At 54.1% G+C, this 228,823-nt stretch carries 208 protein-coding genes, 2 tRNA genes, 1 pseudogene and 1 riboswitch (2 of these 212 running past the window's edge); of the genes and pseudogenes, 118 read left to right on the top strand and 93 right to left on the bottom strand.

Annotated elements, in window-relative coordinates:
• From AYK82_RS09945 to AYK82_RS09905, 9 genes are all read left to right on the top strand, one after another.
• Window positions 1–140, top strand: the 3' end of a protein-coding gene (locus AYK82_RS09945; RefSeq protein WP_068314809.1) for a thymidylate synthase. Its footprint begins 655 nt before the window's first position; 140 of the gene's 795 nt are visible here — the last part of the coding sequence; the start codon falls outside the window, past its left edge; the stop codon is at window positions 138–140.
• 15 nt (window positions 141–155) lie between these two features.
• Window positions 156–995, top strand: a complete 840-nt coding sequence (locus AYK82_RS09940; protein WP_172795223.1) for a 3-deoxy-manno-octulosonate cytidylyltransferase — start codon at window positions 156–158, stop codon at window positions 993–995.
• Complete coding sequence (locus tag AYK82_RS09935) at window positions 992–1,600, top strand: histidine phosphatase family protein (protein WP_068314802.1); 609 nt, start codon at window positions 992–994, stop codon at window positions 1,598–1,600. Before AYK82_RS09940 ends, AYK82_RS09935 begins: the two co-directional genes overlap by 4 nt.
• Entirely contained in the window at window positions 1,597–2,112 is a 516-nt protein-coding gene (locus AYK82_RS09930) for a dihydrofolate reductase (RefSeq protein ID WP_068314800.1), read from the top strand. Before AYK82_RS09935 ends, AYK82_RS09930 begins: the two co-directional genes overlap by 4 nt.
• Window positions 2,112–2,588, top strand: a complete 477-nt coding sequence (locus tag AYK82_RS09925; protein ID WP_068314798.1) for a GNAT family N-acetyltransferase — start codon at window positions 2,112–2,114, stop codon at window positions 2,586–2,588. Before AYK82_RS09930 ends, AYK82_RS09925 begins: the two co-directional genes overlap by 1 nt.
• A 245-nt stretch (window positions 2,589–2,833) precedes the next feature.
• Window positions 2,834–3,997, top strand: coding sequence for an FtsH protease activity modulator HflK (hflK, locus tag AYK82_RS09920; protein ID WP_068314795.1), 1,164 nt, complete (start codon window positions 2,834–2,836; stop codon window positions 3,995–3,997).
• Window positions 3,997–4,896: a protease modulator HflC gene (hflC, locus tag AYK82_RS09915; protein ID WP_068314792.1), complete on the top strand. Its 900-nt coding sequence runs from the start codon at window positions 3,997–3,999 to the stop codon at window positions 4,894–4,896. The genes hflK and hflC overlap by 1 nt, the downstream gene beginning before the upstream one ends.
• A complete protein-coding gene (locus AYK82_RS09910) occupies window positions 4,893–5,078 on the top strand; it encodes a DUF2065 domain-containing protein (protein ID WP_068314789.1) in 186 nt (61 codons plus the stop codon). The genes hflC and AYK82_RS09910 overlap by 4 nt, the downstream gene beginning before the upstream one ends.
• Window positions 5,079–5,306: 228 nt before the next feature.
• Window positions 5,307–6,794 carry a Do family serine endopeptidase gene (locus AYK82_RS09905; RefSeq protein WP_068314788.1) on the top strand — a complete coding sequence of 496 codons (1,488 nt, stop codon included), beginning with the start codon at window positions 5,307–5,309 and terminating at the stop codon, window positions 6,792–6,794.
• 64 nt (window positions 6,795–6,858) lie between these two features.
• On the opposite strand, the gene serB is transcribed toward AYK82_RS09905, so the two are convergent.
• Window positions 6,859–7,752 carry a phosphoserine phosphatase SerB gene (gene serB, locus AYK82_RS09900; protein ID WP_068314787.1) on the bottom strand — a complete coding sequence of 298 codons (894 nt, stop codon included), beginning with the start codon at window positions 7,750–7,752 and terminating at the stop codon, window positions 6,859–6,861.
• Between serB and miaA the strand changes: the two genes are divergently transcribed.
• Window positions 7,736–8,722 carry a tRNA (adenosine(37)-N6)-dimethylallyltransferase MiaA gene (gene miaA, locus AYK82_RS09895; protein ID WP_244265747.1) on the top strand — a complete coding sequence of 329 codons (987 nt, stop codon included), beginning with the start codon at window positions 7,736–7,738 and terminating at the stop codon, window positions 8,720–8,722. The two genes, serB and miaA, sit on opposite strands and share 17 nt — an antisense overlap.
• Before the next feature lie 325 nt (window positions 8,723–9,047).
• On the opposite strand, the gene AYK82_RS09890 is transcribed toward miaA, so the two are convergent.
• The 3 genes from AYK82_RS09890 to AYK82_RS09880 form a co-directional block, all read right to left on the bottom strand.
• A complete protein-coding gene (locus AYK82_RS09890) occupies window positions 9,048–10,604 on the bottom strand; it encodes a 2-isopropylmalate synthase (protein ID WP_068314783.1) in 1,557 nt (518 codons plus the stop codon).
• A gap of 468 nt (window positions 10,605–11,072) precedes the next feature.
• Window positions 11,073–11,984 (bottom strand): PhzF family phenazine biosynthesis protein, encoded by a 912-nt coding sequence (locus tag AYK82_RS09885; protein WP_068314780.1) that lies wholly within the window; start codon window positions 11,982–11,984, stop codon window positions 11,073–11,075.
• Window positions 11,985–12,041: 57 nt separating this feature from the next.
• On the bottom strand, window positions 12,042–13,220 hold the full coding sequence (locus AYK82_RS09880; protein WP_082733848.1) for a GNAT family N-acetyltransferase: 1,179 nt from the start codon (window positions 13,218–13,220) through the stop codon (window positions 12,042–12,044).
• Window positions 13,221–13,326: 106 nt separating this feature from the next.
• On the opposite strand from AYK82_RS09880, the gene AYK82_RS09875 reads away from it, so the two are divergent.
• Entirely contained in the window at window positions 13,327–13,941 is a 615-nt protein-coding gene (locus AYK82_RS09875) for a DUF2975 domain-containing protein (RefSeq protein WP_068314775.1), read from the top strand.
• A 10-nt stretch (window positions 13,942–13,951) separates the two neighbouring features.
• Entirely contained in the window at window positions 13,952–14,176 is a 225-nt protein-coding gene (locus AYK82_RS09870) for a helix-turn-helix domain-containing protein (protein ID WP_068314772.1), read from the top strand.
• Between the two features lie 288 nt (window positions 14,177–14,464).
• Here AYK82_RS09870 and ilvC read toward each other — a convergent pair whose 3' ends face one another.
• From ilvC to AYK82_RS09835, 7 genes are all read right to left on the bottom strand, one after another.
• Window positions 14,465–15,484 (bottom strand): ketol-acid reductoisomerase, encoded by a 1,020-nt coding sequence (ilvC, locus tag AYK82_RS09865; protein ID WP_068314770.1) that lies wholly within the window; start codon window positions 15,482–15,484, stop codon window positions 14,465–14,467.
• A 51-nt stretch (window positions 15,485–15,535) separates the two neighbouring features.
• Entirely contained in the window at window positions 15,536–16,156 is a 621-nt protein-coding gene (locus AYK82_RS09860; RefSeq protein ID WP_068314767.1) for a TetR/AcrR family transcriptional regulator C-terminal domain-containing protein, read from the bottom strand.
• A 156-nt stretch (window positions 16,157–16,312) separates the two neighbouring features.
• The gene (locus tag AYK82_RS09855) at window positions 16,313–16,678 is read right to left on the bottom strand and encodes a ribbon-helix-helix domain-containing protein (protein ID WP_068314763.1); all 366 of its coding nucleotides are present in this window, start codon (window positions 16,676–16,678) and stop codon (window positions 16,313–16,315) included.
• Between the two features lie 86 nt (window positions 16,679–16,764).
• Window positions 16,765–17,325: a DJ-1/PfpI family protein gene (locus AYK82_RS09850; protein ID WP_068314756.1), complete on the bottom strand. Its 561-nt coding sequence runs from the start codon at window positions 17,323–17,325 to the stop codon at window positions 16,765–16,767.
• Window positions 17,326–17,482: 157 nt separating this feature from the next.
• Window positions 17,483–18,235: a pyridoxine 5'-phosphate synthase gene (locus AYK82_RS09845; RefSeq protein ID WP_068315667.1), complete on the bottom strand. Its 753-nt coding sequence runs from the start codon at window positions 18,233–18,235 to the stop codon at window positions 17,483–17,485.
• 179 nt (window positions 18,236–18,414) lie between these two features.
• Entirely contained in the window at window positions 18,415–19,011 is a 597-nt protein-coding gene (ilvN, locus tag AYK82_RS09840) for an acetolactate synthase small subunit (RefSeq protein ID WP_068314755.1), read from the bottom strand.
• Window positions 19,012–19,031: 20 nt separating this feature from the next.
• Window positions 19,032–20,801 carry an acetolactate synthase 3 large subunit gene (locus tag AYK82_RS09835; protein ID WP_068314753.1) on the bottom strand — a complete coding sequence of 590 codons (1,770 nt, stop codon included), beginning with the start codon at window positions 20,799–20,801 and terminating at the stop codon, window positions 19,032–19,034.
• 563 nt (window positions 20,802–21,364) lie between these two features.
• Between AYK82_RS09835 and AYK82_RS09830 the strand changes: the two genes are divergently transcribed.
• Window positions 21,365–21,440, top strand: a tRNA-Lys gene (locus tag AYK82_RS09830).
• Between the two features lie 127 nt (window positions 21,441–21,567).
• Here the strand turns inward: AYK82_RS09830 and AYK82_RS09825 are convergent.
• Window positions 21,568–21,951, bottom strand: coding sequence for a hypothetical protein (locus AYK82_RS09825; RefSeq protein ID WP_068314752.1), 384 nt, complete (start codon window positions 21,949–21,951; stop codon window positions 21,568–21,570).
• 406 nt (window positions 21,952–22,357) lie between these two features.
• On the opposite strand from AYK82_RS09825, the gene AYK82_RS09820 reads away from it, so the two are divergent.
• The 8 genes from AYK82_RS09820 (at window position 22,358) to AYK82_RS09785 (ending at window position 26,455) form a co-directional block, all read left to right on the top strand.
• The gene (locus tag AYK82_RS09820; protein ID WP_068314748.1) at window positions 22,358–22,945 is read left to right on the top strand and encodes an RNA polymerase sigma factor; all 588 of its coding nucleotides are present in this window, start codon (window positions 22,358–22,360) and stop codon (window positions 22,943–22,945) included.
• Window positions 22,946–23,014: 69 nt separating this feature from the next.
• The gene (locus tag AYK82_RS09815) at window positions 23,015–23,242 is read left to right on the top strand and encodes a RebB family R body protein (RefSeq protein WP_068314744.1); all 228 of its coding nucleotides are present in this window, start codon (window positions 23,015–23,017) and stop codon (window positions 23,240–23,242) included.
• Between the two features lie 19 nt (window positions 23,243–23,261).
• Window positions 23,262–24,125 carry a hypothetical protein gene (locus tag AYK82_RS09810; RefSeq protein WP_068314731.1) on the top strand — a complete coding sequence of 288 codons (864 nt, stop codon included), beginning with the start codon at window positions 23,262–23,264 and terminating at the stop codon, window positions 24,123–24,125.
• Window positions 24,126–24,153: 28 nt separating this feature from the next.
• Complete coding sequence (locus AYK82_RS09805; protein ID WP_068314720.1) at window positions 24,154–24,333, top strand: hypothetical protein; 180 nt, start codon at window positions 24,154–24,156, stop codon at window positions 24,331–24,333.
• A 48-nt stretch (window positions 24,334–24,381) separates the two neighbouring features.
• The gene (locus AYK82_RS09800) at window positions 24,382–24,891 is read left to right on the top strand and encodes a hypothetical protein (RefSeq protein WP_068314717.1); all 510 of its coding nucleotides are present in this window, start codon (window positions 24,382–24,384) and stop codon (window positions 24,889–24,891) included.
• Window positions 24,892–24,896: 5 nt separating this feature from the next.
• On the top strand, window positions 24,897–25,559 hold the full coding sequence (locus tag AYK82_RS09795; RefSeq protein ID WP_068314713.1) for a hypothetical protein: 663 nt from the start codon (window positions 24,897–24,899) through the stop codon (window positions 25,557–25,559).
• A 97-nt stretch (window positions 25,560–25,656) separates the two neighbouring features.
• Window positions 25,657–25,983, top strand: coding sequence for a RebB family R body protein (locus AYK82_RS09790; protein ID WP_068314706.1), 327 nt, complete (start codon window positions 25,657–25,659; stop codon window positions 25,981–25,983).
• A gap of 139 nt (window positions 25,984–26,122) precedes the next feature.
• Complete coding sequence (locus AYK82_RS09785; protein ID WP_068314697.1) at window positions 26,123–26,455, top strand: RebB family R body protein; 333 nt, start codon at window positions 26,123–26,125, stop codon at window positions 26,453–26,455.
• Window positions 26,456–26,528: 73 nt separating this feature from the next.
• Here the strand turns inward: AYK82_RS09785 and AYK82_RS09780 are convergent, their stop codons facing one another.
• Entirely contained in the window at window positions 26,529–27,407 is an 879-nt protein-coding gene (locus AYK82_RS09780) for an SMP-30/gluconolactonase/LRE family protein (protein ID WP_244265746.1), read from the bottom strand.
• 129 nt (window positions 27,408–27,536) lie between these two features.
• Window positions 27,537–28,004, bottom strand: coding sequence for an Lrp/AsnC family transcriptional regulator (locus AYK82_RS09775; protein ID WP_068314693.1), 468 nt, complete (start codon window positions 28,002–28,004; stop codon window positions 27,537–27,539).
• Between the two features lie 158 nt (window positions 28,005–28,162).
• Here AYK82_RS09775 and ald point away from each other — a divergent pair, with 158 nt between their 5' ends.
• A complete protein-coding gene (gene ald / locus AYK82_RS09770; protein ID WP_068314689.1) occupies window positions 28,163–29,278 on the top strand; it encodes an alanine dehydrogenase in 1,116 nt (371 codons plus the stop codon).
• Window positions 29,279–29,357: 79 nt separating this feature from the next.
• Here the strand turns inward: ald and AYK82_RS09765 are convergent, their stop codons facing one another.
• The 5 genes from AYK82_RS09765 to zwf all read right to left on the bottom strand — a co-directional run bounded on the left by AYK82_RS09765 (window position 29,358) and on the right by zwf (window position 34,356).
• The gene (locus tag AYK82_RS09765) at window positions 29,358–29,627 is read right to left on the bottom strand and encodes a glycine zipper domain-containing protein (protein WP_068314687.1); all 270 of its coding nucleotides are present in this window, start codon (window positions 29,625–29,627) and stop codon (window positions 29,358–29,360) included.
• Window positions 29,628–29,751: 124 nt separating this feature from the next.
• Window positions 29,752–30,021 (bottom strand): bacteriocin, encoded by a 270-nt coding sequence (locus tag AYK82_RS09760; RefSeq protein WP_068314685.1) that lies wholly within the window; start codon window positions 30,019–30,021, stop codon window positions 29,752–29,754.
• A gap of 206 nt (window positions 30,022–30,227) precedes the next feature.
• Window positions 30,228–31,862 carry a glucose-6-phosphate isomerase gene (gene pgi / locus AYK82_RS09755; protein ID WP_068314682.1) on the bottom strand — a complete coding sequence of 545 codons (1,635 nt, stop codon included), beginning with the start codon at window positions 31,860–31,862 and terminating at the stop codon, window positions 30,228–30,230.
• Between the two features lie 226 nt (window positions 31,863–32,088).
• Window positions 32,089–32,727 carry a bifunctional 4-hydroxy-2-oxoglutarate aldolase/2-dehydro-3-deoxy-phosphogluconate aldolase gene (eda, locus tag AYK82_RS09750; RefSeq protein WP_068314677.1) on the bottom strand — a complete coding sequence of 213 codons (639 nt, stop codon included), beginning with the start codon at window positions 32,725–32,727 and terminating at the stop codon, window positions 32,089–32,091.
• A 153-nt stretch (window positions 32,728–32,880) separates the two neighbouring features.
• On the bottom strand, window positions 32,881–34,356 hold the full coding sequence (zwf, locus tag AYK82_RS09745; RefSeq protein ID WP_068314674.1) for a glucose-6-phosphate dehydrogenase: 1,476 nt from the start codon (window positions 34,354–34,356) through the stop codon (window positions 32,881–32,883).
• 415 nt (window positions 34,357–34,771) lie between these two features.
• Here zwf and ade point away from each other — a divergent pair, with 415 nt between their 5' ends.
• The 3 genes from ade to AYK82_RS09730 all read left to right on the top strand — a co-directional run bounded on the left by ade (window position 34,772) and on the right by AYK82_RS09730 (window position 39,116).
• The gene (ade, locus tag AYK82_RS09740; protein ID WP_082733882.1) at window positions 34,772–36,472 is read left to right on the top strand and encodes an adenine deaminase; all 1,701 of its coding nucleotides are present in this window, start codon (window positions 34,772–34,774) and stop codon (window positions 36,470–36,472) included.
• A gap of 246 nt (window positions 36,473–36,718) precedes the next feature.
• Window positions 36,719–38,401: a long-chain-fatty-acid--CoA ligase gene (locus AYK82_RS09735; protein WP_068314670.1), complete on the top strand. Its 1,683-nt coding sequence runs from the start codon at window positions 36,719–36,721 to the stop codon at window positions 38,399–38,401.
• Window positions 38,402–38,444: 43 nt separating this feature from the next.
• Entirely contained in the window at window positions 38,445–39,116 is a 672-nt protein-coding gene (locus tag AYK82_RS09730; protein ID WP_068314668.1) for a nucleotidyltransferase family protein, read from the top strand.
• Here AYK82_RS09730 and AYK82_RS09725 read toward each other — a convergent pair.
• Window positions 39,113–40,096, bottom strand: a complete 984-nt coding sequence (locus tag AYK82_RS09725; RefSeq protein ID WP_068314666.1) for a DMT family transporter — start codon at window positions 40,094–40,096, stop codon at window positions 39,113–39,115. The genes AYK82_RS09730 and AYK82_RS09725 overlap by 4 nt on opposite strands.
• A gap of 395 nt (window positions 40,097–40,491) precedes the next feature.
• Here AYK82_RS09725 and AYK82_RS09720 point away from each other — a divergent pair, with 395 nt between their 5' ends.
• Entirely contained in the window at window positions 40,492–42,801 is a 2,310-nt protein-coding gene (locus tag AYK82_RS09720) for a xanthine dehydrogenase family protein molybdopterin-binding subunit (protein ID WP_068314664.1), read from the top strand.
• A 180-nt stretch (window positions 42,802–42,981) separates the two neighbouring features.
• Window positions 42,982–44,013 (top strand): DMT family transporter, encoded by a 1,032-nt coding sequence (locus tag AYK82_RS09715; protein WP_082733847.1) that lies wholly within the window; start codon window positions 42,982–42,984, stop codon window positions 44,011–44,013.
• A 75-nt stretch (window positions 44,014–44,088) separates the two neighbouring features.
• Here the strand turns inward: AYK82_RS09715 and AYK82_RS09710 are convergent, their stop codons facing one another.
• Window positions 44,089–44,325: an Lrp/AsnC ligand binding domain-containing protein gene (locus tag AYK82_RS09710; RefSeq protein ID WP_068314662.1), complete on the bottom strand. Its 237-nt coding sequence runs from the start codon at window positions 44,323–44,325 to the stop codon at window positions 44,089–44,091.
• Window positions 44,326–44,470: 145 nt separating this feature from the next.
• Window positions 44,471–44,577, top strand: a riboswitch (TPP riboswitch).
• 37 nt (window positions 44,578–44,614) lie between these two features.
• On the opposite strand from AYK82_RS09710, the gene AYK82_RS09705 reads away from it, so the two are divergent.
• The 7 genes from AYK82_RS09705 to AYK82_RS09675 all read left to right on the top strand — a co-directional run bounded on the left by AYK82_RS09705 (window position 44,615) and on the right by AYK82_RS09675 (window position 52,031).
• The gene (locus AYK82_RS09705) at window positions 44,615–45,361 is read left to right on the top strand and encodes a hydroxyethylthiazole kinase (protein WP_068314660.1); all 747 of its coding nucleotides are present in this window, start codon (window positions 44,615–44,617) and stop codon (window positions 45,359–45,361) included.
• Between the two features lie 82 nt (window positions 45,362–45,443).
• Window positions 45,444–46,256, top strand: a complete 813-nt coding sequence (thiD, locus tag AYK82_RS09700; RefSeq protein ID WP_068314657.1) for a bifunctional hydroxymethylpyrimidine kinase/phosphomethylpyrimidine kinase — start codon at window positions 45,444–45,446, stop codon at window positions 46,254–46,256.
• 34 nt (window positions 46,257–46,290) lie between these two features.
• Window positions 46,291–47,424, top strand: coding sequence for a TRAP transporter substrate-binding protein (locus AYK82_RS09695; RefSeq protein WP_068314654.1), 1,134 nt, complete (start codon window positions 46,291–46,293; stop codon window positions 47,422–47,424).
• Window positions 47,425–47,591: 167 nt separating this feature from the next.
• Window positions 47,592–48,878, top strand: a complete 1,287-nt coding sequence (locus tag AYK82_RS09690; protein WP_208976452.1) for an OmpP1/FadL family transporter — start codon at window positions 47,592–47,594, stop codon at window positions 48,876–48,878.
• Window positions 48,879–49,053: 175 nt separating this feature from the next.
• Window positions 49,054–49,866 (top strand): UDP-2,3-diacylglucosamine diphosphatase, encoded by an 813-nt coding sequence (locus tag AYK82_RS09685; RefSeq protein WP_068315659.1) that lies wholly within the window; start codon window positions 49,054–49,056, stop codon window positions 49,864–49,866.
• Window positions 49,863–50,966, top strand: coding sequence for a glycosyltransferase family 4 protein (locus AYK82_RS09680; RefSeq protein ID WP_082733845.1), 1,104 nt, complete (start codon window positions 49,863–49,865; stop codon window positions 50,964–50,966). Before AYK82_RS09685 ends, AYK82_RS09680 begins: the two co-directional genes overlap by 4 nt.
• Window positions 50,967–51,026: 60 nt before the next feature.
• The gene (locus AYK82_RS09675; protein WP_068314651.1) at window positions 51,027–52,031 is read left to right on the top strand and encodes a threonine ammonia-lyase; all 1,005 of its coding nucleotides are present in this window, start codon (window positions 51,027–51,029) and stop codon (window positions 52,029–52,031) included.
• On the opposite strand, the gene AYK82_RS09670 is transcribed toward AYK82_RS09675, so the two are convergent.
• Window positions 52,028–53,206, bottom strand: coding sequence for a protein phosphatase CheZ (locus AYK82_RS09670; protein ID WP_068314649.1), 1,179 nt, complete (start codon window positions 53,204–53,206; stop codon window positions 52,028–52,030). The genes AYK82_RS09675 and AYK82_RS09670 overlap by 4 nt on opposite strands.
• Before the next feature lie 252 nt (window positions 53,207–53,458).
• On the opposite strand from AYK82_RS09670, the gene AYK82_RS09665 reads away from it, so the two are divergent.
• From AYK82_RS09665 to AYK82_RS09645, 5 genes are all read left to right on the top strand, one after another.
• The gene (locus AYK82_RS09665; RefSeq protein ID WP_068314644.1) at window positions 53,459–54,643 is read left to right on the top strand and encodes an MFS transporter; all 1,185 of its coding nucleotides are present in this window, start codon (window positions 53,459–53,461) and stop codon (window positions 54,641–54,643) included.
• Between the two features lie 148 nt (window positions 54,644–54,791).
• On the top strand, window positions 54,792–55,931 hold the full coding sequence (locus AYK82_RS09660) for an ABC transporter permease (protein WP_068314640.1): 1,140 nt from the start codon (window positions 54,792–54,794) through the stop codon (window positions 55,929–55,931).
• A 47-nt stretch (window positions 55,932–55,978) separates the two neighbouring features.
• Window positions 55,979–56,749 (top strand): ABC transporter ATP-binding protein, encoded by a 771-nt coding sequence (locus AYK82_RS09655; RefSeq protein ID WP_068315656.1) that lies wholly within the window; start codon window positions 55,979–55,981, stop codon window positions 56,747–56,749.
• 15 nt (window positions 56,750–56,764) lie between these two features.
• On the top strand, window positions 56,765–58,414 hold the full coding sequence (locus AYK82_RS09650) for an MlaD family protein (protein WP_068314637.1): 1,650 nt from the start codon (window positions 56,765–56,767) through the stop codon (window positions 58,412–58,414).
• A gap of 71 nt (window positions 58,415–58,485) precedes the next feature.
• On the top strand, window positions 58,486–59,073 hold the full coding sequence (locus AYK82_RS09645; RefSeq protein WP_068315653.1) for an ABC-type transport auxiliary lipoprotein family protein: 588 nt from the start codon (window positions 58,486–58,488) through the stop codon (window positions 59,071–59,073).
• A gap of 145 nt (window positions 59,074–59,218) precedes the next feature.
• Here the strand turns inward: AYK82_RS09645 and AYK82_RS09640 are convergent, their stop codons facing one another.
• On the bottom strand, window positions 59,219–67,321 hold the full coding sequence (locus AYK82_RS09640) for an apolipoprotein A-IV repeat region-like domain-containing protein (RefSeq protein WP_068314632.1): 8,103 nt from the start codon (window positions 67,319–67,321) through the stop codon (window positions 59,219–59,221).
• An 886-nt stretch (window positions 67,322–68,207) separates the two neighbouring features.
• Here AYK82_RS09640 and AYK82_RS09635 point away from each other — a divergent pair.
• Both AYK82_RS09635 and AYK82_RS09630 read left to right on the top strand, forming a co-directional pair.
• A complete protein-coding gene (locus AYK82_RS09635) occupies window positions 68,208–68,543 on the top strand; it encodes a hypothetical protein (RefSeq protein WP_068314629.1) in 336 nt (111 codons plus the stop codon).
• Window positions 68,544–68,623: 80 nt separating this feature from the next.
• Window positions 68,624–68,941 carry a 2Fe-2S iron-sulfur cluster-binding protein gene (locus AYK82_RS09630; protein ID WP_068314626.1) on the top strand — a complete coding sequence of 106 codons (318 nt, stop codon included), beginning with the start codon at window positions 68,624–68,626 and terminating at the stop codon, window positions 68,939–68,941.
• Window positions 68,942–69,005: 64 nt separating this feature from the next.
• Here AYK82_RS09630 and AYK82_RS09625 read toward each other — a convergent pair whose 3' ends face one another.
• From AYK82_RS09625 to AYK82_RS09600, 6 genes are all read right to left on the bottom strand, one after another.
• A complete protein-coding gene (locus tag AYK82_RS09625; protein WP_208976450.1) occupies window positions 69,006–70,394 on the bottom strand; it encodes an MFS transporter in 1,389 nt (462 codons plus the stop codon).
• A gap of 94 nt (window positions 70,395–70,488) precedes the next feature.
• Window positions 70,489–71,817 carry a DUF3011 domain-containing protein gene (locus tag AYK82_RS09620; protein ID WP_068314623.1) on the bottom strand — a complete coding sequence of 443 codons (1,329 nt, stop codon included), beginning with the start codon at window positions 71,815–71,817 and terminating at the stop codon, window positions 70,489–70,491.
• Between the two features lie 218 nt (window positions 71,818–72,035).
• Window positions 72,036–73,211 (bottom strand): vWA domain-containing protein, encoded by a 1,176-nt coding sequence (locus AYK82_RS09615; protein ID WP_068314622.1) that lies wholly within the window; start codon window positions 73,209–73,211, stop codon window positions 72,036–72,038.
• Window positions 73,212–73,232: 21 nt separating this feature from the next.
• On the bottom strand, window positions 73,233–74,291 hold the full coding sequence (locus AYK82_RS09610) for a YcjF family protein (protein WP_068314621.1): 1,059 nt from the start codon (window positions 74,289–74,291) through the stop codon (window positions 73,233–73,235).
• Entirely contained in the window at window positions 74,288–75,745 is a 1,458-nt protein-coding gene (locus tag AYK82_RS09605; RefSeq protein WP_068315648.1) for a YcjX family GTP-binding protein, read from the bottom strand. The genes AYK82_RS09610 and AYK82_RS09605 overlap by 4 nt, the downstream gene beginning before the upstream one ends.
• A 111-nt stretch (window positions 75,746–75,856) precedes the next feature.
• Complete coding sequence (locus AYK82_RS09600; protein WP_068314620.1) at window positions 75,857–76,417, bottom strand: SixA phosphatase family protein; 561 nt, start codon at window positions 76,415–76,417, stop codon at window positions 75,857–75,859.
• A 282-nt stretch (window positions 76,418–76,699) separates the two neighbouring features.
• Here AYK82_RS09600 and AYK82_RS09595 point away from each other — a divergent pair, with 282 nt between their 5' ends.
• Window positions 76,700–78,004, top strand: coding sequence for an NAD(P)/FAD-dependent oxidoreductase (locus AYK82_RS09595; protein WP_068314616.1), 1,305 nt, complete (start codon window positions 76,700–76,702; stop codon window positions 78,002–78,004).
• Between the two features lie 2 nt (window positions 78,005–78,006).
• Here the strand turns inward: AYK82_RS09595 and AYK82_RS09590 are convergent, their stop codons facing one another.
• Both AYK82_RS09590 and AYK82_RS09585 read right to left on the bottom strand, forming a co-directional pair.
• Window positions 78,007–78,609, bottom strand: coding sequence for a hypothetical protein (locus AYK82_RS09590; RefSeq protein ID WP_068314613.1), 603 nt, complete (start codon window positions 78,607–78,609; stop codon window positions 78,007–78,009).
• A gap of 3 nt (window positions 78,610–78,612) precedes the next feature.
• Window positions 78,613–79,455 (bottom strand): AAA family ATPase, encoded by an 843-nt coding sequence (locus tag AYK82_RS09585; protein ID WP_068314610.1) that lies wholly within the window; start codon window positions 79,453–79,455, stop codon window positions 78,613–78,615.
• 273 nt (window positions 79,456–79,728) lie between these two features.
• On the opposite strand from AYK82_RS09585, the gene AYK82_RS09580 reads away from it, so the two are divergent.
• Genes AYK82_RS09580 through AYK82_RS09570 form a run of 3 tightly spaced genes read left to right on the top strand, consistent with a single transcriptional unit; the run spans window position 79,729 to window position 84,904 of the window.
• Complete coding sequence (locus AYK82_RS09580) at window positions 79,729–81,390, top strand: flagellar hook protein FlgE (RefSeq protein WP_068314608.1); 1,662 nt, start codon at window positions 79,729–79,731, stop codon at window positions 81,388–81,390.
• Between the two features lie 55 nt (window positions 81,391–81,445).
• Window positions 81,446–83,305, top strand: coding sequence for a flagellar hook-associated protein FlgK (gene flgK / locus AYK82_RS09575; protein ID WP_068314606.1), 1,860 nt, complete (start codon window positions 81,446–81,448; stop codon window positions 83,303–83,305).
• 21 nt (window positions 83,306–83,326) lie between these two features.
• On the top strand, window positions 83,327–84,904 hold the full coding sequence (locus AYK82_RS09570; RefSeq protein WP_068314603.1) for a hypothetical protein: 1,578 nt from the start codon (window positions 83,327–83,329) through the stop codon (window positions 84,902–84,904).
• A 64-nt stretch (window positions 84,905–84,968) separates the two neighbouring features.
• Here AYK82_RS09570 and flaF read toward each other — a convergent pair whose 3' ends face one another.
• Together flaF and AYK82_RS09560 are read right to left on the bottom strand one after the other, a co-directional pair.
• Window positions 84,969–85,358, bottom strand: a complete 390-nt coding sequence (gene flaF / locus AYK82_RS09565) for a flagellar biosynthesis regulator FlaF (RefSeq protein WP_082733843.1) — start codon at window positions 85,356–85,358, stop codon at window positions 84,969–84,971.
• Window positions 85,306–85,737: a flagellar biosynthesis repressor FlbT gene (locus tag AYK82_RS09560; protein ID WP_068314597.1), complete on the bottom strand. Its 432-nt coding sequence runs from the start codon at window positions 85,735–85,737 to the stop codon at window positions 85,306–85,308. Before AYK82_RS09560 ends, flaF begins: the two co-directional genes overlap by 53 nt.
• Before the next feature lie 294 nt (window positions 85,738–86,031).
• Between AYK82_RS09560 and AYK82_RS09555 the strand changes: the two genes are divergently transcribed.
• Complete coding sequence (locus tag AYK82_RS09555) at window positions 86,032–87,222, top strand: flagellin N-terminal helical domain-containing protein (RefSeq protein ID WP_068314595.1); 1,191 nt, start codon at window positions 86,032–86,034, stop codon at window positions 87,220–87,222.
• Window positions 87,223–87,473: 251 nt separating this feature from the next.
• The gene (locus AYK82_RS09550) at window positions 87,474–88,658 is read left to right on the top strand and encodes a flagellin N-terminal helical domain-containing protein (RefSeq protein ID WP_068314593.1); all 1,185 of its coding nucleotides are present in this window, start codon (window positions 87,474–87,476) and stop codon (window positions 88,656–88,658) included.
• Between the two features lie 156 nt (window positions 88,659–88,814).
• Here the strand turns inward: AYK82_RS09550 and AYK82_RS09545 are convergent, their stop codons facing one another.
• From AYK82_RS09545 to AYK82_RS09530, 4 genes are all read right to left on the bottom strand, one after another.
• Window positions 88,815–89,261 (bottom strand): hypothetical protein, encoded by a 447-nt coding sequence (locus AYK82_RS09545; protein WP_068314590.1) that lies wholly within the window; start codon window positions 89,259–89,261, stop codon window positions 88,815–88,817.
• A gap of 153 nt (window positions 89,262–89,414) precedes the next feature.
• Entirely contained in the window at window positions 89,415–89,897 is a 483-nt protein-coding gene (locus AYK82_RS09540; RefSeq protein ID WP_068314587.1) for a hypothetical protein, read from the bottom strand.
• Window positions 89,894–90,199, bottom strand: a complete 306-nt coding sequence (locus AYK82_RS09535) for a rod-binding protein (RefSeq protein ID WP_082733842.1) — start codon at window positions 90,197–90,199, stop codon at window positions 89,894–89,896. Before AYK82_RS09535 ends, AYK82_RS09540 begins: the two co-directional genes overlap by 4 nt.
• Entirely contained in the window at window positions 90,200–91,327 is a 1,128-nt protein-coding gene (locus AYK82_RS09530; protein WP_068314586.1) for a flagellar basal body P-ring protein FlgI, read from the bottom strand.
• A 354-nt stretch (window positions 91,328–91,681) separates the two neighbouring features.
• Between AYK82_RS09530 and AYK82_RS09525 the strand changes: the two genes are divergently transcribed.
• The gene (locus AYK82_RS09525; RefSeq protein WP_208976449.1) at window positions 91,682–92,107 is read left to right on the top strand and encodes a flagellar assembly protein FliX; all 426 of its coding nucleotides are present in this window, start codon (window positions 91,682–91,684) and stop codon (window positions 92,105–92,107) included.
• A 159-nt stretch (window positions 92,108–92,266) separates the two neighbouring features.
• On the top strand, window positions 92,267–92,683 hold the full coding sequence (gene dksA / locus AYK82_RS09520) for an RNA polymerase-binding protein DksA (RefSeq protein WP_068314585.1): 417 nt from the start codon (window positions 92,267–92,269) through the stop codon (window positions 92,681–92,683).
• A gap of 191 nt (window positions 92,684–92,874) precedes the next feature.
• Here the strand turns inward: dksA and flgH are convergent, their stop codons facing one another.
• The 4 genes from flgH to flgF are packed head-to-tail and all read right to left on the bottom strand — an operon-like array spanning window position 92,875 to window position 96,130.
• On the bottom strand, window positions 92,875–93,615 hold the full coding sequence (flgH, locus tag AYK82_RS09515) for a flagellar basal body L-ring protein FlgH (RefSeq protein ID WP_068314583.1): 741 nt from the start codon (window positions 93,613–93,615) through the stop codon (window positions 92,875–92,877).
• Window positions 93,612–94,577 (bottom strand): flagellar basal body P-ring formation chaperone FlgA, encoded by a 966-nt coding sequence (gene flgA / locus AYK82_RS09510; protein WP_068314582.1) that lies wholly within the window; start codon window positions 94,575–94,577, stop codon window positions 93,612–93,614. The genes flgH and flgA overlap by 4 nt, the downstream gene beginning before the upstream one ends.
• Before the next feature lie 14 nt (window positions 94,578–94,591).
• On the bottom strand, window positions 94,592–95,374 hold the full coding sequence (gene flgG / locus AYK82_RS09505; protein WP_068314577.1) for a flagellar basal-body rod protein FlgG: 783 nt from the start codon (window positions 95,372–95,374) through the stop codon (window positions 94,592–94,594).
• 18 nt (window positions 95,375–95,392) lie between these two features.
• Window positions 95,393–96,130 (bottom strand): flagellar basal-body rod protein FlgF, encoded by a 738-nt coding sequence (flgF, locus tag AYK82_RS09500; RefSeq protein WP_068314574.1) that lies wholly within the window; start codon window positions 96,128–96,130, stop codon window positions 95,393–95,395.
• A 316-nt stretch (window positions 96,131–96,446) separates the two neighbouring features.
• Here flgF and AYK82_RS09495 point away from each other — a divergent pair, with 316 nt between their 5' ends.
• Genes AYK82_RS09495 through AYK82_RS09475 form a run of 5 tightly spaced genes read left to right on the top strand, consistent with a single transcriptional unit; the run spans window position 96,447 to window position 103,826 of the window.
• Window positions 96,447–96,932 (top strand): flagellar basal body-associated FliL family protein, encoded by a 486-nt coding sequence (locus tag AYK82_RS09495; RefSeq protein ID WP_068314571.1) that lies wholly within the window; start codon window positions 96,447–96,449, stop codon window positions 96,930–96,932.
• A gap of 47 nt (window positions 96,933–96,979) precedes the next feature.
• The gene (fliM, locus tag AYK82_RS09490) at window positions 96,980–98,182 is read left to right on the top strand and encodes a flagellar motor switch protein FliM (protein WP_068315642.1); all 1,203 of its coding nucleotides are present in this window, start codon (window positions 96,980–96,982) and stop codon (window positions 98,180–98,182) included.
• The gene (locus AYK82_RS09485; RefSeq protein ID WP_068314569.1) at window positions 98,182–98,688 is read left to right on the top strand and encodes a DUF6468 domain-containing protein; all 507 of its coding nucleotides are present in this window, start codon (window positions 98,182–98,184) and stop codon (window positions 98,686–98,688) included. Before fliM ends, AYK82_RS09485 begins: the two co-directional genes overlap by 1 nt.
• The gene (locus AYK82_RS09480; RefSeq protein ID WP_068314566.1) at window positions 98,685–99,356 is read left to right on the top strand and encodes a MotE family protein; all 672 of its coding nucleotides are present in this window, start codon (window positions 98,685–98,687) and stop codon (window positions 99,354–99,356) included. The genes AYK82_RS09485 and AYK82_RS09480 overlap by 4 nt, the downstream gene beginning before the upstream one ends.
• 48 nt (window positions 99,357–99,404) lie before the next feature.
• On the top strand, window positions 99,405–103,826 hold the full coding sequence (locus AYK82_RS09475) for a hypothetical protein (RefSeq protein ID WP_156453315.1): 4,422 nt from the start codon (window positions 99,405–99,407) through the stop codon (window positions 103,824–103,826).
• An 80-nt stretch (window positions 103,827–103,906) separates the two neighbouring features.
• Here AYK82_RS09475 and fliP read toward each other — a convergent pair whose 3' ends face one another.
• On the bottom strand, window positions 103,907–104,734 hold the full coding sequence (gene fliP / locus AYK82_RS09470; RefSeq protein WP_082733841.1) for a flagellar type III secretion system pore protein FliP: 828 nt from the start codon (window positions 104,732–104,734) through the stop codon (window positions 103,907–103,909).
• A 1-nt stretch (window position 104,735) separates the two neighbouring features.
• Window positions 104,736–105,986, bottom strand: coding sequence for a flagellar biosynthetic protein FliO (locus AYK82_RS09465; RefSeq protein ID WP_068314563.1), 1,251 nt, complete (start codon window positions 105,984–105,986; stop codon window positions 104,736–104,738).
• Window positions 105,987–106,458: 472 nt separating this feature from the next.
• Here AYK82_RS09465 and flgB point away from each other — a divergent pair, with 472 nt between their 5' ends.
• The 7 genes from flgB (at window position 106,459) to cckA (ending at window position 112,585) form a co-directional block, all read left to right on the top strand.
• Entirely contained in the window at window positions 106,459–106,911 is a 453-nt protein-coding gene (gene flgB, locus AYK82_RS09460) for a flagellar basal body rod protein FlgB (protein WP_082733840.1), read from the top strand.
• A 26-nt stretch (window positions 106,912–106,937) separates the two neighbouring features.
• Entirely contained in the window at window positions 106,938–107,348 is a 411-nt protein-coding gene (flgC, locus tag AYK82_RS09455; protein ID WP_068314561.1) for a flagellar basal body rod protein FlgC, read from the top strand.
• A 66-nt stretch (window positions 107,349–107,414) separates the two neighbouring features.
• The gene (gene fliE / locus AYK82_RS09450) at window positions 107,415–107,735 is read left to right on the top strand and encodes a flagellar hook-basal body complex protein FliE (RefSeq protein ID WP_068314559.1); all 321 of its coding nucleotides are present in this window, start codon (window positions 107,415–107,417) and stop codon (window positions 107,733–107,735) included.
• Between the two features lie 62 nt (window positions 107,736–107,797).
• Window positions 107,798–108,064, top strand: coding sequence for a flagellar biosynthesis protein FliQ (gene fliQ / locus AYK82_RS09445; protein ID WP_068314558.1), 267 nt, complete (start codon window positions 107,798–107,800; stop codon window positions 108,062–108,064).
• 59 nt (window positions 108,065–108,123) lie between these two features.
• Entirely contained in the window at window positions 108,124–108,897 is a 774-nt protein-coding gene (gene fliR, locus AYK82_RS09440; RefSeq protein ID WP_068314556.1) for a flagellar biosynthetic protein FliR, read from the top strand.
• A gap of 8 nt (window positions 108,898–108,905) precedes the next feature.
• Window positions 108,906–109,982, top strand: a complete 1,077-nt coding sequence (gene flhB / locus AYK82_RS09435) for a flagellar biosynthesis protein FlhB (RefSeq protein ID WP_068314554.1) — start codon at window positions 108,906–108,908, stop codon at window positions 109,980–109,982.
• Window positions 109,983–110,047: 65 nt separating this feature from the next.
• The gene (gene cckA / locus AYK82_RS09430; RefSeq protein ID WP_068314552.1) at window positions 110,048–112,585 is read left to right on the top strand and encodes a cell cycle histidine kinase CckA; all 2,538 of its coding nucleotides are present in this window, start codon (window positions 110,048–110,050) and stop codon (window positions 112,583–112,585) included.
• Window positions 112,586–113,113: 528 nt separating this feature from the next.
• On the opposite strand, the gene AYK82_RS09425 is transcribed toward cckA, so the two are convergent.
• From AYK82_RS09425 to AYK82_RS09390, 8 genes are all read right to left on the bottom strand, one after another.
• Complete coding sequence (locus tag AYK82_RS09425) at window positions 113,114–113,599, bottom strand: hypothetical protein (protein WP_068314550.1); 486 nt, start codon at window positions 113,597–113,599, stop codon at window positions 113,114–113,116.
• A gap of 272 nt (window positions 113,600–113,871) precedes the next feature.
• Entirely contained in the window at window positions 113,872–114,774 is a 903-nt protein-coding gene (locus AYK82_RS09420) for a pseudouridine-5'-phosphate glycosidase (protein WP_068314545.1), read from the bottom strand.
• Window positions 114,775–114,793: 19 nt separating this feature from the next.
• Window positions 114,794–115,759 carry a carbohydrate kinase family protein gene (locus AYK82_RS09415; protein WP_068314543.1) on the bottom strand — a complete coding sequence of 322 codons (966 nt, stop codon included), beginning with the start codon at window positions 115,757–115,759 and terminating at the stop codon, window positions 114,794–114,796.
• Window positions 115,760–115,982: 223 nt separating this feature from the next.
• On the bottom strand, window positions 115,983–117,470 hold the full coding sequence (locus AYK82_RS09410) for a M81 family metallopeptidase (protein ID WP_068314542.1): 1,488 nt from the start codon (window positions 117,468–117,470) through the stop codon (window positions 115,983–115,985).
• A 35-nt stretch (window positions 117,471–117,505) separates the two neighbouring features.
• Entirely contained in the window at window positions 117,506–119,434 is a 1,929-nt protein-coding gene (locus AYK82_RS09405; RefSeq protein ID WP_068314541.1) for a beta-N-acetylhexosaminidase, read from the bottom strand.
• A gap of 180 nt (window positions 119,435–119,614) precedes the next feature.
• A complete protein-coding gene (locus AYK82_RS09400; RefSeq protein ID WP_244265745.1) occupies window positions 119,615–120,409 on the bottom strand; it encodes an SDR family oxidoreductase in 795 nt (264 codons plus the stop codon).
• Window positions 120,402–121,268 (bottom strand): MurR/RpiR family transcriptional regulator, encoded by an 867-nt coding sequence (locus AYK82_RS09395; RefSeq protein ID WP_068314538.1) that lies wholly within the window; start codon window positions 121,266–121,268, stop codon window positions 120,402–120,404. The genes AYK82_RS09400 and AYK82_RS09395 overlap by 8 nt, the downstream gene beginning before the upstream one ends.
• 7 nt (window positions 121,269–121,275) lie before the next feature.
• Window positions 121,276–121,659 carry a RidA family protein gene (locus tag AYK82_RS09390; protein ID WP_068314536.1) on the bottom strand — a complete coding sequence of 128 codons (384 nt, stop codon included), beginning with the start codon at window positions 121,657–121,659 and terminating at the stop codon, window positions 121,276–121,278.
• Between the two features lie 109 nt (window positions 121,660–121,768).
• Between AYK82_RS09390 and AYK82_RS09385 the strand changes: the two genes are divergently transcribed.
• The 3 genes from AYK82_RS09385 to AYK82_RS09375 are packed head-to-tail and all read left to right on the top strand — an operon-like array spanning window position 121,769 to window position 124,837.
• The gene (locus AYK82_RS09385) at window positions 121,769–122,266 is read left to right on the top strand and encodes a hypothetical protein (RefSeq protein WP_068314534.1); all 498 of its coding nucleotides are present in this window, start codon (window positions 121,769–121,771) and stop codon (window positions 122,264–122,266) included.
• A gap of 25 nt (window positions 122,267–122,291) precedes the next feature.
• Window positions 122,292–123,770 (top strand): M81 family metallopeptidase, encoded by a 1,479-nt coding sequence (locus tag AYK82_RS09380; RefSeq protein ID WP_068314532.1) that lies wholly within the window; start codon window positions 122,292–122,294, stop codon window positions 123,768–123,770.
• Window positions 123,770–124,837 (top strand): alanine racemase, encoded by a 1,068-nt coding sequence (locus AYK82_RS09375; protein ID WP_244265744.1) that lies wholly within the window; start codon window positions 123,770–123,772, stop codon window positions 124,835–124,837. The genes AYK82_RS09380 and AYK82_RS09375 overlap by 1 nt, the downstream gene beginning before the upstream one ends.
• Window positions 124,838–124,929: 92 nt before the next feature.
• Here AYK82_RS09375 and AYK82_RS09370 read toward each other — a convergent pair whose 3' ends face one another.
• The 6 genes from AYK82_RS09370 to AYK82_RS09345 all read right to left on the bottom strand — a co-directional run bounded on the left by AYK82_RS09370 (window position 124,930) and on the right by AYK82_RS09345 (window position 131,739).
• The gene (locus AYK82_RS09370; protein WP_068314530.1) at window positions 124,930–126,069 is read right to left on the bottom strand and encodes an ABC transporter ATP-binding protein; all 1,140 of its coding nucleotides are present in this window, start codon (window positions 126,067–126,069) and stop codon (window positions 124,930–124,932) included.
• A gap of 126 nt (window positions 126,070–126,195) precedes the next feature.
• Window positions 126,196–127,401 carry an ABC transporter substrate-binding protein gene (locus AYK82_RS09365; RefSeq protein WP_082733838.1) on the bottom strand — a complete coding sequence of 402 codons (1,206 nt, stop codon included), beginning with the start codon at window positions 127,399–127,401 and terminating at the stop codon, window positions 126,196–126,198.
• A 48-nt stretch (window positions 127,402–127,449) separates the two neighbouring features.
• Window positions 127,450–128,292 carry a carbohydrate ABC transporter permease gene (locus AYK82_RS09360; RefSeq protein WP_068314529.1) on the bottom strand — a complete coding sequence of 281 codons (843 nt, stop codon included), beginning with the start codon at window positions 128,290–128,292 and terminating at the stop codon, window positions 127,450–127,452.
• Between the two features lie 5 nt (window positions 128,293–128,297).
• The gene (locus AYK82_RS09355; protein WP_068314526.1) at window positions 128,298–129,179 is read right to left on the bottom strand and encodes a carbohydrate ABC transporter permease; all 882 of its coding nucleotides are present in this window, start codon (window positions 129,177–129,179) and stop codon (window positions 128,298–128,300) included.
• Between the two features lie 14 nt (window positions 129,180–129,193).
• Window positions 129,194–130,360 (bottom strand): Gfo/Idh/MocA family protein, encoded by a 1,167-nt coding sequence (locus tag AYK82_RS09350; protein WP_068314523.1) that lies wholly within the window; start codon window positions 130,358–130,360, stop codon window positions 129,194–129,196.
• A 506-nt stretch (window positions 130,361–130,866) separates the two neighbouring features.
• Window positions 130,867–131,739: a LysR substrate-binding domain-containing protein gene (locus tag AYK82_RS09345; RefSeq protein ID WP_068314520.1), complete on the bottom strand. Its 873-nt coding sequence runs from the start codon at window positions 131,737–131,739 to the stop codon at window positions 130,867–130,869.
• Window positions 131,740–131,859: 120 nt separating this feature from the next.
• Between AYK82_RS09345 and AYK82_RS09340 the strand changes: the two genes are divergently transcribed.
• The 4 genes from AYK82_RS09340 to AYK82_RS09325 all read left to right on the top strand — a co-directional run bounded on the left by AYK82_RS09340 (window position 131,860) and on the right by AYK82_RS09325 (window position 136,834).
• A complete protein-coding gene (locus tag AYK82_RS09340) occupies window positions 131,860–133,449 on the top strand; it encodes an aldehyde dehydrogenase (NADP(+)) (protein WP_068314517.1) in 1,590 nt (529 codons plus the stop codon).
• Between the two features lie 417 nt (window positions 133,450–133,866).
• Window positions 133,867–134,877, top strand: a complete 1,011-nt coding sequence (gene dctP, locus AYK82_RS09335) for a TRAP transporter substrate-binding protein DctP (RefSeq protein ID WP_068314514.1) — start codon at window positions 133,867–133,869, stop codon at window positions 134,875–134,877.
• 74 nt (window positions 134,878–134,951) lie between these two features.
• On the top strand, window positions 134,952–135,548 hold the full coding sequence (locus AYK82_RS09330) for a TRAP transporter small permease (RefSeq protein ID WP_082733836.1): 597 nt from the start codon (window positions 134,952–134,954) through the stop codon (window positions 135,546–135,548).
• Entirely contained in the window at window positions 135,545–136,834 is a 1,290-nt protein-coding gene (locus AYK82_RS09325; RefSeq protein WP_068314511.1) for a TRAP transporter large permease, read from the top strand. Before AYK82_RS09330 ends, AYK82_RS09325 begins: the two co-directional genes overlap by 4 nt.
• Window positions 136,835–136,921: 87 nt before the next feature.
• On the opposite strand, the gene AYK82_RS09320 is transcribed toward AYK82_RS09325, so the two are convergent.
• Window positions 136,922–137,581: a GntR family transcriptional regulator gene (locus AYK82_RS09320; protein ID WP_068314508.1), complete on the bottom strand. Its 660-nt coding sequence runs from the start codon at window positions 137,579–137,581 to the stop codon at window positions 136,922–136,924.
• Window positions 137,582–137,782: 201 nt separating this feature from the next.
• Between AYK82_RS09320 and AYK82_RS09315 the strand changes: the two genes are divergently transcribed.
• The 9 genes from AYK82_RS09315 to AYK82_RS09275 all read left to right on the top strand — a co-directional run bounded on the left by AYK82_RS09315 (window position 137,783) and on the right by AYK82_RS09275 (window position 149,454).
• Window positions 137,783–138,742, top strand: coding sequence for a dihydrodipicolinate synthase family protein (locus AYK82_RS09315; protein ID WP_068314504.1), 960 nt, complete (start codon window positions 137,783–137,785; stop codon window positions 138,740–138,742).
• Entirely contained in the window at window positions 138,733–139,683 is a 951-nt protein-coding gene (locus AYK82_RS09310) for a 4-hydroxyproline epimerase (protein WP_068314501.1), read from the top strand. The genes AYK82_RS09315 and AYK82_RS09310 overlap by 10 nt, the downstream gene beginning before the upstream one ends.
• Window positions 139,684–139,755: 72 nt before the next feature.
• Window positions 139,756–141,000: an NAD(P)/FAD-dependent oxidoreductase gene (locus AYK82_RS09305; protein ID WP_068314499.1), complete on the top strand. Its 1,245-nt coding sequence runs from the start codon at window positions 139,756–139,758 to the stop codon at window positions 140,998–141,000.
• Between the two features lie 18 nt (window positions 141,001–141,018).
• Entirely contained in the window at window positions 141,019–142,044 is a 1,026-nt protein-coding gene (locus AYK82_RS09300) for a trans-3-hydroxy-L-proline dehydratase (protein ID WP_068314497.1), read from the top strand.
• 28 nt (window positions 142,045–142,072) lie between these two features.
• Window positions 142,073–142,990 (top strand): ornithine cyclodeaminase family protein, encoded by a 918-nt coding sequence (locus tag AYK82_RS09295; protein WP_068314489.1) that lies wholly within the window; start codon window positions 142,073–142,075, stop codon window positions 142,988–142,990.
• 416 nt (window positions 142,991–143,406) lie between these two features.
• On the top strand, window positions 143,407–144,531 hold the full coding sequence (recA, locus tag AYK82_RS09290) for a recombinase RecA (protein ID WP_208976447.1): 1,125 nt from the start codon (window positions 143,407–143,409) through the stop codon (window positions 144,529–144,531).
• A 280-nt stretch (window positions 144,532–144,811) separates the two neighbouring features.
• Window positions 144,812–147,463 carry an alanine--tRNA ligase gene (alaS, locus tag AYK82_RS09285; RefSeq protein WP_068314487.1) on the top strand — a complete coding sequence of 884 codons (2,652 nt, stop codon included), beginning with the start codon at window positions 144,812–144,814 and terminating at the stop codon, window positions 147,461–147,463.
• 85 nt (window positions 147,464–147,548) lie between these two features.
• Complete coding sequence (locus AYK82_RS09280; RefSeq protein WP_172795222.1) at window positions 147,549–148,742, top strand: cyclic nucleotide-gated ion channel; 1,194 nt, start codon at window positions 147,549–147,551, stop codon at window positions 148,740–148,742.
• A gap of 145 nt (window positions 148,743–148,887) precedes the next feature.
• Window positions 148,888–149,454: an HdeD family acid-resistance protein gene (locus tag AYK82_RS09275; protein ID WP_068314482.1), complete on the top strand. Its 567-nt coding sequence runs from the start codon at window positions 148,888–148,890 to the stop codon at window positions 149,452–149,454.
• A 58-nt stretch (window positions 149,455–149,512) separates the two neighbouring features.
• Here AYK82_RS09275 and fabF read toward each other — a convergent pair whose 3' ends face one another.
• Window positions 149,513–150,796, bottom strand: a complete 1,284-nt coding sequence (fabF, locus tag AYK82_RS09270; protein ID WP_068314478.1) for a beta-ketoacyl-ACP synthase II — start codon at window positions 150,794–150,796, stop codon at window positions 149,513–149,515.
• A gap of 266 nt (window positions 150,797–151,062) precedes the next feature.
• Here fabF and AYK82_RS09265 point away from each other — a divergent pair, with 266 nt between their 5' ends.
• The 6 genes from AYK82_RS09265 (at window position 151,063) to ttcA (ending at window position 157,636) form a co-directional block, all read left to right on the top strand.
• Window positions 151,063–152,280 carry an NADP-dependent isocitrate dehydrogenase gene (locus tag AYK82_RS09265; protein ID WP_068314475.1) on the top strand — a complete coding sequence of 406 codons (1,218 nt, stop codon included), beginning with the start codon at window positions 151,063–151,065 and terminating at the stop codon, window positions 152,278–152,280.
• A gap of 153 nt (window positions 152,281–152,433) precedes the next feature.
• A complete protein-coding gene (locus tag AYK82_RS09260; protein ID WP_068315630.1) occupies window positions 152,434–153,222 on the top strand; it encodes an RNA methyltransferase in 789 nt (262 codons plus the stop codon).
• A 27-nt stretch (window positions 153,223–153,249) separates the two neighbouring features.
• A complete protein-coding gene (gene murI, locus AYK82_RS09255) occupies window positions 153,250–154,047 on the top strand; it encodes a glutamate racemase (RefSeq protein ID WP_082733835.1) in 798 nt (265 codons plus the stop codon).
• A gap of 132 nt (window positions 154,048–154,179) precedes the next feature.
• Window positions 154,180–155,607, top strand: a complete 1,428-nt coding sequence (locus AYK82_RS09250; protein ID WP_425272574.1) for an alanine/glycine:cation symporter family protein — start codon at window positions 154,180–154,182, stop codon at window positions 155,605–155,607.
• 224 nt (window positions 155,608–155,831) lie between these two features.
• Window positions 155,832–156,449 (top strand): 30S ribosomal protein S4, encoded by a 618-nt coding sequence (rpsD, locus tag AYK82_RS09245; protein ID WP_068314470.1) that lies wholly within the window; start codon window positions 155,832–155,834, stop codon window positions 156,447–156,449.
• A 215-nt stretch (window positions 156,450–156,664) separates the two neighbouring features.
• Window positions 156,665–157,636 carry a tRNA 2-thiocytidine(32) synthetase TtcA gene (gene ttcA / locus AYK82_RS09240; RefSeq protein WP_068314469.1) on the top strand — a complete coding sequence of 324 codons (972 nt, stop codon included), beginning with the start codon at window positions 156,665–156,667 and terminating at the stop codon, window positions 157,634–157,636.
• A gap of 72 nt (window positions 157,637–157,708) precedes the next feature.
• Here the strand turns inward: ttcA and AYK82_RS09235 are convergent, their stop codons facing one another.
• From AYK82_RS09235 to AYK82_RS09215, 5 genes are all read right to left on the bottom strand, one after another.
• Complete coding sequence (locus tag AYK82_RS09235) at window positions 157,709–158,125, bottom strand: hypothetical protein (protein ID WP_068314465.1); 417 nt, start codon at window positions 158,123–158,125, stop codon at window positions 157,709–157,711.
• A gap of 163 nt (window positions 158,126–158,288) precedes the next feature.
• A complete protein-coding gene (gene grxD, locus AYK82_RS09230; RefSeq protein WP_068314462.1) occupies window positions 158,289–158,624 on the bottom strand; it encodes a Grx4 family monothiol glutaredoxin in 336 nt (111 codons plus the stop codon).
• 120 nt (window positions 158,625–158,744) lie between these two features.
• Window positions 158,745–158,978: a BolA family protein gene (locus tag AYK82_RS09225; protein WP_068314459.1), complete on the bottom strand. Its 234-nt coding sequence runs from the start codon at window positions 158,976–158,978 to the stop codon at window positions 158,745–158,747.
• Between the two features lie 79 nt (window positions 158,979–159,057).
• Window positions 159,058–161,265, bottom strand: coding sequence for a phosphoribosylformylglycinamidine synthase subunit PurL (gene purL / locus AYK82_RS09220; RefSeq protein ID WP_068314458.1), 2,208 nt, complete (start codon window positions 161,263–161,265; stop codon window positions 159,058–159,060).
• 180 nt (window positions 161,266–161,445) lie between these two features.
• Window positions 161,446–161,958, bottom strand: coding sequence for a hypothetical protein (locus AYK82_RS09215; RefSeq protein WP_068314457.1), 513 nt, complete (start codon window positions 161,956–161,958; stop codon window positions 161,446–161,448).
• Between the two features lie 278 nt (window positions 161,959–162,236).
• Between AYK82_RS09215 and chrA the strand changes: the two genes are divergently transcribed.
• On the top strand, window positions 162,237–163,448 hold the full coding sequence (chrA, locus tag AYK82_RS09210) for a chromate efflux transporter (RefSeq protein WP_068314456.1): 1,212 nt from the start codon (window positions 162,237–162,239) through the stop codon (window positions 163,446–163,448).
• A gap of 95 nt (window positions 163,449–163,543) precedes the next feature.
• Here chrA and purQ read toward each other — a convergent pair whose 3' ends face one another.
• From purQ to purC, 4 genes are all read right to left on the bottom strand, one after another.
• Window positions 163,544–164,218: a phosphoribosylformylglycinamidine synthase subunit PurQ gene (gene purQ / locus AYK82_RS09205; protein ID WP_068314454.1), complete on the bottom strand. Its 675-nt coding sequence runs from the start codon at window positions 164,216–164,218 to the stop codon at window positions 163,544–163,546.
• A gap of 37 nt (window positions 164,219–164,255) precedes the next feature.
• Window positions 164,256–164,378: a phosphoribosylformylglycinamidine synthase-associated small membrane protein gene (locus AYK82_RS18615; RefSeq protein ID WP_425272573.1), complete on the bottom strand. Its 123-nt coding sequence runs from the start codon at window positions 164,376–164,378 to the stop codon at window positions 164,256–164,258.
• A 32-nt stretch (window positions 164,379–164,410) separates the two neighbouring features.
• The gene (purS, locus tag AYK82_RS09200) at window positions 164,411–164,653 is read right to left on the bottom strand and encodes a phosphoribosylformylglycinamidine synthase subunit PurS (RefSeq protein ID WP_068314451.1); all 243 of its coding nucleotides are present in this window, start codon (window positions 164,651–164,653) and stop codon (window positions 164,411–164,413) included.
• A 118-nt stretch (window positions 164,654–164,771) separates the two neighbouring features.
• Entirely contained in the window at window positions 164,772–165,536 is a 765-nt protein-coding gene (gene purC, locus AYK82_RS09195) for a phosphoribosylaminoimidazolesuccinocarboxamide synthase (RefSeq protein WP_068314448.1), read from the bottom strand.
• 333 nt (window positions 165,537–165,869) lie between these two features.
• On the opposite strand from purC, the gene AYK82_RS09190 reads away from it, so the two are divergent.
• On the top strand, window positions 165,870–166,193 hold the full coding sequence (locus AYK82_RS09190) for a DUF1476 domain-containing protein (RefSeq protein WP_068314445.1): 324 nt from the start codon (window positions 165,870–165,872) through the stop codon (window positions 166,191–166,193).
• Window positions 166,194–166,300: 107 nt separating this feature from the next.
• On the opposite strand, the gene rpe is transcribed toward AYK82_RS09190, so the two are convergent.
• Together rpe and AYK82_RS09180 are read right to left on the bottom strand one after the other, a co-directional pair.
• Window positions 166,301–166,972, bottom strand: a complete 672-nt coding sequence (gene rpe, locus AYK82_RS09185) for a ribulose-phosphate 3-epimerase (RefSeq protein WP_068314442.1) — start codon at window positions 166,970–166,972, stop codon at window positions 166,301–166,303.
• Between the two features lie 44 nt (window positions 166,973–167,016).
• Window positions 167,017–167,493 carry an Lrp/AsnC family transcriptional regulator gene (locus AYK82_RS09180; RefSeq protein WP_068314439.1) on the bottom strand — a complete coding sequence of 159 codons (477 nt, stop codon included), beginning with the start codon at window positions 167,491–167,493 and terminating at the stop codon, window positions 167,017–167,019.
• Between the two features lie 166 nt (window positions 167,494–167,659).
• On the opposite strand from AYK82_RS09180, the gene AYK82_RS09175 reads away from it, so the two are divergent.
• The 4 genes from AYK82_RS09175 to AYK82_RS09160 all read left to right on the top strand — a co-directional run bounded on the left by AYK82_RS09175 (window position 167,660) and on the right by AYK82_RS09160 (window position 176,173).
• A complete protein-coding gene (locus tag AYK82_RS09175) occupies window positions 167,660–171,145 on the top strand; it encodes an indolepyruvate ferredoxin oxidoreductase family protein (RefSeq protein ID WP_068314437.1) in 3,486 nt (1,161 codons plus the stop codon).
• Window positions 171,146–171,355: 210 nt separating this feature from the next.
• A complete protein-coding gene (locus AYK82_RS09170) occupies window positions 171,356–171,946 on the top strand; it encodes a TetR/AcrR family transcriptional regulator (RefSeq protein WP_082733834.1) in 591 nt (196 codons plus the stop codon).
• On the top strand, window positions 171,930–173,024 hold the full coding sequence (locus AYK82_RS09165) for an efflux RND transporter periplasmic adaptor subunit (protein ID WP_068314432.1): 1,095 nt from the start codon (window positions 171,930–171,932) through the stop codon (window positions 173,022–173,024). Before AYK82_RS09170 ends, AYK82_RS09165 begins: the two co-directional genes overlap by 17 nt.
• 14 nt (window positions 173,025–173,038) lie before the next feature.
• Window positions 173,039–176,173 carry an efflux RND transporter permease subunit gene (locus tag AYK82_RS09160; RefSeq protein WP_068314428.1) on the top strand — a complete coding sequence of 1,045 codons (3,135 nt, stop codon included), beginning with the start codon at window positions 173,039–173,041 and terminating at the stop codon, window positions 176,171–176,173.
• Between the two features lie 143 nt (window positions 176,174–176,316).
• Here the strand turns inward: AYK82_RS09160 and AYK82_RS09155 are convergent, their stop codons facing one another.
• Window positions 176,317–177,360, bottom strand: coding sequence for a P1 family peptidase (locus AYK82_RS09155; protein WP_068314425.1), 1,044 nt, complete (start codon window positions 177,358–177,360; stop codon window positions 176,317–176,319).
• 74 nt (window positions 177,361–177,434) lie between these two features.
• Window positions 177,435–177,935 (bottom strand): flavin reductase, encoded by a 501-nt coding sequence (locus tag AYK82_RS09150; RefSeq protein ID WP_244265743.1) that lies wholly within the window; start codon window positions 177,933–177,935, stop codon window positions 177,435–177,437.
• A gap of 501 nt (window positions 177,936–178,436) precedes the next feature.
• On the opposite strand from AYK82_RS09150, the gene AYK82_RS09145 reads away from it, so the two are divergent.
• The 6 genes from AYK82_RS09145 (at window position 178,437) to AYK82_RS09120 (ending at window position 183,959) form a co-directional block, all read left to right on the top strand.
• Window positions 178,437–179,372 carry an ABC transporter permease subunit gene (locus tag AYK82_RS09145; protein WP_068314422.1) on the top strand — a complete coding sequence of 312 codons (936 nt, stop codon included), beginning with the start codon at window positions 178,437–178,439 and terminating at the stop codon, window positions 179,370–179,372.
• Entirely contained in the window at window positions 179,369–180,694 is a 1,326-nt protein-coding gene (gene livM, locus AYK82_RS09140) for a high-affinity branched-chain amino acid ABC transporter permease LivM (RefSeq protein WP_068314419.1), read from the top strand. Before AYK82_RS09145 ends, livM begins: the two co-directional genes overlap by 4 nt.
• Window positions 180,691–181,536, top strand: a complete 846-nt coding sequence (locus AYK82_RS09135) for an ABC transporter ATP-binding protein (protein ID WP_068314417.1) — start codon at window positions 180,691–180,693, stop codon at window positions 181,534–181,536. Before livM ends, AYK82_RS09135 begins: the two co-directional genes overlap by 4 nt.
• Window positions 181,533–182,264 carry an ABC transporter ATP-binding protein gene (locus tag AYK82_RS09130; protein WP_068314411.1) on the top strand — a complete coding sequence of 244 codons (732 nt, stop codon included), beginning with the start codon at window positions 181,533–181,535 and terminating at the stop codon, window positions 182,262–182,264. Before AYK82_RS09135 ends, AYK82_RS09130 begins: the two co-directional genes overlap by 4 nt.
• A gap of 10 nt (window positions 182,265–182,274) precedes the next feature.
• Window positions 182,275–182,634: a DUF6867 family protein gene (locus AYK82_RS09125; protein WP_068314409.1), complete on the top strand. Its 360-nt coding sequence runs from the start codon at window positions 182,275–182,277 to the stop codon at window positions 182,632–182,634.
• A gap of 224 nt (window positions 182,635–182,858) precedes the next feature.
• A complete protein-coding gene (locus tag AYK82_RS09120; protein WP_068314408.1) occupies window positions 182,859–183,959 on the top strand; it encodes a branched-chain amino acid ABC transporter substrate-binding protein in 1,101 nt (366 codons plus the stop codon).
• Window positions 183,960–184,106: 147 nt separating this feature from the next.
• Here the strand turns inward: AYK82_RS09120 and AYK82_RS09115 are convergent, their stop codons facing one another.
• Window positions 184,107–184,901, bottom strand: coding sequence for a tRNA1(Val) (adenine(37)-N6)-methyltransferase (locus AYK82_RS09115; protein ID WP_068314406.1), 795 nt, complete (start codon window positions 184,899–184,901; stop codon window positions 184,107–184,109).
• 32 nt (window positions 184,902–184,933) lie between these two features.
• A complete protein-coding gene (locus AYK82_RS09110; RefSeq protein WP_068314404.1) occupies window positions 184,934–185,167 on the bottom strand; it encodes a putative signal transducing protein in 234 nt (77 codons plus the stop codon).
• 174 nt (window positions 185,168–185,341) lie between these two features.
• Between AYK82_RS09110 and AYK82_RS09105 the strand changes: the two genes are divergently transcribed.
• Window positions 185,342–186,340, top strand: coding sequence for a polyprenyl synthetase family protein (locus AYK82_RS09105; RefSeq protein ID WP_156453330.1), 999 nt, complete (start codon window positions 185,342–185,344; stop codon window positions 186,338–186,340).
• Window positions 186,341–186,409: 69 nt separating this feature from the next.
• Here AYK82_RS09105 and AYK82_RS09100 read toward each other — a convergent pair whose 3' ends face one another.
• On the bottom strand, window positions 186,410–187,300 hold the full coding sequence (locus AYK82_RS09100; RefSeq protein ID WP_068314400.1) for a 4-(cytidine 5'-diphospho)-2-C-methyl-D-erythritol kinase: 891 nt from the start codon (window positions 187,298–187,300) through the stop codon (window positions 186,410–186,412).
• A 95-nt stretch (window positions 187,301–187,395) separates the two neighbouring features.
• Window positions 187,396–189,153 (bottom strand): tetratricopeptide repeat protein, encoded by a 1,758-nt coding sequence (locus tag AYK82_RS09095; protein ID WP_068314394.1) that lies wholly within the window; start codon window positions 189,151–189,153, stop codon window positions 187,396–187,398.
• 613 nt (window positions 189,154–189,766) lie between these two features.
• Here AYK82_RS09095 and ppdK point away from each other — a divergent pair.
• Window positions 189,767–192,445 (top strand): pyruvate, phosphate dikinase, encoded by a 2,679-nt coding sequence (ppdK, locus tag AYK82_RS09085; protein WP_068314388.1) that lies wholly within the window; start codon window positions 189,767–189,769, stop codon window positions 192,443–192,445.
• Window positions 192,446–192,539: 94 nt separating this feature from the next.
• The gene (locus tag AYK82_RS09080; protein ID WP_279626426.1) at window positions 192,540–193,472 is read left to right on the top strand and encodes an NAD(P)-dependent oxidoreductase; all 933 of its coding nucleotides are present in this window, start codon (window positions 192,540–192,542) and stop codon (window positions 193,470–193,472) included.
• A 12-nt stretch (window positions 193,473–193,484) separates the two neighbouring features.
• Here the strand turns inward: AYK82_RS09080 and AYK82_RS09075 are convergent, their stop codons facing one another.
• From AYK82_RS09075 to map, 3 genes are all read right to left on the bottom strand, one after another.
• A complete protein-coding gene (locus tag AYK82_RS09075) occupies window positions 193,485–195,812 on the bottom strand; it encodes a putative bifunctional diguanylate cyclase/phosphodiesterase (RefSeq protein WP_068314386.1) in 2,328 nt (775 codons plus the stop codon).
• Between the two features lie 135 nt (window positions 195,813–195,947).
• The gene (radC, locus tag AYK82_RS09070) at window positions 195,948–196,841 is read right to left on the bottom strand and encodes a RadC family protein (protein WP_082733833.1); all 894 of its coding nucleotides are present in this window, start codon (window positions 196,839–196,841) and stop codon (window positions 195,948–195,950) included.
• 35 nt (window positions 196,842–196,876) lie between these two features.
• Complete coding sequence (gene map, locus AYK82_RS09065) at window positions 196,877–197,716, bottom strand: type I methionyl aminopeptidase (RefSeq protein ID WP_068314343.1); 840 nt, start codon at window positions 197,714–197,716, stop codon at window positions 196,877–196,879.
• Between the two features lie 376 nt (window positions 197,717–198,092).
• Here map and AYK82_RS09060 point away from each other — a divergent pair.
• A tRNA-Leu gene (locus AYK82_RS09060) sits at window positions 198,093–198,177 on the top strand.
• 16 nt (window positions 198,178–198,193) lie between these two features.
• Here the strand turns inward: AYK82_RS09060 and AYK82_RS17975 are convergent.
• Entirely contained in the window at window positions 198,194–198,361 is a 168-nt protein-coding gene (locus tag AYK82_RS17975) for a hypothetical protein (RefSeq protein WP_156453314.1), read from the bottom strand.
• Window positions 198,362–198,411: 50 nt separating this feature from the next.
• Here AYK82_RS17975 and galE point away from each other — a divergent pair.
• Window positions 198,412–199,092: pseudogene (gene galE, locus AYK82_RS09055) on the top strand (UDP-glucose 4-epimerase GalE); the annotation flags it as partial.
• Between the two features lie 15 nt (window positions 199,093–199,107).
• Here galE and AYK82_RS09050 read toward each other — a convergent pair.
• From AYK82_RS09050 to AYK82_RS09040, 3 genes are all read right to left on the bottom strand, one after another.
• Window positions 199,108–200,376 carry an anaerobic sulfatase maturase gene (locus tag AYK82_RS09050; protein WP_082733832.1) on the bottom strand — a complete coding sequence of 423 codons (1,269 nt, stop codon included), beginning with the start codon at window positions 200,374–200,376 and terminating at the stop codon, window positions 199,108–199,110.
• Window positions 200,377–200,385: 9 nt separating this feature from the next.
• The gene (locus AYK82_RS09045; RefSeq protein WP_068314338.1) at window positions 200,386–201,147 is read right to left on the bottom strand and encodes a helix-turn-helix domain-containing protein; all 762 of its coding nucleotides are present in this window, start codon (window positions 201,145–201,147) and stop codon (window positions 200,386–200,388) included.
• 69 nt (window positions 201,148–201,216) lie between these two features.
• On the bottom strand, window positions 201,217–202,779 hold the full coding sequence (locus AYK82_RS09040) for a sulfatase family protein (protein ID WP_068314335.1): 1,563 nt from the start codon (window positions 202,777–202,779) through the stop codon (window positions 201,217–201,219).
• Between the two features lie 536 nt (window positions 202,780–203,315).
• On the opposite strand from AYK82_RS09040, the gene AYK82_RS09035 reads away from it, so the two are divergent.
• The 5 genes from AYK82_RS09035 to AYK82_RS09015 all read left to right on the top strand — a co-directional run bounded on the left by AYK82_RS09035 (window position 203,316) and on the right by AYK82_RS09015 (window position 208,464).
• On the top strand, window positions 203,316–204,443 hold the full coding sequence (locus tag AYK82_RS09035) for an ROK family transcriptional regulator (protein ID WP_156453312.1): 1,128 nt from the start codon (window positions 203,316–203,318) through the stop codon (window positions 204,441–204,443).
• Window positions 204,440–205,258: an ABC transporter permease gene (locus AYK82_RS09030; RefSeq protein ID WP_082733831.1), complete on the top strand. Its 819-nt coding sequence runs from the start codon at window positions 204,440–204,442 to the stop codon at window positions 205,256–205,258. The genes AYK82_RS09035 and AYK82_RS09030 overlap by 4 nt, the downstream gene beginning before the upstream one ends.
• The gene (locus tag AYK82_RS09025) at window positions 205,255–206,013 is read left to right on the top strand and encodes an ABC transporter ATP-binding protein (protein ID WP_068314329.1); all 759 of its coding nucleotides are present in this window, start codon (window positions 205,255–205,257) and stop codon (window positions 206,011–206,013) included. The genes AYK82_RS09030 and AYK82_RS09025 overlap by 4 nt, the downstream gene beginning before the upstream one ends.
• A 43-nt stretch (window positions 206,014–206,056) precedes the next feature.
• A complete protein-coding gene (locus tag AYK82_RS09020; protein ID WP_082733830.1) occupies window positions 206,057–207,028 on the top strand; it encodes an aliphatic sulfonate ABC transporter substrate-binding protein in 972 nt (323 codons plus the stop codon).
• 455 nt (window positions 207,029–207,483) lie between these two features.
• On the top strand, window positions 207,484–208,464 hold the full coding sequence (locus AYK82_RS09015; protein WP_068314326.1) for a LysR family transcriptional regulator: 981 nt from the start codon (window positions 207,484–207,486) through the stop codon (window positions 208,462–208,464).
• 79 nt (window positions 208,465–208,543) lie between these two features.
• Here the strand turns inward: AYK82_RS09015 and AYK82_RS09010 are convergent, their stop codons facing one another.
• On the bottom strand, window positions 208,544–210,292 hold the full coding sequence (locus tag AYK82_RS09010; RefSeq protein WP_068314323.1) for an OFA family MFS transporter: 1,749 nt from the start codon (window positions 210,290–210,292) through the stop codon (window positions 208,544–208,546).
• Between the two features lie 643 nt (window positions 210,293–210,935).
• Window positions 210,936–211,814: a formate transporter FocA gene (focA, locus tag AYK82_RS09005; protein ID WP_068314320.1), complete on the bottom strand. Its 879-nt coding sequence runs from the start codon at window positions 211,812–211,814 to the stop codon at window positions 210,936–210,938.
• Window positions 211,815–212,198: 384 nt separating this feature from the next.
• On the opposite strand from focA, the gene AYK82_RS09000 reads away from it, so the two are divergent.
• The 4 genes from AYK82_RS09000 (at window position 212,199) to AYK82_RS08980 (ending at window position 217,009) form a co-directional block, all read left to right on the top strand.
• Window positions 212,199–213,641 (top strand): TrkH family potassium uptake protein, encoded by a 1,443-nt coding sequence (locus AYK82_RS09000; protein WP_208976446.1) that lies wholly within the window; start codon window positions 212,199–212,201, stop codon window positions 213,639–213,641.
• Window positions 213,642–213,943: 302 nt separating this feature from the next.
• The gene (locus tag AYK82_RS08995; RefSeq protein ID WP_244265742.1) at window positions 213,944–215,389 is read left to right on the top strand and encodes a TrkH family potassium uptake protein; all 1,446 of its coding nucleotides are present in this window, start codon (window positions 213,944–213,946) and stop codon (window positions 215,387–215,389) included.
• A gap of 19 nt (window positions 215,390–215,408) precedes the next feature.
• On the top strand, window positions 215,409–216,125 hold the full coding sequence (gene sfsA / locus AYK82_RS08990) for a DNA/RNA nuclease SfsA (protein WP_068314310.1): 717 nt from the start codon (window positions 215,409–215,411) through the stop codon (window positions 216,123–216,125).
• A gap of 476 nt (window positions 216,126–216,601) precedes the next feature.
• Entirely contained in the window at window positions 216,602–217,009 is a 408-nt protein-coding gene (locus tag AYK82_RS08980; protein ID WP_068314300.1) for a hypothetical protein, read from the top strand.
• A 31-nt stretch (window positions 217,010–217,040) separates the two neighbouring features.
• On the opposite strand, the gene AYK82_RS08975 is transcribed toward AYK82_RS08980, so the two are convergent.
• Complete coding sequence (locus AYK82_RS08975; protein WP_068314297.1) at window positions 217,041–217,418, bottom strand: DUF3224 domain-containing protein; 378 nt, start codon at window positions 217,416–217,418, stop codon at window positions 217,041–217,043.
• A gap of 87 nt (window positions 217,419–217,505) precedes the next feature.
• On the opposite strand from AYK82_RS08975, the gene AYK82_RS18115 reads away from it, so the two are divergent.
• Both AYK82_RS18115 and AYK82_RS18110 read left to right on the top strand, forming a co-directional pair.
• Window positions 217,506–218,009 (top strand): DUF6597 domain-containing transcriptional factor, encoded by a 504-nt coding sequence (locus AYK82_RS18115; RefSeq protein ID WP_068314294.1) that lies wholly within the window; start codon window positions 217,506–217,508, stop codon window positions 218,007–218,009.
• Window positions 217,993–218,337, top strand: a complete 345-nt coding sequence (locus AYK82_RS18110; protein ID WP_068314291.1) for a helix-turn-helix transcriptional regulator — start codon at window positions 217,993–217,995, stop codon at window positions 218,335–218,337. Before AYK82_RS18115 ends, AYK82_RS18110 begins: the two co-directional genes overlap by 17 nt.
• Before the next feature lie 45 nt (window positions 218,338–218,382).
• Here AYK82_RS18110 and gpt read toward each other — a convergent pair whose 3' ends face one another.
• The 4 genes from gpt to AYK82_RS08945 all read right to left on the bottom strand — a co-directional run bounded on the left by gpt (window position 218,383) and on the right by AYK82_RS08945 (window position 221,227).
• Window positions 218,383–218,883 carry a xanthine phosphoribosyltransferase gene (gene gpt / locus AYK82_RS08960; protein WP_068314288.1) on the bottom strand — a complete coding sequence of 167 codons (501 nt, stop codon included), beginning with the start codon at window positions 218,881–218,883 and terminating at the stop codon, window positions 218,383–218,385.
• On the bottom strand, window positions 218,861–219,643 hold the full coding sequence (locus AYK82_RS08955) for a competence/damage-inducible protein A (RefSeq protein ID WP_068314285.1): 783 nt from the start codon (window positions 219,641–219,643) through the stop codon (window positions 218,861–218,863). The genes gpt and AYK82_RS08955 overlap by 23 nt, the downstream gene beginning before the upstream one ends.
• Complete coding sequence (locus AYK82_RS08950; RefSeq protein ID WP_068314283.1) at window positions 219,640–220,887, bottom strand: FAD-dependent monooxygenase; 1,248 nt, start codon at window positions 220,885–220,887, stop codon at window positions 219,640–219,642. The genes AYK82_RS08955 and AYK82_RS08950 overlap by 4 nt, the downstream gene beginning before the upstream one ends.
• Window positions 220,888–220,966: 79 nt before the next feature.
• The gene (locus tag AYK82_RS08945) at window positions 220,967–221,227 is read right to left on the bottom strand and encodes a zinc-finger domain-containing protein (protein WP_068314280.1); all 261 of its coding nucleotides are present in this window, start codon (window positions 221,225–221,227) and stop codon (window positions 220,967–220,969) included.
• Between the two features lie 310 nt (window positions 221,228–221,537).
• Between AYK82_RS08945 and AYK82_RS08935 the strand changes: the two genes are divergently transcribed.
• From AYK82_RS08935 to AYK82_RS08915, 5 genes are all read left to right on the top strand, one after another.
• The gene (locus tag AYK82_RS08935) at window positions 221,538–222,290 is read left to right on the top strand and encodes an alpha/beta fold hydrolase (protein ID WP_068314275.1); all 753 of its coding nucleotides are present in this window, start codon (window positions 221,538–221,540) and stop codon (window positions 222,288–222,290) included.
• 206 nt (window positions 222,291–222,496) lie between these two features.
• Entirely contained in the window at window positions 222,497–223,342 is an 846-nt protein-coding gene (gene cysE / locus AYK82_RS08930) for a serine O-acetyltransferase (protein WP_156453310.1), read from the top strand.
• Between the two features lie 86 nt (window positions 223,343–223,428).
• Entirely contained in the window at window positions 223,429–223,644 is a 216-nt protein-coding gene (locus AYK82_RS08925; RefSeq protein WP_068314272.1) for a DUF3126 family protein, read from the top strand.
• Window positions 223,645–223,836: 192 nt separating this feature from the next.
• On the top strand, window positions 223,837–224,148 hold the full coding sequence (locus AYK82_RS08920) for a hypothetical protein (RefSeq protein WP_068314269.1): 312 nt from the start codon (window positions 223,837–223,839) through the stop codon (window positions 224,146–224,148).
• 52 nt (window positions 224,149–224,200) lie between these two features.
• Window positions 224,201–224,755, top strand: coding sequence for a gamma carbonic anhydrase family protein (locus tag AYK82_RS08915; RefSeq protein WP_068314266.1), 555 nt, complete (start codon window positions 224,201–224,203; stop codon window positions 224,753–224,755).
• Between the two features lie 41 nt (window positions 224,756–224,796).
• On the opposite strand, the gene AYK82_RS08910 is transcribed toward AYK82_RS08915, so the two are convergent.
• The 3 genes from AYK82_RS08910 to AYK82_RS08900 all read right to left on the bottom strand — a co-directional run bounded on the left by AYK82_RS08910 (window position 224,797) and on the right by AYK82_RS08900 (window position 227,224).
• Complete coding sequence (locus tag AYK82_RS08910; RefSeq protein WP_208976445.1) at window positions 224,797–225,420, bottom strand: transglutaminase-like cysteine peptidase; 624 nt, start codon at window positions 225,418–225,420, stop codon at window positions 224,797–224,799.
• A gap of 415 nt (window positions 225,421–225,835) precedes the next feature.
• On the bottom strand, window positions 225,836–226,459 hold the full coding sequence (locus tag AYK82_RS08905) for a PilZ domain-containing protein (protein ID WP_068314263.1): 624 nt from the start codon (window positions 226,457–226,459) through the stop codon (window positions 225,836–225,838).
• 99 nt (window positions 226,460–226,558) lie between these two features.
• Window positions 226,559–227,224: a PAS domain-containing protein gene (locus tag AYK82_RS08900; protein ID WP_068314259.1), complete on the bottom strand. Its 666-nt coding sequence runs from the start codon at window positions 227,222–227,224 to the stop codon at window positions 226,559–226,561.
• Window positions 227,225–227,735: 511 nt separating this feature from the next.
• On the opposite strand from AYK82_RS08900, the gene AYK82_RS08895 reads away from it, so the two are divergent.
• Window positions 227,736–228,494 carry a rhomboid family intramembrane serine protease gene (locus tag AYK82_RS08895; protein ID WP_068314256.1) on the top strand — a complete coding sequence of 253 codons (759 nt, stop codon included), beginning with the start codon at window positions 227,736–227,738 and terminating at the stop codon, window positions 228,492–228,494.
• 113 nt (window positions 228,495–228,607) lie between these two features.
• Window positions 228,608–228,823, top strand: the 5' portion of a protein-coding gene (locus AYK82_RS08890; protein WP_068314253.1) for a CBS domain-containing protein. Its footprint extends 216 nt past the window's final position; the window shows 216 of its 432 coding nt (coding positions 1–216); it begins with the start codon at window positions 228,608–228,610; the stop codon falls past the right edge of the window.

The following is a 228,823-nucleotide window of genomic DNA, read 5'->3' as shown; positions in this document are numbered from 1 at the left end:
AGCTATCCAGAGCGCCCAAAGCTTTGCCACAGATGTTGATCAATCCGCAGGTTAAAGACTTGTTTTCATTCACCTATGATGACTTCACGCTGGAAGGCTATGAGGCGCATCCACATATTAAAGCGCCTGTTGCTGTCTAGGAGACATTAGAATTCATGAGAGCACTGATAACAATCCCCGCGCGGATCGGCTCGACACGATTTCCGCAAAAGCCCCTGCATTTGATCGCGGGGCGCAGCCTGTTACAACGAGTGGTGCAGATTGCCAAGACTGCCGCCCGTGCGGACGATGTGGCCTTTGTCGTCGCCGTTGATGACGACAAGGTTGCCGCGCATTGCAAAGAGATTGGCGCGCCGTGGGTGATGACAGATCCTGACTTGCCGTCGGGCAGTGACCGCGCATTGGCGGCGGCGCATGTTTACTGCGAGAAAACAGGGACAGCATTGCCTGATTTTGTTTTGAATTTGCAGGGGGATGCCCCGTTTACACCGCCAGAGCATGTTGAAGTCTTGATAGAGGCGGCGCGCAACACGGCGGGTGCGGATGTGTTTACTCCCGTGATCCAGCTGGACTGGGCGGCGCTGGATGCACTGCGGGACCACAAGCAGGCGCACCCTTACTCGGGGACCACTTGCGTGCGCAATGGAGCAGGAGAAGCGCTGTGGTTTTCCAAACAAATTTTGCCAGCAATTCGCGGGGAAAATGACCTCCGTGCGGGCTCTGATTTGTCGCCGGTGTTGCGCCATATCGGCCTTTACGGCTATCGGTTTGCGGCATTGCAGCGTTTTACCGAGCTTGGCAAAGGGCACTACGAGAGCCTTGAGGGCTTGGAGCAATTGCGCTTTTTGGAAAACGGTATGCGCATTCATGCAGCGTTGGTGGCATCGCCGCAGCTTTCAATGTCCGGTGTTGATACGCCCGCTGATGCGCAGCTTGCCGAGGAATTGATCGCTCGCCATGGGGATCCCTATGATGTATTGGAGGCACGGCTATGACGCGCATTGTTGTGGCGCGGCACGGCAATACCTTTGACAAAGGGGATGTGGTGACACGTGTGGGCGGGCGCACGGATCTGCCGCTTTCGGTTTCGGGCAAGGCGCAGGCTGCGGCACTGGCAGAGCATTGCCAGAGGCAAGGGCTGCGGTTTAACCGGGCATTTTGTTCTCCTTTACAGCGTACCAAGCAGACAGCGCGGGCGGTGCTGGAGCTGCAAGGAGATGATGTTGAACTGAAGGTGCTGCCGTTTCTGGTGGAAGTGGATTACGGCCCAGACGAGAACAAACCCGAGGCTGAGGTTGTTGCGCGCATTGGCGAGGCAGCGCTCAAGGCTTGGGAAGAGCAGGCGGTGCCGCCGCCGGGCTGGCATATTGATCCACCTGCTGTTATCGGGCGTTGGCAAGAGTTTTTTGCCAAGGCTGTTAAGTCTTACGCCGGGGAGGACGTACTCCTTGTTACCAGTAATGGTATTGCCCGCTTTGCGCTTCAGGCAGCCGGGTTGGCTGAAGGGGTTGATCTTAAGCTGAAAACGGGTGCCTATGGCGTGTTTGAGCTACAAAGTGGGGGGGAGATCTCGTTGACCAGCTGGAATTTGCGCCCATGAGGCCTGTGATTTCTTTGATTGCGGCCGTTGCGGAGAATGGGGTGATCGGCTTTCAAAATGATATGCCGTGGTCGATCTCGACGGATCTTAAGTTTTTTCGCAAAACCACCATGGGCAAGCCGATTATTATGGGGCGCAGAACCTTTGCCTCGATCGGACGGGCCTTGCCGGGGCGGCGAAATATTGTTGTAAGTAGAGGGCTTAGCGAAGCCCCGGAGGGGGCCGAGCTCGCGGGTTCATTGGCGCAGGCGTTGGAGATGGCTTCCAAGGGCGGGCAGGAAGCACCGCATGAGATCATGGTGATTGGCGGCGGCCAGCTATATGCGGAGGCGATTGCGCAAGCGCAGCGGCTTTACATTACGCGCGTGAAGGCCACGCCGGAAGGCGACACTTTTTTTCCTCAAATCGATACAAAGCTATGGCAGCTCGTAAAGCGTGAGGCGTTCGAGCGTGGGGCGAAGGACAGCGCCTCGACCGAGCTGGAACTCTACGAGCGTTGCGGGGGCGATTAATGAATAACTGTTCGGAATTTGCAGATGGGCTGTTAGCGGAATGGCGTAGCTTTGATGAACTTGACAAAAAACAGCTCTATCAGTTGCTTAAGCTGCGCAGTGATGTGTTTATTGTTGAGCAGCAATGCCCCTTTGGTGATGCGGACGGGCTGGATGATCAAGCATTGCATTTGCTGCTTCAAGACGGCGGCGAGTTTGTCGGGACATTGCGATTGATGGGGCCGGTTGCCGGGGCTGAAGGCGGGGTGAATAAGGTGCAGCGGGTGGTTGTGTCGAAAAGCCATCGTCGCCGAGGGCTGGCACAAAAAATGCTCCGCGCTGCCATTGACCAGTGCGCTCGGCGATCTGAGGGCATTCCGCTCGAGCTGGAAGCACAGGTTTATGCGCAAGCGCTGTACGCTAGCTTTGGCTTTGTTCCAATCGGCGACGTGTTCTTGGATGATGGCATTGAACATATTCTAATGCGCCGCGTGTAGGCAGGCCAGCGCCTTTCACTTAAGATTTGCGTGGGCGACGTTGGAAAATAGATAGGAAATGCTTGTTTATTGGCATCAGCCTTCCTACCTAACACGCAAGATCTTTTGCCAGAGCGTGCCCTTGGTGCCTCTGGAATGGAGGAATTGCTTTCAAATGGCTCTCAAGGCTAGTCTGTTGCCAATAGGTTAACGGGAATCGGTTTAGACTGACGTTTGAATGCGAAAAACTTAAAGAGGAAATTTATATGCCTTGGAGCAATCAGAGTGGCGGGGGCGGCAATAACGGTCCTTGGGGCTCACCCGGCGGCGGCAATGGCGGCGGAAACGGTGGCGGCGGCGGCCCATGGGGCGGTGGCCCACAGCGCGGGGGTGGAAATACACCACCTGACTTTGATGAGCTTTTAAAGCGCGGACAGGACCAGCTAAAGGGTTTGGTGCCTGGCGGCGGTGGCCGCGGGCTCGGGGCGCTTGGGCTGGTGCTGGTTGTTGGCGCGGCCGCTGCCTTGTGGCTTGCAACCGGGATCTACCGGGTTGAAGAGGGTCAACGTGGTGTCGAGCTGGTTTTTGGCGAAGTGGCAAGTCAGGTTGGTCCGGGTCTGAACTACAACTGGCCATATCCGATTGGCTCTACTTATACTCCAAATGTAGACGGTATTCGTGAGGTTACGGTTGGTATGAAGGAGCTGGTGCGCGGCAGCCGCGTGAGCCAGAGCAATGTGCCGCAAGAAAGCTTGATGCTTACTGGTGATGAAAACATCGTCGATGTAAATTTCAAGGTTCAGTGGCGCGTAGATCCTAGCCTTCAAGGCATAGAAAATTTCTTGTTTCATGTAGAGAATCCGGAGGCAACCGTAAAGGCTGTGTCTGAGAGTACGATGCGTGAAGTTGTCGGAACCTCTCGTATCGATGATGTTATGACTTCCAGTCGTAATGAGATCCAGAACTCTGTTGCTGAGCTTATGCAAAAGGCGTTGGATGAATACACTGCGGGAGTTGTTGTTACCGATGTTAAACTCCTTAGAGTGGACCCGCCTTCGCAGGTGATTGAAGCCTTCCGTGATGTGCAAGCTGCGCGCGCGGACCAAGAGCGGATCCAGAACGAAGCGCAAGCCTATGCGAACCGGGTAGTTCCGGAAGCACGCGGTAACGCTGCGCGCGTCTTGGAAGCGGCAAGCGCGTATAAGGAAAAGGTTGTTGCAGATGCAACCGGTGAAGCGGCACGCTTTGAAAAGATCCTAGAGCAGTACAAGCGGGCGCCGGATGTGACGCGCCAGCGTATGTATCTGGAGACCATGGAAAACGTGCTGTCACGCAACAAGAAAATTATCATCGACAGCGACAATGGCGGGGTGGTGCCGTATCTGCCTCTTGACCAGCTGAACAAATCCACAAAGGGAGGAGCCAACTAATGCGTAGTGCAATTCTTGGCATCTTGGTCGCTGTTGCTGCTCTTGTAGCCTATTGGTGTGTGTTTACGCTTAATCCAGCGCAACAGGCTTTGGTTTTGCAATTTGGTGAAGTCAGAAAGACTGAAACCCAAGCAGGTTTGAAATTTAAATTTCCTTGGCAATCTGTAGTCTACATTGATAAGAGAGTGTTGAATCTCAATCTATCGCCGAAGGAAATTATTATTTCGGATAAGAAACGTCTTGTAGTAGATGCGTTCGCTCGTTTTAAAATCGAGGATCCTATCCTCTACTATCAAAAAGTAGTTTCCTCCCCAAATCGCAAAAACCCACTGGCCACGTTCCTAGACTCTTCTTTGAGGACAGTTCTAAGTAAGTCTACATTTATTCAAGTCGTGCGCGATGAACGGTCAAACTTAATGGAGGAAATAACATCGCGCATGGACAAAAGTGCATCTACAGTTGGCGTTGATGTGATTGATGTGAAGATCCGCCGCGCAGATTTGCCTGAGGCTAACTCGCAGGCTGTGTTCCGCCGTATGCAGACGGAGCGCGAGCGTGAAGCAACTGAAATTCGCGCACAAGGTGAAGAGCAGGGACGGCGTATTCGTTCCCGTGCTGATCGCGATTCCACCGTTATTCTGGCGGAAGCACAGCGTGATGCTAACATTCAACGCGGTGATGGCGATGCACTTGCCAACGAAATCTACGCAAAGGCTTATTCAGCTGATGCAGATTTCTTTGAGTTCTACCGTTCTATGCAAGCCTATGACAAGGCGCTGAATGCGGGCGACAGTTCGCTGGTGCTATCGCCGGATTCGGAATTCTTCCGCTTCTTCGGTTCGCAGCAGGGCGTTGTTAAGGGCTCTGGCCGTGGTGCACAGGTGCCGGCGGCGCAATGAATGAGCTGATTGTAGCTGTTGGACTTGTCTTTGTGCTGGAAGGATTGCTCTATGCACTCTTTCCTGCGCAGCTTAAGGGAATGCTCTTGAGAATGCAGGAGATGCCCGAGGGCTCTCTCAGGGTAGGCGGAGCGGTTTTTGTCGCCTTTGGAGTGTTGATCGTCTGGCTCATTCGAGGCTGAAAAAAGGGAGGCATTGCCTCCCTTTTTTATTGGCGTGGGATAAGGCCTTCGGATTTTGATGGGCTATCGTTTTAAGGGCCATAGTTTAGGGATTGAGTGGATATTCTGCATTGTGTTTTGCTGATGCGGGTTTGTTAACCGGCGCTCTGGCACAATGTGGCTTCAACATCGAAACGTGTTGCGGCGTTTTTTTGCCGTAGCGGGAACAGCTTTATAAGGAGTTGGCCGATGGCCGAAGCATTGCTTTATAAGTTGCGCGAATTTTTTTTGATTGTGTGTTTTGTGGTTGTTGGACATGCTACTGCGCTTGCGCATGGTGGACCTCACGGTGTGGGGCCAGGGTCCCTAGCCGATTTGGCTGAGGAACTTAGCGATGTGGTCGTCAATATTTCAACCTCGCAAAAGGTGGAGGCGCGCCGGCCTGTGCCGACGCCAAAGGTTCCGGATGGCTCACCCTTTCAGGACTTCTTTGAAGAGTTTTTTCAAGGAGATGAAGAAGACAAGGGGCCACGCAAAGTCCAGTCGCTGGGCTCTGGTTTTGTTGTAGACGCGCAAAACGGCATTATCGTAACTAATAATCATGTGATTGATGGTGCTGATGTTATCAGCGTGAATTTCTCTGATGGTCGCAAGCTTGATGCCAAATTGCTTGGCAGGGATGACAAGACAGATATTGCTGTTTTGCAAGTCAAGAGTTCAGCGCCGCTAAAGGCCGCAAGCTTCGGGAACTCGGATGTGCTTCGTGTCGGGGACTGGGTGATGGCCATTGGCAACCCGTTTGGCCTTGGTGGCACAGTAACAGTTGGCATTGTTTCTGCTCGCAATCGCGATATCAATGCAGGCCCCTATGATAACTTTATTCAAACCGATGCTTCGATTAACCGTGGCAATTCCGGCGGTCCATTGTTCAATATGAAGGGAGAGGTGGTTGGCATCAATACCGCGATTTTCTCCCCCTCTGGTGGCTCAATAGGTATTGGCTTTGCAATACCCTCACAGACGGCGAAAGCGGTGATTGCGCAGCTGAGTGAATTTGGGGAGACCCGCCGCGGTTGGCTCGGAGTGCGTATTCAACAGGTAAACGACGAGATCGCCGAGAGCCTTGGCATGAGCGAGGCTTATGGGGCGTTGGTCGCCGCAGTAAATGAAGAGGGTCCGGCAAAGCCAGCTGGCATTCTGCCTGGTGATGTTATCTTGCGTTTTGACGGTCAACGGGTTGATGCAATGCGAGAACTGCCGCGCATGGTTGCCAGCACTGATATTGGCAAGGAAGTCGAGCTGGAAGTGTTTCGCAAGGGGGAAGTGCTGCGCAAACAGGTCGTTCTGGGCAAGTTGCAGGAGGCAAATCAGATTGCAATGGTTGAAAGGGCTGAAGAGCCGGTATCGGCTAATGAAGGCGCTACAAGCATTAGCGAGCTAGGGCTCATGGTTGCAAAACTTGACAGCAATTGGCGTGAGCGGTTTGGCCTTTCCTCGGAGATCGAGGGAGTGGTCGTTACAGAAGTGGCAAGTGGATCAAATGCGGAAGATAAACGTGTCCATCAAGGGGATGTAATTGTCGAGGTTGCACAAGAGCCTGTCACCTCAGCGCAAGACATCCGCACAGTCATCGCCGACATGGAAAAAGAGGGGCGCAAAACTGTGTTGCTGCTCCTTTCAAATTCATCTGGAGAGCTGCGGTTCGTGGCCGTGCGGCTCAGTGACACGCGAGAATAATGGGAGAGGCCGTAAGGCCTCTCGCCGTTTACTTGGTCACCGTTTGGTTTACTGATGGGCTTGGCTAGTTGTCGATGAATTCGGCGCGACTGTAGCCTTGCAGATAGAGGAGGGCGGTTAAGTCTCCATGATTAATCGCGGTGTCGGCCTCGGCTGCAACCATTGGTTTTGCGTGGTAGGCCACCCCCAGTCCTGCAGCCTTGATCATGGAAAGATCGTTTGCCCCATCGCCAACGGCTAGTGCGGCCTCGAGCGCGATATCCTTTTGGGACACCAGTTCCTCCAAGCGCTGTTGCTTTGCCGCTTGTCCAAGGATCGGCATTTGTACTTTGCCCGTCAATTCTCCGTCCGCTTCAAGGAGGATGTTGGCTTTGTTCTCGTGAAAACCGATATGCTCGGCAATTTCATTGGTAAATACGGTAAAGCCGCCAGAGACCAGCGCTGTATATGCCCCATTTGCGCGCATGGTTTGCACCAAAGTTCGGCCGCCGGGCGTAAGCGTTATACGCTCTTTGATAGTCTTGGCGATAATGCTGGTTGGAAGCCCAGATAACAGCGCGACGCGTTGTTCCAAAGCGGGTTCGAAGGCAATTTCGCCGCGCATGGCGCTTTCGGTGATCGCAGCGATTTTGGCCTTCAAGCCCAGTTCGGCAGCGAGCTCGTCGATACATTCCTGCTGGATCATGGTAGAATCCATGTCGGCGATCAGCAATGATTTGCGGCGGCCAGCAACAGGCTGTATGTGAAAGTCGATAGGCGCGATGCCAAGAACCTGCAGGATTTTTGCGCGCAGCTCTTGCGTCGGCGCTTGATCACCTAAAAAAATGTCTGCAGCGATACCAGCATCTAGTATCTTTGTGGTGCTGGTGGCTGGTAGAGCCGCGGCGACAGCCTGCAAGAGCTCATCGGTGAGCGCCGGATTGGCCGGGTTGGAAAGCAGTGTGACAACAAAAGACATAAGCGACTCGCAGATGGTAGAGAAAGCTCAGGGGGCCAGGCGGCCTTTCGCAGTGTTGATAGCGGGGCCTACGGCCAGCGGCAAGACGGCACTGGCAATAAACTTGGCGCAAAAGCTAGGTGCGGTGATCTTAAATGGGGATTCCATGCAGATCTATCGCGAGCTGAATGTGCTGACAGCACGGCCATCACCCGCGGAATTGGCGCAAGCTGACCACCGCTTGTTTGGGCACATATCCGGAAATGAGCCTTACAATGTGATGCGGTGGCTTGAGGAAATATCAGGGGAATTACGCGAGGCCGTGGCGGCGCAGCGGCCCGTTGTCATCGTCGGGGGCACTGGGCTTTACTTTAAAGCAGCGCTGGAAGGCATATCCTTGATGCCGGATATTGATGCTGAAGTGCGCGCTTATTGGCGCAGATTTGCCCAGCAGGCCGAAGAAGGGGCCTTGCATGCTGCTTTGGCCTCTCGCGATGCACAAATGGCGACGCGGCTGCATGCGGAAGACACACAAAGATTGGTGCGGGCGTTGGAAGTGTATGACAGTACGGGCAAATCTTTAAGCTATTGGCAGCAGGAGCGCTCGACGCCGATATTGCGACCGGGGGATGTTTGCAAGTTGGTGTTGATGCCAGAGCGGCGTATTTTGCATGATCGTATTCATCAACGCTTTGACATGATGATGCAGAACGGCGCTTTGGAAGAGGCTGTTGCGTTGGCTGGCAGAGATTATGGTGCGGACATGCCAGTGATGAAAGCGATTGGTGTACCGCAGCTGGTGGCAGCCTCAAACGGGGAAATCTCCTTGGAGGCTGCGATTGAGAAGTGTAAAACCGAGACGCGGCGTTATGCCAAGCGGCAGTCCACATTCTTCAGAGGACAGCTTTCAGATTGGCCACTGGTTGATCCGCTTCAAGCGGATGCCCTTCGCGAAACGAGTGAGCGAATTTGCCAAGGATTTATGCAATGAGGGGAAGATGTAGAGCATGGCTGCCTGTCAAGAATAATCGTTGGACTGCGCGTGGCAGGCATGCAAAAAAACTGGGTGACAGTGCCAAGAAAACCGGCTAAAACACCGCAATCAAGTTTAGTGTTGTATTGTTTATCCTATTGATATTTATGAATTATATGCGGCGGAGCCGAATGCTCCACTCTTGATAAAAGCCAGCGGAGAGAGGCCTCTCCGCTGGCTTTTTGTTTGGCCTAAGTGTGGCGGTTTGCGCTACGATTGTTGGCACAAAAAAGCGCACCTTACGGCGCGCTTTTAAAATTATCAGCACTTGAAGTAATTAGAGTTAGCTGGCGATTGCGTCTTCCACGTTCACCTTGCGCTGGCTGCGGATCTGCAACTTGTTAAGTGCGGAAACATACGCTCTTGCCGAGGCGACGAGGGTATCAGTATCAGCGCCTTTACCAGTGGCCATTTTGCCGCCGTCTTCCAAACGCACCGAAACTTCTGCCTGTGCATCAGTGCCTTCGGTAACTGCGTGCACTTGGTAGAGTTGCAGGGTTGCCTCATGTGGCCAGATTGCTTTGATGGCGTTGAAGGTGGCGTCAACCGGGCCGTCGCCGTTGGCTTCGCGGGTTTCGTGCTTGCCATCCACGTCCATGGTGAGGATCGCTTTTTGTGGGCCGCCGGTGCCGGCGATCACTGTCAATGCGATGACCTTGACGTTTTCACCCTGAATAGCGATTTCGTCTTCGACCAAGGCTTCGATGTCTTCGTCGTAAACGTTTTTCTTGCGGTCTGCCAATTCTTTAAAGCGGCGGAAAGCTTCTTGCAGCGCGTTATCGCCCAAGTCGTAGCCCAGCTCGGTCAGCTTGTCCTTGAAGGCATGGCGGCCAGAGTGCTTGCCCATGACAAGCGATGTGGCTTTCACGCCAACATCAGCAGGGCGCATAATCTCGTAGGTTTCAGCATGTTTCAGCATGCCATCTTGGTGGATGCCGCTTTCGTGCGCGAAGGCATTCTTACCCACGATCGCCTTGTTGTACTGAACAGGGAAAGAGGAAACAGCAGAGACCAGTTTTGATGCGCGAGTCATATAGATTGGATCTACATTACAATCATAGGGCAGGACGTCGGAGCGCGTGCGAATTGCCATCACTATCTCTTCCAAAGCTGCGTTACCAGCGCGCTCGCCCAAGCCGTTGATTGTACATTCGATCTGGCGGGCACCGCCAGCAACAGCTGCCAAGGAGTTGGCAACGGCGAGGCCCAAATCATCGTGACAGTGCGAGGAGAAAATCGCCTTGTCGGAATTTGGTACGCGCGCAATAACCTGCTCAAACATGTGCTGGTATTCTTGCGGGGTGGCGTAGCCGACGGTGTCTGGCAGGTTGATGGTGGTGGCGCCATTGTTAATCGCCGCTTCCACGCATTGGCACAGGTAATCAATCGGGGTGCGGGTGGCATCCATGGCCGACCATTCGATATCATCAATCAGATTGCGTGCCTGCGCCACGGTTTTGTTGATGATCTCCAGCACTTCCTCTTCATTTTTCTTCATCTGGTATTGCAGATGGATGGGAGAGGTGGAGACGAAGGTATGAATGCGGCCTTTTTCGGCAAAGCGAATGGCTTCTCCGGCGCGGTCGATATCCGCTGGAATGGCGCGGGCCAAACCGGCGATCACCGCGTTCTTGCTGCGTTTGGCGATTTCGGAAACGGCCTCGAAATCCCCATTGGAGGCAATTGGAAAACCGGCTTCAATGATATCAACACCCATGGTGTCGAGCAGCTCGGCCACCTGCAACTTTTCTTCCAAAGTCATGGAGGCGCCGGGAGATTGTTCGCCGTCGCGCAAGGTGGTGTCGAAAATAACCACTTGGTCTTTCGCTGCTGAAGTCATTGGGAAGTCCTTTTATACTCTTGTCCCGCAGCCGATCTTGTCTGTTTGGGCGTACGGGGAAAATCTGCCTGTTGCTGCTTTAGTCTCCCCCAGAGGTCCGCCCAGATACGGGGCCGCCGACGCCTAGGGGCATCTAAGTAGGAGAAGAGTGTTCAATAGGAGCTGGCCAGCACACTCAGATGCGCTGTTAAGAAGGAGCAGATTTTCGCGAGCGGCGATCATTCTGGTGTGGTCTCTTCTATGGCCAAGGCCCGGCTGTGCCGAGCAAACAAAGGGGCAGCAGAGCTGCGTCCGTATTGAACTTGCAGTCGGTGATAGCTCAGATACTAGGAAAAGGCAAGATGGTCGCAGGCTTGTTCTTTAGGCGAAGCGCGCAGTGTCATTTCCCTTTTGTTGCAATAGCGCAGGCCAGCTTGGCTTTGTTTAACTTTGCTCTAGTTTTCTAGACAGAATCTCTGGTTATACCTGCTAGATATATAGTTCGCCGCTGGCAATTATTGCCGCGCATCCACCGATTCTGGCATTTTCTATCTTGCCGTCTTGCATTTGCATTTCCAGATCAATGCGTGAGGGGCGGCCCATTTGCAGACCTTGTTCTATGGAAAAACTATGGGTTCCGTTGAGCGGGCGATCGAACCGAGCGATCACACCGGCAAAGGCAGCGACAGCGGATCCGGTGGCGGCGTCTTCGCGAATCTGGTCGCCCTTGTAAAGCATACGCGCCTGAAATGCGGCGTCGGCGTGCAAGGTTTCGCGCGTGTAGATGAAGGCGTTGTTGTGACTCACGTGGCCGAAGGCGCGGTCCCACAAGGCCATGTGCGGCGCTAGGCTTTGCAGCGCCTGCGCATTGCGCAGCGGCACGTAGACAAAGTTTAACCCGGCATTGAATGATGTCGGGACATGGTTCTCAAAGGTGATGAGCAGTGGATCGATGCCCAGTGCGGCGGCGATGTCTTGCTTGCTGCCAATCTGGTGTGCCGGTTTGGGAAGCTTGGGCAGATCAAATTCGGCATGGAGGCTGCCGTTTTCCAGGCGACGCACACCGCAGCGGATAATCCCGATCTTTTCCTCCAAGGTTATCATCGAGGCGAGTGCTGTATCTTGGCCCTGCAGTTGCCTGCTGGCGAGAATTGCAGCTGTGCCAACTGTGGGGTGGCCTGCGAACTCCAACTCTTCGTAGGGTGTGAAAATGCGAAGGGCGGCGGTGTGGTGCAGGTCTTCAGGCGGCAACACGAAAACGGTTTCTGAAAGATTGAACTCCGCGGCAATGGCCTGCATTTGCTTGTCTGACAGGCCCTGTGCGTCATGCACGACAGCCAGAGGGTTGCCGCTCAGAGGCTTGTCGGAGAACACATCAAGTAGAGAATAGGTGCGGGCCATGGCAGGGTTATCCTTAGAACGATACTGTCGGCAGCTTAGTGGAGGTGGCAGCTGGGCTCAAGATGAGCTTGAGAGTAGAAAGCGAGCAAGGTTGCGGGCAAAGGGGGGCATCTGTTTTTCTGGCAACGGGGCGTTCTTCTGGAAAATGTGCGGACGGGCAATCTCGGGAAACTCCAGAAGATCGTTGTGCTGCTGAATGGCGGCGGCCAGCTGCTGTGCAGGGGTGGAAAAGGGGAGCAGGGCAGCAACGCAGAGGCGCGGGCCATCCTCGAGCAAATAAAGGGTCGAGGGGTTGGGGGCAATCAGTCCCGTTTCTTCTTCTAGTTCTCTTGCGATTGAGCCGAGTACATCGACATTGTTTTGAGCCGTGATGTCGTTAAGATCCAGATTACCACCAAAGGGATAGATGCTGCCTGCAGTTGCCGTGTGATTTGCCATTTCGCCAAAGACGAGATGGCCTTCGCTGCTTCGGATTACGGCGCTACCGAAAAGATTATAGCCTTGGGATTGCCCCAATCCCCATGTCCGCCACGCCATAAAGGCCGCGAAGCTGGTTTCCACCAAGTTGCCGCGCAGTGTTCCGGCGTCCAGCTCGTAATGCGTGAGGTGGAGAAGGCGGCCATTCCAGAGATGAGGGTTTTGTTGCTGCCGCTTTGCGAAGTCTGCGGCGATCGCAGCTCGGTTTTGTTCTTCAAACTCCCAGAGCTGTCCGCGGTCGATTGTCAGTTCGATGTCTTGTAGACGAGAAATGTGTGGGGAAAGGGTTCGCTGCATGCGTTTGATCGGGGGGCAATTTTGAAAGCTGGAGGGCCGTTCGCCGGTGATCTGATAGCCGTGACGCTGATAGAACGGGGCTGCGTGCGGATCAGATTCCAGCGTTAGCGTAGAGTAGCCCTTTTGCTTGCAATGCTCCTCTGCTGAGTGCAAAAGCGCGCGGCCTATTGCTTTGCCGTGGTATACGGGATCGACAAACAGATGCGCCATGATTGCGCAGTTTTCTTCCGTAGAAGGCGTGATTGATACGAAACCGGCGATTTGTTTTGCGGAAATTACCACAAATACGGAATTATCTTCTATGAATTGTTTGGATATGTGCCAATGGGCACGAAAAACCAGCATGTCCTCCTCTAAATAACCCCAATGGGCTTTGGCGCGATGCATGAGCTGTGTAAGCGCTTTTACTTGGCTGGCTTTGGCCGGCTGTATTGACATTATGGGAGTTGGTGGAGCTTGCATGAAATATCTCGTTATGGGTGACTAATTTATCGAAAAACGATAATTTTTTACTTTACAATGGTTATTTGTGTGCTACATCAGAATTTAAGTGCATTGGGGATGCGTGATGGAAAAACTAAAACAACAGTTGGTCAGATATGCGGTGATTGCAAGGGTGTTCCTGCTGCTCACTGTGGTTTTTGTGCCAGCCTTCGTAATTGCCCAAGAAGTGTACTTAAACGTGCAGGACGCAAACACGATTGATCCGCTGCTATTGCGGGAGTTGCAGCAAATCGCCAATGAAGGTGTGCTTGCAAGTGAAGACGGGTCGGCGCCTGCTTTCTATGAAATCTTCGAGATCCTTACCATTCTTGTGTATTTGGTGGTTTGGCTCAGCATCGTGTATCAGGCTGACCGGTTGTTTGCGCGGTTCCAACGAGGAGAGGTGTTTGTCAGCACAAATTGTCGTCGCCTCTTGAAAATTGGTTATTGCATGCTGTTCTCGGTTGCTTTGCAAGTGGCAAACGCTCTGTTCACCGCAATGGCCGCCCGCGAGATGCTGCTCGAGAAAACCGGGGCAGAGGTGCTGCCCTCGCTTTGGACGATTGTCGAGCTCGATATCAATTTAACGGTTATCATCGGCGCATTGGCGGTGGTGGCGATTGGCAAGATGAGTGCTTTGGCAGCAGCAACGCAGGAAGAGGCTGCTCGCTTGCAAGATGAAATCGAGCACGTGATTTAAGGAAACGTGGATGATCGTTGTCAATCTTGATGTGATGATGGCCCGGCGCAAAATCTCGCTCAACGAGTTAGCTGGCAAGGTTGGCATAACGCCGCAGAACCTGTCAGTGCTCAAGAGCGGGCGTGCGAAGGCTGTAAGATTGGCAACGATGGATGCGCTGTGTGCTGCGCTTGATTGTCAGCCCGGTGATTTGCTTGAGTTTATTCCAGATGCGCCTGAGGATGGCGGATCCTAAGAAATTCAGGGAACACGATTGCGATATGGCTACACCCCTGCCTAACGCTTTTTTTGCCCACTTGTTCCCTGTGTGTGGCGGCCTTGTTGTTTCAGCTTCGTCCCCAACCCTGCTGAGCCAGCTGGGCCGCCTCCCCTAAACTTCCAAAGTTCAAAGCTTGACATAAAAAAACCGGCCCTATTAGGAGCCGGTTTTTCTGGAAGGTGGCACCGCTCGTTTATCGGCAGCGCTTTGCACCAAATGCTGCCTTGGCGCTGGCTTGATCCGCGCCAAGGCAATTTTGCTTGATTAGTTCTTGGTTTTGTCAACCAGTTTGCCAGCGGAAATCCATGGCATCATTTCGCGCAGTTTCGCACCAACTTCTTCAATTGGGTGCTCGTCGTTCAGACGACGGGTTGCTTTGAACTTCGCGCCACCGGCTTTGTATTCCTGGATCCACTCGGAGGTGAAGGTGCCGTTCTGGATTTCTTCCAGTACGCGCTTCATTTCCGCTTTGGTTTCGGAAGTTACGATGCGTGGGCCTGTCTGGTACTCACCCCACTCCGCAGTGTTGGAGATGGAGTAGTTCATGTTGGCGATGCCGCCTTCGTAGATCAGGTCAACGATGAGTTTTACTTCATGCAGACACTCGAAGTAAGCCATTTCCGGAGCGTAACCAGCTTCGGTGAGGGTTTCGAAGCCAGCGCGGATCAGCTCTACCAGACCACCGCAGAGCACAGCCTGCTCGCCGAATAGATCGGTCTCACATTCTTCGCGGAATGAGGTTTCGATGATGCCGGAGCGGCCGCCACCAACGCCGGATGCGTATGCAAGGCCGAGATCTTTTGCATTGCCGGTTGCGTCTTGGTGAACTGCGATCAGGCAAGGCACACCGCCGCCTTTCTGGTATTCGCCGCGCACGGTGTGGCCCGGGCCTTTTGGTGCAACCATCAGAACGTCGATGGAAGCTTTTGGCTCGATCAGACCAAAGTGAACGTTCAGGCCGTGTGCAAAGGCAACAGCGGCGCCGTCACGGATGTTGCCAGCAATTTCGTCTTTCCAGATGTCAGCTTGCAGCTCATCAGGAGTGGCCATCATCATCAGATCTGCTTCTTTAGCAGCTTCTGCAACGGTTTTGCAGGTGAAGCCATCAGCCTCTGCCTTCAGGCGAGTAGTGGAGCTTTCACGCAGGGCGATAACAATACCTTCAACGCCGCTGTCTTTCAGGTTCATAGCATGGGCGCGGCCCTGGGAGCCGTAACCGATGATGGCAACTTTTTTGCCTTTGAGCAGGTTCAGATCGCAGTCGCGGTCATAGTAAACGCGCATTTTTTTTTCGTCCCTTAATGGCGTGGCCTGCTGATTTGCAGGCCGTTCAAGTCAGTTTGGTTGATAGAGCTTTTGGAAGTGGCGGACTGCCGCTTCTGCCAGCTGTTTCAGGTTTTGCTCTTCAGGGCGCAGACTGTCTCCAAGCAGTACACGCAACTGAATGTCTTGCAGGACAAGGCCGTAGAGAACCTGATAGGCCGCTTCGGCGCTGTCAAACTTTAAAAAACCCGCGGCCTCTGCCTGTCGCAGCAAGATGGTGGTCTGCGCGCCAATGTGGCCGCGGCCGCGTCTTAGCAATTGCTTGCCAAGGGAGGGATCGCCCTTGCTGGCTTGCGAAATAGCGAGCCGATTAAGGGCTATGGAAACATCACCACAAATAACCTGCAGTAGGTTATGGGCAAAAGCAACCAGTGCGTTGTGCAGGTCTTCCTCAGTAAAGCCCCTTGCCGGAGCTGTGGGCGTGCGCACTTTGGAGGCCTGACGGGTAACAATGGCAGCCAGCAGGCCATCACGGTCACCAAACCATTTGTAGAGGCTTTCCTTAGAGCAACCGGCAGCCTTAGCGATTGCCGCAGTCGTTAGGGCTTTCTCACCGCCATCGACAAGCAGGGCGAGGGCTGCGTCCAAAACGGCGGTTTGCCGCTCTGTGTATTGTGTCGCTGTCTCGCTCACGCCTTAGTGCTTTCGCTGTAGGTTGCTGTAAAGTACGCCTCTATCTAGTACCGTACGGTACGGTTCTGTTATCTAGGAGAATCGAGATACGGTCAACCAAAAATTACGGGTGAGGCTAAATTTATTTCACAAAATTGCGTCAATGTGAGTGTGTGGCTAACAAACAGCTTTTGTTGCGCGTCGTTCCTGTTCATTTTGCAGGATCTGGCGTGCATCAAGTGAGCCGATTGGCTGGTTTTCGTCCTGAGGGATGTCTTGGCTGAGTTGCAACGCTTGGTAACGGGTGCAGCAAACCCGTAGGAAAGAGGCGAAATTGACCATATCATGTCCTTCTTCGACACTCTCGTCATATAGTCGCAGGAGCAGCTGCGGGAGAGAGAGGCTGTCGCGGGCGGCGATTTCAACCAGAATCATCCAGAAGTGGTTTTCAAGGCGAATGGATGTGACTTGGCCCTGCATGCGAATTGATTTTGTGGTGTTTTGCCAGAGATTTGGTTCGGCTTTGATGAATAGTTCGCACATGCAGATTTCCTCTGAAAAGCACTAGGACCAGAGTGTGGCTGGCACACTCCAGTCTAGCCCAGAAGGCAAGGTGACGGCAAACCAGATTAAAGTAGAGCGTTAAACTGCTTCAGCCAATCGGGGTGCGCTGGCCATGCCGGCGCAGTGACCAGATTTCCGTCAGTTACAGCTTGGTCTACTTCAATTGGTGCAAATTGTGCGCCCGCTAACTTTACCTCCGGGCTACATGCGGGGTAGGCCGAACAGGTGCGGCCCTGCAGGACATCAGCTGCGGCGAGCAGTTGGGGGCCATGACAGATTGCAGCGACCGGCTTGTCTGCCTTAAAGAAGTGACGCACCGCCTTGAGCACGTCTTCGTTTAGACGCAAATATTCAGGTGCACGCCCACCGGGAATGACGAGTGCGTCGTAGTCGGCTACATTTATCTCAGAGAACGTGGCGTTGAGTGCGAAGTTGTGGCCACGTTTTTCCGTATAGGTTTGGTCGCCTTCAAAGTCATGAATTGAGGTGGCGACAGTCTCTCCCGCGGTCTTTTCTGGGCAAACGGCATCTACTCTGTGGCCCATTGCCTGCAGCGCCTGAAACGGCACCATGGTTTCATAGTCCTCGGTGAAATCTCCGGTGATCATCAAGATTTTCTTGGACATGTGCTCCTCCCAAAGCATTAGGTGTGTGAAATATCAATGAGAAGAAGCTAGCAGCTTAGAGCTTGTAAAAGGTAATAGCGTAGTACTACGTAGTTTGTGGTGGGCGCAGTAAAAAAGCCCCGAAGTGCGGGGCTTTAGTTGTGGTGCGGTGTTTCGGCTAGCCGATTTCGCGCAGTGCGCGCCGGAAGCGCCTGACGCTTTCGGCGAAGCCATGGATCAGCGCATCGGCGACAAAACCGTGGCCGATGGAGACTTCACCGATGAAGGGGGCCTGTGTAATCAGGGGTGGTAGATTATCTACGGTGAGGTCGTGTCCGGCATTTACGCCAAGGCCTGCTGCTTGGGCGGCGTTTGCGGTGGCGAGGAGGCGCTCCAGCTCTTTCAACGAGGCGGGGGAGCCAGCGGGGCATGCTCCGTAAGGGCCGGTGTATATTTCAATCCGGTCAGCGCCGCAGGTGGCTGCTTTTTCCGGTTCGCTGGCATCAGGATCGACAAACAGTGATGTGCGAACCCCCCAGCTCTTGGCGGCGGCAATAACGTCTTTCAACAGTTCGCTGTCTTTGCCAAAGTCCCAGCCGTGATCGGAAGTGGTTTGCGCCGGATCATCTGGCACGAAGAGGACCTGTGTCGGCTTGGTGGTTTCGACCAGCTCCAGAAAAGAGGCGTCCGGGTAGCCCTCAAGGCAGAGCTCTTTGGCGGGAAAGCGGGTGCTGATCATCTCGGCGAGCTCGGCCACATCAGAACGGCGGATGTGACGTTCGTCCGGGCGCGGGTGCACGGTGATGCCTTTGGCGCCTGCTTGCAGTGCGATGGCAGCCATGTTGGTTACATTTGGCCAAGGCAAACTGCGCCGGTTGCGCAGCATGGCAACGGCGTTCACATTTACAGATAAACGGCTGTGTGTGCTCATGAAACATCCCAAATCAATGCGGTAGGTCACCATAGAGCATATTGCCAAGGCGTGCATGCCTGCAATTGCTCCTGTTGCTTGTTTCAAGCTTTTTTGAGGGCTTAATATGGGCGAAAAGGATTAGGAGGAGATGCAGCCCCCACACATTGTGCGAGGGCTGGAAGCTTGCGAGAGGCTGGCTAGATATCTGCTGCCATCTCATCGCGCATGGAAGCGGAGCCGCGGCACAGGGCGACCACGCCGGTTCGTGCCACTTCAATCAGACCGAGCGGGCGCATGATTTCGATGAACTGGGTGACCTTATTGGTGCGCCCGGTGAGTTCAAAGACAAAATGCTCGGTTGTGGCGTCAATTACCGTTGCCTTGAAAGCTTCGGCGAGGCGGAGTGCTTCCAGACGGTTTTCCCCCTGCCCACGGACTTTGACGAGCGCAAGCTCGCGCTCCAGAGGTTTTTCGTGGCCTTTGCGACGTGCTTCAACAGTGAGGTCTGTCACCTTGTGAACCGGAACCAAGCGATCGAGCTGATGGCGGATCTGCTCGATAATCTGCGGGGTGCCGGTGGTGATGATGGTGATGCGCGACAGGTGGTGGCGTTGTTCGGTTTCCGACACGCTGAGTGCATCAATATTGTAGCCACGTCCGGAAAACAGGCCGATGACGCGTGCCAGTACACCCGGCTCGTTATCTACCACGATGGATAGGGTGTGAGTTTCCTGATTGTTTTCAAGATCCTCTAGGAAATAAGCCGATAGGGCGTCTACATTCTTCGCATTCATAATACTATCCTCCCCATCCCTTAGACTAGGAACTTGCCTTTTTCATCGATTGCGTTGGCAACAGCCTCGTCTGTGGCTTCGTCTGGCAGTAGCATATCGTTGTGTGCCTTGCCCGATGGAATCATCGGGAAGCAGTTTGCCAGCTGGGCAACGCAGCAGTCAAACAACACAGGTCCGGGGGTTTCAATCATCTCGGCGATGGCGTCGTCCAGCTGATCCGGCTTGGTAACGCGTATGCCTTTGGCTCCGTAGGCCTCGGCCAACTTCACAAAATCAGGCAGGCTATCTGTGTAGGAGTGAGACAGGCGGTTGCCATGCAGCAGCTGCTGCCATTGGCGCACCATGCCCATGTAGCTGTTGTTGAGGATGAAATTCTTAGGCGACAGACCGTGCTGAACAGCGGTCGACATTTCCTGAATGTTCATCAGGATCGAGGCGTCGCCAGCTACGTTAATGCAAAGGGCATCGGGATTGGCAACTTGCGCGCCATTACAGGCTGGCAGGCCGTAGCCCATGGTACCAAAGCCGCCGGAGGTGAGCCAGCGGTTTGGCTCTTCAAATGGCAGGAACTGTGCCGCCCACATCTGGTGTTGGCCAACTTCGGTGGAGATGTAGTAGTCCTTTCCCTTTACCGCAGCTGCCAATCGTTGCAGCGCGTATTGGGGCATGATGACTTCATCGGAATTGCGATAGGCCAGACAATCGCGGGCGCGCCACTTGTCGATTTGTCTGTGCCATTCCTTGGTTTTTGGGTTTGGCTGCATATTCTCGCAGCGCCACAGGCGAAGCATGTCTTCCAGTACGTGGGCCACATCGCCAACGATAGGAATATCAACCTGAACAATCTTGTTGATTGAAGACGGGTCAATGTCGATATGTACTTTTTTGGAGTTTGGCGAGAACGCATCAAGGCGGCCGGTGATGCGGTCATCAAAGCGGGCGCCGATGTTGATCATGACATCACAGTCATGCATCACCATGTTGGCTTCGTATGTTCCGTGCATCCCCAGCATGCCCAACCAGTTTTTGCCAGATGCAGGGTAGGCCCCAAGGCCCATCAAGGTTGATGTAACGGGAGCGCCAGTCAGTTCCGCAAGCTCGCGCAGCAATTGCGAGGCTTCGCGGCCGGAGTTTACAACACCACCACCGGTATAGAGAACGGGGCGTTCGGCACGGGCGAGCAGCTCAACCGCCGCGCGGATGGCGGTGATATCGCCTTTTTGCGCTGGCCGATAGCTCTGGTGCTGGGTTTTTTGCGGAGATGGCGGGGTGTAGGTGCCTGTGGCGAACTGGACATCCTTCGGGATGTCGACCACAACAGGGCCGGGGCGGCCGGAAGTGGCCACATAGAACGCTTCGTGTAACACCGCTGCCAGATCATCAACGTCTTTGACCAGCCAATTGTGTTTCGTGCAAGGGCGGGTGATGCCTACGGTATCACACTCCTGAAATGCATCGGTGCCGATGAGGTTTGAAGGGACCTGACCGGTGATGCAGACAAGGGGAATGGAATCCAACAATGCGTCGGTCAGTGCGGTGACCATGTTGGTTGCGCCCGGGCCGGAGGTGGCCAGCGCAACGCCGGGTTTGCCAGTGGAGCGTGCATAGCCTTCTGCAGCATGGCCAGCGCCTTGCTCGTGACGGACTAGAATGTGCTCGATTTCTTCCTGCTGGCAAATTGCGTCATAGATAGGAAGGACGGCGCCACCGGGATACCCGAATACGTGTTTGGCTCCGTTGTCTTTCAGCGCTTCGAGAACCATCTCTGCGCCTGTCATCTCCCGTTTCATTTTCCAGTCCTTGTCGCCAGTTGCTCGTCAAATGAGAAATATATTTGTCCGCATTGGACCAATAAAAAAGGAGCCCTCTAGGCTCCTTGTGCGCGTCTACCCGTTCCTGGTGGCCTAACCCACCCCGGCGACGCGCATTCCCACCACGATTAGAAGTACAGAGTTGGTCATGTTTATAATTGGGCGCGAGGCCCTCTCCAATTGAGTTTCTAACCGTGGGCACCTGATGTTATCTCAGGTGACTCGTTCGCGTACCGAACAGATGGCCTAAGTATGTTTTTCTCGAGGCTTACGTCAAGGGGTATTTTGATAATTGCGTCAATGCCGCGCAGTTATTTGCATGAATTGCTGCGACGTGTTCTGTTGTTGGCAAATGTTTCGTTATTGCGCGCGTTTGCTAACGTTAGGTGAGAGGGGTTGCGTGTGTACCGCACGTTAACCCTGTGATGTATTTAGCTTTTCCAGATTGGTTTTCCCCAATGAGCGCAAAAAAATGGATGCAGAAGGGTTGCGTCCTTAGCGCAAAGGGATTAGACAGCCTCCACCGCAACGAAACGCGGCGTGGGTGTATAGCTCAGTTGGTAGAGCAACTGACTTTTAATCAGTAGGTCCCGGGTTCGAATCCCTGTGCACCCACCATTTTACTAGTTCTTGCTGATGATTGTTAGGTCCCAATTAGGGGCCTTTTTTGTTGCCTAGATGCTAAACAAAGAAAACCGCCTCGCGGATGCAAGGCGGTTCATCTGAGTTTTCAACGCAGATGCGGCTAGCTTTTGCTTGGTTTTGTCATGATCGGCGGGCAGCCTTTTTGCGCGGCGGCGAGACGCAACGCATCATGCTGGCCTTTCAGGTTTGCCAGTTGTTCTTTTTCATCTTCTGTGGCTGCCAGAAGCAGAAGTGCTGGCCAGAAGATGACGGCGCCAACGGTGACAGCTACGGCATCGGTGGTTGCGGCGCGCTTTTGTTTGCCGGTTAGTTCAGCAACTTTCTGCGCTACGACCCGCTGTTCCTGAGCGAGTTGCTTACAAGAGAAATTCTGATAGGTGGCAGCTGGAATATAAGTAGCAGTGATGTTGCCCGGGCTGGTGGCGCAAGCCGACACGGAGAGGGCGAGGGCAGCGGCAGCGGCTGCGTTTACGATACGGCGCATAGAGAATCCCCTTACAAGTATACGCATGATAATTCGCCAATATACAAAATAAAGTTGTAGTGAAGCTTGCGCGTTGCTGGCCATGGCGGGTGTGTAGCGAGGTTTTCAACACCTTAAAGTAGATTAAAGTAAATGGACATACTTTAAGTTGTCCTGTTAACCGTTTGAACTTGTCTACTTTTTTCCTCCCCGCATCTTTTCCTAATGGTGAAACTGAGGTTGACAGATGTATCAGGCTACGAAAATGGGGAGGTGACGCGCATAGGTTGCACTGACTAACTCTATCTCAGGTTGATGTCAGCTTATGGATTTGAGTTGAAATCAATAAGTATTCGATAGGGTTACTTGTGCCAATCAAGTTTGTACTGCGTTTGGTTGTCGCTGGGCTTCAATTAGAGGTTTAGTCATGTATGCAGCCATACAGCGCCAAGCGGCGCCCGCGCCCTCTTATAGCCTAGAGCAGTTGTGGAGGCATTGGTCGGAGTGCCGTCCGTTGCTGATGGGGGCGGCTTTGCGATTGTGCAACGGGGATCGTGACGCAGCTGAGGATTTGCTTTCGGCCAGTATTGTCAAAATCGCAAATCATTTTGTGAGGGGCGGGATCGAATTGCGGGAACCGCGCGCCTTTTTCCTTTCAGCGGTGCGTAACGAGTTCATTAGCCAATATCGTAAGCGCCGGGTCGAGTTGCAGGTCTATGATCCAGATTGTGATGTTTATGCTGACAGGGTCGCTCCTGCCAATGCAGATGATGCGCCACAGGAAAGGCTTTCTGGAGACAGGCAGGTGCTTGCAATGGTGTGCGAGAGCTTGAAGTCTCTGCCGACAATCTACCGGGAAATCTTTGTGCTGAAATTTATCGAGGACAAAGGATACCCTGAAATATCCAAGGATCTGGACATCTCGCAGGCGTTGGCACGCAAGCGTGTGCAATTTTTGCGTCAACGCCTGCGTGCGCAGGTGGATGGGCCGTTGCGGACGCTTTTTGCGCTTTAGTGCTTTCACATAGAGGCGCATAGCGCGTCCTTTCTTAATAGTTAACAAATTCTATCAAGAGGCGGAACAATGGCCGAAGATACCGTTAATGCGCAAATTACTGATGCTGTGACGCAGACCAACGTCAAGGTGGTGGCCGAATCGCCCTCGCAAGCGATTGCCAGCTTGTATCAGGTGGTGAGCCATGCGACTGGCCTCTCGGTGCAGAATGCAACGCAAGCCCAACAGGGCATGAACCAGATCTCGACTGCGGTTGTTTCGAAAGGTGTCCAGCAAATCATGGACATCAAGGGCTAAGTTTCTGGAGGCGGCGTAGATGGCGACGACTGGGGATCAGAGTGGGGCAGCATTTGGCGAGCGGCCATCAAGCTATGCAAAGGATGCGTTGGCGCGGCGGCGGGCATTTCTCAATGGCGCGAAGCGATCAGATGACGCACCGCTGAATTTGGAGAATGGCAGGGTCGAGGCAGATCTGTTCAAACGCGGCGCGCAGGCGACCGCTGATGGGCTTTATGAGGCGGTTTCCCGGTTTGAAAACCGCCGTTCGCAGCAAAGCCAAGCGGGCCAAAGCTCTGGACTTAATGCGACACAGCCAGATGCAAGTGATCCCGAAAAACGGCGGGTCGAGTATTTGCCGCCCTTGCCAAAGGAGAGGGTATCAGCTGCCGGTGAAGCCGCCAGCTCCCGCTATGGCACAGGCTCTGCGCGGGCGTATTCTCCAGAGGGGGGAGGAGGCGCCGGTGGGGGCAGCGGCGGCGGGAATGGTGATGGTGGAAACACTGGTGGTAACGGAGGGTCTGGTGCAATGGCCGATGACAATTTGCCGGATACATCGGCTTTGAATAGCCAAATCGTACAAGCGGTGCAATTCACCAATGCGGAGGTTGATGCGCATCTGGCCGACATGGTTTCAGTGCCAGCTGAAGTGATGGCGACGCAAACCGCCGGACATGCCAACCAAAATGCTGAGAGCTATATGAACGGCGTTATGCAAATTTCCATGGCCGCTCAGGCTGTAGTGGCACGAAAAATCGCCGAAAATCCGGCGACTGCGGCGGTGGATGCGCCTGCTTTGGTCACCTTGCAGGAAATGGTAACGGCGGCGATATCGGCCTTTGGAACCGCGAGCACGACAGCAGGGACCGCGGCAAAAACGATCATTGGTGATGTGAAGATCTAGCGCGAGCCGAGGCTCAAGGAGAATGGTGATGAGCGGTGAAAGTGGAAGCGGTGCCAACCCCACCGCGCAGAATCATAAAACTAATGGGCAGGCCTCTGAAAAGTCACACCCTGAAAACTTGCAGGATGCGTTGCAGCTCCTGTCTTCGCTAAGCTGGCATGACCTGTTGGTTCTCGTAGTTCTCAAAAAATTGCTTGAGAAGAGCTGACGGGGTTTCGTGCCGTGGTCAGAGTTTCAACTGATGAAAGGAAAGCCCATGGAACGGGATGCAACCTATATCCGCGAGGAACTTGAGGCTGTGATTGTTGCCGTTGAAGGTGGCGAGGCAGGCCGTGGTGACGAGGGGACACAGCAACAGGAGGCATCGCGTTTGCGGCTGACCTATCTAAAGGAGTTGCAAAGAGCTCGCGAGGCTTTGCTACGGGCTGAAATGGTTTTTTGCCTTGAGGGGGAGCGGGGTGGAGACGCGCCGACTTCGCAAGGGGCTGAACTAGTCATTGAAGAGGAGCAGTTTGATATGGTTGAGATTTCTCAAGATTCCCAGCGTGGAACACGCGGCGATGGTGGGCGTGACGAAAGCGCACGCATGGAAGCCATTGCGATGATGATGGAGACTAAAGAGTTTCTGGAAATGGAAGAGGAAGATCCATGCGCCTGTGGTGAGGTTTGCCATTGTCGCCGTGAAGCGGCAACCGAGCGTGTTGGCCGCATGAGTGATGACGAAGTGCGGAGCTATGTTGCCAATCTGCGCGGTGGGAACGCCTAAGGCTCATGGCTGACGACAAGCAAAGTGAAGAGGGTGGGGCTGTATCGCCAAGCGGTGCAGCTGCAAAATCTTCGTCTCTGCCAGAGCAGCGCCCGGCGGGCGCTGCTGCTGAGCGAGCCCAGGGGGAACCGGTTCCCTCTGTTAGTCAGGAAGTGCGTAGCCTGATGGCCGAGATAGAGCGGCAGAAACAGGAAATCGCACAAACAACACAGAGTTTTGCCCAGTCTGCGCAAGGGGTGCTAGCTGGTGTTGACGCGGCAGCGCAGCAGGTTATGCAGTCAATGTCGCAGGATGTTGCGCGTTACCAGAAAAACGAGAGTGAAGCTGTGGCGGAGATGAACGCCGGCATGAATCCTGAGAGTACTAACACAGCTGCATCAGATACCACGCCCAACGTGGCAAGTGCCTCTACTGCTACGGAAACTGGGGTGGCGCAGGGGGGGCAGTCTACCTCCGCTGGGAACCAAAACGCCGCGCAAGCGCAACTGGCTGCATTGCCGCTTGGTCAAAAAGAAATGGTTGAGCAACTTGTTGCTGCGGTTAAGAAATTTGTTGATCAACGGATTAACGAAATTGTAGAGGAAAAGCTGGATGAGCGTATTTCTCCAGTTATCAAGAGCCTGCAGACCATGATTAATGAAAAGTTAGCAAATAAAAATAAAGTCTAGCAGAAAATAGTCTGTTTTGTTGGTTCACGGTATTTGTTTTGTAGCGTCTTTATCTTTGTAGCTCGCAATAAGCGAGATTATCTCAGGAGACATTACTATGGCAAATCCCACTATTGTTAGCCCAATGATTACCGATGCAGTGACTCAGGCAAACGTTAAGGTTGTCGCTGAAGCACCGGCAATGGCGATGGGCTCGTTGTTTCAGTCTGCTGCGCACTCCACTGGCATTTTGTTTGAAAACTATGTTTCAGCGTCTCAGCAGCAGAATACCCTGTCGCAAGCTGCGACAAACCAAGGTGTGATGCAGATTTACTCCATGGACACCATGGCTGGCGCTGGTGCCACAGAAAAAGTGGGCCAGACTGGTACTCCTGACCAAATGAGCACCCTGCTCACTCTCATCCAGGCGTTTAACAACGTATAGCCGCCCACCAACTCAACTTGAATGAAAGCAAGTCGCCGGGTGTTAAGCTGAGCTACAAGTGAAGATGGTCTCGCGTACTTGGCCCGGTAGGTTTGTTTGATCTATCGCAGCGCGCGCTGCAAACTTTGGAGAAAACTCAATGGCTGATCCAACCACTGTAAGCCCAATGATCACAGATGCGGTGACCCAAGCAAACGTAAAAGTCGTTGCTGAGGCACCCGCAATGGCAATGGGGTCTTTGTTCCAGTCTATGGCGCATTCGACCGGCATTTTGTTTGAGAACTCTGTTGCGGCAGCACAGCAACAGAACACATTGGCGCAGGCTGCTGCGAACCAAGGTGTTATTCAGATTTACTCTATGGACACTATGGCCGGTGCAGCTGCGACCGAAAAGGTCGGGCAAACTGGGACACCAGACCAAATGGCGACCTTGCTTACGCTTATTCAAGCATTTGGCAACACTGGTCGCTAGATTTTCGGCTGCATGGCAGTCGGAGTGCCCAAGCGAGTGCCCCTCCTCTGTGCAGCGCCCAGAGGAGGGATTTTTACGACCCAAAGCGGTAGGGTGGGAGGCCTTTGGCCTGAGCTTTGAAGGCAAACAGACCGCCGGATTTCGGGAACTGCTCAAGCAACGGATCACCTTCAGGCGGGCGTAGGCTTGCGGTGACCAGCGTGCTCAAGTCATGTCCTGCAAAGCACGGGATGGTCGGGCGCGGCACGGGCATCGGGATGGAATGCAGCATCTCGCCGTCCTTTGAGAAGCAATTCAGATTGCCAGCGGAAACACCTGCGGACCAATAGTTGCCATCTACATCGACAGCGGCGCCGTCCGGGCGGCCAACGGTATTGTCGAGCTGCAAGAAGCGGTGTTGGTTGGACAACTCGCCTGTTTTAGGTTCAAAATCATAGGCATCGACCCAGCCAGGGCCGGTATCTGAATGATACATGGTCTTGCCATCAGGGGACCATGACAGGCCGTTGGAGGTTTTGAGGTCGGTTGCGTGCCGGGTGACTTGGCCATCTGGCGCAATCCGGTAGAGTGATGCAATCGGCTCTCGCGGAGTTTGATCGTCCATGGTCCCCACCCAGAAAGCGCCATCGGGGCCGACCTTGCCATCGTTCAGGCGTGTGCGCGGGTTGTCTTGCTCGATGGGGGCCAGTTGATCATAGAACTTGGTGGTGCGATCAAACAGGATAATTTCGTCGAGCATGGCAACGATCAAGCGCCCATCCTTGCACAGGCCGAAAGAGCCGACTTTCTTGGGAAAGCTCCACGTTTGTAGTGATTCTGTATCCCAATCATAGGCGTGGATGTTTTTGCCAAGGATATCACAGAAAAGCAGAGTGCCGGTGACATCATCCCATGTGAGGCCCTCTGCCAAAGGGTAGCGGCCATCAAGAAGGCAGGTAATAATAGGCTGCACAATCATCTCCAAGTATTACAGCGGCGGGCCCAGAGCACGAAGTATGCGGGTAGGCTAGCGTTGTTATGTGAAAGTTATAGAACGGCAATGCACAGGGGTCGATAGCAAATCACTCTACTGCGACGTTGCTTAGCTTGCAGAAATAGGCAAGGCGTTGTCTTGTTTGACATTACGAATGGAGAACGACGACCGCATGCGCGAGACGCCGGGTAGGCGGGTGAGATGATCGCGGTGGATCCGCTCAAAATCTTCCGGGTCGCGGGCCGCGATGCGTAGCAGATAATCGGAGTTACCCCCCATGAGGTGGCATTCGATGATTTCGGAGGAGCGCGCAACGGCGCGCTCAAAGGCGGCGAGCGTTTCTTCTGATTGAGACGTAAGCGAGATTTCAACAAAAACGCTCATACTTCGTCCCAGCTTTTTGGGGTTCAGAATGGCGGCATAGCGCTCGATGTAACCATGCTCTTCCAAAAGGCGAATGCGGCGCAGGCAGGCGGAGGGTGACAGGCCGACCGTATCTGCCAGATCTGCATTTGAAATTCGTCCCTGCTTTTGCAGATGCGCAAGGATTCGTTTGTCTAATCGATCCAACGACATATCGGAGTACCTTTGATATTATCTGCAAAGATATTTAGACAAATTCGCAGATAATTGCAAAACCCAAGCAAACAAATTGCAAATCGCAATCATCTTTTTGTGTGTCGAGGTTAGAGTATTTCAAATATTTCACCGTTGAGCCGCAGGAGGGATTGATAATGCGCGTGGGTGTTCCAAAAGAGATAAAAGATCACGAGTACCGGGTTGGTTTGACACCGGAAAGTGTGCACGAGCTGACAGCGCATGGGCACGAGGTGTTTGTGCAGAGCGGTGCCGGGCTTGGTATTGGCGCAAGTGATGCAGCTTATGAAGCGGAAGGTGCGCAGGTGCTGGCAAGCGCTGAAGAGGTGTTTGAGCGGGCGGAGATGATCGTCAAAGTGAAGGAGCCGCAAGCAAGTGAGCGCAAGATGCTGCGGCCTGATCACCTGCTGTTCACCTACTTGCATCTGGCACCAGACCCAGAGCAAACAAAAGATCTGGTTGAGAGCGGTGCTGTTTGTATCGCCTATGAGACTGTGCGTGATGGGCAAGGACGCTTGCCGCTGTTAGCGCCGATGTCGCAGGTCGCTGGTCGGCTTTCTATTCAGGCGGGTGCGACTGCCTTGCAAAAAGCAAATGGCGGCAAGGGTGTTCTGCTTGGCGGGGTGCCCGGCGTTGCGCCTGCCAATGTTGTTGTGATTGGTGGTGGCGTTGTTGGTTCGCACGCAATCGAGATGGCGCTAGGCCTTGGTGCGGATGTGCAAGTTTTGGATCGTAACCTCAGTGTGCTTGATCAGCTCTCCGCGCGTTTTGGAGCAAGTTTGAAGACCGTTTACGCTTCGCGTGCGGCTTTGGAGCAGGCCGTGCGTAAGGCTGATCTGGTGGTTGGCGCGGTGCTGGTGGCTGGCGCGGCTGCGCCAAAGCTGGTGAGTGCGGAGTTGGTCAAAGAAATGACCGCAGGCTCTGTGCTGGTCGACGTTGCTATCGATCAAGGCGGCTGTTTTGAAACCTCGCATGCGACGACGCATACGGATCCAACCTATCTGGTGGATGATGTGGTGCACTACTGCGTGGCAAATATGCCGGGTGCTGTGCCGCGCACCTCGACCTACGCACTGAACAATGCAACCCTGCCATACGTGCTGGCACTGGCGGATAAAGGCTACAAGGCGGCTTTGCTGGAAACTCCGGGCTTCTTGCCGGGCCTTAATGTATTCAAGGGGAAGGTATGTGAGAGAGAAGTTGCGGAAAACCTTGGATATGACTATGTGTCGCCGGAAGACGCGCTACAATAAGCATAGCTAAACATGCTTGAAAAGTAGGCCGAGGCTGGACTGCCTCGGCCTTCTTTACATGCCTGGGCTGCTCTAGTGTTTAAGGGCAAGTCACTGCGTAAGGCCGACCATTTTTGTCGTAGGCCGTGCAGTTTTTTGGGGCGGTGGCATTGCCGATGATGCCGCCGGTGACACCGCCGATTGCAGCGCCAGCAAGCGCGCTTCCAGCATCACCGCCAGCGGCAGCGCCGATGGCTGCACCGGTTGCGGCGCCAAGGCCAGCGCCGACCAAGGTTCTATCCTGTTTGGATGTGGTGTTGCACGCGGCTAGGGTCAGCATTGCGGCGGCGGCAATCGCGAGGGCTTTCATCAATCAAACTCCTTAGCACCGGACAGTGTCTATAGTCATCGATATTGACGAAGCGTAAGGAGAAGATCTTAGGGAAAGATGAATGCCGCATTGTGCCGCGGCATTGCAAGAGGATGTTTAAAGCTTAAGGGCATTTAACCGCGAATGGACGGCCATTCTTGTCATAGGCGGTGCAGTTTTTAGGGGCAGTTTGATCAGCCAACACGCCGCCTGCGACGCCGCCAATGGCAGCTCCTGCCAGTACGCCACCCGCCTCTGCGCCGGTGGCTGCGGCGACGGCGGCGCCAGTTGCAGCGCCAACGCCAGCGCCGAGGAGGTTGCGGTTAGACGTGCGGGCGGTGTCACATGCCGCTAGGGCGAAAAGGGCGAGGCAGAGCAAAGCTGTCTTTTTCATTGTTAATATCCTTTTGGTATACGTGCTGGCCGGGGCTGTCTGATGCAAAGCGGCGCAACAGCAGCGCGGAGCCTTGGTAAATCCTACCCATTAATTGCAACGGTATGGTTAACTGCAGCTTAACGCAAGGTCTGTGAGGGCATGCGGACATAAAAAAGGCGCAGCAGGGTGCCGCGCCTTTTAAGCAAAACTCAGGAAAAGTCGGCCTAGCGGCGCTGGTTGTGCAGGTATGCCAAGAGGCCGGTGGTGGAGCTGTCTTTATCCGCAACCGGTTGCTTGCCTTCGACCATTGGCAGGAGTTTGGTTGCCAGCTCTTTACCCAGTTCCACGCCCCATTGATCGTAGGAGTTGATGCCCCAAATGGCACCTTCCACAAACACGCGGTGTTCGTAAAGTGCGATCAAACGCCCAAGGGTGCGTGGGTCCAGCGTCTTATACATCAAGGTTAGGGACGGGCGGTTGCCGGGGAAGACCTTCTGCGGGGCCAGTTTGGCGATGTCTGCCTCTGATTTGCCTTGCTCGCGCAGGATAGCTTCACAGGTGGCTTGATCACGGCCGGTTAGCAATGCCTCACTTTGCGCCAGACAGTTGGCAACGAGGAGATCGTGGTGGTGCTGGAGATCCGGCTCGTGGCTGGTGGTGGCGATCAGGAACTCGCAGGGGATGATGCTGGTGCCCTGATGGATCAGCTGGTAGAAGGCGTGCTGGCCATTTGTGCCGGGCTCGCCCCAGACAATCGGGCCGGTGTCACGCTCAACAGTGCTACCAGCTTTTGTAACCCGTTTGCCGTTTGATTCCATATCCAGCTGTTGCAGGTAGGCGGCGAAGCGAGAGAGGCGCTGATCATAGGGCAGCACGGCGCGGGTGTCATAGCCCAGCACGTTGCGATGCCAAACGCCGATCAAGCCCATGAGTACGGGCAGGTTGTCTTGCAGTTCAGCGTCTTTAAAGTGGTTGTCCATTTCATATGCGCCGCCGAGGAAATCACCATAGGCATCGGGCCCGATGGCGATCATCAGTGGCAGGCCAATTGCAGACCAAATGGAGTAACGGCCCCCCACCCAATCCCAAAAACCGAAGACACGTTCGGCCTCGATGCCGAAGGCAGCAACTTTGTCCAGCGCAGTGGAAACAGCAGCAAAGTGTGCGCCAACGGCTGCTTCGCCGCAGTGCTTGGCGATCCATTGGCGCGCTGTGGCGGCATTGGTCATGGTCTCGATGGTGGTGAATGTCTTGGAGGCAACGATGACAAGCGTGGTTTTCGGGTCCAGTTCCTGCAAGGTATCGTGGATGTGGGCACCGTCGACATTTGAGACAAAGTGCAGGCGCGGGCCATTGTGATAGGGGGCGAGTGCAAGGGTTGCCATTGCCGGGCCAAGATCCGAGCCACCAATGCCGATATTGACCACGTCGGTAAAGGCCTCTCCGGTGGAGCCGGTTAGTTCACCAGCACGGATGGCTTCTGCGAAATCGCCCATGCGGGCCAGTACATCGCGGACTTCCGGCATCACGTCTGTGCCATCCACGATTACCGGTTCGTCAGACTGGTTGCGAAGGGCAGTGTGCAAGACAGCACGGTCTTCTGTGGTGTTGATCTTCTCGCCAGCAAACATGGCGTCGCGCTTGGCGGCGACCTGACTGGCAGAGGCGAGCTCAAGCAGGAGGGAGAGGGTTTCTTCATCCACCAGGTTCTTTGAGAAATCTAGGAGCAGATCGTCCTGCTGGCGTGAGAAGCTGGCAAAACGGCTAGAATCTTGCGCAAATAACTCGGTAAGCGGTGTTTGAGAGAGGGCAGCGGCGTGGGTGGCGAGAGACTGCCAGATAGCGTCAGTGTTGGGCATTACAGTCGTTTCCTAAAACTTAAGGTGTCCTAAGGGGAGGTGCAGCCGCACCCTTTTCAAATATCTATAGCGCGATTGAGCCGGTTGTTAAGCATCTAGAGCGACAACGCGACGATTTGTATTCATTTTTGCGGTGTGAGTTGGGGAAATAATTTATTTAGAAAATTATATACCTAGAGAAAAAGGGGAGGTTCGTTGTGCTCCCCTTTTTGCAAAAGTAAAAGTGTTATGAAAGCGCTGCGGCTGCCTTAGCGCGCTCTTCAATGCCGGCCCAGTCTTCATTTTCGATGGCGCTGGCATCCGCAATCCAAGAGCCGCCGACACACAACACGTTTGGCAGCTTGAGGAAGTCGGTTGCGTTGGCGAGGCTGACGCCACCGGTTGGGCAGAATTTGACAGCGGCCAGCGGAGAGGACAGACCTTTGAGGAAAGGCGCACCGCCTGCAGGCACCGCTGGGAAAAACTTCTGACGCTGGAAGCCAGCCTCTAGCAGCTTCATTGCTTCAGAGGCGGTGGATGCGCCTGGCAGAAGCGGTACGTCCGCGAAGTCTTTTGCCGCTGCGATAAGGGCGTCTGTGGCACCGGGAGAGACGACGAAAGTCGAGCCTGCTTTTACAGAGGCTTCATACTGCTGGTGATTAAGCACGGTGCCCGCGCCAACCAGTGCGCCTTCGACTTCATCGGCCACGGCCTTGATGCAGTCCAGAGCGTTGGGAGTGCGCAGTGTGATTTCGATGGAGGGCAGGCCGCCTTTAACCAGCGCGCGGGCCATTGGCACAGCTTTTTTCGGGTCATTGACGATAAGGACCGGAATCACGGGGGCGGCGGTCATCACTTTTTCGACGCGCTCGATGCTCTGAACCATGGGGCTCTCCTGCAACTGGCTTGGGCCAGTTTGGTTGGTTGCTTTGCGAATGGCGCCGGATGTTCGGGGGTGGGCGCCGGGGTGAGGTTTCGGCCTTGAAGATTGCCAGATGTAAGTAGCATCTGCAAGGCGGAGAGTTACCTAGCGCTGTTGCTAGAGTGTGTCTTCATGCCACGTGCGGCCCTCGCGCTCGATAAGCGCGATGGCGGCGGATGGGCCCCATGTGCCTGCGGTGTAGCCTTTGGGCGGGGTGCGATCCTTAGCCCATTGCTCAAGGATCGGGTCGATCCACGCCCAAGCAGCTTCAACCTCGTCGCGGCGCATGAACAGGGTCTGGTTGCCGCGCAGCATATCGCCGAGCAGGCGCTCGTAGGCGTCGGCATGGCGCACCTGAAAGGCTTCGGCGAAGGTCATGTCGAGGGGCACCTCGCGCAGGCGCATACCGCCCGGGCCGGGGTCTTTAATCATTACCTGCATTTTCACGCCTTCATCCGGCTGCAGGCGGATAACCAGTTTGTTGGCAGCGATGCGACCAGCGCTTTCTTTAAAGATCGAGTGTGGCAGCTCGCGGAACTGGATGACGATCTCGGAAATGCGTTCGGCGAGACGCTTCCCGGTGCGCAGGTAAAATGGTACGCCCGCCCAACGCCAGTTGGCAATCTCTGCTTTGGCGGCCACAAAGGTTTCGGTTTGCGAGGCTTGCAGCTGGACATCTTCAAGATAACCGGAGACAGCGCCGCCATCGGAGGATGCGCCGGCGCGATATTGCCCGCGTACGGTGTTGCGCATGACAGAGGGCGGGTCCATCGGCTTAAGCGCTTTGAGCACCTTTAGCTTTTCATCGCGCACGCTGTCGGCAGCCATGGATTCCGGTGGCTCCATTGCCACGAGGCAAAGCAGCTGCAGAAGATGGTTCTGGACCATATCGCGAAGGGCGCCTGCGGTGTCGTAGTAGCCAGCGCGGCTTTCAACGCCCAACGTTTCGGCGGCAGTTATCTGAATGTGGTCTATGTAGGAGGAGTTCCAAAGCGGTTCGAACAAAACATTTGCAAAGCGAAGCGCCATTAGGTTCTGCACCGTCTCCTTGCCCAAATAGTGATCGATGCGGAAGATTTGCTCTTCTTTGAATACCGAGCCGATGGTTTCGTTCACATGAGCTGCCGTGCTGCCGGATTTGCCGATCGGCTTTTCGATGGTGACACGGGACTTTGGCGTAATCAGATTGTGGGTCCCAAGCGCCTGACAAATCGGGCCAAAGAAATCTGGCGAGACCGAAAGGTAAAAGGCGCGGCAGACATCTTCGCGGCCCTTCAGGATTTGCTCTAGGCTTTGCCAGCCGGTGTCTTCAGAGACATTTACAGAGATGTAATGCAGGCGCTGGAGAAAACGGGAGAGCACTTTGTGGCAAGCATCGGTGACATGGGCGAGGATCTTCTCCTGAGCCCATGCGCGGTAGTCAGCGTCACTCAAAGGGCGACGCGAGACCGCGATAATGCGTGCGTGTTCGGGAATCAGCCCGCCCAGTTCGCGGTGATAAAGCGCTGGCAGCAGTTTGCGATGCGCCAAGTCGCCGGTCCCACCAAAGACAACCAGATCAAAACACTCGGTCGGTTCTGGACGTGCGGACATGCATATTCCTCTTAAGCTAGTGGAGCCTCATGCCCGGGGGGAACATGAGTTGGCAGTGCGCGCCAGCTTTCATCCCACAATGAAGCGCGATGGTTAAGCTTTCATGGCGGTGCAAAGAAGCCCCTGTGCTTTTTTAAATGAAGCTGACACCTTATTGTTGGGGTTTGAGCAAAATGCAAGTGTTGCGTCAGAGTTTTTCCAGTTTCGAGCCTTATTCTTGTGCCCATGCCTGAAACATATGGGCGGTGTGTAGAAAAATTCATAATCGGGAAAAATATTCAGGGCCATTCTAAGGGATTTTTCGGATCCTTGTTGCTTGCGCTCCTGTGGGCTTCTGGGTTCTAATGGAAACTCTATTTTTTATTTATCTTTGGTGCCGCTAATGGCTGCCGGTGTTATGGCGGAGGAGGTGAGCATGTCTGAATTAGCGCGGCGGATCCGACAGGGGCAGGGGCAGGAGCCTGCTGATCTGGTTTTAAAGAGTGTGGAGCTGTTTAATGTGGTGGATGGCTCGCTTGAGCTCAGCGACATTGCCATTTGCGGTGAAACAATTGTTGGTTGTTACGGCACGTATGAAGGCAACCGCGAGGTAGATTGCACCGGCCTTTACGCGGTGCCGGGTTTTATCGACAGCCATTTGCATGTGGAATCATCATTGGTGACGCCGCTGGAGTTCGACCGCTGTGTGTTGCCGCATGGGGTGACAACGGCGATCTGTGATCCGCACGAGATTGCCAATGTGGTTGGCGCGCCGGGCATTGCCTATTTCCTAGAGGCTGCGCGTGCAACCCTGATGGATTTGCGGGTTAATCTATCCTCATGTGTTCCGGCTACCGCGTTTGAAACGGCAGGGGCGCGGCTGGATATGGCGCAGTTGGCGCCGTTCATGGACGATGAAAAAGTGATTGGGCTGGCGGAAATGATGAATTTCCCTGGGGTGCTGGCCTGTGATCCGGTTGTGATGGCCAAGCTGGAGGCATTTGCCGAGGGGCATATTGACGGGCATGCGCCGTTGTTGCGGGGATTGGCGCTGAATGGATACTTGAGCGCGGGCATAACCACTGATCACGAGGCTACGACCTATGAAGAGGGGCTGGAAAAGCTGCGAAAGGGCATGCGGCTGTTCATTCGCGAGGGGTCGGTCTCAAAGGATCTTGAGGCGCTGGCCGGATTGGTAACACCGGAGTTTTCCAGCTTTGTTTCGCTTTGCACTGATGACCGTAATCCGCTTGATATTGCCGAGGAAGGGCATTTAGACAGTATGATCCGGCGCCTGTTGGCCAAAGGGCTGCGTCCGGTGGATGTGTACCGGGCGGCGAGCTGGTCGGCAGCGCAGGCGTTTGGGTTGAAAGATCGCGGGTTGCTCGCGCCGGGATACCGAGCCGACATTGCGCTGCTTGCTGACTTGCACACCTGCGATGTGGGGCGGGTTGTTTGCGGTGGTTTACTTGTTGAGGATGGTCATTTTGCCAGCAGACCTCAGGTCGCCTTTGGGCATTTGCTGGACAGTTGCCACGCGAAGGACGTGGTTCCGGATGATTTCACAGTGCATGCGCGCGGTGAGCAGTCGGTAATCGGAGTTGAGGCGGGGCTTATTATCACACATCACGAACGTTATGAGCTGCATAGCGAAAACGGGGTGGCCACGGTCGATGTCGCGCGCGATTTGCTCAAGGTGGCTGTGGTGGAACGCCATGGCAAGAATGGCAATGTGGCTTGCGGTTTTGTGCGAGGATTTGGGTTGGAACGAGGGGCGATTGCCTCATCCGTTGGCCATGACAGCCATAATATCTGCGTTGTCGGGGCGGATGAGGTGGCCATGGCGCGGGCGGTGAACCGACTGAACAGCTTGGGTGGTGGATTTGTTGTGGCTGACGGGCCGAACGTGTTGGCGGAACTGGCTCTGCCGATAGCTGGATTGATGAGTGATCAACCATTTGAGGTGGTGAAAATGCGGCTAGAGGCTCTGCGCGCGGCAGCAATTGGGCTGGGCTGCACATTGCCCGAGCCGTTCCTGCAAGTGGCGTTTTTGCCCTTGCCGGTTATTCCACATTTGAAGATTACGGATAAGGGCTTATTTGATGTGGATAGGTTTGCCATGGTTCCTCAAGGCTAGCGGTGCGTTTGCAGCGTGGTTACTGCCGCAGGGGCTAGGGCTTAGTTTATCGTTTAACTATAGAAAAAAGTCGGCAACCACTGGGCACATGTTTGGACTATGGGTGTAATTTGGTGAGGTTGACGTTATCGTCAAGTTCGCAGACTATTTTCACAAAGGGGCGCGGAAATGCCCCATACTCGCCGTAAAGCGCCTTTTCTTTTGGGAGAAGATAGGGCCAACACGCCGCGGCATCAGGGAGGAACAATGCAGCAGTCTATAGAGCCAAAAGCAGTCGAGCAGTGGGTGGCGGATTTCACGCCAAAGCCTCTCTACGATTATCTGGAAGTGACCGCGCGTGCGTATAGCAGCAATCTTGCCACCGATTTTATGGGCAAGAAGATGACCTATGGCGAGCTGGGCGCGAAGGTAGAAAAAGCTGCGCTGGGCCTTGCCAATCTTGGCGTGAAAAAGGGTGACCGGGTGGGGATCTGCTTACCCAATACGCCGTTTTATCCAGTGTTTTACTTCGCGATCCTGCGCCTTGGCGCTGTGGTGGTGAACTTTAACCCGCTTTATGTGGAACGTGAGATTGCGTTCCAAGCACGTGATGCGGGCGTTCGTTTGATGATAACCTTGGACTTGAAACTTATTTACGACAAGGTCGAGGCGGTGCGCCGGGAAGGGGCAATCGATAAAGTGATTGTCTGCCCGTTTACGAGTATCCTGCCGCAGCCCAAGCGATTGCTATTCGGTTTGTTCAAGGGCAAGGAGCTGGCCAAGGTCAAGGCGGACCACACCCATGTGTTGATGGATGATTTGCTGGCAAGCACTGGCGTGCTGCCACAAGTGAGCATTGATCCGCAAGAAGATATTGCGGTGCTGCAGTATACTGGTGGCACGACCGGCGTTCCTAAAGGTGCGATGCTGACCCATGCCAACATCTCGGCAAATATGCAGCAGATGCACGAGCTGTTCTACGATACAACCATGGGTGAAGAGCGCATGCTGTGTGTGTTGCCGTTCTTCCATGTGTTTGCCATGACTGTTGTGCAGAACCTTTCGGTTATGCTGGCTGCGGAAATGGTGTTGATGCCACGGTTTGAAATCAAGATGCTGCTGGATGCGGTGAAGCGCACCAAGCCGACCTTGTTTGCCGGTGTACCTACGCTTTACACAGCCATTAACAATGCGCCGGAGACAAAGAGCTTTGATCTGTCTTCGATACGCCTTTGTATTTCTGGCGGCGCGCCGCTGCCGGTGGAGGTGAAGCAAACCTTTGAGAAGCTGACCGGGTGTACATTGGTTGAAGGGTACGGGCTTACCGAAACGTCGCCTATTGCCTGTGCGAACCCGTTAGATGGCAGCGGGAAAGATGGTTCCATCGGTGTGCCTTTGCCGGGAACGAAAGTGGTATTCCGCGATCTGGATGACCCGAGCAAGGATGTTGCAGACGGAGAGAAGGGCGAGCTTTGCGTTGTCGCGCCGCAGGTGATGAAAGGGTATTGGCAACGCCCCGAGGAAACTGAAAAAACTCTGGAAGATGGCAAGATCCTGCATACCGGTGATGTTGGCTACCGGGATAAAGACGGGTTTATCTATCTGGTGGACCGGATCAAGGATCTGATCATTTCCTCGGGCTACAACGTCTATCCACGGGTGATTGAAGAAGCGCTTTATCAGCACGATGGAGTGCAGGAAGCGATTGTCATTGCGATTGAGGATGCTTATCGCGGACAAGCGCCTAAAGCGTTTGTGAAGCTGCGCGAGGGGCATGAGGTGAGCGAAGAGGAACTGAAAACGTTTCTTGCAGGGCATATTTCCAAAATCGAGATGCCGAAATCCATCGAGTTTCGCGATGAACTACCCAAAACAATGGTGGGCAAGCTTTCCAAGAAAGAGCTGGTTGAAGAAGAACGGGAGAAGGCGCTTGCGAAAGCCAATGCATGATAAGGCTTGCAGCTTTTGCTGAATAGGTGGCAAGGTAACACTCATGTTTGATAAGCAATGTTCCTTGCCAGCTTTTGGCGACCCTTTTTACAGCAAGGCCAGCGAGAATGAACTGGCCTTGCTAACCGCAAATTTATTGAAGAGAAATCCTGTTACGTTCGGACTGCTACGCGTGCTGCGCGAATTGCAGGTGCCGGACAGTTGGCTGGTGTCCGGGGCGATCTACCAGAATATCTGGAATGCACTGAGTGGGCTGCCACATGGGCACGGGCTGAAAGACTACGATCTTATCTATTTCGATGATACGGATTGCAGCTGGGAAGCGGAAGATGTGATCATCCGCCAGATCGAGGCTGCAACAGTTGACTTAAAAGTGCCAGTTGAGACGCGGAATCAGGCGCGGGTGCATCTGTGGTATCCGGATCGTTTTGGTTCGACATATCCTAAGCTGGGCTGCGCGGTGGAATCGCTCAACTATTACGCAAGTAGAACGCACAGTGTGGCGGCGCGCCTTTGCCAAAACGAAGAGATCGAAATTGTCGCGCCCTATGGGCTTGCCAATATCTACGCCATGCGTTTGGTGCCAAATCTGCTTCTAGATAACAGTGGCACCTATGCCGAAAAAGGCGAGCGCATGCGCAAGCGCTGGCCGCTGCTTACCGTGGAGCCTTGGCCAGTGGCGCAAGTGCAGGAGGTTGGCGTACCGCTCCCTTAAGTGCCAGCAGGCCCATTGGCTTTTGCTTGCGCTGCGATTTTCCGGCCAAGAACGGCCTCTCGGTGGATGGTGTACAGCGAAGCGGCGACAATCAGTGCGGCACCAAGGTAGGTGCTTTGGGCTGGCCAGACGCCGAAGACGATCACTGATATAACGGCTGCATAGACAAGACGTGTGTAATCCAGCGGCGCGATGGCGGTGGCTTCTGCATTCTTCATGGCTTGGATGTTGCACATTTGCGCCGACCAGCTAAGGGCTCCAAGAGCGATGAGCAGTCCGGCGTTGTAAAGGGATATCGGCTGCCAATTGTAGATGGCGAAGGGCAGCATGACGAGGCCGACGGAGCCTGCTTGAAACACCAAAATAGTGATGGGAAGATCAACCTGTGTCACTCTGCGCAGGATGATGCCGACAAGGGCTGCCATTGCCGCCGCTGTCAGCGCCATCAACCCATAAATGCTCAAGCCCGCGTCGGTGGTTGCGCCGACAATGAGCATAACCCCGAGAAAGCCGAGGATGGTGGCGCTCCAGCGGTGGAGACCGACTTTCTCATGCAGCAACACAATGGCAAAGACTGTCAGGAAGAAGGTGCGGGCAAAGCCAATGACGGTGCTATCTGCCAAGGGCAGGTGGATGACTGCTTCAAAGCCCAGATACATGGTGCAAGAGGCAAGCGCGGTGCGCGCCAGATGCAGCAGGGGAGCTTTGGTTGTGAGCGAGGCGGGGAACAGCTTGATAACGACAGGCAGGGAGACAAGCAGCATAAAGCCCTGGCGCACAGCCAGAATTTGGGTGACGTGCAAGCTCTCGCCGAGCAGTTTAATCACCATCCCCATGCAGGAAAACAGAAATGTGGCCACAAGCGCCCACATGATGCCCAGAGTATTGCCGGAAAGGTGCTGCCAGAACAAAAGGCGGCGGAGGCGGCTGGTGTTTTTGTCTGGTCTGCAGGGCTTGGGCGAGGCAGAGCTATCTGACACGGGAGGCTCCTTTCCAAGAGCGAATTCGGCGACGTGCTGGCAGTTTGCACGGGTGTTGGCGGCGCTATGAGGTTTGGCGGGGTCGGTTCGCCGCTAGCGAGGGAAGGCTACGGCTGGTTATAACAGCGCGGATTGATAGGTCAATCTGGCTTGGATCGTTTGGCAGGCGTGCGCTGCTATGTCCAAACAAGGGTCCTCTTAGTGAAACGTGACTGGATGGTCTTTATAGCGGTACCAAATTAATTCACGACGAGACGCTTTTTGAATAAATTGAAAGGCGTTTCTGCGGGCTTGCAGCGGTTTACAATCATTTGGGGTTAGGTATAGTCCGTAGGCCTTAAATATCAGCGGCGCGCTGGGGCCTGAGTTCTATTGTTTGTTGGGAGGCAAGCGGCGTGAATAAAATTGCGACACCAAAATTCGGCGTTGGAGCCTCGGTTTTACGGCAGGAAGATGACCGATTTTTGCGCGGCAGCGGCACCTATACAACTGATGTGCAAGCTGAGGGCGCCAAAGTGGCGTATATGCTGCGCTCGCCGGTGGCGCATGCGCGCTTTACGCTTGAAGGGTTGGATGATGCGCGGGCAAGCGAGGGGGTGCATCTGGTATGGACGGCTGCAGATATTGCGGCCACCAACAGCATGCCTTGCAAGGCGGTGTTGAAACAGATTGACGGCAGCAAACATGCGGTGCCGCCTCGCGAGGTGCTCTGTTCGGATACGTTGCGCCATGTTGGTGATGCCTATGCTTTTGTGGTGGCTGATACTCTGGAGCAGGCGAAAAACGCTGCCGAGATGATCGAGCTGGATTATGATGACATGCCGGTGGCGCTGGGCACGCGCGCGGTGCTGCAAGATGATGCGCCGTTGGTCTGGCCAGAGTATGGCAGCAATGTCGCGTTTGAGCTGGGGCAGGGCGATGCGGAAGGCACAGCCGCGGCTATGGCAGGCGCGGCCAAGACCGTCTCGCTAGAACTGGTCAACAACCGCGTGATTTCAAACTACATGGAAACGCGAGCTTGTATCGGCGCTTATGATGCCGAGAGTGATCGGTTCACGCTCACGGCTGGAACGCAGGGCGGGCACGGGCTGCGTGATATTATTGCCGAGGATATTCTTGGTATTGAAGCTGAGAAACTGCGCGTGATCACCCCTGATGTGGGTGGCGGGTTTGGAACGAAAATGTTCTGTTACCGCGAATATCCGCTGGTTTTGCTTGCTGCCAAGGCGTTGGGCGCGCCGGTGCGCTGGAGCGGCGAGCGGATGGACCACTTTGTGACAGATGCGCATGGGCGCGACAATGTTAGCAAAATCACAGCTGGCTTTGACGAGGCAAACCGTATTGTGGCGCTTGATGTGGAGGTGACCGCCAATATGGGCGCATACCTGCATCAGTACGGGCCATTTATTCCGCATGTTGGCACATCGATGACCAGCGGGCTCTATGATATTCCAAGATTGTTTGCCAAGGTAATCGGCGTTTATAGCCACACTGTTCCCGTGGATGCCTATCGCGGGGCGGGGCGGCCAGAGGCTGCCTATCTGATTGAGCGGTTTATGGAACATGCCGCGCATGAGTTGCAGGTGGATCCCGCCGAACTGCGCCGGGCGAACTTTATCAAGACTGAAGCGCTGCCTTATACCACTGCCACTGGCCGCATGTATGACACTGGTGATTTTGCCGGGCATATGGATAAGGCATTGGCAGAGGTGGACTATGCGGGCTTCGCTGCGCGGGCAGAGGAAAGCAGGCGCGCGGGCAGGTATCGTGGTATCGGTATTAGTTCTTATGTGGAGGCCTGCGCCTTTCCCGGCAGTGAGGAAGCTAAGGTCGAGCTGGGGAATGATGGCCGCGTTACCCTTTACATTGGCACACAATCCAACGGGCAGGGGCATGCGACTGCGTATGGGCAAGTGGTTGCCGAGCTGCTGGGCTTGAGCGTTGATGATGTGGTGCTGGTGCAAGGTGATACGGATCGGGTGCGCAAGGGCGGTGGTACAGGCGGTTCACGCAGTATTCCGCTTGGTGTCACATCTGTGCGCGGGGCGAGCTGCATTCTGGCGCAGAAGATTAAAGAAGTGGCCTCGGAAAAGCTGGAGGCAGATGCTGCGGATCTGGAGCTTGTTGAGGGCAATGTGCAGGTTGTGGGGACGCATTTGCAGCTCTCACTGGCCGATGTCGCGGCGGCGGCACCGGATGTTCTCAGCGGACTTGACGAGGTGCAACAGGATGAATGCACCTATCCAAACGGCACGCATATTTGTGAGCTGGAGGTTGACCCGCAAACTGGTGTTACGGAAATCGTGAACTTTGTTATTGTTGATGATTTCGGCGTGAGCGTGAACCCTTTGCTTCTAGAGGGGCAGGTGCATGGCGGTGCGGGGCAAGCAGTGGCGCAAGCGCTTTATGAGCAGACAGTTTACGATGAGGATGGGCAACTTCTGACAGCCTCCTTGCTGGATTATCATTTGCCACGGGCCGATAACATGCCTGCCTTTAATTTTCAGACGCGCAATGTACCAAGTACGACGAATGCAATGGGCATTAAAGGCGCTGGTGAGGCTGGCACCATCGGGGCCTGCGCTGCGGTGATGAATGCCTTGACGATGGCGCTACGCGATAATGGCGGTGTGCGCCATATTGATATGCCAGCGACACCGCACCGCGTTTGGCAAGCATTGCAGGCAGCTGGAGGTGGGCAGTAATTGTCAAGAGCTCAAGGGAAGCTTGCGAATTGGTGCAGAGGTAATTCCGTATCGGCGCTTGCTGTCCTTGCGTGATAGGCGCATAGTAAAACCACAGGTGTAGATACCCAAGGGCGTTGCTCTTGACCGGTCTTACCTTAGACATACCCTGCCTATTTCCAGATTTGGACCTTGCTCAAGATGCGTACCAAGAAGAAAGGCGTGCCGCAAAGCGCGGACACGCAGCAAGAGAGTGTGGCAGGAGATGCTTCCAAGCCGAAAGTGCACGAGCACCGGCAGGAGGCCAACCCGCTGCTGGGGATCGGCTGTAAGATAGCCGCTACCTTGATGTTTTTTGTTATGGCTGCCTGCATTAAGCTGGTTGGCGAGGAGGTGCCTACCGGCCAAGTGGTATTCTCGCGTAACCTGTTTGCCATGCTGCCGATTTTTGCCATGCTACTGACGGGCGGCAATATCGTCGATATGGCGCGCACGCAGCGACCTCTTGGCCACTTGCTGCGCGCTGCGATTGGTGTGAGCGCGATGATTTGTGTCTTTACCGCCTATGAATTGATGTCGCTGCCAGATGTGACCGCGATTGGTTTTGCCTCACCGTTAATTGTGGTGGCGTTGGCGGCGCTGTTGCTGGGAGAAAAGGTGCGTGCTTATCGCTGGAGTGCGGTGGTGCTCGGCTTTACCGGTGTGCTGATCACCATGTGGCCGCATCTGGGACAGAGTGCCGGTTCTTCACTTGGAGTATTAGCAGCTGTTGGTGCAGCATTTTTAAGTGCCTGTGCGATGATAACCGTTCGTCAGCTCTGCGTGACCGAGCGGGCAACGACAGTGGTACTGTGGTTTACGGTGTTTTCTGCGCTGTTGACTTTGCTCACGTTGCCACTGGGGCTAGTAATCCCAGAAATGGCGTGGGTTGTGCCGGATTGGAGAGATGCGCTTATTCTGTTGGTGCTTGGTATTTCTGGCGGGGTTGGCCAGATCCTGCTTACGCAAAGCTACCGTTATGCAGATGCCTCGACGATTGCGCCCTTTGATTATGTGAATATGCTTTGGGCGTTGCTTTTCGGCTTCTTGCTGTTTGACGAGGTGCCGAGCGGCGAGGTGTTGATTGGCACCGCGATTGTTATTGGTGCCGGTATATTTGTGATCTTCCGCGAGAAGCGACTTGGCTATGACCGCGGGCGCCAAGGGCGGGCCTCTACTCCCTTTAAAGTGTAAATATGCTGTAGTTCAAACGAAAAGGCCGGATGCCAAGAGAGTATCCGGCCTTATTTTGTGTCCCCTTATGAGCGATTAAAACGCCTTGAAGGTGATAATGGTGTTGGTGTCCTGAATGCCATCGATGCAATGGATTTGTTTTGCGACGAAATGGCCGATGTCTTGATCTTTCTCCACGTAGACTTTGACCAGTAGATCATGGTCTCCCGAAGTTGAGTAGATTTCAGAGGCGACTTCGGCGTTGGCCAGTGCGTTTGCCACATCATAGGTACGTCCAAGCTGGCATTTGATCATAATAAAAAATGGTGTCATGGCCTTCTCCTGATGCCGTGCTGGCTGCATGTTGGCGCAAAATTTGCGGCAAATGATGAATCAAATTTCTGTCTGTTGTTGTCTTGCCGTGTTTGTATAGGTTTGACAAGCCTTGCATCTGGTGTGCAGGTTTGCTAGCTGTAACGGCTACCAATGGGGGTGCCTGCCAATCGCGCAGGCTGAGAGGCGTGGGGCCAACTCCTGGAACCTGATCCGGTTGATACCGGCGGAGGGAATTGGATCAATGCATGACGCTAGTTCCTTGCCGGTTATGTGCAGGGAGGGCCCATTGAGCGGGCAGAATTCAATAGATTTCCAGAAAATTACGCAAAACGTGCGTGCGGCGCGACCTTTTGTGCATGCTCTTACCAATCCGGTTGCGCAGAGCTTGAGCGCCAATGTGGTGCTGGCGGCTGGTGGCACGCCGTCAATGACTTGCAACCTTGCAGAGATCTCGGCATTTGTGAACAGCGCCGATGCGTTGCTTGTCAACTTGGGCATGCTGGAAGATAGCCGGGTTGCTGTTATCAATAAGGCGGTGCCTTTGGCAGGTGCTGCCGGTTTGCCATGGCTGCTCGACCCGGTGAAAGTGGACCGCTCGCCTGAGCGGCTGGACTATGCGCGGGCGCTGCTGGCGCAGGACCCGGCCTTGGTGCGCTGCAATGCAAGTGAATTTGAAGCGCTTAAGGGTGAGTTGGAGAGTTATTATCGAGGCGGGCGCGGGATCTTGGTTGTGTCAGGCGCTGAAGATCATGTTTACTTTGAGGACCGCGTTCTACGTGTTGGCGGCGGCAGTGAACTTATGGACCGCGTGACGGCAATGGGTTGTGCTCTCACCGCCTATCTGGCCGTCTATCTTGGTGGATGTGGCGCCGATGTGTCTCTGGTCGATGCAGCTGTGACAGGTGTGGCTCGCTATAGCCTAGCGGGGAGCCATGCAGCGGCGCATTCGCAAGGGCCTGGAAGTTTTGCCCCGGCGTTTCTTGATGCACTTTATGCAGAGACTGACTTTTCCAAGATTTCGATTTCCGGGTGATGTACCCGCGATGGTTTTACTGCGCTGGAAAGGGCCGCACGAGTTTCGCGGACAGACCAGCAGAGTTGAAGAGGAATAGCTTATGGCTGCAATAGCAGTAACGATCGCCGGATCCGATAGTGGCGGCGGTGCGGGTATTCAGGCTGATTTGAAGGCGTTTAGTGCTCGCGGGGTTTACGGGGCCAGCGTGATCACAGCGCTGACGGCACAAAATACCCTTGGTGTTCAAGGTATTTACGGGGTGAGCGGTGCGTTTGTGCTTTCGCAGATGCGTAGCGTATTTGGCGATTTGACCGTCGGTGCTGTGAAAACCGGTATGCTCGCTAATACGGAGGTTATCGGTGCGGTGAGTGACGGCTTGTCCAGTTGTCCAACTGTCCCATTGGTGGTTGATCCGGTGATGGTAGCGACGTCGGGGGATGTGCTGCTAGAGAAATCTGCGGTGAGCGCAATGAAAGAGCTGATGTTCCCCAAAGCAACCCTGATTACACCTAATCTGCAAGAGGCGGCGTTTTTGCTCGGGAAAGGGCTGGCCGGCAGCCGGGCCGAGATGCAAGCGCAAGCAGCGGGGCTGCTAAAACTTGGGGCGAAAGCGGTTTTGCTTAAAGGTGGGCACTTTGAGGAAGAAGAAAGCGCCGACTTGCTGATGTGTACGCAGCGGGAGGCGTGGTTCTCCTCACCGCGCGTGACAACACGCAATACACACGGAACGGGTTGCACCTTGTCGGCAGCGATTGCCGCTGAAATCGCCAAGGGTGCAGACTTGGGCGAGGCTGTTGGCAACGCAAAGACCTACATTTTCAACGCGATTTCGCAGGCTGATGATCTTCAGGTTGGTAGTGGGAGTGGCCCTGTCAACCACTTCTACGAGTTGTGGCCACATGTGACCAACTAGGTTGTTGTTTTTGAAAACTGGACGGAATTTAGGAATGAGCGAGAAAAAAGCAGAGAAGCAAGCCGTGATTAGTCGGCGACAGGCGTTGCGCGGAATTGGTGGCGCTGCGCTGGCATCCAGTGCCGGTGTTGGGCTTGCCTCTCCTGCGCTGGCCAATGACGCACGGGGTGAAAGCATCACTTGGAAGATGGTGACAAGTTGGCCGAAGGATTTGCCGGGGCCGGGGGTAAGCGCGCGGCGTATCGCCGAAGCGATCACGACAATGAGTGGGGGCCGTTTAACAGTACAGTTGTTTGCTGCGGGAGAGATTGTGCCAGCGTTTGAGGTGCTGGATGCGGTTAGTAGCGGCACCGCGCAGATGGGACACTCTGCCTCGCTCTATTGGCAAGGGAAGATGCCAGCGGCGGCCTTCTTTTGCACCGTACCGTTTGGCCTGTTGCCGCACGAGCATGTGGCATGGATCGAACAAGGTGGCGGACAACAGCTGTGGGAGGAACTTTATGCTCCGTTTGGTGTTCAGCCCTATATGGCGGGCAATACCGGCCCAACCATGGGCGGTTGGTTTCGCAAGGAGATTGCCTCTCCTGCTGATCTCAAGGGCGTGAAAATCCGTGCTGTTGGTATGGGTGGTGAGGTGCTGCGCCGCTTGGGCGCGCAAGCCATTTCCCTGCCATCATCCGAACTTTATGCCGGTTTCCAATCCGGTGTTGTTGATGCGGTCGAGTTCTTGGGGCCGTGGACGGATAGTGCTTTGGGCTTTCAGCGGATCGGCTCCCACTACTATGGCCCGGGTGTAAACAAGCCTAATGGCACAGGCGAGGCGTTGATTAACAAAAAAGCGTTGTCGGCTTTGCCGGAAGATCTTCGGGCAGTTGTTGCGGCGGCGTGCCGGATGGAGGCTGATAGGGCCCTTGCAGAAGCAAACCAATTCAACGCGACCGCGCTTGCCAAATTGCAGGAGACTGATGGCTTACATATTGCGCCATTCCCTGTCTCGGTACAGGAGGCTTATGCTGTGGCTGCGGCGGAGGTGATGGCAGAGTATGCAAAGAGTGATGCCATGAGCGCGAAGGTGTTTGCCTCCTACGAGAAGGCGCGGACGCTTTCCAGCGGCTGGAGTGATATGTCCCTTGCGCAAAACCTCGGGGCGCGGGCATTGATGCCCTAAAGACTGCACCTACTAGATACAGCGTTATCAAGGCAGTGCTGCGGCGCTGCCTTTTTATTTGCGATAAGCTGTAAGCGCGCAAAATTACCCACCTGCATATCAAGACTTGCCGAAATGTTTAGTCACCTGAACACTTAGCAGATGTGAGGTGGATGCAGGAGGGCGGAATGCATCACTATTCTATGACAAGGCAGGCGGTGCGTGTGGGGGCGGGCGTGGCCGTATTGATGTTGGGTACAGGGGCGGTGTTTGCCGGTGGCTTCGCCATCCGCGAGCAATCGAGTTATTATCAGGGCACTTCGTTTGCAGGGTATAGTACAGCAAGCGATAGCATCTCTACGATGTTCTGGAACCCGGCGACGCTGACAGCGCATAAAGGGATGAAGAGCGAAGTCATCAACTCTGTCATTGTTCCGCGTTCCGACATTGATGTTGAAAGCGCGGTGGTAGATAGCAGCAACACGCCGCTGACATCCGTGCCGGGGGCGGCGACAGGTGATGCAGGCGATATTGGCATTGCCGCATGGGTGCCGGGTTCCTATGGCAGTTATCAATTTAATGATCAGGTCTATCTGGGGCTAAGCATGAATGCGCCGTTCGGGCTGTCGACCAAACCAAACACCCTTTGGAGCGGGCAGACTTATGCTCGTTCTTCCGAGGCGCTGTCGTTTAATGTGACACCCAATGTGGCTTTTAAGCTGAGTGACAGCTTGTCACTCGGCGTTGGTTTACAGATGCAGTATTTTCAAGTGCGACTGAAGCGGGCGCGGACAACCTCTGTTGATGCGCCGGGAATCGAGCTGCGCGGCGAGGATCAGAATTTGGGCATCGGGGCCACGTTTGGCCTGCTCTATGAGCCAATGGAAGGCACGCAGATCGGCTTTGGATACCGGTCTCCAGTGAACCAGAGCCTTGACGGTTATCTGATTGTGGGGAGTTCGGAAACGCGGATCAATGCGGAAGTGTTGTTGCCCGAGAGCGTGAATGTTTCTTTCAAACATGCGTTTATGGAAGATCGCGCTAGGGTGATGGGGACGTTTGAATACACACACTGGGGTCGGTTTAATCACTTTGCCATTTATAATGATCTGGGGCGACAAATTTCCGGCTTGGAGTTCTTTTACGATGATGGCTACTACTTAGCACTCGGCGGCGAATACGATTTTAACGCGCAGTGGACGGGACGGGCGGGCATCGCCTACGAGTGGTCGCCGATTGACGAGGAGGTGCGGACCGCGCGGTTACCCGATAGCGATCGCTTGTGGTTGAGTGCAGGCTTAAGCTACACATATACAGACTGGCTCTCTTTTGACTTGGGCTATACGCATATCTTCCCGGAAAGCGCGAAAATCGATTATAATCCGCAGCACCATGATTACAACGGGATCTCTTTAAGGGGAGATGTTGATGCAAGCGTAGATATTCTATCTGCTGCGATGCGGGTGGTGTTTTAAGTGGTTTTTTCTGAATTTATGAAGACAGGGGAAAGCTTTAATGTGCTTTCCCCTCTGACTTGCTTGAGCAAGCCTCCAATAGATCTGGGAGATTTCTTTGTGGAGGATAGCTTGTCACAATTGTTTCTTGTGAATCGTGTTTATGCTGCCGAAACATTGAACCGGAGGATTGGTTGTGTCCGCGGATCCGCAAGTAAAGAAATACCGTAGTCTGTTCCTCTCTGACATCCACCTAGGAACTCGTGGGTGCAAAGCGGAGTTTCTGCTTGATTTTCTAAAGAACCACGATGCGGAAACGGTTTATCTAGTCGGTGATATTGTCGATGGCTGGCGGTTGCGTCGCTCTTGGTTTTGGCCGCAGGCGCATAATGACGTTGTGCAAAAGCTGATGCGCAAAGCGCGTAAAGGCGCCCGTGTTGTCTATATACCCGGCAATCATGACGAGTTTTTGCGTGGCTACTTGGGCACGCAAATGGGCGGGGTGGAAATTGTCGATCAAACCATTCATGAAAGTGCGTCTGGAAAAAAATATCTCGTGATCCATGGCGATCAGTTTGATGTGGTGGTGCGGCATGCCAAGTGGCTTGCGCTGCTAGGTGACTGGGCATATGTGAGCGCGCTTAATCTCAATACGCTGGTGAATTTCTGCCGTCGCAAGCTTGGCCTCACCTATTGGTCGCTTTCAGCATGGGCGAAGCTGAAGGTGAAGAACGCTGTCAATTTTATTGGTAATTTTGAAGAGACTTTGGTGGGGGAAGCGCGCCGACAGAATGTTGACGGGGTGATTTGTGGTCATATCCACCACGCGGCAAATCACAGTGATTTCGGACTGCACTACATCAATACCGGCGATTGGGTTGAGAGCTGCACCGCTGTTGGCGAAACCTTTGAGGGGACGTTTGAAGTTATCAAATGGACGCGTACAGCGGCTCCTGCCGCTTTGCCTGCTCCCGAATCCAAGCTGCATGAGGAAGAAGCCGTGGCATGAGTTCTCTGCTGATTGTAAGTGATGCTTGGCGCCCGCAAATCAATGGTGTGGTGCGCTCTTTGGAGCGCCTGAAGGAAGAGCTGGAAGCGATCGGTGTGCGGGTAGAGATGCTGACACCTGACCGCTACTACAATGTGCCCATGCCTTCTTATAGTGAAATTCGCTTAAGCTTGACGCGAGCAAAGCAAGTCGCCCAAGCTATGTCCGAGGCAAGGTGTGACCATCTGCATATCGCCACAGAGGGACCACTTGGGGTTTTGGCGCGCCGGGTTGCGATCAAACAGGGGGTAGCCTTTACCACCAGTTATCATACTCGTTTTCCCGAATACCTGAGGGCGCGCGTGCCAATCCCACTTGAGTGGTCCTATGCGTGGCTGCGACGGTTTCATAATGCCGGGCAGGGTTGCATGGTGGCGACGCAAACTTTGGAAGATGATTTGCGTGCGCGTGGATTCGAAAATTTGATGCGGTGGTCTCGCGGGGTTGATCATCACCTGTTTCGCCCAATGGATCACAGTGTGTTTCCTGCGGGAGTAGCAGAGCCGGTGTTTCTTTATGTTGGCAGGGTTGCCGTTGAGAAGAATATCGAGGCGTTTTTGCAGCTGGACTTGCCAGGGCAAAAGGTTGTGGTGGGTGCTGGACCGCAACTGGAGACGCTTCGCGCAGCTTATCCTGATGTGGAATTTACCGGCCCCAAGCAAGGGGACGAGTTGGCACATTACTATGCCAGCGCCGATGTTTTTGTTTTCCCAAGCCTGACAGATACATTTGGTAATGTGTTGCTAGAGGCGATTTCCAGTGGCACGCCGGTTGCGGCTTATCCAGTAATGGGGCCTATCGATGTTATTGGAGATAGCGGAGCAGGGGTGTTGGATACTGACTTGCGCCGAGCTTGTTTGGCAGCGTTGAAGATAGATCGGGATCATTGCCGCAAGGTTGCGCTCAGGTTCAGCTGGCAGGCGTGTGCGCAGCAGTTCTTGGGTAACGCACAATTGGCGCATGAGCGCGTATACGGGCCTGCGGCTGAAAAGCGACTAAGTGCCCCTAGTTTGGGCCCCATCGCCAGCGAAGCTGAGTTGCGGCAGGGTGCTTTAGAATAATTTGCATCTCTATTAGAAGCTGTTTATCGTCGCGACCCTCTACAAGAGGGAAGTGCACATATGGCGGATAACAAAGAGCAGGAACACGTTAGCTATCAAGATATTGTGGAGGCTGAACAGCGCATTCGCCCAGAGGCGCGCGTGACACCGTTGCTATGTAGTGAGGTGTTGGACCGAATTAGCGGAAGGCGTGTGTTTTTGAAGCCCGAAACCCTGCAGCGAACCGGATCCTTTAAGTTTCGCGGCGCTTACAATCGTTTACAGCTAATCCCAGAAGGTGAACGTAGCGCGGGGGTTGTCGCATGCTCTTCGGGTAACCACGCGCAAGGTGTCGCGGCGGCGGCCGGGCTTTTGGGGATGCAGGCGACAATTGTTATGCCGCAGGATGCGCCTGCGACAAAGATTGAACGCACGAAAGCGCTCGGAGCGGAAGTGGTTCTGTATGATCGGGATCAACAGGACCGTGACCAGATCGCCAAGGACTTGTGCGCCAAGCGCGGTGCGACTTTGGTTCATCCCTATGAAGATACCGGCATTGTTGCGGGGCAGGGGACTGCCGGTTTGGAAATGGTAACGCAGATGCGCGCGCAGGGTGTTGTGCCCGATGCGGTGCTGTGTTGCACAGGGGGCGGCGGACTTAGCAGCGGAGTGGCGATCGGTGTCGAGCATGGCTTTGCAAACACCGTACTGGTGACGTGCGAACCGGAAGGGTTTGATGACTACGCCCGCTCTTTGGCAAAAGGTGAGAGGGTTGCAAACAAGCGCTTTGGTGGCTCGGTTTGCGATGCGGTGCTGACGCCGACACCGGGAAAAATCAGCTTTGACATCTTGAAAGACCGCCGGGTTGCCAGTGTGGTTGTTAGCGATGAAGAGGCTTTGCGGGCGGTAGCTTTTGCATTCACCGAGTTAAAACTGGTGGTAGAGCCGGGCGGTGCTGTGGCGCTGGCGGCTGTGCTGTTTGATCGCTTGCCGGCTGAAATGCGCAGTGTGGCTGTTGTGCTGTCTGGCGGCAATGTGGATGCGGATGTGATGGCGAAGGCATTAAGCCTGCCGCCAATCGCTTAGGAAAAGAGAGCGAGGCGCTCTCCTGTGGAGAGCTCTTCGAGCGGGTCGCTGTTTTTGGCAATTTGCTTGAAGGTTCGGCCAGAGGAAGGGCGCTCCTCCTCTTCGTCTTCTTCGGCGCTCGCATCGGCTTGCTCGTCCGGTTCAGGTTGTGGCGCTGGATCCGGCTGGGAAATTGCGCCTAACTGAGCAGGCTGTTTTGAGGTTGAGCGCGGTGCGTCGAGCACAGCTTCCTCAGAACCAGTGTCGGCTATGCCAACTTCCGGCTCGGACGCCGTCTCTTCTGCGCTTGCCTCTGTCTTGATAGTGTCTGGAACAGCAGGTTTGGCTTCCGGCTCCTGCGCTTGAGGTTCGGTTAGAGCTTCCTCCGCCTCTGCCGGGGCCACTTTTGCTGGTTCGAGAATGAGATCGTCTTCAATGATAAAGCTGTCATCATCATTGTCGAATAGGGCATCAATGTCAGACTGGTTGACCCCTTCCCCTTCCATCTGCGGCCCATTTAGAAGGTGTGCGTCCGGGCGAGTGTCGCGGGGGAGGTCTTCCTTCTCCTCTATCCTTGCAGCATTTTCTGTTGCACCTGCAACAAATGCATCGGGCGAGATCGACCAGATGCCAATCATGCGATTGATGCGTTCTTCCAGATAGCAAAGTGCATTGACGACCTTCTGAATGCGCTGACCTGTAAGGTCCTGAAACGAGCAGGCCATAAGAATATCGGTTGCTTTGGCGTCGATCGCTTCACATAGAGCAGGGCTGGCGCCGCTATCCCGCAGGTTCCACGCCGCCTCTTGAATTTCTTCAGAGGCTTCGAGAATTGTTTGTGTGGCGGATTCCGTCGAAGAGACGATTGCATCCAGTTCATTGGAGGCCGTTGCAAAGCTCCCCGCCTCTTCAGAGGAAAGTTTTACCTTTGCGATCTCGGATTTGGTGCGCTCAATAGCTTCATGCATTTCATAGATGTAGAGGCGGAAGGTATCCAGTTCGGATGGGAGCTCTTTTCCATCCAACGAGGCTTCAAGGCGAGATACAGCCTCAAGCAATGCCTTGGTATCTTTGGCTTGGTTGCGGCTGATATACTCGCTAAGGAAAGCACGGCCGCGCTCTGTCTCGCTTAGCGCCGCTTCAAGAGCATTAAACTCTGTTTCCGTAAGGGCGGCTTCCTTAGCGTTGTTTTTCATTAATTGCCCCGCTAATGCACTTGCAACCGTGATTTGATGAAAATATACTTATCACGAATTTACGGTGCATCCAGTACTTAAAAGTGAAATAAAACTGGGATAAGTCTGCGTAATATCGCTGTGTTCTGTTTCGCCCGACACATCAAATGCGGGCACTTTCGCTTACAAACCCTAGGATTGGTCTCTGGTTTCCCCCTCGCGCAAGTGCTGGTGGCCTTTTCAGTTCCTACTTCTTATTGAATGTGAAAAAACATGAGTGTTTTGCTTCATGCCCACAGCCCTGTGCGGATGTCGTTGGGAATCAGTGCGCTGTTCTCAACCTTCATTTTTGGCATTGGCCTGTTTCTGCCTTACTTTCCAGTCTATTTGGAAGGGTTGCAATTTACCCCGGTTCAGATTGCGGTTCTGGCCTCTTTGCCTAATCTGGTGAAGGTTGTTTCAACACCACTGCTTACTTCTTTGTCTGACAAGAGCGGGCGGCGGCGGCGTTCGATCGCGCTATATGCGTTGTTTTGCGTTCTAAGTCTGGTAGCGTTGTCGCAAACGGATACTTACGCGGTTGTTTTTGGCATTGTTCTAGTTTTCTCTTTCTTTCTTGCGCCTTTGCAGCCGCTGTCCGATGCCTATGCTTTTGAGGCGGTTAATAATTGCGGGATTGATTACGGTAAGCCACGCGCCGTTGGGTCCGGGTTCTTCATTATCGCGACCATGTTCGGTGGTTGGTACATTGGTTTTGGCCCTTCGGTTCATTTGCTCTATTTCATTGCGGCGGCGTTTTGTTTGCTGATTTGGATGGCGCTGGCATTGCCGCCGATGCCATCGGAACACAGGCGGGAAATGCAACAGGGGACCGTGGATGGCAATGAGCTAAAAACCGCAAGTCTGCACATTATGCTGCTGGCAACTGGTTTGGTGCTTGGCAGCCTCGGCGCATTGTTTTCATTTGGCTCGATCTTCTGGTTGGCCAATGGCTTGAGCGATAGCCAAGTTGGCCTTTTATGGTCTGCCGGTGTTGTTGCCGAGATCTGTGTGTTTTTGGTCGGGCAGCGCTTGATAAAGCGGTTCGGCGTGTTTCAGCTTATCATTATAGGGAGTTTAGGCGCGTTGGTGCGCTGGGTGCTGTTCCCCATTGCCGACGGCTTCTGGAGTGCTTTGGCGCTGCAACTGCTGCATGCCTTTAACTTTGGCATGGTGTTCATTGCCTTGATGAACTACTTGTCCAAGTCTATTTCCGCTGCCCGTTTGGGTACGGCGCAGGGCCTTTCGCAGACGTATATCGGTTTGTTTACCGGTTTGACGGGCGTGCTTAGCGGGTGGCTCTATGAAATGTCCCCAGCCTATGCGTTCTATTCTATGGCGCTTATTGTGCTTGCTGGTGTTGTACTGTTGTTGGCGACGCGGAGCACCGTTGAACGGCAGATTTCTGCCACAGCCTGAAGAACCAACGGCCGGACGGACGCACTTCCGGCCCGCTTTTCAATAGGGCGTTCCTTAGGCTCAACTCGGGTTGCCGGTGGACGCCTCTTGCGGTTCTCCTGTATAGAAAAGTGGTGGGCTGGCAGGGGAACAAGAGGGCTTTTCGCATATGGCGCAGAATACGCAATCTGGTAGGGATGATGGTGTGTCAGGCGATGAGGCGGTGCTTGTTCTTAAAGGGCGCTGGACATTGGACGAGGCACAGCTGCGCGAGAGCGAGCTAGCGGCTATGATCAAGCCGTTATCAGGGCGAAGGGTGGTGCTGTCACTTGCTGAAGTCGCTGTGATTGATGTTTCCGGTGCATGGTTATTGAAGCGCTTGGAGCGACAGCTTCAGGCCGCTGGCAGAGAGCTGCGTTACCGTGATCTTTCTCCAGAGGCGCGGGAGCTTTTAAAAGAGGTAGAGCGTCATCATCCTGAAGCCTATGCCAAACCGGCCGCGGTTTCGCCGTTTCTCAAGGTGCTGGATGCAACCGGGCGCGCCGCGCTTGCCGTTTATGAAGATGCCTTGGCCTTGGTGGCCATGCTCGGCTCTATCGTGCAAACGCTGGCGGCAGCCATTGCCCACCCGCGGCGGTTTCGGCCGATCTCCATTGCCGTGCAATTTCAAAACAGCTGTATTGGCGCGGTGCCTATTGTGATGCTGATGAGCTTTCTCATTGGTGCGATTATTGCCCAGCAAGGTGGCTTTTATCTTAGTCAATTCGGAGCGGACATTTTTGTTGTCGATTTGGCGGGTGTTTTGGTGCTGCGTGAAATCGGCGTCATTCTTACAGCAATTATGGTGGCGGGGCGCTCTGGCTCGGCGTTTACCGCAGAACTTGGTTCCATGAAGATGCGTGAGGAGGTGGATGCGCTTAATGTGATCGGCCTGCGGATAACCGAAGTTCTGGTGGTGCCGCGCTTGGTGGCTTTGATGCTGGCGATGCCGATCCTCGTGTTTCTTGCGGATCTGGCGGCGCTGTTTGGGGCGGCTCTTACCTGCTGGGCCTATCTTGGCATTGTACCAAGCTCCTTTATCATTCAGCTGCAAAGCGCTGTGAATGTGGAGACGCTTACTGTCGGCATCATTAAAGCACCGTTTATGGCGCTGATTATCGGCTTGATCGCTTGTATCGAGGGCTTGAAAGTGGAGGGCTCCGCGGAATCTCTTGGCAAGCAGACAACGTCATCAGTGGTAAAAGCCATATTCATGGTCATTGTGGTTGATGGCTTTTTTGCAATCTTCTTTGCTTCGGTGGGGCTGTAGTTGTGACAAGAGAAAAAGCTTCGGGAAGCAGGAACAGTTTTGTTGATTTGGCAGCGCAAATCCCAGTTGGCGCGCCGATTTTGCGAGCACAGGATATTCGTGTGCGTTTTGGTTCGCAGTTGGTGCTGGATGGGTTGACGCTGGATGTGATGAAAGGCGAAATCCTTGGCTTTGTGGGTGGATCGGGCACGGGTAAAACTGTGCTTATGCGCACCATACTTGGGCTAAACCTGCGTGAAAGCGGGCGGATCGAGGTATTTGGACGGGAACAAGGCAAGTTAAGCGCCAAGGAACGGCGGCAAGTGGAGCAACGCTGGGGCGTTTTGTTCCAGCAAGGGGCGTTGTTCTCTTCACTTACTGTTCGGCAGAATGTGCAAGTGCCGATGCGAGAATACTTGCAACTTCCGCAGCGGCTGATGGATGAATTGGCGCTGCTAAAAATTGAAATGGTCGGGCTGCCGCGGGAAGCGGCGGATAAGTTTCCCTCAGAGTTATCCGGGGGCATGATCAAGCGGGCGGCGTTGGCGCGTTCGCTAGCGCTTGAGCCGCAGATTGTGTTTTTGGATGAGCCAACTTCGGGGCTTGACCCGATCGGAGCGGGTGCTTTTGATGAGCTTATCGGAAAACTGCGCGAGACACTGGGGCTTACCGTGTATATGGTGACCCATGATCTGGACAGTCTTGCCAGTATATGCGACCGGATTGCTGTGCTTGGAGACAAGAAAGTGCTTGTTTCAGGCAGTTTTGAAGAAATGAAGCAGTTTCAGCACCCTTGGGTGCAGGAGTATTTTTGCGGAACACGGGCGCTGCGGCGCTAACCTTGGGAGAGCAAGATGGAAACACGTGCCAATACCATGGTTATCGGCGGCTTCGTGTTGGGTGTGGTGGCCGCTATGTTTTTGTTCACATTCTGGTTGATCGGAGCCAGCGACGGTGAAAACCAACGCCTTATCAAGGTGGTGTTTCCCGGCGCTGTGACCGGGCTGCCTAAAGGCGGGCAAGTGACATTTAATGGCATCAAGATCGGGGATGTGAGTGATCTTACCTTTGATCCGACCAATCCACGGCTGGTGGTGGCGACGGTGCGGGTGGATGCAAGCACGCCACTGCGCAAAGATTCGGAGGCGATGCTCGGCTTTACCGGTTTAACCGGTGTTGCCTATGTGGCGATTTCGGGCGGCACGCTGGCCTCGGAGCCGTTGTTTTCTGAGGATGAAGATCAAATTCCGGTTATTTATGCGCAACGATCGCAATTTGAAGACATTATTGAAGGGGCAAAGGACATTCTGCGTAAAGCGGATAAGACCCTGACGACAATTGATAATGTGGTTCAGGCGGCTGGGCCTGACGTGGAACGGACCATTGCCAACGCGGCAAAGTTTTCCGATGCGCTTGCTGCCAACTCCGATGGTGTTGATGCGTTTATGGCCGGAATTACCGATACAGCTCGTGCTTTTACCGACTTGAGCGGACGAATTGGCAAGTTGGTGGATCGTGGCGAGAAATTGCTTGCGGCAGTGCCTGAAAACAAGCTTGCTGGCATTGTTTCCAATTCTGAAGAATTTACCGCTAAACTGGTTGATAAAGCAGAGGAGCTTGACGGGGTTTTTGCCGATGTTCAGGAGGCTGCCGGGCAAGTGCAACAGTTTACAGAAGGGCTCAATAGCAGCTTACAGCAGGTAGATGCGGTGATTGCGGCTGTTGATCCAAACGCTGTTGAACAGGCTGTGCAGGGGGCCGCCGATCTAGGTGCTTTAGTAAGCGATAACAAGGCGGATGTGGCTAAGACGCTTGTCAATGCCAGCCAGATTTCAACCGACTTGGCAGCGGTTTCGCAAGAATTAGCGGATAACAAGCAGCTGGTGAGCGAACTGGGCACGCGTGCAAAAGAGGTGATGGAGCGTTTAAGTGTTGCGGCGGGCGATGCGCAGGCAGTGATCGCGGCAGTGGAGCCTGAGAAGGTTCGGGCGATTGTTGCCAATGTGGAAGATGTGAGCGCTGCCGTCGCCGGAAAATCAACACAGATTGCCAAGACGGTTGATGATGTGAGCGCAGCCGCAGCTAATGTTCGCGGCATCACAGATGATTTGGGTAAGCGCCGTGGCGAAATAGATCAAATCGTGGAGAATGCCGCACAGATCGCGGCTAACCTTAATGGTGCAAGTGTCAGGGTCAATGGCATTCTCGAAGAGGTTGATGGCTATGTGAAAGGTGATGGTGGTGGTCTTATTCAAGAAGCCACTAAGGCGGCTGTTGCTGTGCGGAAGTTGGCAGAGGCTTATGCTAAGAATGCGGAACCGATTTCAAATAATCTGCTGAGCTTTTCGCAAAAAGCGCCGGCAGAATTCGCCAGTGTGATTGCGCAGCTTAACCGAACACTGGTGGATATTCAGCGCGCTGTAGATAATTTTAACAGGCGGCCAAACCGGATTATCTTTGGCGGTGATGAAGTGCCGGTTTATGATGGCGCGCGACGGCGATGAAATGCTTTGCATTTTAGAAAAGCCTATCTTAAATCTGGTGCATTGACGCTATTTGAGGTTTTGATTTGTTGGTGACGGGCATTGCGAAAAGATTAGGGTTGCTTGGGGCTTGTGTGGCGCTTGTTGGCTGTGCTGCAAGTGGGCCTGAGGTTTTGTATGGCCTAAGCGCGCCAAATCCTACGCCTGTTGCAGCAAAGCGTAGGTCAGTGCAGATCCTTGTGCCGCAACCAACAGCTCTTAAGGCGCTTGATACAACCAGTATTGCGGTGGCCGAACGTGGACCGAGTTACACCTATTTTGGCAAGGTGGCGTGGAGCGACAGTTTGCCAAAGGTGTTTCAGGCACAACTGGTCGAAACTCTTGAAACTACCGGAAAACTTAACGGAGTTGCCCTGCCGGGGCAGGGCCTGTTGATTGACTATCAGTTGCAAACGACACTGCGTTCATTTGAAGTTCGTTTGGATGGTGGCAATCGGGCACTGGTGGAGGTTTCAGCGCGTTTGGTAGATGATCGGACTGGCCGGGCTGTTCGCTCGCGGGTGTTTACTGCATCTGTGCCATCGCGGGCGGTTGAACCTGCCCCGGCTGTGGATGCGCTGAATGCTGCATCTGACAGGGTCGTGCTTGAGATGGCAGACTGGGTCGTCAACAGCCTGTAGTTACTTCGCGTGGATGTGTTTGGAACCGGTGAGCGCGAAGCTCGCCGGTTTTTTCTTGCCAATGCTGAAGGCATGGCAAGGGGACAAAAGGAAAAGGGCACTCTTGTTTAAAGAGCGCCCTTTTTCCGTTTTCCTATGAGTTCGTTTAGTCGAAGCGTCCAGAGGCATGTGCCAGCATGGTGTAGACTTTGCCGGTGTCCGACGTCAGATAGGTTTGGCTGACGCGGTTGTCTGGATCGGAGCGGGAGACTTGGGTGAGCAGTTGCTCGAAGTCGCGGAGGTACTGCTCGACAGCCTGGCGGAACTCTTTGTCTCTTCTGTACTTTTGACGGATTTCGTCAAATGTTTGTTGCCCCTGCAGCGTGTAGAGACGGCGGGTGAAGACGTCTTTCTCGCCGCGGCGATAGCGTTCCCACAAGCTGACAAAAGTGTCGTGATCAACCGCGCGGGCAATGTCCATGCTAAGCGAGTTCAACGATTCCACAACGTGTTGTGGCGAGCGCTGGTTCACTTGCATTTGCGGTGCAACTTGCGGTTGCGTTCCTTCTTCGTCATCGGAGGCACGGCGCAAAAGATCGCTCATCCAGCCTTGCCCCTGCGGCTCGCCCGGTGCCGGCTCAGCGGTGCGGGCGCGCAGGTTGGAGCGCGAGGCAAGAGGGGCTCTAGGTGCGGCACTTGCCTCATCTAGATCAGTATTGCTCCGTTCAGCGCCGACCGGGGCCGTTTCCAGCTGGGTTGCGGCCGACGCCTGGGTAAAAGAAGCTGCCGCCTGACGGCCTTGGGCCGGTGTGGAGACATCAAACTGCGAAGACTGACGCGCGACAATCTGCGATAGCTCTTCCAGTGCCTTCACTTGCTCGGAAACCACGCGGCGCAGGGCCGCTGTGGAAGCTTCGGCCTCTTGCGGCAGCGCATGCAATCCGGCGCTTAGCTCAGAACGTGTGGCCTCCAGCTCGGTGTGCACTTGCGATGCCACGTCGCGCATGCGCTCTGTGGTTTGCAAGAAATCGCCGGCCGCTGTGGAGATGGTCTGCTTCATTTCACCCAGAATTTCGTCCTGAGCAGCGCGAATTTCATCCCGCGCTTTTTTGCTTTCCATACCAGCGGTCATGCGCATGTTTTCAAATTGCTCGGTGACAGAGCGTGTCGCGGTTTCAGCGGCAACTTTCAGCATACCAGAAACTTCACGGGCCTTGTCATCGGCAATTTCTAGAACATCACCCAAGGTGCCGGTGTAGTTGGCCATGAGTTGTTCGGCGGCCTGCGTTTTGCTGATGAGGGTTTCTGTGATTTCCTCAATAGCTAGGCGGCGGTCGACGACGCGGCTTTCTACGGCATTGTTGGCGTGTTCCAGATCAAGAACTGCCTTTGCCAGTTGCTGGTTCTGGGTGTCCATGCGCGTGGTTATAGCCGCCGTGTCGGTGAGTACGGCCTGCGTGGTATCTCGCAGGAGCGAGACTTGCGCATCAATAGAAAGGTTGGCTGATTCTGTTTCCGCCAAGGCACGTTCAATTGCGGAGCGGAACTCGTTGGCGCGATGGCCAAGGTTGGTTTCCACTTCGGTGAGATTTGCCCCGGCGGCGTCGAGAATGCCGCGCAGTTCGGTGTTGGCGCCATTCAGGCCGCTGAGAATCTGCGAAATGTCGCCGGATAGCTGATCCTTGGCGGAAACCAGAATGGTGGCAGCAGCTTCACTGCGTTTTTCGATGGTGTCGCCGATATCAGTGAGAGCGTCATGTAGCGAGCGGCTGGCCACATCGCTTTGTGCTTTTACTGCGCTGGCAACAGCGTCGCCCTGACCTTCCAGCGTTGCCAAGAGATTGCGTATTTCATCGGCAAAGTTCTCGCGGGTGCTGTTTAGAACATCACTGGCTTGTTGCGAGCGCTGGATGATAACGTCCCCTAGGCCATCCAGAGCGGTGTTCAGCGTGGAGCTGGCTTGCTCGGACTGGGTGCGAACTTGTGTTGCCACTTGCTCGCCGCTCTGGGTGAGGGAGGTGATCATGCCGCCCACTTGATCGACGAACTGGTTTTGGGCGTCCGACAGCGCATTGGCTGCCGCCTTTGAGCGTTCATCAAACAGGGCTGTGATTTCGCCGCCGGTTTCCACGAGAGTTTTGGTGGCATCTACGCCGGAACGAGCGAAGGTGTCCGCGATCTCCTGGCTTTTAACTGATACGGCGTCGATAATGGCGCCGTGCACCTGGTCTACACGGGCGGAAAGGTTGTTGGCGCGTTCTTCGATTGCCTCGATAAGGTCATTGCCGTCCTTGCCGATGATACGGGAGAGCTCTGCGGAGCGATCACCAAAGGCATCGTTAAGGTTGGTTGCTTTTTCCAGCAGCTCTTCCGAGACAGCGTGGACACGGCCTGAAAGGGTGCCTGCGGCTTCTTCGATGACGGCAAAGACGCGTGCGCGTACCTCTTCACTTTCCCCGGCAAGCAGGTTGCGGATGCGATCGACGGATTCTTCAAGCGCTGCTTTTGAACGCTCGCTTTCCTCATTCAAGCGTGTTGTGACAGAGGAGACGGTCTCAATAAGTTCTTCGCGGACCTTGCCGGTCTCTCCGGTGAGCTGGCCAGACATTTGGGCCAGCGTTTCCATGTAGCTGGTGCGGGCATTGTCGCTTTCAAGTGCGAGGGTGCGTGCCGCTTCTTCCACCGTAGATAGGACAGCGTCGCGGACGGCGATGCTTTCTTCGGTGAGGGAGCCACGGATATCTGCGAGGGCTTGCGAAACAGATTCTGCTGCTTTCGAGCCTTCGCTGGAGATGGAGCCGGTGAGCTCCTGCATGGTTTGTGTGACTGTTTCGGCGGTGCGTATACGCTCCTGCGACAGGCTGGTGGACGCTTGGCCGACAACTTCCAGAATGAGGTCACGGGCCTTGCCGCTTTCATCAGCCAGCGCAGTGGTTACTTCGGTGAGAGCTTCTGTAAGGACTGTGGCCGCGCGTTCGCTCTCGCCGCCGATCTTGGTGGAGATTGCTTCCACGCGGTCGTTAAGGATGCTTTCCAGCGCAGATGCACGGGTATCCAGCGTTTCGGCAACTTCAAAGACCTTGTTGCCGAGCGTAATGTTGATTTCTTCAACACGCCCTGCGAGCACCTCTGTGAGTTCTTCAGACTGGCGTACGATAACATTGCCAGCTTCATTGAGGCGGGTGTCGAGCGCCTCGGTCATTTCTTCCTGACCGGTAGAGAACGCGGAAGCGATCTCACGGGTACGGGCGACAAGTGTCTCGGAAATCTGGCGGGCACGGGCGTCCAATGCGTGGTCGATGCGCTCGGCACCGGTGGACATGGACTGAGCCAAGTGCTCGGCCTTATCAGAGATCACCGTTGCCGCTGCCTCTACCTTATCGCCGACTGTTTCGTCAAAGCGAGTGAGAGTTGAGGACAGGGTCTGCTCGATATGCTCGCCTTTTTCAGAGAGGACCTCGCCGATCTGCGTCGCGCGGGTGGATAGCTGTTCGCCGACCTGTTCCACGCGGTTGGTGAGGTCTACCGCAATTACATCGGTCCGATCCTCAAGGATCTTGGCAATGGTATGTGATTTGTCCTCCAGCGTTTCGGTGATCAGCTTGGCGCCGGTGTCCAGAGCCTCGGTGACAAGGGTGGTGCGGCTGTCAATGGCGCTGGTGAGGCTGGTTGAGCGGGTGTCGAACGCTTCCTCGAAGGCTTGTGTGCGCTGGGAAAGGGTGCTTTCCAGTTCAGACAAGCGACCATCAAAGGAGACCGACAGGTTCTGTGAGCGCAGATCCAGCGATTGAACCAGTTGTGCCCCTTGCTCGTTGACGATCTGCTCCAGCTCCACAAGGCGGGAGGCAAGGCCGTCGCTGAGTTTACCGCCGCGGTTCTCCAGAGTGTCGGAGATGCGGTCGCTGATTTCTGCAAGGTCGGTGACCAAATGCTCGGAGCGAGAGCCGATAAGGCGGGCAAGCTCGGTGCCGGTGTCGGCGAGTTTGACCGTAAGCTCGTCGGTCCGCTGGCCAAGAGCGCCGGTGATTTCGCCGCCGACGGTTTCCATTGCAACCTTGAAGTCGACTGCCTGATTTTCGATCAAGAGAGCCAGATCAGCGCCGCGGTTGGCAAGGGTTTCATCCAGTGCAGCGCCGTTGACGGTGATGCTCTCGTGAATACGGGTGGAGACATCTTCAAGTCGGGTGGCAAGTTCGCCGCCGCTGCCAGTGATGGTTTCACCCAGCACCTTGGCGGTTTCGTCGATGCGGCCGGTGATTTCCTCGCCGCGTAGGGACAGATCCATGCCGATGCTCTCACCTGCGCCGCGCAGGACCTCAGAGACGTCTGCTGAGCGGGCGGAGAGGGTTTCGATCAAATCGGTACATTGAACGGCAAGTGCTTCGTTAAGCTCTTTGCCGCGCTCGGCCATGGTGCTGGCCACATGCTCGCCCGTGTCGCGCAGGGCGGTGTCAAGGGCACGGCTCTGACTGTCGACTTTGCCGATGAGCTCATCGGTGCGGGCGGTGATGGTTTCCAACATGGTGCCGCTGGTGGAGCTCAGGGTCGCGGCGATGTCGTCGCCAGACAGACGCAGTTTCTCATGCAGCGTATCGCCAGCACCAACAAAGTGCGTGGTGATGCCCTGCAAGGTCTGGTCGAGCGAGGTTTCAAGTGAAGTGTTCGCTTCTGCCACCTGTCGCTGCAAGGTGGTGACAGTGCCCTGCATGCGGTCTATCAGCTGACCGCCAGCCAACTCGATCTGGCCGGTAAGTTCTTCTTTGCTGGAGATGACGCGCTGTGCCAGTGCGGTGTCTGCCGAGCTGATCGCCTCGGAGATACCGGTGACCGAGGTTTCCAGCGAATTGCCCAGTGTTTGCGTTGCGGTGCTTGTCGCGGCGGCAATGGCCTCCTGCGAGTTTTGCAGCGCGCTTTCGATGTTGCGGTTGGTTGCTTCCACTTTGCCGGAGAGGCTTTGTTCTGCTTCGGTAAGTGAGGTGGAGAGCGTTTCCAGCCCGCCTTGCATGGTGGTTGTGAGGCGCGTGTTGGCGCTGTCCACTTGCTGAGATACATCTGCCAGCGCAAGGGAGACAGTGTCCACCAGATTGGTGCTGGCGGTGTTGAGTTCGCCGGTGACACGCATGGAATTGTTGGTGAGCGTCTCTTCCAGCTCGCTGGTGGCGAGACTAAGCGCATCGGAAATGCCATTGACGCCGGTGGCCAGCTTTTCGCTGAAGCCGGTATTGGCCTCGTCGATTTTCTCCGAGATCTGATCAAGCGAGCCGGAGACCGTATCTACCAGCGTGGTGCTTGCAGAGTTCAGCTCGCCAGTTACACGGCGGGAATTGCTGCTGAGTGCTTCTTCCAGCTGCTCTGTGGCAAGAGAGACGGCCTCGGTAATGCCGGTGACACCGGTTTCGACCTTGGTGCCGAAGACGATGTTGGCCTCTGCGATTTTATCGGAAATTTCGCCCAGTGAGCTGGCCGCGGTGGTTGTCAGCTGCGATGAGGCACCTGCCAGTTCCTCGGTAACCTTCTGGGTGGTTTGCGTCAGTTCGCCAGAGACGCGGCTGGAGGTTTCGCCCAGTTGGGTTTCCAGCTTGTCGCCAGCCTCAGTGATGGTACGGTTCAGCGCTGACATGCCTGTGGTCAGCTTGCCAGAGAGTTCATCATTGGCCGTGCTGATGCGGGTGGTGACATCGGCAGCGGTGACGTTAAGTGTTTCTTGCAGTTGCTCGCTGGCGCCTGAAACAGTGCTGTTCAGGCTGCTGACGCCTTGGGAGAGCGTGCGGGAGATGTCGTCGTTGGCCGCTGCGATGCGGTCACCCACCGTGTTGCCGGTGGCTGTGAGGGTGAGGTTAAGCTCATCCTGCGTGGTGCTGAAGGTTTGAGTGATCTGGTTGACACCCGCAGCGATGGCAAAGCCAAGCTCGTCATTAACCTGTGTGATCTTCTCTGTGACTTCGTTTGTGGTGCTGCGCAAGGTACCGGAAAGGCGGGTGTTGGCGCTGTCCACGTCGGCGGTGAAGCTGTCCAGCTTGGTGGACAGGGTATCGCTGACCTTGGTCTGCATATCCTCCACGGTTTCGTGCAGGGTTTGCAAGCCGCCGGAAAGGGTGGACTTGATCTGCTCGTTCGAGGCGTTGATGCCTGAAGTAACGCTCTGCGATGTTTGCGAAAGGGTGCTTTGCAGCTCTTCGGTGGCTGTGGTGGCGCTTTCGTTGAATTCGCGCAAGGATGTGGAAAGCACTTGCCCCAGCTCGGTGGTCGTCCGATCTACCGTTTGCGTGATCGACGACATGCCTTGCGACAGGCTGCTGCTGAGCTCCGAGGACGAGCTGTCGATGCGCTGGGTCACATCGCTTGTGGTGGTCTCCAGCGTTTGTGTCATCTGAGCGCTAACGGTGGCCACGTTCTCGTTGAACTCGTTAAGGCCGGTGGTTAGCGTGCCTGACAGCTCATTGCGGGCAACGGACACAGATTCATTGATGCTGGTAACACCGTTGTTGACTGTAGAGAGCAAACTCTGGTTGGCGCTGTTGATGCTGTCTGTGACGGATACAGTGGTGCCAAGCAGGGTCTCGTTAAGCTGCGCAGAGGTGTTGGTGACATTCTCTGTGAACTCGTTGAGCCCGGTGGCCAGTGTGGTGTTCAGGTGCCCGCTGGCATGTTCGAAGCGCTCTGTAATGCCACTGGACGTGGTGTAAAGCGTATCGCGCAGCTCCGATCCTGCTTCGATAAAGCGGCTGGTAACGTCGTTTGCGGTTTGCTCGATTGACGCGGCAAGGGTGCCACCTTTTTCCTCTAGCTCGGCGCGAAGAGCCTGTGTGCTGTCGGAGATGGTGTTTGCCAGCATATCGCCGGAGAGTTGGAAGGACGCACCCATATCTTCGCCGCTCTTGGTGAGCATATCGGCAACTTGGGCGGCGCGGTTTTCCAACGCATCCTCAATGCGGTCGCCAGTGGAGGCCAGCGCATTGTTGATCTCTTCGGAGCGGCTGGAAAGGGTACCCACGAGAGCATCTGAGGTTTCTGCCAGACGGGCGTTAAGCTCGTCACCATGGGTGGCGAGGCCGTTGACAAAGCGATCGGCTTGCTCGGTAAAGGTCTTGTTGACGTCCGCGCCGGTTGTGGTGAGCTCGCTTGCCAAGCGCTGGCCGCTTTCGCTCAGGGCATCCACCAGCTCTTTGCCTGTGTCAGCTAGGCGCTCCACATAGCTGTCGGAGCGGTTTGTCAGGGTAGACAGCATTTCGCTGCCAGAATTGGTAAAGTTGTCGGAGGCGTCGTTGACGCGGGTCTCGATGCGATTGGTCAGCTGTTCCAGTGCTGCTTCAATGGCCGTGGTGAGGCGTTCACGGGCGCGGTCGACAGAGCTGGCGAACTCGTCGGAAGTAGCGGAAAGCTGGTTTGCGAGACCTTCGTGCGTGCCGGAAATGGTTTCACTTACCAGCTCAGCGTTGGCCTGAATGGCTTCGCGTTGGCTGACCAGCTCCTCTACCAGACGGCGGATCTTGATCTCGTTATCGTTGTATGAGTTTTCAAGCGCGGTCACTTCCTTATGGATAATGACTTCCAGCTCGCCGGCGCGGGCGATGGAGCGCTCGATGCCATCGCTCATGGCGGTGACTTCCCGGCGGATGGCTTGGCCCACATTCAAGATGCTTTCGCGGGCAAAGTCTTCCGGCTCGGCGAGGCGCATGGTGACCTCGGTCATGCAGCGTGCGACATTACGCATTTCCTGCGAGCGCCAGAACATTAGCGCCATCATCCAGAAAAACAGCAGTGGTACAACAATGGCAACACCAGCAAGCACCAAGGCCGGGCTGGTGGACAGGCTGGCAAGCGAGTTGACTTCGGACAACTGATCGCCAAAGGCGGATGAGGCCAAAGCGAAGCCAAGGCCGGACCAAACTACGGAAACTGCGAAGGCAATCCAAAACGGTGCCAATGACTGGCGAGCCTGCAAGGCATACATGAGGCTGGCAACTGTTTGCCGATCATCGTTTGATGCGGTCGGCGGACGTCCGCCACGGCCGCGCTTGCGAGTTGGCCGCTTATCTTCGCTGCTCTTGTCCAGATCTTCCAGTTTCTCGCTTGGAGTTGCCGGCGTGCTGTCGCTTAGCGCAGGTTCTGCACTGGCCTGCTCGCTCAGGCTGTCCTTTGGCTTCTGGTTGTCTGATTCAAAGAGGGCGTCTTGGTCCTCAAATTCGCTGTAGCCTTTTGCCAAAGCTTCTTCTACAGCGGAGAGAGCCACTTCCGACGGGGCTTTCGCCTTCGGTTTGTTCGCCATGTTAATGCCTCGTTCCCGTACTCAATACTTTACTCTTTCCAAATGCTTTGGGTCGCCAGACGCAAATGGAAACGCAACGCGATGGTGTTAAGGAAATATTAACCATAGAAGTTCCCCAGAGTCTCCTTGAAACTTATTGGGGTGGTTTACGTGTTTGCGTTACGTTAACCTTAACTTCTCGTTAAATAATGCCCATAGCACTTGCAGCTTGCTTGTTTCTAATGACACAAACACCTGTAGGGCACAATAGAGTGACACGGCTCGTCGCGCTTGTTGGCGCCAGAAAAGCCGTTCCCTAGCAAGGTCATCCCCCAAGTTCACATATGCATATGTTAAGAGGATGGCAGGATGTGCAGTCGCGGGTGCAGGCGGGCTGGCGCGCAAAAGGTTAACAAAATGATTCCAGCGAGGTTGGTGGCGTGTTGGCTTGGCCGCTGGGTTCTGCAATTATTAGCCAACTGAATACCGTGGAAGTGGATTCCGGAGCTTGCACATAATGCAGCAAATGACTCATTTTTTATTGGTGGCGGCAGGCAGGGAACTAGTAGTTATAGTTGTGATGGATTTCGAATTGTTCTTATGATTGAATCGCTTGTGTTAACTTTTAGGCCAGCCTTGATTAGTGGTAGACTATTTAGCCAAGTGTTAACGAGAGCTTTAACTGATATGATCGTTTACCTGCTGTTAACCATAGAAAAAATTTTTTTAACAAAGGCTAGACTCCTGTGAAATTCCATGAATCGCGATGGGGCACCATGGCTTCGATATCCGCCTATGGCATCTCAATGACGGGAATTCAGTGCTAAAAGCTTATTGGATAGAATCAGTTGCGGTGGTCTGGGTGTCTGAGAGTGACAAGTGATTGGTGTTTTGAGTGGAGGTGAATATGACGGGCTCAAGGGAGGGACTTCTCTTGGATTTGGAGCATCTACGCACTGTAACATTTGGTGATCGTGAGTTTGCTTTGGACGTGTTGGGTTTGTTTTTGCAGCAACTGGCTGTGTTAAAAGAGCAGCTTGGCGATCATGAAAAACCTCAGGTGGAAAAGGAGGCTGTCTTGCATCGTATGCGCGGTGCAGCTTTAGGTGTCGGGGCTGTGCCCTTGGCGGATGCAGCAAGAAAGGCGCAAGAGCATGGCGCGTATGTTGCGCTTGATAGGGTGCTGGTTGAGACTTTGCAATTGTGTCAGGCCATGCTGAGCGGCGATGAAATCCTCTATTGAGGTGGTTTGTCAGCTTGCAGGGTTAGCACGATGCGAGTATTTAAGCGCCAGACAAACATAACAACGCCAGAAAGATTAGGATGCCTAAAGTCAGTTTTGTGCTGCACAGCGGTGAGACGCAAGAGGTTGAAGCGGCCAGCGGCTCTACCGTTATGGAAGCGGCGATTAAGCATATGGTGCCGGGGATTGAGGCAGAGTGCGGCGGTGCGTGTGCCTGTGCGACCTGTCATGTTTATGTGGACGAGGCGTGGGTTGCCAAGACAGGCGAGCCTGAGCCAATGGAAGAGGACATGCTCGATTTTGCGCAGGATGTGCGCGATACCTCGCGGCTTTGTTGCCAGATTAAGGTTGGTGACGAGCTTGACGGGCTTGTGGTGCATGTGCCGGAAAACCAGTAGGTTTGTAGCCAGTCTAAGTAATGAGGGGAGGTGCTTGCCTCCCCTTTTTTATGGGTAAGGGTCGCTACTCGGCGGCAGCGGGCAACACTGCGTTTTTATCTGCAGCCCCGGTGATAAGCTCGTGGCCGGGGGCTGGATACTGTGGCAGGAGGCGAGCAAGGCCAAGGCTGATGGCGGCCATGCCAGCACCTGCGAGGAATACGGCGGCAGGCGAGACCAGCCACAAAAGACCAAACAGGACTGGAATGAACACAGCGGCAATGTGATTTATGGTAAATGAGACGCCTGATGTGGGCGCGATATCTGCCGGGTCTGCGATCTTCTGGAAGTAGGTTTTGATGGCGATGGCCATGGCGAAGAACGCATGATCGACCACATAGAGGCTGGCAGCTACATAGGCGTTGGTCACAAAGGCGTAGGAGACAAACACGCCAATCAGGCCGATATATTCCAGCGTGAGCGCAGTGCGCTCTCCTACCTTGCCGATGAAGGCACCGAGGCGCGGGGCAAGGAAGATGTTAATCAGGCCATTGATGATAAAAAGGCTGGCAACTTCATGGACATGGTAGCCGAATTTCTCCACCATCAGAAAGCCTGCGAAGACGGTGAAGATCTGTCGGCGGGCGCCGCCCATAAAGGTTAGGGCATAGAACAACCAATAGCGCTTTCGCAGGACGAGATTTTTGTTTTGTGGCACGCCTTCCTTAAAGCGCGGGAAAACTGCGGCTACAACCAACACCACTAGAATAGTAATGATGCCCGAAACAGCAAAAGCGACTTCGTAGCTCGGTTTAATTGTCTGCCAAGCGAGATAAACAACCCCATAGGTGACAAGCTGAACCATGGCCGAGATCGACATAATCCGCCCCATGGTGTAGGCAGCTGTCGCTTTGGGTAGCCATTGTAGCGAGAGGGACTGGCGCAGAGTTTCAAAATAGTGGAAGCCCACAGACATGATTAGTGTGGTGATGTAAAAGCCCCATTCACTTGCAAAAACGCCAGTAACGGCGATGCCTCCTGCAAGAATAAGCAGGGAGATGTAGGCGAGCGGCTGTTCTTTGAAAAACCACAGGGCAACGATGATGGAGACCGCAAGTAAGCCCGGTATCTCACGGATAGATTGTTGTATGCCGATTTCCTGTCCGGTAAAGCCGAGCTCGACAACGGCGAAATTGTTCATCAAATTCCACCAGACCGACCAACAAAGTTGCATGGCTACAGAGAGAATTACCAGCAGCATGACTGGAGATCTCCAGCCATAATCAGGGTCTTTCAAATCTTTAAACACGCTTGTATTCCCTATTATTTTCACCAATGCCAGCGAGGATGAAGGAGCGCGGGCAGGCACGCCTATGGCCGCTGTGCCTAGAATGTAGGGCGTGCGGCGCATCAGGTGCCGGTGGTTTTTTTTTGTGAAGTGGTCGCTGGTGCTGTCGGTGTGGATTGCAAGCACGGTGTGGATCGCGTGCGGGGCTTCTGCGCAGACCTGCTGCCACGTAATGATTTGTGTGCAGGTTAGTGGTCTTGCAACTGCCTTGCAAGAGTAATTAGCTTGATCGCTTGCAGAGTTTCTTAAACTTGCGCAGGGCAGCGGCGCTGCCTTTTAATGAAACAGTATAGGCATTGCCGTTTTGATGTTGAAGGACAAGGCTGTTTTTGTGCTGCAAGTTGTCCCAAAACATATCGGTAAGAGAGAGTATTAGCTGGGGCTCGGGGGAACCGGATTCATTGTGGCCACTGGAGGCAATTGCATGCAGTGGTCTTGAGTGCCCATCAAACCAAGCGGTTATGTTTAGCGGGCTACCGGGCTGATGAGAACCAAATGGAGCGAGTGTGACCCGTGCCAAGCCAGATGCGGGTTTGCAGCTGGCGAGGAAGTCCCGCTCGTCGGTTTCCGGGACACCGTGTTCCAAATGAACTGGGTCGCCACCGCGGATATGCCAGAGCTTTTTTGTCGGGGTTGCCACAACTTGCGGGGCAGCGAGTGGTGGCACTTCGACCTTCTGGATACCTTGCGTTTGAAGCTGTGAACCTGCTTGTGGGCGGTAATAACAAGCCTTTGGAGCGCCGCGCGCGGGATCACGAAAGCGAGATTTCGTACAAGCCACTTCCTTGTCTACAAACCGCTCTACGAAAGCGCCGGGCCTACCAAAGCGGACGACAGTCGGGTGAGGAACGGCACAAGGTTGATGTTCAAGTGCGCATTGCACCCAGCCGCCGGGCAATTGCCGGGGTAGGGAGGGAACTGGTGAGGTAAGGCCTTCGATTGGCCGATCGACAAAGCGACGGGGCGCAATCTGCGCTGTGATGAGCGGGCTTTCAGGTTTCGAGACATAAAAGAGTGCTGCGCAGCCGTCTTTGACCCAAATACCCTGCGCGGCAAGGCCCCATGTTTGGTCCAGCACACATGGTTTGCGCGCCGTTTGGCGCAGGAAAGCGACCTTACGTGCTTGTAGATATGGTAGCTTACACAGGCGGCGGCCGAATGTAGGAGCCGCGCAGCTTAAAAGCTCATCTGGGAAATAGCCTTCTGCTGGCGGGTGGGCGAGCACTTGGGGCAAGTGTCCTGGCGCAACACTTTCCGGCTGATAGTCTGCGTTGCCTTGATGCTCTACTGGGCTTGGTTTGGCACCGGTGGCACGTTGTAGGCAGGCGATAAACTGCGGTGAGTTGATGGGCGCATTCAGTTGCTCATGGCATTTTTGAAAGATGATCGAGGGGATCAGCTGCCCAAGTAATTCTTGGCGATCCGTGGTTTGGTTGTTGTCTTGTGCGACCGCGAGTGCGGAGCAAGAGAGCGCGAGCGTTGCGTAGCCGACGAATTTAGCCAGCACGTGGGAAAGTTGCCGCGAAAAACGGGCGGGGGCGGTGTCCATGAATATAGCCTTTAGCAAAACCTGAAACTGCCAGAAGTCTGGATAGGCTAGGTCAAATTTATGACAGAGTGTAGGGTGTGCGCCTTGCGCTGGGCTTGGCGCTACACTTTACTTAAAAAAATGCAGGGGTTGTGCTGATCTCATCTGGGGAAAAAATATTTAAAAACAGTGTTTTAATGCTATCCTGCCGTGTTCGCATAGGCTTGGTGGCGGTGGTGCTATTTGCCCAGATCGCGCATAGCTTTGTCCAGCCCTTGGAGGGTCAAGGGGAACATGCGCTGCTCCATCAGTTCTCCCAATATGTTTATCGAGGGGGTGAAGCGCCAATGTTGCTTGGGTACGGGATTGAGCCAGACGCTCTTTTTGAAATGTCGGGTTAGCCGTTGCATCCAAAGGCTGCCAGGCTCTTCGTTCCAATGCTCGACGGAGCCGCCTGAATAGGTGATTTCGTAGGGGCTCATGGAGGCATCGCCAACGAAGATAAGCTTGTATTCTTCGCCATATTTATGCAGGAGGTCTGTTGTTGCGAAGCGCTCGGTATGGCGGCGGGCATTGTTTTTCCAAAGTGCCTCATAGGGGCAATTGTGGAAGTAATAGTAATCAAGATGTTTGAATTCGCTGCGTGCGGCGGAAAACAACTCTTCGCAAGTGCGGATGTGATCATCCATCGAGCCGCCGATATCAAACAGCATCAGGACTTTGATGGCGTTGCGCCGTTCAGGCCGCATTTGTACATCCAGCATGGCTTTGCGGGCAGTGCTGGTGATTGTGCCTTCAAGGTCGAATTCTTCTGCCGCCCCTTGGCGGGCAAAGCGACGTAGTCTTTTCAGGGCCACTTTGATATTGCGGGTGCCAAGTTCGCGGGAGCCATCCAGATCCTGAAAGGCGCGCTCATCCCAAACTTTGACAGCGCGGCGATGGCGGGAGTGGGATTGGCCGATGCGGATGCCCTCCGAATTATAGCCATAAGCTCCGAATGGAGAGGTGCCTGCGGTGCCGATCCATTTGTTGCCGCCTTGATGGCGCTCCTCTTGTTGGGCAAGGCGCTGAGCCAGTGTTTCCATTAGCTTTTCAAAGCCACCCATGGATTTGATAAGGGCTTTGTCTTCTTCGCTGAGGTGTTTTTCCGCAAGGCGGGTGAGCCAATCGGTTGGCAATGTTCGCGCGGCGACCTCGTCAACAGGCAGCTGACCTGCAAAAACTTGCGCGAACACCTGATCGAACTTGTCGATGTTGCTCTCGTCCTTCACTAACGTTGCGCGAGAGAGATAGTAGAATGTCTGCGGGTTTTTATCTGCCAAATCGGCGTCGAGCGCCGCCATGAGCGTTAGATATTCGCGCAGGGAGACCGGCAGGCCCTTTTGCTTCAGATTGAGGAAGAACTCGATAAACATGGGGCTAGCCTAGTCCGGCTGCTATCCCTTGTCGAGAGGCTCTTGCGTCGCGTTGGCTTCATCTTTTTCCTTGGCGGGGCGAGTGGATTTTGCCAGTTCACCCATAAGCTGGGGTAATGTGATGCCTTTGCTTTCAATGAATGGCATGGGACGGCAGACTTCGACAGCGGCAAGACCAACGCGGGATGTGAGGAAGCCGTTGATGACGCCTTCGCCAAGTCGCGCGGACAGGCGCGCGGCGAGCCCTTGGCCGATGAATTGCTCCAGCACTGTATCGCCTGCGGCCATTCCGCCGGTGAGCGCCAAGTGGGTGGCGACTTTGCGCGCTAGGCGCCAATAACCAAGCGAGCCGGGGCGCGCGCCGTAAAGGCGGGCAATGGCGCTGATAAGGCGCAAGCACTCGTAAAAAACGATACCAAGATCTACCAGTGCGCGTGGTGACAGGGCCGTCACCAGCGAAACTCTCTTGGAAGAGGAAAGAATTGCTTGGCGTGCGGCGTTGTCCAACGGAGTAAGTACCTCCCGTTCAGCCAGCTTGGCCAGATCGCTGGCGTCCATTACCTCGTCAAGATGAGACGCTAGGCGGGCGCGCCCTGCTGCCGTGTCGGCGCGTTCGGCGTAGAGACGTTGTAAATCGTTTAGGGCGCGGCGCATTTCCTGCTCTGAGCCATTGGTATTGGCAGCTGCTACGTGGCGGCGCAAGCTATCAATGCGCGCAAGGCGGGAGAGGGCACGGGTTTCGCCGATGATAAATCCAATGAGACCAAGGGTTAGAATTGCTAGCAGGGCAAGGCCAGCATATCCAAGCCATTCATAGCGGGTGAATAGGGCGCGGATCAGCTCATCGATTGCCAGTGCGAATGATAGAGAGAGAAGGCCGGTAATGCCAACAAGGATCCAGCGGCCGGCGCGGCTTTTGCGCGCTGGCAAGGGGCTATGAGTGGTAGCGGGGAGATGTGCTTCTGGCTCTGGTTTTGCATCCAGTTGCTCGTTCAGGTTCTCCAGATCTTGCGGATCAAGCTTAAACGAGCGCGGGGCGCGTGGTTTGCTGTTGGCATTTTTAGGGGCTGGTTTGGTCATGCGAGTTTGTCTCCCAGCAAGAAGTCCAGAGCGCGGTCCATGCGAATGTGTGGTAAGGCGCAGGTCATGCCTTCTGCTGTTTGGCGCAGTTGTGGCGGGCGAAACCGAACGAAATTGACGCCATATCCGCCTTCTGGGGCTGCGGGTAGGGTGTGTGGATCCGTTGAGGCGGGTAGATCACCGGGGAACAGTGCGGCTTGCTCGGTGCCGTCGTAGCGCTGGCCATCTAGCGTTTCGCCGGGCAAAGGTGTGCCGATTAGGGCGGGCAGTTCGTCACCATCGTGCCGCAGCATGGTTTGGCGGGTGGCGCGCACAGAGGCAAGCGCCATGGCCTCGACCTGCGCGCCATGACGGGAAGCGCGCGCAGAGGCATTGGCAACAAGTGTGCCCAGCAGCGCCTGCATTTTGTCGTGGTCTTCCTTTTGCAGGTGATCGGCCTTGGTGGCAGCAAAGAGAATCTTGTCGATACGGCGGGCGCCGATAAAGCGCAGCCAACTACTGCTACCGGGCTTGAAAGCACCTAAGATTTCGTGGAGCGCGGTTTGTAGATCGTCCAGCGCGTGCTCGCCAGCATTTAACGCTTGGAGCATATCTACTAGAACGACTTGTCGGTCAAGTTTGGCAAAGTGGTGCTTGAAAAACGGTTTGACGACGTGGGTGCGGTAGGCCTCGTATCGGCGCTGCATCATGGCATGTAGGCTGTCGGGCGCGGGGCGCCTTGGCAGCGCGGCAGTATCGAGCGGGCAAAAGGTGAGCGCGGGGCTGTCTGCCATTTCACCAGGCATCAGAAAGCGGCCGGGGGGCAGCATGGACAGGGCGTTGTCGTCCAATCGGCACCGGCGTAGATAATCTGTAAACGCAGCGGCGAGGGCGCGGGCGAGCTGCTCATCACCGCCGCTGCCATCCTCTGCGGCAATGGCGGCGGAGTTTGCATCAAGGAGTGCAAGCCACTCGCCAGCTAGATCCGGCCTTGCGCGCGCACGTGCGAATGCGGCGGCGCTGAAACTCGTAAAGTCCTGCGAGAGCAGGGGCAGATCCAGCAACCATTCGCCAGGGTAGTCAACAATGTCCAGATGCAGGCGCCCTGTGCCAAGATTGCGACCTAGGAAGGTTGCGGATTCGTATTCAATGGTTAGGCGGAGCTGCGAAACCTGCTTGGTGGATGCTGGCCAGAGGCGTTCGTCGACAAGTTGTTCGAGGTGATCCTCATAGTCAAAGCGGGGCACATCATCATCTGGCTGCGGCTGTAGGTAAGCTCTGGCCAGGCGCCCGGACGCCATTGGGGTGAACAGGGGAAGGCGCCCGCCGGTTATCAGGTTATGCAACAGGGAAGTGATAAAAACGGTTTTGCCAGCGCGGGCAAGGCCAGTGACACCAAGTCGGATGGTGGGAGTGGTCAAGTCCTCGGTGGTTTGGGCAATGTTTTTCAAGGCGTGACGGGTTTCGCCGCGCATGTATTGAAAGGTACGCTCTAATTTGCTCACAGTAATCTCCTAGGGGTGATGTGGGAAAAAGCGTGAGGGATTACAAGAGCATTCACTCCGTTAGGTGTATTCGGAACGCTGTTATTTTAATGGAGTGACTTTGGTAGAGGCAGTTAGGGGAGGGGAGTCGGGCAATTCTCGCGGCTTGATAAAGGAGACCATGCGGCCTTCTTTGCGGCTGATTTCTGACCAACGATTTTTATCAAATGCGATAACAGAGAGTGCGGCGGTTGGATACTTTTCTTCCATATCGTCGATGAGGGCCGGGTTGCCGCCGCCGCAGAGCTCCGATGCGGTTTGCTGGATGTTCGGCATGTGGCCCAGCACGAGCAGGTTTTGAGAAAGGCCGCCATAAGCGCAAATTGTTTCGACGTAGTCCGGGCCGCCACCTTGGTACAGGTCTTCCAGTGTTATCAGGCGGCATTCGTTTGACAGGTAAGGCAGGAGCGGGCTCAACGTCATGCGGGTGCGCAAGGACGTGGAGCACAGCACCAGCTCGGGCAACATGTGGTGGGCCGCCATGAAGGCGGCCATATCTTGCGCTGCTGCTTCGCCACGGGTGTTTAGCGGGCGCTCACAATCGGGAAGGCGTGGGTCGCCCCAATCTGATTTGGCGTGGCGCATAAGCAGCAAACGTAGCATTCAGTCATCTCCCATTTCTCTTCGATCTAGAAGAAACACACAGACACTAAGCAAAACTACGATGCCTTGTGTTGTTTTCTCGCAAAGAGTGCTCTTCAGGACTCGTAACCTACTCTTCTGGAGGTACCGTGAAAAGGTCTATCTGAGTGTAATGAGTTTGTTGTGTGTGTGATGCATTGGATTTACTTGGCAAAGAGAATTTATAAGGGTGGTATAACAGTTGAGTTTTACCCCTAAATGTGGCAACACAACGGGCGATTGATTTGATTAAGGCTTACTTTCGTGCACGCATCTCATGTTGCCTCTTACTATGCCGCGCGCCAGCGTGATCTTGCAGTTCAACCTGAACTGGTCGGTAAATACCATACGGATGTTTGTATTGTGGGTGGCGGGCTTGCGGGACTTACTTGTGCGCTTGAGGCTTTGAAGCTAGGGCGGCGGGTCGCTGTGCTGGAGGCTGAGCTGACAGGATGGGGGGCCTCTGGACGCAATGGCGGTTTTGTTTCGGCCGGTTTTGCAGCGGGTATGGACGAGGTGGAGAAGCGCGTCGGGCTTGATGATGCGCGCTCGCTTTACAAGTTATCAGCGGGCGGGGTGCAATATATCCACCAGATGATAGAGCGCGAGGCGGCTGGCCATATTGTCCAAGGGCGCGGCTGGCTTAAGGTGCAGCGTCACGACAATGCAGGGGCATTAAAGGCGCGCCAAGAGCGTATGGCCCGTAACTACAATGTGGAGCTAGGTTTTCTTGATCGCCCACAACTCAAGCGCTTTTTGCAAAGTGATCGTTATTTTTGTGCCTTGCACGACCCAAGTCCTTTTCATATCGATCCATTGGCTTATGCCGATTTATTGAAGCAGAAGATTATGCGTTTGGGCGGGAAGATTTTTGAACAATCACCTGCTTTATCACTTAAGGGCGTCGGCGCGGGTTGGCGGGTTAACACGCCGCTTGGCTGCGTGCACAGTGAAAGTGTCGTGTTGGCGACCAGTGCATATGGCGTGCTGAATGGCGTGTGGCCGCAAGTGGACAAAGCTATGCAGCCGGTTGCAACCTATGTGGTGACCAGTGCAAGCATGGGGCCGGAACTGGGTGAGGTAATCCGCTTCAATGGATGCATTGCCGACACACGCCGCGCTGGTGACTACTATCGTATTGTCGAGGGCAATCGCCTGTTGTGGGGGGGGCGTATCACCACACGGCGCACGGAACCGGCGCTGCTGGCGGAGATGCTAAAAGAACAGATATTGGAGATCTACCCGCAGCTTGGCGATTTCCATGTGGAGTTTGCTTGGTCTGGCCTGATGGGATATTCGCGCCATAAAATGCCGATTGTGGGAGAATTGCGGCCCGGATTATGGGCTTTGACCGGGTTTGGCGGGCACGGGCTTAATACGTCTGCCATGGGCGGGGCTTTGGTAGCAAAGGGTCTTGCCACGGGAGATGATCGCTGGCGGCTGTTGGCGCAGTTTGGGCACCCTTGGGCAGGGGGTGCTGCAGGGCGTGCCGCGGTGCAAATGGAATACTACCGCTTGCAGGCACTGGATTGGTTTGAAGAAAAGCGGGCGATGCTGCGCAGTAGATAAAATTAGTTTTGCAGTGAATTTGATCTCGTGGCCTCTTTAGCCGAGGCCTCCACTCGTTTGGCAAGTGCGAAGAAGTCGCGCAGCAGTTTATCTGTTTTTTCCGGGAAAACGGGGGCGCGCTGCGAAACCCATAGAGTGTAGTCGGCTGTTTCGCCCTCAAATGTCCAAATGCTCTCATAGATGGAGTGGTGGTTTTGTTCGCCGGTGACAAACGTCATGCCTTTGTAAAGCCCATTATCTTTCAATAATGAAAACCCAGAGGCTGCAAAGTTTACCGCGAGCTCGCGCATAAATGGCTGTGCGGCACCGTGCGGGTGTTGGCGAATGATTGCGCTGACGCGGGCGCGCTTGCGTTCGTAGGTGCAGCCAAGGCCAATAGCCTCGATATCAGGAAGGATCGCTGTACGTTCCATTTCGCCGAGCCAGTCCGGGCAGTGCATGCCTTCGATGTGTGTAAGGCCGTGCACATCCTTACGCCAACCGGTGCGCAGGTCGTAGGGGCGGTTTAGCAGCCCTTCAGAATACGGGTCATTGGCGAGTGCTGTTTGGCTGAGGTAGCCGAGCAGGATGCTTAGGGCAATCAACCGTCGTTTACTTGGGATCATCAGTTAGGGCGCTTTGGTGATGTGGTTTAGCAGGCTGACATCCTGTTCGTTCTTAAGCAGGGCGCCGTTATGGGGTAGAGGCGGCAGCTGTGTGCCGTTGGCGTGGTGCTCGATGGCAAGGGCTTCGGGATCTGTGTCTTCATTGTGCAGGAGGCGCAGCCAGTCAATTAACTCGGAGGTGCTGGGTTTTTTGCGCAGGCCTTGAACATCGCGCAGGGCATAAAACGCCTGTAATGCTTGCTCTACCAATCGATCCTTGATGTTGCCGAAATGAACATCGACGATGTGTGCCATAGTCTCCGCATCGGGGAAGCGGATGAAATGAAAGAAGCAGCGGCGCAAAAAGGCATCCGGCAAATCTTTTTCATTGTTTGACGTGATGATAACGATCGGACGCTGCGTTGCCCTAATCGTTTCGCCGGTTTCGTAAACGAAGAACTCCATCCGGTCTAGCTCTTGCAGCAGATCGTTGGGGAACTCGATATCTGCCTTGTCGATTTCGTCAATAAGCAGAACGCAGGGGCCGCTGTGGTCAAAGGCTTCCCAAAGCTTGCCGCGTTTGATGTAGTTGCTGATGTCCGCGACTTTTGGATCTCCCAGCTGGCTGTCTCGCAAGCGAGAGACAGCATCATATTCGTAAAGACCCTGTTGAGCTTTGGTGGTTGACTTGATGTGCCATTCGATAAGGGGTGCGCCTTGCGAGGCGGCAATCTCTTGCGCTAGCGCTGTTTTTCCGGTGCCGGGCTCGCCTTTGACCAATAGGGGGCGTCCCAAGGTTATGGCGGCGTTGACGGCGACCTGCAGATCTTCGGTGGCGACATAGGTATCGGTGCCAGCAAACTTCATGAAAGCTCCTTAAAGAATGATCGGCGTAAGACTAGTGAGTTTGGAATTTGGCGGCAAGGGGCGATTTTGTTGCAGTAGGGGGCTTTTGCCTAGTTATGATGGCTTAGTGGGAATAATTTGCCGATTGGCGTGGCGTTGACTTGATGACGTGGCGGGAGGAAGTGTTTTAAACTAAAAGTTTAGCTAGTTTTCGGGCTTGGCATAATTATTGCTTTAAGTGATCTAACGAAGATTCTGCGTGGTAGGAACGCGCATAAACGACAAAGGTTGCCAATGAGCATTTACGGTGCGATCAACGCTGCGACGACTGGTCTTGATGCCCAATCAACGGCGCTGGAGAATATCTCCGGTAACGTGGCGAACTCCGGGACGACTGGCTATAAACGTTTGGATACCACCTTCAGTGATCTGGTGTCCGGCAGCGGAGCCAAACAGAGCCAGCAGGTCTCTGGTACTGTTATGGCCACATCACGGGCGACGAACAACTTGCTGGGTGATATTCGTGGCACTGACAAAGACACCTATATGGCGATCAATGGCAGTGGCTACTTTGTAGTGACCAATCAGGCCGGGCTGACACAGACAACCCCTGACCAGTTTTATACGCGCGCAGGTGATTTTGAGCTGGATCTAGACCGGAACCTAGTGAACAGTGGGGGGTACTTTTTGCAGGGCTACACTGTTAATGCAGAAACTGGCGCTACAGGCGATAAGCTAACACCAATCAAAATATCTGACCAACCGATGGCGGCGAAGCCGTCCGATCGCATCGATTATCAGGCCAACTTACCTTCGACGCCATCGACTTCGCGGTTTAATCTGGCAACACCAAACTCGCAGTATCTCGACCCGGCTGTTTTTGCAGAGGTGAAAACTGACACTTCCACCTCGCTCACAAATGCAACCGGTGGGGGAGTGCTCTCCACAGGCGATAAAATAACGTTGTCCGATGACTTTACCGCAGGGGAGACAATTACTGCTGAGGTGAACGGGGAGACAAAGACTTTGGCTCTCACTACGGATACCACGGTAAAAGAATATATTGAGTTCTTAAACCAGTTTAATGGTGTGTCTGCTGATATTGCCATTGATGGCGAGGTCAATATTGCAAGTTCTGTGAATTTTGACCTGAGCGGTAGCGGGCTTACTCCCATCGATATTGATGAGGAAACAAATGACCCGGCCCTTTCAAGCGTAAGTCGGGATGCAGTGCTTGCAGAAAACAACACCAAGTTCTTGAATAGTACGATTACTGGTGGGGCGGTAACTGTCTACGATAAAAACGGTACGCCCGTGAATGTCGAGTTGCGCTGGGCCCTTAATCGTGAGGACCAGTGGTCACTGTATTACAACAGCGCGCCGAAGGCTGAAGGCACCAATACTTCATGGAAGAAAATTGGTGATGTTTCTTTTGATGCAGCCGGACGCATGGTTACTCCAGCTGACGGGGCGATGTCGATCTCCGGACTTGAAGTCAACGGGGTTAAGGCTGCGGATCACACCCTGTCGTTTGGCAGTGATAAGCTGACACAGTACGAAGACAAGATCGGCTTTGCGACCTCAATTGATATTGCACAGAACGGTTATCCTGCCGGTAATTTGCGTTCCATCAGCATTACAGCAGATGGATTTGTGACCGGTAACTACGCCAACGGCAAGTCGCAGCAACTCTACAAGGTGCCTATTGCGACGTTTGCTGCCGAGCAAGAGTTGCAGCGTATTGATGGTGCGGCATTTGCACGGACACCAACCTCTGGGGAGCCTGATTTCCGCAATGGCGGCTCAATTCGTGCCAAGGCCTATGAAGCTTCGAACGCGGATATTGCTGGCGAGTTTTCTAAGCTGATCATTACGCAACAGGCTTATTCGGCGAACTCCAAGGTGCTGTCTACCGCAAACCAGATGCTGGATTCGGTGCTCAATATCGTTCGCTAAAGGGAATTGACAGGCAGGCTGTCGCTGCTGCAGTCTGCTTTTAAGAGGTGATGGTATGAGTCTGGGTTCGGCGATAACAAATGCATTTGCGGGGTTGAAGGCAACGCAGTCGCGGCTTGCCGTGACTTCGCAAAACATCGCGAATGCCGGACAGGCTGGCTATACGCGTAAGAGTATGGAAGTTGCCGAGACGCTGGGCGACAGTGGCTCGTCCTCTTCTGTGCGGACTTCGCTGGTGCAGCGCAATGTCGATCAAATGCTTCGCGACACCTATTGGCAGAAATCTAGCGAGGCAAATTTTGCCGAGAAGCGGGCCGTCTATGCGGGGCGGCTGGATAGTTACTTCGGGCAGCTGAACGACAAAAATGGGTTGCCCAGCCTCGTCAATAACTTGAATGGTTCGTTGATTAAGCTGGTGTCGGACCCGGCTTCGCCGAGTGCGCAGGCAAATGTGGTGAGCCATGCACGGACTTTGGCTTCGGAATTGAACGCCGGTGCGGAGTATGTGCAGGCGCTGCGGCGAGAAACCGAAACCGGTATCACCGAAGACGTTGACCGGGTCAATAATCTGCTTAGGGAAGTGAGCTCGCTTGAGAAGGACATTGTGTCTGAGCGCGCGAAGGGCATTTCTGTTGCCGCGCTTGATGACCAGATGGACATGAAGTTGGAAGAGCTCTCCAAATATCTGGACATTAACGTTCATCGCGATAACGATGGCGAGCTGCGGATTTCCACCGTCTCCGGTATGACGCTTTATGATGTGAAGCCTGCGCAACTGTCTTTTGTCAATTCGCCGACGCTTGGGGCAGGTGTTGAAGGCAACCCGGTGGAAATTGTTACGCCAAGTGGTCAGCGCAGCACCTTGCAACCAGCGGATTTTCGTGGTGGGACGATTGGCGCGAGCTTGAAGGTTCGAGACAGTGATTTGCCTGAAGCGCAGACGCGGCTTGATGAGCTTGCAAGTCAGATGGCACTTGCGCTTTCGCGCGAGGAGGCTAAGGGCGCCGCTGCAGATGATGGCCTGACACCACCTGAAAAAACTGGCTTAGCAGTAAACTTGAGCGGAATAAAATCTTCAGGCGATAAGTTAGAGTTGTCCTTTGTGGATGCAAGCGGTGCCAAGCGCGAGCTTTCATTTATTGCGGTGAAGGACCCTGCACTATTGCCGTTAGCTGGTGAGGCTACAGCCAAGGGAGGTGATCTTGTCTATGGACTTGACCTTTCTGATAGTGCGCCAGATTTGGCAACACAGATTGGTACGGCGCTTGGCGCGAGTTTTGAGGTGAGCGACGCGGGTGGGGGCGCTGTTAAAATTCTAGCAGACCCGACCAAAACAAGCGTGAAGTTGGATAATGCAGTGGCAACCAATACGCGCACTATCACGACGCAAGATGGATTGGCGCTGCCGATGTTTGTCGATTCTGAGCATGGCGGTATACCGTTTACCGGCGCATTGGAAGAAGGTGGGCAGAAAACAGGTTTTGCGCATCGTATTACTGTTAATGATCAATTGGTGCGCAATCCTGCTTTGCTATCGGGGATGGACAAGGATGGCAGTGGCTTTGACAGTGCGCGCGCGCTCTTCTTAAAGGATTCCCTCAGCACCGCGCGCTTTCATTACTCCAGTGGTACGGGAATCGGCTCGCGGGAAGCGCCATATTCCGGGACGATTTCCGACTTTGCCAATCAGGTGATCGCGCGCCAAGGGCAATTGACTTCTCAGGTGAACGCACAGAAAACAGCAAGTGAAAGCGGAATGAATGTAGCAAAAAAAGCATATGAGATGAGCTATAAGGTCGACGTGGACACCGAACTGGTAAATCTTATGGAGCTACAAAATGCTTTTGCTGCCAATGCACGGGTGCTTGACGTGAGCAATAAATTGTTTGACCAGCTTATGCAGGCAGTGCGCTAGCTGCGGCTTTGGAGGTAAGACATGAGTATTCCAAGTATTTCCGGTAGTGGCGCTTTTCTTTCCAGCTTGTTGCTAACCCAAAAAAATCAACTTGATGAAAAAACCATCCAGTTCACCACTGGCAAGGTTTCTCAGACCTACGCCGGTCTTGGCGAGGAGCGCATCACCAGTTTGAAAATGCAACAGGAGGTGACTGTTGCCAATGCGCATCTAGAGGCAGCGACAAACGCAGGATTGCAGATTGAGCAACTTGGTAAGACGCTAGAGCAGATGGAAAAACTGCGTTCGGACGCGGTAACTGCGATCAACCCGAATAACTATCAGTTGACTACAGAGGGCGAGACCACCTCGCAGGCAACCACACGTATCATGACGCTGGAAACGATCAGCCAGCTTAATACCAATGTTGGTGGCTATTATCTGTATGGTGGTAAGAATGCTGTAGATGCTCCTGTTGCCAGTTTTGAAAAGATCATGGACGGTACAGCGGGTAAAATTGGCCTGAAGCAGATGATGGCATCCTATGAGGATGCGCATCTTGGCGCTGATGGTAGTGGGCGTACAACGGTGTCTAGTGATGTTTCCGGCGCTGCGGCGCGGGCAACAGTGGCGCAAAACTCAACCGGGCCTTTTGGCTATCAAATTGTTGGAGCTAATAGTTTTGGCTCTGGGTTTGCCACCGCTTTTAGTGCTGCGGATCTGACTGATCCAATGGCGCCAGTTCCGGCGAAGGCCAGTGTTGATGTGACTGGTACTGTAAAGGCTGGAGACTTTGTCGCTTTTGATGTGGCCTTGCCGAATGGTAAAAGGACGACCGTCAAGCTGGAGGCGGCTGACGGGCGCGCGAACGGGTATGGGTCCTTTGCCATATCCAAAGCAGCTGATCCATTACAGGCGCGCAAGGAAACAGCGCAGAACATTGCCGATTTATTAGAAAAAACCCTAAAACAGGTCGGGGCGACCGAGTTGAAAGCGGCGGCGGATAGCCAGGCGGGTGACGAGTTTTTCGGCCTATACGACAAGTCGCGTAGCCCGCAAGAGCCGCGCTTGCCCAAGGCGGATGCGAGCGGATATGAAGCTGCTGGATCAAAAGTCATGCCTTGGTACACTGGATATGATGGGCCGGGCACGCCGCGCTCTGACAAGGAAGTGCATGTTGACAAGCATTTGACCGTGCAGTTTGGCGCGCGTGCGAATGAGGAGCCGTTCGCGCGACAACTCAAGAATCTCAGTGTGTTTGTCGCAGCAGATTTTACCGCGGATGTGGAAGGGGATAAGGGCTCCGAAGCGCGAGCAGAGCAGTATTACAATGCGCTTGCTTCAGAGACTGATCGAAACTTGTCTGTTGCAGAGTCCAAGATCTCCGGTGTGCGCTCCGTTGCCACGGAGATATCGGTGGCGCGCACCACTATTCAATCTGCTGAAACGCGGCTGAAACAGCGGACGCAATCCTATCTTAACTTACAGCAGAAGATAGAAAACGTCGATAAAATGGAAGTAGCGGTGCAACTCAGTGAAATGCTGAATAATCTGCAGGCCTCTTACAAGATGACCTCTTCAATTCTCAATCTGAATTTGCACAATTATCTGCGAAGCTAAGTGACTGCTTATCTTCGAACTGGGGCCCGTTCTGCTGGGCCCCTTATTAGCATGCAAAGTTGGATTATTCGCTAACTGGGCTTTCAGTTTGCCCGCGCAGGCCGGCAGCAATAGCCTTGTTGATGTTGATCAGTGTTTCCAGCTCTTCACCGTTTTCTGCAGCCAGAAGCTCCATGGTCTGGTTAAAGGTGAATAGCGCGAGGTTGGCGATATTGTTCTGTATCTCGAGCGGCAGCTCGCTCTCTTCTGCTGTTGCCTCTGTTGCAAGCAACGTCCAAGCCGTCCTATTGTAGGTGAGGATATCACTGCGCTCATCAATAGAGGTTTCCTCCCAGTTGTTTCTTAGGAGGGTCAAGCGGGCGGCGGCCTTCATCAATAGTTCCGCCTCAAGTGCGCGTGGATCAGTCGCCGTTGTGGCTGTTTTTTGATAGGCTTGGGTTGCTTGCTGATACATGACCGATCAAGGTCCTTTCGTATTCAATTAGTTTTTGCGCCTGCTTGAGGGCGCCGTAAAAATTTCCTGCGAGAATGTGGCTGGAAATTTCTGTCACGTACCCCAGCGTGCTTGGTGCGGCTTTGACGATTTGATTTGTGAGATCCACATATAGCGGCTGCATTTCATCTGCGGAACCTGCCAGATACATGGTCTGTACGGCAAGATAAATGCGAGATGCAGGGGAGGAGGCCGTATCTGCGGGCATGATGTCTTTGCTGCGCAAGATAGGTGCATCGCCTTCAATGATCAGGCGTGCTCTGGTCTTGCCGCCATTGCTGACAACCGACTGGCCAATGATGACCTGCTCTCCGGGTTTTAGCTCTACCTTCAGGGCCATAAACACCTTTCTCGCATGGGTACTGGGTCTTGGCCAGCAGCATAGGCTGATGCTGGCGAGGGATGAAGAGTTGTTTTTGCTTAGAAAAGCAATACTGATCAGTTACCCCCGTCTTTTTCTAGGTAGGCAAAGGAAGGCGTGTTTCACCTTTGTCGGCGGAAGTGGATACAATTATATTTTATCCTGAATGCATATTTACAAATAATGTAAGATGCATGATTATGAAGTTGCTTCCGAAAGTTGAAGCGATTCTGCCAGAACGGCTGAAGTAACACTCCTAGAAAGGAACACATTATGGCTGACATTACACTCACTGCTGCGGTGCGAAACAACCTGTCTACCTTGCAGTCTACTGCTAGCATGATCAGCTCGACGCAAGAGCGTCTGTCCACCGGTATGAAGGTTAACTCCGCGCTGGACAACCCAAACTCCTACTTTACCGCGGCATCTTTGAATAACCGCGCTTCTGACCTGTCCAATCTTCAAGATGACATGGGCCAGTCTGTTTCTACCCTAACCGCTGCTGACAAAGGGATTAAAGCAATCTCCAAGCTGGTCGATGCGGCGAAAGGTAAGGCAAACCAAGCGCTGCAGAGCGAAGACAAAGAGCAGCGTGCGAAGTACTCGAAAGAGTTTAATGATCTGCGCACACAGATCCAAGATTTGGCGAAAGATTCCGGCTACAAGGGCAAAAACTTGCTCGGCGGGGATGGTAACGACCTAAAAGTAAAATTTAACGAAGATGGTACTTCGAAGCTGGATATCAAATCTGTCGACTTTACGGATCTTTCAGCCGCTGACAGTGACCTGAAACTGGGCGCCGTACAGCAGCTCGAAAAGGGCGACTTTACTTCTGGTGCGATGACTTTAGGTTCTGGCACTTTTGAAGCCGCTACAAAGCTCGATACTTTAGATAACTACGCGGCGGGCGGCAAAATCACCATCAAGTATGGTAGTGGTGATGATGCCAAAACCAAAGAGCTGGAGATCACTGCGGACAATACAGTTGGTGATCTGGCTGCTGCAATTAAAGAAGTGACGGGTGAAGACTTTACGATTGACGGTACCGCTAAAACGTTAAGTGGTAAGGTCGCCGACGATCTCACCTTTAGCTATGAGGCAAGTAGTGGTGGCGAAACTGGCGGTGAATTGAGTACTGGCGATACAACCACTGGTCTTGTAAAAAATGGCTGGAGTGAAGACGCAGGTATTGAGGCTTCTTTGGAAACCTTGAAAACTGCGCAGGATTCTTTGCGTGCGCAGGCGTCTACTTTTGGTACCAATCTTTCCGTTGTTCAAAACCGTAAGAATTTTACTGCGGACATGATCAACACTCTGGAAGTTGGTGCTGGTAAGCTGACCCTTGCAGATACCAACAAGGAAGGTGCAAACCTTGCAGCGCTGCAAACCCAGCAGCAGCTGGCAACATCCACGCTGGCCCTTGCCGCTCGTGCAAACCAGAGTGTGTTGCAGCTTATCCGTTAAGTTCAACGGCATTTTCTGCAATTCAGGGCGCGGCATTTGCTGCGCCCTTTTTCGCTTGAGAAATAGTATGCTGAATACAACAAATTAATCTAATATATTTTACAAATACTTATACTTGGTAATCCCCAGTGCATTTGTACATGAAGTGGTGGCTGTATTATTCTGGTTGATTGAATTACCTTTTTAAGGAGCCTTGTTAAAGGCGCGGTCAGCTAGAAAGCTGACTGAAAATCCTAGAAAAGGACCATGTTATGGCTGATATTACACTTACCGCTGCGGTGCGCTCTAACCTGTCTACTTTACAGTCGACCGCTACGCTGATTAGCTCAACGCAAGAGCGCCTGTCCACCGGCAAGAAGGTAAACTCTGCGCTGGACAACCCAAACTCCTACTTCACTGCAGCGTCTTTGAATAACCGCGCTTCTGACCTGTCTAATCTTCAGGATGACATGGGCCAGTCTGTTTCTACTCTGACCGCAGCTGACAAGGGCATCAAAGCGATCTCCAAGTTGATTGATGCGGCCAAAGGTAAGGCTAATCAGGCCCTTCAGACAGAAGATGTGAGCCAGCGTAATAAATACGCAAAAGAATTTAACGATCTGCGGACACAGATCCAAGACTTGGCTAAAGACTCTGGATACAAAGGCAAGAACCTCCTTGGCGGTGATGGCAACGACCTTACTGTTAAGTTCAACGAAGATGGTACGTCTAAGTTGGAGATTCAGTCTGTTGATTTTACCGATCTTGGCAAGGAAGACGGCGACCTGAAGTTGGGTAGTTTGGAAATTGCAAAGAACGGCGATTTCTCTGCGACACTTGAGGGTACAATTACCGACGGTGATACCAAGTTGGCTAGTCTTGACAAGCTCGCTGCCGGTGACTCGATTAAGCTTACCTTTGGTGAGGGCGATGATGCAAAAACTGCAGAGCTTGAAATCACCGCTGATAGCACACTCAATGATTTGACTGCGAAAATGAAGGAAGTAAGTGGTTCTGACTTCAAATTGGATGCGACAGCTAAAACCATTACCGGTTCCGTTGGAGCGAAGCTTGCTATTTCCTATACTGACAATGACAGTGGGGATTCGGCGGACGGAAGCGATTTAACTGCAGCTACAACCATAGGGGTGAAGGCAGGTGCGTGGGATACTGACAGCGGTATCGACAGCTCCTTGACGGAAATCAAGGCAGCTCAGGATGCTCTGCGTGCACAAGCTTCTACCTTTGGTACCAACCTGTCGGTTGTTAAGAACCGCAAGAACTTCACTGCGGACATGATCAACACACTGGAAGTTGGCGCTGGTAAGCTGACCCTTGCGGATACCAACCGCGAAGGTGCGAACCTTGCAGCGCTGCAGACGCAGCAACAGCTGGCTACTTCCACGCTGGCCCTTGCTGCGCGTGCAAACCAGAGTGTGTTGCAGCTTATCCGTTAAGTGCTTCAGTATTCAGATGCAGATTGGGCGCAGTAGCTGCTGCGCCCTTTTCTTGTTTGGGTGTGCGGCCATACATTGATTATCTAGCGGCTTGTCACTTTTGCAAAATAAAAAACCCCGCCTTGTGCGGGGTTTTTGCAGTGTTGATTAGTGTAATCAAGCGCCTTTTGAATTTTGGGCTTTATCTGTGCCAGATGCAGATTCTTCTGCTTTGTTGCCGAGCATGCCCTTTTCTTGCAGAGTGATCAATTGGTCCAAGAACCCACGGATGCGGCGAGAGGCTTCCGACGGGATCTCGAAAATGACTTCATCGCCGGGATCGGACTTCAAGCGGTAGACCATCTCGCGGATTTCCTTATCGTAAGAAAGCTCGCGTACGATCTTGACCTGCTCGGCGTCTTTTGCAGCAAGCGCGGCCTCGGCGCCTTTACGGCTGTCAGATGCAAAGCTTTTCTCATCTGCTCCGCCTGAAGAGGTGCCGTCAGCTGTTGCGGTTACGGCTTTGGCATCGGCAAGTTCTGTGCCGCTTGCCACTTGCTGCTGTTGTGTTTCTGCCCATTGTGTGCCGGGAGCGGCGGGTGAACGTACCCCTGTGATTTCCATGGAATGCCTCTTGGTGTGCCCGAACAAATTTTAAACTTAAGGCAGTATAGCAGTTGTTATGGGTATTGTTAAGTATTACCCAACTGAATCTGGGAGTTAAAAAGGAGGTGATTTTAACTAGTATTGAGTAAACTCGTAGGTTTGCCCTACGAATTACAGGGATTTGTTTACAGCAATGCCGCGCGCTGCTTGTTGCGGGGCGCTGCGAGAACCTCCGGCATCGTAGGTTTTTGGCTTTAAAGTAGCGCCAACAGCAGAGGCGACACTATCGATGACGGTATCGGTAACAGCCCGCGCAGTGCTGACCACCTGCAAATTTGTTTGTAGCAGCGGATGCAAGCGGCCATGGCGGTGGCGCATGTCCTCGACTAGATCCGGGGCGAGGTTGCCCAGTGCAACGGCGTTGTCGCTGGCGTGTTGAATGGTGGCCATGTAGCGTTCTACAGCAGCTGATTTTTCTGGTCCAACCTCCGGGAGGCTGGAAAGCTTGCCTTCGCGAAGGAGTTCGGTTTCTTTTTCTATCACCGTAACCAGATCTGCCATGGCGTCTTGGAAATTGGTGCAGAAAGCCTCGGCCTGCTCTTTTGTGGTGATCGGCTTGCTGATGTCGAGCTGCGGCGCGTCGATGTCGGTCATACTTGGTTGGCTTCCTGAATTTCTAACATTTGAGCTTTAATTGTTTCGGCAAGGCCGATGCCGCCAGACTGGGCGAGTTGATTGGCGTATTCACCCAGCAGCATGGAGCGCCAAGCATCTGAGCCGGGGCCAGAGCCATAAGTCCCACCTTCCTGGAGGCCAGAAAACATCGACTGCATCAGCTGATTTAAGTACACAGCCTCGAATTCCTTGGCTTTCTTGTCCAAGTTGTTTGTCGGTGCGCTCTTGAGGCTAGAGTGAGTGATGTTTTGTGCTTGCGCCTGCAGATCTATCAGGTTCATTTAAAGTACCTCAATTTCTGCTTGCAGCGCTCCTGCGGCTTTAATTGCCTGCAAGATCGCGATAAGGTCGCGAGGGCTGATGCCAAGCGCGTTAAGACCATCAACCAGCTGTTGAAGGGTGACCGCTTCGGAGACGATGGCGAGGTGGCTGTTGTCTTCATCGACCGACACATTTGTACGGGGCACCTGTGTCGTTTCTCCCAGTGAAAACGGATCTGGCTGGCTTACCTGCGGGGCTTCGGCGATGGTGACAGTCAGATTCCCTTGCGCGACAGCGACGGTGGAGACTTTGACCTCTTTACCCATGACAATAATGCCGGAGCTTTCGTCGATTACTATGCGGGCGGGCATATCCGGCTCAATAACCAGCTGTTCGATATCTGTGAGGAGATCGACGATATTGCCGTCATAAAGCCGCGGGAGAGAGATGCGGACCGTGGCTGAGTCTAGCGGTTCGGCAGTGGGCAGGCCGATAAGCTCGTTGATGGCGAGCGCAACGCGCCGCGTGGTTGTCAGATCCGGATTGCGCAAGGCGATGCGCAGAGTGTCCAGCGAGGCGAGTTTGAAGTCTACTTCCTTCTCAACAAGGCCACCATTGGCGACTCGCCCGGAAGTGGGGACGCCGCGGGTGATGGATGCGGCATCGCCGGAGGCCTCAAAGCCCGCAACAGTGACAGGGCCCTGGGCGATTGCATAGGTCTCGCCATTCGCGCCGATGAGCGGGGTGACGAGGAGAGTGCCACCTTGCAGAGAACTCGCGTCGCCAAGGGCGGAGACCGCCACATCAATGCGGCTGCCTTGTGTGGAAAAAGGCGGTAGATTGGCTGTCACCATGACCGCTGCGGCATTCTTGGTGTTCAGATCCAGCTCGTTGGTGTTTACGCCAAGTCGTTCCAGCATGGCTTGTAGAGATTGGCGGGTGAATGGGGCATTGTTGAGCCCGTCACCGCTGCCGTTTAGCCCGACAACGAGCCCGTAGCCAATGAGCTGGTTTTCACGGATGCCTTCAAAATCGGCGATATCCTTGATCCGGGAGGCAGAATTTGCCGGGTGAATAAGGTAAGGTAGCAGCAAAAGCAACAATAGCGCTTTGAAGGTGCGTTCTAGCAATCGAGTGATGGATTGCATGTTTTTCAGGTTCCTTGCCGCTCGACAGATTCTGTCTGATGTGAAGGTAGATAGCCGAGGCTATGTCGCCTTCGTCAGTATTTCTATAAATAAGCGAAAAACATGCCAAAAATCTCGCCTGTTGATAACTTTCCTATGTTTTAGAGGTTTTGTGCCAAATTTATTAGTTGCGACGCTTTTAGGGCGGTAAAATTTAGCGCGACGTGGAAAAGTCCATGTGCCATGCAAAAACTGCGTGCGGCAAGAGTTGCCCGGTTGGTACTCTTTGCCTGCGCTGCAGTGAGTCTCTTTACTGGTGTGCATTGGAGTTAAGGTGCGCTATGACGGCGCAACCGCTGTTTGAGGGCAAGTGTTTTGCAAATTCGTCGTCTGTCCAGTTCAGGTGTTGCTGCCAGTGGCAAGGTAAAGGCCAAGGGTTCGTCGCATCGTGCGTTTGCGCCTGAGGTAAGTGACGAGGCCAGCGCGAGTGTTGCAACGCAGGCGCAGGCTGGCGTGGCGAGTATGCAAGGTGTGGATGCGTTGCTTTCTGTTCAGCAGATGGGCGATGCAACGCAAGAGCGTCGTCGTGGGCTGCAGCATGGTAACCTGCTTCTTGATAATCTTGAGGCGTTGAAGCTGGACTTGTTGATGGGGCGTGTGTCTGTCGATCGTTTGCAGGCCATTCAAGCGCGACTTGATATGCGTCAACCAAGCGGTGTTGCTGCGTTGGACAAGGTTATTGACGAAATTGAGCTGCGTGCAAGAATCGAGTTGGCCAAGCTAGGTATTTTTGCCGAGTAAGCTGTTTTTCCTTTGGGTAAGGAAAATGGAAAGTCTGCACAAAATACTAAGAGAAACCCTGCGTTTTTTAATTGAATATATTTCATAGATTTTGAGCGTTGTTGTTTTGCTCAACAGTCGTTATATTCCAGCCGCCAACACAGGTAGCCGGAGTATCAAATGGCGGTTGATGTCGCAATTGATTATCGTCCTTCAGATGACGAGCCTTTTATGAATGACAAGCAGAAAGAGTATTTTCGTGCTAAGCTGCTTGCATGGAAAGAGGATATCCTGAAGGAAAGCAAGGAAACCCTTGCTGCCTTGCAGGAAGAAAGCCAAAACCATCCAGATCTTGCGGATCGGGCATCCTCGGAAACCGACCGGGCGATCGAGCTACGTGCGCGTGATCGTCAACGGAAGCTGATTTCCAAGATTGATGCAGCGCTTGCACGTATTGAGGATGGATCCTACGGATATTGCGAGGATACAGGGGAGCCTATTGGCTTGAAGCGCCTTGATGCGCGGCCGATTGCCACCTTGTCGATTGAGGCGCAGGAAGCGCATGAGCGTCGCGAGAAAATTTACCGCGACGACTAACAAGAATAGTCTCTTTGTCTTTTGTCGGCGGGGGCGTGAGCTCCTGCCTTTTTTTGTTTGTTTGGCGGGAAATGTGCGGTTGGTGAGCATGTAGCTCGTAAAAAAACGGGTTCGATGTGCTGGGGAGCAATGCATCGAACCCGTTTTTGCCGTCTGCTTGGGGAGCGAGGCGGCGGGGATGGTGTGAGCCGCTAGAACGGCAGCACGATGTCCAGAACTTGAGAGCCATAACGAGGCTGCTGAACGGCGGTGATTTGGCCACGGCCACCATAGCCTATGCGAGCCTCGGCGATCTTCTTGCTGTCCACGGTGTTCTTGGCAGAGATGTCTTGTGGCCGTACCACACCGGCGACAATCAATTCGCGCACTTCATAGTTGACGCGCACCTCCTGTCGGCCTTCGATCACGAGATTGCCGTTTGGCAAAACTTGCGTGACAACGGCGGCGACCGTGGTCTCCAGCGTTTCCTTGCGGTCGATCGAGCCGGTGCCGGTGTAAGTTTTGGTGCTGTCAATCCCTGCAAGGGCGCCGGCGTTGCTGCTGGCCGGCAGGGCGACTGTGTTGATCGCGGCGCCAAGTGCGCCGCTGGCACCCACATTCGATGCATCGGCGCGGGATTGCTTGGAGGTGTTGTTGAAGGCGGCTTTGTCAGCGATGGTCACAGTAACAGTGACGATGTCGCCAACCCGCTTGGCGCGTTGATCCTTAAAGAACCCGCGATTACCTGAGCGCCAAAGAGAGTTTGCTTTAGATTGCTGGGTCTCTTTGGGGGGCATTGGCATCTGCACAGGACGATAGCCGGGGGTGGTGGTTGGATCTTTGATTGCGGTTAGGGGAGGTTGTTTACCCACGTTGGCGAGTTGATCTGCTGTTGCGCAGGCTGCGAGAGAGGCGCAAACGGCCGGAATGAGGATGAAGTGCTTGATGTTCATCTTGGGCGCTCCTGCAAGCTGGCCAGTGTGTTGCCGGCATTGGTGACCACAGCGCGGCCCGAGCCTGTGATTGTGGCAAACAGCTTTTTGCCAGAGCGTAGATTGGAAACCTCTACCATATCACCCATGCCGCCATTCATAAGGGCGCGCCCTTGCGTGGTGATTTGCATACCGGGAATGTGATAGATGAGTGTCAGTTTTTGTCCTCGCTCCACCATGAGCGGGCGGCCAATGTCTCGGCTGTTTGGTAGGGTGCCAGCGCGAAGGTTGCGCCTTGCGGCCATGCCAATAAGATCATCAGCGGCAATTGGTTCGCGCCGGGCAAGGCGTGCTTTTGGCATAAGCGTGTGCTTGATGTCGGCACTGGTGATGATGTCGCCCCGGCGTAGGGGGCGCGCCAGCGTGGCGACCTCGCGCATTAACTGCACGCGGCCCGAAAGGCGTAGCGGTTGCCAACTGCCTTCATTGGCGATGTTGAATGTTACGTCAAAGGCACCATTGTCTGCATTGAAATTCAGCTGCCGAATGTGAACCGGTTGCGGCGTGAGCGCGTCGGCATAAAGCGCATTTGGTAATGTGCCATAGAAAGAAATTTTGGCCTTTTCGCCAGCAGGGATACGGGCGGCGAGTGCGTCTTGCAGCGTGTTGTGCAGGAGCTCCTGTGTCACTGCGACAGCTTTTCTGTAGACGGTGACGCTTTGCAGGCCGTCAGTGGTGGCGCCGGTGAAACCTGCGGCGCGCGCTTGCTCGGCAATCAAAATAGCAGGAACGTTTCCTTCTGTGCCGTAATCGGGGCTGCGAAAGATTGGTGTATCTGCCAGCTCGCCAGCTTCGCGGTAAAAATCACCAATGGTTACTGTGGAGGCTGCAACCTCAACACGGGCGCGCAGTTCGGCTTTTGCTTGTGGGGCAAGGCAAAGAAGCGCGGCGAATAACAGCAGCTTAGGGTTGGAAAAACGCATTTTAGCTATCCTCCCTAGCGCATGTTGTTGGAGGTTGCGTACATTTCGTCGGCGGCCTTGACGATTTTGGAATTCATTTCGTATGCGCGCTGCGCTGCGATCAAATCCGACAGTTCGGTGACTGCGTCGACATTTGACGCCTCCAAGTGGCCTTGCAGCAACGTCCCGTAGCCTTCTGCGCCGGGGGTGTTGACCTGAGGTTGGCCGCTGGCTGCGGTTTCCAGAAACAGGTTGTCGCCTATTGCTTCTAGTCCTTCTTTGTTGATGAAGGAGGCGAGTTGGAGTTGGCCAAGGTTTTGCACCTGACCGGCGGCGTTGACCACTTGCACGACGCCAAGCTTATTTATCGTAATGTCCCGAGAGTTTTCTGGGATGGTGATGCCTGGCATGACGGCATAGCCATCGTTGGTGACCAGCCTGCCATCCTGAGCGCGGGCGAATGAGCCGTCGCGGGTGTAGGCAGTGGTGCCATCGGGGGTGGTGATCTGAAAGAAGCCTTCACCGCGTACAGCCACATCCAGTTCTTTGCCGGTGCGGCTAGCTGTGCCTTGTGTCATGATGCGGGCGGTGGCAACAGTGCGAACGCCGGAACCAATCTGGATGCCGTTGGGCACAAGGGTGCCGGTGTCCGATGTTTCCGTGCCCATACGCCGCTGGTTTTCATAGAGTAGGTCTTGGAAATCTGCCCGCTGGCGTTTGTAGCCTGTGGTGCGCATGTTGGCCACGTTGTTGGAGATAACCTCCACATTCAATTCCTGCGCTTTCATGCCGGTTGCGGCGATATAAAGAGCTTTCATGCGAGTGTCTCCTGCGGATTACGCTTCAAGGCGGCCAAGATCGCGAATGGCCTTAGAGCGCAGTTCGTCGCGCTTGGACATCATCTTGGTGACGTTTTGGTACATGCGGGTGATCTCGATCATGCGGGCCATTTCTTCAACGCCTTGCACATTCGAGGATTCCAGCATGCCCTGCTCAACCTTGGTCGAGGTTGCTGGTCGGGGGAGGTTGCCACTTAGCAGGTTGTTGCCGACATGCTCCAGCTCCTGAGGATTATCAAACTCAACAATATCCAAGCGGCCGAGGACGCCTTGTGCGGTGGCGAGGGTGCCGTCTTTGGCGATGGTGAGCGGGAAGTCCTGCTCTTGCACTTCAATTGTGGCACCATCGACTAAGATCAAATCGCCAGAGCGTGTCATGAGTTCACCTTGTGGGCCCAATTGCAGCCCGCCTGCGCGGGTATAAAACGTGCCATTGGCGTTTTGCACGCTTAAAAAGCCGGGTCCTTGCAGAGCAACGTCAAGGGCGTTGCCTGTCTGGCGCAGGGCACCCTCGGTAAAATCTGTCGAGACCGCCACGTCATGTGCATATGACAAGAGGCTATCTTGCGGCTTGAAGGCGTTGGCGGAAGCCACCGGCATCAAGTATTCTTCAAAGTGCATCCGCTGGCGTTTGAAGCCAGTGGTGTTGATATTCGCAATGTTGTTCGCGACGTTATCCAGCTGGCGTCGTAATCCAGCTTGCCGTGACAACCCGATGAGTTGCGCGTTTTCCATAGTGTCTTGCTCCCCAGCAAAATGACTTTAAGCCTTGTTTGCCTCTCCCCAGAGGCGTGGCCGCGAGTCACTAACTAGCTAAGCAAAAATTGTGCCAACTAGCTGAAATGGGATTTAAGCGTGATTGCGCTGCTCTTGCGGCAGGTTTTTAGTTAATCTGCGGAAAGAAAGTGGCAAATTGCCTACTAGAAATTGTTGATAGGTAGATATTGCCTACTAGGGAATGGCGGGAACTTTGGTAACTATGGTTAACAGCTTCCTAATAATTACCCAAAGCAATTAAGGGGAGCGCAAGTCGAGAACTGGGTCTGAAAGCATGAGCGAAGAAACACCCCAAAACGAAGAGACCGGTGCAGCTTTAGACCGGCGGCGCAAGGCAATGATCGTAGCTGCGGTGCTGATGGCGCTGCTGACAACCGGGGTTGGGCTTGCCTATGTTATGGGTGTTTTCTCTGCTGAGCCGCAAACGGAAGACGCGGCACCTGCGCAAGAGCAAAAGCCGGTTGTGTTTTTTGATCTGCCAGAAATGCTGGTGAACCTCTCTAGTGAGGGGCGGACGACCTACTTAAAGGTGCGGATCGCGCTGGAAGTGGAAAGCGATGCGATGGTTGAGCAGATCGAGCCATATCTTCCGCGCATTATGGACGCCTTCCAGATCTACTTGCGCGAATTGCGGCCAAGCGATCTTGAGGGGTCGGCTGGTTTGTTTCGCTTGAAAGAGCAATTGCTGCGTAGAATAAATGTGGCGGTTCATCCAGCGAAAGTGGATGGTGTGCTCTTCAAAGAAATCCTGATCCAGTAGTCCTATAAGGAGGCGTAGTGGCAGACATTGACGACCCCCTTGAAGACATGGACCTCGATGAGGCCTGGGGGGATGCGCTAAAAGAATCCGGTGATATGGTGGCAGATGAGGACGATCTGGCCGCTGCGTGGGGGGCTGCCTTGCAGGAGCAGGGCGCTGGAAACGCAGAGGATATTGCTGCGCAATGGACTGCCCTTGCCGAAGATGTGGAAGCGGAGCTGGACGGGGCTAATCGTGGCTCTGATCGTGTGCTCAATCAGGAAGAGATTGATAACCTTCTGGGCTTCAATCTTGAGGATTCTCTGGATGGAGATGACAGCGGTATTCGCGCGCTCATCAATTCGGCGATGGTCTCTTACGAGCGCCTGCCGATGCTGGAGATCGTGTTTGACCGGCTGGTCCGGTTGACGACGACTTCGCTGCGCAATTTCACTTCGGACAATGTGGAGGTATCGCTTGATTCCATTAACTCCGTTCGTTTTGGTGATTATCTGAATTCGATCCCGCTGCCGGCGATCCTTGGTGTGTTTAAAGCGCATGAGTGGGACGGGTTTGGCTTGGTCACGGTTGAATCCTCGCTGATTTACTCCATCATTGATGTACTGCTGGGCGGTGGACGCGGCAGTAGCGCGGTGCGCGTTGAGGGGCGGCCCTATACCACCATTGAGACCACGCTGGTGCGCCGGATGATTGATATCATCCTTGCAGATGCGGAGCAGGCGTTCGCGCCATTGTCTCCCGTACGGTTGCCGTTAGAACGGCTTGAAACCAATCCGAGATTTGCCGCGATTTCGCGCCCTGCCAATGCGGCTATTCTTGTCGAGCTGCGTATCGATATGGATGACAGGGGCGGCAAGGTGGAGATCTTGCTGCCGTATGCCACGCTTGAGCCGATCCGTGAGCTGCTGCTGCAGATGTTCATGGGGGAGAAGCTGGGGCGGGATGCCAAGTGGGAAGAACACTTGGCTACGGAGGTTTACGGCTCGGAAGTGCAGGTTGATGCTGTGCTTTATGAAAACGAGATTTCGCTGCGACGGGTGCTTGGGTTTGAGGTGGGGCAAACATTGGTGTTTGACACGGAGCCTAAGGACCCGGTGCAGATAAAATGCGGTGGCGTGCCATTGACCGAGGGGGTTATGGGGCGCTTGGGTAACAATATTTCTATCGAAATTTCAAAGCAGTTGCGCCTGCCGAAAATGTCGTTGGCGGCCTTTGAAAAATCGATGCGTAGTGATGTGGAGTCCTCGTGATGCCTTTGGGACTGATTGTTGAGTGTGTGGTTGCGGTGCTATTGGTGGTGACCATTGGTTATTGCTATGTGCTGAATAAGCGCTTGAAATGCTTGCGGGCGGATGAGGCATCGTTGCGGGCGACGATTGCCGAACTGGTGACGGCGACGGAGATTGCCGAGCGGGCGATCTTGGGCTTGAAGTCTACGGCCGGGAATGCAGATCGGACTTTAGGTGCCCGCCTTGGGGAGGCTGAAGAGGTCTCGCGCAAACTATCTAATCAGTTGCAAGGCGGCGAAGATGTGTTGGAACGTATCGGCAGCGTGGCGGCCTCGGCGCAGGCGGTGGCGCCGCAAGCGGGGGTGTCGCAGCCCGCACCAACTCAGGCTCCAGAACCTGCAGCGGTGCAGCCGGTGGATGAGATGCCAGCGCGTAAAAAGGTTACTGGAGATTTGTGTAGGGCGGCCAATGAAACCGCTTCTCGGCTTGAACAATTCCGGCGGCGTACATCGGGGAGGGTTGCGTGAAACTAAGACTTCTGCCGCTTGTTGTATTTGCTGGTAGCTCGTTGCTGGTGCTAAAGGTTTTGAGCCTGACGCTGGAGGACAAGTACCACCTGAGCCTGCTTGGGGAAGCTGAAGCGCAGCAATCCAGCACTGAAGTAACACCTGCGGATGCTTCAACGGCAGCGCCAGTGGTGCATAAAGATGGGCCGCGCGATGTGCTATCCGACTTGGGGACATCTGTTTCAGAGCGTGCGGTGTTATCCAGCCTTGGCAAGCGGCGTGATGAGTTGAACTCGCGTGAGCATGCGCTTGAGCTGCGCGAGCAGATGCTAAAAAGCACCGAAGAGCGTATTAATCTGCGAATGGAAGAGTTGCAAAAGCTGGAAAAGGATGTTGGTACAGCGAAAACTCGCCAGAAGGAGGAAGCCAGCCAACAAATCGCCGATCTGGTTGAGATCTATTCGGCGATGAAGCCTAAAAACGCGGCACGGATCTTTGATCGGCTGGATATGAGCGTGCTCATTAAGGTTGTACAGCAAATGCAGCCTCGAAAAATGGCCGATGTACTTTCGGAGATGGATCCAGCGGTAGCGGAGCGGCTCACCATTGCTTTGGCATCTGGCGGACAAGCAAAGGTTCCTACGGCAAAAAGTGGTGTGAAAATGCTGCCAAAAATAAAGGGCAACTAGCGTTTTTGTTGGGGTGGTACAAAAAGGTGATGTGATGGGGCGGATTACGTGAGTGCATGCAAGGAAAGAAGTGTTGCTTTGAAGCGCGGGAGACAGGCAGGTGGCCTGCTCGCGCTCTTGTTGCATGTGGTTTTTCGTTCTGGCCTTTTTATTGCTGTGCTCGGGGCTACTGCTTTCAGTCATGCGTTTGCGGCAGATCGCGCTGCGCTGGTGGCTGCTGAAGAGCGCGGTTTTGCCCGGTTGATTATCAGCTTTCCTGAACAAACGCTGCTGCCCGCCTATGAGGCCTCCATTACAGCAGGTGTCCTGCGTCTGACATTTCCTCAAGGGGTCAATGTTTCCGTGGACGACGTTCCTGGAGCGCTGCCCGATTATATTTCTATTGCGCGTCGCGATCCTGACGGGACAGCCTTGCGATTTGCGCTAAAGCAAGCTGTGACGATCAACTCTATGGAGGCGGGAGAGAAGCTGTTTGTTGATCTGCTGCCGCAAAGCTGGACAGGTTTACCGCCCAGCCTGCCGAAGGATGTTGTTCGGGAGCTATCGCGACGTGCTGATGCGGCGCTGCGCCGGGTTCAGGAGCTGGAGGCCGAGAGCGAACAGGTGGTACCAGAAGTCCTGCTACGGCTTGGGCAACACCCGACTTTTTCGCGCTTGGTATTTGATTGGAATATGCCATTTGAGAGTGCATTTGTGCGTAATGGCAATATTGTACAGGTGATCTTCAATCGAGCTGCAGAGCTGGATGTGGCTCGGCTGAGTGTTGATCCGCCCAAAGGGGTGCTCGGGGCGACTTCCTTTGTGGAGGGGGATGAGCTGTTCTTCCGTATGCGTGTGGACCCACAGTCTCAGGTTCGTGCGTTTAAGGAAGGGGCGAGCTACGTTGTCGACGTCACGCCTGCACAACAAGGCGAACTCGATCCGCTTAACGAACAGTTCGCAGAGGCGCTGTCCTCTGGCAACGCACCGCCAGCAGGAGCCGAGGATCTTATCGTTTCCTTGGGGGAGGAGTTGCCAGCGGCAACGCAAGCGGCACTGCAACCGGACCCATTATACGTGCAGCAACAAGCGCCGCCTCCTGCGCCAGCGAATACAATTTCACAAAATACAGCGCCGCAGGCGAAGACGCCAACAGAGGTGCCTGTTAAAGGGGCGCAGGCTCAAAGGATAGAGCGGACTAAGGCGGAAAAGCCACAGCTTTCGCTGGCGCCGGTGCATGCGATTGGTGGGCTACCCGTACAAGCGCGACCTGTTAAGAAGACGGCTGTTCCAGCTGCGCTTCAGGTTGCCAAAGCGCCGCCGATGTCGTTGTTGCCTGAAGAGGTCAGCTCGCAGCGGACTCCTGCATCATCTTCGCCTGAACCTGTGCTTGTCTCTCAAAAGGCTGCAGAACCTAGACCGAGCGTCAGACCGACACTCAGCCGCCAGCAAGGCCCGGCCCCGGAGCCAAACAATACGACGCGTATTTTGCGCGAACCTCAGCTGCAAATTCAAGCGGGACGCGCTACGGCAAATGATTCTGTGCTGGCACCCAATGAGAGGCGGAGCGGCCCAGATGAAGCTGGTGCGGGTGATGTTCCTGCGCTGCCAAGTGAAAGAATAGTAAAGCGCGATCAGTCGCGTTTGCCTACCGATGAGCAAATGCCTGCTAATGGGCATATGTCTGAAGAGGAACAAGGGCAGCTGCGCGATGCTGTGGCGCCATTTGTCGCTGTGGTACCACACCAAAAACCAGCAGGAGAGCCAGTGCTAGCCCCGCACGCGAGTGCAGAATTGCGTGATGATCCTGTCCATGAGGTTTTACAGGAAGCACCGCTGATGCAAGGCGACGAAATTGGCGCCTTGGTGGCGAATCTGAACCGCCAAACTGGGCTGACTGGCGAAGATCAAGAGTTGCAGGTTAACGATGGGGTTGAGCCGCTTGCCACAATTGCAGAAAGCGAGGTCCTGCCTGAAGATGCCGCGTCAAAACGGATCTCGGCGGAAACCATGCCGCCGCAGCCGGTGATCGGCAGTGGTTTGGTGCATGTTGATGCGCGGCGGATTGACGATGTGGCGCGGCTGGAGTTCACCTTCGATGAACCTGTAAGTTCGGCTGTTTTCCAGCGCGGTAACCGTTTGTGGTTGGCTTTTGACAGTGATAAGGAGCTGCATATAGGCACTGGCCTGCGGATTCTGGATGAATATGCAACAGGTGCGGTGATGGACCGTCAAGGCGAGTTGGCATTGATGCTGCTGGAGCTGTCGGACACTGCCCTTGCGAGCCTTGAGACGAATGGAAACAACTGGGTTTTGACGGTAAGTTCGCGAGTATTGGCTTCCTCGCAGGCGCTGCCAGTTGAGCGGGTAGGCTTGCCGGAAGGGGGCACCGGTTTACGAATTGGTCTAGATAAAGTCGGGCATGTACACAAGTTGCTTGATCCTGTGGTTGGCGATGAAGTTATGATGATTACATCGTATCCACCCGTGCGCGCAGTGACGCGGCCACAGGATTTTGCGCAGGTTTCATTCCTCAAAGCCCTAAACGGGATCGCACTGCTGCCCAAGGTTGACGGCATTGAGCCGTTAATTGGTGAAAGCGAGGTTGTGCTCGGGCGTGCTGGCGGATTGGCCTTGTCTTCCACGTCGGCGGGTTTCCTGCTTGCGCAGGAAGGAGAGGAAAGTGTAGAAGCCGCTGACGCTGTCGGCCTGTCGCTGCTTGATGAGCAAACCCACAAGGATTTTCTTGGCAAGCTACGACAGTTTGAGGGGGCGATCGCGGCAGCTGATGAGGCGCAGTTACAGGGTTTGCGGCAGGAATTGGCACATTTTTACCTCTCTCAAGGCTTTGCGCATGAAGCTCTGGGTATGATGCAGTTGATTGAGCAGCAAAATAGCGCCATTCGCAAGGAACCAAAGTACGCGCTAATGATGGGCGCGGCACAGTATATGGCGGACCGGCCGGAAGAAGCGCTGAGGTATTTGCGTGCAGAAGAGCTTGGTGATCACCCAGAAGCGGCTGTTTGGCGGTTGTTGGCGCAACGAGCAAAAGAAAACTGGCCAGCGGTGTATCAAGAAATTCCATTGGCTGAGGAAGGGGTGCGGGGCTACCCAGATGCGGTTCGGAATGATGTTTGGCTTGCTATTGCCGGGGCGCAGATGGAACTTGGCAATTACGGGGCGGCGATTGGACGGCTGAGCGCGATTGAACCTGAAAACCTTTCTTTGGCCCAGCTGCGCACCTACGACTACCTTAGGGCAAGAACGGCGGAGGCATCAGGCCAACTGGTTGAAGCTCTTGACGGCTATGAAGAGATCGTCCGCTCTAGCGACGGGCCATTGGCGGCGGAATCTCAGCTACGGGCGACGTTGCTACGTTTTCGCGATGGCAGTACAAATGCGATTGACACGATTGCGGAGCTAGAAGGACTGGCTGCGACTTGGCGTGGAGATCGCACCGAGCTGCGAACTCTAGATGCGCTGGCGCAAATGAACGTGAGCAGCGGGAACTACCGGCAAGCTTTTGACGCCATGGGGCAGGCACTGGAATCTGACCCTGATTCTGAAATCACGCGCGAATTGCAGGCTAAGATGCAGAAGGTGTTTGCGGATATCTTCTTGCGGGGCGGGAATTCCGGGCTAGATCCGGTGGCGTCTTTGGCTTTGTTCTATGATTTTCGGGAGTTAGTGCCGCCGGGGCGTGAGGGCGATGTGATGGTTCGCCGGCTCGCCAACCGCTTGGTCGATATGGATCTGCTTGATCAGGCTGCGGCGATTTTGCAACATCAAATTGATCATCGCTTGCGCGGCGCTGCCAAGGCGCAAATCGCTGCGGATCTTGCCGTGGTGCATTTGCTAAACCGCAAGCCAGAGCAAGCGCTGCGTGTGCTTAGCCAAACACGACAGGGGCAACTGCCTGATGTGCTGCTGCACCAGCGGAATATCGTTGAGGGGAGTGCGCTGGCCGAAAGTGGGCGGCCGGATCTTGCTATCGAACTTGTTCGTAACATGCGCGGTGATGATGTGGACAGGCTGCGCGCCGATATCCTTTGGCAGGCGAAATCCTGGCGTGAAGCTGGCGAGCAGCTGGAAGCGATGCATGGCACCCGCTGGCAGGAAGCAGCGCCGCTTTCTGATCAAGAACAGATAGATGTGCTGCGTGCGGCGGTTGCCTACACAATGGCTGGCGAGCAGCTTAGTCTGGGGCGTTTACAACAAAAATATGCAGAAAAAATGCAGGGCGGGGAGCGTGCGAAAGATTTCGAGGTTGTTACACGGCCAATCGAAGAACGTGGCGTGGAGTTCCTGCAAGTTGTGAACAAGGTATCAGGTGAAAGCAATCTGAATGCTTTCTTGCAAGAGTACAGACGTCGGTACTTGGCGGAAACAGCTTGGCAAAGTAGCGCTGACGCCCCGATTGATCCAGATGGGACCGATTTGCAATTGGGTGAACCAGAGGGCAACAGCAACAAGGCCGATACGGGAAGCTAAGGATAGCTGATAAGAAAAAAGAGCGCGTTCTTCACTGCTTGTGATGACGCGCCCTTTTCCTATCGATTTACACTATCAGCTTAGCCGCCGCCAAAGCTGCGAACGAGTGATCCTGCGATCATCTGCCAGCCATCAACAAGCACAAAAAAGATTAGCTTGAACGGCAGCGAAATTACGACCGGCGGCAACATCATCATCCCCATGGACATGAGGACTGAGGCTACAACCAGATCAATGATAAGAAACGGCAGGTAAAGCAAGAAGCCGATTTCGAAGGCGCGGCGCAGCTCGCTAATCATGAATGCCGGAACAAGCACGCGCAGGCTGAGCTCTTCTGGCGTTGCCGGTGGTTCCTTACGGGAGAGGCTTTGGAACATCGTGACATCTTCAACCCGCGCTTGTGAGCGCATGAATTCATGAAATGGCTCTACGCCGCGTTCGGCAGCTTGTTCCACTTCAATGGTGCCGTCCATTAAGGGGCGGACTGCTTCGTCATAGGCTTTGGTAAAGGTGGGTTCCATCACAAAGGCCGTGAGGAACAATGCGAGGGCGATCATAACTGCGTTAGGCGGTGCTGTTTGCAACCCAATGGCTGTGCGCAGCAAAGAGAGCACCACAACAATGCGGGTGAAGCTGGTTACCATTATGAGTATGCTGGGGGCCAGCGAAAGCACTGTGAGCAGCGCGACGATTTGTAAGGCCCGTTCGGTGACGGTGTCGCCTTCGCCAAAGTTGATGCTGATAGATTGGGCTAGCGCTGGCGCTGCCCATAAGGCTGCGAAGGCGCAGAGCAGGAGGGCTATTTGCCTAAGGGCAGTATGCAGGAGTTGTTTCGGCTGCTGGGGTGCGCCCGCGCAAGAGGGTTTCAACAGGTTCTTGCGCGGGGACTTCAGGATGCGGCTCGGCATATCAGGCTGGCTTTAACTCACTTAGTAGGTCAGCCATCTCTTTGTCGAGGGCTTCAGCGGGAATTGGGTTTTTACTTTTTTCACCCTTGCTTTCCGCAGTTGCATCGTCTGCTGCTGCAGGCGCCTCTACCTTGTCCTCTTGCGTTGGATTTTCGTCAGAGTTGGATGCCTTGGCAACGGTCTCTTGAATGGCTGCTTCTAAATCAAGCTGATGCACATTCTCGGCATTCTCAGGCTTTTTATCAGCGTTGGTTGGCGTTGCATCTGGTTCCTTGGCTTCTGGGCTCTGAGTGCTCGTTGTCACTTCCGGGGACAAAGCTTCCTCAAGTGAGCTTGCCAGTTTCAAGGTTGGTACGGTTTCTTCAACAGGCTTTGTCTGGTCTTTCGCAAGCGCTGCTGTGTCGGCCACAACTTCGCTTTGCGCGGCTTCATCCTGTCGTTGCTTTTCCTGCTGAGCAGCTACAATACGTGCAGCGGGTCCTGCGGATGGGGGCGACACAGAGGCACGTGAAGCAGCCAGCGCACGGGCCGCAGCAACTTGCTGTGCCTGACGTTGGGCTTCTGTTACATGAACGCCGCCATTAGCCACGCTGCTATTGGTGCCGTTTGCTTTTACGGTTGCCTCTGCCTTGCGCAGACGCTCTCGGCTGGCAGCTAGGTGGCGTTGATAATCTGCCGAAGCACGCTGCTGGCGGGTCGCCGAAGGGGTCGACGGCTGGGCTGCGGGTTGGGCGATTTGTTGCTGTGGTTGTGTCGCTGTTGGCTGCGGAGCACTGGCGTGCAGGGCGTGTTCTTGCTGCATTGGGGCAGCTTGGGTTGTTGGCGCAGCTTGTGGTTGGGCGACCGCCTGATTGGACTGGGCAACGGCTTGCGGCTGCGTAATGGCTGCGGCCTGTGTGGCTTGCTGGCCTTGCTGCAAGGTTTGGTTGCGCTGCGTTTGGCCTTGGGGCATGGCACGCAGGATATTTTGTTCAACGACCAGATCATTCTGGCCACCCACAAGAATCAGATGCTCTACATTATCGCGGCGAACAAGAAGAAGGCGACGGCGGGCATCCAGCTCGGTAACATCCATGATTGCGATGCGGGGCTGGCGGTTGCGATAGCCTTTGTAATTGGTTTTGATGAAGGGCTTTAACACAGCGTAGCAAAGGCCCATTAGGCCAATTACAAGGGCAAGGCCAATGATTGCCCCTAGAATGTTGGCTACAGGTTCTGAAAGCCCGATGAATTCCATTAACCAATCTGCCATGGATCGTTTAGTCCTCAAAAAGTTGTTTAGCCGGTGGCTGGTTGGCGCGGGTGCCCCTGCCTGTTTTGGCGCCGGCCAACGATAAGCTAGAGGTATTCTCTTTAGGCTTTCAGCGGGGCAAAGACAAGCGTAACAAAAGGAGTGGCGCGCAGATCTCTAAAATTTTACCCTTCAATTTTACATTACGAAAACTTAGTGAAGCTGGCGCGACATTATGGATAATTAATGGCGTCTACGGGAGTTCCGTCAAGACTGGGTAGTTTTTACCGTGTCATTGAGCTGGTCTTTTGGGCACGGGCACTAAAATGGTTAACGAGGAAGCGGGAAAATTGGAGCTATTGCTTGTATTTCCGCGATTCCTTGGATTAATAATGGTTAATATTAACTATTTATCTCACATGGGGGCGGCAAAATTTTCCTATGATGAGTGTGGATGAGAGTCGCTTTACCGCAGGTTGGAAGAGGTGTGCACATGGCTATTACGGATTTGCCCCTGTTTCAGGCCTTGAAAGAAAAGATGGCGTGGCATCAAACCCGTCAGGGTGTATTGGCGGAAAATATCGCCAATGCAGATACGCCGGGCTATCAGGCCAAAGATTTGCGCGCCTATAAATTTGAGGGGCTGATGGAAGCCGCGCGTGGGCAGAACGGAACAACTGGGGCAACAATGCAACCGGTTCGCACTGATGAGGCCCATCTGGGTTCTGGTCCGCAACTGGCGCAGGTCTCTTCCCGCCGGGCGTTACAGATGCAGCAGGACGTGACACGAAAAGCCGGGCTTGAAGTGACACCAGACGGCAATGACGTGGTTCTAGAAGAGCAGATGATGAAGCTGGCGCAGAACCAAATGGATTATCAGATGGCAACAAGCCTTTACACCCGTTCACTTGGATTACTAAAGACCGCTTTGCGCCGTAGCGCCTAGGGTTTTTGTAGGTTTGGAGAGAGCCAATGGATTTCTTGAAGTCACTTCAGATTGCTGCCTCTGGTTTGCGTGCGCAGACGGGCCGTATGCGGGTGATTGCTGAGAATATTGCTAATGCGGATTCCACCGGGACAACGCCCGGGGCGGAGCCATACCGGCGAAAGGTGGTTTCATTTGAAAGTGATTTTGATCGCAAGGTTGGGGCGGAGCTAGTGAAACTTGGCAAGGTTGCGGGTGATCAAAGCGATTTTGAGACCCGCTATGAGCCCTCGCATCCTGCTGCTGATGCGAAGGGCTACATCAAGCTACCGAATGTGAGCACTATGATAGAGCTGGCGGACATGCGCGAGGCGCAGCGTTCTTATGAGGCCAATTTGAATGTTGTGCGCTCCAGCCGGTCTATGGTGCAGCGGACATTGGATATCTTAAAGGGTTAGGCGGCCCTGTGGCCTATCAAAAATGTAAGTGCCAGCTCGCATTGGCGGTTTTAACGGAGAGATAACATGGCAAATGCCTCACTTGCTGCAAATGCGTATAGCGCGGTTGCTGGATTGGTTAACAAGGGCGGTGAAGGGCAAAGCGCTGCCGGCACCACGGGCTTAAGCTCCGCTGGTTTTGACAATCTTGTGAAGTCGGCTATTGCCGAAGTGCGCGAGGGTGGGCAAGCAACAGAGGCGCAGGCGCTTAATCTGGTTGAAGGGCGCGCCAATGTTGTGGATGTGGTGACTGCAGTGGCAGAAACCGAGGTCGCCATGGAGACTGTGGTTTCGGTGCGTGATAAGGTGATCTCTGCTTATGAAGAGATTATGCGCATGCCGATCTAACGGTTTTGCCTTGCTGCGAAGGTAGGGCTTGAGGCTGCGCGAGCAACAAGCGGGACAAGTGAATGACAGGCGCGGAAGTTCTAGATATTGCCTCCAGTGGCATCTGGACTTTGATTAAGCTGTCTGTTCCGGTGCTGCTGGTCGGTTTGGTTGTCGGGGTGATTGTAGCGCTGTTCCAAGCGCTCACCCAAATTCAGGAGCAGACCTTGGTGTTTGTTCCAAAAATTATCTCTATTTTTCTTGCACTTTTGGTAGCATTCCCATTTATGGGTTCCGTGCTTGGTTCCTTCACCGAGCAGATATCGCAGCTAATAGTTTCCGGATTTTAGCCTATGGTAGACGGGTTGAGGCACGTGGAGGCTGGCGGCATCAAGGTGAGGGAGGCTGAGTGGAGATAGACCTAAGCTTCCTTTCTGCTTTTACTGCAGTGTTCTTTTTAGTTTTTGCCCGTGTGGGCACCATGATTATGTTGGTGCCGGTGTTTGGCGAGCGGGCGATACCCGTGCGTATCCGGCTGATTGTGGCGTTAATGCTGTGTTATGTGCTGTATCCACTAGTACAGCCGCTGTACCCGCTTGGCGAATTGCAACAGTTGCCGGTGTTGCTGCGCTATTTGTTTTTAGAGTTGGTGCTGGGTTTTTTTGTCGGGCTGGGGATGCGCTTGATTGCGTACGCCCTGCAAACGGCGGGGGCCATTATCGCCAATCAGAGCGGTCTGGCGTTTGCGATGGGTGGTGATATGACCAACTTTGGCGAGCAAGGCGCTATGGTTGGCAGTTTTCTGGCGATGCTGGGAACAACGCTAGTACTGGCGACTAATCTCCACTATGTGATTATCGCCGGTATTCATGACAGCTTTACCTTGTTTCCTCCCGGTCGAATTCTACCGGTGGGAGATATGGCACACATGGCGGTGGATACTGTCAGTCATGTCTTTGTGATTGCGGCGCATATCGGGGCGCCGTTTATCCTGTTTGGGCTCGTGTTTTACTTTGGGCTTGGGCTGTTAAACAAGCTGATGCCGCAGTTGCAGATTTTCTTTGTTGCGATGCCGGTGGCTATTCTGGCCGGGTTTACCTTGCTAATGTTGCTTCTCTCGACCTTAATGGGGTGGTACTTGCAGCAGTATGAGGCGGTGCTCTCGCCGTTTTTGGCGAACTAGGAGCGGAAATGGCCGAAGATAGTGACGATTCAGAAAAGACCGAGGAGCCCACGCAAAAGCGCCTTGATGACGCGCATGAGAAAGGGGACGTTCCCAAATCGCAAGAGGTGAGCACTTGGTTTGCCGTTTTGGGCACCGCGATGGCGATGACTTTTCTGGCAGATCGTACCGCTGGATCGCTTTCTGGGCTGCTAGAGAACTTTTTTGATAAGGCAGGACAAATGCGGCTTGATGGACCTGCTTTGGTGTTGCTCTGGCGCGATCTTGGACCGGCGCTATTGGCGATTATTGCCGCGCCAATGGCGGTGATGTTGCTGTTTGCGATGGCGGGCAACCTGATCCAGCATAAGCCGATTTGGTCTAGCGAGCGGCTGAAACCAAAGTTGGAGAAAGTTTCACCTTTAAAAGGCCTCAAGCGATTGTTCTCTCAAGAAAGCTTGGCGAACTTTCTCAAGGGTCTTGTCAAGATTCTCGTGGTTGCGGGATTGATGGGGCTGGTGTTGTGGCCGCAGCGACGGGTGTTGGACACTCTGGTTTTTCGGGACCTGCGACTTTTGCTTGAGGAAACTAAAGAATTGTCGCTGCAGCTGATTGGTGCCATCCTTGCGGTGATGACGGTGATTGCGGGCGTAGACTACCTTTGGCAGCGGCAAAAGTGGTTTAAAAAACAACGGATGACGCGCCGGGAAATTAAAGAGGAATACAAGCAGGCAGAAGGTGATCCGCAAATTAAGGCGAAGATTCGTGAATTGCGGGTTATGCGCTCTCGCCATAGGATGATGAGCGCTGTACCTGAGGCGACAGTGGTAATTGCCAACCCGACGCACTACGCGGTGGCATTGCACTATGAAGAGGGTATGGGCGCGCCTAAGTGTGTGGCAAAGGGTGTTGACGCGCTGGCGCTGCGTATCCGCCGGGTTGCCGAAGACGCGCAGGTGCCAGTGGTGGAGAACCCGCCTTTGGCGCGGACACTGCATGCGGCGATGGATTTGGACGAGTTGGTTCCGGAAGAACATTTTGAAGCGGTGGCAAAGGTGATTGGCTATGTCATGCAGCTGAAGAATAAGGGTGGGCAGCGTCCTTAGGGTTTCGCTTGCTTTTCGGGCGGTTTTATCACCTGTGGTTAAAGACAGGTAATTCTGAGGTGGCAATGGGTAACGCGCAGCAAGACGGCATTGGAGATCTGGCGGCAACTGCACCACGTGCGGGGAGTTTTGTAATGCTGGCCGGACTTTGCATTATGCTTGGCGGAGCTGTGGCGCTTTTGGCGCTTCTGGGGCTGCAGGTTGCAGAACCTTATCTTTACGGATTGTTGGGCGTGCTCGCGCTTGTGGGCGTTGCTGCGCTGTTTGCCTATGCAGTTGGCCTGTTGCGGTTTGGAGAGCAAGTAAGCGCACCTGAGTGGGGGGAAGCTTATCTGAATAGCCTTGAGGATGGCGTGGTGCTGTGCGACAGCGACGGACGTATCGTCTACACCAACCCTGCCTACGCGCGGATGAGTGGTCAGCCCGCCCACGGCGAGTTGCGCAGTGTTGCACGGCTGTTTTCAGCTGACCCGGATGCTGCAGATGCGATGTTTCGACTTGCTCAAGCACAGCGGGAAGGGCGCCAAGCAGAAGAGGAAATACGCTTACCCTATGCCGTTAGCGGTTTGGTGCGCCAGCCGCATTGGTATCGTGTAGGTGTGCGGCCAATGCAAAGGGTAGCAACACGGGGCGAGGTGCACAGCATTTGGCAGCTGCGCGACATCAGCAGTGAGAGGGATGCACAAGAAAATTCCTTTCAAGAGTTGCAGAAGGTTATCAATTTTTTAGATCACGCGCCCGGCGGCTTTTTCTCGGTGAATGGGCAGGGGCGAATTGTTTATCTGAACGCAACATTGGCTACTTGGCTTGGGCATGACTTGGCCAGCTCCAGTGATGGGTCGCTTGCATTGTCGCAGATGGTGCACGGAGACGGCGCCGCGTTGCTTAGCTCCATGAGCGGCGAAGAGGGCGAGGTAAAAACGCAAAGCTTTGATCTTGACCTTGTTGGGCGCGGTGGCAAAACCATTCCGGTTCGTTTGGTGCATCAGGTGCCGTTTGGTGTCGATGGTATGGCAGGGGATAGCCGTACTTTGGTACTCACGCGGCTTGAAGGGCGTCAGGATGAGGAGGCCTTGCGCGCGGCGGAGGTGCGGTTTGCCCGTTTCTTTAATAATTCCCCAATTGCGATTGCAACCCTGTCTGCTTCTGGCGCGGTTGTGCGTCACAATGGGCGGTTCTTGAAGCTTATGCAAGACAATGTGCAAGGGGTCGAGGGGCAGCCCTTTGCTACGCTCATTGGTGGCGATGCAAGCAGGGGATTTTCGACAGCTCTTGAAGCTGCCAAGGCAGGACAAGGGGATATTCCACCTGTCGAAGTTTCAATGGAAGTAGAGGGGCGGCAACGTTCGGCAACCTGTTATGTGTGTGCGATTGATGAGCAGGACGATGGCCAGGAAGTAGCAGTTGTTTATGCGCTGGAAACCACACAGCAGCGGGCGCTAGAGGAGCAATTTGCCCAGAGCCAAAAGATGCAAGCCATCGGCCAGCTGGCAGGCGGCGTAGCGCATGACTTTAACAATGTACTGACTGCGATTATTGGCTTCTCCGATTTGCTACTTGCCAGCCACCGCCCCACTGATCCGGCATTCCCTGACATCATGAACATCAAGCAGAATGCGAACCGGGCGGCTGGGCTTGTGCGCCAGTTGCTGGCCTTCTCACGGCGGCAGACCTTGCGGCCTAAAGAACTGGTTCTTGGTGATGTTTTGGCAGATTTGGATATTTTGCTCAATCGTCTTCTTGGTGAGAAAATCGAGCTCAAAGTGGTGCATGGGAGAGACTTGTGGCCGGTGATGGCTGATGTAAACCAGCTTGAGCAGGTGATCATGAACTTGGCTGTGAATGCCCGCGATGCCATGCCGGAAGGGGGGGAGGTTCGTGTCCTTACTGCCAATGTTGATGAAAGCGGCGTTGCTGGCATGGAGCAGGCACAGATTGTGCCAAAGGGCGATTATGTGATGATCGAGGTGTCAGACAGTGGCCATGGCATGAGCGCGCAGGTGCGGGAAAAGATCTTCGAGCCATTCTTCTCGACCAAAGAGGTGGGTAAGGGTACCGGATTGGGGCTATCGACTGTTTACGGTATTGTGAAGCAGACAGGTGGATACATCTTTTGTGAAAGTAAGGAAGGTGAGGGGACTTGCTTCAGAATTCTGTTGCCACGCTTTGCTGCCCCTGAAAAACATTTGGAAGCCGAGAAAAAGGCGGAGCCGCAAAAGGTAGCGGATCTTACCGGTTCGGCGCGAATTTTGCTCGTTGAAGATGAAGAAGCTGTGCGCGCATTTGCAGCGCGGGCGCTAAGCTCACGTGGCTATGAGGTATTCGAGGCAGGCAGTGGTACAGAAGCTCTTGAGGTAATGGAAGAGGAGGGGGGGGCTATGGATCTGGTGGTTTCTGACGTCGTGATGCCCGAAATGGACGGTCCAAGCCTGCTTGTTGAACTGCGAAAAATGCAACCGGATTTGAAAATCATTTTTGTATCTGGTTATGCGGAGGAGGCTTTCGAGAAAAACCTTCCTGCCGAGGAGACATTCAATTTCCTGCCAAAACCTTTCACGTTGAAACAGTTGGCGACCACAGTAAAGGAAGTGCTTGCCGAGTAAGTGGTTGCTGCTGTTTGAGTGGGCTCCGCTTCATGGAGTAAGATGCGATTGCACTCACGCTTTGTGATCGTGTCTGCTTGGGAGCTGTGCAAGGTCTTCGCCGCGTCTAAAGCTTGCAGGCAGGACAATGCGCGTTTTGAGTGAAGCTCTAGCGACATTTGTAGTCTCGAGATACAATTGCTGTAGGAGGCCTGCTCGTAAAGCCTTGCCGTGTTTTTGTCCTACATTTCGCGAGACGAAATTCTCGTTACAGGTGGTTCGTCAACGTACTCGTGCTGTAATTCGTTTCTTGTAAAGTGCGCGGAAGTGCTTCTGCAGGTTTGGTAATCATAGCTTTTGGCAAGTTGCCAGATAGGTGTGAACACTGTCGGACTAGAAACCGCTTGGAACTGAGGGCCACAAAACAAGCTGCGGCATTGCGCTAGCCGCTTTTTAAAGTGTTCGAAGATGTTTGCGTTTGCAGGCATTGGGTGTGGAAGCGGCTCGTTCCACACCATCTGAAGAATTAATGCTGTGCGGTTCGCCCCTTTACACGGCAGGTGCGCAAGTTGATGTGGCTTCCGCTTTGCTTTTTAGACCAAAAAGGCTGGACTGCGTGTTCGCGTCACCTGGAAGCTGGAAGGACTGCTCCTTGTCGGTGTAGGCGTTGTTAAGCAGCGCAAGGTCTTGAACAACAAGCGTGCGACACGGGCTGCCAGAAAAACGCAAACGCACCCGCACCACGCGCTCCCCCTTGTCCGAAGGACCAAACTCCGCGTCAAGTACATCGTTTTTGCGAGAGAGCGCATTTTCCATGATGACCATATTCGCTTCATCGCGGGTGATAATGGTGCCACGTTCCTCTGCGCTTGCGATGAGCGCTGTGCGGACCTGCTCAGGTGACGCTGCGACTATGATGGACTGCGTGCCTTCCTGATGACGCTCACTCGCAAGGTTTGCAGATGGACGGCGGCTGGTGGAAGACTGGCAAGCTGCCACAGCTAAAAGGAGCACGAGGGCGACCAGTTTGCGCATTATTCAGTATCCTGAGTCGGTAGTTATTGTTTTTCGTAATATATCGTGTTGTCGCCAGCTGCAAGCCATCGGGTAATGCTGCTTGCTTTATTGCGGCGACCCAAAGATTGTACCAGAGGTATTTTAGGGATCAATTGTTTTAGTAGTGCTTTAAGTTGCTTTAGTAAAATCCTAGGTGTTTTCTTGTGCGATGTAAGCCAAGGGACTGTGCCCCTTGGCATTTTTTTGATCGCATTGGCTTTGTCGACGTTGCCTAGCGTGTCTGTCTGTTGCTAGCGGGTGTACTCACTTGCGATTTGTGCGGCCAAACGGGCATTATTTTTCACCAGTGCGATATTGGTGACAAGGGAACGCCCTTTGGTGATTTTGAAGATGTGGCCGAGGATAAACGGGGTAACCTCTTTTGCTTTGATGCCTTTTTCTTCTGCAGCCTTGAGGGAAGCTTCGATAAAGCCGATCATTTCTTCCGCTGGAATCTCGTCTTCTTGCGGGACCGGGTTTGCGATCAGCTCACCGCCGTGGCCACCGAATTCGCCGCGTGCTTTAAGAAGCTTGGCAATGTCCGCCGCGCTATCGAGGCGGGTCGGTGCTTTGATTCCGCTTGTGCGGGACCAGAATGCGGGTAGCTCATCCACACCGTAGGAGATGACCGGCACGCCGCGCGTCTCCAAAACCTCCATGGTTTTTGGCAGGTCCAGAAGCGCCTTGGCACCTGCTGCGATAACGCATACCGGCGTGCGGCTAAGTTCATCCAGATCGGCAGAGATGTCGAAGCTTTCTTCCGCGTCGCGGTGAACGCCGCCGATCCCACCAGTCGCAAACACACGGATACCGGCTGCATGAGCGGCCATCATGGTTGCAGCAACAGTGGTGGAGCCATAGCGGCCCATGGCGATGGCGAAGGTAAGATCAGCGCGTGAGCATTTCATCACGTCTTTTGCCTGTGCCAGCTCTTCAAGTTCAGCATCTTCCAGGCCTACATGCAGCTGGCCTTTTAGTACTGCGATGGTGGCAGGTACGGCGCCATTGTCGCGGATGAGCTGCTCTACCTCGCGAGCGGTCTCTACGTTTTGCGGATAGGGCATGCCATGGGTGATAATGGTGGATTCCAGTGCGACAACAGGGGAACCGCTGGCCAGTGCTTCTGCGACTTCTTTGGAGTATTCGATTTTCATTGTTTTGCTCCGGGGCGTTTTATAGGGATTGTTCCAAGGTGGAGATGTGGTCGGCGAGGCGCTTTTGAATGGCGTCCTGCGATAAGCTGGTGGGTGCGGCACCTGTGGCCTCCACGGCAATGGCCGAGGCTGTAAGGCCATGGTAGGCGGCGCGGTGCGGGTCCTTGTTATCGCTGGCAAAAGCGGCAAGAAACCCGGCGATGAACGCATCACCCGCACCTGTTACATCAACGATATTTGCGGGCAGCACCGGTAAGTTGCTCAATTGACCAGCTGCATAAAGCGTGAGCGGTTTGCTGCTGTTGGTGATGGCAACGGTACCACAGCCTTTGGCGGCAAGCGTGCTGGCGAGCTCTTCTGTCCCTGTTTCCTGCGGCAGATCAAGTAGAGCTGCGGCCTCGGCCTTGTTGGTGAACAGGAGATCCAGATAGGGCAGAAGTGGTCGCAAGCGAGGCGCTTTGGCGATGGAAACCGTATCAGCTGCCAACAGGCGTTTCCCCTTACACGCGGCAAGGGCCTGCAGGTAGCTTGGCTCCAGATTGGTTTCGCATAGCCAGATTTGCGCGTCTTGCAATTTAGCCGGCAGGTGATGCTGGCTAGGCAGCGGGATGCTTGCGGTTATCTCGCTATCAGCAATAGCGGCGAAGAGCTCGCCATCTGGCTGATGCAGAGCAAGATAGGAGCCGGTGCGCTGGTCCTCCAGCATATTGATACCTGCGGTATCTACGCCGGATTGGGCAAGGTTTTCCATCAGGAAGCGGCCATCTGCATCTGCTCCAAGGCAGCCGATTAAGGCCGGAGCTTGTTGCAAGCGCGCAAGAGCCCGAGAGATGTTGGTGGCAACGCCACCGGGCTTGGGCTCGATACTGCCGGGTGTGGAGGTATCTTGTAGTATTGGAACAACAGCATGGGCAATGCGATCCAGATGGATTGCGCCGATAACTGCGATTTTGGCCCCGGGCGGGGCGCTTTGGTTTATAAGCATGGCACTCTCTGCTTTTGAGGCTGAGAGATAACTACAGCTGGGGCCGTGGCCGCCCGCTGAGGTTATCAGTGGTTCGTGCCACTGGCGTTTACTGCGCCATTCACGAGCTGCGAAACATGCGCTATTTTTTCCAAATGGTCAAAAGCTATTTTGCCGCAGCTGCCGTGTGGTGAGGCTGGTTGTGGATGAACCGGTTGGTGCAGTGGTTAGATTTCCAGAAAACTCAAGGAGTGCCTAGCTCTAGATCGAGCTCCATCTGAAAGGCTCTGGAGGAGAGCTTGGCCTCAGGCTCCCATTGGAATTCTTTGGCAAATGGGTAGGCGGGCATGGTTCGTTTGGTGTTTGGCAGAGTGGTGATGCTCTGGTTCACCGCGCCGTCGGTGAGCGCCATGAGGGCGGGGCTTGCCAATGGGGCCAGCTGAGGCGAGAGATAACCGGATTTGACCACCAAACAGCGCTCATCTGCGGGGGTGATGCCAAAGGCTTCAAAATCGCGCAGGTTATGGAAGGGGCGCCGGTCTGCTGTCAGAATAACCCGGTTGCCTGCAATCTCAACAAGGACAGCTTGATCTTTTGCCGCTGCAGCGTTGCCGGATTTGGCAAGAAGCGTAGCAGATGCTCGCAGCAGAGGCGAGCAACTTCCCAAGGCCGCACCAACCTCAATTTGGCAGGTGGCGCCGGTCTCCATAGCCATTAGCTTAGGCAGTGCGGTGGCACAGGAAATCCCCGCAAAGACGGCGCCGCGCAACCCCTCGCGCAGGAAGGCGGCAAGTACATCTGAGCGATCGCCAACGCCGCCGCCGGTGGGGTTGTCGCCGCTATCTGCGAGAATGAGCGGGCCACTTTGGCCTGTGTTTTCTGCAAGTGCGGCTTTTATCTGCGGCAAAAGCGCGTCTAGCGTATCTGTTGTGACGCGAAAGCAACAAGCCTCTCGGGCTTGCCAATAGCTTTGTGCGATCTGGCTGACAGCGGTGCGGCAGGCGGTGTTGTCGGTGGCGGTGACCACGGCGCAGGCGGTGGCGCGGGCTTCATCTGCCCAGACATAGCCAATCATCAGGTTGGCGTCTTCCACGCCGGGTGTTTTGTCTATTTTCGGCAAGGTCGCGTAGAGGCTGGCGCAGGGGTCATCTTCGGTGGAGGTGCGCTCGCCGGGCAGTAGGACAGGCACAGGGGCCCAGCCGACAAAGGGTTTGATATCGCCTTTGATGGTGCGCACCAGCATGTCTAGCGCGCGGGCGCGGGTTGTGTCAGTATCAATATGCGGGGCGGTGCGGTAGGCGGCGAATATGTCGATATTGTCAATCACCTGCTGGGTGACATTGCCATGCAGATCGTAGGCGAGCGCTATGGGGGTGTGATCGCCAACCACAGCACGAACAGCAGAGATCCAGTCGCCTTCTGCATCTGCAAGACCGGGGGTGACCACGGCGCCATGCATAAGCAGCAACACACCATCCACGGGGGTGGCGGCGCCCAGAGCTTTCAAGAACTTGTGTTTCATGCCCTCATAGGTGGGCCGATGCACTGGCCCGCCGGGTATGGAGCGGGCGTGGAATAATGGCACAGGCTCTGCCTGCGGATGCGCGGCAAACAAGGGGGCGTGTTGGTGTGCCAGCGCTTCGCCTGCGGCGATGGTGAAATCCTGCCAATGCTGGATTTGCTGTGAGTACGTGCTGCATTCTGTATGCAGGCCGCCAAAGGCGATGCGCATGGCTGTGCTTCCTTGTTTTATTTGCTCTGCCGCGATTACAATTGCGGCATGAGGCGGCTAAGGGCATAAAAGCGCTGCAGGTCTTTGTGTTCGCTTTGCGTCCATGCGCTTTCGGCGATGGCGCTCAGGCGGGGAAAGACCATGTAGTTGAACTGATGCTGGTTTGGAATGTGTTCACACCAGATGCCCCCTTGAATGCCTTTGAGTTTATGCAGATGCGCGGGGTCTAGTCCAGCGCTTGGTTCGAAGGTATAGCAAGTTTCGATGGTGGCCACGCCTGCCCAGCTCATGCCCGGCTCCTGCCAGTTGTCGCTTTGCACCATATCCAGATAGTAAGCTTGTCCCGGTGAGGCGACCACATCATAACCTTGCTTGAGCAGAGTGTTGATCGTTTGCGGGCTGCGCCATGCCACCAAGAGGGTGTTGTCTGTGCTAATGCCACCGCCAAGTGCTGCTTCGTCCCAGCCAGCGGTTGTGCGGCCTAATCCCTCGATTATGGCTTGTGCTTTGCGCAGCAGGTGCGCTTGCAACCCCATGGTGTCAGTGTTGCCGAGTTGCTTGGCAAGCGCTTGTGCTTTGGGCGAGGCATGCCACGACTTGGCATCGACCTCATCGCCGCCAAGATGCAAATAGCGGCCGGGGAACAGTTCGGCCAACTCGCTAAACACGGTTTCCAGCAGCTCATAGGTTTCGTCCATTGCCGGGTTTAGCGCATTATTGGGATAATTCTGGATGGAGCGATAGCTATCAGCAGGTTCATCTGGATCCTTCAAATGGGGATAGGTGGCGAGCACTGCTGTCATGTGGCCGGGGATGTCGACTTCCGGCACAATGGTGATGCCAAGGCTTAGCGCGTGGGCGTTCATGGCAGCAATGTCAGCTTGCGTATAGTATCCACCATAGGGCTGCGGGCTCGAGCCAAACAACGGGGGCAGGGCACAATCTGCGCCGCGGAAGGCAACTTGTTCTGTCAACTCGGGCAGGGATTTCAGCTCGATCCGCCAGCCTTCGTCCTCCGTCAAGTGCAAGTGGAGGATGTTCATGCGGTGCCAGCTGAGAATGTCCATAAAGCGCAGGACATCATCAAGCTGCCAGAAATGGCGCACCACATCCAGATGGCAGCCGCGCCATGCAAAGCGGGGACTGTCGGCAATTGTGCCTGTTTGGGGAAAGGCGAAGCGCGCGCTATCCAAAAAGGCGGTGGTGCTGAGCTGGGCAAGGGCCATGAGGCCATGGCGCAAGCCTTGATCCGCGCCGTAGCTCAAGGTGACAGCGTTGGCTGCAAAACTTAGCTGGTAGGCTTCAGCGGCAAGATCGTTGGCTTGCATGCAGTCGAGCGCTATGGCTGCTTGCTGCTGGCTGGTGGAAAATGGCTGCGGCGCTGCTGGATAGAGGCGCTGTACGAGGGCGTTAATTGCGGCGATCTGCGCGCGCTGGGCAGGTGTCGCGGTTTGGGCAAGTGCCAGAGAGGGCGGGGCCTTGTGCCATGCCGTTATCTCGATATGGTTTGGCCAAGGTAAAAGGCCAGCGGGCGATGATGTCGTGCCCTGCGGGTAAGAGCGCGGGGCGGTACCGCGGCTGCCTTGATTGCTATCAAGATCGCTTTGCAAATCGGCGCAGATAAGAGGCATGCGCTGGCCGGTGGGGCTGGAGAGGTAGGCGCCTTGTGGCCCATCCAGCTTGTGGCGGGCAAGCACTGAGAGCCCTGTTGCGGTGATGGTCAAGGCATCACCTGCGGCAAGGTGTTGCGCCTGCGGGAACTCTATGCGGTGAAAGCTGCCGAAAGTTTCTGCCAGTACACCGCAGCTGAGCGAGGCATCCGCTGCCATGATGATAATGGAGGTAAAGGCCAGCTCGCGAAAGGTGATGCTGGTTTGCCCGTGGTTGTGCAATGTGAGTGTTAGGCACGGGGCGGGCGTGTTCGCCGCCAAATAAGCGCTCAGGTGCAATTGAGATGATGACATGCTGTTTCTCTGCAAATGCAGAGCCTCCCGAAAAGGCGGGGACAGCTGTTCTTCCCCGCAAGACCATTGAGGGCAGGCCAGCTACAGGCCGGCACTGACCTAGTTTCGTGTGGGCTTGGCGAGGTGTTTTTATCGTTATGGCCGTGCCTAAAACATTTTTGTTTTTGCGCGAACGGGGGGTTAAAGTGGTGCGTAGTCTGCACTTTGGGTAAAGGTGTGCGGCAAAGGGCTGGGGCCGCTGGTTAAGCCGCAATCGACGGGCAGGCAAACGCCGGTGATGGCATTTGCTGCCGGGCTGGCGAGGAATGCCACTGCATTGGCGACATCCTCTGGCTCTGCGACCCGGCCAAGCGGGTACCAGTAGGCGGCTTCTTCAAAGACTTTCGGATTGGCGGCGGCGCGGGCATTCCATGCTTGTGTGCGCACCGTACCCGGCGCGACTGTGTTGGCGCGCAGCCCGTATTTGCCATACTCGGTGGCAACAAGGCGGGTGAAGTGAATTAGGCCAGCCTTCGCCATGGAGTACGCCGGATGGCCAAAAACGGCCATGCCATTGACCGAGGCAATGTTGATCAGGTTGCCGCCTTGTTTGAGATCATCCTCAAAGGTTTTGAAGATGTTGGTGGCCGCTTCGAGATTTAGTGCCAGATCTTGGCGTAGTTGTTCTGCTGTAAGTTCTTGTAGGGATAGCGCAGCGGCAGCGCCGGCATTGTTCACAAGAAGCGAGACGCGCCCTAGAGGGGCGAGTTGTTCTTTAAGCGCTGTCAGATCGGCAGGACAGGTGAGATCACAGCGATGGAGCGAAAGCTTAGCCCCTTGCGTGGCAAGGGTTTTGCCAGCCCCTTCCAAGGCATCTGCATCAATATCAACCAGAGCTAGGTGATAGTCAGAAGTGAGGGCGGCGGCGATGGCGCGGCCAATATCGCCTGCTGCGCCAGTGATGATGGCAATGGCATTTGTGCTGGGGTTAGTCACCAAGGGGCTCCTTATCATCGCTGCCGCGCCGGTTGACCAATTGCAATTTGATACGGCGCAGAACTTCGCGGGCGCTGTCCTCTTTAAGCATAGCAACGCGGGTGGCGAGAATATCTAGGGTGAGCAGATAGGCATAGCGGGCAGAAGTGGGGCGTAAAATGTTGGTACCCTCTTCTAGGTCGATGCCAATGACAAGATCCGCCGCACGGGCTACAGGGCGGCTCGGGCGGGTGAATGCGATGATTGTTGCGCCATAGTCCCTTGCTGCTTCCATGGCGCGGATCAGCTCGGTGTTGCCCCCCGAAAAGGAAGAGACAATCAGCACGTCGTTCATGTCCAGAGTTGCAGCGTGCATGACCTGCAATATATGGTCGTGCACAGCAACCGCCTTGATCCCCAGCCGGAAAAGCCGCAGGCGCATTTCTTCGGTCACCCAATTCGAGGCACCGCCAGAGCCAAAGGCAGCGACTGTGCCCGCACTGGCGATCGCTCTTGCGGCTTCATCTAGGATATTTAGATCAAGTTGCTCGCGGGCGAGGTTCATCGCCGCACGGGCTTTGGAAAATAGATCGTCCGCAATATCATCGGGGGCGATACTTTTGCTCTCAGAGCGCAGAAAACGCTCACCGGCAAAGACCGCGCTTGCCAGCTGAACCTTAAAATCAGAGTAGCTGTCACAGCCAAGGCGCCGACAAAAGCGTGTGACTGTTGGCGCAGAGACGTTGGCCCGTTGGGCCAGCTCGGTTATCGACGCGCTTACTGCAAATTCAGCGTGGTCATAGAGCAGCTTTGCGATTGCCTGTTCCGATTTGGAAAGCTCTGTTTCTACCTTTTTTAAGACTGCAAAAATATCTTTCATGCGCTGCCTATTTCTTTTTATAGGCGATGCAATCCATCTCGACTTTGCAATCCACCATCATGGAAGACTGGACGCAGGCGCGTGCCGGAGGATGCTCACCAAAGTAACTTTTGTATACACCATTAAAGGACCAAAAATCGCGCGGGTCGTCGAGCCAGACACCGATGCGCACAACATCTTCCAGACCGTAGCCTGCTTCTTCAAGAATCGCGATAATATTTTTGATGGTGAGATGGGTTTGCTCAACAATCCCTGTACCGACAATTTCGCCGTCCTTCATGGCGACCTGCCCTGATACGTGCAGCCAGCCGTCGGCCTCTACCGCTCTAGCAAATGGCAGGTTTTGGCCACCCGCGCCTGCTTTTTCGACACCATATCGCTTAATTGTCATGATTTTGGTTTCCTTGAATTATGAAAATTCATTTCTTTTTGGTTTGACACTATCGTTATTTACACATAGTTTTTGATGGATTTCAACGCAAAATGAAAATGAATTTCATATGGCAGACGCAGTTGATCTTTACGCACATAATCCGTTTTCGCCTTTAGATGAGGCGCGCCATAGCATTTGGGAGATGCTTGTTGCGCGTGACATAGAGGCATTTGTTGCTGCCGACTGGGCCATGGTTGCGGGAGATTTTGTTCCCGATGAATTTATGGGAGTCGACGGGCGCAAGACGGGCCAAAGCGATCATTGGCAGTTGGCATTTCCAGACCTCGCAAGCTACCGCGATGAATGGCTGAGGCAAGCCCGGGCCTTTCAAGGGACACGCTTTGCCGAGGATGCCAAGCTGGCGATTTTTCGCGCAACCGTGCTGCGGGATATTGATATCCAAGGAGAACGGGCGATAGCGCGCAAAAAGTTTAATGGCGCCATTGCCCTTGCGGATGGCAGCGAGGATCGCTTGTTGTGGCAAACGCTTTACTACTGCAAGCGCACCGCACAAGGCTGGAAGATTAGCGGATTTACCGGCTATCTGCCCAACCCGATGGCCTAGGCAATAATAACAATAGGGAGGGCGCATGGCCCGTCGCATTTTCTGTGCTGTGTTGGCGACCGAGACCAACAGTTTTTCGCCAATTCGCATCGATTTGCGTGCCTTTGAGGCCTCCTTGCTGGCGCGGCCGGGGGAGCACCCTGACACGCCTACCTTGTGCTCTGCGGTTATCCCTGTGGGGCGGGACGTGTGCAGACGGCTGGGCTGGGACCTTATCGAAGGGACGGCGGCATGGGCCGATCCGGCGGGTTTGGTGGCGCGTGAAACCTATGAGTTGCTTAGGGATGAAATTCTGGTGCAGCTGCAATGCGCCGGGCCACTTGATATGGTTGTGCTGGGCCTGCATGGGGCGATGATTGCCGAAGGTTATGATGATCCTGAGGGAGATTTCCTTGAAAAAGTCCGCGCAATTGTCGGACCTGATGTGCCGGTGATCGCAACAACTGACCCGCACAGTCATTTGAGTGCAAAGCGGGTTGCCAATCTGGATGCTTTGATTGCGTTTAAGGAGTTTCCACACGTTGATTATGTAGAGCGGGCGGCCGATATCTGGCGGTTGGCGGAGGGCATGTTGTGCCGAGGTGTCAAGCCGGTGATGAGTGTTTACGATTGCAGAATGATTGATGTGTTCCCCACATCACGGCAGCCTATGCGCCAGTTCGTTGACGATCTTTATGAGTTGGAGCGCGTGGATGATACAGTAATCTCGGCAAGCCTGATCCACGGGTTTATGGCGGGCGATGTGCCTGATATGGGCACAAAGATGCTGGTGATTACCGATGGAAACCGGCCATATGGTGATGCACTGGCAGAGCAATTGGGCCTACGGGTCTGGGAGATGCGCGGCAAGGTGCGCAGCCCGGAGGTGAGTGTAGTCGAGGCGCTGGATCGAGCAGTTGTGGCACAGGGCGAGAAGCCGGTGGTGATCGCCGATATCTGGGACAATCCCGGAGGTGGAACCGCAGGGGACGGCACGATTTTGCTGCAACATGCGCTGGAGCGTGGGCTTAAGAATGTAGCTGTTGGTTCTATCTGGGATCCGATTGCGGTACAGATTTGCCATGCGGCTGGTGAAGGCGCGCGACTGGCGCTTCGTTTTGGTGCAAAATCAGCGCCTTTGACCGGCGATCCGATTGACGGCGAAGTGGAGGTGCTACGCAATGTGGTGCAGGCGGAGCAGAGGTTTGGCGATGGATATGCGCCGATTGGCGATGCCAGTCTTATCCGCATTGGCGATATCTACGTAATCTTAAACTCGACGCGGGCGCAATGCTTTGACCGCTCCCTGTTTGAGATTATGGGCGTGCGGCCGGAAGAGATGTCGGTGTTGATCGTGAAATCTACCAATCACTTCTACCATAGCTTTGCGCAGATTGCCGATGTCATTCTGTATTGTTCGGCGGGGCAGCCTTATCCGCATAACCCAAGAGTGACAGACTATAAGAAAGTGCGGGAAGATATCTGGCCGCGTAATTTGAACCGGCTGGTTGCCAAGGTGGTATGATGATTGGGCAGAAACTGGCGCAGCTGCGCACGCCAATTGCGGTAATCGATGCGGAAGTGATGGAAAATAACATCACCCGTGTGCAAAGCTATATGGACCGTATCGGCCGACGTTTTCGGCCGCATATAAAAACTCACAAGATCCCGGCGGTCGCGGCAAAGCAGATCGCAGCTGGTGCGGTTGGCATCAATTGCCAGAAAGTGAGCGAGGCGCAGGTTTTTGCCGATGCGGGCTTTGACGATATTTTGCTGACATATAATGTGCTTGGCGCGGAAGCATTGGCGGATCTGGTGCGGCTTAATGCGCAGATTAGCGGGCTTAGCGTGACCTGTGACAATGCTGTGGTGCTGGCAGGGCTACAACAGACTTTCGAGCAAGAGGCGTCGTTATGTGTGCTGGTGGAGTGTGATACTGGCGGTGCGCGTGCAGGCGTACAAAGCCCTCAAGAGGCGCGGGAGCTTGTGCAGCAGATACAGAATGCGCCGGGCTTGCGTTTTGGCGGCTTGATGACTTATCCGCCCGCCTATAGCGAAGGGTCTGTCGATGCGTTTTTCCTAGAATGCCTTGAATTGTTGCGACAAGAGGGGATTGAGAATGTGCCGGTGACGGTTGGTGGTACACCCAGCCTGTTTGAGGCACACAAGCTTACTTGCGCCACAGAACACCGGGCAGGCACCTATATCTACAATGATCGCAAAATGGTGGAGATGGGGCACGCCGATATCAAGGATTGTGCGATGCGAGTTTTGGCGCGCGTGGTTTCGCGGCCAACGGCTGAGCGGGTGGTGATCGATGCGGGGTCAAAGGCGTTGACCTCTGACCTCTTGGGGTTTGAGGATTATGGCCTTGTGGTTGGCTACGAGGGCGCGCGCGTGCATAGTCTGAGTGAAGAACATGGCGTGATTGATATGGGGGCGTGCGCGCAGCGGCCAGAGATTGGCGATGTGCTGGAGATTATCCCAAACCATACCTGCGTTATTTCCAATTTGTTTGATCAGATGGTGTTTCACCGCGAAGGTGTAGTGAGCGCTGTGGAGCCGGTGGCGGCGCGCGGTAAGGTCTGGTAGCGGCGTGTATTTTCGCTCTATGAAGCTGCGGTGTTAAAGAGTTCTGCAAAAAAGAAGCCCGGTTTGACCCGGGCTTTTTTAGTTTGCTGTGTTTATGCAGGCTCCATTTGTGGCAGATCAACCGGATACATGAGGTGATCCGGGATCTGGCGGGGAATGGCCTCTCCATTGCTGGTGAATAGGTGACAGTTTTGGGCTTGAAAGCGGAGGGTTTGTGCTTTGCCGCTGGCAACGCTGGTTTCGCCGGGCAGAAGGGCGCAGAACGAACCTTCGACACCTGCGAGGCTGGCATAGGCGACTGTGTGGATGCCCAGACGTTCAACCACATAAGGGGTGAGCGAGACTTCCACTTCGCCCTCGCTTTGGCTCATGTGCTCTGGGCGGATACCCAGTTTCATTGTGCTGCCTTTGAGGGAGGCATCCCCTTGCATGGGGAGGGTGGCTGTGTTGCCATCTGGTAGGCTCACGGTGATGGTGTTCGCGCCAACCTCGGTACAGGTGACCGGGATCAGGTTCATTTTGGGATTGCCGATAAAGGTGGCAACGAATTCGTTCGCGGGCTTGTGATAGAGCTCAAGCGGGCTGCCAACTTGCGCGATTACCCCGCCATTGAGAACCACGATCCTGTCGGCCATGGTCATGGCCTCAATCTGGTCGTGGGTGACGTAGATCATGGTTGCGCCGAGTTTCTCATGCAGCTTGGACAGTTCTACGCGCATTTCGGCGCGCAGTGCGGCATCAAGGTTTGATAGTGGCTCATCAAACAGGAAAACGGAAGGGGAGCGTACAATGGCGCGGCCAATGGCAACGCGCTGACGTTGGCCGCCGGAAAGCTCGCCCGGCTTGTGATGCAAGCGCTCGTGCAGTTGCAGGATATCGGCGGCGGCGTGGACGCGCTTTGTCACTTCATCCTGTGAGAGTTTCTGGACACGCAATGGGAAAGCGATGTTTTCGAACACGCTCATATGCGGATAGAGCGCGTAGGATTGAAACACCATGGAGATATTGCGCTTAACTGGCGGCAGGTCGTTTACTATGGTGCCATCGATGTCAATGTCGCCCTTGGTGATCTCTTCCAGACCGGCAATCATGCGTAGTAACGTGGACTTGCCGCAGCCGGAGGGGCCAACGAAGACTATGAACTCGCCTTGCTCTACTTCCAGCGAGACATTGTTGATGACTTCCAGCTTGTCAAAGCTCTTGTGAAGGTTGGAAATGCGCAGCTTGCCCATAGAGTGCCCTTAAAGTATCAGGTGGCCGCAATTGGTGGATTGCGAGTGCTTATCGTCTTGATGTTGTTAATTCAGGAAATGTGCCGAGCCCCACCCTACATGGGACCCGGCTTGTTGCAGTTCGTCTTACTTGGCGTCTTCGAGGCGCTCTGCAGCTTCTTCTACAGCTGCGACAGCATCGACCTCACCCAGAACAACGCCCTGAATTGCTTCGTTGATGATGTCCTGAAGTGCGACGTAATCGGTTACAAATGGCTCTGGACCACCGGTTGGGATCGCATCAAGGAACGCAGACCAGGTGGCGTCTTTGGCAACCAAACCTTTCACTTCTGGCATGTCACGCAGCGGGGTGTAACCCTCTGCCAACTCAAAGGCCATCTGGTTTTCCGGGTTGGTGAGCAGTTTTGCCAAATCAAGCGCCTGAGCCTCAACGCCCGAGCCTTTAAACACGGCCAAAGAGTCGGTGATCAGCAGGGTGCCCGGGGTGCCTTTTGGACCGACAGGGATCGGAGCAACGCCCCAATCGCCGGTGAGCTTTTTACGCTCCCATGGGCCTGAGATGAACATGCCGATTTTGCCTTCGTTGAACAGCGGGTAGAGCTTGCCGCGGTCATAGGCAATTGGGCCGGGCTGGGAAACTGTTGCCAGTTTACCGTAGAACGCCATTGCTTCAACGTTGTTTGGCGAGTTAAAGACAATCTCGCCATCAGCATTAATGACTTCACCGCCGTTGGTGTACACGTAGTTCATAAACTGGTGCATGGTGTTGTCAAAGGAAGCTGCCACAAGGCCAACGCCGTCGGCATCGGTTTTTTCCTTGATAGCCTTGGCGGCCTCGTACATCTCGTCCCATGTCTTAGGCGGAGTTTCCGGGTCCAGACCTGCGGCTTTGAACAGGTCTTTGCTCCAGTAGTAGGCTTTGGTCGAGAAGGCGCGCGGTAGGCCCCATTGCTCGCCATTGGCGGTCACTGTTGCAAGGATAGGCGCGGCGTAGGTGGCTTTTTCAGCATCGCTCATGCTCACTGGAATGATGAGATCGTTGGCTGCAAGCTGTTTTAGCGTACGGGAGCCCATGTAGGCGACTGCCGGAGGGCTACCGGCAGAGGCGAGCGTGGTGGACTTTTCTTGACACTGACCCCAAGGCACAAACTCCACATCGACCTTGAAGCCGGGGTTGGCTTTTTCCCAATCAGCGATGAGCTGGTCTTGCAGCTTGATGCCATCGCCGTTGTTGTCGCCACAGTTAATCATGTGAATTCGGGTATCCTCAGCCAAAGCGGCAGTGGACAGACCGGCGAGCACCGCGGTGCCCAATAGAATGTTTTTAAGCATGTTCACGTTCTCCGAAGTGTGATTTTTCAAGTTTTTTTGTTTTTTTGGTCATTCTTTAACGGCACCGGCTGTCAGGCCAGCCACAATGTATCGTTGCAGAAAGACATAGACGATCAGCACCGGCAGGATGCCGACCAAACTGGCAGCCATGAGCTCGTTCCAAACGACCTCTTGGCGTCCAAAAAACTGAAACAAACCGACAGGGAGGGGGTTCAGCTCGTTTTTATTGTTAAACGTCAATGCGTAGATGAATTGCTGCGCATAGGCGGCAATAAAGGTAGCAATGGAGACCACCACGATGCCCGGTAGGGCAATGGGTAGAATAACCCGGCGCAGTGTGTAGAGGCGGCCAGCGCCATCTACCCAAGCGGCCTCTTCCAACTCCTTGGGGATTTTGAGCAGGTAGGAGCGCAGCAGCCAGATTCCGGTGGGGATGACAAAGGCTGTGCCCGGAGCAATCATTGCGATGTAGGTGTTGAGCACGCCCAATTCCTGCATCACTTTGAAAAGAGGGATAATAAGCACGGCGCCGGAGACCATATTAATGGCCAGAAAGGCAGCGAGCAGGGTGTTTTTGCCGCGAAACTCAAAGCGTGAGAAGGCATAGGCGGCGGGAATGATGGCACATAGTCCGCACAGTGTTACCATGGCGGCGATGAAGAACGAGTTCAACATATAGAGCCAGAGCAACGGCACGTTCTGCCACATGGTGATGTAGGCGCTGAAACTCATCTCATCAGTGAAGAACTGATAGGGGATGGAGAACAGCGCGTTTAGTGGACGCAACGAAACGACAAAGGCTTCGATGAACGGGGCTAGAATAAAGCCCAGAAAAACAGCAAGGCCTGCGTAGATAGCAACATATTCCCACCAGCGATACTTGTTGATCATAGCGTTTAGGCTCCCTTTTTCGCGAAGCGGGAAATCAGATAGAAATAGGCACCTGAGAAGGCCGTCAAAATGCAGACGATCATCACCGCACGGGCCGCGCCCTCGCCATATTTGAAGCGACTGATTGCGGTTTTGTAGGTGTCGATAATCATAGTGGTGGTGCCGCCGCGCGGGCCGCCTTCCGTGAGAATCCAGATGATATCGAAGGAGTTGAACGTCCAGATTGCCGAGAGCAAGCTCATGGTGGCAATGGCTGGCAGGATGAGCGGCAAGGTGATGCGACGGAAGCGATAGCCCCGGCCTGCGCCATCTACCCATGCAGCCTCATAAAGATCGCCCGGAACCGCTTGCATGGCAGCAAGGACGAAGATGGTGACCATGGGCGTGCCGATCCAGACATCGGTGATGATGGTGGCAAGGAATGCTGTTTCCCGGTAGGCGAGAAACTCCAGTGGGCCGCCAATTATCTCAAAGCGCTGCAACAGGCCGGAAATCATGCCGAACTGGCCATTGTACATCCAGCCCCAGATGAACACCCCAATTGCAATGGGAATGACCCATGGCGGGATGACAAGAATGCGGGCAAGCGTGCGCCCGGGGACTGCGCTGTTTAACAGCACCGCGCCAAAGGTTCCAACCAGCATTTTCAGAGCGACTGAGAGGGCCATCCAGTAAAATGTGCGGGCGATAACCTCTGGAAAGCGCCGGGAAAAGATTTTCTCGTAATTGGCAAAGCCAATGTAGTTTTCTGTCGGCTTTAACGAGGCGTCGGTGAAAGAGAGGCGAATGGTTTCCACCAGCGGCCATGCAACAATAACCAGCGTGATCACAATGGCTGGCAGCAACAGGAGGTAGGGAAACAGGTCGCGTTTTAACGTCTTTGGCATGTTGGCCCCGTAGGTTAGCTCAGTTTATAGCTGTCGAACTGCTGCCAGATTGGCGCCATATCGATGACGCTGCTGCTGTGCCTCGCTTCATCCAGCATGAGAGCGGTGAGGCCTGCTTGCAGCGCATCGATGATGCCGACGGGTAGATCTGCTTCGCCGCGTATGTAAGCGATAATATCGGCGCTCATCATGCTGTCGGCGCCATAGTGGCCGCTGCGATTGCCACCCAAGTCATCCAGATGAACCAGCTCTTCAGAGGTCATTGCGTCATGCACGCGATAGTAGTTGCGCACGAAATCGCCTTCCGCCATGCCGTTTGTGCCAATGATGGCAAAGCGGCGATACTCGTCGGCGACTGCCATGTTGGTGTGAAAGCACAGGTTCGCGCCGCCTTCATATTCGATAAGCGCGGTTTGATAATCGATCAGGTCGCCATCGCTGTCGAAGTCGGCCTCGCTGCCATTCCAACGCGGGGTGAATGGATCAACGCGATCAGGGTATTCCGGTGCTGGGAAGCGATGTGGTTTTTCGGGTTTGTTCTGCGGCGTGAAGAATTTCCTGCCACCAAAGCTGGCCAATTTGATTGGGCGGGCGCCAATGATGCCTTGATAAAGGTCGAGGTCGTGGCAGCATTTTTCCAGCATGAAGCCGCCGGAATACTTGCTGTGGCGGCGCCAGTCCTTCATGAAGAACGAGCCATGATAGGGTGCGATATGCTCGGCGGCCTCAATGGAGATAATGTCGCCAATTTGACCGGAGTTTTGGCTCTCACGAATTTGGCGGAATAGCGGCGAATAGCGAAGCACCAATCCAATCAACAGGCGTTTCAGGCCGTTGTGCTTTGCCATCAGCTCCAAGAGCTTGAAGGTTTCTTCCTTGGAGATGATCACCGGCTTTTCGGTGAAGATGTAGGGCGTGGGGGACTCCAGCGCCACCTTTATATGTTCTAAGTGCAGGAAGTTGGGAGAGCCGATCAGGACAAGATCAAGTTTGTGAGCTGCAAACATTTCCTGAGGGGTTTCGTAACCCTGTAGGGGCTTGCCTAGCTGACTTTGCAAAACACTCTGCCCTGCCGGAGCAGGATCGCTGTAGGCAACAAACTCCAGATCAGGCGCGGTTTTGTAAAACTCGTGCGCGACATGGGCAATGCGGGCCCCGAGGCCAATAATTCCAACTTTCATTTGTCCCCCAAAGCATGTTGCCCTTCGCCAAGAATGCCCTGCAAGAGAAACGTATATAGAAAATAATTTACATTTTCTGTATCGATGCGTTTCGAGTTGCAAGTCGAGCTACATGCCATTTAATCGATATTGTTGTAGGTTTCAGTAGTGAAATGATTGTTGGCTGATGGATTAGTCTATTGTTGTAATTATATAAATTCCATCAATCGAAGTATATAAACTTCATTCATTACTGAAAAAAACTAATCACCCCACAACAACTAGTTTACTTACTCCGTAATTAAATATGGTATGAATTTTCGTATTTGTAAACCGTGAATAGTCAAAGTCTATCACCAATAAAAAGGGGGTTATATCCCTGATATTTCATGGAAATTCTATTTGAGAGTCTGTGTGGTGGGGAAATTTATGTAAAAAATTTTCTAATTTTAAGCTACTTAACCCTGAAAATCCAAGGTGCTATGCGGGAAAACACGAATCAAGAATGTCATCCGGGTGCGCGGGCGTTATAACTTAAGCTCGTTTTGGAGCCATGATTGAAAGAGTTTTACGGCGGGGCGTTTGGCGTGCTCTTTGGGGTACGCCAAAAAGTAGTTGCGCATGCCGCGTACGCTAAGCGGGGTAACTGGCTGAATCCGTCCTTGGGTAAGCTCTTCACCAATTAGCTGGCGGTCTATCAGGGCGACGCCGATGCCAGTGACGCACGCCTCGAGTATTTGCGAGTTGTTCTGCAGTTCAAGTCGGGTTCCTGAGGGGGTGAACTCTTGGCCAAGGGCGGCGAACCATTCACGCCATTCGCTTGGCACCTGCGAATTGTATAGCAGCGGGAGGGTTTTTAGCTGCGTGAGGTTGTTGGCCCCATTCGCTATGGACGGGGCCGCGACGGCGATAAGCTCTTCTTCCAGAAGAAGGGTGCTGGAGAGGCCCCGCCAAGTGCCTCCACCGCGGCGGATTACCAAATCCAGATCCTCCCTGTCGAAATCTGAGCGCTGTGTGCTGGTTTGAATAGCGAGCTCCCAGCCTGAGTGTGCTGCTTGAAACCTGTCTATGCGCGGCATGAGCCAGCGCGTGGCGAAAAACGGGACAACGGACATGCGGATTTGCCGGTCACGGCTTGGTCCGGCGAGGCTGCTGGTGGCGCGAGACAGGATTTGCAGAGCCTGTTGTACCTGCGTGTAATACTGGTCGCCTTTTCGGCTTAGGCTTACTTGACGCGCGCTGCGTTCGAAAAGCTTGACTGTGAGTGTGTTTTCAAGCTGGCGGATCTGATGGCTGACAGCGGATGGGGTAATGTTAAGCTCTTCTGCCGCAAGTAGAAAGCTCTGGTGGCGGGCGGCAGCTTCGAAGGTGCGCAAGGTGTTTAGGGAGGGAAGTTGCATTGTTCTAGAATCGCCTATAGATGAGCTTTTATTCATCTATAAACTGAAAAATCTCTTTTGTCTGCGCTTGTGTTTCCGAGTATGGGTTACGTAATATCAACGATAACATGGGAGTGAGTTATGCAGCTTACAGGAAAGCAACTCATCGCGGGAGAGTGGGTCGCAGCTGCCGGGGCGCCTGAAATTTTGGCTATTGATCCAGTGGCCGATTTGGAGCTATCAGGTACGTTCTTCGAGGCTTCGCTTGACGAGGTAGAGCGCGCAGTCGCGGCTGCTGATATAGCTTTCTTGCCCTACTCGCGCCTAAGTGATGTAGAGCGCGCCGCATTTCTTGATGAGATTGCGGTACAAATTGAGGGTGCTGCTGACGACATTGTGCTGCGTGGGCAACAGGAAACGGGTTTGCCGGAAATGCGGCTTAAGGGTGAGCTGGGTCGCACCTGTGGCCAGTTGCGTCTGTTCTCCAACTTGTTGCGTCGTGGTGACTGGCGCCGCCCGGTTATCGATCAGGCAGATCTGGCGAGGCAGCCGGTGCCCAAGCCGGACACAAGGCTAACGCAGATTGCGCTTGGCCCTGTCGTGGTGTTTGCAGCCAGCAACTTCCCGCTGGCGTTCTCTACTGCTGGTGGCGATACGGCTTCGGCTTTGGCAGCTGGGTGCCCGGTTATTGTGAAAGCGCATTCCGCGCATCCGGGAACTTCTGAGCTGGTGGCTGCGTGCATTGCGAAGGCGATTGCCGCGTGTGATGTGCCCGCGGGAACTTTTGGCCTATTGCACGGGCCAGGGCAGACAATTGGTGCGGCGCTTGTGAGGCACCCGAAAATCAAGGCAGGTGGTTTCACCGGTTCTGTTGTTGGTGGGCGTGCTCTTTATGATTTGGCGCAGCAGCGACCGGAGCCGATCCCATTCTTTGGCGAGCTTGGCTCTACCAACCCTGTTTTCCTGTGTGATCATGCGTTGCAAGATAAGGGAGCGAGTATCGCTGCGGGCTTCGTTGGGGCTATGGTGCTTGGCGCGGGTCAGTTCTGCACCAATCCGGGCATGCTGGTGTTGAAGGACGATGTGGCAGGGCAAGCATTCCTAGCCGAAGTTGTTAAGGGTGTTGAGGCGCAGCAGGGGCAAGCCATGCTGACGCGCAATATCTGTAGCAGCTTTAATAAGGGGAATGCTGCACGCGCTGATGTGGGTGATGTTCAAGTGCTGGCAAGAGGGCAAGATGTTTCTGGCAATTTTGCGCAGCCGATGTTGATGCAGGTTTCCGCTGCGGATTACCTAGCTAATGCGGAGCTGCAAGAGGAAATCTTTGGCCCATCAACATTGGTTGTGCTGTGCCGTGACGAGGCAGAGGTGAGCAAAATTGCCGCTAGCTTCCACGGACATTTGACGGCTTCGATCTTCATGGAGGATGCTGATGCGGCGGTTGCTGGCGAGCTTGCAAATGTGTTGCAGGATAAGGTTGGTCGCTTGATTTACAATGGCTTTGGTACCGGTGTTGAGGTGTGTGCCAGCATGTCTCACGGTGGGCCGTACCCATCTAGCACGAGTGTTCAATCCACTTCTGTGGGTGAGCGGGCGATTGATCGTTTCGTCCGCCCTATTTGCTACCAAGGGGCACCGCAGGCGTTGCTGCCAGCTGAGCTGCGCGATGATAATCCCCTTGGCCTTATGCGGCTTGTTGACGGGGTGTTGAGCGACAAGAAGCTGAGCTAGTCACTTATCTGCAATTTACCGTCTGCTGCGGGGAGCAATTTCCCGCGGTGGGCCTTGCTCTAGGAATTTTGTGCGCAGGAGGTGCTTCTGTGTGCTAATTCCGCTCGTTCTGGATGCAATGAGAGTATTGTTTTCCACTTTGTGTGGGATGGGGTGATATTATCATTGTCTTCGATTTGGAATGAGTTTATGTACCTAAGTAATACCCGTTAAATTGGATACAATATCCATTTACTAATGATGGTGTTTGATATGCCATTTGCTGAAAAAGTCCTTAAAGGGAGGGGCTTTTGGGGGTGTCTTTTGGGGGCTTGCCGTAAGGCAAGTTATTTGGAATGGGCGCATCTGACTTGGTGCAGCTCAAATTTTCTCAAGTATTGCAAGGGGGACCTGCGCTTGAGATTGGGAGGATATCTAATGAAGTCTACGTTCTTGGGCCGCGTGTGTCAGGCGGCAGTTCTTGGCGTTGTTGCCGCTGGTTTTGCAACTTCGGTTTCTGCAGCTGATTTGCGCTTGAAGTTTGCCGGTGTGGCGCCTGTTGACCATGAAGGCACCCGCATGATGAAGCAGATCGAAAAAGAGATCGAAGCTGCTGATGTGGGTTTGAAAGTTTCCGTTTTCCCTGCGAACCAGTTGGGTTCTGGCGAGAGCCTCGTGGAAGATACGGCTCGCGGGAACATCGATTTTTCCATGGGCTTTATCTACGCGCATAAGGACCCGAAGCTTGACATTCTATCCACGCCGTTCCTCGTTTCCAGCTATGACGAGATGCAGAGCGTGCTGCGCGATCCTAATTCAGAAGTCATCAAGGTGCTTACCGAGCGCATGGATAAGCTTGGTCTTGTGCTGCTGAATGCAAACCCTGAGGGCTTCACCGGTATCGTTTCCAACAAGAAGCCTGAGGATTTTGCCGGTCTTGGCGACAAAGGCATGAACATCCGCGTTTGGTCTTCTTCTGTGCTGAAGTCCATGGTTGAAAGCATCGGTTATCAGGCAACCACCATGGCATGGGGCGACATCTTCCCTGCGCTGCAGTCTGGTATCGTTGATGGCGCGATTTGCTGCACCAAAGAAGCAACCTACACCATCTTCGCCAAGTCCAATGTTGGCAAGTACTACATCGAGATCAACGCGATTCCTGAGCAGACTTTCTACTACGCTTCCAAAAAGACTTGGAACAAGTTGAATGATGAACAGAAGAAAGTTGTAAAGGCTGCTTTCCAGCGCGCTTCCGACGACTTCTTTGCTTACAACAAAGCAAACGATGCGAAGTTTGAACAGAAGCTGGTCGACGCTGGCTACGAAATCCTGCGCTATACCCCAGAGCAGAACAAGATGATTGTTGATCACGTCAAGAAGAACGTCTGGCCTGAAATGTCAGAGACTGTTGGCAAGGACTTGATGGACCGCATCACCGCTGCCAACTAATCAGCGAAAACCTTGTGGGCCAGTCCTTATGCATAAAAGGACTGGCCCCTTTTGCTTTTGGGGGTAGGGGACAAATGACTAATCTAACTGACGAGTTGCCGGGCGGAGCCGCGGGGCCGCTGGAACGGGTGCTGAAACTGATGCAGGCGCTGGTGATTGCTGGCGGTGTAGTTATGGCGCTGACATTTTCCTTTGTGGTGGTGTTTCGTTATGGCTTTAATGCCAACTTGTTCGCCTATGAAGAGTGGCTCATGGCTGCCTCGTTCTGGGTGTTCTTTATCGGTGCGGCTTTGGCGTCGGCGCAAAAAGCGCATATTAACGCTGACATTCTGGGCTTTCTCATAACAAATCCGCGTGTGATCTGGTGGCGTGAGCTGGTGGTTGAGACCATCGAGATTCTTGTGCTGCTGCTGGTGTGCTACTGGGCGTATCTGATGATTGCCGAAGAGATTGGCACCTATCCCCTTTGGCAAACTACCAATGCTCTGAAAATTCCGTTTCTCGTGCCGCGCCTTGGTATTTTCGTTGGCTACATCTGCATGACTGCTTTTGCCATTTTGCATTTCTATCTGCTCATCAGGAAGGGGCCGGGCTGGGCGGATCATCATGAAGAGCTGGAGCATCCGCCAGTTGAAGACATTGCACTGATAGATGAGGGCAAGGGCAAATGATTATTTTCGGTAGTATTCTTATCATCTGCACCTTGTTGCTGCTGGGCGTGAGTGTGCATTTGGCGTTTGGCGCTGTGCTGGCATTTTTGGCGGTGATGGGCGGTCATGATGTGGCGGGTTATTTGCCAACCGGGCATTGGCGCATGGATTCTGTTGTACTGCTCGCTATTCCGCTGTTTATCATTGCAGGTGGCATCATGGAGCGCGGCAAGATCGCGGCGCCACTGGTTGCGATGGCGGAGTTGTTCATCGGGCATATTAAGGGTGGCCTCTCTATTGCAGCGGTGTTGGCCTCTGGTGTGTTTGGTTCTATTGCGGGGGCGGCAAACGCGACTTTGATCTGCATTGGCTCGATCATGATGCCGCATCTGCGCAAAGCCAATTATCCGCGCGGATTGTCAGCGGCACTGCTTGTGTGCTCCAGCCCGTTGGGCTTATTGATCCCGCCAAGTACCTCCCACATTCTTTATGCTTGGGTTGCACAGCAATCGGTGTTGCGGGCGTTCCTTTCCACCATCATTCCGGGCATCATCTTGGTGGTACTGCTGATCATTGTGAACCAGATTTGCCTGCGCAAGCATAAAGACATCAAACTGATGAAGCGCCCGGAAAACTTTGGCTTGGCGCTGAAAACCCGCTCCATCAAAGCATTTCCGGCAATGATGATGCCCGCCATTATTCTTGGTGGTATCTACGGCGGGGTGATGACACCAACAGAGGCGGCGGGTGTTGCCGTGCTGTATGCGGTGCCGATCGCGATTTACGTTTACCGCGGCATGACATGGAAGCAGTTTCGCGAAACCATGCTGCATTCCGGCGTAACCATCGGAGTGGTTATGGCGATGATTTTCATGGTGTTGATCGTTAGCCGCTTCCTGATTTTCGAAGACATTCCAGCGATTGCCGAGGAGTTGATCTATTCGGTCTCTGATGATCCGATTGTGATTCTGCTGATGGTCAATCTGGTCATGATCCTTGTTGGCATGCTGATGGATGACATCTCCGGGCTGTTGCTGTGTACGCCATTGCTGTTGCCGATTGTGCAGTCGGTTGGGATGGACCCAATTCATTTCGCCGCGGTGCTTGGGGTGAATTTGGGCATGGCAAACATTACACCGCCAACTGCGCCGCTGCTTTATCTTGGTGCGCGGGTGACAGAGGTGCCGGTGAATGAGATCTTAAAGCCGACTTTGCTGTTTATTGTCTTCGCATGGTTGCCAACGTTGATGTTGACCACCTTTATCCCGCAGCTCGCTTTGTGGGTGCCAAACCTGCTGCTTGGTTAAGCCGGTTAGACGGGATCCTATGTAAAAAGAAATGGGCGCGGCCAATGAAGGCGGCGCCCTTTCTACTTGTTCGGGATGCAGGAAGAGCTAGAGCGCTTCAAGGTGGGTAAGTAGCGAGCCCATGGCATCGCGCAGGTGTTCACTGGTGAGGCGGGCGGCGCGTTCGGCATCATTGTCGGAGCAGGCCTTGAGGATGGCCTTGTGCTCTTTATCTGCCAGTGCCATGCCGTCACTCATCATGAGCTGGGCGCGCAAGTAGCGATCTACCTTATCCATGGCATTGGTGATGGCTTCCAAATGATAGCCCAGTTGGCTGGCTTGGTAGAGCGAGAGGTGGAAATCGCGGTTGAGCGGCCCCCATAGCATCGGATCTGTAGCTTTTTCGAAAGCCTCGCAGGCGGTGGCAGCGTTGTCGACATCCTTGCGGGTCATGCGCGGGACAGAAAGGCGGATGACCTCTGTTTCTAGCAGGATGCGAAACTGGAAGATCTCTTTTGCTTCTTCCACGGAAAGCCCGGAGACCACTGCGCCTTTGTAGCGCTGTGATTTGACCAAGCCGTGCTCCTCCAGCCGCGAGATCGCCTCGCGCACGGGAATTCGACTGGTGTTGAACATGCGGGCGATTTCATCTTGGCGCAACGGTGTGCCGACCTCCATTTCGCCAGCGATAATGGCGTTGCGCAGCGCTTCGAAGATAATTTGCGAGGCTGATGCAGATTTGGAAATATCGACTTTTTCGATGTTCACCGGTGATTCCTCTCCCCAATTCAAGATGTTTTTGGTGGATACAACTCATTGGCGAAAAAGCAAAGAGATTTCATATTGCATATTGGATCCAATATGCAATATAAGTGATTCATGCTTGATATCTCAGCGGGCCTGCTGGGAAGCTTAATATGGGCCGAGGGGAGAGAGCCTTGGTCCTAATCCAAGTTTTGGGGGAATAAGATGGATCTCACTTTGTTCGCCGGTTGTATTCCGGCTTTGATGACACCTTGCAAAGCTGATCGCACACCTGACATTGATGCGTTGGTGCGTAAGGGCCGCGAGCTCATTGATGCTGGCATGTCTGGCGTTGTTTATTGTGGTTCCATGGGTGATTGGCCGCTGCTGACCGACGAAGAGCGGATGGCTGGGGTTGAAGCTCTGGTAAAAGCTGGTGTGCCGACCATTGTTGGTACGGGTGCAGTGAACACTAAGCAGGCTGTTGCGCACGCCGCACATGCACAAAAAGTTGGTGCTCATGGCCTGATGGTTATTCCGCGGGTGCTGTCTCGTGGCTCCTCTTTGATTGCTCAAAAGCACCACTTCTCCGCTATTTTGGAAGCCGCTCCCGATCTGCCTGCGGTTATTTATAATAGCCCTTACTATGGCTTTGCTACACGAGCTGATCTGTTCTTCGCGCTGAAAGCAAAATTCCCTAACCTGATTGGCTTTAAGGAGTTTGGCGGCTCTGAGGATTTGCGTTACGCTTCTGAAAACATCACCTCGCAAGATGACAGTGTTGCACTGATGATCGGTGTTGATACCAATGTTTATCATGGCTATGTGAACTGCGGCGCCATTGGCGCGATTACCGGTATCGGTAATGCCTTGCCACAGGAAGTGTTGCGGCTGGTTGATCTTTCCAAGAAGGCGGCTGCCGGTAATGCGCTGGCACGGGTAAAGGCCAAGGAACTGGAAGAGGCGCTTGGCGTACTTTCCTCCTTCGATGAGGGCCCTGATCTGGTGTTGTTCTACAAACATCTGATGGTTTTGAATGGCGAGCGTGAATACACTTTGCACTTCAATGAAACGGATGCGCTGAGTGATGCGCAGCGTAACTACATTGAGCAGCAGTACCAGCTGTTTAAGAACTGGTACGCTGACTGGAGCGAGCAGGCGGATACCAAAGCTGTATGCGGGTAATCGATAGCCATACAGCCGGGGAACCGACCCGGCTGGTTTTGGAAGGGGGGCCATCGCTTGGCGATGGCTCTCTGGCCGAGCGCGCCTTGCGCCTGGAGCAGGAGCATGGCGATTTTTGTAAGGCTGTGCTGTTGGAGCCGCGCGGGCACGATGCGATTGTGGGGGCGCTGCTGGTGCCTGCCAACGCGCCTGATTGCGTTACCGGTGTAATCTATTTTAATCCCGCTGGAAATCTTGGCATGTGTGGCCACGCGACCATTGGTCTGGCGGTGACTTTGGCGCATTTGGGGCGTATTGGCCCGGGCGTGCACCGGTTTGAAACGCCAGTGGGTGTGGTCAGCGTTGAGCTGCATGATACCAATACGGTCTCTGTGGTGAATGTGCCGAGTTATCGCTATTTGAAAGACATTGTTGTTGTTGTCCCGGGTGTCGGCCCCGTGCGCGGTGATGTGGCATGGGGCGGGAACTGGTTTTTCCTGACTAAAGATGGCGGTGTGCCGCTGGAATACGAGAAGATTCCCGAGCTTGCGCATGTGTCGTTAGAGATCCGCAGGGCATTGGCCAGCAATGGGATCACCGGCGCGGATGGCGGTGAGATAGACCATGTGGAGCTGATTGGCCCGGCGAAATCCGCGCATAATCACGGTCGGAACTTTGTTATGTGTCCGGGCGGGGCCTATGACCGTTCACCTTGCGGGACGGGAACATCGGCAAAGGTGGCATGCCTTGCCGCAGATGGACTGCTTGCAGCTCATACGATTTGGCGCCAAGAGAGCATCATCGATAGCACCTATGAGCTGTTCTATGTTCCAGCTGAGGGCGAGAGTGCTCCGGCTGGTGCTGTTTTGCCGACGGTGAAGGGCTCTGCATATGTGACAGCACAAAGCGAACTGCTGTTTGATGCAAACGACCCCTACATAAGCGGCATTCGCGGCAGCTGATAATGTTTTTTCGCGCGCGCTTAAAGGGTGCGCGCGCGGGATCTATTGGAATTTCTCGGGAGGAGAGCGCGGGTGAAATGCGATGAGCATGTGGTGGTGCTGGGGGCTGGCATCATTGGGGTAAGCTGTGCGTTGCAGTTGTTGCGCGAGGGCTACCATGTCACTTTGATTGATCGCAGCGGAGTGGCGCAAGGGGCCAGCAAAGGCAATGCCGGGGCATTTGCTTTTGCCGATATCGAGCCGCTGGCAACGCCGGGCATTATGCGCAAAGCGCCGAAATGGCTGCTGGACCCGCTGGGGCCGCTTTCTTTACCTCCACGTTATTTCCCTAAAATTCTGCCTTGGCTGTTGCGTTTTTGGCGGGCCAGCTTGCCAGATCGCTATGGCGCAGCTGTGGCGGCACAAAGCGCGATGATGGGTTTTTGCCAAGCCGCGCTGGAGCGACAAATCGCGCAGGTGGACGGCGAGGGTATGATGCAGCGCGAGGGGCAGCTGCAGTTGTTTGAAGGCGAAAGACAATTTCGCGCCAGCATGCCTGCTTGGGAGCTGAAGCGGCAACACGGCATTGCATTTCATCTGCTCTCTTCGCCTGAGGCCATTGCTGAAATTCAATCTGGCATTGATCCGCGTTTTACCCATGCTGGTTTTACGCCTGCTTGGATGAATGTGTGTGAGCCTGCCAAGTGGGCGGAGCGGATATATAGCGCTGCTGTCGCGCTGGGAGCGCGCTTTATTCAAGATGAGATGCGGCAGGTTGCACTGCAAGAGAATGGGGTGCAACTTGTTTGTGCCGGGCAACAGGTGGTTGCAGATCGGGTGGTTGTGGCTGGCGGGGCTTGGTCGCATCACGTGGCCAGAATGCTGGGTGAGCGAATTCCGTTGGAAACCGAGCGCGGTTACAATACCACTCTGCCTCCCGGGGCGTTTGATGTAAAAACGCAGCTCACTTTCGGCGGACATGGATTTGTGGTTTCTCGAATTGGAGGCGGCGTGCGTGTTGGCGGGGCGGTTGAGCTTGGTGGATTGGACTTGCCGCCGAATTTCCAGCGCTCCAAGGTGCTTTTGAACAAAGCAAAGCAATTCTTGCCGGGGCTGGATTGTTCGCAGGGGCAAGAGTGGATGGGCTTCCGCCCGTCATTGCCCGACAGTTTGCCGGTGATCGACTATGCAAAAGCAAGTAAGCGGGTTTGCTATGCCTTCGGGCACGGGCATTTGGGGCTGACGCAATCCGCTGGTACGGCGGAGCTGGTTGCGGATTTGGTGGCGCAGCGTCCGGCAAAGGTTTCGATTGATGCGTTTCGCGCAGATCGGTTTTAGGATTTTGGGAGTTTCGTAATGCGTTCAACAAAAACGGTTCATGTGGTTTCTTGTCATGCCGAGGGGGAAGTAGGTGATGTGATTGTGGGTGGTGTGCTGCCACCCCCTGGCAAGACTTTGTGGGAACAGAGAGATTTCCTTGCCAAGGACCAGACCTTGCGCAACTTTGTGCTGAATGAGCCAAGGGGCGGGGTGTTTCGCCATGTGAATTTGCTGGTGCCGCCGAAATCGCCTGAAGCCGATGCCGCGTTCTTAATTATGGAGCCTGAAGATACGCCGCCTATGTCTGGTTCTAACTCCATATGCGTTTCAACTGTGCTGCTGGATAGCGGTATTTTGCCGATGCAAGAGCCGGTGACGCGCTTTACGCTGGAAGCGCCGGGTGGGCTGGTGCATGTGGAAGCGGAGTGCCGAGATGGCAAGGCAGAGCGCATTAACGTGAAAAATGTGCCAAGTTTTGCAGGGCAACTGGATGCCCAGCTGGAGGTGGAAGGCCTTGGCTCCTTGCAAGTTGATACGGCTTATGGCGGTGACAGCTTTGTGGTGGTGGATGCTGCGGCGCTTGGCTTTGACATTGCCGAGCATGAGGCAAGGGATATTGCCCAGCTAGGCGTTCGTATTACCAATGCGGCCAATGAACAGCTTGGCTTCAAGCATCCTGAGAATTCGCAGTGGCGGCATATTTCCTTTTGCTTGTTTGCTGGCGTTCTGCAGAAAATCAAGGGCGGGTATACTGCGAAATCAGCTGTGGCTATCCAGCCGGGCAAGGTGGACCGCTCTCCAACCGGCACAGCCGTTTCAGCGCGCATGGCGCTGCTGCACAAGCGCGGTATGATGCAGGTGGGGGATACGTTTACCGCCAGCTCTATCATTGGTTCGCAGTTTAGCGGCAAGATTTGCGAGGAAGTGGCGCTAAGTGATCGTGCGGCGATCATTCCGCAGATTAGCGGGCGCGGCTGGATCACCGGGACGCATCAACATATGCTTGATCCTTCCGACCCGTGGCCGGGTGGCTATAAGCTAAAAGATACTTGGGGCTGTTAGTTGCTGCCTTCCTAGGGATGGAAACGAAATGACAAATTCTATTCGCACGATTGGCTTTGCTGAGGGTGAGGAGAAGCTGGATTGGCTGGAGCTTATTGCAGCGCTGGAGCGTGGGCATGCCTTGCCAAAAGCGACGATAAGCGACAGCTTTCTTTATCGCGGCAAAGATACTTTGCTGCAACGGCAAGCGTGGATTGATGGGCTCGGCATCGGGGTGAAATCGGCGACGATTTTCCCCGGAAATGCGGCGCTTGGCAAACCCGCGATTAACGGGGCTATGTCGCTTTATGATGACTGTACTGGCGAGCTGCGCGCGCTTATTGATTTTCACTTGGTGACCAAGTGGAAAACAGCTGGAGACAGTTTGCTAGCGGCCAGCCGTTTGGCGCGCAAGGACAGCCGTGTCATTTTGATCTTGGGCGCTGGGGCGGTGGCGCACAATTTGCGGCAGGCCTACGAGGCGTTGTTTCCTAAGGCTGAGTTTTTGGTGTGGAATCGCACTCAGGCTCGGGCGCAGCAATTTGCCGATAAATACACGCACACGCAGACGGTGAGCGATTTGGCTGGCGCCGTTGGGCAGGCAGATATTATTACCAGTGCATTGATGGTGCAGGAACCGGTGCTGCGCGGCGAATGGCTGAAGCCAGGACAGCATGTGGATCTTATCGGGGCGTATCGACCGGACATGCGCGAGGCGGATGATACGGCATTGCGGCGCTCTTCCATATTCGTGGATAGCTATGACACCACGCTGGAGCATATTGGTGAGTTGAAAATACCTCTGGCTTCTGGCGCGATTAGCAAAAGCGACGTGCTTGGTGATTACTATACCCTTGCACAGATGCAGCGGCGCAGTGACGATGAGATCACCCTGTTTAAAAACGGGGGTGGGGCACATCTTGATCTTATGGTGGCAGCGCATATCGTTGCGGCTTTTGAAGACTAGTCGCTGAAACACGTTTTGTTCGCAGGCATGGGCACAGCTAAGGCCCTCCTGCGGCTTATTGTTGGAGTTTGAAAAAGGTGTTGCCCTTACTTTGCACGGATGCGTCCTGCCTTACCTAATCTCTTGCAGCGAAGTGCCTAGTGCAAATTCGAGCCAATGACGGTGAACGCGTATTCGCGATAGGTAATCATTACTGTGGTCATGCATCATTGATATCCCCCTGCGTTTTCTGTTTGTTACTAAAACATGTTCCGAGGCCGTCTGCGTTTCGTTGTTTAATGGAACAAATGGAGATCAAGTATACAACCCTTCAATTGTCGATCGTAAGAAAACAGGGTTGCGAAATGTGAACAAAATAGGTACATGAATTGTGAGCTTTAATTTTTTCGCCCTTCGTGAAATAAGGAAGCGGAACAATGTCGCAAACTTCACTCCGCCTTGTTGAGGGCAAAGATATGGATAAAACAAAAGCATTGGAAGCCGCGCTCTCTCAGATTGAGCGCGCTTTTGGTAAAGGCTCTGTCATGCGCATGGGGCAGGGGCAAGTTGTTGAAGTGCAATCGATTTCAACCGGTTGTCTCGGGCTTGATATCGCACTTGGCATTGGAGGATTGCCAAAGGGGAGAATTGTCGAGATTTACGGTCCAGAATCGTCGGGAAAAACTACGCTTGCTCTGCACACCGTTGCCGAGGCCCAAAAGAAGGGCGGAATATGCGCATTCGTCGATGCAGAGCATGCGCTTGATCCAGTTTATGCTCGCAAACTTGGCGTTAACATTGATGATCTGCTGATTTCTCAACCTGATGCAGGTGAACAGGCACTTGAGATTGCAGACACGCTTGTGCGTTCGGGCGCAATTGATGTTTTGGTTATCGATTCTGTAGCCGCGCTGACACCGAAAGCCGAACTAGAGGGAGAGATGGGCGACTCTTTGCCCGGTCTGCAAGCGCGGTTGATGAGTCAGGCCCTACGCAAACTCACTGCGTCGATTTCCAAGTCCAATACTATGGTTATCTTCATCAACCAGATTCGCATGAAGATTGGCGTGATGTTTGGTTCGCCAGAGACAACAACTGGCGGAAATGCACTAAAATTTTACGCCAGTGTTAGGTTGGACATCCGCCGAATTGGTGCGATTAAGGATCGCGATGAAGTGATCGGAAATCAGACCCGAATAAAGGTTGTTAAGAACAAGCTTGCGCCTCCGTTTAAACAGGTGGAATTCGACATTCTGTATGGAGAAGGTGTTTCCAAACTTGGGGAGCTGCTCGACCTTGGTGTCAAAGGTGGCATTGTTGAGAAGTCTGGAGCGTGGTTCTCTTACAACTCTCAGCGCTTGGGACAGGGGCGAGAAAACTCTAAGCAGTTTCTAAGAGAAAATACTGAAATCGCAGATGAAATTGAGTTAGCAATTAGGCAAGGTGCTGGTCTGATAGCTGCAACACTTGATGATCCCGAAGCGGCGGCGGCGCCTGAACCAAAGCCGGAAGCGGCTCCCGCAACACGTACGCGGCGTGGAGCAAATAAAGCATTAGCGTAGACTATGGGCGAGGGAGTATCTCTCGCCTTTAATTTATCTGAAAGAAAGACGAACGCGTCCTAATTAGATCAATTGCCGGTCACAAAGCGGCGAGGCGGGGTTTCTCTGTGTTCTAAGGTTACGTGTGAGTTGCAGGTGTTTGTTTTCGCTTGGAACCAAAGAAAATCGACGTTTGCAGATAGACACTGCATTTTTCAAAGGATAAAACGCTGACAAGAGCAACTACAGGACAAGCGAACAGGAAGAAAACTTCCTTTCGGTAATTTGGAAACGAGTATCTATGAGTGGTGTAAACGAGATTCGGTCGGCGTTCCTCGACTACTTTGCAAAGCATGGACATGAAATTGTGCCATCTAGCCCATTGGTTCCGCGCAACGATCCGACGTTGATGTTTACCAACGCGGGCATGGTTCCGTTTAAGAATGTGTTTACGGGTGTTGAAAAGCGTGACTACGTACGTGCTACATCATCACAGAAGTGCGTGCGTGCTGGCGGCAAGCACAATGATCTAGACAATGTGGGGTATACAGCCCGTCACCATACATTCTTTGAAATGCTCGGCAACTTCTCGTTTGGCGATTACTTTAAAGAACAGGCTATCGAGCTTGCTTGGAATTTGCTTACAAAAGAGTACTGCCTCCCAAAAGACAAACTGCTGGTCACAGTTTATTCAGAGGATGACGAGGCTTTTTCTATATGGAAAAAGCTGACTGGTTTTGCGGATGAAAAGATAATTCGTATCCCGACCTCTGATAACTTTTGGTCCATGGGAGATACAGGCCCTTGTGGCCCTTGTTCGGAAATTTTTTACGATCATGGTGAGCACATCTGGGGTGGTCCTCCTGGCTCTCCTGAGGAAGACGGGGACCGCTTTATCGAGATTTGGAATCTCGTCTTCATGCAGTATGAGCAAACTGCGAATGAGCGTCTCGATCTGCCGCGGCCCTCGATTGATACAGGTATGGGGTTGGAGCGATTTGCAGCCCTCATGCAAGGTGTGCACGATAACTATGACATTGACCTGTTCAAAGCTCTGATAGCGTCCTCCGAGAACTTAACCGGCGTTGAGGCTGGCGGAAAAGCCGGGTCAAGCCACAGGGTTATTGCTGATCACTTGCGATCGATGTCTTTCTTGATTGCAGATGGTGTACTGCCTTCGAATGAGGGGCGTGGTTATGTGCTGCGCCGTATCATGCGTCGGGCGATGCGACATGCGAATCTGCTTGGGGCACGGGATCCGATTATTTACAAAATGCTACCCATTTTAGTGCGGGAAATGGGTCGCGCATTTCCAGAGTTGGTACGAGCAGAAAAATTGATAGAAGAGACAATTCTGCTTGAAGAAAAGCGTTTTATTAAAACGCTAGAGCGAGGCCTTGGATTGCTGGATACCGCAGTTGAGGAGCTTGGAGATAGCAAGCAATTAGACGGGGAGACTGCTTTCAAGCTGTATGACACCTACGGTTTCCCACTTGATCTGACGCAGGATGCACTGCGCGCGAAGAACATCAACGTAGATACTGATGCCTTTAATAGGGCGATGGAGCGTCAGAAAGCCGAGGCTCGTGCAGCTTGGACAGGTTCTGGCGATGCTGCTACAGACGCAATCTGGTTTGGGATCAAGGAGAAAGTCGGGGTGACCGAATTCCTTGGCTATGAAACCGAGAAGGCAGAAGGTGTCGTTTCAGCATTGGTTAAGGATGGCGCCGTGGTTACATCGCTGAGTAAGGGAGAAGAAGGTTTCCTAGTGGTGAATCAAACTCCGTTTTACGGAGAATCCGGGGGTCAGGTGGGCGATACCGGAAAGATTACTGGTGAAGGCTTTGAAGCGATTGTAACCAACACTCAGAAGAAGGCAGAGGGTGTGTTTGTGCATGCGCTGGCTGTGACCGAGGGGTCAATTCATCTGGGCAATCCAATCGAGATGGCTATCGATCATTCTCGTCGTTCGGCAATACGTTCCAACCATTCAGCGACACATTTGCTGCATGAAGCACTGCGCTCGACGCTTGGAGACCATGTCGCACAGAAAGGATCTCTCGTGATGTCTGAGCGGTTGCGCTTTGACTTTTCACATCCAAAGCCATTGAGTGACGAAGATGTCAAGCGTGTAGAAGAATTGGCGAACGAGGTCGTACTTCAAAATGCGGAGGTTGAAACTCGGTTGATGGCGGTTGATGACGCCATTGAGAGTGGGGCAACTGCGTTGTTTGGCGAAAAATATGGCGATGAGGTTCGTGTGGTTAGCATGGGACAGGCTCTGGATGGGGGAAGCAAAGCCTATTCCGTGGAGCTTTGCGGGGGCACCCATGTTTCTCGAACCGGCGATATTGGTCTTGTAACGGTTGTGAATGAAGGTGCTGTTGCTGCTGGTATTCGGCGGCTAGAAGCGTTGACTGGGGATGCAGCGCGCACCTACTTGGCTCGGCAAGACGCGTTGATGCGTCAGACATCAGGTGTACTAAAAGTCGCTGCAGAGGATGTGCCTGCACGGATAGCTGCACTGTTGGACGAGCGACGCAAGCTGGAGCGAGAGTTAGCAAATGCAAAAAAACAGCTTGCGCTTGGTGGTGGAACTTCTGGTGAGCAGAAAGCGGAAGAACTCGGTACATTTAACTTTTTTGCCAAAGTAACTGATGGTTTGAATCCGAAAGATCTTAAGGGTTTGGCTGATGAGGCAAAGGCAAATCTTGAGAACGGCGTCGTGGTTTTGATTAACAGCGGGGATGATGGCAAAGCGGCGATTGTTGTTGGTGTGACCAAAGATTGCAGTGATAAAGTCAGCGCGGTTGATCTGGTACGCCTCGGATCAGCGGCTCTTGGCGGACGCGGCGGGGGCGGGCGCCCTGATATGGCGCAGGCAGGAGGCCCGGACGCTTCTAAGGCAGATGAGGCAATTGCGGCCATCCGTGATCACCTGAATAATATCTGATGAGAAAGGGAGAGCGTTGCTCTCCCTTTTTTGTTTTGTTTGTATCTGATGATGTAGAGTTGGCTCGAATATGACGGGCAAGCTTATGCGACTCTATCAAAAGATAAAGCAAACTGTATTTGCATCACTTGAAGCAGATCCTGCGAGGAGCCGAACAGCAAGGGTAACGGGGCGTGTCCTTGTGGTGTTAATCCTGTTAAATGTAACTGCCGCTATCTTGCAAAGTGACCCGAAGATTAGGGCAGAAAGTGGTTTTCTTTTACTGCTGGTAAATTTTGCCTCCGGCTGGGTTTTTCTTGTCGAGTATGTTTGCCGTGTTTGGGTGTGTAATTTACATCCTCAAAGCGCACGCCATGGGCCGCTTAAGTCTCGGTTGTTTTTTGTGCTTCAGCCACTTGCTCTAGTCGATCTGCTGGCGGCGCTTCCTTTGGTTTTGTTGCCTCTCCTACCAAGTAGTGATTTTACTGCGATCCTATTCCTCCGATTATTGCGGTTTTTAAAAATCGTACGTTATTCACCAGCGCTTAGATCCTTGACCAATGCTGTGGTTGTCGAGAGAAACGCTATCATTGCCAGCCTTGTAATTATTTTGGGATGTATCCTGTTAGCTGCAACACTTATGTTCAGCGTAGAACGGCACGTTCAGCCAGAGGCATTTGGCAGTATCCCAAGATCCATGTGGTGGGCCTTTGCGACATTAACGACTGTGGGTTACGGCGATGTCGTTCCGGTGTCCGTGATCGGCAAGGCTTTGGCTAGCTTAATGATGTTGGTCGGTTATTGTCTCTTTGCTTTGCCTGTTGGCATTATTGGCACGGCCTTTGTGCGTGAGATTGGCGCACGGGATTTTGTGGTTAGTTGGTCAATGGTTGCTGAAATCCCAATGTTCCAGAAATTGAGTGCCCATGAGATCAAGGAGATCTCCCAGATACTACGCTCGCAGGAGGCCTACGAAGGTGAGAGGATTGTGCATCGCGGCGACCCTGCGCATAGCATGTATATTATTTCTAGCGGACGCGTTCGATTGAGCGACGATGAAGGGGAGCTAGAGATTGGCAGTGGCGACCATTTTGGTGCTTTAGAGCTTAGCGGCAAAGGGGTTTGCAAGCGTGAAGCTACAGCGATAGAGCAGTGCCGATTGCTGGTGCTTGACCTAAATGTTCTCCGGAGTTTTTTGCGCCGCAAGCCTGAAACAGCCGAGAGAATTCGGGAGGCTGCGCGCGCGGCGGCTGCTCAAGAGAAACAAAGAACAATGGAAAAGCACGATGGTGCGGATTAGGTGACAGGCACCCCTTGAAAGAAGGGGTGCGCATTTTACCCGTTTGCCTCTTGTTCCCAGAACTTGAGAATTCTGCGCTGGCGCTTAAGCGATTAAGGTTGTCCCAGAACTAATGTCTCAGCTGCTGCGTTTAAGGGGAAATGTGATGACCGCATCCAGTGCCGGATCAGAAGAACACATCAAGGTTTCAAGCCAAGTGCAACAGGGATGGGGCAAATTCCTGCTGCTCGGGATTTTGATGATTATTGGCGGTATGTTTGTCGTTGCGATGCCTTTGGCTTCAACTTTTGCGGTAACCTTTGTCATTGCAAGTTGTTTGATTGCCGTGGGCGTTGTTCAGCTTTGGCACGCCTTTTCAGTTAAGGGATGGAAGGGTGTTGTTTGGCAGGTCTTGCTGGGACTGATCGCCATCGTGGGCGGTGCGCTGATTTTCTACCACCCGGTTATCGGTACGGTCGCGTTGACGCTTGTTGTTGCCTCGATTTTTGTGGCGCAGGGTGTTTCGCAATTGATGCTTTCGTTTGCTTTGCGACCCCGTGATGGCTGGGGGTGGGTCTTATTTGCCGGGCTTGTTTCTCTTGGTGCCGGAATTTGCATTTTCTATGGTTTTCCCTTGTCCGCGGATTGGGTTCTTGGCACACTTGCCGGCATCTCTATCATCATAAATGGCTGGAGCTATCTGGCTATCGGGATTGCGGGCAAGGCCAGTTAAATACAAGAGATTGGAGCAGAGGCAGGTAGGGGTTTGCGCTACCGCAAGTGCTTTCATGTTATGGATGGGTGGAAGAGAACACAATAGCCGCGTTCACGCCTCCGAAGCCAAAGCCATTGCTCATGACATGGGAAAGCTCGCGCTTGACGGCACTTTCTGGCACCAGATCGAACTCTATAGGCATATTGCCTGCGGATACTTCTGGATCTTGAAGGTTGAGTGTGGGGGGGAGTGTCCCGGTTGTTAGTGCTTTGATTGCTGCGATTGCTTCTAGAGCACCGGTGGCTCCCAGCAGATGCCCTGTGGCAGACTTCGTTGAAGATACCGCAAGTGTTTTACCACGGGTTGGAAACAGGCGGGTTAGTGCTGCCAGCTCCGCCAAATCACCCAGCGGTGTTGATGTGCTGTGTGCGTTAACATAGCCAATCGCCTCAGGTGATAGTGAGGATTGAGCGAGTGCGAGTTGCATTGCTTGCAGTGCGCCGCTGCCATCTTCTGGACCGGCTGTAACGTGATGGGCATCTGCACTGGTGCCATATCCGCTAAGCTCACAGATAATCTCGGCGCCGCGCTCGATGGCGTGTTGGCGTTCTTCAAGCAGCAAAATGGCGGCACCTTCCCCCATAACGAAGCCATCGCGAGCTTTGTCAAACGGGCGGGATGCAGCTGATGGTGTATCATTATAGCTGCTGGAAAGCGCTCGCGCGGCGGAAAAACCGGCAAAGGAAACCGGATCGATGCTGGCTTCAGCACCGCCTGCGACGGCAACGTCGGCTTCGTCGGCTCTAATCAGGCGGGCTGCATCTCCGAGTGCTTGGACGCTGGCGGCGCAAGCGGTCACCGGTGTGCCAAGAGGGCCTTTGAAGCCGTGGGTGATGGAAACTTGGCCCGCTGCCAGATTGGCAAGAAACGAGGGGACGATGAAGGGGGACAAGCGTCTGGGCCCGTTTGCTTCCACGTGCTTGGTGGCGGAGGTCATGGTGGTCAGGCCCCCAACACCACTTGCAATGATTGTGGCGGTGCGTTGCCGGGCTGTGTCCTTATGTGGTTGCCAGCCTGCTTGTTCAATCGCTTCTTTTGCGGCTACCAGCGCATAGCGGATAAACAGATCAACGCGTTTTACCTCTTTGGTGGGCATTGCAACCAAAGGGTCGAAGCCACCTTCTGGGTCTTCCTCAACGCTCGGAACTTGTGCCGCGACCTGACAGGCGAAGCCTTCAGGATTAAAGCGATCAACGCGGCGGATGCCGCTTTTGGAGTTGACCAGATTATTCCAAAACCGCTCGACCCCGACACCCAACGGCGAGACCGCGCCCATTCCTGTCACCACTACGCGCCGCATTAACATCACCCGCTGTTGTCCCGTGAAAGGCACGAACATTTAAACGAGGTAAAAACTCTTCTGTCAAATCCAGAGGAATCTGATGTAAATTCGCATGGCTTGATTTTAGTGAGAAATACGCTCGGGAGCTTGTCGTGGAATTCGGCTTGAGCAAAAAGCGCAGACACAGATAATTTTCTCACTAGACACAAATTGCGCACACCGGTATACAAACTGACAAACGCAGGTGCTGCCCTGCATCTACTGCAACTTGAAAGGTCCACTTTATGGCTAAGATTAAGGTCGCCAATCCTGTCGTCGAACTCGACGGCGACGAGATGACACGCATCATCTGGAAACTCATCAAGGATAAGCTGATTCACCCTTATCTGGACATCGACCTGAAATATTTCGATTTGGGTGTCGAAGCGCGTGATGCCACCGATGATCAGATCACCGTTGATGCTGCAAATGCCATTAAAGAACATGGCGTGGGCGTGAAATGTGCGACGATCACCCCTGATGAAGCGCGTGTTGAAGAATTTGGCTTGAAGCGTATGTACCGCTCGCCAAACGGTACCATCCGCAACATTCTGGGCGGCGTGATCTTCCGCGAGCCTATCATCATGTCCAACGTTCCGCGTTTGGTGCCGGGCTGGACCCAACCGATCATCGTTGGCCGTCACGCATTTGGCGATCAGTACCGCGCGACCGATTTCAAGTTCCCGGGCAAGGGCAAGCTCACTGTTAAGTTTGTTGGCGATGATGGTACCGAGATCGAGCACGAAGTGTTTGACGCACCTTCCTCCGGTATTGCGATGGCGATGTACAATCTGGATGATTCCATCCGTGATTTTGCCCGCGCTTCCATGAACTACGCATTGGGCCGCAAGGTGCCGTGCTACCTGTCCACCAAGAACACCATCTTGAAAGCTTACGATGGTCGCTTCAAGGATATCTTCCAGGAAATCTACGACGCCGAATTCAAAGAGAAATTCGAAGCTGAAAAGATCTGGTACGAGCACCGCTTGATTGATGACATGGTAGCTGCCTCCATGAAGTGGTCCGGTGGTTATGTTTGGGCCTGTAAGAACTACGATGGTGACGTACAGTCCGACACCGTTGCACAGGGCTTTGGTTCCCTTGGCCTGATGACTTCTGTGCTGATGTCACCAGATGGCAAAACCGTTGAAGCAGAAGCAGCACACGGCACCGTGACCCGTCACTACCGTCAGCACCAAAAGGGTGAAGAGACCTCCACCAACTCCATCGCTTCTATCTTCGCATGGACCCGCGGTCTGGCGCACCGTGCCAAGCTGGATGACAACGCTGAACTGAAGGCATTTGCTGAAACACTTGAGCGCGTATGCATCGAGACTGTTGAAAGCGGCTTCATGACCAAAGATCTGGCCTTGCTGGTTGGCCCGGACCAGAAATGGCTGACAACCACCGGCTTCCTCGACAAGGTTGACGAGAACCTTCAGAAGGCTATGGCTGTCGCCTAAGGTTTTCTGACGATGCATTTAAAAAGGGGCGCCCCAAGTGGGGTGCCCCTTTTTGTTTGTCGTTGCCTGCGCCTGCAATGCCTTGGTGCAAAGGCGGGGCCTGTGGCTTTACGGGCCTTTCTTTGCTTTCGCAAATGGAGTAAGACGCGCAACATGGAGAATATTCAGCAACAAGACGACGCAGTGGAGCGCGGCGAAGCCTGCCCGCCAGCTGTAATCCTATGCGAGCCGCAGCTTGGCGAGAATATCGGCATGGTGGCGCGGGCGATGGCGAATTTTGGCCTGAACGATTTGCGAATTGTAAACCCGCGTGATGGCTGGCCGAGCGAGAAGGCGCGTTCTGCCTCCAGCCGGGCGCATCATGTGATTGACAGCGCCAAGGTTTTTGACAGTGTCGAAGAGGCGCTGGCAGATTTGCAATTGGTGTTCGCCACAACAGCGCGCAGCCGCGATATTCCCAAGCCAGTTGTGGGGCCTGATGTGGCGGCGCAAGAGGCAGTCGTTAGCAGCCAGCAGCGCGGCGACAAAGTGGGCTATATGTTTGGCCGCGAGCGTTGGGGGCTCAATAATGACGAAGTGGCGCTGGCAAACAAAATAGTCACGCTGCCGGTTGATCCTACCTATGCTTCACTCAATATTGCTCAGGCGGTGCTGGTTTGTGCCTATGAGTGGCGGCGACAAGCGACGGCGGGTTTGCTGCCGTTTACGCTGGATGATTATGACGCGGAGCCAGCGACACAAGCCGAAATCGGCTATATGTTCAAACATCTTGAAGAGGCGCTTGAGGTGCGGGGCTTCTTCCGCCCGCTGGAGAAAAAACCGGTGACGGTACGGCGATTGCGCAACATTTTTCAAAAGGCGGGACTTACGGGCAACGAGGTGCGGATTATGCGCGGCGTTGTGGCTTGCTTTGAAAAGTATGGCCGTAAAAGGGACGGATAAGCCAAGTATTGGGTTGGGGTTTGCTGCATGAGCCTAGCGATTTTTGGGGGTGAACTGCCGACTTTTCGGCCTGTTGCAGCGGATGGCAGTGGCACCTTACCAGACCTATCGAGGCGTGTGCTGCTTGCAGACAGTGGCATGGGCGGGCTGAGCGTGCTGCGTGAAGTGCGCAAGGCGCTGCCAGAGGTGGGGCTGCTCTATCTCGCCGATGCGCATGCCTTCCCCTATGGAGATTGGGATGAGGCGGCGTTGCGAGAACACTTGGTCAGGCTACTGGTGCGTTTGGCGAAGGATTGGCATGTCAGTGCGGTTGTGGTGGCATGTAATACGGCGTCGACCATTGTGCTGCCACAGCTGCGCGCTGCGCTTACGGTGCCGGTTGTGGGCACGGTCCCGGCGATTAAACCGGCGGCGGCGGCGACACGTAGCGGCTTGATTGGGGTTCTGGCGACGCCGGGCACCGCGGCGCGGGAATACACCGCTGCGTTGATTGCCGAGTTTGCGGGCAAGAGCCACGTCAAGCTTGTGGGGGCGCGGCGTTTGGCGCAACTGGCTGAAGACAAGCTGGCCGGGCGGCATGTGGACCTTACGGTGCTGAGCGATGAAATTGCGCCTTGTTTTGTTTGCGAGGGGCGACGGCGCACCGATGTTGTCGTGCTTGGTTGCACACATTATCCGCTGCTGCTTGACGAGTTGCGCGAAGTCGCGCCATGGCCGGTGCAGTTTATCGACCCGGCAGCGGCAATCGCACGGCGCTTGCGCAGTGTGCTCGCAGGTGGCGCTGTTTCAACTTGCGCCGATACGGTGTTTTTGCGTAGCGTCTAGCCACAGCGCTGGTCGCGTTTGGTTTTCCCATTGCGTTTTAACAGGATAACAACTTAGCTGAGCGGCTGATCCTTGTTGTAATTGTTTGTTTCCGTTAGGTCATATGCAAGTGGTATGATTTTGGAGGCGCGTGTGGTTGATACAGTCATCGGTTATTTAAACACTCTGTTCTGGAGCTATATACTTGTTTATGGCCTGTTAGCGGTGGGCGTCTATTTTACTGTGCGGTTGGGCTTTCTTCAGTTTCGACATTTTGGTGAGTGCTTCAAGGTGTTGTTTAGCGGGGCTCGGGAAGACCGTGAAGGAATTAGCCCGTTTCAGGCGTTGTGCACCTCGCTGGCGTCCCGCGTTGGCACAGGCAATATCGCGGGAGTGGCGCTGGCACTGACCCTTGGGGGGCCGGGGGCAATTTTCTGGATGTGGGTGGTTGCGCTGGTTGGCATGTCAACGGCGTATGCGGAAAGCGCGTTGGCGCAGCTATACAAATATCGGGATGAAGAGGGACAGTTTCGCGGCGGTCCAGCCCATTATATGGCAAGGGGCCTCAACATGCCGATTATGGGGCATGTCTTTGCGGTCGTTTTGATTTTTACCTTTGGTCTGGTGTTTAATGCGGTGCAGTCCAACTCGATAGCTGCGGCGATGCAGGAGGCCTTCGGGGTGCCAGAGCTGATGAGCGGTGCAGCGTTGGTACTGGGTGCAGGCATTGTTATTTTTGGCGGTGTGCGTGGCATTGCGCATTTTGCCGAGAAGGTGGTGCCGGTTATGGCCGGGGTGTATCTGCTTGTGGTGCTTTACGTGGTTTTGGCGAATATCACAGTGGTGCCTGAGCTGCTTTACACTATTGTTGCGCAGGCCTTTGGTTGGCAGGAAGCGGCAGGCGGCGTTGCCGGGGGCGTCATGGCGGCGCTGATGAATGGCATACGGCGCGGGCTGTTCTCCAACGAGGCTGGGATGGGATCTGCGCCGAATATCGCAGCGTGTGCGGTGCCTGATCCGCATCATCCGGCGAGCCAAGGCTTTGTGCAGGCGTTGGGCGTGTTTATCGATACGATTGTGGTATGTACGGCGACGGCGCTGTTGATCATGCTATCTGGTGTTTACGAGGTGGGCGGGGCGCTCACCGGAACTGCGTTAACGCAGGCGGCCGCAGCCGATCAGATTGGTGTTGCTGGTACCTATTTTGTTGCAGTGGCGATCCTGTTCTTTGCCTTTACTACGATTGTTGCCAATTACTCTTATGCCGAAAATGCGATGCTGTTTCTGGAGCATGGCTGGAAACCGGGGGTGCTGGTGCTACGCTTGCTGGCCCTTGCCATGGTTCTATGGGGTTCTGTTCAGAGTGTGGCAACAGTGTTTAACGCAGCCGATGCGGCGATGGGGCTGATGGCAACGATCAATCTGGTGGCCATTGTGTGGCTGTCGCCCAAAGTGGTGCTGTTGACGCGCGATTATTTGGCGCAGCGCAAGGCCGGGCAGGTTCCGGAATTTAAACTGGAAGCGCATCCGCAGCTGGCAAAGGGGGTGGAGCGCGATATCTGGGGCTCTGAGGGGAAATGAGCGAGTGGCGCGCCGTGATTTTGGTTGACTCTGGCAAGGGCTTTGACTAGGAACCATTGTTGATGGCTGAGGGCTCCTTCTAGGGGCCCTTGGCTTTTCTACGCACCCGAGAAGATCCCAGGCGCAGTTTGGTGATTTTCTGTCGGTCTTTCGGCCAAATGCTGGCTGAGGGAACAAGGAGGGCGCGTTTCCTTAAACGAACAAACACACACAAGGAAACTGCGATGTCTAAGCGTCAAAGTGCCAAGTATAAAATTGACCGCCGTATGGGCGAAAACATCTGGGGTCGTCCTAAGAGCCCAGCTAACCGCCGCGAATACGGCCCAGGTCAGCACGGTCAGCGCCGTAAAGGCAAGCTGTCCGACTTTGGTGTGCAGCTGCGCGCCAAACAGAAGCTGAAAGGCTACTACGGCAACATCTCCGAGAAACAGTTCCTGAAGGTTTACAAGGAAGCTTCCCGCATGCGCGGCGATACCTCCGAAAACCTGATCGGTCTGTTGGAGTGCCGTCTCGACGCTATTGTGTACCGCGCAAAATTCGTTCCTACCGTTTTTGCAGCACGTCAGTTCATCAACCACGGTCACGTGAATGTGAATGGTCGTCGCGTAAACGTAGGCAGCTACATGGTCAAGCCGGGCGACGTTATCGAAGTTCGTGAAAAATCCAAGCAGCTGGCGATTGTTCTGGAAGCTGTTCAGTCTGCTGAGCGTGATGTGCCTGATTACATCGACGTTGACAGCAACAAACTGACTGCAACTTACAACCGCGTACCTTCTTTCGCGGATGTTCCTTATCCAGTTCAGATGGAACCAAATCTGGTTATCGAATTCTATTCTCGTTAATAGACATTCGCATAGCTATGCGTTTGGAAGAGCCGCCTTTCGAGGTGGCTCTTTTTTTGTCGTTTTTTTTGAATTTGGGTCGGCTCTTGCGCGTTGTTGGCGGGGGTGCCGGCCATTGTCTTTCTCAGGGCAAGGGGATAAAAGGGCGGCAACGATGAGATGCCTGCTCCAAAAGAGCGATAGGCCCAAGCCAAGCAAAGACGACTAGACACGCCATGCAAGACACTGCTGCTACGCTCCCTGCCGGGGGAGAGGATGAATTCAAGGTTGAGCCTGATTGCCACCCGCTGTTTCGCGAGGTGCCCAGCTCGGTTTCCTTCAAGAAGCTGCGCAAACGGCTGCTGCGCGAGGTGCGCGAGGCAATTAGCAGTTACGGGATGGTTGCCCCGGATGCGGAAAAGACGACCCCGAAGTGGCTTGTCTGTCTATCTGGAGGCAAGGACAGCTACACATTGCTGGCGGTGCTGTGGGATCTGAAATGGCGTGGCTTGCTGCCTGTGGATCTGGTGGCATGCAATCTGGATCAATCGCAGCCGGGCTTCCCTGCGCATATTCTACCGGAATTTTTTGAGCGCTTTGATATTCCTAGTATCATCGTGCGCGAGAACACCTACGGGATCGTGACAGATAAACTGCCAGAGACGAGCACGTATTGCTCGTTGTGTTCGCGGTTGCGGCGCGGGATTTTGTATCGCACGGCGCGGGAGCAGGGCTGCGAGGCTATTGTGCTTGGTCACCACCGCGATGATGCGCTGGAAACGTTCTTTATGAATATGTTCCATGGCGGGCGGATGGCGGCGATGCCTCCAAAACTGGTGAATGACGAGGGAGATCTGATGGTGCTGCGACCGCTGATCAATTCTTGCGAGGCGGACATCGAGAAGTTCTCCAATGCCATGCAGTTTCCCATTATTCCTTGCAATCTGTGTGGCTCGCAAGATGGCTTGCAGCGGGTGCAGGTGAAAAACATGTTGCAACAGTGGGAGCGGGAGACACCGGGCCGCCTTGGCATTATGGCGCGCTCTCTGGCGCATGTGCGGCCTTCGCATTTGCTGGATGGGCAGCTGTGGGATTTTGCCAATCTACGGCCCGGGGCAACCCAGAGCGAGCAAGGGGCAGATGATGAGGGCCCCTGTGCAGCTTCCGTGGCTATGACAGAAAAACTGTTTGGTAACGAGTTTTCGTAGTAGGCACGTAGGTGCATGTTAAGTTGATCAGAAGAGGCGCTTTGCGCCTCTTTAAATGTGTATCGAGCTTAGCTAGTGGACTCGTGTGAGCATTTTTCCGGAATTATCATTTTTCAGCTTGGAGCTTCTGCCGAGGCGGCAATGCTGCGGGCGCTTGTTTTTCTTTTTCGGCCCCATGGCGTACTTACGATCATATTCCAAATTCAACTCCTTAGAGCCGCGTAGACCAGTGGCCAAATAGATTTCTTCTGCGCTTAGGCCGGTTTGCCGCTTCGTTTTTTGATAGTAAGCTTTGTAGTAGTTGTTGTTAAAGCTAAAGTCTGGGCAGCGGTGCGCAACTAATGATGCAAGATGGTATGCTGCGGCGAACTTTTCAACTTTGTCTTTGTGCGGTTGAGGCAAAGTAATGGCTGGCTTAGTTTGGCAGGCCGAAACAGTTAAGCCAAGTCCAGTGCAAAGAATAATTGCAATTTTACTAGAGTTTATCATTTCCGATTCCTAATTATTGGAAATGTATTGCTAGCATGGAACATGCAACTCTGGGTAGATTTGATTGCCCTATGTGTCTCTCTGGTCAGCAAAAAGGCGGCAAGAGTGCCGCCTTAGATCGTTATCTGAAGTATTTTCTGAAAAGGCTTTGCAGCCGCCGGGTTCACCCTTGCGGGGCGAGCGCGATGCCTTTGTCCGTGAACAGGGTTTGCAGCTCTTGCGCTTGGAACATCTCGCGGAGAATATCGCAGCCGCCAATGAACTCACCCTTTACATAGAGCTGGGGAATTGTTGGCCACTGGCTGTAATCTTTGATGCCTTGGCGCAGGGCGTCGTCTTCCAGAACATTGTGGCCAACGTATTTTACGCCGGTATAGTCCAGAATTTGCACCACTTGGCCGGAGAAACCACACTGTGGGAAAGACGGGGTGCCTTTCATAAACAGAACAACGTCGTTGTTCTCAACTTCGTGTTTGATCCAATCTTGGATATCGCTCATGGCAAGGTCCTCTGTTGCAACCGGGGTCAAAGCCCGGTGAGCGTGTTTTAATTGCGTAGTGTGCATACCTATTTGCGCAGAGGCAAACAGGCAAGCCTTTTTCGCAGGTATGTGGAATGGCTAGGCAGGGGCAGAGGTTTGCAGCGCCAAGGCATGCAGCTCGTCGCCCATTTTGCCCTTCAGCGCTTGATAGACCATCTGATGCTGCTGCACACGGGATTTGCCGGTGAACTGGGCAGAGACGACAATGGCGGCATAGTGATCGCCGTCACCAGCCAAATCACGGATTTCTACGTGGGCGTCTGGCAGTGCTTCTTTGATGAGAGCCTGAATTTCACCTGCGTCCATGGCCATGCTTTTCTTCCTTCCCGCTGTGCGCACCGGCAAAAGGGGTAAGCCCTTGTGCCAAGTGCGAATCTTCTCAAGGGCTACTCTAGCAGGTTCCTGCCATAAATGTTGGGAACCAGCCTTCGTGGGCCGATTTAAGCTGAGATACGGATATGGTGGCAATCCCGGCAAAGGTCAAATCCGAACCGCCGGTCTGGCCCAATTCATCCACTTGAATTCCAAGATCTATGGCGTCTTCAACAAATGCGGCAAGATCTGTTGGTTTGACGGTGACGAGGTAGCGGCCCTGATCTTCGCCGAAGAGGACAGCATGCTGGTTTTCTTCAGGCAGGGCGTTGATGCTGGCGCCCATGCCTTTGGGCAGGGTCATTTCTGCCAGCGCAACGGCCAGCCCGCCGGAGGATAGATCGTGCACGCTGGTGAGGCGGCCCTTGGAGATTGCCTCGCGCACGAAGGTGCCGATGCGCTTTTCTTTGTCCAAGTTAACGGGCGGTGGGGCGCCTGCTTCATTGCCCAGCACCTCTGATGCGTATTGGGACTGGCCCAGATGGGTGCCGTGGCCGCCGAGCAGGATGATGGTCTCATCCGCAGCTGTGAAAGCAATGCCAACCCGCTGGGTAACGTCTTTGAGCAGGCCAACTGCGCCGATTGCCGGAGTTGGCAAGATCCCCTCGCCAAAGGTTTCGTTGTAAAGCGAAACATTGCCGGAAACGATTGGAGTTTCCAAGGCCTCGCAGGCTTCGCCGATCCCTTTTAGGCAGCCAACGAATTGGCCCATGATCTCTGGTTTTTCCGGATTGCCGAAGTTGAGATTGTCGGTGACAGCCAGTGGCAGGGCGCCAACTGCACAGAGGTTGCGGTAGGTTTCGGCGACGGCTTGTTTGCCACCCTCATATGGGTTGGCGTAGCAATAACGAGGGTTTACATCGACGCTGAAGGCAAGGCCCTTGTTTGTGCCCTCTACGCGGATCACACCGGCATCACCGCCAGGAGTTGCGGCGGAGTTGCCCTGAATGAGCGTGTCGTATTGCTCGTAAACCCAGCGACGGGAAGAGCCATTGGCGCCGCCAAGCAATTGCAACAGGGTGGCGGCGTAGTCATTTGGTGCAGCGAAATCGCTAGCGGGGCTTACTTCCGGTTCTGGCCATTGCACCCATGGGCGATCATATTCTGGGGCCTCATCACCAAGTTCCTTGATAGGCAGGTCAGCCACCACTTCGCCGTGATGCTTGATGATGAAGCGGAGGGTGTCGGTGGTTTTGCCGCAAATAGCAAAATCCAGACCCCATTTGGTGAAGATTTTGGCTGCTTCTTCTTCTTTGGATGGCTCCAGAACCATGAGCATGCGCTCTTGGCTTTCGGAGAGCATCATCTCGTAGGCGCTCATGTTTTCTTCGCGGGTGGGAACCAAATCAAGATCCAGCTCGATGCCCAGATTGCCCTTGGCGCCCATTTCTACAGCCGAACAGGTGAGGCCAGCTGCGCCCATATCCTGAATAGCGATAACGGCGCCGGTTTTCATCAGCTCAAGGCAGGCTTCCATCAGACATTTTTCGGTGAAGGGATCACCCACCTGCACTGTTGGGCGTTTTTCTTCGATGGTTTCATCAAATTCGGCAGAGGCCATGGTGGCACCGCCGACGCCATCACGGCCGGTTTTCGCGCCGAGGTAAACGACCGGTAGGCCAACGCCTTTTGCCTCGGACAAGAAGATTTTATCTGCATCGGCAAGGCCTGCGGCGAACGCGTTCACCAAGCAGTTGCCATTGTAGCTTTTGTGGAATTCAACTTCGCCACCAACGGTTGGCACGCCGAACGAGTTGCCATAACCGCCAACGCCGGAAACGACGCCAGAGACCAAATGGCGGGTGCGCTGGTGCTCCGGTTCACCAAAGCGCAGGGCGTTCATGGCAGCAACAGGGCGTGCCCCCATGGTGAACACATCGCGCAGAATGCCGCCGACACCAGTGGCGGCGCCTTGATAAGGCTCGATGTAGGAAGGGTGGTTATGGCTTTCCATTTTGAAGACCACGGCCTGGCCATCATCAATATCAACCACGCCCGCATTCTCACCGGGGCCCTGAATCACCCGCGGCCCTTTTGTTGGCAGGGTCCGAAGCCACTTTTTCGAGGACTTGTAGGAACAGTGCTCGTTCCACATGGCAGAAAAAATGCCAAGCTCGGTGAACGTCGGCGTGCGGCCGATGAGCTCAAGAATACGCTGGTATTCTTCTGGTTTTAATCCGTGGGCATCGAGAAGTTCGGGGGTAATTTCTACAGTGTTGTTGAGCATCGCACTTTAACAGTTGGGCGCCGCGCGCCGGGGCCTTGAAACTAAGTGCGGTACTATCAGATTTGCTCAAGAAAAGAAAAGGAAAACCCGCGTAAAACACGCTGAAAATACTTCAGTTTGCTGCAATTTTTTGCGGGTGGTTTCCTGCGGATATTTGGGGTCTTTGGGCAGATGCTGAGCCTAAAAATCGATATTGCCGGTAAGGTGAGCGATAGACATGTTGTTTGCGCCGACAATTGTTTGTGTCCAATCTCCCGAGCCGTTTGCGCCAGCCCATTTGCCTTGACCGCCAATAATACGCCAAGAGCCAAGCAGTTTTTTGGAGGTGATGTCCTTCATCGCGAATTTAATGGCAAAGCTCTGCCCGTCGCTATCGTTTAAACTGCAGTATCCTTCGCCGGAAAGCTTGGAATCCCGCACCAATGCTGTGCCGTAGCAGCTGCCGGTTACGCCGTGAAAAGGATCGTTATCGCTGACACCTACGAAGATAACATCAGAATTGATCCGGCGCAGAAACAGACCCTCAGCGATTTGGGAGGTGTCTGAATTGCCGAAGTTGGTGAGTTTGGGGGCTGTGTTGTAGGCAGCTGCTTTCGCGTCAACCTTGGAGGCTGCGCTCGCAGGGGCAGCAAAGGACAGGCCAAGAACAGAGGCAAAAAGGGTGGAGAAAAGTCTGGTACGCGCGGCAAGCATGTGGGGTCTCTCGTGTGCCCTAGGCGGGAGGATTGCTAGGGAAATTGACAGAAATACGTGGGAGCCATTAGGAGAGGGTAAGGTTGGCGATGACAAGCGCAAATTGGAAAAGCGGTTAGGCGCGTCTGGCTAAATTGATAAGAATTTCACATCTGACATAAAGGTGTAATTTAGAAAGATTAGCAGGACACAGCTGCGTTGTGTCGGTTGACCGAGGCTTGACGGACTGAATTATAGTGCGCTGGTACGGGACGGGATGATTAATAGGGGAACACGAGATGACTGTTGCACGCGGTGGGCAGGCGCTAAGGCGAACATGGGAGATATTAGGTGCCTTTGGCCGGCTTGGGGTGACGTCATTTGGCGGGCCAGTGGCGCATTTGGGGTATTTTCGGCATGAGTTTGTAGAGCGGCGCAAGTGGCTGGATGATGCGCATTATGCAGACCTAGTTGCGCTGTGCCAGTTTTTGCCGGGGCCGGCTAGCTCGCAAGTGGGCTTTGCCATCGGGTTGATGCGCGGCGGGTTTTGGGGGGCTGTGGCGGCGTTTGTTGGTTTCACATTGCCTTCCGCTTTGATGATGATCGCGTTTGCCTTCGGAGCGGCATCAATTGATGGCCCGTTAGGTGATGGGGTGCTGCATGGGCTTAAGCTTGTGGCGGTTGCGGTGGTTGCGCATGCGTTGTTCGGTATGGCGCGCAGCTTATGTCCGGATAAGCCGAGGGCCGGAATTGCACTGCTGGCACTGTTTATTTGTAGCTACTTTGTCAGCGCCTATGCCCAGATTGCCGCCATTGGGCTAGGTGCCTTGCTGGGTCTGTTGTTGTTGCCTCGGGATGTGGGAGGGACAGGAACAGGTGACGGGTCTAAGGCAGTGGGTAAGCAGGCTGCCGTGTTTTTCCTCAGCGCATTTTTAGTCATGCTTCTAGGTTTGCCATTGCTTTCTGTTGGATTTGGCGGTCCTTCCTTGCGGATTTTCCATGAATTTTTCCAGGCGGGTGCACTTGTTTTTGGTGGTGGGCATGTGGTGTTGCCGCTGTTGGAGAGCCAAAGTGTGGGCGCTGGGCTCATGGACCCCTCGGTGTTTTTGGCGGGCTATGGCGCGGCGCAAGCAATGCCGGGACCGCTGTTCACTTTTGCAGGCTATCTGGGGGCTGCTGGGGCCTATGGGATCCCGGCTTGGCTGGCTGGGTTGATTGCGCTTGCGGGTATATTCTTGCCGGGTTTTTTGTTGGTGGCCGGAGCATTGCCATTTTGGAAGGATCTGCGCGCTCTAGGGAGTGCAAGAGCGCTTCTTGCTGGTGCAAATGGGGCGGTTGTCGGAGTTTTGGCAGCAGCTTTTTACGCGCCCGTGTGGACAAGTGCAGTGCGAGAACCGATTGACTTCGCGCTTGCAGTGTCTGGATTTTTAATGCTGGCAGTGTGGCGCCTCCCGCCGCTTTATGTGGTGCTATGCCTTGGGGGAGCCGGGGTGCTCACGGTTTACTTCTAGCTGTTGAGGCTGCAAAAAATTACGGGCTGCAAATGCAGCCCATGATTTTTTGCGGAAAGCGCCGCTGTGCCTTAGCATCAGCCTTTTGTTTGGTGCTAGGCAGCGTCTAGTGTTTGCATAACGCTTTCAAACAGCGCACGGCCCTCAAGGCCGCCATGCAAGTCTTCGATTAGGTTTTCCGGGTGGGGCATCATCCCTAGAATGCGGCCGTTTTCGCTTGTAATGCCTGCGATGTCGTTGATAGAGCCGTTGGGGTTGGTGCCATTTGCATAGCGGAAAGCCACGCAGCCTTCTCCCTCAAGCCTATTTAGGGTTTCACTGTCAGCAAAATAGTTGCCATCGTGGTGGGCAACCGGGCACTGCCATACCGCGCCACTAGCCATATTCTGAGTGAACGGGCTGTTGGTGCTTGTGGTTTGCAGTTCGACGTTTTTGCAAACGAAGTGCAAAGAGGCATTGCGCATCAGCGCGCCGGGAAGCAAGCCGGCCTCGGTTAGCATTTGAAAGCCGTTACACACGCCAAGCACATGTTTGCCCTGCGCCGCAGCGCTTTTCAGAGCGCCCATAATAGGGGAGCGCGCGGCGATGGCGCCGGAGCGCAGGTAATCGCCATAGGAGAAGCCGCCGGGCAAGACGTAGAGGTCCGCCTCGGGGAGCGTTGTTTCCGTATGCCAGACAGTTGCGACAGGGTTGCCGGAGATGTGCTCCAGCGCCTTGATCATATCACGATCCCGGTTGGAGCCGGGGAAGAGCAGAACAGCGGATTTCATAGAGTCTCGGGTCCTTGTTCAGGCACGGCCTGCATGCTCACAGCAGCCACCAGACAGCAAGACCTGAAAGCGCTGCAGGCAAGCCAATAAATATGACTGCCTTTATGAGCATAAAACGCAGGATGCGCGCGCTGTCATCTTGTTGGGGCTGATTGGTCATGGCTAAGTTTGTAGGCTTTAGGTGGGCGGCGTTTATTTGAGAATGTCGATGCTGTAGTTTTCGATAACCGTATTAGCGAGCAGCTGCTCACACATTTTGGTGATTTCTTGCTTGGCTTCGTCAGCGGATTGTGCAGCCAGCTCCAGATCGAAGACTTTGCCCTGCCGAACGCCGGCGATGCCAGCAAAGCCCAAAGCACTGAGGGAGCCTTCGATTGCCTTGCCCTGTGGGTCAAGTACGCCGTTTTTCAAGGTAACGGTGACGCGCGCCTTCATGGTGGTGTCCTTCAGTTTGAATAGGTCTGTTTAGCCGCACGCTTGCTTATATGCGGTGCGAGGTCGTATTTTCGGGAAAACGGGCAGGGTCAATGAGACCGCTGCCCGTTTTGAAGTGTTATTTTACAAGTACAGGGCCGCTGTGGCCGGGGCGCTCGTTATCGATAAAAATGCCTAAACGACGCGCGACTTCCTGATAGGCCTCGACCATGCCGCCCAAGTTTTGGCGGAAGCGGTCTTTGTCCAGCTTCTCGCTGGTATTGGTATCCCACAGGCGGCAGCTGTCTGGCGAGATCTCGTCGGCGAGAATGATGCGCATCATATCGCCCTCGATCTGGCGTCCGAACTCGATTTTGAAATCGACCAAGGTAATGCCAACACCAAGGAAGAGCCCGGTGAGGAAATCGTTGATACGGATGGCCATGGTCATCATATCATCGAGCTCTTGCGGGGAGGCCCAGCCAAAGGAGGTGATGTGCTCCTCCGAAACCAATGGATCACCAAGCTCATCGTTTTTGTAGTAGAACTCGACGATGGAGCGATTAAGACGCGTGCCTTCCTCAGCCCCAAGACGCTTGCACAAAGAACCGGCTGCAATGTTGCGCACCACAACTTCAATGGGCACGATCTCCACCTGCCGGATGAGCTGCTCGCGCATGTTCAGGCGGCGAATGAAGTGTGTGGGAATGCCCATGGTGTTCAGCTGGGAGAAGATGAACTCCGAAATGCGATTGTTGAGCACACCTTTTCCATCGATCACATCATGCTTTTGATTGTTAAAAGCGGTTGCGTCATCTTTGAAGTGCTGGACAAGAGTTCCCGGTTCCGGGCCCTCATAGAGAATTTTGGCCTTGCCTTCATAAATTCGACGGCGGCGGTTCATAGGCGATTACCACGTTGAAAGTAAGAGTTAGAGTGCCTCGTTTTGCGAAGACTTGCGGGGGGAGCAGGCGTTGCTCTTGTCAATAAAGCCTAGGCGCCACGAGGGGTGTGTTGCGGCGCGGAACTTAATGTACTTTTCCTTAAATTTCAAACCTGAATATTTTCGCGTTTTCTGCGAAAACCTGCGGTATTTTTGGTCCTGTCATAACTATGGTCTAGGTTGGTGCGCAGGAGCGGGTCTGTTAGGCAGCGTTTGCGTAACGACTGCTGGTTGTGGCGTTATTTTGCCAATTGGTGGTGCGTGATCTCTTGTTGAGGGCATGAGGAGAGCGAAATGAGTTTATTTGATCAGCGAAAGCAAGCCTTTGAAGGGGGCTATGCGCTTGGCGAGGATATGCTGTTTAAAGTTAAGGCACGTCGTAACAAGTTGCTTGGTGCATGGGCGGCACAGTTGATGAACCTTGGAGAGGGTGAAAGTGCGGCCTATGCACAATCTCTTGTCGGCTATGATTTGAAAGATGACGGGGATGGGCTGGTAAAGGACAAGGTCTGGGCAGACTTGCAGGATGCGGGGGTGGAAAAATCCGAGCATCAAGTGGAGCGCACCATGCAAGAGTTGTTTCTAGAGGCGCGCAAGCAGTTAGAGACCAGCGGCTAAAGCAGCGTGTGTGCTAAGCGGCGCTATAACGAAACAAGGCGGGATAGATCCCGCCTTGTTTGTTCAGTTCCATGACGCTAATGCGCTGTGCGCAGCTAACCAGCCGTTTAACTGGCTGCGATGCTGGCGCGAAGAGCCGCAATGTTTTTCTGGTAGGCGTCTTGAGTTCCCCCGCTGAAAATGGCAGAGCCCGCCACCAGCGTGTCAGCACCTGCCTTGGTGACCAGCGGCGCTGTTTGCGCTGTCACGCCGCCATCCACTTCCAGCCGGATGGGGCGATCTGCAATCATTTCGCGGATGTTGCTGATCTTTTGCAACTGGCTTTCCAAAAAGCTCTGACCGCCGAATCCCGGGTTTACCGACATGACCAGAATGAGGTCGACCTTGTCCATGATGTATTGCAGAACAGATTCTGGAGTGGCAGGATTGAGCGAAACGCCCGCCTTTTTCCCCAGAGCTCTGATAGCCTGCAACGAACGGTCAAGGTGCTTGGTGGCTTCGGCATGCACGGTGATGTAATCGGAGCCGGCCTTGGCGAACGCTTCCAGATACGCATCACATGGCTCGATCATCAGGTGTGTATCGAAGATCTTGTCAGTGTGCGGGCGCAGGGCGGCAATGACCGCAGGCCCAAAGGAGATGTTGGGCACAAAATGCCCATCCATGACATCAAGGTGTATCCAGTCAGCACCGGCGGCGGTGACATCGCGGACTTCTTGGCCGAGGTTGGCGAAATCTGCCGCCAAGACAGAGGGGGCAATGGCAAGAGGCTGGGTCATTCTCATAAATTCCAAATTGCAGGATTGTTTGCTGCTTTGTTTTATCACTCTCGCAGTGGCAGGGCGACAGTCTCTTTGATTGTCGACACAACAATTCGCGACTGAACGTCGGAAACCAACTCATTGTTGAGCAGTTTTAGACGAAGAAAGTTGTCGTAGTCTTTGATGTCAGTGGTGACGACCTTGATGAGATAATCGACGGCGCCGGTGATGCGCTCGCAGGTTACAACCTCTGGCCACACGTTTACCAACCGGTCAAACGTCTCCATGTTCTCGCGTGATGGAAGGTTGAGCTTTACAAAAGAATACGCGAGGAAACCCAAACCCACAGACTCGCGATCCACAAGCGCGGCGACCTGTTTTATGACACCTGATTCTTTCAGACGCTTGATTCTACGCCAACAGGGCGTTTGGCTCATTCCAGCTTCGCGAGCGATGTCAGCGATGGATTGGCTGGCGTCTTTTTGCAGGATTCTCAGGACTTTGATGTCCGTATGGTCTAGGAGGGTCGTTTCGCTCATGTAGCCTCTGGAGGATATATTTTTCGTATTTATAGGTATTTCTTGGTAGGATAGCACAGATGTTGCGGCTGTGAAGGATCAAAATAGGTCTGGACGGAGGGCGGGAAAGACCAGTGGACGGACTAACGGTCTTCCTCGTTTCCTGATGGGAGAGGAGAACTGCGCAATGACTGCTGTTTTGCGAAGTGTGCAGCTTGGCGACAAGTATAGCAAAGAACAGGACGGAATCTACATTAGCGGTATTCAGGCTTTGGTGCGGATTGCGCTGGAGCGTTCGCGACTGGATAGCGAAATTGGCCTCAAGACGGGTGGTTTTGTTTCCGGCTACCGTGGCTCACCGCTGGGTGGGTTCGATAGCGAGTTGGCGAGGTGCGAGAATATTTTAGCACCGCTCAATATTCATTTTCAGCCCGGCCTTAACGAGGAGCTGGGGGCAACTGCGGTCTGGGGCACGCAGAAGGTGCGCCAACACGGGAAGGGGAGTTCCTTTGATGGTGTGTTTGGCATGTGGTACGGCAAAGCGCCTGGAGTTGACCGCGCTGGCGACGTTTTGAAACAGGCAAATGCCAGTGGAACTGACAGGAACGGCGGCGTGCTGGCGTTGGCGGGTGATGACCATTTGGCAAAGTCATCTATTTTGCCAGCGCAGAGCGAATTCTTTTTTCAACATGCGGAGATGCCGGTTTTTAATCCTGCCGATATTCAAGATGTGCTTGATCATGGGCAGCATGGGCTGGAAATGTCGCGCTATTGCGGCCTGTGGAGCGGGTTGATTTGCCTTGCAGATACGATGGATGCTTCGGCAACTGTGCATGTGGGGCAGGGGCGCCGGGTGTTTTTGCATCCTGTTGAAGAGGATCCGCGGCGCTCGGCAGAGCTTAACAGGGTGTTGTTGCTGGGAAACCGGCTGGAGACCGAGCGCCTGTTGCGGGATATCCGCTTACCAGCGGCGCAGGCCTATGTGCGGGCCAACGGATTGGACCGGGTGGCATTTGGTGCCAGCAAGCCGCGTCTTGGGCTTGTGGCCAGCGGCAAAGCCTTTCGCGATGTGTGTCAGGCGCTTGAGCTGTGCGGGATTAACGATGCGCGGGCGCGGGAGCTGGGGCTTTCGGTGTTTAAGGTGGCGATGCCGTATCCGCTTGAACCCACCGCGATCTCCGGCTTTGCCCGTGGGTTGGAAAAGCTGATGGTGGTGGAGCACAAGCGCGCCTTCATCGAGCCGCAGATCAAAGACATTGCTTATGGATGGGCGCCAGAGCAACGTCCGCAGATCTGGGGCAAGAAAGCGCCAAACGGTGAGGTGGTGCTCTCTGATGTGTTGGAGCTGTCCATTGCCGAGATTATTCAGGCTCTGCGCGCCTTTTTGCCAGAGGATATGCAAGGGGCGCAGATGCGCGCGGTGTCACGGCAGATGACACAGCAGCAGATGTGGGCGCAGGGGCATGGGGAAAGCGGGGTGCGGATGCCGTATTTCTGCTCTGGCTGCCCGCACAACTCTTCTACGGTGATACCGGAGGGCGCGCGCGCCATGCCGGGCATTGGCTGCCATGCCATGTCGGAGATCAACGGGCGTACCACCGATGGGCAGGTGGCCATGGGCGGAGAGGGTGTGCTGTGGGTAGGTCAGGCTCCATTCGCCAAGGATAAGCATGTCTATGCAAATATGGGGGATGGCACCTATTTCCATTCCGGAATTCTGGCTATCCGGCAAGCCGTGGCGGCAAACGTGTCGATGACCTACAAGGTGCTTTACAATGATGCGGTTGCCATGACAGGAGGGCAACCCATTGATGGAACATTGAGCGTACCTGATTTGTTAGCGCAGATCAAAGCAGAGGGCGTGCGCGAGGTGGCGCTGCTGAGTGAAACGCCAGAGCTTTATGGCGACGCGGTCCGCTTACCTAAAGGCATAAAAGCCCGTCACCGCGATGATTTGATGCAGGTGCAGGAAGAGCTGGCGCGGGGCGCGGGTGTTTCTGTTATTGTTTATGATCAGACCTGTGCATCGGAAAAGCGGCGGCGGCGCAAGCGTGGCCTGATGGATGATCCGGACCTGCGGCTTTTTGTAAATGAGCGCGTGTGTGAGGGGTGTGGTGACTGTTCGGTACAGTCAAACTGCTTGTCGATTGAGCCGCTTGATACGCCGTTTGGTGAAAAGCGGCGCATCAACCAATCCTCCTGTAACAAAGACTTCTCTTGCGTCAAAGGGTTTTGCCCCTCTTTTGTTTATGTGGAAGGGGCGAGTTTGCGCAAGGCAGCGACAATTTCGCTAGATCTTGCCGGTATGGCCGAGCGCTTGCCAGCTGTGCAACCCTCGAGTTTGCGTGAACCGGTAAATTTGCTGGTGGCCGGGATCGGCGGGATGGGGGTCACCACAGTTGCGGCGGTGCTGGCAATGGCGGCGCATATACAGGGATTGCAGGCCTCGACTTTGGATATGACCGGTTTGGCGCAAAAGGGCGGGCCTGTTACTTCGCATGTGCGATTTGCGGCGACGGATGCGCAGATCGAAGGGCCGCGTGTGCCAACCGGGACACTGGATGTCCTGCTGGCCAGTGATATGCTGGTGGCTGCCAAGGCTGAGCAGCTGGCCTTGCTGAATTCCTCGCGCACTTTGGCGCTGGCAAATGGCCAAGTGGCGCCCACTTCGGAATTTGTGATGAAGCAACGCCAGAGCTATGACACCTCGGCCATGGTGCGGGCGCTTGAGGAAGGGGCAAAGCGTTTTGTGCATCACGATATGGCGCGGATCGCCGAGCAACTCTTCGGCGATATGATTTTCGCCAATATGATGTTGGTGGGGATGGCCTATCAGGCAGGAGCGTTGCCGCTTTCGCAGGAGGGCATTTTCGCCGCAATTGAGCTTAACGGCGCAGCTGCGCAGCAGAACCAGAGGGCGTTTCTGGCCGGGCGCGTGCTCATGGCACAGCCGGGCGAAATCTTGCAGGCGTTACCAAAGGGAGAAGCGCAAGCGGCGCTCGGGCTAAAAGAGCTTATCAAGTTTTACCAGCAAGAGCTTGAGGCCTATCAGGATACGGCCTATGGGCGGCGATATCGTCGTTTGCTAGATAAGCTGCGTGAACGTGATGCAGAATTCGGGCTTGGAACTATGGAGCTGACCCGCACAGCGGCAGAGATGCTTTACAAGGTGATGGCTTATAAGGACGAGTATGAGGTGGCGCGGCTTTATGCCGATCCGGCCTTTAAGCAAAAGCTGATGGCGCAGTTTGAACAGCCACGCAAGCTTAAGGTAATGCTGGCGCCGCCACTTTGGCCTTTGGGTAAGGACAAGAAAACCGGACGGCCAAAAAAGCTGGCCTTTGGGCCGTGGGTGTTTTCCGCCTTCAAGTTGTTGGCAAAGGGCAAATGGCTGCGAGGGAAAGCTTATGATCCGTTTGGTCACACGCAAGAGCGGCGGGACGAGCGGCAGTTAATGCGGCGGTTCGAGCGGGATGTGATCCGGGTCACAGGTCGCGTTGGAGTTGCAAATTATGGTCTTCTGGTTGATTTAATGCGCGTGCCTGATTCGGTCAGGGGCTTTGGTGTTGTGAAGGCCCAGTCCCTTAGCGCGGCTGCGCAGCGGCGCCAGAAATTGATCGCCTTGCTGCAAGACGACCCGACCACTGTGCCCTTCAAAGAGGCTGCCGAGTAAGCTTTAAGCCTTACAAAACGCTAAATAAATCAACCCCACATATCACCTGTGCTTCGGGCGGTATGTGGGGTTGTTTTTGTGTTGTTTTGATACTTGCGCCCGCGTGTGTAATTGACAGTACCGTCCAGCCGGTATAGAAACCGACCAGGCGGTGCAGAAACCGACTGATGAGTCTAGAAAATTCGAAGTGTATCTTGAAGGAATGAAGCCTTGGAAAGTGCAAGGGACATATTGCTGGATGCAACCGAGGTGATCATAGGTCGGGCTGGGGTCGCCAATCTTACCCTAGAGGCGGTTGCGCAAGAAGCGGGCTACTCTAAGGGTGGGTTGCTTTATAACTTTCGTAGCAAAGACGAATTGCTTGGCTCGATGGTTGAGCGACTGGTGAGCCGTTTTCAAGAGTTGGTCTTTAGAAAGCGTAAGGAATACCAAGCCGAAGGCCTGAATGACCCCACTATTCGAGCCCTGATAGACGTTTATTGCATGGTTGCCGAACGCCGGTTGTCTCATGCAATTTTGACAGTTTCTGCAGACAGGCCGGAGTTGCTCTGTAGATTTCGCGAGTTGTGTTTTGAAATCGAACCTTTGATCGAATCCGAAGCTCGAGATCCAATGATGGCTTTTATCGTTCTGCTGGCCTTGGATGGCCTGCATCTGCGCCACGCTTTGGGGATCGAAGGGAAATCCCAAGAAGAAATAGGGGCTGCCATTGCTGCTTTGCGCGCCCTGCTTATCTCTCCCTCCACGGGCCGCGTGCAAGCGGCTCAAAATTCAGGTTATTGCCATGTTGAAACTGAATAAAGACATGATGAAATTTGGTGTAATCGCTGCCTTGAGCCTCGGTGGGCTTGGCTTGTTGGCAGGTTGTCAAAAGCCGGCAAGTGATGCAAATGCCGCAACCGAAGCTGCTCCGCGCCCTGCAAAAGTCCTGCAAATTGTGGAGCAGCAGGGGTTGTACACGCGCAGCTTTACCGGCCGTGTCGAGGCGGTGCAAACGGTGAATATGGCATTTCGTGTGAGTGGGCAGCTCAACGAATTGCCAGTGCTGGAAAGCCAGCGGGTGAAGAAGGGAGATCTGATCGCGGCGCTTGACCCGACTGATTATGAAAACATTCTGCGTGAAGCGAAAGTTAACTACGAGCAAAAGAAACTTGATTTGCAGCGTTATGATGAGCTGCTTAAGAAACAAGTGATTTCGCAAGGGGCTTTTGACAAGACACGGACCGCCTATGACTTGGCGAAAGTGACCCTTGATAAAGCCGAGCAAAATATGGGCTATACCAAGCTGGTGGCTCCGTTTGATGCGATCATTACCAAGCGCTTGGTAGATAACTTCACCACAGTGGGGCAAGGGAATGCGGTGCTGCGTCTTCAGGATGTCAGTGAGGTGCAGATTGATATCAATGTGCCTGAAACCCTGTTTGCGCAGGCGATTAATTCTGACCTTCGATCAATGACAGCCGAGTTTCCAGCAAATCCGGGCAAGGCATACCAGCTGACCTACCGCGAGCATTCGACAGAAGCGGATCCGGTTACCCAGACCTATCGGGTTACGCTTGCTATGCCTTATCCGAATGACCTTTCGATTTTTCCGGGCATGACAGCAAGTGTACGTATTGATGCGCGCTCGCCGCACGTAGCTGGAAATGATGGCATTTTGCTGCCGACATCTGCGATTGGCATGAACCCGGATAAAACCAGCTTTGTCTGGATCGTTAACGGTACGACCAATGCGATTAGCAAACGTGCTGTGCAGCTGGGCCAAGTGCTTGGGCCGTTGGTGACGATTTCCGGCGGTGTGGATGCAGGTGAGACGATCGTGGTTGCAGGTGTTGCACACTTGCAGGACGGTCAAGTTATTCAGCCACTTGGCAATTAACGGCGTGTAGTTTTATGGATATTGCAAATTATTCAATCAAAAAACCGGTCAATGTTTGGATGGTTGTCCTTATTGCCCTTCTTGGTGGCATATGGGCGCTGACCAACATTGGTCGGCTAGAAGATCCGGCGTTTACTATTAAAGTGGCGCAGGTGATCACTTCTTATCCGGGCGCGAGCGCTGAAGAAGTTGAGCAGGAAGTGACTGAAGTGCTGGAAACAGCAATTCAGCAGATGCCGCAGCTTGATGAGCTGCGCTCGACGACCGAACCCGGTTTGTCGCGCATCGAGGTGGAAATCAAAGACACCTATGATGGCGCCACGCTGCCGCAAGTGTGGGACGAGCTGCGCCGTAAGGTGAATGATGCGCGCCCGCATCTGCCAGATGGGGTGCGGGATCCTGTTGTTTATGACAGTTTTGGCGATGTGTTTGGCTTGTTCTATGCGTTTACCGCCGAGGGCTATAGCAACCGCGAGATGCGCCGGGTTGTCAAAGATGTGCGCCGCGAGCTGCTTGCCGTTGAAAACGTGGCTAAGGTGCAGGTTTCCGGTTTGCCGGAGGATGTCATCTACATCGACATCAATCAGGATCGCTTAGCGCAGCTCGGCATTACGCTTAGCGATGTCATGAATGTTCTGAAAGCGGAAAACGCCGTACAAAGCGATGGGTCTTCGCGTTCAGGCGATCTTCGGATGCGAATCTCGACGGACTCTGCGTTCCATACCTATCAGAGCATTCAGGGTCTTGTTGTTGGCCAGCCGGGTTCTACCGCAATGGTACGCCTGTCTGATGTGGCGACTTTGCGCATTGGTGAACCTGAGAAGCCGAAGAGCAAGATCTTCTTCGATGGGCAACCGGCGGTGACAATCGGTATTGCTGCACTAGAGAACACAAATATCGTCGCTGTTGGCGAGAAGGTGGAAGCGAAAATCAACGACATTCGGGCCGCCTTGCCGATTGGTATGGAAATCACGCCGATTTATGAGCAGCATGTGGTTGTTGACAAGGCAGTGAGTGATTTCATTGTCAACCTGATCATCTCGGTGGCAATTGTAATTGCCGTTCTTGGTATCTTTATGGGTTGGCGGGCGGCTGTTGTTGTCGGTTCTGTGCTTTTGCTCACGGTGCTATCGACGGTCTTCTTTATGCACTTGTTTAACATTGAGCTGGAGCGGATCTCGCTGGGTGCATTGGTGATTGCCATGGGGATGCTCGTTGACAACGCCATTGTGATTGCCGAAGGTATGATGATTAATATGCAGCGCGGCAAGAGCGCTGTTAAATCGGCTTCGCTGATTGTGAAGCAGACTATGTGGCCGCTGCTCGGGGCGACAATTATCGGCCTGATGGCGTTTGCCGGTATTGGTCTTTCTCAAGATACAACGGGCGAGTTTATGTTCTCGCTGTTTGCTGTGGTTTCCATATCACTGTTTATGTCTTGGGTGTTTGCTATTGCAGTGACCCCGCTGTTTGGCAGTTATTTCTTTGTGCAAGGCAGTGGTGAGGACGGCAAGGATCCGTATGGCGGATTTCTCTATCGCTTTTACCGTGCGTGGCTGACATTAGCTCTGCGGCTGCGCTGGGTAACAATTGCAGGTCTTGTTGGCCTTACGGCGACCAGCATCTTTATGTTCCAGTTTGTCTCTAACGCGTTCTTCCCGAATTCGGCCACGCCGCTGCTCTATGTGAACTATTGGCTGCCGCAGGGAAGCGATATGCATGCGACCGTACGGGACATGCGCAAGCTAGACGAGATGCTGCGCCAAGATCCGAATGTAACGGCGACAACGTCATTCGTTGGTGAAGGGGCAACGCGGTTTATGCTCACCTACGGGGCGCAGGACCGGACTTCCAACTATGGGCAGATCATTGTACGCACTAAAAACACTGAGGTGATTGACGATCTGGCGCTTAAAGTGCGCGCCTATGGACGTGACACGTTCCCCAATGCGATGGTGACGACAGAACGGCTGGTCTTTGGCCCGCCGACGGGTGCTGATGTGCAGGTGCGCTTTAGCGGACCGGACGCAGGTGTGCTGCGCGAATTGTCCGCTCAAGCGCTGGAAATCTTTAAAGACCCTCAGTATCGTTTGTCTGATGTGCGCTCTGACTGGCGCGAACGGGAGCTGGTAATTCAGCCGATGTTCGACGAACAGCGAGCCCGGATTGCCGGGATTACCCGCCGGGACTTGGCTCAATCGATCCAGTTTTCCTCTGACGGTTTGCGTGCCGGCAGCTACCGGGATGATGATGAAATTATTCCGATTGTAGCCAAGCGGGAACGCGGTGAAGGTGTGAGTGCTAGTGAAGCACTCATCAACACACTGGTGTGGAGCTCGCAGCAACGCAAATACATCCCGATTGATCAGGTGACGAGCGATGTGCGTACCTCGATCGAGGACACGGTCATCCGTCGGCGTGACCGGGTACGGACAATTACGGTGCTATCGCAAAGTGCTCCGGATGAGCTGGCATCTGTTGCTCATGCGCGGGTTCGCGGAGCGATAGAAGCTATTGCCTTGCCTAGGGGCTACGAAATGGAGTGGGGCGGCGAGTTTGAAAGCTCGGCGGAGGCTCAAGAAGCGCTGGGCAGCAAACAGCCGATCAGCTTCTTGATTATGATCATCATCACCATTTTGTTGTTTGCCCGTGTCCGTGAACCTCTGATCATCTGGCTTACGGTACCCATGGCAATCAACGGTGTGACAATTGCCTTGCTTGGCACCGGCTTTCCCTTTGACTTCATGGCGATCCTCGGTTTCCTCTCCTTGTCCGGCATGCTCATCAAGAACGCGATTGTGTTGCTTGAGGAGATTGATGTGCAGATTGATGAAGGTAAGGACAAAATTGCCGCGATTGTTGATGCTTCGGTTTCACGTTTGCGCCCGGTGTGTATGGCAGCGGTGACCACGATCCTCGGTATGGCGCCGTTGATTGTTGATCCCATGTTCCGCTCGATGTCGGTGACTATTATGGGCGGATTGTCCTTTGCAACCGTATTGACCTTGATTGCAGTGCCAGTGTTGTTCGCCCTGTTCCACGGCGTTCGCTATGGCGATAACAAGGGTGGATCGGAGCCAACCGAGCCCTCTGTTGAGGCTCCTCTTGTTGCCGTGAAAGCACAGGAGAATGCGCCGGAACCTGCATAAAAAATGTTCGCCGGGGGTGAGACCTCCGGCGGAGTGATTACCTAAACACCAGATTGCGTTGGCGGGATAAACCGCAGATCCGCCAATGCTTTTCGAGCGCCGCTTCCGTGTCCAACACCACGGGCGGCGCTCTTCTTTTGCAATTAGACTTTGTGGCGTTGCCGCCAACAGGGGAGCAGATCGCCCGGTTCTGGTGTGGCTTCATAAATGCCGCGGGCAATGGCACGGGCGAGGGTGAGGGCGGCGATGTGGCCCAGCTCCAGCAGTTCGCTATCGGCTGATTTTAGCTTTTGCCTGCCCGTTGAGAGGACAAAAACCAAGTCACCATCTAGCGGGGTGTGCGATGGGAAGATTGCTCGCGCCATGCCGTCATGGGCGACGGTGGCAATGCGCTTTGCCTGTGCTTTGGTGAGCGCCAGATCTGTGGCTATTATGGCGATGGTGGTGTTGGATAGCGGTTGGGCAGGCTCTTGTGAGAGCGAGAGTTTTGTAACAAGCTCGGTTGCGTCTTGCGGCCACGGTGAAGGCATGCCGCAATTGCCGTACTCCCGGTTTTGCTCAAAAGGGGCGGCCCAGAAATGGTTGGAAGAGCCGATGGTTGTGCGCCCGAGCGGGTTGGCAGCAACCAGCGCGCCAAGTGTTGCGCCGCTTGGCAAGCAGGAAGAAGCAGAACCCAGACCGCCTTTCAAATCGGCGGTAAGTGCGCCGGTGCCAGCGCCAACGCTACCAAGGGAAAACGCTTTGTCGGTACTGGCAAGGGCGGCTTTTGCGGCGCGGTAGCCGAGTTCTCGGTAGGGCGAAAATGTGCCCCAGTTTTTGTCGCCGCCATTTAGCAGATCGAAGAGGATCGCTGTTGGGGTGATTGGAACACGTACCGGGCCGATAGCGAAGCCGCGTCCTGCTTCGGCGAGGGCGGCTTGCACCCCTCCGGCGGCGTCGAGGCCAAAGGCGGAGCCGCCAGAGAGCACAAGCGCATCGACTTTCTCGACCGTTTGCTCAGGTTCAAGCAGGGCTATGTCGCGGGTGCCCGGTGCGCCGCCCATAATAGCGATGGATGCAACTGCGGGCTCATCCGGCACGAGGACGGTACTGCCTGATTTCAGAGCCGTGTCGGTGGCGTGACCGAGTTTTAGCCCCGGCACATCGGTTATGAGATTGTATTGGCCCGGTGGGTAGGTGCTTTGCATGTGCTGTCCCGTTAGCTGTCTTGAGGTGCCTGCCTTTTTGTCAAGCAAGGCAAACGAAGCTACGTTACGGAAGTTTACACCTGACGATAAGCGCGGTCGAGATAGACCAGTGCCTTTTGATCGGCATCTCCAAGGCGAACGGCAACAACCTTGGCAAAGACCACAGAGTGAGTGCCAACTTCGTTGATCTCGGTAAGCTCGCAGTCAAAGGTGACGCGCGCGCCCTTGATAGCCAAGCCTCCACTTGGCAGTGTTTGCCACTGGGCGCTGGCAAAACGTTCGTCATTGCTTAGCTCGCCAAAGCCAGCAAAGGCATTGGAGATGTCTTCCTGCCCGCCAGCGAGGGTGTTGATGGTGAAGCGTGCGTTTTCCTTCACGATGCTGTTGATGCGGGTTTGCCTGTTCAGGCAGACAAGCAGTGACGCGGGATTGTCGGAGACAGAACAGACAGCGGAAACTGTGGCCCCGGCATTTCCTGCTGGGCCATCGGTGATGAGCACGCTGACCGTACCGGAAAAACGGCTCATTGCCTCGCGATAATCCTGAGGAGAAACTAGAGTACTGGTGTCGTTCACGTGTGTTGCCTTCGCTAATTCCTTGAGGGCGTGCAGGCCCTTTGTTCTTTCTTGCCTTTTTAGTGTGCTTTGGCGGTCAAGCAAGCATTTTGTCACTGCAGGATAAGAAATCCGGCTGCTAGCGCATTGGTTGTTCTATTCAATTGTCAGCATCTTCTAAGGGAAACGGGGGAATCAAAGGCTGTTTGAGTGCTAATTTTTGCCATGGGGCTGGCTAGGAAATAAGTCTAGTATTGGGGAGAGGCCGCGATAGGAAAATGCTCAAATATACGCAGAAAAACGCAGTTATCTCCTGTTTTTGCCTTTGTGATGAAAAACGAATCCAATTGCGGCTTGCGTAAAAATACGGCGTGGCGCTTGATTAATGAAAGCAATGGGGTTTTCCTAGAGGTCGGAAAAGGTGTGCAAGAGATTTAAGAAAACAAGCACATGCTTTTTCAAATAGGGGAACGGCTTTTCGTATGTAATGTGCGTATGGCGGCGAGGAGAATAATTAGAAAAATGGAATATTTTCTCCAACAATTAATCAATGGGGTGACGCTTGGGTCTATTTATGGCCTGATCGCCATTGGTTATACGATGGTCTACGGTATCATCGGCATGATTAACTTTGCCCATGGTGACATATTCATGATTGGCTCGTTCACGGCGCTGATCCTGATTGTGTTGCTTGGTGTTACTGCGGCCATGCCGGTGGCGATGCTTGTTATGGCGCTGGTGTTGGTGCTGGTGCTTGCCATGGCGTTTACAGCTGTGTGGGGCTGGGCGGTGGAGCGGGTGGCATACCGGCCATTGCGCGGGTCGTTTCGTCTTGCGCCGCTGATTACGGCGATCGGAGCATCGATTGCGCTACAGAATTTCGTGCAGATCTCGCAGGGCGCGCGCAACAAGCCGCTGCAGCCGCTGATTTCGGGGAATTTCAAGCTGACTGATGGCGGGCCGGATGGGTCGGCGCTTATCGTGCAGCTTTCTTATGTGCAGATAACTATTATTGTCGTGACACTCTTGCTAATGGCCGGCTTTACGCTGCTGATCAACCGCACCAGCCTTGGGCGGGCGCAGCGTGCTTGCGAACAAGACCGTAAAATGGCGGCGTTGCTGGGCGTGAATGTGGACCGAACGATCTCCCTGACCTTTGTGATGGGGGCGGCGCTGGCGGCAGTGGCCGGGGTTATGTTCCTGCTTTATTACGGCGTTATCGATTTTTACATCGGCTTCCTTGCCGGAGTGAAGGCGTTTACCGCGGCTGTTTTGGGCGGCATCGGTTCGTTGCCCGGGGCTATGCTTGGCGGGCTGCTCATCGGCCTGATCGAGACGTTTTGGTCCGGTTATTTCTCGGTAGAATACAAAGATGTGGCCGCGTTTTCCATTCTTGCCATTGTGCTGATCTTTATGCCCGAGGGCTTGCTCGGTAAGCCGGAGGTAGAAAAAGTATGAGTGCGCAAAAGCCTGATTATATGCGCGAGCTGCTTGTCGATAGCGGTGGCGGCGCGCTGATTGCCCTGTTGATGGGCGTAATGATGCTGGGCATGCAAGTGGATGTGACTTCCGGCCTTGGGGCCGAGCTCATTTTGCGGTTCCGCTGGGATTATCTGGCCTATGCGGTGGGCGCGGTGTTCTTTGGCCGGTTGGCCATGAACCTGCTTGTTTGGCGTAAACTTAAGGTGCTGGACGGGGTGTCTTTGCCAAAACCGAAGGTTAAGGGCGAGGCGCTGGAGCGCAATTTGAAGCCGGTGTTTTTGGTTGTTGCGGTGTTGTTGCCATTTGCGCTGATGTTCTGGCTTGGGGCACGGGGATCGCGGCAGTATATTGACCTTGCCATTCTCGTGACCACCTATGTGATGCTGGGTTGGGGGTTGAACATTGTTGTGGGGCTTGCCGGGCTTTTGGATCTTGGCTATGTGGCGTTTTACGCTGTGGGTGCCTATTCTTATGCCTTGCTCGCGCACTATTTCGGCTTTTCCTTCTGGATCTGTCTGCCTTTGGCCGGGATACTGGCGGCGTTTTGGGGGATTATTCTCGGATTTCCCGTGCTGCGGTTGCGTGGGGATTATCTGGCAATTGTGACCTTGGCCTTTGGCGAGATTATCCGCGTTGTCTTGCTCAACTGGTATGAGTTTACCGGTGGTCCAGACGGGATTTCGGGAATTCCGCGGCCAAGCTTTTTCGGGCTAGAGTTCACGCGCGGGGAAGACGGGTTTGCCGCGTTCTTCGGGCTGGATTACTCATCCATTCACCGGATCATCTTCCTTTACTACCTGATCCTGATTTTGGCGCTGACTACCAATTTTGTCACCATGCGGCTGCGGCGCCTGCCGATCGGGCGGGCGTGGGAGGCACTGCGCGAAGACGAGATTGCCTGCCGCTCGCTTGGCATCAACACCACCAACACCAAGCTGACAGCCTTTGCGTTGGGGGCGATGTTTGGCGGTTTTGCCGGGTCGTTTTTTGCAACGCGGCAAGGGTTTATCTCGCCAGAGAGTTTCACCTTCATGGAATCTGCGGTGATTTTGGCAATTGTTGTGCTGGGCGGACTGGGCTCGCAGATCGGCGTTGTTATTGCCGCGGTGGTGATGATCGGCGGGTTTGAGCTGTTCCGCGAATTGGAAGAGTACCGCATGCTGGTGTTTGGTTTGTTGATGGTGGTGATAATGGTGTGGAAGCCACGCGGGCTGATCTCTAGCCGTGCGCCATCAATTGCGCTCTCAGGGCGGGCGCAGGGCATCTCTGCGGATATGGTGCAGGAGGGACACGGATGAGCCACTGGGATAACAATCCGGTGCTTAAAGTGGAGCACCTGACCATGCGCTTTGGCGGATTGACTGCCGTTGGTGACCTTTCGTTTAACGTGGGGCGGGGGGACATTACAGCGCTCATTGGCCCCAATGGCGCCGGAAAGACAACGGTGTTCAACTGCATCACCGGGTTTTACAAACCAACCGAGGGGCGGTTGGTGATGCATCGCAGTGGCGGTGAAAAGCACCTACTGGAGCGGTTGCCCGATTTCAAAATCTCGGCAAACGCGAAGGTGGCGCGTACATTCCAGAATATCCGGCTGTTTGGCGGGATGACCATTTTGGAAAACCTGATGGTGGCGCAGCATAATCCGTTGATGGTGGCCTCGAACTGGACCATTGGCGGGGTGCTTGGCCTTGGCGGGTTCAAGCGCAAGGAAGCTGAGGCGGTGGAGCGGGCCAAATACTGGCTGGAGCTTACCGGGCTGATTGACCGGGCGGACAAGGCGGCGGCTGATCTATCCTATGGGGATCAGCGGCGGCTGGAGATTGCGCGGGCCATGTGCACAGGGCCAGAGCTTTTGTGCCTGGACGAACCGGCAGCGGGGCTGAACCCCAAGGAAAGCCTAGAGCTGAATACATTGCTTTCTACTATTCGCCGCGAACATGACACATCTATCCTCTTGATTGAGCATGACATGTCGGTGGTGATGGAGATCTCCGATCATGTGGTGGTGCTGGATTACGGGGTGAAGATTTCTGATGGCACGCCGGATTTCGTCAAGAATGATCCGCATGTGATTGCGGCTTATCTGGGCGTGGATGATGATGAAGTGGATGATGTTGAGGAGGAAGTGGGCCTATGAGTACAGAGCAACCACTTCTGCGCGTGCGCGATCTAGAGACTTACTATGGTAAAATTCAGGCACTGCACGGGGTTAATATGGATGTCTATGCCGGCGAGATCGTTACCTTGATCGGGGCCAACGGAGCGGGCAAATCCACGTTGATGATGTCAATCTGCGGCTCACCGCAGGCACAAGCCGGCACGATCCATTATGAGGGAGCAGATATAACAAGGGCGCAGACTTACCAGACGATGCGCTCGGGCATTGCGCAGTCGCCAGAGGGGCGGCGGATTTTTCCGCGCATGAGTGTGTTGGAAAATCTGCTTATGGGGGCGATGGTTTCCAAGCCGGAGTATCTGGATGAAGATCTGGCAAAGGTGTTTGCGCTGTTTCCGCGATTGAAGGAGCGCCAGCATCAACGCGGGGGCACACTATCTGGCGGTGAGCAGCAGATGCTGGCCATCGCGCGAGCGTTGATGAGCCGGCCCAAGCTGTTGTTGTTGGACGAACCGTCCTTGGGCCTTGCGCCGATTATCGTAAAGCAGATCTTTGAGGCCATTGGCGAACTGAACAAGCGCGAGGGGCTTACTGTGTTTTTGGTGGAGCAGAATGCGTATCACGCGCTCAAGCTGGCACATCGGGGCTATGTGATGGTCAACGGGGTTGTCACCATGTCTGGCACTGGCAAGGAACTGCTGTCTCGGGAGGAAGTGAAAGCGGCCTACCTTGAAGGCGGACGGCACTAGGAGAGTGATTATGGGAATTCTTTATCCAAGTTCCGCGCTGGTGTTCTTTTTCATGGTGCTGGTGTTTGGCGGCTTGGCTGCGATCGCTACAGGGCGGGCCGTGGCAGTCACATGGCGGCCGTTGCCGGTGTTGTTCTGGTTCGTGTTTTTGCTCACGCTGGCGGTGCGGTTTTTGTGTTTTGCGCTGTTTGGCGAGCCGCTGACATCGCTCTACTACTTGCTTGTCGATTATGGGGTGCTGGCGGCAATTGGCTATGGCGGGTTTCGCATGGCGCGGGCGCGGCAGATGGTGATCCAGTACAGCTGGCTGTATCAACCGGCTGGCCCGTTTTCATGGCGACTAAAGCCGGGGCAAGACGACAGCTACTGATAAATGGCCCTTAAGATGGGTGCCCCATCTTTCGGCCTAGAGGTTTTCAAGAGTTGCATGGTGGCTTGCTCTGACGACAAAATACAAGCAGCCAATGCGGGACAGGAGAGCCCCGTGCCCATGCTGATTACGGCCTGTGCAGCGCGTGCTGCCAAGGCTCTGGCCTGTTGGCCAAATTAGCACCGCCTAAGCTGGCGGGGCCCAAAACAATAGAGGGGATAGCAATGAAGACGTATCTTTTGGCCGGTGTGGCCGCCGTTGCTGGCATGGCTTTTGCCGGTGCTGCCTATGCGGATATTGTGATTGCAACTGCCGGGCCAATGACAGGCCAGTACGCTTCCTTTGGTCAGCAGATGAAAGCGGGGGCCGAACAAGCGGTTGCTGATATCAATGCTGCTGGCGGGATCAACGGCGAGAAGCTTATTCTGGAAGTTGGCGATGATGCTTGCGACCCTAAGCAGGCTGTGGCTGTGGCCAACCAGATGGTAGGTAAGAATGTTGCCTTTATGGCTGGTCACTTCTGCTCTGGCTCGTCCATTCCTGCCTCGCAGGTCTATGCGGAAGAGGGTATCGTGCAGATTACACCTGCCTCGACCAACCCGAAATATACCGATGAGCGCCCGGGACCGGGGACCTACCGCGTGTGTGGCCGTGATGACCAGCAGGGTAAAGTTGCCGGTACCACGCTGGCAGAAGAATTTGGCGGTAAAAACATCGCGATTATTCACGATAAGACTGCCTATGGTAAAGGGCTTGCCGATGCCACCAAGGCGGTGATGAACTCGCTTGGCAAAGAAGAGGCGATGTACGAAGCCTATACTGCGGGTGAAAAAGACTACACCGCGTTGGTTTCCAAGCTGAAGCAAGCAAAAATCGATGTGCTGTATGTGGGCGGATATCACACTGAAGCAGGCTTGATGAAACGCCAGATGGTGGATCAGGGTATGGATACCATGCTGCTTTCCGGTGATGCGCTGGTGACTGATGAGTATTGGTCTATTACGGGGCCTGCTGGTGCTGGCACCTTGATGACCTTCTCGCCAGATCCACGAAAGAACCCGGGTGCGAAGCCGGTGGTGGATGCACTGGAAGCGGCAGGCAAAACAGCTGAAGGCTATGCGCTTTACACGTACGCGGCCATTCAGGCATGGGCAGATGCGGTGAAAGCGGCGGGCTCATCCGATTTTGATGCCGTGGTTGCCGAGCTTGACAAGGGCAAGTTCAACACGGTTCTGGGTGAGCTGTCCTTCGATGATAAGGGTGATGTTTCGCTGCCAGGCTATGTCTGGTACGAATGGAAAGACGGTGCCTACGATTACCGCTAGGCGACATATGCAGCATGTTATGTGCTAAAACGGAGTGGCGCTGCGATGGACTGTGGCGCCGCTCTACTATCGACTGTTGATTGCTGCGCTACTTTTCGTCAGCACAAGTGTTTGTCCGGCGTCGCTGCTATTGTTTTTTTAGTGAGGCTAAAGCCCTCTTCCGTGGCGCAAGATGCCTTCCACCTGCTCGGTATAGGCCGTGTTATCGCAGTTTCGTAGAACGAGCGGCGGCAGGATGCCAAGCGGGGCTTTGCTGGCGGCAATGGCGCTGATCAGAATAAGATTGGCGGGTTTGTCTGCTGTTGGGTGTATTGGCCGTATGGTTATGCCCCCAAAACGACCCTGCATTAGCGGCAGGATATCGGCTAGGCCGTCGGCACGAAAGATGATGGTGAGCGAGCCTTTGTCGCGCAAGATGTCCTTGGCGGTTTTGATCCATGGCTCCAGTCCGCGGTCATCAAGTGCATGGGCGTCGGCTCTTGTTTGCTTTGGTGTGATACGAAACCGTTGCGGCGCGTAATAGGGCGGGTTGATGATGACATGATCCGCTTGGTTGGGAGCAAGGCCGCTTGCATGTCGGATGTCTCCCTTGGCGGTGATGTCGGCTTCTAACACCGAAACCCGATCGGCAAATGAGGCATTTTGGGGAAATGTCAGCGCTTTCCGAGCGAGGTTGGCTGCGGTGTTATCAAGCTCCACGCTGGTGAGTTGCAACTCTGGCAATCGCCAAGCGGCACAAAAGCCTGCCGTGCCCACGCCAGCGCCCAGATCTAACAAGTGGCCCTTGGTACCGTTTGGCAGTGCAGCGGCGAGCAATACGGCATCGATGCCTGCGCGGTGCGTGCCTTTGGCAGGCTGTTCTATCAGTACACGGCCGCCAAGGAAGTTGTCACGCGTTGTGGCATGTGCGTCGGCTTGGCCTTCATCGTGTACGTTTGACATGTGCGATGGCCTTTTTACCTGACACTGCGCTTTTACTTTTTTGTTTGAGTGGGGAGCTCGTCCCCTAATCCTTGCTCTAGCAAAATCTGCCGGGCTTTTTCAAGTTCACAGTCTGGGACAAGCAGGCGCTGCTGCAAAAAACCGAGGGAGCCTTCTAGAATGCTGGTGTTGCTATCGGCGTGCAGGACGGTGATACCCGCGTCCTCCAAATGCCAGCGGGCCGCCGACAGAATGACCGGATCATTGGTGCGAAGCAACTCTTGCATGATTGCCGCCTTATTCTTTGGTGTTGTTCTTAGTAGTTTGGCTGCGAAATGCCGCAAATGCGAGGGTTTTGGCAAAGATTTGACAGGATTGTGATTATCGGTGCTTGCCCGAACGGACTAGCCCTCCTATTGTCTCGAAAAATTCACAGGAGAGGGGCCGTGGGCGTGACAACAATGGAACAGGGCCAGCCAAAGCAAGCCAGCATTAAGGCATTGATGGAATTGGTTTCCGGCGATATGGAGCGGGTTAACAACCGCATTTTGTCCATGGCTGGGTCCCACGTAGAACTCATACCGGAGATAGCGCAGTATCTGATCGATTCTGGTGGCAAGCGCCTGCGGCCAATGTTGACCTTGGCATTTGCACAGATGTTTGGTTATGAGGGGGAAGGCCATGTGAAATTGGCCGCCTGTGTCGAGTTTATGCACACAGCAACGCTGCTGCATGATGATGTGGTGGATGAAAGCGATATGCGCCGTGGCAAGGCGGCAGCGCGCAAGCTTTGGGGCAATCAAGCGAGCGTGCTGGTTGGTGATTATCTGCTTGGGCAATCCTTCAAGATGATGGTTGAAGTTGGTTCGTTGGAGGCCCTGCGCATTCTGGCGGATGCATCGGCGGTGATCGCTGAGGGGGAAGTGTTGCAGTTGGATGCCGCGCAAGATGTTGGCACCACTGAAGAAATGTATATGCGCGTGATCGAGGCGAAGACCGCTGCGCTGTTTGCTGCGGCGTGTGAAGTCAGCCCAGAGATTGCAGAGGAGAGTGACGGGATCCGCGCCGCCTGTCGCAAGTACGGAATGGATCTGGGCTTGGCGTTCCAGCTGGTGGATGATGCGCTGGATTATGGTGGCTCGGCGAAAGACCTTGGCAAAGACATTGGCGATGATTTGCGCGAGGGGAAAATCACTCTGCCGGTGGTTTATGCGTTGGCGCGGGGTGATGATGAGGATCGCGCGTTTTGGAAACGCTGCCTTGAGGAGCATGATGTGCGCGAGGGCGATCTAGAGCACGCAATCGCGTTGCTGAAGAAAACCGGCGCTCTGGCAGATACAATCGCGCGGGCTAAGGAATTTGGTGCGTCTGCAAAAGCAGCATTGGCGCCGCTTCCAGAAGGTGTGGTGAAAGATGCGTTGGCTGAGGCCGTGGATTTCTGTATTGCCCGCGTGGTGTAAGACCTGAATGTTCTATAGATGAATGAAGAAGCGGCTTCTAAAGGAGAGGCGGCTTTTTCGCGTCAGCCGTTAGAGCGCGCTGGCGCAGATCCAGTGGCTTGGCAGCATCCTTTGCAAATTCTGGGCAAGTGCTTCAGCGGCTTTGATATTTTCACAAAGGGCAAAGCAGGTGGCACCGGAACCTGACATACGCGCAAACAAAGTTTGCGGCTGATCCGCGAGGGCCTGCAGCGCTTGGCCGATGCTCGGCTCAAGCGCCACGGCGGTTTCTTGCAGGTCGTTGCGCGTGGTGTGTAACCAAGTGGCCAGTTCCTGCGCATCCTTGAAGGTGTCTGGCATAGACGGCAGGGGCGGGTTTTCGCGTTTTTTCAGGCGTGTAAATATGGCTGGCGTTGAGACAGGTCGGCGTGGGTTGGCAAGAACGATGGCCATCCCCTTGGGCATAAATGGTACCGGGCTGAGTTCGTCACCGATGCCTTGCGTGCGAACCGGCGCGCCGGCAAGGCACATGGGAACATCAGCGCCAAGGCTGGTAGCAAGATGATGTAATTGCTGTGCAGGCAAGGTCTGGCCCCAAAGCTGCTGTAACGCAACGAGCGCTGCCGCGGCATCGGCTGAACCACCTCCAATTCCCGCGGCGACGGGGAGATTCTTCTGCAAGTTTATATGGGCCGCTTTTGTTGTGCCCAAAGCTTGGCGCAGACGTTTTGCTGCGGTGAGGACAAGGTTTTCTGCGATGTCGCCCTGCAGTGGTGCGGCAAATTCCCCCGAAATAGAGAGCGCAAATTCATCTTCTATGGTACAGGTGATGCGGTCTCCAAACGCAGGGAAGACCACAAGGCTATCGAGCAAGTGATAGCCGTCGGCGCGCAGACCCGTGATGTGTAGGGCTAGATTGACTTTCGCTTGCGCTATTTGAGTGATGCGGATGTTTTGGTCCGTGGGGGTGTCTAGGGGCATGGAAGCGGCTTGGGTATGGCCCCGTGGATTTGGGGGCGGGGCGTAATCAATTGCTCTGCGTTAAATGAAGGGGAGCGGAGCGCTCCCCAATGTTGTTAACTGTCCTCGGGCATTTCCTGTTTGGCTTGTTTTACTTGAGAGCTTTCAGGCTGGAGGCCGCGTTCAATTTTTCCAAGTATCCGGGTGAGGTCTTGTGGTTCTGGATCCAGATCGCGTGCATGGTTCCATTTAAAGCGGGCATCCAGTTTGCGACCGACCTGCCAATATGCGTCGCCAAGATGCTCATTAATCAGCGGATCATGCGGGCGCAGAGAAACGGCGCGTTCCAACTCTTTGACCGCCTCGTCAAAGCGGCCAAGACGGTAATAGACCCAGCCAAGGCTATCAACGATGTACCCATCTGTTGGGCGCAGGGATACGGCGGTTTTGATCATATCCAGCGCTTCGTCGAAGCTCATGCCACGGTCAACCAAAGAGTAGCCGAGGTAGTTTAATACCATTGGTTGCTTCGGGTTCAATTTGAGTGCGGCGCGCAGATCTTCTTCCGCCTTTGGCCAGTTTTTTTGCTGCTCCCGGGAAATGCCACGGAAATAGTGCAGTACCCAATCATCTTTGCCCTCTTCCGCCTTGATATCAAGCGCGCGGGTGTAGGCGGCCTCGGCCTCATTGAATTTGGCGCGGGAGCGCAAGATGTTGCCCAAAGTGGTGTGCGCATCCACGTCCTTTGGATTTGCCTTTATTAGTGTCGATAAATGATCTTTAGCTTGCTCCAGCTTGTCCAGCGCATTGTAGTGCGTTGCTATAAGAATCTCGGTTTCGTGCTTGAGTGGCGACGCCATGCTTACCTGCTGCAAAAACTCGATGGACCGGGCGTAGTCACCAAGCTGTTCATAAAGATCAGCTAGCGCGATGATGGTTTCATCAAGCTTTGGATTGAGATAGCTGGACAGGTGTAGGTAGGCGGCGGAGAGCTCCTCCCCGTCACGGTTTATAGCGCTGCCAAGCGAGAAGAGGGCATCAGCCATGCCTTCTGCCGGGCTGGTAATCGTAGGCTCTAGTACCGCGCCTGCGGTGATTTGATCCCGCATCTGAACAGCAAGAGGGTGAGCGGGAACGACTTCTTCGTAGGCTGCCAATTTCTCCAGTGCCTGCTTTTGTTGGCCTGAGGCTGTCAGATTGCGCGAGAGCGCGAGCAAGGCACGTAGTGAGCCCGGATCTGCTTTATAGGCCTTAGAAAACTCTTTGGCTGCGGCGGCCGGATGGCCCGAAAGCTCTTCGATCAGTCCGGCATTGTAGAGAGTGAACAGTTTATACCAGCTGGGGCCATTCAAATCCTCTAGGAGTTTGATGGCGGTCGTTTTGTCACCTTTCCCAGCGTTTGCCCACGCTTCGGCAAGGGTAAATGTGAGACGAGCGAGAGGGTTGGAGCTGGTGGTCCCTTCCCCTTCAAGGACACTGGCATAATTTTTTGCGCGCAGATTCTCACTGGTGGTGAGCAATGAGCCCAAAAAGTGCTCTGGGTCGCCTTGCAAAAGGTCTTTGGATAGCGCGATGGCTTGGTCTGTATGACCGCTGGCAAGTGCCATCGTGAACGCTCGGTCTTGCAGATAAAAATTCTGCGGATCATAGCGCAGGGCATTTTCAAAAAAGAGGGCCGCGCTGTTGTAATCCTGATCATACAGCGCCGTACGGGCCGAAAGATAATTGCCCGCCAGTGAGGTGGCGGTAGATTCGGTTGGTGCGGCGGCATGGACCGGTTGCACGGCTGTGGATGCCAAGAGCACCGTTGCCACAGCGGCGCGGGAAAGCGGCTGGGCTAGGCGGGCGAGCAGTCGAGCAGACGGTTTTTGCATTAGCTTCTCATTTGTTTTTCGGCAAGCTTGGCAGGTTGGCCAATGTTCTGCCGCTTTAGACCAGAATAGGAACGCAGAGCTATGAAGATTAAGACTTCGCAGTCTTTTTTCAAGCCATATGGAACACCCCCTGCAAGGATAGGTGTTAATGGTTGCCAGAGCCTTTCCAAAAGCTGGCTTAGCTGCACCGAGAGTGGGCGAATGCAGCTGCGTTGAGTCCCTTTAAAGTTTGTCCTAGTTGAAAAGAGTGGCGTTTTTTTGATTTTGAAGGGTCACTTTATCTCCTAGGAGATTCTAGGGGGGATGTTGCGTAGATGGCAGGAAGGGCCCCAATGAAATTGCGTGCCAAAATGTCGCAGGTGGTGAGATGACGCCTGTTGTCGTAGAAGTGTGTACAGATGAAGGCAAAACTGTATTTGTTTGCATGCACTTGCGCCAATTCGCTGAAAGTGAAGATATATTGGTTAAAATCTTGGCGCAGCGTGTACGCATTGTTCCGAAGATACAAGCGGTGTGAGCTTGATATAGTACAGATATATCAGTGATATGTGTTATACATTTTTATCGAGGAGCGGCGAGATGCTGCTCAGGTTTCCAGCGATTGGGGGGTGTCATGACCAAGTGGGTCTACATCTTTGGTGAAGGCGTTACCGACGGTGATGCAACAATGCGGAATTTGCTTGGTGGCAAGGGGGCCAATCTGGCCGAAATGGCACGGCTCGGATTACCTGTTCCTCCAGGATTTACAATTACAACAGAAGTTTGCACCCGTTTTTACGAAGATAATCAGCAATATCCAGAAGAGCTTAAAGGGCAGATTCTTGCCGCGCTGGAGGCTATCGGCAAGCTTACTGGCCGCACCTTTGGTGATGCGGCGCATCCGCTCTTGCTTTCCGTGCGCTCTGGTGCCCGTGTTTCTATGCCGGGTATGATGGATACGGTGCTTAATCTTGGCTTGAATGATGAGGCAGTGGCTGCGCTAGCACGGGAGAGCAATGACGAACGCTTTGCCTACGATAGTTACCGGCGCTTCATTCAGATGTATTCTGATGTGGTACTGGGTGTTGATGGCGATTTTTTTGAAGAGATTATTGAAGACTATAAAGACGAGAATGACCTAGATCTGGACACGGATCTAAGCGCCGAGGACTGGAAGGCGGTTATCGTCTCGTTCAAAGCCAAAACGGCGGAAGAAACCGGCGAACCTTTCCCAGAGGATCCGATGGAGCAGCTTTGGGGCGCCGTTGGTGCCGTGTTTGGCTCTTGGATGTTGCCGCGGGCGAAAACCTATCGCCGCCTGCACGAGTTGCCAGAGGACTGGGGGACCGCTGTTAACGTTCAAGCGATGGTGTTTGGTAATATGGGCGAGGGCTCTGCGACCGGTGTCGCTTTCTCTCGCAATCCCTCCACTGGTGAGAATGCGCTCTATGGCGAATTCCTTGTGAATGCGCAAGGGGAGGACGTCGTGGCCGGTATTCGAACGCCGCAGGATCTTACCGAGGCAGCGCGGATACAGGCCGGATCGGACAAGCCATCGCTGGAAGCATTGATGCCGGAAGTGTTTGGCGAGTTCAAAGATGCATGCATTAAGCTAGAATCCCATTACCGCGACATGCAGGATATGGAGTTTACCGTTGAGCGCGGCAAGCTGTGGATGTTGCAAACGCGCAATGGCAAACGGACCCTCAAGGCGGCGCTGAAGATTGCTGTGGATTTGGCGGAGCAGGGGCTTATTAGCAAAGAGGAAGCGGTGAAGCGGATTGACCCAGCTTCGCTGGACCAGTTGCTGCATCCAACGATCGCCCCTGACGCGGAGCTTGATGAACTGGCCGTTGGGTTGCCGGCCTCTCCCGGTGCGGCTTGCGGCGAGATTGTCTTCAACTCCGATGAGGCAGAGGCTGCAAAAGCGGATGGCCGCAACATTATTCTGGTGCGGGTGGAGACCAGCCCTGAAGACATCCACGGCATGCATGCGTCGGAGGGGATTTTGACCTCACGCGGTGGTATGACCAGCCACGCGGCTGTTGTGGCGCGCGGCATGGGTAAGCCATGTGTGGCCGGCGCGGGAACAGTGCGCGTTGATATGCGCGGGGAAACAATGGTCGCTGACGGGCGTAGCTTCAAAAAGGGCGATCTGATCACCATCGATGGTGGATCGGGCAAGGTCTATGCGGGGCGCGTACAGATGCAGCAACCAGAGCTTTCCGGCGATTTCCAACGGCTGATGCAGTGGGCCGATGGTGTGCGGCGCCTGCGGGTGCGGGCCAACGCGGAAACGCCTGCAGATGTAAAAACCGCGCTGTCGTTTGGCGCGGAAGGTATAGGCCTTTGCCGGACAGAGCACATGTTCTTCGATGGGGATCGCATCACTTCTGTGCGGGAGATGATCCTTGCCGATACATTGCAAGAGCGGCGGGTGGCTTTGGATAAGCTTCTGCCTATGCAGCGGGGTGACTTTGTCGAGATATTCGATCTGATGGAAGACCTGCCCGTAACTATTCGCTTGCTCGACCCGCCGTTACACGAGTTCTTGCCAAAGACCGATGCCGAAATCGCAGAGGTAGCAACAGGCATGGGTGTTGACCCTGAAGACTTGCGCGAGCGGGCCGAAGAGTTACACGAGTTTAACCCGATGCTTGGGAACCGTGGGTGCCGGTTGCTGATTTCCTATCCGGAAGTGGCCGAAATGCAGGCAAGGGCGATCTTCGAGGCGGCAGTTGAAGTTAGTCGCGCCAAGGGGAAAGCTGTACATCCGGAAATTATGGTGCCACTGGTCGGGCTCAAGGCCGAGTTGGACACTGTAAAAGCGCGAATTGAGGCTATGGCAGAAGCTGTAGAGGCGGAAACCGGTGAGAAACTCGAGTTTACGATCGGGACAATGATCGAGTTGCCAAGAGCGGCTTTACTTTCTGATGATATTGCCCAATCTGCTGAGTTCTTCTCCTTTGGTACCAATGATTTAACGCAGACTACCTTTGGTATATCCAGAGATGATGCGGGATCATTCCTTGGCACCTATCAGGAAAAAGGGTTGCTTGAGAAAGATCCATTCGTCTCTCTTGATAGCGATGGTGTTGGGGCGTTGGTGCAAATGGCAGCAGAGAAGGGGCGGTCTGTGCGACCTGCTCTGAAGCTTGGTATTTGCGGAGAACATGGGGGAGATCCAGCCTCTATCGCCTTCTGCGAAAAAACAGGACTTGACTATGTGTCCTGCTCGCCATTCCGAGTTCCTGTGGCGCGGCTTGCTGCGGCACAGGCGATGTTGGCGGGGGCGGATAGCGGAACCCTGTAGGCATTGTTTTTTCCAAGCATTATGGAAGGGAGCGCTTTTGCGCTCCTTTTTTTGTGTTTTAGAAAACACAAAAATTTCATTGGCTTGATAATGTGTGCTGTGCAAATATAGGCGTCTTGGGGATCTGGGAGGTTATTTGGGAAACTTCTATCGAATTAGCTTTTGGGGGCTTAACGGGCAGGGACGAGATATGGCGTGCAATTTGGCACAGAGTGGCTATGAGGTTACGGTGCTGGCAGCTAGTATATGTCCTGATGACTGTGAGAAAACACATTGCGATCTTCGGCATACGTTGGATGCGCGAGAGAGTGTTAGCGGTGCGCATGTACTCCTGAATATGCTGGAGGATTTCTGCGAGTTCCAAGGAAAGCTGCATAAACTTCACGATGAAGGCGGATTGCCTGATGGCTTGCACATAATTCATTGTGGGGATGCAACACCGCAACAGGTTGTGACGCTCGGTGCTTGGGCCCGTGGGCATGGCTATGTGTTGATCGATGCGCCAAGCACTGGTGGGGCTTTGGGAGCAAAGCAAGCGAGCCTTAGTTTTGCCGCTGGGGGCGATGCAATTGCAATTGCTAACTGTGCGCCGATTTTTGGCAGTATGGGGCATGTGACCCGAGTAGGGGAAATCGGAAGCGGGCAGATCTGTCGATTAGGCAATCAGGCTATTGCCGCGGTATTTGTTGGCGTTTTTTCTGAGGTTATGGCTCTGGTGAAGGCAAGTGGTGGGGATGCGGAGGCCTTTCGCAGCGCGTTGCGCTCTGGGTTTAACGACAACAGATTGCTGACCCTTATGTGTGAACGGGTAATGCGGCAAAACTTCAGCGGCGGCGCCAGTGCAGAAAGCGTGCTAAGCGATTTGCAAACCGGGGTTGATGTTGCCTCGCAATTTGGCCTTACCATGCCCTTGATGGAGAAAGCGGAAGAAGCCTTCAGCGATCTTGTGCACCGGGAGGGGCGCGGCGCTGATAACTATGCCGCCATCAGCCAAAGTAAATTGCTTGTTGCAACAGAAAAAGCCTAGGCCGAAACAGGCTCAGGCCTCGACTGTGGCCCGGCGCGGTTCATGCTCTTGCGGGTAAAGCGTGTGCGGCGCTGAGTAATCTTCATGCCATAGCTTAAACTTAGCAAGCGGGACAGGCTTTGAGAACAGGAAGCCTTGGAGAATTTCGGCGCCCATATCCTTGAGAACATGATATTGTTCTGCCGTTTCAACTCCTTCAATACAAACTGCCATGCCAATTGACTGGCCAAGATTGATAAGGGAGCGGACGATTTCACGGGCGTCCTTGTCGTTTTCGATATCGCTCAGGAATGTGCGATCGATCTTGATTTTGTTAAAACGGTGCTTGCGCAGGTAGTTCAGATTTGAGAAGCCGGTGCCAAAATCGTCCAGAGCAATTGACACGCCCATTTCCTGAAGATCATTCAGAATTTTACCGGTACTTTCGGTGTAGTTCATCAAGATTTCTTCGGTTACTTCTAACTCAAGTACTGCGGGATCAACTTTATACTTCTCGCAGAGCGACTTTATCAATTGCGGGAAGTCAGGCAATCCGAGTTGGCTTGGAGAAATATTGACGCACATTTTACCGCCTGGAAGGTCCAGCGCGTCTTGGATAGCGTTGTCCAGAACCCACTCACCAATCAAGTTAATCAACTGGGTGCCTTCGGCAACCGGAAGGAACGAAGCAGGTGCGATCAATCCACGGCGAGGATGGTTCCAGCGGATAAGCGCTTCTGCACCAACAATGTTTTCACCAGCACCATCCATGATTGGCTGATAGTAATTGACGAACTCGCCACGGCCTAGCGCCTTTTTGATCTCTTCTTCCAGCTGTTTCGACATGATAACCGAGTTTTCCATCTCCAAATGGAACTCAGAGTATCGGCCACGGCCATTATTTTTGGCACTGTAGAGCGCAATATCGGCCCGGCGCATGAGCTCTTGCAGTTCGTTGCCATGCTCGGGGCAAATTGTCAGACCGAGAGATGCAGTGGTGAATATCTTCTGGCCTTCTACTTCGATTTCTTCGCTAATGGCGTGCTCAATAGCTTGAAGGAGCTCATCGAATTGGTCCTTGGAGCTGCGGCCAAAAATAAGAAGTAAAAATTCATCACCAGAGACGCGGGCAACAAGGTCCTCGCGTTGACAGGTGCGGCGCAGACGGCGTGCGACTTCTTTGATGACTTCATCACCGACGGAGTGACCTAGGCTGTCGTTGATTTGCTTGAAGTGATCAAGATCAAGGTACACAAGGGCCGAGAGTTGATCGTTCATGCGCGTTCGGCGCAGCAGTTTTAAGGCAGACCAAGAAAAATAGGTACGGTTGGGTAGCCCGGTTAGTGCATCATGCAGGGCTGCGTGGGTGGCTTGTGCTTCGTTGCCCAGAAGCTCGTCTGTTAGACCTATTGATCGTCTCAGGAGTAACAGGGTTGCCGCAATGATTACGAGGAATGTACCTAGCAGATATGGTGCTGCGCGGGTGAAGATTGTCCCACTGGAAGCGCTGGTACGCCATGTCACGTGCGAGATAATTCTGCCATTGCGATCCGTTAGTGGAAGGCCTGCGACTTGTGTGACGCCAATTTCAGGTGCCTCGCCAATTGCTATTTGCTGAAGACCTGTTGAATCTGAGAAGTCTTTCAGGGCGCGGGTGTCGAGCAACCGGACCCAAACCAAGTAACCTGCTAGGACCGGGGCAGCATCTTCACGTCTTGTCGAAGGAATAATCGCTGAAACCGTTGCAAGTCCGAAGCCATCATCCAGTTTTAAAATGTCTTTGATGGTTATGGCATCGGGAGCTTTGGAGCGGAGGGGGCCGGGGACATATAGCTGTTCATCGCGGCGTTTGGCAGCGCGATCCAGATCATCGAAGACACCTTGAAGCTGGTAACCCAGTTGTTGCGAGAAGATATCTGCATGCCATGGTAAATCTTGACGGAAGGTGTAGATCGGCTTGCGGGCGCCATCGAGGATAATAAAGACATCACGGTCACCGCGATTGTTCATGGTCGGAGTTAGATCTTGGTCCAAAAACAAGCGGGTCTTATCTGCGATGATCGCATCATAGGCCTTATCAGAAACCGCGATCCGCTCAACTTCGTTGGCGAGGGAGTTGCGGTACACCGCCAAATAGGAGGAGACCAACCGACGTTCCTTGGCGATCTCGTGATTGAGTGCCTGCTCGGTAGACCAGAATAGGGCAAGCGTGGCGACTGCCAGCGCGCTCAATACAACAAGCAACAAAACAAGGGCCAGAATACGCGACATGCGACGCCGGCTTTTGGCTCGGGTTTCGGGCGTTTCTCCTTGAAGAAACGGAAAGTTCGCGTTGTCGCCGTCAGCGCTGTAGAGGGCCATTGGGTCTCTTGTTGGTTGTTGCTCGATGCCAGAATGATCTTGCTCACCGGCAAAAAACCGGATTCGCAGGGCCGAACCATTTTGTCGGCAAAGACTTGAGCGAGCCTGTCGTAATGGCAGGTTGGTGAGAAAACTCTACAACAAACCCAGTGCTTTGAAGCTGGCATGACCGGTCTGGGCTATTATAATGTGATCGTGAAGAATAATGCCCATTGGTTCAAGGATACTGTTGATTTTCGCCGTCATCTCAATGTCCGGTCGGGAGGGGGTTGGGTCACCGGAGGGGTGATTGTGAACCATTATGAGTGCGCAGGCATTCAGTTCCAGTGCGCGGCGAGCCACTTCTCTTGGGTATACTGGAGTGTGGTCTACGGTGCCGCGTTGTTGGATCTCGTCGGCAATCAGGCGATTTTTCTTATCTAGGAACAGCAGGCGGAGTTCTTCTTGCGAGTTGTGCGCCATGGCGACGTGGATGTAATCCATCACCGCAGACCAAGAGGAAAGTGGGGCGTCTTGATCAATTTTGTCCTTTGCGAAGGCAACTGCCGCGCTGTGTAGGCTGTGTAAGAAGAGAGCGGTCGCCGGACCGCAGCCTTTTACTGCCTCAAGGCGTGCCTTTGGAGCCGAGATTACACGGGCGAAAGAGCCGAATGTGGCGAGTAACTCTTTAGCCAGGGGTTTGGTGTCGCCCTGCCTGATGGTGTTGAATAGCAACATTTCCAAAAGTTCATAGTCTTGTAAGGCGTCACTGCCGCCGGTGGCAAAACGTTGCCGAAGGCGTTCCCGATGGCCGTGGTAGTGTTTGCTCTGTGCCTTGTTCGCGCCTTTGCTACGACTTTTTCTGGGTGTTGCAGGGGGGGTGTGTATCTCGGTAAAAGGAAATGGCAGGTCGTCAACAATTGCCGCGGGCGGGGTATCCACCTGTGAATTAAACGGCGCGCACTCGGATAAACTTGCATCTGCTGGAGCGAGTTCATCTGGTTGTCTAGAGTTTTTGGCCGCAGTGAAGGGGGGAGGTTTTTTTGTCATCTGCGAACTCCTTCCCCTTCTTGGCTTTTTTTAAATTACTCTGCCTGACGCGCTGCTAGCGGGTTGAAGAGGTCTTTGGGTGATAAAGTAAAGACGTCATTGCCAGTCTTGGTAATGCCTATGGAGTGCTCAAACTGTGCAGAGAGAGATTTGTCGCGGGTAACAGCTGTCCAGCCGTCTTTTAGTACTTTGACATCCGGCTTGCCCAGATTGATCATCGGCTCGATGGTAAAAATCATGCCGGGCTTTAGCTCTACGCCGGTGCCTGGCTTGCCATAGTGCAGAATATTCGGTTCATCATGGAATAAGCGCCCAAGACCATGGCCACAGAAATCCCGCACTACAGAGCAGCGTTCGGCTTCGGCAAATGACTGGATCGCATGACCAATGTCGCCGGTTGTGTTGCCCGGTTTGGCTGCTTCAATGCCGCGCATGAGAGATTCATGAGTGACCTCGATCAGTCGCTCTGCCGCACGCTTTAGCTTGCCAACCGGGTACATGCGGGAGCTATCGCCATACCAACCATCGACGATGAAGGTGACGTCAATATTGATTATATCCCCTTCCTTCAATGGCTTGGGGCCGGGCATGCCGTGGCATACAACGTGATTGATCGAGGTGCAGCTTGAGTATTTATAGCCCCGATAGTTTAGGGTGGCGGCGTGATAGCCACCGTTGTTCATGCCAAATTCGTAGACAAACCGGTCAATTTCGGCGGTGGTAACGCCGGGAACAACAATGTCAACCAATTCATCGAGGCAGCGGGCGGTGAGCTGGCTGGCTTTACGCATGCCCTCAAAGTCCTCGGGGGCGTATAGCTTGATTTGCCCAGTTTTTTTTACTGGTGCGGCGCTGGCCTCGATGTATCCAACCATGCTTTCTCGTTCCTGCTTGTTATTCCTGTGCGCTGTGCGGGTGGCTCGTCTGTTTTGACGATAAGGCCAAATTGACCTGTGCTTGGCAAGCCCTGTTTCTCAGGAGGTCGCGAGAAGCTTCCGGTTCCGGCTTGCCCTGAGGAAAGAGGCTAATTTGATCGCAAGAGCGCAGCGCATTTGCCAAAATCTGTCGTGGCGTGGTTATAGACTGAACGGGCTGCTGTTGTCAGTGGTTTTTTGCGAGCGCCAATTGATGTGGCGCGGGTTTTCCCAAGGTGGGTCGATGCAAATTGGGGGTAGTGGAAATGTTGGTCTTGTGGTGGGCGCGCAGATGTGCCAGAAAGCTGATCAGATTTGCAAGTATGCAATGTCGAAAGCGGTCGTGGTGGAACTGGTATACACAGCAGACTTAAAATCTGCCGCCGTTAGGCTTGCGGGTTCGAGTCCCGCCGTCCGCACCAATCACAAATTTAGTACTTAGGTGCCATGGGTGGTCTTGTAGAGGTTTGATACCCGGCCAAATAATCCCTCAACGACGCCGGTTGCGTAGGATATCTTTTTAAGTGCGTCGAGAGTTGATCTGCGTGATTTTGCCGGAGAGATAGGCAAGAGTAGCGGCGCAAGTAGAAGTTTGGGAATTGCCATTATCGCGCGCGTCTTAGCTTTCACGACTAGCTTAATCGTGCCTACTTCACAATGTTGAAAATTTCATCTTTTCATCCACCGCAGCAGTTTATGGCAACCCCAATAACGTTCCTGTATCTGAAGAAGATGTGCTCTCGCCTCTTAGTCCTTACGGCAACTCCAAGCGAATGAGTGAGCGGATGCTTGAGGATGCGTCGCGGGCACATAGCCTTCGCTTTACCGCATTGAGGTATTTCAATGTTGCAGGTGCTGACCCGTTGGGCAGAACTGGGCAGTCGACGCTAAAAGCAACGCATCTAATAAAAGTTGCAAGCGAAGCTGCGCTAGGCAGAAGAAATTTTCTAAGTGTTTTTGGTAATGACTATGACACTCCAGACGGCACAGGCATTCGCGACTACATACATGTGTGTGACTTGGTGGATGCCCATTATCTGGCATTGAAACGCCTCCAGCGCGGGGGCGGAAGCCTAGTCATGAACGTTGGCTATGGCCTCGGTTTTTCTGTAAGGCAGGTCATCGATGCAGTAAAAGAAGTGTCAGGCGTTGACTTCGAGGTTCGATCTGAGCCACGACGTGCTGGTGATGCGGCTGAAATTGTGGCAGATAATGCAAAAATTCTAACGGAACTCAACTGGGAGCCGCAGTTTGATGACCTAAAGATAATCGTATCGCATGCGTTAGAATGGGAGCGAAAGTTGAAGCAAAAAAACAGTCATGTGGCGGTTGCGTAGTTTTTTAGTTTGAGTTTACTTGTTTTTAGTTCTGCTCTTTGAGGCTTCGTTTCGAAGTTGGACTAGGTTTTGTTGCAGGATTGGGCCGATTTGCGAGACAGGGACGCCGCTTTGATAGATCTGGGCAATGAACTCCAGATAGGGTTTTGCATGCCTATAGAAAATCTGGGTTGAGCGGCAGTAATAGTTCAACGGCTTGTCGCCTGATTTTGCTTTTAAGAAACGGTGCTTAGGGCAGCCGCCATTGCAGGCCGCGCGAATATCGCAGTTCAGGCAATCTTGCGGGAGGGAGGCTTGTTTGTCTTGGCCAAAGGCAAGCTGGCTTTCACTGGAAACCAAGTCGCCCATTGGCGTTTCACAAATGTTTCCAAGCTTGTATTGCGGGTAAACATAGTGATCGCAGGCATAAAGATCACCGTTATGTTCCAGTGCCAGAGCGTTGCCGCAAGTTGGCGCAAACCAGCACAGTCCGGCGGGAAGACCGAGAGTTTGCTCTAGCTGAACATCAAAAAGCTGAACGGAGATCTTGCCAACATCGCTGGCGAGCCATTCGTCAAAGACAGCTTTTAGGAATTGGCCATAGTCGCGGGGGAGCACGCTCCAGTCCGTTACAAATGGGGCGATGCCATCTTCATCAAGCTGGGGAGCGGATGCAAGGCTGCTGCCATCTAGGGTGCGTTCGACTATGGGAATGAACTGTAGGAAGCGGAAGCCTGAGGCTTTGAGAAAGCGATAGACTTGCAAGGGTTTTTTCGCGTTGGCTCGGTTCACAGTGACCAGAGCATTGGTGGCAACGCCGTGCTCTTGCAAAATTTGTGCCGCCCGCATGACTTTATCGAAAGTGGGGCGGCCGGCTTTGTCTGGGCGATTGGCATCGTGAAGCTCTTTGGGGCCGTCTATGCTAAGCCCGACGAGAAAGTCGTGCTCTTTAAAAAAGCGCGCCCAGTTTTCCTCAATAAGAATGCCGTTGGTTTGAAAGGCGTTGGTGATTTTTGCGCCTTTTGGGCAGTGCTTTTGTTGTAGTTCCACGGCGCGCTTGTAAAACGCGATGCCGCTGATGGTTGGCTCGCCGCCTTGCCAGTTAAAACCGATCTGGCGCAGGCCCAAGCTGTATTGCTGTTTGATGTAGTCTTTTATGTAGCGCTCTAAAACCAGCTCCGACATATGCATAGGGGAGCGTGATGGGAAAAGCTGTTCTTTTTCCAAGTAGTAGCAATATTTGCAGTCCAGATTGCACAAGGGCCCGGCTGGCTTTGCCATGAGCGTGTAAGGCTGGTTCTGCATCGCGTTTCCCTAGGCGGTTTGTTGGACATGGGCGTCTGTTTCGATGAATTTGCGCGCGGTAAGCAATATTTCGCAATTGCGAGCGATGTGCGCGGCCATCTGCGCTTTGCCCAGAGCCGCCTCGGCGATTGCCAAGAAATGCGGCGGTTCACCCGGTACGCTAACCAGTGTTGTAAAACGGCGGACGCCCATGGAATTACCCTCGATGTCGTAGGCAACCGCCCCAAGATCTATCGCATCAATGGTGCGAAGCACTTCTTGTGGGGTCATGGGCCGTTTGACTTCTCCGGTAGAGAAAAACTGCGTTTTCTCCATTTGTTGCAGCAACCAATCTCGGCCGAGCTTTGCCAAGGCAATGCGAGAGAGGCTGTCGAGCTCATAAAGCTCGCGCGAGAAGCCGCGACTTGCGCGAATGGCGAGAGTGAGGTCTGGGTGTTGCTCTTTGTCCTGCCAATAGAGGCTGTGGTAGCGTAGGGTGATGAGCTCTGCGGATTGGCGCGTCTGGTTTGCAATGGTTTCCAATACACGGCGCGTTTTTCCAAGGTAGGCATCGGAAAAGCTACGCTCTTGCCTGAAGGAGAACAAAGGCACGAAGTGCGAGCGGTCTTGGCGGCGGATCAGGCCACGCTCTTCGAATGTGGCAAGGATTCGTGAGAGGGTCGCAGGAGGGATCGCACAGGCTATGGCGACCTCGGACTGCGAGAATACCGATTTCTCTGGGTTGGCGAGATATTCGAGTACCTTGAGGGTTTTTCGGACTGGTTCAGACATTGTTTCTACATGGAGCTGTTTCTCTAAAGCGGGCCGGAAGTCCGGCCCAACAGGTGTGTGCGTAGCCGCCTATGCGACCATAATTGCGCGAATGCCTTTTGCTCGGTTGGCCAGTACATCGGGCGAGCTGTGCTCGGGAATGTCTCCAACCTCTGCCATCTTGGCATCCAACTTGGCGAGCATCATTTGAAAAACTTCATCGTAGCTGGCGTTGCCCGCCAGATTGTGCAGCTCTAGCGGATCTTCCTGACAATCAAAAAGTTCCCACTCGGGTTGTTCTGGCATGCCGAATGCGCCGGGTTGATCGAGGCCATCATTGTACCAATAGATCAGTTTATAACGCTGATCCCGCACCCCGTAGTGTGCGTAAGCGTTGTGATTTTCATCGCCATGCATCCAATAGCGATGATAGGCGATGTCCTGCCAGTTTTCATCGGTCCGTTCTTCCAGCAGCGGGCGCAAACTGGTGCCCTGCATGTATGTGGGTGTTGGCTGTCCGGCGTAATCAAGCAATGTGGGAGCGAAATCGACATTGGTGGCGATATCGCTTGAGGTGCTACCGGCACGGATCCCTTGCGGGTAACGGATGAGGAATGGCATTTGCAGCGACTCTTCATACATAAATCGTTTGTCGAACCAGCCATGTTCGCCAAGGAAGAAGCCTTGATCCGAGGTGTAGATTACGATGGTATTTTCGGTGAGGTCGTTATCATCAAGGTAGTCGAGAAGGCGGCCGACATTTTCATCAACCGAGGCAATTGTGCGCAGGTAGCGCTTGATGTAGCGCTGATACTTGAAGTGCGCCAACTCATCTTGCGAAGTAAAGGTAAAGACTTCGCCGGTGTTTTTGTCGACCAACTTAAAGCCTTCTAGGTCTTTGGGGTGAGGGACCAAACGGGCGGGACCATCGACAAGAAGTTCGCCCGTTTCGGCACCACCCTCGGGTTGTGCAAGGCCTAGGTCATCGTAGATCATGTCCTCGCGGATGCGCATGCGGGCATTGGTAGCGGCGCGAGAGCGGGTTTTATAGTCGTCGTCGAAGGTGTCTGGGACGCGCACATCCTCATCCTCAAGCAGGTGGTTGTGTTTGGGATGAGGTATAAAGCTGCGGTGCGGGGCTTTGTGGTGGCACATGACAAAGAACGGGCGTTCTGTATTGCGTTCCTCCAAGAAATTCAGTGTCTTGTCGGTGATTATGTCTGTGACATAGCCGGGCTCACGACGGCTACCGTCCTTGTCGATCATGCGTGGATCGAAGTAGTCACCTTGACCTGGCAGTACGGACCAAGCATCAAAGCCTGTTGGTTGGTGCTCTGGGCCTTCGCCCAAGTGCCACTTGCCGAAAAGGCCGGTTTGGTAGCCTGCGCGCTGCAGGTGCTTGGCAAGGTGTGGCACACGGTTATTCAGATGGGTGTCCAGTGTTGTGACGCCGTTTACGTGATTATAGTTCCCGGTGAGAATTGATGCGCGACTTGGCGTGCAAATGGAGTTGGTGACATAACAATGATCAAGCCGCATACCTTCGGTTGCGAGGCGATCAAGGTTCGGGGTGGTATTGAGCCCCGCGCCGTAGCAGGAAATTGCTTTGGCGGCGTGATCATCCGCCATAATGAACAAAATGTTGGGCTGCATTGGGGCTCTTCCTCTCTTTTTTGCGTGATCAGACTGTTAAAGCTGCCTGTTAAAATGGCCTGTCTGAGTGCGCGAATAAATGCGCTACACGTGTCTGGTATTTCAAAAATGGATTCTATTATTCATTATATGAAATGTATCAGAGGGCGCGTCAAGAGTTGCTGAAGCGAACTTATAGAAAAACTAAATAGCATTCTGCATGTATTTTATTTTCTAGAAACTTTATGCCAGTTTAATCAAGATAATATGACGAATTAAGCCCAATAGTGCGATCTAAATTCCAATAGTATTGCTCGTCTATCTTTGATTAGTTCGTGATTCTTGATGGAATCGAAGTGATATTATTGCATATGTGGTACGTATACTCACAGATCGGCAAATATCGTCGCCCCACTGTTTTTTTAAGAAATCGCAGAAAACTGCCCTCAATTCGACATTACGTTAATTTTCCTACTTAAGTATTTGGGGGGTGACGTTGACAGGATCCCGTCGTTTATTTGTAAAGTTGATAAATAAATTCGACGGGAGGGAGAGTTTTGGGCGTTCATCACGGCGTTATATTGGGGTTACTGCGAGACTATGGGCCGTTGTCACGGGCCGAGTTGGCGCGCCGTACCCAATTGTCCGCGACGGCCCTTACCAATCTCATGGCGCAGCTGCTGGAAGATGGTTGCGTTGAAGAAGTGAAAGAGGATGCACGTGTTGGCGTGGGCCGCCCACCTGTTGCGCTAGGGCTGCGCGATGCGAGTTACCGGGCACTTGGCGTTCATATCGGCGGAGGGCGCGGGCAGATTGTGCTTTGCAATTTGCGCACAGAAGCGTTGGCATCCGCTACATTTTGCTATGAAGTGGGTGCAACAACCCCGGATGAAGTGGTGACGCTGATTGCCAATCAACTGGAGAACCTGCTGGCGATGTCAGGCAGCGCGCATGATCGGATCATCGGTGTTGGCTTTGCTGTTCCCGGGCCGGTTGATAAGGCGCAGCGGCGTGCTCTGTTTTGTGCGGCTGCGGGTTGGAAAGATGTTTCCTTTGCGCAGATGCTGGAAGAGCAGATCAACCTGCCAGTGGTGCTGGAGCATAATGTTAGTGCGATGGCACAGCGGGACTCACGCTATGGGCTGGGCAAGAACTCTGATGCGCTGCTGTATTTGTATCTGCGCTCGGGCGTTGGCGCTGGTCTGGTGGTTGAGGGTAAGCCGTTCCGACCGGGAGGGATTGGCACCGTTGAGCTTGGCCATATTCCTGTTGCCAATGGGCCAGGGTGTGCTTGCGGAGCTGAGGGGTGTCTTGAAGCCCTCGTAGGGGAAGCAGCGCTGCGGCGCGCGCTAGGGATCAAGGATGGCGAGATTCTGGATGATCCTCTGTTTGTGTTGGTTGACCGGGAGCCTCAGGTGCGTGCCGATGTTCTGCGGTATTTAGAGCACGCATTGGTCAGCGCAATTAATATGCTGAGTGTCGATTTCGTTGTGCTTGGCGGGCATCTGGCCGCTGCGCCGCAAAGCTTCATTGCTGTTCTGGAAACCCGGGTCAAGCAAAGGGTACTGGCGCATGCACGACAACGCTTGCGCATTGTTGGATCGACATTGGATTCTAACCTTGGTGGTTTGGGCGCGGCGAGTGTCGCACTGGATCATTTCTTCTACTCAGGAGCATTCAAATGACAGAGCAGGTTTTGCAGCCTGTGGCCGAAGTTCGGCCCAAAACACAATTCAGGATTGCTGAATTATATCGCAAAAGCCAAGGGTTGCTATTGAATCTGTTGGCTTTGTTTCTTGGGTTGGGGTTTTGGACGCTGGTCACACGTGCTGGTGTTGTCGGGTTGCCTGGCCCGGTTGGCGTCGCAGAGCGTTTTGTTGAGCTGGCGAGTAGTGGCCAGTTGTTTGTCGATATCGGATCAAGTTTGAGCCGCGTTCTGACCGGCTTTTTGCTTGGCGTGAGTGTGGCCGTGCCCATCGGGTTTCTGATGGGGTGGTACAAAACGGCGCGTAGCTTGATCGAGCCTTATGTGCAGTTTTTCCGCATGGTACCGCCGCTGGCCGTAATTCCCTTGGCGATTGTTACGATGGGTATTGATGAGACACCGAAGATTTTCGTGATTTTTCTTGCAGCGTTTCTGTCTTCGGTTGTGGCGACTTATCAAGGGGTTATCAGCGTTGACAAAACGTTGGTCAGTGCTGCCCGTGTGCTGGGCGCGGGGGATGCGCGCATCTTTTTGTCGGTGATTGTGCCTGCCTCTGTACCTTTCATTCTGGTGGGTTTTCGCATTGGCCTTGGGGCGTCATGGGCGACTGTGGTTGCAGCAGAGCTGATCGCGGCGCAATCGGGCCTCGGGTTTAGAATGCAACAGGCGCAGCTTTACTACGAGTTGGACACAATTTTCGTCAGCCTAATCACGATTGGTTTCCTTGGATTGGTGATGGACCGTCTGGTGCAAGCTGCAGAACAACGTCTGACAACATGGCAGGAACGAGTATGAGCACCAAAATTCAATTCAAAAATGTATCGCGTCATTTTGGTGAGGGAGCCGACCGCTTTGTCGCCCTGCAAAACCTAGATCTTGATATTGAAGATGGCGAGTTTGTTACCGTTGTTGGTCCTTCAGGTTGCGGCAAGTCTACTGCGATGAATATTGCGGCGGGATTGCTGGACACCTCTTCCGGCGAAGCACTTGTTGATGGTGAAGAAGTGAATGGACCGGGACCAGAGCGTGGGATGATTTTTCAGCAGTATGCGCTGTTTCCGTGGTTGAGCGTGCGTAAGAATGTTGAATTTGGATTGAAGATCCAAGGGTTGCCGAAGGAGGAGCGTAAAAAGATTTCAGATCGCTACCTCGAGCTGGTGGGCTTGACGGATTTCGCCGATGCACTGCCAAAGACCCTATCTGGTGGCATGAAACAACGCTGCGCTATTGCCCGCGCTTATGCCGTGAATCCAAAAATTCTGCTGATGGATGAACCGTTTGGCGCGCTTGACGCCCTGACACGGGTGAATATGCAGGATCAGCTGCTGGACACGTGGAGCCGGGAGCGCCGCACAATCATGTTTATTACCCATGATGTGGACGAGGCGGTTTACATGGCCAATCGTGTGATCGTGATGGCCAGTCGCCCCGGCCGCTTGAAAGAGATAATTCCGGTGAATTTGCCATATCCGCGGACAGAGGACATCCGCCTGTCGCCGGAATTCGCAGAGATACGTAACCGTGTATGGCACGCGGTGTATCACCAATAGTTCTCGAGGCTGCGCTCGAAAAGGCCTTTTTGGAGGGTTTGGAATGAAGTTTTCTGGACGTATCGCAACTGTTGCTTCCGCTGCCTTGTTGCTGGCAAGTTCTGCTGGTGCTAGCTTGGCAGAAAATACTAAAATTCGAATGGGGTATATTGCCGATTACTTCGGTACAAGTATTGCTGCCATTGCCACAGAGCAGAAGCTCTGGGAAAAGCATGGTATTGATGCTGAGTTGAAGGTATTTACCAACGGCCCAATTCAGGTACAGGCACTGGGTGCAGGTAGCCTTGATTTTGCGTATCTTGGTGCCGGGGCCATGTGGCTTCCTGCAAGCGGCAAGGCCAAGATTATTGCAGTGAACGCGCTTGGCTTGTCTGACCGCGTTATTGCACAGAAAGGGATTAACAGCCTAGCAGATCTAAAGGGCAAGCGGATTGGTATTCCTGAGGGAACTTCAGGTGACATGCTTTACCGCCTTGCCTTGGAAAAGGCTGGTTTGAAGCGTTCCGACGTTGAAACCATCAAGATGGATCCAAGCACTGTTGTTTCTGCTTTTGCTTCGCAGCAAATTGATGCGGCAGGTATCTGGTACCCATTGGTTGGCACTATCAAGAGCAAGGTTCCCGGGACTGTAGAGCTTGCCTCTAACGAGGACTTTTATCCTGAGAAGTCTTTCCCGAGTGCGTTTGTGGTTTCTAACGAATTTTCCGGCAACACCGAAGCGGTGAAGAAGGTGAACTCTGTGATCAAGGAAGCGCTTGATTTCCGCGCCAAAAACCGTGAGCTGGCTGTTGAGATCACTGCTAAGTTTCTTGGTGTTGATCCAGAGCCGCTGATGCAGGAATCTGCTATGGCCAAAGTGTTGAACAGCGACGATCTGGAGTTCCTGACCCAGAACGGCAATGTTTACAAGTGGTTTGGCGGTCTTGCCGATCTTTATGTCGCGTTTGGCAAAATCGAGAAGGCGATGGACCCTAAAGATTACTACTTGGCAGATCTGTATCTGGAAGCAAAGTAATCACCTTATGCGATGATATTACTCTGGCCGCTGAGGTGGCCAGAGTTCCCCCATAGCTTTTGAATCTAGGTGCTTGGCACCACCGTATATTTCGGGTTGTCGCGTGTTCCTCCGCTGTGCGGCGCCCCCATTCTTTTAGATCCTGCCACGCCAGCTCACCCCGTTGGCGGCAGGCAGCGGCCAGCTCAATAGTGGAGAGCTGGCCGCGCCCCATTTCAAGACATAGTTGCTATCATCTGTTAACACTGCGCCCTTGGTTGTGGCGGTCTGTCTATGTGACCTGAGGGAAGATAATTCTCTGTATTATTTCCAGATACACGAAATAGGGTTATGTTTTTGCAGATTCCAACAGTATTTCAGTGACATATTAGCGCGGCGCGTGTTTTTCTCGCTTTCATACTAGACTTTTGAATTACCTCTAGCTCAAACTATGCGCCTTGGGGGAGATGCGATCTATGGATATTCGGCAACTACAATACCTCGTGGTGTTGTCGGAGGAAAAACACTTCACGAAAGCTGCTGCAGCTTGCAATGTGACACAGCCTACCCTTTCTGGCCGCATCCGCCAGTTGGAGCTGGAGCTGGGTGTGCCGCTGGTTGCGCGTGGAAAGAAGTATTTCGGCCTCACGCAGGAGGGCGAGCGGGTGGTTGTTTGGGCGCGCAAGATCCTGTCGGACTGCCGCAGCTTGCGCCACGATGCGCTGGGGGAAAATGGCGCGCTGCCCGAACGAGTAAGCGTGGCTGTTGTGCCCTCTGCCGCGCCGATGGTGGGGCGGCTGGTCGGGGAGATGCGGTCGCAATGGCCGACAACGCATATCAACATTGCGGTGCTGCCCCATAACGAAATCCTTGATGCGGTGAGCGCTTATCGGGTGGATTGCGGGATTACCTATATTGAAGATATTGATCCGCTGCAATTTGCCGGTGATTTGATGTTTACCGAATGTTACCGCATGTTTGTTTGCAAAGAGCATCCGTTAGCAAGCTGCCACGAAGTGACGATGCAGCAAGTCAGCGAGTACCCCATGGTGGCGCTTAGTGACGGGCTTAAGAACCGTGAGTTTGTTGATGCGGCTTTTCGCCGGACAGCGTGTTGGCGGGAGCCGGATATCGAGTGTGACAGCTTCGAGCTGCTGGTAAGTACGCTGCCCGGATCCCAATATACCGCAATCATGCCTACGCACTATGAAAGTGCCAGTGGTGGTCTGTTGCAAAGCGTGAAGCTGGTTGATGCGGGATTGAACCATCCGGTTGGTTTGGTGAGCTTGCGGCGTGACTTGCAGCCGGTCCTGCTGGAGGGGCTGCGAGAGTTTGCGCAGGCTGTGGCGCTGGAGGCGAGCAAGCATGGCGCCACAGCAGCTATGCGCGAGGGTGCCACGCCTAGTGCTATGGAGTTGCTGGCGGGAGCGAGCCGTGCGGTGCGGGACTTGGCCTAGCGCTGATATGATTGAATTTATGGCAAAAAAAGAGGCGGGGTGCCCCGCCTCTCTTAGTGTTTACAAGTGTTTTTCGGCTTTACGCTGCTTTTGCAGGTTTTGAGCCGTGCTCCTCGCCTTCGCCCAGTGCATCCTCAGCCATGTGATACTTAGAATTCACCGGACGCATCAGCAGATTAGCTACAAGGGCTGCCAACAGAACAAAGGCCATGAAGGTCATTGTGGAGTTGTACAGGCTTGGGGTTGGGTCGATAGTTCCCTCAGGGGCGATTTCCATCAAGCGAGACACGGAGATGGATTTTGCCGCGATCATCGCCTCTAGCTGGTCTTTGCCTGCACCGAAGGTTTGGGAGAAGACGATGGGGTCAATCTTGGCAGCGAGATCATGGAGAGCGCTGTTGATTGAGCGTTCCCGCAGGAAACCGATCAAGAACGGACCTGCAACACCTGCGGTGGACCAAGCAGTCAGCAGACGGCCATGGATGCCACCGACATATTTGGTGCCAAAGATGTCCGCAAGATATGCGGGGATTGTGGAGAAGCCGCCACCATACATGGTGAAGATGATCATGGTTGCTGCATAGAACAGAACCAGCCACATCACGCTTGGGCTTGCGCCAGCGGATGTTGCGATGAACGGGATAGACAGATAGAGGAACGCGCCAAGGACGAAGAACACGGTGTAGGTGTTGCGACGACCGATGTAATCGGAAAGCGATGCCCAGCCGATGCGGCCCAATGCGTTGAATACGGAAATCATCAACACATAGACACCGGTAAAGGTGCTATCAACGATGCTTGGCAGGCCGTTACCAAAGATTTCACTGATCATGGTTTTGGAAACCGAGATCACACCGATACCTGCGGTGACGTTGAAGCAAAGTACGATCCACAATTGCCAGAATTGCGGGGTACGCAGGGCGGTGTCGATATGCACGGAATGGGTGGTGACCAGACCTTTGCCGGTTTTGTCTTCTTTAGGTGCGACAAAGCCCTCTGGCGCCCAATTTTTCGGCGGAACGCGGTAAGCGAAACTGGCAAGGATCATGACACAGAAGTACACGATACCGAGAGTGACAAAGGTTGCTGCTGTACCGGTGGAGCCGGTGCCAGCGGCGTAAACGCCTTCTACAGCGCCGTCAAAGGCATTTGCAGCGTCGGCCGCGGAAACAAAGATTGCTTCAACTTTTTTGCCTGCAACGGTTGCATAGCGCACGCCGTTTTCGATGGTGGTTTGCACCTGATCAGCGGTGCCGAGGAATTCTGGCGCTTTGGAGTAGATGCCCAGCAGCCAAGATTTCAATGGCACGGCTATCATCGCACCGCCGCCAAAACCCATAATGGCCATGCCCGTGGCCAGACCGCGGCGATCCGGGAACCAGCGGATCAGGGTGGATACGGGGGAGACATAGCCAAGACCAAGGCCACAGCCACCAATGACACCGTAACCCAGATAGAGCAGCCAGAGCTGGTGAGTCATGATGCCCAGAGCGCCAACAATGTAACCGCCGCCCCAACAGAAGGCAGCAACGGTGCCGACGCAGCGTGGCCCGACTTTTTCAAGCCATTTGCCGCCGATGGCAGCGGAAATACCGAGGAAACAGATTGCAACGGAGAAGACCCAAAGAACGTTTGACAGGGTCCAGTCGGCAGCGGCGGGGGCAATGCCACCGATCTCACGGGTCAGGGATGGGTTGTAAATACTCCATGCATAGGCAGAGCCAATGCAAAGGTGAACTGCGATGGAAGCGGGCGGTACCCGCCAGCGATTATAGCCAGGCTTGGCTACAATGGCTTCCTTTAGCAGGAAGGATGGTAGTTTAAGCATGAGAACCCTCCATTCATTTTAGGCACACCGGGGGTCCAAAACACCATTGTTTCGGAGGGAGTTTGGTGCGGTTCGGCCCAAGATTGGTGGCAGTTGGGAGGGATTTGAAATTGATAGACTTTATTGTCTTATAGATGAAATCTATTAGAGAGGTGTTCCTGCTGGTGCTTGTGCTTGCGGAAGAATAGCTAAGGGAAATTTGATACTTTGTTTTTCTAATATATTTTTACAAATCAATATCTTAGACAGGTTTTAATGTATGCGTTTTTTGTGGTGTCTCTGATGTATTAAGGGGCGTGTTTATCTACGGTGCGCGGGGCATGACTTTTGGGTCAAGTCGTCGCAGGGGGTGTCCCGTCTTTGGTTTTCCCCACTTCGTCGGCGGGTTCTAAGGGGCATTGCGTAGTTTTTCTTGTATTATCAGTCATCTGCATTTGTTGCAGTTTTGTGATGACTCGTTCTGTGGCGACCACGCTTCCTGGCATATCGCAGGTGTTTGGTAACGCGTGTAGTCGTAGTACCTGTGAGTTTTAGGTAGGTCTTCGCGAGGGTATTACAAGGGCCGCGAGCGAGCGCGGCCCTTGGTGTGCTATCATCGTTTAGGCCGAGAGAGGGCGGAGGAAGGCTCTGTCTTTACCCGTAGCTACTCGGCTGGTGTTGCATCTTCGCCTAGCTTCAACGTAGGGCGAATGTGAATGAACCAGTAGGTGAAGCCGATCATCACGGCGCCGCCAATGATGTTGCCAATGGTAACCGGGATAAGATTGTTCAGCACAAAGTGGGAGGTGGTGAGATCGGCAAAAGCAGCCGGATCGACTCCTGTGGCTGCCCAGAACTCTGGTCCTGCAAATGAATGGATGATGATGCCGAGCGGGATCATAAACATGTTTGCAACGCAGTGCTCGAACCCGGCAGCGACAAACATCGCAACTGGCAGAATGATAATCAGCACCTTTTCTATCATATTCTGACAGGAGAAGGAGAGCCAAACTGCGAGACAAACCAACATGTTACACATAATGCCGAGGGCAATCGCCTCGCCAAACGAGTGGTGAAGCTTGTGCTGGGCGATCTTCATTGCATTGATGCCCCATTCACCGCCAACTTGCATATAGACCTTGCCTGCAAATATCAGGGCGACAAAGAGCAGGGCCCCCACGAAGTTGCCGAGGTAAACCGTTACCCATGTGCGGATCATCTCTAGTGTACTGATTTTGCGGCTGGCATAGCCCACAGAGGTGAGTACGGTGGAGGTGAACAGCTCGGCTCCGGTGACAATGACCAGCATCAGGCCAAGGGAAAAGGCAACGCCGCCGATGAACTTAACAAGGCCATAGGGAGCTGTGCCAGTGCCGACCGTGACTGTGGTGTAAAAGGTAAAGCCGATGGCAATAAATACACCGGCGGTGATAGCCAGCATGAACGAGGTTAGCGGTGCCTTGCGGGTTTTGGTGATGCCGTAGGCTTCTGCGGTGTGTGTCAAACCCAATGGGCTTACAGCTGTTGAGGCTGCGGATGGCATGGGATCCGGGCTCCTGCTATGGATACAGTTGAAGGCGCATGCTTGTGCGCAAAACAGTTTTTCGTGCGCGCTCTAGCTTGGCTTCGGGGGACGAGCGCGATCTCTTATCTGCCTTATACAGTAGAAATGTGGCAGTGTCCTATGCGGAATTGTCCCATGTCCTTGATATTTCATAGAAAAGGAACGATTCTAACGTAAAGGTAGTTGAGATTTTGCAGTAACTGCATAGCAGGGTTGCGCTTGGTGCAAAGGTTAATATGTAATATTGCTCATTGCATGTATGTGGGGCAGTGCTACGTGATTGTCCTGCCTGAGATTTCATGCATTAAAACTGTCTTGCGATTTTGGGGTGTAAAATCGCGTCGTCATGATTAGAGGAATGTCATGCTGCTGATTGGTCCGGTTCTGCGCGTGCTTGGGTATTTTTGTGTGGCACTGGCCTTGTTGATGCTGGTTCCTGCTGCGGTGGATCTTTATGCCAACAACCCTGACTGGTTAGCCTTTGCCTTGACCGCGATCTTCATTGGTATGATCGGGCTATTGCTGTCGGTTGCGACGTCTGGCTACCAGATTGAGCGGATTAGCACGCGTCAGGCGTTCTTGATCACGGCAAGCGCGTGGTTTTTGTTGCCTGCTGCGGGGGCTTTACCATTTCTGGGGCTAGGTATCGGGTTCGTTGATGCTTTTTTTGAAAGTGCATCCGGGTTTACGACCACAGGATCGACGGTACTTATTGGCTTGGATAGTATGCCTCCGGGCTTGTTGCTGTGGCGTTCGCTGACCCAGTGGGTTGGCGGTGTCGGGATCATCGTCATGGCGATTATGCTGATGCCCAGATTGCGTATCGGCGGCATGCAGCTGTTTCGAACTGAAAGTTCTGACAAGAGCGATAAGATCTTCAGCCGGGCGGGCGACCAGATGCGGTATATCGCCGGGGTTTACATGGTTCTGACCGGGATATGTGTGTTTGGCTATTTGCTGTTCGGTATGGATCTGTTCGACGCGGTTAATCACGCTATGACGACCTTGTCCTCAGGCGGGTTTTCAACACACGATGCCTCCTTCGCCCATTTTGACGGGCTCGGTGTTCGTGTGGTGGCAATTGTATTTATGATGGCTGCTGGTTTGCCGTTTGTGTTGCTGGTCAAATCATTGACCAAATCGCCGCTGGCCTTGTTTCGAGATCCGCAAGCGCAGGTGTTCTTTAAAAGCCTCCTCGTAATCTCCATTTGCATGACGATCTACTTGGGTGCGGCGCACCAATGGGCGTTTGGCGAGGCCTTGGTCGATTCACTATTTGTGGTGACCTCTATCGTGACGACAACGGGCTACGGGCTTGGTGATTACACTACTTGGGGCGCGCCGATGGTCGGAGTTGTATTTATGATGACCCTAATGGGGGGGTGTACCGGATCCACCGCCGGCGGGATCAAAACCTTTCGCTTTATGGTGTTTTTTGGAACAGTGCGCGCGCATATGCGGCAGATGCTACGGCCTGATCGGGTGGTTGTCGTGCGCTATGGTGATACGCAAATTACGCCTGATCTGGCGTTTTCTGTATTGGCTTTCTTTGTGGTTTACATGGGCACTGTGGTTGGCCTTACAGTGGTTTTGGGGGGCTTGGGGCTTGATCTGGTCACTGCGCTGAGCGCTGCGGCAACTGCGCTTGGCAATGTGGGGCCGGGGCTTGGCGATCAAATTGGCCCGGTGGGAAGCTTTGCCGAATTGCCGGAGAGTGCCAAGGCGGTGCTTGCGGTGGCGATGCTGCTGGGGCGGCTGGAACTGTTCACAATTATCCTGCTGTTTGATCCGGAGTTTTGGCGTTAACTCTATGGTTTCCCAAGTGGCGGCGGAGTGACTCGCGGTATTGCTGGTGCCCCTGTGTATAATTGTTCTTGTCTGTGAAATATTATTGCGAGACATTTTAATAATGTTTTTAATTGTTGCTTGTCTTTGGATGTTCTTGGAAAACGCCTCTTCAGGCGGTGTTGTACCAATTGAATGCCGTGTATTCCTCAAGGACCTGCCGCGAGGGGTGGGGCAGCGAGGGCTATAGAGGCAGTCATTGGCTCTTTTGCTGCAAAACGATGCCCGCTGTGGCCGGTGGGGTTTGGCAAGCGAGAGTACAATTGGTTTTATTCCGTCCTGTCCTGAGTGTGCTTGGGTATCTGTATGTCACGCTAGCATTAGCAATGCTGGTGCCTGCGCTGGTGGATGTGTCGCTGCGCAACGCTGATTGGCAGGCTTTTGTGTTCTCCGCGATGGTTACCGGCCTTGTGGGGATGCTGCTATCTGTTGCGATGGGCGATGCGCTGCGCGATGGTATTACGACGAGGCAGGCGTTTATTTTGACCAGCCTTGCATGGATTACGCTGCCGGCGCTTGGTGCGCTGCCGTTTATGGGCCTCGGTATTGCCTATGTAGATGCGTTTTTTGAGAGTGTCTCCGGCTTTACCACGACTGGTTCGACCGTCTTGTCAGGGCTGGATAATCTGCCGCCGGGCCTCTTGGTTTGGCGCTCGCTTATGCAGTGGATGGGCGGGATCGGCATTGTGGTTATGGCGATTGTGCTGTTGCCGTTCCTGCGCATTGGTGGAATGCAGTTGTTCCAGACAGAGAGTTCGGCGGATGGGGAGCGAATTTTCTCCCGCTCGGCAGAGCAGATCCAGTATATCGGCCTTACTTATCTTGGCATTACCGTGCTTTGTATCTTTGCCTATTGGGCGAGTGGCATGAGCATATTTGATGCGTTCAATCACGCGCTCACGACAGTGGCGACGGGTGGTTATTCGACCCATGACAAGTCTTTCGGCTTCTTTACGAATCCGGTGAGCGGCTGGATTGCTATTGTGTTTATGGTGCTTGGGTCCTTACCGTTTGTGCTCGTCGTGCAGGCGGCGCGGGGGCAACCGTGGCGGCTTTGGCGCGATCCGCAGGTGCGTTCGTTTCTATGGTTGATTGCGTTGGTGTCGCTGGCTCTGACCATTTATCTTGGCGTGTCGTTGCAAGAGCCGTTTTCGCAGGCCTTATTGAAAGCCACGTTCAACGTGATTTCCGTGATAACCGGCACGGGTTATGCTATGGGGGACTACACCCAGTGGGGCGCGCCGGTGATCGGGTTGGCGCTGCTGCTGAAGTTTGTCGGCGGGTGTACCGGATCGACAACTGGGGGTATCAAGATCTTCCGTTTCCTGGTGTTTTTTGGCACGGTAAAGGCGCATTTGCGGCGGATGGTGCGGCCCAATCGTGTGATTTCGGTTTCTTATGGGGCGGCGCGCCTGACGCCGGAGCTAACCTTTTCTGTTCTGGCTTTTCTAGTGGTTTACTTGGGAACCGTTGGGATTCTGACTTTGGTTTTGTCCACCTTTCATCTGGATCTGGTGACGGCGGTATCTGCGGCGGCGACTTCGGTGGGCAATGTGGGGCCGGGTCTTGGGCCGGTCATCGGCCCGGCGGGCAGCTTTGCGCCGCTGCCAGATGCAGTGAAGTGGATTTTGAGCGCAGCGATGCTGCTGGGCCGGTTGGAGCTGTTTACCGTGTTGGTGCTGCTTGATCCGGATTTCTGGCGCAAGTAACGAGCAAGAGTGGGCGGTAATGAAATTTCCTGAAGCGTTGATCGAGGGGCGGCTGAAAAAGCGCTACAAGCGGTTTTTGGCGGATGTAGAGCTGTGCCACAGCGGTGAAATAGTGACGGCACACTGCGCCAATTCCGGCTCCATGAAGACCTTGCTGGGGGAGGGTATTCCCGTTTGGCTGAGCTATAGCGATGATCCAAAGCGCAAGCTCAAATACTCTTGGCAGATGCTACAGCTTGGCGAGGCCATGGTGGGCATCAACACAGCGCTGCCTAATAAGCTGGTGGAGGAGGCACTCGGTGTGGGGTGGATCGCACCGTTGCAAGGCTACGCAAAGCTGCGCCGCGAAGTAAAGTACGGCAAGAACTCCCGTATCGATATTTTGTTAGAGAATGAAGATGGCGCGCTGACCTATGTGGAGGTGAAGAACACCACCATGCTGCGCGAGGCGGGGATTGCGGAGTTTCCTGATAGTGTGACCGCGCGGGGAACCAAGCATCTACAAGAGTTAAGCGATATGGTTGCGCAGGGGCACCGTGCGGCTATGGTGTTTTTGGTGCAGCGGGATGATGCGCAGCGCATGCGTATCGCGCGTGATATTGACCACGCCTATGGCGAAGCCTTTGATGCGGCGTTGGCCGCAGGGGTGGAAGCCTATGCCATTGGTTGCCGCCTTGATGCTGGCGAGATCGTTGTAGACCGGAATGTTGAAATAGATTTTTATTCGGCACTTTAACCTTTTTGGTTGTGCGTGTTCATGATAGGTATTTCTCAGTTTTCTGAAGTTAGAAATAGATCTAACGAAATTTTTGATGGTCTTATAGGGGTCAAAAAGATGTATATATTTAAAAAGTATGTATTGTCATTTGTTTGCGCGGCATTTTTCTTTTTAGCCACTTTGAATGTGTCAGGTTTTATTCTTAGGCAGTATGAGTTTAACAAGGTTTTTAAGGGGTTTCTCATAATTTCTTCGGCTGTGCTGGTTGGTAATTATGTGTATAGCTGGTTGTCTAATCGTGTTAAGCCGAGAAAATCAACCAATGAACCTGTTGATCACGTTGAGTAAAAGAACTGCTCTCCCTTTGCATTATGCGTTTACTCAACTAGCTTGTAAGTGTGAGTGTTTGGCATATGGACTAGGCAAGTAGTTGGAATAATGCGTTGCTATCTTCCGTTAATTTCAAAGTTGCAGTGATAACAACGCTTTGCCTAATGGCGTCATATGTTGTTGTCATTTGGGCACCGCTAAATGTTATGCCGCCACAGTTTCATTTGGGCGTACTTAGTGTCGTGTTGGTCGTGGGTATTTTGTTTTCACCGCTACTGGGGCGCCGTGGCGACTACGGTTTACTTTGGACAGCGCTGAGCGTGCAAGGGGTCATAATTTGTACGACCTTGATCGTAAGCTTGGGAATGATGCTGTTTTTCAGTCAATTGCCCAATAATGTGCAGGGGTGGCGAGAGTTCTTGTTCACACCGGTTTTAGCTTGCCTGTTTATTTACGAAATCGTTTTGGAACAGCTTAGCTTGTTCTTGTTTTGCATACTCGGCTTGCACATGGCGACTTGGTATTTCCGCGCTTTCAACCGCCCGCGGCCTAAGTCAGCGATGGAGCAATAAGGCAGCGCGCTTGCTGCCCTATCATGCTTTATCAATTGATGCGGTAAGCGACCAGGCCATGACCGGTCGCCGTGTAGTCTGCTTCAGTGACAATGTTCAGTGGGCTGGAGGTGTTTTGCGTCGTTAACTCATAGACAGCAAAACGGGCCTGCACAGTATCGCCATGAAAGCTACCCCGCTCAATTATGGCATAGGTGCCGGGGACGCCGTTTAATTCGCCTTGAAAAATGCCGGTGCCACTGAAGACTGATCTGCTCTTATCTGCATAGGCGATGGTGTATGTCATGGCTTCGTTGCCAACTAATTGGCCGCTATGCGTTTTGGTCACCTCGGCCCTTGTGAGCTTGGTTTCCTGATCTTCGCTTATCGGTGTTTCCTGCCAACTTTCAATTGTATAGCTTGCTTGCATGCTGTTATGTCCTAAACTGTAAATAGATTGTGGCAGGCTAAGGCCGTCCGCTGGCTTGGTCTTGAACAATTGCGACGGAGGGGGCTTTTGCGTGCAAAATTACCGGTAAAAGGGCTTATTCGCGCAGCAGAAAAGCCGCCGTTGCAGCTGGACTTGCGCCCGGCGCAGGGCCGCTTCGGGGCAGGTGTTGCGGCGATCTGGCAGGTGACATGGGCACTGCCTGAAGGGCAAAGCCATGAGCAGCGAAATCTCCCCCATCCGGCGCAGCATCTGGTTATTGATCGGCGTAGCGGCAGCGGACTATATGGACCTACGACGGCGCCGTTTTGTTATGAGCTGCGCGGGAAAGGTGCAGTGCTGGGCTTTAAGCTTGTGCCCGGGGCGGCGACCGTGTTGTTTAATGTGCGCGCTGGTGATCTTGTGGATGGATCGGTGCCGCTCACCAGCGCCGGGCTTGCGGCGCAAGAGGTTGGCGAGCTTGAAGCGTTGGTGGAGGCGCGCGCCTTTGCGCAAGCTGAGGCGTTGTTGCTGCGCCTATTGGCACAGTGCCTTGAGGTGGATATGCACAGCCTCTGTGCTCTTGCTTGGTAAGATTACTACGGGGATTGAGGCAGATCGAAGCCTTCTCAGGGTGGAGCAGGTTGCCGACCGGTTTGGCCTAACAGTTCGCCAGCTGCAAAGGCTGTTTCAGCAGTATCTTGGTGTCGGGCCTAAATGGGTGATTGAACGCTATCGGATTTTCGAGGCGCTGGCGCTGCTGGAGGCGCAGGACAGGGAGGCTTTTGAGGGCTCGCTTGCCGAACTTGCCTATGGGCTAGGCTATGCGGATCAGGCGCATTTCAGCCGGGTTTTCAAGCGGCTGACAGGGGAGCAGCCTGCGCACTATCGAGAAATGGTGGCCAGATCGGGAGAGGTGTAAAAGGGAAATAAAAAAGGCAGCCGGAGCTGCCTTTTGTGTGTTTGGTTAGCCTGCCGTATCTTTGGCGATTGGCGGCTGGAAGGACCAGCCCATATCCCATGGGAAGTAGACCCATGTGTCCTGCGAAAGCTCGGTGACGATGGTGTCGGCCAGTTCACGGCCAAGAGGCTTGGCGTAAACGGTAGCAAAGTGGGCTTTTGGCAGCATCTCGCGCACGACCTTGGCGGTTTTACCGGTGTCTACAAGATCGTCGATGACAAGTACGCCTTCGCCTTGGTCTGCAATCACATTTGGATCAATGCCTTTGATGACTTCAAGTTTACCTTGGTCGTCATAATCATGATAGGAAGCGATGCAAACGGTTTCGATTTTACGTACGCCAAGCTCGCGGGCGATGATACCGGCTGGAACAAGGCCACCACGGGTGATGCAGACAATTGCGTCAAACGGGCCTTTGTCAGACAGACGCCAAGACAGGGCGCGGCAATCGCGGTGGAACTGATCCCAAGAAACTGGGAAGGCTTTATTCTGGGCTGGATTTTCCATCTTCGGTCCCTTTGGTGGATGTGCCGAGGGCCTTGGTGGCAAGCGCCTCTACAGCAGCGATTGCATCTCGCAGTACATCAACTTCGCGGGCTCTGACAACCACTTGTGTGGAAAACACCCCATCTTTCATGCTGGGATAGGAGCCAATGGCGGTTTTGGGGTGGTCTGCCTGTACTTTGGCGAGCTGGGCGGCGATGCGGCTTTCTGGTAGTGCGATATCGATTGCTCCGGAAAGCATCTTTGCGCCTGTTTCCAGCGTAGGGCCAATTTCGTCCAGCATAGCCTGCATGATTGCTGGTACACCGGCGAGTACATGCACGTTTTCCAATTTAAAACCCGGAGCAGCAGACACACTGTTTTTGATAAGCGAGGCGCCATGGGGAATGCGGGCCATGCGCTGGCGGGCGGGGGTGAATTCCCCTTGTGCGTAATGCTGCTCTAGAATGGCAAAGGCACGCGGATCAATGTCGATGCCCACTTCAAAGGCTTTAGCGATGGCGTCAGCGGTTATGTCATCATGGGTTGGGCCTATGCCGCCAGAAGTGAAGACGTGGGTATAGCGGGCCCGCAAGGCATTTACGGCCTCAACGATGCGCTCTTCGATATCGGGAACGACACGAACTTCTTGCAGATCAATGCCCAGCTCGGTGAGGAAACTGGCAAGGTAGCCGATGTTTTTGTCTTTGGTGCGGCCAGAAAGGATTTCATCGCCGATCACCACATATCCGGCGCTGATAACTTTGTGCTGTGCAGTTGTCATTTTAAATCCTGTGGGGCGGTATGCGCATCGGCGAGCGGTGGCGGTGCCCAGTCAAAAATCCATGCGAACTTTTCTAGCAGCTTCGCGGGGGAAGAGAAAGACAGAACCGTATCACGCGCCAGAGATGCAGGCGCACGCATATGATAAACACTTTCGTTTTTGAGTGCTTGGCGAGCAACGCTCTCGGCACGGGGGCGGCGCTGGCTGGCGTAAGAGGCAAGCGCGGGGGGGGCTGCGCCAAAGCGGCTGACATTGGCTGCCAGTATTGCCGCGTCCTCGATGGCCATAGCTGCGCCCTGCGCCATGAACGGGGTCATGGCATGGGCGGCGTCACCGATGAGCGCAATGCGACCCTTGCACCAGCCGCTTCCCGGTTTGATGTGACAGAGGGCCCAGCGCGTCCAGCTGCTGGACAGGCGCAGCAGATCGGTTGCATTGGCGCTCCAGCCTGAAAAGTGGGGTAGGAGCTGGTCCAGTGTGGCGGGCTCGGCCCAGCTGGGGGCGGCTATGTCTACCTGCTGCCAGTCTTCATGGGCGATGGCAACGATATTCAGAAAGCGGCCCTGCTGCAAAGGGTAGTGGACCATGTGTGCTTGAGGCCCGAGCCAGAGACCAGTGTTTTGCAACATGCGCGGCGAGAAATTGCTGGCATCTATGGTTGTGCGATAAGCGACGCGGCCAGAGAATTGGGCTGGGGGGAGGGCGAGGGTGTTGGTTCGCAGGGCGGACCAGACACCATCAGCGGCGATGAGCAGTTGGTAGGTTCGCTCCGCAAAATCAACTCCGCGGAGGCAGGCATCCGGAGCGAACTTGAGGGTAACGCCCGCATCGCTTTGGTCTGCGTTGATGATCTTACAGCCCAAGTAAAGAGTAATATCTGGCGTTGCTTCGACGGCTTTTTTAAGCAGGTTTTGTAGGTCGGCGCGATGGATGACGTAGTAGGGTGCACCAAAGCGCTGCTTTGCCTGTTTGCCTAGGGGGACCTTGGCCAAGGTGCGGCCGGTACGGGCAGCGCGCATGATGATGGATTGCGGGGCGATTGCTGTTTCCGCCAGATCGTGCTTGAGGCCGATCTGTTCAAGGCAGCGCACGGCATTGGCAGAAAGCTGCAGGCCAGCGCCGACCTCTTGCATTTGGCTGGCGGCTTCGAAAAGCTCTACCTTGTAACCCATGCGGGCGAGGTAGAGCGCGGCAGTCATTCCGGCGATACCAGCACCGGAAATGGCAAGAGGGCCTTTAGACATGTACGCAGTGCAATCCTGTTATTGTTGTTGTCGTTGCAAGAATGGCCGCACGGGGCGGCCATTGTCATTGATGAATGTCTTATTCGGCGGCTTGTGCAGCGGCATCTGGTATCCAGACACAATCGCTGGGCGTGGCCTGCGTCGGTGCGAGTGCACTATCGTAGACATAATGGGTGGAGCAGTAGGGGCAGACGACTTCGGTGTCGGCACCCATATCAAGGAAAATGTGCGGATGATCGAATGGCGGATTTGCACCGATGCACATAAATTCTTTGGCACCGATGGAAACCTGTTTGTGGCCGCCTGAATTTTGGAAATGCGGCACTGCATGCGAGGCCATGTGGATTCTCTCCCGTAGTATGGCGATTGGGTACTAGCGAAAGTTTCGCTTATTCTTGTTGCGCGCAGAATAAGGGCTAATCCTCACCAATGACAAGGGCTTTGCATTAAAAACAGGGAATGCACGCAGAAGGTTCTGGCGCGTATTGTGCGCTGTTGGGTGTTTTGGTGCCAAGCGAAGCGTTGCTGGGGTGAGGTCTTGTGTTTGCAAGCTGGTGGAGCGGGCAGCGGGCTCTTGATTTTGCGCGGGATTTGAGGCAAGCAATCCGGCAAGTTCAGCCAATGTGTATAGCTAGGGGATGCAAGTTTACATGCCGATTTTCGAGAATAACGGGGCACCGATTTCCTACCTAGATCAAGGGGAGGGGGAGCCGATTATTCTAGTGCATGGCTTTGCCTCGAACAAAGAGGTGAACTGGCTCTACCCCGGCTGGGTGGACACTTTGGTCAAGGATGGCCGCCGCGTGATTGCATTGGATAATCGGGGACACGGAGAAAGCCATAAGTTCTACAGCCCGGATGATTATGGCGCGCAGATCATGGCTGGGGATGTGATCGGCCTTGCGGAAAACCTTGGGTTGCCGCGTGTTGATCTGCTTGGCTACTCCATGGGAACACGGATCTCTGTGTTTTGCGCATTACAGAGGCCTGAACTGGTGCGTTCGCTGATCCTTGGCGGTATGGGCTATGGCGTTGTATCAGGTGTTGGCAATCCCGAGCCGATTATCCAAGGTTTGCTCGCCGACAGCATGAACGAGATTCCAGATAGGATAGGCCGCGCCTTTCGTGCTTTTGCCGAGCAAACAAAATCTGACCGTAAAGCACTCGCAGCATGTATGGGCTCGGTGCGCAAGCCAATTAGTGAAGAAGATGTGGCGCAGGTGCAAGCGCCAACCTTGATTGCAGTTGGTACAAAGGACGAGGTGGCTGGATCGCCGCAGCGATTGGCAGGCTTAATGCCAAGCGCGCAAGTGCTTGATATTCCTAATCGTGATCATATGAATGCGGTGGGCGATAAAGTGTTTAAGTCCGGTGTGCTACGATTTCTTCAGGACTTGGATTAAGGTGAGTGAGCACACCCGCTTGCCGGCTGTGCTCCAGCGATTGTGATCAGGCTAGGGCAAGAGCCGGTTCAATTCTGGTTTCAGGTGTGTTAGCAAAACGGAAAAGCACTCTTGTGCTTGGCATTCTGGTTGCATAAATGGGTTGTTGCAACCGGAATATGCCAATTGTCTTTATGGAAAGAGACAGCCTTAAGGGAGGCGAAACAATGCAATTACCTCTGAGCGCGCCGCAAGACATCGCTTCGCACGATCCGATCTGGAGTCGTGTGCGCTGCGAAGCTGAAGAGATGATTGCCAAGGAACCGGCCTTGGCCTCTTTCGTTTATGAAACCGTGTTGAACCACAGCAACCTGGAAGAGGCTATTGTCCACCGGGTGGCTGACCGTTTGGGGCACGTTGTTGTGTCTTCATCGCTTATTCGCCAGACCTACCTAGAAGCGTTGGGGCAGGATGATGGCCTGTCTGCGGCTTTTCGGATAGATATTGCTGCGGTGATTGATCGCGATCCAGCTTGCAATCGTTATCTTGAGCCACTGCTCTACTTCAAAGGGTTCCACGCGCTGCAGACGCACCGGCTGGCGCACTATTTGTGGCACCAAGGGCGGAAGGACTTTGCGCTTTACTTGCAGAGCCGGAGTTCGGAAGTGTTTCAGGTGGATATTCATCCGGCAGTGCCGATGGGGCGCGGGATATTTATCGATCATGGCACCGGCTTGGTGATCGGCGGCACAGCAGTGGTGGAAGATGATGTCTCCATCTTGCAAGGTGTGACGCTGGGCGGCACCGGCAAAGAGGGGGGCGATCGTCATCCCAAGGTGCGGCACGGGGTGTTGATTGGCGCGGGAGCCAAAGTGCTCGGCAACCTTGAAATTGGTCACTGTTCGCGGGTGGCGGCCGGATCTGTTGTGCTTAAGGATGTGGAGCCGTGCTCTACAGTTGCCGGAGTTCCGGCAAAACTGGTTGGAGAGGCGGGTTGTGCACAGCCCGCGAGGGCGATGGATCAGATGCTCAAGCAAGGTCAAGCAAAAACAGGCGAAAAACAACAGGGATAAGCCGGATTGCAGGGGTTGGCAGCGGCGCTGCTTTGTATAGTTTGGGCCGCACCAATTGATCAAACACCCTTGAAAAGGAGAAGGCTGTGAACGCCGAAGAAATCCGCAAACTGCAGGCTTTTCTGCGCAAAACATTCGGAAACCAGAACCTGAGCGTTCGTGGTCGTTCCAACAAGGATGACTCTTGTGAAGTCTATGTTGGCGACGAATTCCTTGGGGTGATTTTCCGCGATGAAGAAGACGGAGAGACATCTTGGAACTTCCAGATGGCTGTCTTGGAAATTGATCTGGAAGATCTCTAAGACTTTATAAGCACATGATGAAAGGCCCCTTTGCAATGCAAGAGGGGCTTTTTTTATGCCTAAATGTTTCGAGTTTTTTCTAGGCAGATCGAGTAGGTGACATCCCATAGGCGCATAGGCATTGGTCGCAATCCAAGGATTGGCGGGGAATGCTGGCTGTGAAACCCTTTTTTCCAAGAGCAAGGAGGGGTGATGATTGCAGATCTTTTGGTGCTAGGGCTTTTGTGTGGTGTCGGATTGCTGGTCAGTGCGTTGTTTGCGATTTGCAGTGATGCGTTGCGATTTCGGTGGCGGCAACAGCTCACCGTCATTTCGGTTGTTGCGCTGCTGCTGCGTGGGCCCGTTGAGATGTTGGAGGCGGGGCGGCAAGACGCGCTGGCGCAGACGCGTTTGTCTGCGAGTGGTTTCGGAGCAGCAGCGCTGTTGATTGTGGGTGGCTTGGTTGCGTGTTGTTTATTGGGCTTGGCATTGCTTGTTTTTAGTTTTGCGGTTTTATCTGATTAAGTTGTCGCGCTATAAGTGTCCTTAAGAGACGATTTGGCAGCGGGGAGGAAAGATGCCTGTCTACAGTCTGGGCCGCAAGCAGCCACAACTGCCGGAGGCGGACGCCTTTTTCATTGCACCTACTGCTACAGTAATTGGCGATGTCCTTTTGGAAGATAACGCGTCAATTTGGTTCAATGCAGTGGTGCGTGGGGACCGGGAGCGTATTTCTATTGGAGCGGGCAGTAATGTGCAGGATGGCTGCGTTCTGCACACTGACCCGGGTTATCCGCTGATTGTCGGTGCTGGCGTAACTATTGGGCACAACGCGGTTGTTCACGGCTGTGAAATTGGCGAAGGATCACTCATTGGCATGGGTGCGACGGTGCTAAATGGTGCAAAAATCGGGAAAGGTTGCCTGATTGGTGCCAACGCTTTGGTGACAGAGCGCACAGTTATCCCTGACCATTCATTGGTTCTTGGAGCACCAGCAAAGGTTAAGGGCACACTTGACGCGGCAGCGCAGGAGCGGCTGCGCCTTTCAGCACTGGGCTATGTTGCTAATTGGCAGCGCTACAGCAAAGAACTGGATGTTTTTGTGCCAAGTGCAATGGCGGTAACCAATTAGGGGATTGCAAATGAGCGACGTCGTCACGCTTTGGCATGCGGCTAACGGGGGATGCTGGCAACCGTGGTGACACGCCGGTCTGAGATAGCTGTCCAGCGCGCTGGATTGCGGTTGGACTGACGTTTAACATAGCGGTATGGGGTTGCGTACCACGGCAACACTTTAGCGGATTGGTTGTCGAGGATGAGGTCACCCTTGTCAGTTCGCACGGAAAGGACCGCATGGCCTGAATTGTTAAGATCCTTGACCACCGTGATAAGTAGTGCACTTGAGGGCCAGCCGAGGGCCAAGAAGCGTCGCTGCTTTTCGAGGACGTATTCTTCGCAATCACCTGCGCCCAGCTGTGGCAAGGTCCAAAATTCGGGGGTGCCAAATTGCTGCTGGTCGGTAATTGGGCGAATGGTTTTGTTAACGGCAGTGTTGATGCGCTCTATTTCGCGCCATCGTGCATCTGTCAGACGCACAAGCAACGGGGTTGGGTCAGTTACTTGGCACATTTGCGTGTACTTGTTGCAAAACTCGATATGGCCAATTGGCGGCTCTGCCGGGCCAAGCACAGGCATGAATGGGCCGGGGGGCTGCGCGCTGACATGGGTGGACAGCGTGAGCCCGATGACGGCCACTATTTTTTTAGGCCAGGATATGCTTTTAAGTGCAGACAGCAAATGCGACTCCCGAGTGTTCGTTACCCAAGGTCTGCGAGAGAGCTGAATCCTTTCTAAACAAAACTCATGCGCGGCGGAGTGTGTCTGGCTGCTGCCCGTCGGAGCACGGCCTGTTGCTGCTCGGGGGGGATTGTCTTAGAGTGGTGAAAGTAAAATAACTTCTTATCTATATGAAATTATTGTAAAAATTATCATACTTCGCACAGGGATGGTGGTAAATCGGCAAGTTAGTATTTGTTAACCAAGGATTGTGAAGCATGTTGATGCAGCGTGCTGTGGTGACCGGGGTTAGGCTGCGCCGAGCGTAGTCGGGACAAAGTGATTCTGTCTAAAAACAAGAAGCAGCGCTTTTGCGCTGCTTTATACCTATGGCTCATTGGCTCATGAAGCCTTGGCCTCGTAACGCTGGCTGGCCTTAATGTGCGATCTGTTGCTCTAACATCTCGGGTTTTTGTACGCTTGCAAATTCCAAGCCGATGCCCTCTTCAAAATGGCGTACGACACGCGCGCGCATTCGGCCGATTGTGATAACCGTGCCGATTGCAGGGCGCACGGACGTCGTTATCGCTGCGCCTGACAAGGACACATCAATAATCGAGCACTCGTATTCACGGCCATCCTCAAGGATCATATTGGTGATTTGCGTCTTGGGAACAAAGCGCTCGTGGCGGCGATCTTCCGGTAGACCTAGCGAATCTTTGTTTGCTAGCCAAGTCAGTACGGAGGCGATGCGCTCGCGTTTCTTGGGGCTGGCTTTTATCTCAACCGCAAAACCGACCTCGAGATGTCGGCTGATTGTGCCTTCTACTCGTCCGATATGATCTAGATAAGCGATAACTTTTTCGCCCACAGCGCCAGTGGTGAGCGTTATGAGGCTTACTCCGCCGGGAGACATATCGACGGCTTGGCATGGGTATTCCTGCTGATTCTCCAGCATAAACCGGCCCAACACACTGACATCGACACGGTGATGCGAGCGGGCGTATTGTTCGGCGGTCTCCCCCTGCAGGTCGGTCGCTTCGCTAAGGCTCGTTGTCATATGAATCGAATCCCAATTCCAAGTCAGCCGCAAAATTGCTCATATAATATTACTAGGTTATCAAGCTTAATAGAAGGTATGCAGGGAGAAAACTGTTGCTCAGGCTTTTCCCCCATCCAATATTAGTAGGTGTTTGACCTGACGGGCCTTTCCAAATGCTGATGAGTTTTGCATATCTACATGGGGTGGCTTAAGATTTGTCGGCTGGCGGGGGATTGTTAGGTTGGTTTCTCGCTGGAATTGTGAGGAAAAGCCTGCAAAATCTTCAATCTCATCCGGCCACAGTACCCGCATTGACGAGACTTTTTGCGCGATGACAGGGTCTGCGCCAATCCAATGCGCGCGTTGCATGGGCACGAGTGAGCCCAGTATGCGCACAGCCCCTTGGCCGCGGACGTTCACTGGCAGGAGCAGTAGTTCTAGCGGTAGAGAATCACCACTAGCGGAGACAGCAGATAAGGTCAGCACGGCAGCGGCCTTTTCCTTGGTGACTGATTCTAGCATTGTTGTGAGTTTGGCTTTATCTGCATCTTGCCAGCCATCAAAAAAATCACGCGACTTTAGCTCTCGTCCATACAGCGCGCAGACGCGTGTGCCAGCGAGGCGGTAGATAAAGGCGGCGGGTTTTTTATATTCAAGAATAAACGTATCGCCGAGGACCGACTTGATTGCCGCAGGCTGGATATCGCAGCGTTCTGGTGCCTCGCGTGTGGCGCGGATTTCGTCCCAATAAGAGTAGAGTAAGCGTGTTGCCCCGTGTTTCATACTGATGCCTCCCTGAACTGGCCTTACTTATCGAAGGGAGATCAGAGTGTGTCTTTTATAGACATTTTTAACCATCCCTGTCTCTCTAGTGGGTATTAAGCAGGGTTTGTGCCAATATTAAAACTTTCTTAAAATTTTAATCGAATTTGATACGCTGTTTTGTCGCTTTGGGGATATCCTCTTTGGTTCAAGGTGTTTTTTGTCGTTAAACTGAAATATTAGTTGCTATTTTTTTTGAAGCGCTTTTAATGGGTTCCGTCATTGCCGTCGTAGGTGCGGCTCGTTTTCGGGGGGAAATGAGTGCAGCAGACCTCCGGCTAATGCCACATTGAAAAGCCGCCATGCGTGATCGGGGGAGAGCGCTGGCGGCTTTTCTATTTTTGGCGTGCTTGATCTTTTGTTGTTTCAAAAAAGGACGGGATGTTTCGTATTGATACGCGGTGTCTCACACTTGAACGAAACGGATTTGGGCTGTTAGGTAGTCGCGCCTGCGAACCTTACGGAGAAACGTATGTCTGAGGAGCAAACTTCTGCCCCTGAAAAGCGGGGGAGACCATCCTCGCCGCCTGTCTTTAATCTACCCGGTGTCGTGATCGCCCTCGTTCTGGTGTTTGTTGCGGTGCATTTGCTCATCGAACAGTTTGCTGGGCCATACGAACAGCGCCAAATCTTTGCCTTGTTCGCTTTCTGGCCGCTGCGCTATGAATTTAGCTTGTTTGCGCAGGAGGGGTGGCCGGGAGGAACAGCTTCTGCGATTTGGTCTTTTGTGAGCTACAGCTTTTTGCATGGTAGCTGGGGACATTTGCTGGTGAACTGCTTCTGGATGGCCGCTTTTGGCGGGGCTTTGGCGTGGCGCTTTGGCGCTATGCGTTTCCTGTTGTTTAGCGGGCTGAGTGCTATCGGTGGTGCCTTGTTGTTTCTCTTGATGAACCAAGGCGCGTCGATACCGATGATTGGCGCATCGGCGGCGATCTCGGGACAAGTTGCCGGGGTCATGAGATTTGGTTTTTGCTACGGTGGGCCCATGCATCAGGTGCGCGCGCCGGGGCGGATCAAGTTTTTTGTGCCAGCATTTTCGCTAATGCGTACATTTCAAGATAGGCGGACTCTGGGCTTTCTTGGGATTTGGGGGACGCTGAATGTGGTGTTTGGTCTGCTCTCACCTTCTGCTGGCGGACCGGCAATCGCTTGGGAAGCACATTTGGGTGGCTTTGCCACTGGCCTGCTGCTGTTTTCACTTTTTGACAGAGCTACCTCTCAAAGCAATTAAGCAAAAAGGCCGTATGTCTTATCTGCTGTTTGCAAAATGATAGGAATTGGTCATGATATATCTTGGTGGAGCGGTATTTGCTTTGCGCCATCTTGGTATTGAGGAGGACGTTCATGACAGTTTCTGCAATTCTGCAAGCTAAGGGCCGTGAGGTGTTTTGCGAGCCTTGTGACCGTACGGTTGGTGAGGTGTGCGCGACGCTCGGGGCACGGGGCATTGGTGCAATGGTGCTGCATGATGGTGATAAGGAGATTGCCGGAATTGTTTCGGAACGTGATGTGGTGCGGGCGATTGCTCTGAATGGTCGGGATATTCTGGAGCAGCCCGTG

The sequence above is a fragment of the Polycladidibacter hongkongensis genome, from assembly GCF_001561995.1.
In the GTDB taxonomy this organism is placed as follows: Bacteria; Pseudomonadota; Alphaproteobacteria; order Rhizobiales; family Stappiaceae; genus Pseudovibrio; species Pseudovibrio hongkongensis.
The sequence above is the reverse complement of the archived record's forward strand: the minus strand, read 5'-3'. Positions and strand labels throughout refer to the sequence as shown.

Bases quoted from the DNA above. Each gene is read 5' to 3' on its own strand.
- AYK82_RS09940 (WP_172795223.1), top strand. From the start codon at position 156: ATGAGAGCACTGATAACAATCCCCGCGCGGATCGGCTCGACACGATTT.
- AYK82_RS09935 (WP_068314802.1), top strand. From the start codon at position 992: ATGACGCGCATTGTTGTGGCGCGGCACGGCAATACCTTTGACAAAGGG.
- AYK82_RS09930 (WP_068314800.1), top strand. From the start codon at position 1,597: ATGAGGCCTGTGATTTCTTTGATTGCGGCCGTTGCGGAGAATGGGGTG.
- AYK82_RS09925 (WP_068314798.1), top strand. From the start codon at position 2,112: ATGAATAACTGTTCGGAATTTGCAGATGGGCTGTTAGCGGAATGGCGT.
- hflK (WP_068314795.1), top strand. From the start codon at position 2,834: ATGCCTTGGAGCAATCAGAGTGGCGGGGGCGGCAATAACGGTCCTTGG.
- hflC (WP_068314792.1), top strand. From the start codon at position 3,997: ATGCGTAGTGCAATTCTTGGCATCTTGGTCGCTGTTGCTGCTCTTGTA.
- AYK82_RS09910 (WP_068314789.1), top strand. From the start codon at position 4,893: ATGAATGAGCTGATTGTAGCTGTTGGACTTGTCTTTGTGCTGGAAGGA.
- AYK82_RS09905 (WP_068314788.1), top strand. From the start codon at position 5,307: ATGGCCGAAGCATTGCTTTATAAGTTGCGCGAATTTTTTTTGATTGTG.
- serB (WP_068314787.1), bottom strand. From the start codon at position 7,752: ATGTCTTTTGTTGTCACACTGCTTTCCAACCCGGCCAATCCGGCGCTC.
- AYK82_RS09890 (WP_068314783.1), bottom strand. From the start codon at position 10,604: ATGACTTCAGCAGCGAAAGACCAAGTGGTTATTTTCGACACCACCTTG.
- AYK82_RS09885 (WP_068314780.1), bottom strand. From the start codon at position 11,984: ATGGCCCGCACCTATTCTCTACTTGATGTGTTCTCCGACAAGCCTCTG.
- AYK82_RS09880 (WP_082733848.1), bottom strand. From the start codon at position 13,220: ATGCAAGCTCCACCAACTCCCATAATGTCAATACAGCCGGCCAAAGCC.
- AYK82_RS09875 (WP_068314775.1), top strand. From the start codon at position 13,327: ATGGAAAAACTAAAACAACAGTTGGTCAGATATGCGGTGATTGCAAGG.
- AYK82_RS09870 (WP_068314772.1), top strand. From the start codon at position 13,952: ATGATCGTTGTCAATCTTGATGTGATGATGGCCCGGCGCAAAATCTCG.
- ilvC (WP_068314770.1), bottom strand. From the start codon at position 15,484: ATGCGCGTTTACTATGACCGCGACTGCGATCTGAACCTGCTCAAAGGC.
- AYK82_RS09855 (WP_068314763.1), bottom strand. From the start codon at position 16,678: ATGTGCGAACTATTCATCAAAGCCGAACCAAATCTCTGGCAAAACACC.
- AYK82_RS09850 (WP_068314756.1), bottom strand. From the start codon at position 17,325: ATGTCCAAGAAAATCTTGATGATCACCGGAGATTTCACCGAGGACTAT.
- AYK82_RS09845 (WP_068315667.1), bottom strand. From the start codon at position 18,235: ATGAGCACACACAGCCGTTTATCTGTAAATGTGAACGCCGTTGCCATG.
- ilvN (WP_068314755.1), bottom strand. From the start codon at position 19,011: ATGAATGCGAAGAATGTAGACGCCCTATCGGCTTATTTCCTAGAGGAT.
- AYK82_RS09835 (WP_068314753.1), bottom strand. From the start codon at position 20,801: ATGAAACGGGAGATGACAGGCGCAGAGATGGTTCTCGAAGCGCTGAAA.
- AYK82_RS09825 (WP_068314752.1), bottom strand. From the start codon at position 21,951: ATGCGCCGTATCGTAAACGCAGCCGCTGCCGCTGCCCTCGCCCTCTCC.
- AYK82_RS09820 (WP_068314748.1), top strand. From the start codon at position 22,358: ATGTATGCAGCCATACAGCGCCAAGCGGCGCCCGCGCCCTCTTATAGC.
- AYK82_RS09815 (WP_068314744.1), top strand. From the start codon at position 23,015: ATGGCCGAAGATACCGTTAATGCGCAAATTACTGATGCTGTGACGCAG.
- AYK82_RS09810 (WP_068314731.1), top strand. From the start codon at position 23,262: ATGGCGACGACTGGGGATCAGAGTGGGGCAGCATTTGGCGAGCGGCCA.
- AYK82_RS09805 (WP_068314720.1), top strand. From the start codon at position 24,154: ATGAGCGGTGAAAGTGGAAGCGGTGCCAACCCCACCGCGCAGAATCAT.
- AYK82_RS09800 (WP_068314717.1), top strand. From the start codon at position 24,382: ATGGAACGGGATGCAACCTATATCCGCGAGGAACTTGAGGCTGTGATT.
- AYK82_RS09795 (WP_068314713.1), top strand. From the start codon at position 24,897: ATGGCTGACGACAAGCAAAGTGAAGAGGGTGGGGCTGTATCGCCAAGC.
- AYK82_RS09790 (WP_068314706.1), top strand. From the start codon at position 25,657: ATGGCAAATCCCACTATTGTTAGCCCAATGATTACCGATGCAGTGACT.
- AYK82_RS09785 (WP_068314697.1), top strand. From the start codon at position 26,123: ATGGCTGATCCAACCACTGTAAGCCCAATGATCACAGATGCGGTGACC.
- AYK82_RS09775 (WP_068314693.1), bottom strand. From the start codon at position 28,004: ATGTCGTTGGATCGATTAGACAAACGAATCCTTGCGCATCTGCAAAAG.
- ald (WP_068314689.1), top strand. From the start codon at position 28,163: ATGCGCGTGGGTGTTCCAAAAGAGATAAAAGATCACGAGTACCGGGTT.
- AYK82_RS09765 (WP_068314687.1), bottom strand. From the start codon at position 29,627: ATGAAAGCCCTCGCGATTGCCGCCGCCGCAATGCTGACCCTAGCCGCG.
- AYK82_RS09760 (WP_068314685.1), bottom strand. From the start codon at position 30,021: ATGAAAAAGACAGCTTTGCTCTGCCTCGCCCTTTTCGCCCTAGCGGCA.
- pgi (WP_068314682.1), bottom strand. From the start codon at position 31,862: ATGCCCAACACTGACGCTATCTGGCAGTCTCTCGCCACCCACGCCGCT.
- eda (WP_068314677.1), bottom strand. From the start codon at position 32,727: ATGGTTCAGAGCATCGAGCGCGTCGAAAAAGTGATGACCGCCGCCCCC.
- zwf (WP_068314674.1), bottom strand. From the start codon at position 34,356: ATGTCCGCACGTCCAGAACCGACCGAGTGTTTTGATCTGGTTGTCTTT.
- ade (WP_082733882.1), top strand. From the start codon at position 34,772: ATGTCTGAATTAGCGCGGCGGATCCGACAGGGGCAGGGGCAGGAGCCT.
- AYK82_RS09735 (WP_068314670.1), top strand. From the start codon at position 36,719: ATGCAGCAGTCTATAGAGCCAAAAGCAGTCGAGCAGTGGGTGGCGGAT.
- AYK82_RS09730 (WP_068314668.1), top strand. From the start codon at position 38,445: ATGTTTGATAAGCAATGTTCCTTGCCAGCTTTTGGCGACCCTTTTTAC.
- AYK82_RS09715 (WP_082733847.1), top strand. From the start codon at position 42,982: ATGCGTACCAAGAAGAAAGGCGTGCCGCAAAGCGCGGACACGCAGCAA.
- AYK82_RS09710 (WP_068314662.1), bottom strand. From the start codon at position 44,325: ATGACACCATTTTTTATTATGATCAAATGCCAGCTTGGACGTACCTAT.
- thiD (WP_068314657.1), top strand. From the start codon at position 45,444: ATGGCTGCAATAGCAGTAACGATCGCCGGATCCGATAGTGGCGGCGGT.
- AYK82_RS09695 (WP_068314654.1), top strand. From the start codon at position 46,291: ATGAGCGAGAAAAAAGCAGAGAAGCAAGCCGTGATTAGTCGGCGACAG.
- AYK82_RS09690 (WP_208976452.1), top strand. From the start codon at position 47,592: ATGCATCACTATTCTATGACAAGGCAGGCGGTGCGTGTGGGGGCGGGC.
- AYK82_RS09680 (WP_082733845.1), top strand. From the start codon at position 49,863: ATGAGTTCTCTGCTGATTGTAAGTGATGCTTGGCGCCCGCAAATCAAT.
- AYK82_RS09675 (WP_068314651.1), top strand. From the start codon at position 51,027: ATGGCGGATAACAAAGAGCAGGAACACGTTAGCTATCAAGATATTGTG.
- AYK82_RS09670 (WP_068314649.1), bottom strand. From the start codon at position 53,206: ATGAAAAACAACGCTAAGGAAGCCGCCCTTACGGAAACAGAGTTTAAT.
- AYK82_RS09665 (WP_068314644.1), top strand. From the start codon at position 53,459: ATGAGTGTTTTGCTTCATGCCCACAGCCCTGTGCGGATGTCGTTGGGA.
- AYK82_RS09660 (WP_068314640.1), top strand. From the start codon at position 54,792: ATGGCGCAGAATACGCAATCTGGTAGGGATGATGGTGTGTCAGGCGAT.
- AYK82_RS09650 (WP_068314637.1), top strand. From the start codon at position 56,765: ATGGAAACACGTGCCAATACCATGGTTATCGGCGGCTTCGTGTTGGGT.
- AYK82_RS09640 (WP_068314632.1), bottom strand. From the start codon at position 67,321: ATGGCGAACAAACCGAAGGCGAAAGCCCCGTCGGAAGTGGCTCTCTCC.
- AYK82_RS09635 (WP_068314629.1), top strand. From the start codon at position 68,208: ATGACGGGCTCAAGGGAGGGACTTCTCTTGGATTTGGAGCATCTACGC.
- AYK82_RS09630 (WP_068314626.1), top strand. From the start codon at position 68,624: ATGCCTAAAGTCAGTTTTGTGCTGCACAGCGGTGAGACGCAAGAGGTT.
- AYK82_RS09620 (WP_068314623.1), bottom strand. From the start codon at position 71,817: ATGGACACCGCCCCCGCCCGTTTTTCGCGGCAACTTTCCCACGTGCTG.
- AYK82_RS09615 (WP_068314622.1), bottom strand. From the start codon at position 73,211: ATGTTTATCGAGTTCTTCCTCAATCTGAAGCAAAAGGGCCTGCCGGTC.
- AYK82_RS09610 (WP_068314621.1), bottom strand. From the start codon at position 74,291: ATGACCAAACCAGCCCCTAAAAATGCCAACAGCAAACCACGCGCCCCG.
- AYK82_RS09605 (WP_068315648.1), bottom strand. From the start codon at position 75,745: ATGCGCGGCGAAACCCGTCACGCCTTGAAAAACATTGCCCAAACCACC.
- AYK82_RS09600 (WP_068314620.1), bottom strand. From the start codon at position 76,417: ATGCTACGTTTGCTGCTTATGCGCCACGCCAAATCAGATTGGGGCGAC.
- AYK82_RS09590 (WP_068314613.1), bottom strand. From the start codon at position 78,609: ATGATCCCAAGTAAACGACGGTTGATTGCCCTAAGCATCCTGCTCGGC.
- AYK82_RS09585 (WP_068314610.1), bottom strand. From the start codon at position 79,455: ATGAAGTTTGCTGGCACCGATACCTATGTCGCCACCGAAGATCTGCAG.
- AYK82_RS09580 (WP_068314608.1), top strand. From the start codon at position 79,729: ATGAGCATTTACGGTGCGATCAACGCTGCGACGACTGGTCTTGATGCC.
- flgK (WP_068314606.1), top strand. From the start codon at position 81,446: ATGAGTCTGGGTTCGGCGATAACAAATGCATTTGCGGGGTTGAAGGCA.
- AYK82_RS09570 (WP_068314603.1), top strand. From the start codon at position 83,327: ATGAGTATTCCAAGTATTTCCGGTAGTGGCGCTTTTCTTTCCAGCTTG.
- flaF (WP_082733843.1), bottom strand. From the start codon at position 85,358: ATGTATCAGCAAGCAACCCAAGCCTATCAAAAAACAGCCACAACGGCG.
- AYK82_RS09560 (WP_068314597.1), bottom strand. From the start codon at position 85,737: ATGGCCCTGAAGGTAGAGCTAAAACCCGGAGAGCAGGTCATCATTGGC.
- AYK82_RS09555 (WP_068314595.1), top strand. From the start codon at position 86,032: ATGGCTGACATTACACTCACTGCTGCGGTGCGAAACAACCTGTCTACC.
- AYK82_RS09550 (WP_068314593.1), top strand. From the start codon at position 87,474: ATGGCTGATATTACACTTACCGCTGCGGTGCGCTCTAACCTGTCTACT.
- AYK82_RS09545 (WP_068314590.1), bottom strand. From the start codon at position 89,261: ATGGAAATCACAGGGGTACGTTCACCCGCCGCTCCCGGCACACAATGG.
- AYK82_RS09540 (WP_068314587.1), bottom strand. From the start codon at position 89,897: ATGACCGACATCGACGCGCCGCAGCTCGACATCAGCAAGCCGATCACC.
- AYK82_RS09535 (WP_082733842.1), bottom strand. From the start codon at position 90,199: ATGAACCTGATAGATCTGCAGGCGCAAGCACAAAACATCACTCACTCT.
- AYK82_RS09530 (WP_068314586.1), bottom strand. From the start codon at position 91,327: ATGCAATCCATCACTCGATTGCTAGAACGCACCTTCAAAGCGCTATTG.
- dksA (WP_068314585.1), top strand. From the start codon at position 92,267: ATGGCGGTTGATGTCGCAATTGATTATCGTCCTTCAGATGACGAGCCT.
- flgH (WP_068314583.1), bottom strand. From the start codon at position 93,615: ATGAACATCAAGCACTTCATCCTCATTCCGGCCGTTTGCGCCTCTCTC.
- flgA (WP_068314582.1), bottom strand. From the start codon at position 94,577: ATGCGTTTTTCCAACCCTAAGCTGCTGTTATTCGCCGCGCTTCTTTGC.
- flgG (WP_068314577.1), bottom strand. From the start codon at position 95,374: ATGAAAGCTCTTTATATCGCCGCAACCGGCATGAAAGCGCAGGAATTG.
- flgF (WP_068314574.1), bottom strand. From the start codon at position 96,130: ATGGAAAACGCGCAACTCATCGGGTTGTCACGGCAAGCTGGATTACGA.
- AYK82_RS09495 (WP_068314571.1), top strand. From the start codon at position 96,447: ATGAGCGAAGAAACACCCCAAAACGAAGAGACCGGTGCAGCTTTAGAC.
- fliM (WP_068315642.1), top strand. From the start codon at position 96,980: ATGGACCTCGATGAGGCCTGGGGGGATGCGCTAAAAGAATCCGGTGAT.
- AYK82_RS09485 (WP_068314569.1), top strand. From the start codon at position 98,182: ATGCCTTTGGGACTGATTGTTGAGTGTGTGGTTGCGGTGCTATTGGTG.
- fliP (WP_082733841.1), bottom strand. From the start codon at position 104,734: ATGCCGAGCCGCATCCTGAAGTCCCCGCGCAAGAACCTGTTGAAACCC.
- AYK82_RS09465 (WP_068314563.1), bottom strand. From the start codon at position 105,986: ATGGCAGATTGGTTAATGGAATTCATCGGGCTTTCAGAACCTGTAGCC.
- flgB (WP_082733840.1), top strand. From the start codon at position 106,459: ATGGCTATTACGGATTTGCCCCTGTTTCAGGCCTTGAAAGAAAAGATG.
- flgC (WP_068314561.1), top strand. From the start codon at position 106,938: ATGGATTTCTTGAAGTCACTTCAGATTGCTGCCTCTGGTTTGCGTGCG.
- fliE (WP_068314559.1), top strand. From the start codon at position 107,415: ATGGCAAATGCCTCACTTGCTGCAAATGCGTATAGCGCGGTTGCTGGA.
- fliQ (WP_068314558.1), top strand. From the start codon at position 107,798: ATGACAGGCGCGGAAGTTCTAGATATTGCCTCCAGTGGCATCTGGACT.
- flhB (WP_068314554.1), top strand. From the start codon at position 108,906: ATGGCCGAAGATAGTGACGATTCAGAAAAGACCGAGGAGCCCACGCAA.
- cckA (WP_068314552.1), top strand. From the start codon at position 110,048: ATGGGTAACGCGCAGCAAGACGGCATTGGAGATCTGGCGGCAACTGCA.
- AYK82_RS09425 (WP_068314550.1), bottom strand. From the start codon at position 113,599: ATGCGCAAACTGGTCGCCCTCGTGCTCCTTTTAGCTGTGGCAGCTTGC.
- AYK82_RS09420 (WP_068314545.1), bottom strand. From the start codon at position 114,774: ATGAAAATCGAATACTCCAAAGAAGTCGCAGAAGCACTGGCCAGCGGT.
- AYK82_RS09415 (WP_068314543.1), bottom strand. From the start codon at position 115,759: ATGCTTATAAACCAAAGCGCCCCGCCCGGGGCCAAAATCGCAGTTATC.
- AYK82_RS09410 (WP_068314542.1), bottom strand. From the start codon at position 117,470: ATGCGCATCGCCTTTGGCGGCCTGCATACAGAATGCAGCACGTACTCA.
- AYK82_RS09405 (WP_068314541.1), bottom strand. From the start codon at position 119,434: ATGTCATCATCTCAATTGCACCTGAGCGCTTATTTGGCGGCGAACACG.
- AYK82_RS09395 (WP_068314538.1), bottom strand. From the start codon at position 121,268: ATGAAAGATATTTTTGCAGTCTTAAAAAAGGTAGAAACAGAGCTTTCC.
- AYK82_RS09390 (WP_068314536.1), bottom strand. From the start codon at position 121,659: ATGACAATTAAGCGATATGGTGTCGAAAAAGCAGGCGCGGGTGGCCAA.
- AYK82_RS09385 (WP_068314534.1), top strand. From the start codon at position 121,769: ATGGCAGACGCAGTTGATCTTTACGCACATAATCCGTTTTCGCCTTTA.
- AYK82_RS09380 (WP_068314532.1), top strand. From the start codon at position 122,292: ATGGCCCGTCGCATTTTCTGTGCTGTGTTGGCGACCGAGACCAACAGT.
- AYK82_RS09375 (WP_244265744.1), top strand. From the start codon at position 123,770: ATGATTGGGCAGAAACTGGCGCAGCTGCGCACGCCAATTGCGGTAATC.
- AYK82_RS09370 (WP_068314530.1), bottom strand. From the start codon at position 126,069: ATGGGCAAGCTGCGCATTTCCAACCTTCACAAGAGCTTTGACAAGCTG.
- AYK82_RS09365 (WP_082733838.1), bottom strand. From the start codon at position 127,401: ATGCTTAAAAACATTCTATTGGGCACCGCGGTGCTCGCCGGTCTGTCC.
- AYK82_RS09360 (WP_068314529.1), bottom strand. From the start codon at position 128,292: ATGATCAACAAGTATCGCTGGTGGGAATATGTTGCTATCTACGCAGGC.
- AYK82_RS09355 (WP_068314526.1), bottom strand. From the start codon at position 129,179: ATGCCAAAGACGTTAAAACGCGACCTGTTTCCCTACCTCCTGTTGCTG.
- AYK82_RS09350 (WP_068314523.1), bottom strand. From the start codon at position 130,360: ATGAAAGTTGGAATTATTGGCCTCGGGGCCCGCATTGCCCATGTCGCG.
- AYK82_RS09345 (WP_068314520.1), bottom strand. From the start codon at position 131,739: ATGCAACTTCCCTCCCTAAACACCTTGCGCACCTTCGAAGCTGCCGCC.
- AYK82_RS09340 (WP_068314517.1), top strand. From the start codon at position 131,860: ATGCAGCTTACAGGAAAGCAACTCATCGCGGGAGAGTGGGTCGCAGCT.
- dctP (WP_068314514.1), top strand. From the start codon at position 133,867: ATGAAGTCTACGTTCTTGGGCCGCGTGTGTCAGGCGGCAGTTCTTGGC.
- AYK82_RS09330 (WP_082733836.1), top strand. From the start codon at position 134,952: ATGACTAATCTAACTGACGAGTTGCCGGGCGGAGCCGCGGGGCCGCTG.
- AYK82_RS09325 (WP_068314511.1), top strand. From the start codon at position 135,545: ATGATTATTTTCGGTAGTATTCTTATCATCTGCACCTTGTTGCTGCTG.
- AYK82_RS09315 (WP_068314504.1), top strand. From the start codon at position 137,783: ATGGATCTCACTTTGTTCGCCGGTTGTATTCCGGCTTTGATGACACCT.
- AYK82_RS09310 (WP_068314501.1), top strand. From the start codon at position 138,733: ATGCGGGTAATCGATAGCCATACAGCCGGGGAACCGACCCGGCTGGTT.
- AYK82_RS09300 (WP_068314497.1), top strand. From the start codon at position 141,019: ATGCGTTCAACAAAAACGGTTCATGTGGTTTCTTGTCATGCCGAGGGG.
- AYK82_RS09295 (WP_068314489.1), top strand. From the start codon at position 142,073: ATGACAAATTCTATTCGCACGATTGGCTTTGCTGAGGGTGAGGAGAAG.
- recA (WP_208976447.1), top strand. From the start codon at position 143,407: ATGTCGCAAACTTCACTCCGCCTTGTTGAGGGCAAAGATATGGATAAA.
- alaS (WP_068314487.1), top strand. From the start codon at position 144,812: ATGAGTGGTGTAAACGAGATTCGGTCGGCGTTCCTCGACTACTTTGCA.
- AYK82_RS09280 (WP_172795222.1), top strand. From the start codon at position 147,549: ATGCGACTCTATCAAAAGATAAAGCAAACTGTATTTGCATCACTTGAA.
- AYK82_RS09275 (WP_068314482.1), top strand. From the start codon at position 148,888: ATGACCGCATCCAGTGCCGGATCAGAAGAACACATCAAGGTTTCAAGC.
- fabF (WP_068314478.1), bottom strand. From the start codon at position 150,796: ATGCGGCGCGTAGTGGTGACAGGAATGGGCGCGGTCTCGCCGTTGGGT.
- AYK82_RS09265 (WP_068314475.1), top strand. From the start codon at position 151,063: ATGGCTAAGATTAAGGTCGCCAATCCTGTCGTCGAACTCGACGGCGAC.
- AYK82_RS09260 (WP_068315630.1), top strand. From the start codon at position 152,434: ATGGAGAATATTCAGCAACAAGACGACGCAGTGGAGCGCGGCGAAGCC.
- murI (WP_082733835.1), top strand. From the start codon at position 153,250: ATGAGCCTAGCGATTTTTGGGGGTGAACTGCCGACTTTTCGGCCTGTT.
- rpsD (WP_068314470.1), top strand. From the start codon at position 155,832: ATGTCTAAGCGTCAAAGTGCCAAGTATAAAATTGACCGCCGTATGGGC.
- ttcA (WP_068314469.1), top strand. From the start codon at position 156,665: ATGCAAGACACTGCTGCTACGCTCCCTGCCGGGGGAGAGGATGAATTC.
- AYK82_RS09235 (WP_068314465.1), bottom strand. From the start codon at position 158,125: ATGATAAACTCTAGTAAAATTGCAATTATTCTTTGCACTGGACTTGGC.
- grxD (WP_068314462.1), bottom strand. From the start codon at position 158,624: ATGAGCGATATCCAAGATTGGATCAAACACGAAGTTGAGAACAACGAC.
- AYK82_RS09225 (WP_068314459.1), bottom strand. From the start codon at position 158,978: ATGGCCATGGACGCAGGTGAAATTCAGGCTCTCATCAAAGAAGCACTG.
- purL (WP_068314458.1), bottom strand. From the start codon at position 161,265: ATGCTCAACAACACTGTAGAAATTACCCCCGAACTTCTCGATGCCCAC.
- AYK82_RS09215 (WP_068314457.1), bottom strand. From the start codon at position 161,958: ATGCTTGCCGCGCGTACCAGACTTTTCTCCACCCTTTTTGCCTCTGTT.
- chrA (WP_068314456.1), top strand. From the start codon at position 162,237: ATGACTGTTGCACGCGGTGGGCAGGCGCTAAGGCGAACATGGGAGATA.
- purQ (WP_068314454.1), bottom strand. From the start codon at position 164,218: ATGAAATCCGCTGTTCTGCTCTTCCCCGGCTCCAACCGGGATCGTGAT.
- AYK82_RS18615 (WP_425272573.1), bottom strand. From the start codon at position 164,378: ATGACCAATCAGCCCCAACAAGATGACAGCGCGCGCATCCTGCGTTTT.
- purS (WP_068314451.1), bottom strand. From the start codon at position 164,653: ATGAAGGCGCGCGTCACCGTTACCTTGAAAAACGGCGTACTTGACCCA.
- purC (WP_068314448.1), bottom strand. From the start codon at position 165,536: ATGAACCGCCGCCGTCGAATTTATGAAGGCAAGGCCAAAATTCTCTAT.
- AYK82_RS09190 (WP_068314445.1), top strand. From the start codon at position 165,870: ATGAGTTTATTTGATCAGCGAAAGCAAGCCTTTGAAGGGGGCTATGCG.
- rpe (WP_068314442.1), bottom strand. From the start codon at position 166,972: ATGACCCAGCCTCTTGCCATTGCCCCCTCTGTCTTGGCGGCAGATTTC.
- AYK82_RS09180 (WP_068314439.1), bottom strand. From the start codon at position 167,493: ATGAGCGAAACGACCCTCCTAGACCATACGGACATCAAAGTCCTGAGA.
- AYK82_RS09175 (WP_068314437.1), top strand. From the start codon at position 167,660: ATGACTGCTGTTTTGCGAAGTGTGCAGCTTGGCGACAAGTATAGCAAA.
- AYK82_RS09165 (WP_068314432.1), top strand. From the start codon at position 171,930: ATGTTGAAACTGAATAAAGACATGATGAAATTTGGTGTAATCGCTGCC.
- AYK82_RS09160 (WP_068314428.1), top strand. From the start codon at position 173,039: ATGGATATTGCAAATTATTCAATCAAAAAACCGGTCAATGTTTGGATG.
- AYK82_RS09155 (WP_068314425.1), bottom strand. From the start codon at position 177,360: ATGCAAAGCACCTACCCACCGGGCCAATACAATCTCATAACCGATGTG.
- AYK82_RS09145 (WP_068314422.1), top strand. From the start codon at position 178,437: ATGGAATATTTTCTCCAACAATTAATCAATGGGGTGACGCTTGGGTCT.
- livM (WP_068314419.1), top strand. From the start codon at position 179,369: ATGAGTGCGCAAAAGCCTGATTATATGCGCGAGCTGCTTGTCGATAGC.
- AYK82_RS09135 (WP_068314417.1), top strand. From the start codon at position 180,691: ATGAGCCACTGGGATAACAATCCGGTGCTTAAAGTGGAGCACCTGACC.
- AYK82_RS09130 (WP_068314411.1), top strand. From the start codon at position 181,533: ATGAGTACAGAGCAACCACTTCTGCGCGTGCGCGATCTAGAGACTTAC.
- AYK82_RS09125 (WP_068314409.1), top strand. From the start codon at position 182,275: ATGGGAATTCTTTATCCAAGTTCCGCGCTGGTGTTCTTTTTCATGGTG.
- AYK82_RS09120 (WP_068314408.1), top strand. From the start codon at position 182,859: ATGAAGACGTATCTTTTGGCCGGTGTGGCCGCCGTTGCTGGCATGGCT.
- AYK82_RS09115 (WP_068314406.1), bottom strand. From the start codon at position 184,901: ATGTCAAACGTACACGATGAAGGCCAAGCCGACGCACATGCCACAACG.
- AYK82_RS09110 (WP_068314404.1), bottom strand. From the start codon at position 185,167: ATGCAAGAGTTGCTTCGCACCAATGATCCGGTCATTCTGTCGGCGGCC.
- AYK82_RS09105 (WP_156453330.1), top strand. From the start codon at position 185,342: ATGGAACAGGGCCAGCCAAAGCAAGCCAGCATTAAGGCATTGATGGAA.
- AYK82_RS09100 (WP_068314400.1), bottom strand. From the start codon at position 187,300: ATGCCCCTAGACACCCCCACGGACCAAAACATCCGCATCACTCAAATA.
- AYK82_RS09095 (WP_068314394.1), bottom strand. From the start codon at position 189,153: ATGCAAAAACCGTCTGCTCGACTGCTCGCCCGCCTAGCCCAGCCGCTT.
- ppdK (WP_068314388.1), top strand. From the start codon at position 189,767: ATGACCAAGTGGGTCTACATCTTTGGTGAAGGCGTTACCGACGGTGAT.
- AYK82_RS09075 (WP_068314386.1), bottom strand. From the start codon at position 195,812: ATGGCCCTCTACAGCGCTGACGGCGACAACGCGAACTTTCCGTTTCTT.
- radC (WP_082733833.1), bottom strand. From the start codon at position 196,841: ATGACAAAAAAACCTCCCCCCTTCACTGCGGCCAAAAACTCTAGACAA.
- map (WP_068314343.1), bottom strand. From the start codon at position 197,716: ATGGTTGGATACATCGAGGCCAGCGCCGCACCAGTAAAAAAAACTGGG.
- AYK82_RS17975 (WP_156453314.1), bottom strand. From the start codon at position 198,361: ATGGCAATTCCCAAACTTCTACTTGCGCCGCTACTCTTGCCTATCTCT.
- AYK82_RS09050 (WP_082733832.1), bottom strand. From the start codon at position 200,376: ATGCAGAACCAGCCTTACACGCTCATGGCAAAGCCAGCCGGGCCCTTG.
- AYK82_RS09045 (WP_068314338.1), bottom strand. From the start codon at position 201,147: ATGTCTGAACCAGTCCGAAAAACCCTCAAGGTACTCGAATATCTCGCC.
- AYK82_RS09040 (WP_068314335.1), bottom strand. From the start codon at position 202,779: ATGCAGCCCAACATTTTGTTCATTATGGCGGATGATCACGCCGCCAAA.
- AYK82_RS09030 (WP_082733831.1), top strand. From the start codon at position 204,440: ATGACAGAGCAGGTTTTGCAGCCTGTGGCCGAAGTTCGGCCCAAAACA.
- AYK82_RS09025 (WP_068314329.1), top strand. From the start codon at position 205,255: ATGAGCACCAAAATTCAATTCAAAAATGTATCGCGTCATTTTGGTGAG.
- AYK82_RS09020 (WP_082733830.1), top strand. From the start codon at position 206,057: ATGAAGTTTTCTGGACGTATCGCAACTGTTGCTTCCGCTGCCTTGTTG.
- AYK82_RS09015 (WP_068314326.1), top strand. From the start codon at position 207,484: ATGGATATTCGGCAACTACAATACCTCGTGGTGTTGTCGGAGGAAAAA.
- AYK82_RS09010 (WP_068314323.1), bottom strand. From the start codon at position 210,292: ATGCTTAAACTACCATCCTTCCTGCTAAAGGAAGCCATTGTAGCCAAG.
- focA (WP_068314320.1), bottom strand. From the start codon at position 211,814: ATGCCATCCGCAGCCTCAACAGCTGTAAGCCCATTGGGTTTGACACAC.
- AYK82_RS09000 (WP_208976446.1), top strand. From the start codon at position 212,199: ATGCTGCTGATTGGTCCGGTTCTGCGCGTGCTTGGGTATTTTTGTGTG.
- sfsA (WP_068314310.1), top strand. From the start codon at position 215,409: ATGAAATTTCCTGAAGCGTTGATCGAGGGGCGGCTGAAAAAGCGCTAC.
- AYK82_RS08980 (WP_068314300.1), top strand. From the start codon at position 216,602: ATGGCGTCATATGTTGTTGTCATTTGGGCACCGCTAAATGTTATGCCG.
- AYK82_RS08975 (WP_068314297.1), bottom strand. From the start codon at position 217,418: ATGCAAGCAAGCTATACAATTGAAAGTTGGCAGGAAACACCGATAAGC.
- gpt (WP_068314288.1), bottom strand. From the start codon at position 218,883: ATGGAAAATCCAGCCCAGAATAAAGCCTTCCCAGTTTCTTGGGATCAG.
- AYK82_RS08955 (WP_068314285.1), bottom strand. From the start codon at position 219,643: ATGACAACTGCACAGCACAAAGTTATCAGCGCCGGATATGTGGTGATC.
- AYK82_RS08950 (WP_068314283.1), bottom strand. From the start codon at position 220,887: ATGTCTAAAGGCCCTCTTGCCATTTCCGGTGCTGGTATCGCCGGAATG.
- AYK82_RS08945 (WP_068314280.1), bottom strand. From the start codon at position 221,227: ATGGCCTCGCATGCAGTGCCGCATTTCCAAAATTCAGGCGGCCACAAA.
- AYK82_RS08935 (WP_068314275.1), top strand. From the start codon at position 221,538: ATGCCGATTTTCGAGAATAACGGGGCACCGATTTCCTACCTAGATCAA.
- cysE (WP_156453310.1), top strand. From the start codon at position 222,497: ATGCAATTACCTCTGAGCGCGCCGCAAGACATCGCTTCGCACGATCCG.
- AYK82_RS08920 (WP_068314269.1), top strand. From the start codon at position 223,837: ATGATTGCAGATCTTTTGGTGCTAGGGCTTTTGTGTGGTGTCGGATTG.
- AYK82_RS08915 (WP_068314266.1), top strand. From the start codon at position 224,201: ATGCCTGTCTACAGTCTGGGCCGCAAGCAGCCACAACTGCCGGAGGCG.
- AYK82_RS08905 (WP_068314263.1), bottom strand. From the start codon at position 226,459: ATGACAACGAGCCTTAGCGAAGCGACCGACCTGCAGGGGGAGACCGCC.
- AYK82_RS08900 (WP_068314259.1), bottom strand. From the start codon at position 227,224: ATGAAACACGGGGCAACACGCTTACTCTACTCTTATTGGGACGAAATC.
- AYK82_RS08895 (WP_068314256.1), top strand. From the start codon at position 227,736: ATGTCTGAGGAGCAAACTTCTGCCCCTGAAAAGCGGGGGAGACCATCC.